This is a genomic window from Bacillus sp. 2175 (assembly GCF_057812155.1).
The window spans coordinates 1,314,558-1,545,243 of sequence record NZ_CM173819.1 but is presented as its reverse complement, the minus strand read 5'-3'; the positions used below and the strand labels follow the sequence as shown (position 1 = coordinate 1,545,243).

Annotated in this window: 229 protein-coding genes, 3 other RNA genes, 7 pseudogenes, 4 riboswitches and 2 other annotated features (2 of these 245 only partly in view); of the genes and pseudogenes, 61 read left to right on the top strand and 178 right to left on the bottom strand. The window is 34.7% G+C overall.

The window, feature by feature from the left end:
- From ACXKY9_RS08350 to hflX, 7 genes are all read right to left on the bottom strand, one after another.
- On the bottom strand, positions 1-1,283 hold the 5' portion of the coding sequence (locus ACXKY9_RS08350) for a sodium-dependent transporter (RefSeq protein WP_001088198.1). The gene continues 55 nt to the left of window position 1, outside the view; only the first 1,283 of its 1,338 coding nucleotides appear in the window; the start codon lies at positions 1,281-1,283; its stop codon lies beyond the left edge, outside the window.
- 299 nt (positions 1,284-1,582) lie between these two features.
- Positions 1,583-1,805, bottom strand: a binding site (T-box leader).
- A gap of 243 nt (positions 1,806-2,048) precedes the next feature.
- The gene (locus ACXKY9_RS08345; RefSeq protein ID WP_000505546.1) at positions 2,049-2,624 is read right to left on the bottom strand and encodes a hypothetical protein; all 576 of its coding nucleotides are present in this window, start codon (positions 2,622-2,624) and stop codon (positions 2,049-2,051) included.
- 23 nt (positions 2,625-2,647) lie between these two features.
- Complete coding sequence (locus ACXKY9_RS08340; protein WP_000523212.1) at positions 2,648-3,475, bottom strand: DUF4037 domain-containing protein; 828 nt, start codon at positions 3,473-3,475, stop codon at positions 2,648-2,650.
- A gap of 92 nt (positions 3,476-3,567) precedes the next feature.
- Positions 3,568-4,080 (bottom strand): GNAT family N-acetyltransferase, encoded by a 513-nt coding sequence (locus ACXKY9_RS08335; protein WP_000771278.1) that lies wholly within the window; start codon positions 4,078-4,080, stop codon positions 3,568-3,570.
- 78 nt (positions 4,081-4,158) lie between these two features.
- The gene (gene cysK, locus ACXKY9_RS08330; RefSeq protein ID WP_000762277.1) at positions 4,159-5,076 is read right to left on the bottom strand and encodes a cysteine synthase A; all 918 of its coding nucleotides are present in this window, start codon (positions 5,074-5,076) and stop codon (positions 4,159-4,161) included.
- Positions 5,077-5,086: 10 nt separating this feature from the next.
- Positions 5,087-6,298, bottom strand: coding sequence for an MFS transporter (locus tag ACXKY9_RS08325; protein ID WP_001149411.1), 1,212 nt, complete (start codon positions 6,296-6,298; stop codon positions 5,087-5,089).
- 211 nt (positions 6,299-6,509) lie between these two features.
- The gene (hflX, locus tag ACXKY9_RS08320) at positions 6,510-7,769 is read right to left on the bottom strand and encodes a GTPase HflX (protein WP_000393280.1); all 1,260 of its coding nucleotides are present in this window, start codon (positions 7,767-7,769) and stop codon (positions 6,510-6,512) included.
- Between the two features lie 691 nt (positions 7,770-8,460).
- Between hflX and ACXKY9_RS08315 the strand changes: the two genes are divergently transcribed.
- Positions 8,461-9,444 carry a ketoacyl-ACP synthase III gene (locus ACXKY9_RS08315; protein WP_000555754.1) on the top strand — a complete coding sequence of 328 codons (984 nt, stop codon included), beginning with the start codon at positions 8,461-8,463 and terminating at the stop codon, positions 9,442-9,444.
- 46 nt (positions 9,445-9,490) lie between these two features.
- Here the strand turns inward: ACXKY9_RS08315 and ACXKY9_RS08310 are convergent, their stop codons facing one another.
- From ACXKY9_RS08310 to ACXKY9_RS08295, 4 genes are all read right to left on the bottom strand, one after another.
- A complete protein-coding gene (locus ACXKY9_RS08310; protein WP_000884511.1) occupies positions 9,491-10,765 on the bottom strand; it encodes an MFS transporter in 1,275 nt (424 codons plus the stop codon).
- A 208-nt stretch (positions 10,766-10,973) separates the two neighbouring features.
- Positions 10,974-12,722, bottom strand: coding sequence for an MDR family MFS transporter (locus tag ACXKY9_RS08305; RefSeq protein ID WP_000438113.1), 1,749 nt, complete (start codon positions 12,720-12,722; stop codon positions 10,974-10,976).
- A gap of 36 nt (positions 12,723-12,758) precedes the next feature.
- Entirely contained in the window at positions 12,759-13,298 is a 540-nt protein-coding gene (locus ACXKY9_RS08300) for a PadR family transcriptional regulator (RefSeq protein ID WP_000678329.1), read from the bottom strand.
- 152 nt (positions 13,299-13,450) lie between these two features.
- Complete coding sequence (locus tag ACXKY9_RS08295) at positions 13,451-14,254, bottom strand: polyphosphate kinase 2 family protein (protein WP_000427320.1); 804 nt, start codon at positions 14,252-14,254, stop codon at positions 13,451-13,453.
- A gap of 403 nt (positions 14,255-14,657) precedes the next feature.
- Between ACXKY9_RS08295 and ACXKY9_RS08290 the strand changes: the two genes are divergently transcribed.
- The gene (locus ACXKY9_RS08290; RefSeq protein ID WP_000823343.1) at positions 14,658-15,122 is read left to right on the top strand and encodes a hypothetical protein; all 465 of its coding nucleotides are present in this window, start codon (positions 14,658-14,660) and stop codon (positions 15,120-15,122) included.
- A gap of 195 nt (positions 15,123-15,317) precedes the next feature.
- On the opposite strand, the gene ACXKY9_RS08285 is transcribed toward ACXKY9_RS08290, so the two are convergent.
- The gene (locus tag ACXKY9_RS08285; protein ID WP_001161172.1) at positions 15,318-16,580 is read right to left on the bottom strand and encodes an MFS transporter; all 1,263 of its coding nucleotides are present in this window, start codon (positions 16,578-16,580) and stop codon (positions 15,318-15,320) included.
- Between the two features lie 137 nt (positions 16,581-16,717).
- On the opposite strand from ACXKY9_RS08285, the gene ACXKY9_RS08280 reads away from it, so the two are divergent.
- Complete coding sequence (locus ACXKY9_RS08280; RefSeq protein WP_001134949.1) at positions 16,718-17,203, top strand: 8-oxo-dGTP diphosphatase; 486 nt, start codon at positions 16,718-16,720, stop codon at positions 17,201-17,203.
- Between the two features lie 28 nt (positions 17,204-17,231).
- Here the strand turns inward: ACXKY9_RS08280 and ACXKY9_RS08275 are convergent, their stop codons facing one another.
- The 3 genes and pseudogenes from ACXKY9_RS08275 to ACXKY9_RS08265 form a co-directional block, all read right to left on the bottom strand.
- On the bottom strand, positions 17,232-18,857 hold the full coding sequence (locus ACXKY9_RS08275) for a YndJ family protein (protein ID WP_000789379.1): 1,626 nt from the start codon (positions 18,855-18,857) through the stop codon (positions 17,232-17,234).
- A gap of 5 nt (positions 18,858-18,862) precedes the next feature.
- A pseudogene (locus ACXKY9_RS08270) lies at positions 18,863-19,186 on the bottom strand (DUF4166 domain-containing protein); the annotation flags it as partial.
- Positions 19,150-19,407: pseudogene (locus ACXKY9_RS08265) on the bottom strand (hypothetical protein); the annotation flags it as partial. The pseudogenes ACXKY9_RS08270 and ACXKY9_RS08265, both read right to left, overlap by 37 nt.
- Before the next feature lie 193 nt (positions 19,408-19,600).
- Positions 19,601-19,787: riboswitch (Lysine riboswitch) on the top strand.
- A gap of 204 nt (positions 19,788-19,991) precedes the next feature.
- On the opposite strand from ACXKY9_RS08265, the gene ACXKY9_RS08260 reads away from it, so the two are divergent.
- Entirely contained in the window at positions 19,992-21,221 is a 1,230-nt protein-coding gene (locus ACXKY9_RS08260) for an aspartate kinase (protein ID WP_000448032.1), read from the top strand.
- Between the two features lie 226 nt (positions 21,222-21,447).
- Entirely contained in the window at positions 21,448-21,900 is a 453-nt protein-coding gene (locus ACXKY9_RS08255; RefSeq protein WP_001107261.1) for a VOC family protein, read from the top strand.
- Positions 21,901-22,107: 207 nt separating this feature from the next.
- Here the strand turns inward: ACXKY9_RS08255 and ACXKY9_RS08250 are convergent, their stop codons facing one another.
- Entirely contained in the window at positions 22,108-22,548 is a 441-nt protein-coding gene (locus ACXKY9_RS08250) for a helix-turn-helix domain-containing protein (RefSeq protein WP_001048450.1), read from the bottom strand.
- 210 nt (positions 22,549-22,758) lie between these two features.
- On the opposite strand from ACXKY9_RS08250, the gene ACXKY9_RS08245 reads away from it, so the two are divergent.
- A protein-coding gene (locus tag ACXKY9_RS08245) for an IS3-like element ISBth8 family transposase (protein ID WP_087874946.1) occupies positions 22,759-23,918 on the top strand; the annotation gives its coding sequence in 2 pieces (ribosomal slippage) (positions 22,759-23,017 and positions 23,017-23,918; 1,161 coding nt in all).
- A gap of 59 nt (positions 23,919-23,977) precedes the next feature.
- Here the strand turns inward: ACXKY9_RS08245 and asnA are convergent.
- Both asnA and ACXKY9_RS08235 read right to left on the bottom strand, forming a co-directional pair.
- On the bottom strand, positions 23,978-24,961 hold the full coding sequence (gene asnA / locus ACXKY9_RS08240) for an aspartate--ammonia ligase (protein WP_000284914.1): 984 nt from the start codon (positions 24,959-24,961) through the stop codon (positions 23,978-23,980).
- Between the two features lie 70 nt (positions 24,962-25,031).
- Positions 25,032-25,290 (bottom strand) — a binding site (T-box leader).
- A gap of 131 nt (positions 25,291-25,421) precedes the next feature.
- Positions 25,422-25,595, bottom strand: a complete 174-nt coding sequence (locus ACXKY9_RS08235) for a hypothetical protein (protein WP_002023845.1) — start codon at positions 25,593-25,595, stop codon at positions 25,422-25,424.
- A gap of 101 nt (positions 25,596-25,696) precedes the next feature.
- On the opposite strand from ACXKY9_RS08235, the gene ACXKY9_RS08230 reads away from it, so the two are divergent.
- Positions 25,697-25,831 carry a DUF3934 domain-containing protein gene (locus tag ACXKY9_RS08230; protein ID WP_000047588.1) on the top strand — a complete coding sequence of 45 codons (135 nt, stop codon included), beginning with the start codon at positions 25,697-25,699 and terminating at the stop codon, positions 25,829-25,831.
- A 98-nt stretch (positions 25,832-25,929) separates the two neighbouring features.
- On the opposite strand, the gene ACXKY9_RS08225 is transcribed toward ACXKY9_RS08230, so the two are convergent.
- The 7 genes from ACXKY9_RS08225 to ACXKY9_RS08195 all read right to left on the bottom strand — a co-directional run bounded on the left by ACXKY9_RS08225 (position 25,930) and on the right by ACXKY9_RS08195 (position 37,683).
- Positions 25,930-29,124 carry a DEAD/DEAH box helicase gene (locus ACXKY9_RS08225; RefSeq protein WP_000011051.1) on the bottom strand — a complete coding sequence of 1,065 codons (3,195 nt, stop codon included), beginning with the start codon at positions 29,122-29,124 and terminating at the stop codon, positions 25,930-25,932.
- 118 nt (positions 29,125-29,242) lie between these two features.
- On the bottom strand, positions 29,243-30,175 hold the full coding sequence (locus tag ACXKY9_RS08220) for a response regulator (RefSeq protein WP_000500302.1): 933 nt from the start codon (positions 30,173-30,175) through the stop codon (positions 29,243-29,245).
- Between the two features lie 2 nt (positions 30,176-30,177).
- Positions 30,178-31,476, bottom strand: coding sequence for a sensor histidine kinase (locus ACXKY9_RS08215; protein WP_002004878.1), 1,299 nt, complete (start codon positions 31,474-31,476; stop codon positions 30,178-30,180).
- 64 nt (positions 31,477-31,540) lie between these two features.
- The gene (gene malS, locus ACXKY9_RS08210) at positions 31,541-33,253 is read right to left on the bottom strand and encodes an oxaloacetate-decarboxylating malate dehydrogenase (protein WP_002100899.1); all 1,713 of its coding nucleotides are present in this window, start codon (positions 33,251-33,253) and stop codon (positions 31,541-31,543) included.
- 75 nt (positions 33,254-33,328) lie between these two features.
- Entirely contained in the window at positions 33,329-34,768 is a 1,440-nt protein-coding gene (gene aspA, locus ACXKY9_RS08205; protein ID WP_000224178.1) for an aspartate ammonia-lyase, read from the bottom strand.
- A 24-nt stretch (positions 34,769-34,792) separates the two neighbouring features.
- Positions 34,793-36,064, bottom strand: coding sequence for a cation:dicarboxylate symporter family transporter (locus tag ACXKY9_RS08200; protein ID WP_000713291.1), 1,272 nt, complete (start codon positions 36,062-36,064; stop codon positions 34,793-34,795).
- Between the two features lie 389 nt (positions 36,065-36,453).
- Positions 36,454-37,683 (bottom strand): IS110-like element ISBth166 family transposase, encoded by a 1,230-nt coding sequence (locus tag ACXKY9_RS08195; protein ID WP_001236345.1) that lies wholly within the window; start codon positions 37,681-37,683, stop codon positions 36,454-36,456.
- Positions 37,684-38,159: 476 nt separating this feature from the next.
- Between ACXKY9_RS08195 and pyrH the strand changes: the two genes are divergently transcribed.
- Entirely contained in the window at positions 38,160-38,903 is a 744-nt protein-coding gene (gene pyrH, locus ACXKY9_RS08190) for a UMP kinase (protein ID WP_001248061.1), read from the top strand.
- A gap of 54 nt (positions 38,904-38,957) precedes the next feature.
- Here the strand turns inward: pyrH and cls are convergent, their stop codons facing one another.
- Complete coding sequence (cls, locus tag ACXKY9_RS08185; RefSeq protein ID WP_000591912.1) at positions 38,958-40,169, bottom strand: cardiolipin synthase; 1,212 nt, start codon at positions 40,167-40,169, stop codon at positions 38,958-38,960.
- A gap of 117 nt (positions 40,170-40,286) precedes the next feature.
- Here cls and ACXKY9_RS08180 point away from each other — a divergent pair, with 117 nt between their 5' ends.
- Complete coding sequence (locus ACXKY9_RS08180) at positions 40,287-41,225, top strand: esterase/lipase family protein (protein WP_001225400.1); 939 nt, start codon at positions 40,287-40,289, stop codon at positions 41,223-41,225.
- A gap of 44 nt (positions 41,226-41,269) precedes the next feature.
- Here ACXKY9_RS08180 and ACXKY9_RS08175 read toward each other — a convergent pair whose 3' ends face one another.
- The 5 genes from ACXKY9_RS08175 to ACXKY9_RS08155 all read right to left on the bottom strand — a co-directional run bounded on the left by ACXKY9_RS08175 (position 41,270) and on the right by ACXKY9_RS08155 (position 46,369).
- Entirely contained in the window at positions 41,270-42,415 is a 1,146-nt protein-coding gene (locus ACXKY9_RS08175; protein WP_000651885.1) for an ABC transporter permease, read from the bottom strand.
- Position 42,416: 1 nt separating this feature from the next.
- Positions 42,417-43,526 carry an ABC transporter permease gene (locus tag ACXKY9_RS08170; protein ID WP_001020151.1) on the bottom strand — a complete coding sequence of 370 codons (1,110 nt, stop codon included), beginning with the start codon at positions 43,524-43,526 and terminating at the stop codon, positions 42,417-42,419.
- A 37-nt stretch (positions 43,527-43,563) separates the two neighbouring features.
- Positions 43,564-44,502, bottom strand: a complete 939-nt coding sequence (locus ACXKY9_RS08165) for an ABC transporter ATP-binding protein (protein WP_001093830.1) — start codon at positions 44,500-44,502, stop codon at positions 43,564-43,566.
- Between the two features lie 123 nt (positions 44,503-44,625).
- Positions 44,626-45,726 (bottom strand): sensor histidine kinase, encoded by a 1,101-nt coding sequence (locus ACXKY9_RS08160; protein WP_000397685.1) that lies wholly within the window; start codon positions 45,724-45,726, stop codon positions 44,626-44,628.
- 4 nt (positions 45,727-45,730) lie between these two features.
- The gene (locus ACXKY9_RS08155; RefSeq protein WP_000694093.1) at positions 45,731-46,369 is read right to left on the bottom strand and encodes a response regulator transcription factor; all 639 of its coding nucleotides are present in this window, start codon (positions 46,367-46,369) and stop codon (positions 45,731-45,733) included.
- A 220-nt stretch (positions 46,370-46,589) separates the two neighbouring features.
- Between ACXKY9_RS08155 and ACXKY9_RS08150 the strand changes: the two genes are divergently transcribed.
- Genes ACXKY9_RS08150 through exsE form a run of 4 tightly spaced genes read left to right on the top strand, consistent with a single transcriptional unit; the run spans position 46,590 to position 49,591 of the window.
- A complete protein-coding gene (locus ACXKY9_RS08150) occupies positions 46,590-47,135 on the top strand; it encodes an RNA polymerase sigma factor (RefSeq protein ID WP_306302920.1) in 546 nt (181 codons plus the stop codon).
- Entirely contained in the window at positions 47,132-47,575 is a 444-nt protein-coding gene (locus ACXKY9_RS08145) for a hypothetical protein (RefSeq protein WP_000972351.1), read from the top strand. The genes ACXKY9_RS08150 and ACXKY9_RS08145 overlap by 4 nt, the downstream gene beginning before the upstream one ends.
- The gene (locus ACXKY9_RS08140; protein ID WP_001039122.1) at positions 47,568-48,638 is read left to right on the top strand and encodes a hypothetical protein; all 1,071 of its coding nucleotides are present in this window, start codon (positions 47,568-47,570) and stop codon (positions 48,636-48,638) included. The genes ACXKY9_RS08145 and ACXKY9_RS08140 overlap by 8 nt, the downstream gene beginning before the upstream one ends.
- Positions 48,635-49,591, top strand: coding sequence for an exosporium protein ExsE (exsE, locus tag ACXKY9_RS08135; protein WP_001261427.1), 957 nt, complete (start codon positions 48,635-48,637; stop codon positions 49,589-49,591). Before ACXKY9_RS08140 ends, exsE begins: the two co-directional genes overlap by 4 nt.
- 30 nt (positions 49,592-49,621) lie before the next feature.
- Here exsE and ACXKY9_RS08130 read toward each other — a convergent pair whose 3' ends face one another.
- Both ACXKY9_RS08130 and dsdA read right to left on the bottom strand, forming a co-directional pair.
- Positions 49,622-50,869, bottom strand: a complete 1,248-nt coding sequence (locus ACXKY9_RS08130) for a DUF445 domain-containing protein (protein WP_000058297.1) — start codon at positions 50,867-50,869, stop codon at positions 49,622-49,624.
- A 154-nt stretch (positions 50,870-51,023) separates the two neighbouring features.
- A complete protein-coding gene (gene dsdA, locus ACXKY9_RS08125; RefSeq protein ID WP_000658534.1) occupies positions 51,024-52,355 on the bottom strand; it encodes a D-serine ammonia-lyase in 1,332 nt (443 codons plus the stop codon).
- Between the two features lie 150 nt (positions 52,356-52,505).
- On the opposite strand from dsdA, the gene ACXKY9_RS08120 reads away from it, so the two are divergent.
- Entirely contained in the window at positions 52,506-53,051 is a 546-nt protein-coding gene (locus ACXKY9_RS08120; RefSeq protein ID WP_000427637.1) for a helix-turn-helix domain-containing protein, read from the top strand.
- Positions 53,052-53,104: 53 nt separating this feature from the next.
- Here ACXKY9_RS08120 and ACXKY9_RS08115 read toward each other — a convergent pair whose 3' ends face one another.
- The 6 genes from ACXKY9_RS08115 to ACXKY9_RS08090 form a co-directional block, all read right to left on the bottom strand.
- Entirely contained in the window at positions 53,105-53,785 is a 681-nt protein-coding gene (locus ACXKY9_RS08115) for a prolipoprotein diacylglyceryl transferase family protein (protein WP_021728690.1), read from the bottom strand.
- A 17-nt stretch (positions 53,786-53,802) separates the two neighbouring features.
- Complete coding sequence (locus ACXKY9_RS08110) at positions 53,803-54,357, bottom strand: TlpA family protein disulfide reductase (protein ID WP_000733174.1); 555 nt, start codon at positions 54,355-54,357, stop codon at positions 53,803-53,805.
- Between the two features lie 18 nt (positions 54,358-54,375).
- Entirely contained in the window at positions 54,376-54,528 is a 153-nt protein-coding gene (locus tag ACXKY9_RS08105; RefSeq protein WP_002004832.1) for a hypothetical protein, read from the bottom strand.
- 36 nt (positions 54,529-54,564) lie between these two features.
- Positions 54,565-55,377, bottom strand: coding sequence for a M56 family metallopeptidase (locus ACXKY9_RS08100; protein ID WP_000871929.1), 813 nt, complete (start codon positions 55,375-55,377; stop codon positions 54,565-54,567).
- A 1-nt stretch (position 55,378) separates the two neighbouring features.
- Positions 55,379-55,795, bottom strand: a complete 417-nt coding sequence (locus ACXKY9_RS08095; protein ID WP_000495075.1) for a BlaI/MecI/CopY family transcriptional regulator — start codon at positions 55,793-55,795, stop codon at positions 55,379-55,381.
- A 110-nt stretch (positions 55,796-55,905) separates the two neighbouring features.
- Positions 55,906-56,301: a DUF3942 family protein gene (locus ACXKY9_RS08090; RefSeq protein WP_000347526.1), complete on the bottom strand. Its 396-nt coding sequence runs from the start codon at positions 56,299-56,301 to the stop codon at positions 55,906-55,908.
- A 392-nt stretch (positions 56,302-56,693) separates the two neighbouring features.
- Here ACXKY9_RS08090 and ACXKY9_RS08085 point away from each other — a divergent pair, with 392 nt between their 5' ends.
- Positions 56,694-57,392, top strand: coding sequence for a peptidase E (locus tag ACXKY9_RS08085; protein ID WP_000762121.1), 699 nt, complete (start codon positions 56,694-56,696; stop codon positions 57,390-57,392).
- 56 nt (positions 57,393-57,448) lie between these two features.
- Here ACXKY9_RS08085 and ACXKY9_RS08080 read toward each other — a convergent pair whose 3' ends face one another.
- The 3 genes from ACXKY9_RS08080 to ACXKY9_RS08070 form a co-directional block, all read right to left on the bottom strand.
- Positions 57,449-58,858: an MATE family efflux transporter gene (locus ACXKY9_RS08080; RefSeq protein WP_000804125.1), complete on the bottom strand. Its 1,410-nt coding sequence runs from the start codon at positions 58,856-58,858 to the stop codon at positions 57,449-57,451.
- A 97-nt stretch (positions 58,859-58,955) separates the two neighbouring features.
- The gene (locus ACXKY9_RS08075) at positions 58,956-59,720 is read right to left on the bottom strand and encodes a DUF2087 domain-containing protein (protein ID WP_001280282.1); all 765 of its coding nucleotides are present in this window, start codon (positions 59,718-59,720) and stop codon (positions 58,956-58,958) included.
- A gap of 366 nt (positions 59,721-60,086) precedes the next feature.
- A complete protein-coding gene (locus ACXKY9_RS08070; RefSeq protein WP_000221430.1) occupies positions 60,087-60,248 on the bottom strand; it encodes a hypothetical protein in 162 nt (53 codons plus the stop codon).
- Positions 60,249-60,411: 163 nt separating this feature from the next.
- On the opposite strand from ACXKY9_RS08070, the gene ACXKY9_RS08065 reads away from it, so the two are divergent.
- Positions 60,412-60,834, top strand: a complete 423-nt coding sequence (locus tag ACXKY9_RS08065) for a PH domain-containing protein (protein ID WP_000669070.1) — start codon at positions 60,412-60,414, stop codon at positions 60,832-60,834.
- Between the two features lie 95 nt (positions 60,835-60,929).
- On the opposite strand, the gene fumC is transcribed toward ACXKY9_RS08065, so the two are convergent.
- A complete protein-coding gene (fumC, locus tag ACXKY9_RS08060; protein ID WP_000456608.1) occupies positions 60,930-62,318 on the bottom strand; it encodes a class II fumarate hydratase in 1,389 nt (462 codons plus the stop codon).
- A 191-nt stretch (positions 62,319-62,509) separates the two neighbouring features.
- On the opposite strand from fumC, the gene ACXKY9_RS08055 reads away from it, so the two are divergent.
- Together ACXKY9_RS08055 and ACXKY9_RS08050 are read left to right on the top strand one after the other, a co-directional pair.
- A complete protein-coding gene (locus ACXKY9_RS08055) occupies positions 62,510-63,220 on the top strand; it encodes an SDR family NAD(P)-dependent oxidoreductase (RefSeq protein ID WP_000759549.1) in 711 nt (236 codons plus the stop codon).
- A gap of 16 nt (positions 63,221-63,236) precedes the next feature.
- Positions 63,237-63,617: a MerR family transcriptional regulator gene (locus ACXKY9_RS08050; protein ID WP_000291861.1), complete on the top strand. Its 381-nt coding sequence runs from the start codon at positions 63,237-63,239 to the stop codon at positions 63,615-63,617.
- A 40-nt stretch (positions 63,618-63,657) separates the two neighbouring features.
- Here the strand turns inward: ACXKY9_RS08050 and nhaC are convergent, their stop codons facing one another.
- The 4 genes from nhaC to ACXKY9_RS08030 all read right to left on the bottom strand — a co-directional run bounded on the left by nhaC (position 63,658) and on the right by ACXKY9_RS08030 (position 68,198).
- Positions 63,658-65,061, bottom strand: a complete 1,404-nt coding sequence (gene nhaC / locus ACXKY9_RS08045) for a Na+/H+ antiporter NhaC (protein WP_000843992.1) — start codon at positions 65,059-65,061, stop codon at positions 63,658-63,660.
- A gap of 463 nt (positions 65,062-65,524) precedes the next feature.
- Positions 65,525-66,184, bottom strand: coding sequence for a class I SAM-dependent methyltransferase (locus tag ACXKY9_RS08040; RefSeq protein ID WP_001104673.1), 660 nt, complete (start codon positions 66,182-66,184; stop codon positions 65,525-65,527).
- 112 nt (positions 66,185-66,296) lie between these two features.
- Positions 66,297-67,181 (bottom strand): TIGR03943 family putative permease subunit, encoded by an 885-nt coding sequence (locus tag ACXKY9_RS08035; protein WP_000409936.1) that lies wholly within the window; start codon positions 67,179-67,181, stop codon positions 66,297-66,299.
- Between the two features lie 24 nt (positions 67,182-67,205).
- A complete protein-coding gene (locus ACXKY9_RS08030; RefSeq protein WP_003283905.1) occupies positions 67,206-68,198 on the bottom strand; it encodes a permease in 993 nt (330 codons plus the stop codon).
- Positions 68,199-68,366: 168 nt separating this feature from the next.
- On the opposite strand from ACXKY9_RS08030, the gene ACXKY9_RS08025 reads away from it, so the two are divergent.
- Positions 68,367-69,554: a GTP-binding protein gene (locus tag ACXKY9_RS08025; RefSeq protein WP_000757659.1), complete on the top strand. Its 1,188-nt coding sequence runs from the start codon at positions 68,367-68,369 to the stop codon at positions 69,552-69,554.
- A 35-nt stretch (positions 69,555-69,589) separates the two neighbouring features.
- Here the strand turns inward: ACXKY9_RS08025 and ACXKY9_RS08020 are convergent, their stop codons facing one another.
- A complete protein-coding gene (locus tag ACXKY9_RS08020) occupies positions 69,590-69,901 on the bottom strand; it encodes a DUF3784 domain-containing protein (RefSeq protein WP_000879372.1) in 312 nt (103 codons plus the stop codon).
- Positions 69,902-70,036: 135 nt separating this feature from the next.
- Between ACXKY9_RS08020 and ACXKY9_RS08015 the strand changes: the two genes are divergently transcribed.
- Both ACXKY9_RS08015 and ACXKY9_RS08010 read left to right on the top strand, forming a co-directional pair.
- Entirely contained in the window at positions 70,037-71,002 is a 966-nt protein-coding gene (locus tag ACXKY9_RS08015; protein WP_000378084.1) for a DMT family transporter, read from the top strand.
- A gap of 16 nt (positions 71,003-71,018) precedes the next feature.
- Positions 71,019-71,690 (top strand): GntR family transcriptional regulator, encoded by a 672-nt coding sequence (locus ACXKY9_RS08010; RefSeq protein ID WP_002133051.1) that lies wholly within the window; start codon positions 71,019-71,021, stop codon positions 71,688-71,690.
- Positions 71,691-71,746: 56 nt separating this feature from the next.
- Here ACXKY9_RS08010 and fbpA read toward each other — a convergent pair whose 3' ends face one another.
- Both fbpA and ACXKY9_RS08000 read right to left on the bottom strand, forming a co-directional pair.
- The gene (gene fbpA / locus ACXKY9_RS08005; protein WP_000098302.1) at positions 71,747-71,917 is read right to left on the bottom strand and encodes a Fur-regulated basic protein FbpA; all 171 of its coding nucleotides are present in this window, start codon (positions 71,915-71,917) and stop codon (positions 71,747-71,749) included.
- 193 nt (positions 71,918-72,110) lie between these two features.
- A complete protein-coding gene (locus tag ACXKY9_RS08000) occupies positions 72,111-73,010 on the bottom strand; it encodes a cation diffusion facilitator family transporter (protein ID WP_000510035.1) in 900 nt (299 codons plus the stop codon).
- 211 nt (positions 73,011-73,221) lie between these two features.
- Here ACXKY9_RS08000 and ACXKY9_RS07995 point away from each other — a divergent pair, with 211 nt between their 5' ends.
- Positions 73,222-74,295 (top strand): WD40/YVTN/BNR-like repeat-containing protein, encoded by a 1,074-nt coding sequence (locus ACXKY9_RS07995; RefSeq protein WP_000825303.1) that lies wholly within the window; start codon positions 73,222-73,224, stop codon positions 74,293-74,295.
- Positions 74,296-74,335: 40 nt separating this feature from the next.
- Here ACXKY9_RS07995 and ACXKY9_RS07990 read toward each other — a convergent pair whose 3' ends face one another.
- Together ACXKY9_RS07990 and ACXKY9_RS07985 are read right to left on the bottom strand one after the other, a co-directional pair.
- On the bottom strand, positions 74,336-75,436 hold the full coding sequence (locus ACXKY9_RS07990; RefSeq protein ID WP_000653151.1) for a DUF4179 domain-containing protein: 1,101 nt from the start codon (positions 75,434-75,436) through the stop codon (positions 74,336-74,338).
- Complete coding sequence (locus tag ACXKY9_RS07985) at positions 75,433-75,999, bottom strand: sigma-70 family RNA polymerase sigma factor (RefSeq protein WP_000840007.1); 567 nt, start codon at positions 75,997-75,999, stop codon at positions 75,433-75,435. Before ACXKY9_RS07985 ends, ACXKY9_RS07990 begins: the two co-directional genes overlap by 4 nt.
- Positions 76,000-76,260: 261 nt before the next feature.
- On the opposite strand from ACXKY9_RS07985, the gene asnB reads away from it, so the two are divergent.
- Positions 76,261-78,084, top strand: coding sequence for an asparagine synthase (glutamine-hydrolyzing) (gene asnB, locus ACXKY9_RS07980; RefSeq protein ID WP_000333937.1), 1,824 nt, complete (start codon positions 76,261-76,263; stop codon positions 78,082-78,084).
- 42 nt (positions 78,085-78,126) lie between these two features.
- Here asnB and ACXKY9_RS07975 read toward each other — a convergent pair whose 3' ends face one another.
- On the bottom strand, positions 78,127-78,954 hold the full coding sequence (locus tag ACXKY9_RS07975; RefSeq protein WP_002133056.1) for a PP2C family serine/threonine-protein phosphatase: 828 nt from the start codon (positions 78,952-78,954) through the stop codon (positions 78,127-78,129).
- Between the two features lie 122 nt (positions 78,955-79,076).
- On the opposite strand from ACXKY9_RS07975, the gene ACXKY9_RS07970 reads away from it, so the two are divergent.
- The 3 genes and pseudogenes from ACXKY9_RS07970 to ACXKY9_RS07960 all read left to right on the top strand — a co-directional run.
- Entirely contained in the window at positions 79,077-79,487 is a 411-nt protein-coding gene (locus tag ACXKY9_RS07970; RefSeq protein WP_001059784.1) for a MarR family winged helix-turn-helix transcriptional regulator, read from the top strand.
- Positions 79,471-79,800 (top strand): DUF3147 family protein, encoded by a 330-nt coding sequence (locus ACXKY9_RS07965; RefSeq protein WP_000545641.1) that lies wholly within the window; start codon positions 79,471-79,473, stop codon positions 79,798-79,800. Before ACXKY9_RS07970 ends, ACXKY9_RS07965 begins: the two co-directional genes overlap by 17 nt.
- Positions 79,761-79,862: pseudogene (locus ACXKY9_RS07960) on the top strand (alpha/beta hydrolase); the annotation flags it as partial. The gene ACXKY9_RS07965 and the pseudogene ACXKY9_RS07960, both read left to right, overlap by 40 nt.
- A 106-nt stretch (positions 79,863-79,968) precedes the next feature.
- Here ACXKY9_RS07960 and ACXKY9_RS07955 read toward each other — a convergent pair.
- The gene (locus tag ACXKY9_RS07955) at positions 79,969-81,162 is read right to left on the bottom strand and encodes an IS110-like element ISBth13 family transposase (RefSeq protein ID WP_000499523.1); all 1,194 of its coding nucleotides are present in this window, start codon (positions 81,160-81,162) and stop codon (positions 79,969-79,971) included.
- Between the two features lie 274 nt (positions 81,163-81,436).
- Between ACXKY9_RS07955 and ACXKY9_RS07950 the strand changes: the two genes are divergently transcribed.
- Positions 81,437-82,255, top strand: a complete 819-nt coding sequence (locus ACXKY9_RS07950; protein ID WP_060567949.1) for an alpha/beta fold hydrolase — start codon at positions 81,437-81,439, stop codon at positions 82,253-82,255.
- Positions 82,256-82,294: 39 nt separating this feature from the next.
- On the opposite strand, the gene ACXKY9_RS07945 is transcribed toward ACXKY9_RS07950, so the two are convergent.
- The 5 genes and pseudogenes from ACXKY9_RS07945 to ACXKY9_RS07925 all read right to left on the bottom strand — a co-directional run bounded on the left by ACXKY9_RS07945 (position 82,295) and on the right by ACXKY9_RS07925 (position 85,046).
- Positions 82,295-82,666 (bottom strand): hypothetical protein, encoded by a 372-nt coding sequence (locus ACXKY9_RS07945; protein ID WP_000461766.1) that lies wholly within the window; start codon positions 82,664-82,666, stop codon positions 82,295-82,297.
- Positions 82,667-82,755: 89 nt separating this feature from the next.
- Positions 82,756-83,331, bottom strand: coding sequence for a histidine phosphatase family protein (locus ACXKY9_RS07940; protein ID WP_000208259.1), 576 nt, complete (start codon positions 83,329-83,331; stop codon positions 82,756-82,758).
- A 116-nt stretch (positions 83,332-83,447) separates the two neighbouring features.
- A pseudogene (locus ACXKY9_RS07935) lies at positions 83,448-84,525 on the bottom strand (serine hydrolase).
- 177 nt (positions 84,526-84,702) lie between these two features.
- Positions 84,703-84,864 (bottom strand): hypothetical protein, encoded by a 162-nt coding sequence (locus tag ACXKY9_RS07930; protein ID WP_000108701.1) that lies wholly within the window; start codon positions 84,862-84,864, stop codon positions 84,703-84,705.
- A 65-nt stretch (positions 84,865-84,929) separates the two neighbouring features.
- A complete protein-coding gene (locus ACXKY9_RS07925; protein ID WP_001987133.1) occupies positions 84,930-85,046 on the bottom strand; it encodes a hypothetical protein in 117 nt (38 codons plus the stop codon).
- 41 nt (positions 85,047-85,087) lie between these two features.
- Between ACXKY9_RS07925 and ACXKY9_RS07920 the strand changes: the two genes are divergently transcribed.
- Complete coding sequence (locus tag ACXKY9_RS07920; protein ID WP_000214592.1) at positions 85,088-85,510, top strand: YfmQ family protein; 423 nt, start codon at positions 85,088-85,090, stop codon at positions 85,508-85,510.
- Positions 85,511-85,563: 53 nt separating this feature from the next.
- On the opposite strand, the gene ACXKY9_RS07915 is transcribed toward ACXKY9_RS07920, so the two are convergent.
- From ACXKY9_RS07915 to ACXKY9_RS07895, 5 genes are read right to left on the bottom strand one after another with little or no spacing between them, the layout of a single operon-like run.
- Positions 85,564-86,397, bottom strand: coding sequence for a hypothetical protein (locus ACXKY9_RS07915; RefSeq protein WP_000755310.1), 834 nt, complete (start codon positions 86,395-86,397; stop codon positions 85,564-85,566).
- Positions 86,398-86,417: 20 nt separating this feature from the next.
- Positions 86,418-87,680 (bottom strand): MBL fold metallo-hydrolase, encoded by a 1,263-nt coding sequence (locus ACXKY9_RS07910; RefSeq protein WP_033676235.1) that lies wholly within the window; start codon positions 87,678-87,680, stop codon positions 86,418-86,420.
- Entirely contained in the window at positions 87,677-89,347 is a 1,671-nt protein-coding gene (locus ACXKY9_RS07905; protein WP_000248151.1) for an ABC transporter permease, read from the bottom strand. Before ACXKY9_RS07905 ends, ACXKY9_RS07910 begins: the two co-directional genes overlap by 4 nt.
- A gap of 12 nt (positions 89,348-89,359) precedes the next feature.
- Complete coding sequence (locus ACXKY9_RS07900) at positions 89,360-90,382, bottom strand: ABC transporter substrate-binding protein (protein ID WP_000714678.1); 1,023 nt, start codon at positions 90,380-90,382, stop codon at positions 89,360-89,362.
- Positions 90,360-91,352: an ABC transporter ATP-binding protein gene (locus ACXKY9_RS07895; RefSeq protein WP_000351800.1), complete on the bottom strand. Its 993-nt coding sequence runs from the start codon at positions 91,350-91,352 to the stop codon at positions 90,360-90,362. The genes ACXKY9_RS07900 and ACXKY9_RS07895 overlap by 23 nt, the downstream gene beginning before the upstream one ends.
- A gap of 162 nt (positions 91,353-91,514) precedes the next feature.
- Here ACXKY9_RS07895 and ACXKY9_RS07890 point away from each other — a divergent pair, with 162 nt between their 5' ends.
- On the top strand, positions 91,515-92,408 hold the full coding sequence (locus ACXKY9_RS07890) for a LysR family transcriptional regulator (RefSeq protein WP_001050593.1): 894 nt from the start codon (positions 91,515-91,517) through the stop codon (positions 92,406-92,408).
- Positions 92,409-92,448: 40 nt separating this feature from the next.
- Here ACXKY9_RS07890 and ACXKY9_RS07885 read toward each other — a convergent pair whose 3' ends face one another.
- The gene (locus ACXKY9_RS07885) at positions 92,449-92,973 is read right to left on the bottom strand and encodes a COG3014 family protein (RefSeq protein WP_000736440.1); all 525 of its coding nucleotides are present in this window, start codon (positions 92,971-92,973) and stop codon (positions 92,449-92,451) included.
- A 113-nt stretch (positions 92,974-93,086) separates the two neighbouring features.
- On the bottom strand, positions 93,087-94,355 hold the full coding sequence (locus ACXKY9_RS07880; RefSeq protein ID WP_000502489.1) for an MFS transporter: 1,269 nt from the start codon (positions 94,353-94,355) through the stop codon (positions 93,087-93,089).
- A 119-nt stretch (positions 94,356-94,474) separates the two neighbouring features.
- Between ACXKY9_RS07880 and ACXKY9_RS07875 the strand changes: the two genes are divergently transcribed.
- The 5 genes and pseudogenes from ACXKY9_RS07875 (at position 94,475) to ACXKY9_RS07855 (ending at position 97,520) form a co-directional block, all read left to right on the top strand.
- The gene (locus tag ACXKY9_RS07875; RefSeq protein ID WP_000212386.1) at positions 94,475-95,689 is read left to right on the top strand and encodes a transcriptional regulator; all 1,215 of its coding nucleotides are present in this window, start codon (positions 94,475-94,477) and stop codon (positions 95,687-95,689) included.
- Positions 95,690-95,755: 66 nt separating this feature from the next.
- Positions 95,756-95,935 carry an H-type small acid-soluble spore protein gene (locus ACXKY9_RS07870; RefSeq protein WP_001025731.1) on the top strand — a complete coding sequence of 60 codons (180 nt, stop codon included), beginning with the start codon at positions 95,756-95,758 and terminating at the stop codon, positions 95,933-95,935.
- Between the two features lie 184 nt (positions 95,936-96,119).
- Positions 96,120-96,455 (top strand): annotated as a pseudogene (locus tag ACXKY9_RS07865) (antibiotic biosynthesis monooxygenase family protein).
- 2 nt (positions 96,456-96,457) lie between these two features.
- Complete coding sequence (locus ACXKY9_RS07860) at positions 96,458-97,042, top strand: dienelactone hydrolase family protein (RefSeq protein ID WP_000660114.1); 585 nt, start codon at positions 96,458-96,460, stop codon at positions 97,040-97,042.
- A gap of 118 nt (positions 97,043-97,160) precedes the next feature.
- Complete coding sequence (locus tag ACXKY9_RS07855; RefSeq protein ID WP_002133070.1) at positions 97,161-97,520, top strand: hypothetical protein; 360 nt, start codon at positions 97,161-97,163, stop codon at positions 97,518-97,520.
- Positions 97,521-97,545: 25 nt separating this feature from the next.
- On the opposite strand, the gene ACXKY9_RS07850 is transcribed toward ACXKY9_RS07855, so the two are convergent.
- From ACXKY9_RS07850 to ACXKY9_RS07770, 17 genes are all read right to left on the bottom strand, one after another.
- Positions 97,546-97,716 carry a DUF3951 domain-containing protein gene (locus ACXKY9_RS07850; protein WP_000602236.1) on the bottom strand — a complete coding sequence of 57 codons (171 nt, stop codon included), beginning with the start codon at positions 97,714-97,716 and terminating at the stop codon, positions 97,546-97,548.
- A gap of 62 nt (positions 97,717-97,778) precedes the next feature.
- Positions 97,779-98,090, bottom strand: a complete 312-nt coding sequence (locus ACXKY9_RS07845; protein ID WP_000425938.1) for an AzlD domain-containing protein — start codon at positions 98,088-98,090, stop codon at positions 97,779-97,781.
- Complete coding sequence (locus ACXKY9_RS07840) at positions 98,081-98,806, bottom strand: AzlC family ABC transporter permease (RefSeq protein WP_000030478.1); 726 nt, start codon at positions 98,804-98,806, stop codon at positions 98,081-98,083. Before ACXKY9_RS07840 ends, ACXKY9_RS07845 begins: the two co-directional genes overlap by 10 nt.
- Complete coding sequence (locus tag ACXKY9_RS07835; protein WP_000343357.1) at positions 98,799-99,635, bottom strand: TrmB family transcriptional regulator; 837 nt, start codon at positions 99,633-99,635, stop codon at positions 98,799-98,801. The genes ACXKY9_RS07840 and ACXKY9_RS07835 overlap by 8 nt, the downstream gene beginning before the upstream one ends.
- 17 nt (positions 99,636-99,652) lie before the next feature.
- On the bottom strand, positions 99,653-100,363 hold the full coding sequence (locus ACXKY9_RS07830) for an alanyl-tRNA editing protein (RefSeq protein WP_000205394.1): 711 nt from the start codon (positions 100,361-100,363) through the stop codon (positions 99,653-99,655).
- Between the two features lie 117 nt (positions 100,364-100,480).
- Positions 100,481-101,254 carry a flagellar basal-body rod protein FlgG gene (locus ACXKY9_RS07825; protein WP_001013934.1) on the bottom strand — a complete coding sequence of 258 codons (774 nt, stop codon included), beginning with the start codon at positions 101,252-101,254 and terminating at the stop codon, positions 100,481-100,483.
- A 42-nt stretch (positions 101,255-101,296) separates the two neighbouring features.
- Positions 101,297-102,616 carry a flagellar biosynthesis GTPase FlhF gene (gene flhF / locus ACXKY9_RS07820; RefSeq protein ID WP_000446174.1) on the bottom strand — a complete coding sequence of 440 codons (1,320 nt, stop codon included), beginning with the start codon at positions 102,614-102,616 and terminating at the stop codon, positions 101,297-101,299.
- A 14-nt stretch (positions 102,617-102,630) separates the two neighbouring features.
- Positions 102,631-104,697 (bottom strand): flagellar biosynthesis protein FlhA, encoded by a 2,067-nt coding sequence (gene flhA / locus ACXKY9_RS07815; protein ID WP_000472534.1) that lies wholly within the window; start codon positions 104,695-104,697, stop codon positions 102,631-102,633.
- A gap of 23 nt (positions 104,698-104,720) precedes the next feature.
- The gene (gene flhB, locus ACXKY9_RS07810; RefSeq protein WP_001030111.1) at positions 104,721-105,767 is read right to left on the bottom strand and encodes a flagellar type III secretion system protein FlhB; all 1,047 of its coding nucleotides are present in this window, start codon (positions 105,765-105,767) and stop codon (positions 104,721-104,723) included.
- Between the two features lie 10 nt (positions 105,768-105,777).
- Positions 105,778-106,539, bottom strand: a complete 762-nt coding sequence (locus ACXKY9_RS07805; RefSeq protein WP_001055718.1) for a flagellar biosynthetic protein FliR — start codon at positions 106,537-106,539, stop codon at positions 105,778-105,780.
- A gap of 15 nt (positions 106,540-106,554) precedes the next feature.
- Positions 106,555-106,830 carry a flagellar biosynthetic protein FliQ gene (locus ACXKY9_RS07800; RefSeq protein WP_001098085.1) on the bottom strand — a complete coding sequence of 92 codons (276 nt, stop codon included), beginning with the start codon at positions 106,828-106,830 and terminating at the stop codon, positions 106,555-106,557.
- Between the two features lie 33 nt (positions 106,831-106,863).
- Entirely contained in the window at positions 106,864-107,622 is a 759-nt protein-coding gene (locus ACXKY9_RS07795) for a flagellar type III secretion system pore protein FliP (RefSeq protein ID WP_001220582.1), read from the bottom strand.
- Complete coding sequence (locus ACXKY9_RS07790; RefSeq protein WP_000121176.1) at positions 107,619-107,939, bottom strand: hypothetical protein; 321 nt, start codon at positions 107,937-107,939, stop codon at positions 107,619-107,621. Before ACXKY9_RS07790 ends, ACXKY9_RS07795 begins: the two co-directional genes overlap by 4 nt.
- A 12-nt stretch (positions 107,940-107,951) precedes the next feature.
- Positions 107,952-108,311 carry a flagellar motor switch protein FliN gene (gene fliN / locus ACXKY9_RS07785; RefSeq protein ID WP_000680010.1) on the bottom strand — a complete coding sequence of 120 codons (360 nt, stop codon included), beginning with the start codon at positions 108,309-108,311 and terminating at the stop codon, positions 107,952-107,954.
- Positions 108,312-108,321: 10 nt separating this feature from the next.
- On the bottom strand, positions 108,322-109,308 hold the full coding sequence (gene fliM / locus ACXKY9_RS07780; protein WP_000012355.1) for a flagellar motor switch protein FliM: 987 nt from the start codon (positions 109,306-109,308) through the stop codon (positions 108,322-108,324).
- A gap of 14 nt (positions 109,309-109,322) precedes the next feature.
- The gene (locus ACXKY9_RS07775; protein WP_000775712.1) at positions 109,323-109,547 is read right to left on the bottom strand and encodes a flagellar motor switch protein FliN; all 225 of its coding nucleotides are present in this window, start codon (positions 109,545-109,547) and stop codon (positions 109,323-109,325) included.
- Positions 109,548-109,609: 62 nt separating this feature from the next.
- Positions 109,610-110,440 carry a lytic transglycosylase domain-containing protein gene (locus ACXKY9_RS07770; RefSeq protein ID WP_000960073.1) on the bottom strand — a complete coding sequence of 277 codons (831 nt, stop codon included), beginning with the start codon at positions 110,438-110,440 and terminating at the stop codon, positions 109,610-109,612.
- 255 nt (positions 110,441-110,695) lie between these two features.
- On the opposite strand from ACXKY9_RS07770, the gene ACXKY9_RS07765 reads away from it, so the two are divergent.
- The 4 genes from ACXKY9_RS07765 (at position 110,696) to ACXKY9_RS07750 (ending at position 114,401) form a co-directional block, all read left to right on the top strand.
- Positions 110,696-111,526 carry a flagellin N-terminal helical domain-containing protein gene (locus ACXKY9_RS07765; RefSeq protein WP_038413434.1) on the top strand — a complete coding sequence of 277 codons (831 nt, stop codon included), beginning with the start codon at positions 110,696-110,698 and terminating at the stop codon, positions 111,524-111,526.
- Between the two features lie 77 nt (positions 111,527-111,603).
- Positions 111,604-112,446, top strand: coding sequence for a flagellin N-terminal helical domain-containing protein (locus ACXKY9_RS07760; protein WP_001222382.1), 843 nt, complete (start codon positions 111,604-111,606; stop codon positions 112,444-112,446).
- Between the two features lie 77 nt (positions 112,447-112,523).
- Entirely contained in the window at positions 112,524-113,357 is an 834-nt protein-coding gene (locus tag ACXKY9_RS07755) for a flagellin N-terminal helical domain-containing protein (RefSeq protein ID WP_038413430.1), read from the top strand.
- 243 nt (positions 113,358-113,600) lie between these two features.
- On the top strand, positions 113,601-114,401 hold the full coding sequence (locus ACXKY9_RS07750; protein ID WP_001219711.1) for a flagellin N-terminal helical domain-containing protein: 801 nt from the start codon (positions 113,601-113,603) through the stop codon (positions 114,399-114,401).
- A 95-nt stretch (positions 114,402-114,496) separates the two neighbouring features.
- Here the strand turns inward: ACXKY9_RS07750 and ACXKY9_RS07745 are convergent, their stop codons facing one another.
- The 22 genes from ACXKY9_RS07745 to ACXKY9_RS07640 form a co-directional block, all read right to left on the bottom strand.
- Positions 114,497-115,444, bottom strand: a complete 948-nt coding sequence (locus ACXKY9_RS07745) for a DNA-binding domain-containing protein (RefSeq protein ID WP_000274676.1) — start codon at positions 115,442-115,444, stop codon at positions 114,497-114,499.
- A gap of 646 nt (positions 115,445-116,090) precedes the next feature.
- Complete coding sequence (locus tag ACXKY9_RS07740) at positions 116,091-116,999, bottom strand: chemotaxis protein (RefSeq protein WP_000075943.1); 909 nt, start codon at positions 116,997-116,999, stop codon at positions 116,091-116,093.
- A gap of 123 nt (positions 117,000-117,122) precedes the next feature.
- Positions 117,123-117,608: a hypothetical protein gene (locus ACXKY9_RS07735; protein ID WP_000068297.1), complete on the bottom strand. Its 486-nt coding sequence runs from the start codon at positions 117,606-117,608 to the stop codon at positions 117,123-117,125.
- A 205-nt stretch (positions 117,609-117,813) separates the two neighbouring features.
- On the bottom strand, positions 117,814-118,149 hold the full coding sequence (locus ACXKY9_RS07730; RefSeq protein WP_000198174.1) for a DUF3964 family protein: 336 nt from the start codon (positions 118,147-118,149) through the stop codon (positions 117,814-117,816).
- A gap of 48 nt (positions 118,150-118,197) precedes the next feature.
- A complete protein-coding gene (gene flgE, locus ACXKY9_RS07725) occupies positions 118,198-119,511 on the bottom strand; it encodes a flagellar hook protein FlgE (RefSeq protein WP_000588313.1) in 1,314 nt (437 codons plus the stop codon).
- A gap of 41 nt (positions 119,512-119,552) precedes the next feature.
- Positions 119,553-120,125 carry a flagellar hook assembly protein FlgD gene (locus ACXKY9_RS07720; RefSeq protein ID WP_001143486.1) on the bottom strand — a complete coding sequence of 191 codons (573 nt, stop codon included), beginning with the start codon at positions 120,123-120,125 and terminating at the stop codon, positions 119,553-119,555.
- A 3-nt stretch (positions 120,126-120,128) separates the two neighbouring features.
- The gene (locus tag ACXKY9_RS07715; protein WP_000616451.1) at positions 120,129-121,238 is read right to left on the bottom strand and encodes a flagellar hook-length control protein FliK; all 1,110 of its coding nucleotides are present in this window, start codon (positions 121,236-121,238) and stop codon (positions 120,129-120,131) included.
- Positions 121,239-121,248: 10 nt separating this feature from the next.
- Positions 121,249-121,659, bottom strand: coding sequence for a hypothetical protein (locus ACXKY9_RS07710; RefSeq protein ID WP_000360855.1), 411 nt, complete (start codon positions 121,657-121,659; stop codon positions 121,249-121,251).
- 116 nt (positions 121,660-121,775) lie between these two features.
- Positions 121,776-123,080, bottom strand: coding sequence for a flagellar protein export ATPase FliI (fliI, locus tag ACXKY9_RS07705; protein ID WP_000088693.1), 1,305 nt, complete (start codon positions 123,078-123,080; stop codon positions 121,776-121,778).
- On the bottom strand, positions 123,077-123,766 hold the full coding sequence (locus ACXKY9_RS07700) for a FliH/SctL family protein (RefSeq protein ID WP_000051684.1): 690 nt from the start codon (positions 123,764-123,766) through the stop codon (positions 123,077-123,079). Before ACXKY9_RS07700 ends, fliI begins: the two co-directional genes overlap by 4 nt.
- Complete coding sequence (fliG, locus tag ACXKY9_RS07695) at positions 123,753-124,757, bottom strand: flagellar motor switch protein FliG (RefSeq protein ID WP_000883364.1); 1,005 nt, start codon at positions 124,755-124,757, stop codon at positions 123,753-123,755. Before fliG ends, ACXKY9_RS07700 begins: the two co-directional genes overlap by 14 nt.
- A 13-nt stretch (positions 124,758-124,770) precedes the next feature.
- Entirely contained in the window at positions 124,771-126,345 is a 1,575-nt protein-coding gene (locus tag ACXKY9_RS07690; protein ID WP_000413927.1) for a flagellar M-ring protein FliF C-terminal domain-containing protein, read from the bottom strand.
- A 22-nt stretch (positions 126,346-126,367) separates the two neighbouring features.
- On the bottom strand, positions 126,368-126,667 hold the full coding sequence (gene fliE, locus ACXKY9_RS07685) for a flagellar hook-basal body complex protein FliE (RefSeq protein ID WP_000701669.1): 300 nt from the start codon (positions 126,665-126,667) through the stop codon (positions 126,368-126,370).
- A 16-nt stretch (positions 126,668-126,683) separates the two neighbouring features.
- Positions 126,684-127,097 (bottom strand): flagellar basal body rod protein FlgC, encoded by a 414-nt coding sequence (flgC, locus tag ACXKY9_RS07680; RefSeq protein WP_000484680.1) that lies wholly within the window; start codon positions 127,095-127,097, stop codon positions 126,684-126,686.
- Positions 127,098-127,118: 21 nt separating this feature from the next.
- The gene (flgB, locus tag ACXKY9_RS07675) at positions 127,119-127,577 is read right to left on the bottom strand and encodes a flagellar basal body rod protein FlgB (protein ID WP_370445031.1); all 459 of its coding nucleotides are present in this window, start codon (positions 127,575-127,577) and stop codon (positions 127,119-127,121) included.
- 318 nt (positions 127,578-127,895) lie between these two features.
- Positions 127,896-128,168, bottom strand: coding sequence for a hypothetical protein (locus ACXKY9_RS07670; RefSeq protein ID WP_001058085.1), 273 nt, complete (start codon positions 128,166-128,168; stop codon positions 127,896-127,898).
- Positions 128,158-128,526 carry a flagellar export chaperone FliS gene (locus ACXKY9_RS07665; RefSeq protein WP_001149505.1) on the bottom strand — a complete coding sequence of 123 codons (369 nt, stop codon included), beginning with the start codon at positions 128,524-128,526 and terminating at the stop codon, positions 128,158-128,160. The genes ACXKY9_RS07670 and ACXKY9_RS07665 overlap by 11 nt, the downstream gene beginning before the upstream one ends.
- A 22-nt stretch (positions 128,527-128,548) precedes the next feature.
- A complete protein-coding gene (locus ACXKY9_RS07660; RefSeq protein ID WP_000929224.1) occupies positions 128,549-129,925 on the bottom strand; it encodes a flagellar hook-associated protein 2 in 1,377 nt (458 codons plus the stop codon).
- A gap of 19 nt (positions 129,926-129,944) precedes the next feature.
- Positions 129,945-130,808, bottom strand: a complete 864-nt coding sequence (locus tag ACXKY9_RS07655; RefSeq protein ID WP_001266411.1) for a flagellar hook-associated protein 3 — start codon at positions 130,806-130,808, stop codon at positions 129,945-129,947.
- 51 nt (positions 130,809-130,859) lie between these two features.
- Entirely contained in the window at positions 130,860-132,158 is a 1,299-nt protein-coding gene (flgK, locus tag ACXKY9_RS07650) for a flagellar hook-associated protein FlgK (RefSeq protein ID WP_001239698.1), read from the bottom strand.
- A gap of 17 nt (positions 132,159-132,175) precedes the next feature.
- A complete protein-coding gene (locus ACXKY9_RS07645; RefSeq protein ID WP_000275878.1) occupies positions 132,176-132,628 on the bottom strand; it encodes a hypothetical protein in 453 nt (150 codons plus the stop codon).
- A gap of 15 nt (positions 132,629-132,643) precedes the next feature.
- Positions 132,644-133,108, bottom strand: coding sequence for a YaaR family protein (locus tag ACXKY9_RS07640; protein WP_000946323.1), 465 nt, complete (start codon positions 133,106-133,108; stop codon positions 132,644-132,646).
- Between the two features lie 144 nt (positions 133,109-133,252).
- On the opposite strand from ACXKY9_RS07640, the gene ACXKY9_RS07635 reads away from it, so the two are divergent.
- Positions 133,253-133,750: a hypothetical protein gene (locus ACXKY9_RS07635; protein WP_001020111.1), complete on the top strand. Its 498-nt coding sequence runs from the start codon at positions 133,253-133,255 to the stop codon at positions 133,748-133,750.
- A gap of 39 nt (positions 133,751-133,789) precedes the next feature.
- Entirely contained in the window at positions 133,790-134,572 is a 783-nt protein-coding gene (locus tag ACXKY9_RS07630) for a CheR family methyltransferase (RefSeq protein ID WP_000582872.1), read from the top strand.
- Between the two features lie 32 nt (positions 134,573-134,604).
- Here the strand turns inward: ACXKY9_RS07630 and ACXKY9_RS07625 are convergent, their stop codons facing one another.
- The 7 genes from ACXKY9_RS07625 to ACXKY9_RS07595 form a co-directional block, all read right to left on the bottom strand.
- On the bottom strand, positions 134,605-135,321 hold the full coding sequence (locus ACXKY9_RS07625; protein WP_000403960.1) for a hypothetical protein: 717 nt from the start codon (positions 135,319-135,321) through the stop codon (positions 134,605-134,607).
- Between the two features lie 27 nt (positions 135,322-135,348).
- Positions 135,349-136,719: a hypothetical protein gene (locus ACXKY9_RS07620; RefSeq protein ID WP_000800082.1), complete on the bottom strand. Its 1,371-nt coding sequence runs from the start codon at positions 136,717-136,719 to the stop codon at positions 135,349-135,351.
- Positions 136,720-136,748: 29 nt separating this feature from the next.
- Positions 136,749-138,389 carry a flagellar motor switch protein gene (locus ACXKY9_RS07615; protein ID WP_001115009.1) on the bottom strand — a complete coding sequence of 547 codons (1,641 nt, stop codon included), beginning with the start codon at positions 138,387-138,389 and terminating at the stop codon, positions 136,749-136,751.
- A 169-nt stretch (positions 138,390-138,558) separates the two neighbouring features.
- The gene (locus ACXKY9_RS07610) at positions 138,559-140,577 is read right to left on the bottom strand and encodes a chemotaxis protein CheA (protein WP_001192613.1); all 2,019 of its coding nucleotides are present in this window, start codon (positions 140,575-140,577) and stop codon (positions 138,559-138,561) included.
- 129 nt (positions 140,578-140,706) lie between these two features.
- The gene (locus ACXKY9_RS07605; protein ID WP_000940568.1) at positions 140,707-141,075 is read right to left on the bottom strand and encodes a response regulator; all 369 of its coding nucleotides are present in this window, start codon (positions 141,073-141,075) and stop codon (positions 140,707-140,709) included.
- A 150-nt stretch (positions 141,076-141,225) separates the two neighbouring features.
- The gene (locus tag ACXKY9_RS07600; protein WP_000033627.1) at positions 141,226-141,903 is read right to left on the bottom strand and encodes an OmpA family protein; all 678 of its coding nucleotides are present in this window, start codon (positions 141,901-141,903) and stop codon (positions 141,226-141,228) included.
- A 19-nt stretch (positions 141,904-141,922) separates the two neighbouring features.
- Positions 141,923-142,756: a flagellar motor protein MotP gene (locus ACXKY9_RS07595; protein WP_000504187.1), complete on the bottom strand. Its 834-nt coding sequence runs from the start codon at positions 142,754-142,756 to the stop codon at positions 141,923-141,925.
- A gap of 172 nt (positions 142,757-142,928) precedes the next feature.
- Between ACXKY9_RS07595 and ACXKY9_RS07590 the strand changes: the two genes are divergently transcribed.
- Positions 142,929-143,531: an HD domain-containing protein gene (locus ACXKY9_RS07590; RefSeq protein ID WP_000400780.1), complete on the top strand. Its 603-nt coding sequence runs from the start codon at positions 142,929-142,931 to the stop codon at positions 143,529-143,531.
- A gap of 27 nt (positions 143,532-143,558) precedes the next feature.
- Here the strand turns inward: ACXKY9_RS07590 and hfq are convergent, their stop codons facing one another.
- The gene (gene hfq / locus ACXKY9_RS07585; RefSeq protein ID WP_000400664.1) at positions 143,559-143,747 is read right to left on the bottom strand and encodes an RNA chaperone Hfq; all 189 of its coding nucleotides are present in this window, start codon (positions 143,745-143,747) and stop codon (positions 143,559-143,561) included.
- 53 nt (positions 143,748-143,800) lie between these two features.
- Positions 143,801-144,019, bottom strand: coding sequence for an aspartyl-phosphate phosphatase Spo0E family protein (locus ACXKY9_RS07580; RefSeq protein ID WP_000291688.1), 219 nt, complete (start codon positions 144,017-144,019; stop codon positions 143,801-143,803).
- A 232-nt stretch (positions 144,020-144,251) separates the two neighbouring features.
- Between ACXKY9_RS07580 and ACXKY9_RS07575 the strand changes: the two genes are divergently transcribed.
- The 4 genes from ACXKY9_RS07575 (at position 144,252) to ACXKY9_RS07560 (ending at position 147,160) form a co-directional block, all read left to right on the top strand.
- Positions 144,252-144,371, top strand: a complete 120-nt coding sequence (locus ACXKY9_RS07575; RefSeq protein ID WP_000120179.1) for a YjcZ family sporulation protein — start codon at positions 144,252-144,254, stop codon at positions 144,369-144,371.
- 167 nt (positions 144,372-144,538) lie between these two features.
- On the top strand, positions 144,539-145,006 hold the full coding sequence (locus ACXKY9_RS07570) for a VOC family protein (RefSeq protein ID WP_000617953.1): 468 nt from the start codon (positions 144,539-144,541) through the stop codon (positions 145,004-145,006).
- A gap of 7 nt (positions 145,007-145,013) precedes the next feature.
- Positions 145,014-146,213, top strand: a complete 1,200-nt coding sequence (locus ACXKY9_RS07565; protein WP_000117064.1) for an MFS transporter — start codon at positions 145,014-145,016, stop codon at positions 146,211-146,213.
- Positions 146,214-146,434: 221 nt separating this feature from the next.
- Complete coding sequence (locus ACXKY9_RS07560) at positions 146,435-147,160, top strand: sulfite exporter TauE/SafE family protein (RefSeq protein WP_000513079.1); 726 nt, start codon at positions 146,435-146,437, stop codon at positions 147,158-147,160.
- A 375-nt stretch (positions 147,161-147,535) separates the two neighbouring features.
- On the opposite strand, the gene nfsA is transcribed toward ACXKY9_RS07560, so the two are convergent.
- The 3 genes from nfsA to ACXKY9_RS07545 form a co-directional block, all read right to left on the bottom strand.
- A complete protein-coding gene (gene nfsA / locus ACXKY9_RS07555) occupies positions 147,536-148,270 on the bottom strand; it encodes an oxygen-insensitive NADPH nitroreductase (protein ID WP_001002392.1) in 735 nt (244 codons plus the stop codon).
- A 149-nt stretch (positions 148,271-148,419) separates the two neighbouring features.
- On the bottom strand, positions 148,420-148,737 hold the full coding sequence (locus tag ACXKY9_RS07550) for a magnetosome magnetite crystal formation protein family (protein WP_000678055.1): 318 nt from the start codon (positions 148,735-148,737) through the stop codon (positions 148,420-148,422).
- A 147-nt stretch (positions 148,738-148,884) separates the two neighbouring features.
- Positions 148,885-149,463, bottom strand: coding sequence for a YdcF family protein (locus ACXKY9_RS07545; RefSeq protein WP_001227676.1), 579 nt, complete (start codon positions 149,461-149,463; stop codon positions 148,885-148,887).
- A gap of 161 nt (positions 149,464-149,624) precedes the next feature.
- Here ACXKY9_RS07545 and ACXKY9_RS07540 point away from each other — a divergent pair, with 161 nt between their 5' ends.
- Entirely contained in the window at positions 149,625-150,290 is a 666-nt protein-coding gene (locus ACXKY9_RS07540) for a DUF421 domain-containing protein (RefSeq protein WP_000923922.1), read from the top strand.
- A gap of 34 nt (positions 150,291-150,324) precedes the next feature.
- Here ACXKY9_RS07540 and ACXKY9_RS07535 read toward each other — a convergent pair whose 3' ends face one another.
- The 3 genes from ACXKY9_RS07535 to ACXKY9_RS07525 all read right to left on the bottom strand — a co-directional run bounded on the left by ACXKY9_RS07535 (position 150,325) and on the right by ACXKY9_RS07525 (position 154,426).
- On the bottom strand, positions 150,325-151,680 hold the full coding sequence (locus ACXKY9_RS07535) for an MATE family efflux transporter (RefSeq protein WP_000388390.1): 1,356 nt from the start codon (positions 151,678-151,680) through the stop codon (positions 150,325-150,327).
- 132 nt (positions 151,681-151,812) lie between these two features.
- The gene (locus ACXKY9_RS07530) at positions 151,813-152,658 is read right to left on the bottom strand and encodes a MerR family transcriptional regulator (protein ID WP_000925910.1); all 846 of its coding nucleotides are present in this window, start codon (positions 152,656-152,658) and stop codon (positions 151,813-151,815) included.
- Between the two features lie 94 nt (positions 152,659-152,752).
- The gene (locus tag ACXKY9_RS07525) at positions 152,753-154,426 is read right to left on the bottom strand and encodes a ribonuclease J (protein WP_001086703.1); all 1,674 of its coding nucleotides are present in this window, start codon (positions 154,424-154,426) and stop codon (positions 152,753-152,755) included.
- Positions 154,427-154,759: 333 nt separating this feature from the next.
- On the opposite strand from ACXKY9_RS07525, the gene ACXKY9_RS07520 reads away from it, so the two are divergent.
- Positions 154,760-155,923 carry a cation:proton antiporter gene (locus ACXKY9_RS07520; RefSeq protein ID WP_000393892.1) on the top strand — a complete coding sequence of 388 codons (1,164 nt, stop codon included), beginning with the start codon at positions 154,760-154,762 and terminating at the stop codon, positions 155,921-155,923.
- A gap of 81 nt (positions 155,924-156,004) precedes the next feature.
- Here the strand turns inward: ACXKY9_RS07520 and ACXKY9_RS07515 are convergent.
- The 8 genes and pseudogenes from ACXKY9_RS07515 to ACXKY9_RS07480 all read right to left on the bottom strand — a co-directional run bounded on the left by ACXKY9_RS07515 (position 156,005) and on the right by ACXKY9_RS07480 (position 162,515).
- Positions 156,005-156,282 (bottom strand): annotated as a pseudogene (locus tag ACXKY9_RS07515) (DUF3986 family protein).
- A gap of 67 nt (positions 156,283-156,349) precedes the next feature.
- Positions 156,350-157,699 (bottom strand): aspartate aminotransferase family protein, encoded by a 1,350-nt coding sequence (locus ACXKY9_RS07510; protein ID WP_000850959.1) that lies wholly within the window; start codon positions 157,697-157,699, stop codon positions 156,350-156,352.
- Between the two features lie 191 nt (positions 157,700-157,890).
- Positions 157,891-159,441 carry a solute symporter family protein gene (locus tag ACXKY9_RS07505; RefSeq protein ID WP_001098233.1) on the bottom strand — a complete coding sequence of 517 codons (1,551 nt, stop codon included), beginning with the start codon at positions 159,439-159,441 and terminating at the stop codon, positions 157,891-157,893.
- A 2-nt stretch (positions 159,442-159,443) separates the two neighbouring features.
- Positions 159,444-159,785, bottom strand: coding sequence for a DUF485 domain-containing protein (locus ACXKY9_RS07500; RefSeq protein WP_000817366.1), 342 nt, complete (start codon positions 159,783-159,785; stop codon positions 159,444-159,446).
- Between the two features lie 222 nt (positions 159,786-160,007).
- Positions 160,008-160,637, bottom strand: coding sequence for a sterol desaturase family protein (locus ACXKY9_RS07495; RefSeq protein WP_000755391.1), 630 nt, complete (start codon positions 160,635-160,637; stop codon positions 160,008-160,010).
- A gap of 78 nt (positions 160,638-160,715) precedes the next feature.
- Positions 160,716-161,009: a hypothetical protein gene (locus ACXKY9_RS07490; protein ID WP_000286362.1), complete on the bottom strand. Its 294-nt coding sequence runs from the start codon at positions 161,007-161,009 to the stop codon at positions 160,716-160,718.
- Between the two features lie 19 nt (positions 161,010-161,028).
- Entirely contained in the window at positions 161,029-161,772 is a 744-nt protein-coding gene (locus ACXKY9_RS07485; protein ID WP_001196846.1) for a LysE family transporter, read from the bottom strand.
- A 14-nt stretch (positions 161,773-161,786) separates the two neighbouring features.
- Positions 161,787-162,515, bottom strand: a complete 729-nt coding sequence (locus ACXKY9_RS07480; RefSeq protein ID WP_001043750.1) for a YqcI/YcgG family protein — start codon at positions 162,513-162,515, stop codon at positions 161,787-161,789.
- Positions 162,516-162,776: 261 nt separating this feature from the next.
- Here ACXKY9_RS07480 and cspB point away from each other — a divergent pair, with 261 nt between their 5' ends.
- Positions 162,777-162,974, top strand: a complete 198-nt coding sequence (gene cspB / locus ACXKY9_RS07475) for a cold shock-like protein CspB (protein WP_001161731.1) — start codon at positions 162,777-162,779, stop codon at positions 162,972-162,974.
- A 119-nt stretch (positions 162,975-163,093) separates the two neighbouring features.
- Positions 163,094-163,342 carry a DUF2564 family protein gene (locus ACXKY9_RS07470; RefSeq protein WP_000534400.1) on the top strand — a complete coding sequence of 83 codons (249 nt, stop codon included), beginning with the start codon at positions 163,094-163,096 and terminating at the stop codon, positions 163,340-163,342.
- A gap of 33 nt (positions 163,343-163,375) precedes the next feature.
- Here ACXKY9_RS07470 and ACXKY9_RS07465 read toward each other — a convergent pair whose 3' ends face one another.
- The 3 genes from ACXKY9_RS07465 to ACXKY9_RS07455 form a co-directional block, all read right to left on the bottom strand.
- Positions 163,376-163,552, bottom strand: coding sequence for a zinc-finger domain-containing protein (locus tag ACXKY9_RS07465; RefSeq protein ID WP_000358801.1), 177 nt, complete (start codon positions 163,550-163,552; stop codon positions 163,376-163,378).
- Between the two features lie 12 nt (positions 163,553-163,564).
- Positions 163,565-164,224 (bottom strand): ribonuclease H family protein, encoded by a 660-nt coding sequence (locus ACXKY9_RS07460; RefSeq protein WP_000875544.1) that lies wholly within the window; start codon positions 164,222-164,224, stop codon positions 163,565-163,567.
- Positions 164,225-164,375: 151 nt separating this feature from the next.
- Entirely contained in the window at positions 164,376-164,861 is a 486-nt protein-coding gene (locus ACXKY9_RS07455; RefSeq protein ID WP_001026474.1) for a QueT transporter family protein, read from the bottom strand.
- Between the two features lie 6 nt (positions 164,862-164,867).
- Positions 164,868-164,912: riboswitch (PreQ1 riboswitch) on the bottom strand.
- A gap of 133 nt (positions 164,913-165,045) precedes the next feature.
- Here ACXKY9_RS07455 and ACXKY9_RS07450 point away from each other — a divergent pair.
- From ACXKY9_RS07450 to ACXKY9_RS07440, 3 genes are all read left to right on the top strand, one after another.
- Complete coding sequence (locus ACXKY9_RS07450; RefSeq protein WP_000127397.1) at positions 165,046-165,918, top strand: aldose 1-epimerase family protein; 873 nt, start codon at positions 165,046-165,048, stop codon at positions 165,916-165,918.
- A 69-nt stretch (positions 165,919-165,987) separates the two neighbouring features.
- Positions 165,988-166,374, top strand: coding sequence for a reverse transcriptase-like protein (locus tag ACXKY9_RS07445; RefSeq protein WP_000573880.1), 387 nt, complete (start codon positions 165,988-165,990; stop codon positions 166,372-166,374).
- 13 nt (positions 166,375-166,387) lie between these two features.
- Complete coding sequence (locus ACXKY9_RS07440) at positions 166,388-167,293, top strand: DMT family transporter (RefSeq protein ID WP_000818084.1); 906 nt, start codon at positions 166,388-166,390, stop codon at positions 167,291-167,293.
- Positions 167,294-167,295: 2 nt separating this feature from the next.
- On the opposite strand, the gene ACXKY9_RS07435 is transcribed toward ACXKY9_RS07440, so the two are convergent.
- Positions 167,296-167,556, bottom strand: coding sequence for a DUF6123 family protein (locus tag ACXKY9_RS07435; RefSeq protein ID WP_001195212.1), 261 nt, complete (start codon positions 167,554-167,556; stop codon positions 167,296-167,298).
- A 182-nt stretch (positions 167,557-167,738) separates the two neighbouring features.
- Between ACXKY9_RS07435 and ACXKY9_RS07430 the strand changes: the two genes are divergently transcribed.
- The gene (locus tag ACXKY9_RS07430; RefSeq protein ID WP_038413420.1) at positions 167,739-168,299 is read left to right on the top strand and encodes a cysteine hydrolase family protein; all 561 of its coding nucleotides are present in this window, start codon (positions 167,739-167,741) and stop codon (positions 168,297-168,299) included.
- A gap of 41 nt (positions 168,300-168,340) precedes the next feature.
- Here the strand turns inward: ACXKY9_RS07430 and ACXKY9_RS07425 are convergent, their stop codons facing one another.
- Complete coding sequence (locus tag ACXKY9_RS07425) at positions 168,341-169,201, bottom strand: GNAT family N-acetyltransferase (RefSeq protein WP_000571003.1); 861 nt, start codon at positions 169,199-169,201, stop codon at positions 168,341-168,343.
- Positions 169,202-169,323: 122 nt separating this feature from the next.
- Here ACXKY9_RS07425 and ACXKY9_RS07420 point away from each other — a divergent pair.
- Positions 169,324-184,366, top strand: a pseudogene (locus ACXKY9_RS07420) (cell surface protein).
- Positions 184,367-184,478: 112 nt separating this feature from the next.
- On the opposite strand, the gene ACXKY9_RS07415 reads toward ACXKY9_RS07420, so the two are convergent.
- The 15 genes from ACXKY9_RS07415 to ACXKY9_RS07345 all read right to left on the bottom strand — a co-directional run bounded on the left by ACXKY9_RS07415 (position 184,479) and on the right by ACXKY9_RS07345 (position 199,052).
- The gene (locus ACXKY9_RS07415; RefSeq protein ID WP_000006054.1) at positions 184,479-186,026 is read right to left on the bottom strand and encodes a glycoside hydrolase family protein; all 1,548 of its coding nucleotides are present in this window, start codon (positions 186,024-186,026) and stop codon (positions 184,479-184,481) included.
- Positions 186,027-186,119: 93 nt separating this feature from the next.
- A complete protein-coding gene (locus ACXKY9_RS07410; RefSeq protein ID WP_001023684.1) occupies positions 186,120-187,172 on the bottom strand; it encodes a glycosyltransferase family 4 protein in 1,053 nt (350 codons plus the stop codon).
- The gene (locus ACXKY9_RS07405; protein ID WP_000237696.1) at positions 187,169-187,969 is read right to left on the bottom strand and encodes a glycosyltransferase family 2 protein; all 801 of its coding nucleotides are present in this window, start codon (positions 187,967-187,969) and stop codon (positions 187,169-187,171) included. Before ACXKY9_RS07405 ends, ACXKY9_RS07410 begins: the two co-directional genes overlap by 4 nt.
- On the bottom strand, positions 187,944-189,158 hold the full coding sequence (locus ACXKY9_RS07400) for an O-antigen ligase family protein (protein ID WP_000429870.1): 1,215 nt from the start codon (positions 189,156-189,158) through the stop codon (positions 187,944-187,946). Before ACXKY9_RS07400 ends, ACXKY9_RS07405 begins: the two co-directional genes overlap by 26 nt.
- 3 nt (positions 189,159-189,161) lie before the next feature.
- Positions 189,162-190,598, bottom strand: a complete 1,437-nt coding sequence (locus tag ACXKY9_RS07395; protein ID WP_000533743.1) for an oligosaccharide flippase family protein — start codon at positions 190,596-190,598, stop codon at positions 189,162-189,164.
- Between the two features lie 56 nt (positions 190,599-190,654).
- The gene (locus ACXKY9_RS07390; RefSeq protein ID WP_000617649.1) at positions 190,655-191,293 is read right to left on the bottom strand and encodes a sugar transferase; all 639 of its coding nucleotides are present in this window, start codon (positions 191,291-191,293) and stop codon (positions 190,655-190,657) included.
- An 18-nt stretch (positions 191,294-191,311) separates the two neighbouring features.
- Positions 191,312-191,932 carry a CpsD/CapB family tyrosine-protein kinase gene (locus ACXKY9_RS07385; protein WP_002133101.1) on the bottom strand — a complete coding sequence of 207 codons (621 nt, stop codon included), beginning with the start codon at positions 191,930-191,932 and terminating at the stop codon, positions 191,312-191,314.
- Positions 191,919-192,662 carry a YveK family protein gene (locus ACXKY9_RS07380; protein ID WP_000807065.1) on the bottom strand — a complete coding sequence of 248 codons (744 nt, stop codon included), beginning with the start codon at positions 192,660-192,662 and terminating at the stop codon, positions 191,919-191,921. The genes ACXKY9_RS07385 and ACXKY9_RS07380 overlap by 14 nt, the downstream gene beginning before the upstream one ends.
- Positions 192,663-193,856, bottom strand: a complete 1,194-nt coding sequence (locus ACXKY9_RS07375; protein ID WP_000833054.1) for an acyltransferase family protein — start codon at positions 193,854-193,856, stop codon at positions 192,663-192,665. It abuts the gene before it with no gap.
- 328 nt (positions 193,857-194,184) lie between these two features.
- Complete coding sequence (locus ACXKY9_RS07370; RefSeq protein ID WP_001228048.1) at positions 194,185-194,325, bottom strand: FbpB family small basic protein; 141 nt, start codon at positions 194,323-194,325, stop codon at positions 194,185-194,187.
- Between the two features lie 355 nt (positions 194,326-194,680).
- The gene (locus ACXKY9_RS07365; RefSeq protein ID WP_000757075.1) at positions 194,681-195,547 is read right to left on the bottom strand and encodes a 5'-3' exonuclease; all 867 of its coding nucleotides are present in this window, start codon (positions 195,545-195,547) and stop codon (positions 194,681-194,683) included.
- Between the two features lie 132 nt (positions 195,548-195,679).
- A complete protein-coding gene (locus ACXKY9_RS07360; RefSeq protein ID WP_000964949.1) occupies positions 195,680-196,405 on the bottom strand; it encodes a P-type ATPase actuator domain-containing protein in 726 nt (241 codons plus the stop codon).
- A gap of 335 nt (positions 196,406-196,740) precedes the next feature.
- Positions 196,741-196,906: riboswitch (M-box (ykoK) riboswitch) on the bottom strand.
- A gap of 213 nt (positions 196,907-197,119) precedes the next feature.
- Positions 197,120-197,506: a DUF350 domain-containing protein gene (locus ACXKY9_RS07355; protein WP_000606857.1), complete on the bottom strand. Its 387-nt coding sequence runs from the start codon at positions 197,504-197,506 to the stop codon at positions 197,120-197,122.
- Positions 197,499-198,737, bottom strand: coding sequence for a glutathionylspermidine synthase family protein (locus tag ACXKY9_RS07350; protein ID WP_000084939.1), 1,239 nt, complete (start codon positions 198,735-198,737; stop codon positions 197,499-197,501). Before ACXKY9_RS07350 ends, ACXKY9_RS07355 begins: the two co-directional genes overlap by 8 nt.
- 3 nt (positions 198,738-198,740) lie before the next feature.
- Positions 198,741-199,052 (bottom strand): hypothetical protein, encoded by a 312-nt coding sequence (locus tag ACXKY9_RS07345; protein ID WP_000169031.1) that lies wholly within the window; start codon positions 199,050-199,052, stop codon positions 198,741-198,743.
- Between the two features lie 83 nt (positions 199,053-199,135).
- On the opposite strand from ACXKY9_RS07345, the gene ACXKY9_RS07340 reads away from it, so the two are divergent.
- Positions 199,136-199,585, top strand: a complete 450-nt coding sequence (locus ACXKY9_RS07340) for a hypothetical protein (RefSeq protein WP_001235521.1) — start codon at positions 199,136-199,138, stop codon at positions 199,583-199,585.
- Positions 199,586-199,639: 54 nt separating this feature from the next.
- On the opposite strand, the gene ssrS (ACXKY9_RS07335) is transcribed toward ACXKY9_RS07340, so the two are convergent.
- The 5 genes from ssrS (ACXKY9_RS07335) to ACXKY9_RS07315 form a co-directional block, all read right to left on the bottom strand.
- A non-coding RNA gene (gene ssrS, locus ACXKY9_RS07335) (6S RNA) lies at positions 199,640-199,823 on the bottom strand.
- Between the two features lie 21 nt (positions 199,824-199,844).
- Positions 199,845-200,027: non-coding RNA, 6S RNA (gene ssrS, locus ACXKY9_RS07330), on the bottom strand.
- A gap of 116 nt (positions 200,028-200,143) precedes the next feature.
- Positions 200,144-200,977, bottom strand: a complete 834-nt coding sequence (locus ACXKY9_RS07325; RefSeq protein ID WP_000637566.1) for a sulfurtransferase — start codon at positions 200,975-200,977, stop codon at positions 200,144-200,146.
- 2 nt (positions 200,978-200,979) lie between these two features.
- Entirely contained in the window at positions 200,980-201,252 is a 273-nt protein-coding gene (locus ACXKY9_RS07320; RefSeq protein ID WP_000451818.1) for a YpbS family protein, read from the bottom strand.
- A gap of 20 nt (positions 201,253-201,272) precedes the next feature.
- A complete protein-coding gene (locus ACXKY9_RS07315) occupies positions 201,273-201,740 on the bottom strand; it encodes a GNAT family N-acetyltransferase (protein ID WP_000117686.1) in 468 nt (155 codons plus the stop codon).
- Between the two features lie 72 nt (positions 201,741-201,812).
- On the opposite strand from ACXKY9_RS07315, the gene ACXKY9_RS07310 reads away from it, so the two are divergent.
- Positions 201,813-202,067, top strand: coding sequence for a DUF3931 domain-containing protein (locus ACXKY9_RS07310; protein WP_000369740.1), 255 nt, complete (start codon positions 201,813-201,815; stop codon positions 202,065-202,067).
- A 3-nt stretch (positions 202,068-202,070) separates the two neighbouring features.
- Here the strand turns inward: ACXKY9_RS07310 and ACXKY9_RS07305 are convergent, their stop codons facing one another.
- Positions 202,071-205,730: a dynamin family protein gene (locus ACXKY9_RS07305; protein WP_000182125.1), complete on the bottom strand. Its 3,660-nt coding sequence runs from the start codon at positions 205,728-205,730 to the stop codon at positions 202,071-202,073.
- Positions 205,731-205,924: 194 nt separating this feature from the next.
- Positions 205,925-206,047 carry a hypothetical protein gene (locus ACXKY9_RS07300; protein ID WP_002196349.1) on the bottom strand — a complete coding sequence of 41 codons (123 nt, stop codon included), beginning with the start codon at positions 206,045-206,047 and terminating at the stop codon, positions 205,925-205,927.
- Between the two features lie 232 nt (positions 206,048-206,279).
- Between ACXKY9_RS07300 and ACXKY9_RS07295 the strand changes: the two genes are divergently transcribed.
- Positions 206,280-207,443 carry a DUF418 domain-containing protein gene (locus tag ACXKY9_RS07295; protein WP_000193171.1) on the top strand — a complete coding sequence of 388 codons (1,164 nt, stop codon included), beginning with the start codon at positions 206,280-206,282 and terminating at the stop codon, positions 207,441-207,443.
- Between the two features lie 15 nt (positions 207,444-207,458).
- On the opposite strand, the gene pbuX is transcribed toward ACXKY9_RS07295, so the two are convergent.
- The 13 genes from pbuX to ACXKY9_RS07230 all read right to left on the bottom strand — a co-directional run bounded on the left by pbuX (position 207,459) and on the right by ACXKY9_RS07230 (position 219,004).
- Complete coding sequence (pbuX, locus tag ACXKY9_RS07290) at positions 207,459-208,781, bottom strand: xanthine permease PbuX (protein ID WP_000809223.1); 1,323 nt, start codon at positions 208,779-208,781, stop codon at positions 207,459-207,461.
- A 3-nt stretch (positions 208,782-208,784) separates the two neighbouring features.
- On the bottom strand, positions 208,785-209,378 hold the full coding sequence (locus ACXKY9_RS07285) for a xanthine phosphoribosyltransferase (RefSeq protein WP_000866483.1): 594 nt from the start codon (positions 209,376-209,378) through the stop codon (positions 208,785-208,787).
- 108 nt (positions 209,379-209,486) lie between these two features.
- Positions 209,487-209,588: riboswitch (purine riboswitch) on the bottom strand.
- Positions 209,589-209,704: 116 nt separating this feature from the next.
- Positions 209,705-210,451, bottom strand: coding sequence for a type I methionyl aminopeptidase (locus ACXKY9_RS07280; protein ID WP_000628415.1), 747 nt, complete (start codon positions 210,449-210,451; stop codon positions 209,705-209,707).
- A gap of 159 nt (positions 210,452-210,610) precedes the next feature.
- Positions 210,611-211,084: a GNAT family N-acetyltransferase gene (locus ACXKY9_RS07275; protein ID WP_000263212.1), complete on the bottom strand. Its 474-nt coding sequence runs from the start codon at positions 211,082-211,084 to the stop codon at positions 210,611-210,613.
- Between the two features lie 45 nt (positions 211,085-211,129).
- Positions 211,130-212,647 carry a carboxypeptidase gene (ypwA, locus tag ACXKY9_RS07270; protein ID WP_000215072.1) on the bottom strand — a complete coding sequence of 506 codons (1,518 nt, stop codon included), beginning with the start codon at positions 212,645-212,647 and terminating at the stop codon, positions 211,130-211,132.
- A 101-nt stretch (positions 212,648-212,748) separates the two neighbouring features.
- On the bottom strand, positions 212,749-214,686 hold the full coding sequence (locus tag ACXKY9_RS07265) for an ATP-dependent DNA helicase (protein WP_000493699.1): 1,938 nt from the start codon (positions 214,684-214,686) through the stop codon (positions 212,749-212,751).
- Positions 214,687-214,824: 138 nt separating this feature from the next.
- A complete protein-coding gene (locus ACXKY9_RS07260) occupies positions 214,825-215,007 on the bottom strand; it encodes a DUF3921 family protein (protein ID WP_000368569.1) in 183 nt (60 codons plus the stop codon).
- Between the two features lie 61 nt (positions 215,008-215,068).
- Positions 215,069-216,208 carry a THUMP domain-containing class I SAM-dependent RNA methyltransferase gene (locus ACXKY9_RS07255; protein ID WP_000521223.1) on the bottom strand — a complete coding sequence of 380 codons (1,140 nt, stop codon included), beginning with the start codon at positions 216,206-216,208 and terminating at the stop codon, positions 215,069-215,071.
- Positions 216,209-216,388: 180 nt separating this feature from the next.
- Positions 216,389-216,779, bottom strand: an RNA gene (gene rnpB, locus ACXKY9_RS07250) — RNase P RNA component class B.
- An 86-nt stretch (positions 216,780-216,865) separates the two neighbouring features.
- Positions 216,866-217,201, bottom strand: coding sequence for a cell division regulator GpsB (gene gpsB / locus ACXKY9_RS07245; RefSeq protein WP_000622431.1), 336 nt, complete (start codon positions 217,199-217,201; stop codon positions 216,866-216,868).
- A gap of 98 nt (positions 217,202-217,299) precedes the next feature.
- Positions 217,300-217,854, bottom strand: coding sequence for an SLOG family protein (locus tag ACXKY9_RS07240; protein ID WP_000862914.1), 555 nt, complete (start codon positions 217,852-217,854; stop codon positions 217,300-217,302).
- 56 nt (positions 217,855-217,910) lie between these two features.
- A complete protein-coding gene (locus tag ACXKY9_RS07235; RefSeq protein ID WP_000546268.1) occupies positions 217,911-218,339 on the bottom strand; it encodes a CotD family spore coat protein in 429 nt (142 codons plus the stop codon).
- A 155-nt stretch (positions 218,340-218,494) separates the two neighbouring features.
- Positions 218,495-219,004 carry a YppG family protein gene (locus ACXKY9_RS07230; RefSeq protein ID WP_000487624.1) on the bottom strand — a complete coding sequence of 170 codons (510 nt, stop codon included), beginning with the start codon at positions 219,002-219,004 and terminating at the stop codon, positions 218,495-218,497.
- 177 nt (positions 219,005-219,181) lie between these two features.
- On the opposite strand from ACXKY9_RS07230, the gene ACXKY9_RS07225 reads away from it, so the two are divergent.
- The gene (locus ACXKY9_RS07225; RefSeq protein ID WP_000242652.1) at positions 219,182-219,373 is read left to right on the top strand and encodes a YppF family protein; all 192 of its coding nucleotides are present in this window, start codon (positions 219,182-219,184) and stop codon (positions 219,371-219,373) included.
- 26 nt (positions 219,374-219,399) lie between these two features.
- On the opposite strand, the gene ACXKY9_RS07220 is transcribed toward ACXKY9_RS07225, so the two are convergent.
- The gene (locus tag ACXKY9_RS07220) at positions 219,400-219,744 is read right to left on the bottom strand and encodes a YppE family protein (protein ID WP_000786942.1); all 345 of its coding nucleotides are present in this window, start codon (positions 219,742-219,744) and stop codon (positions 219,400-219,402) included.
- A 15-nt stretch (positions 219,745-219,759) separates the two neighbouring features.
- Positions 219,760-220,002: a hypothetical protein gene (locus ACXKY9_RS07215; RefSeq protein ID WP_001252036.1), complete on the bottom strand. Its 243-nt coding sequence runs from the start codon at positions 220,000-220,002 to the stop codon at positions 219,760-219,762.
- Positions 220,003-220,087: 85 nt separating this feature from the next.
- On the opposite strand from ACXKY9_RS07215, the gene ACXKY9_RS07210 reads away from it, so the two are divergent.
- Positions 220,088-220,267, top strand: a complete 180-nt coding sequence (locus ACXKY9_RS07210) for a hypothetical protein (RefSeq protein ID WP_001987054.1) — start codon at positions 220,088-220,090, stop codon at positions 220,265-220,267.
- A 151-nt stretch (positions 220,268-220,418) separates the two neighbouring features.
- Here the strand turns inward: ACXKY9_RS07210 and ACXKY9_RS07205 are convergent, their stop codons facing one another.
- Positions 220,419-221,444, bottom strand: a complete 1,026-nt coding sequence (locus ACXKY9_RS07205) for a DUF2515 domain-containing protein (protein WP_000495649.1) — start codon at positions 221,442-221,444, stop codon at positions 220,419-220,421.
- A 103-nt stretch (positions 221,445-221,547) separates the two neighbouring features.
- Between ACXKY9_RS07205 and recU the strand changes: the two genes are divergently transcribed.
- The gene (gene recU / locus ACXKY9_RS07200) at positions 221,548-222,150 is read left to right on the top strand and encodes a Holliday junction resolvase RecU (protein WP_000155598.1); all 603 of its coding nucleotides are present in this window, start codon (positions 221,548-221,550) and stop codon (positions 222,148-222,150) included.
- 66 nt (positions 222,151-222,216) lie between these two features.
- Positions 222,217-224,916 carry a PBP1A family penicillin-binding protein gene (locus ACXKY9_RS07195; RefSeq protein WP_001283099.1) on the top strand — a complete coding sequence of 900 codons (2,700 nt, stop codon included), beginning with the start codon at positions 222,217-222,219 and terminating at the stop codon, positions 224,914-224,916.
- A 26-nt stretch (positions 224,917-224,942) separates the two neighbouring features.
- Here the strand turns inward: ACXKY9_RS07195 and ACXKY9_RS07190 are convergent, their stop codons facing one another.
- The 7 genes from ACXKY9_RS07190 to dinG form a co-directional block, all read right to left on the bottom strand.
- Complete coding sequence (locus ACXKY9_RS07190; protein WP_000442652.1) at positions 224,943-225,461, bottom strand: YpoC family protein; 519 nt, start codon at positions 225,459-225,461, stop codon at positions 224,943-224,945.
- 3 nt (positions 225,462-225,464) lie between these two features.
- Entirely contained in the window at positions 225,465-226,112 is a 648-nt protein-coding gene (gene nth, locus ACXKY9_RS07185; protein WP_000933034.1) for an endonuclease III, read from the bottom strand.
- A gap of 15 nt (positions 226,113-226,127) precedes the next feature.
- Positions 226,128-226,835 carry a DNA replication protein DnaD gene (dnaD, locus tag ACXKY9_RS07180; RefSeq protein WP_000728552.1) on the bottom strand — a complete coding sequence of 236 codons (708 nt, stop codon included), beginning with the start codon at positions 226,833-226,835 and terminating at the stop codon, positions 226,128-226,130.
- 120 nt (positions 226,836-226,955) lie between these two features.
- Positions 226,956-228,143 carry an aspartate transaminase AspB gene (gene aspB, locus ACXKY9_RS07175; protein WP_000761571.1) on the bottom strand — a complete coding sequence of 396 codons (1,188 nt, stop codon included), beginning with the start codon at positions 228,141-228,143 and terminating at the stop codon, positions 226,956-226,958.
- A gap of 18 nt (positions 228,144-228,161) precedes the next feature.
- Positions 228,162-228,665: a cell wall elongation regulator TseB-like domain-containing protein gene (locus ACXKY9_RS07170; RefSeq protein ID WP_000758739.1), complete on the bottom strand. Its 504-nt coding sequence runs from the start codon at positions 228,663-228,665 to the stop codon at positions 228,162-228,164.
- 7 nt (positions 228,666-228,672) lie between these two features.
- Complete coding sequence (locus tag ACXKY9_RS07165; protein ID WP_000358352.1) at positions 228,673-228,843, bottom strand: YpmA family protein; 171 nt, start codon at positions 228,841-228,843, stop codon at positions 228,673-228,675.
- Between the two features lie 250 nt (positions 228,844-229,093).
- A protein-coding gene (gene dinG / locus ACXKY9_RS07160; protein WP_000044962.1) for an ATP-dependent DNA helicase DinG crosses the window boundary here: on the bottom strand, positions 229,094-230,686 show its 3' portion. The gene runs 1,212 nt beyond the window's last position; the window shows 1,593 of its 2,805 coding nt (coding positions 1,213-2,805); the start codon falls outside the window, past its right edge; its stop codon occupies positions 229,094-229,096.

Sequence of the window (230,686 nt, the reverse complement as noted above, 5' to 3'; positions counted from 1 at the left end):
TAACGAAGTAAGAATAACCATAATACGAATAGTTTATAACCTTTATTTTTACTTACACCTAGCTCTTTCATTAATACATCTTTCTTCATTTTTAAAGGAACAAAGATAGAAACTAATAATACACCAAGTGGCATTAATACGTTACTTACTGCATAGTCCGCTAAATCAAAGACTGTCTTCCCGAAAATCTTCAGATCACTTAATATACCGAATGATAATGCTGATGGTACCCCAACAACGAAGATTAATAACCCTACGATTAAGGCCATTTTTTCACGTTTCCCTTTACCTTTTGATGTTAACGATGCGACACTAATTTCTAACATCGAAATTGCTGATGTAATCGTAGCGAAGAAGAATAATAATAAGAAAACGATGAAGAATAATTTTCCGAATGCCATTTTACTGAAAATAGCTGGCAATACGATAAATAATAGTCCCGGTCCTTGAGATGGTTCCATTCCAAATGCGAACACAACTGGGAAAATTGCAAGTCCTGCAAGTAATGTAATAACAAGAGTTAAGGCTACGATAGAAAATGCTGAACGTGGTAAGCTTTCTTCTTTCGGTAAGTATGAGCTATACGTTACCATAACGGCTACCCCAACAGATAATGAGAAGAACGATTGCCCCATTGCGTATAAAATAACTTCTGATGTTACATGTGAGAAATCAGGTTGTAAGAAGAAACGAACTCCTTCTCCAGCACCATCTAACGTAAGTGCACGAACGATTGATACAAAGAATAAAACGAATAGTGCTGGCATGAAATATTTATTTACTTTTTCAACACCATTTTGTACACCTTTACTTACGATAAAAATAGTAATAAGGATGAATAATAGCTGTGATCCAACTGCTAAATATGGATTGGAAATGATTTCACCAAACGTAGCTTCGTATGCTCCATTTCCTTCCCATAGTCTACCTGTAATCGCATTCCATAAATATAATAAAATCCAGCCTCCTACAACACTGTAGAAAGAAAGTAATATGAAACATGTTACAATTCCTAATTTACCTAACCAAGGCCATAACGTTTTAGGAGCAATCTCTCTATATGCATCAACAGCCTCTTTTTGTGTACTTCTTCCAATAACAAATTCAGCTAATAATAGCGGTAAACCAATTAATAATGTGAAACCGATGAAAATTAGGAAGAACGCTCCGCCTCCTCCAATGCCGGCCATATATGGGAATTTCCAAATCGCCCCAAGACCAATTGCCGAACCTGCTGCAGCTAATACGAAACCTAATTTCGATGTCCATTGCTGTGAATTCATTTGTTAATCTCCTCTCTATCTCTTTTTCTTTGTTACAATTCGGTATTTATATTGTTCTATCAATACTTTTTTCTAATACGTTCACTTCCTCCCTAATAATAAAAAAACGCCCCTACGTAAATACGTAGGGACGACAAAAATATCGCGGTACCACCCTAGTTGTGAAGAACACTAAGAAACCACCTAAATAAAAACGCCCCTACGCAAAAACGTAGGGACGATAAAATATCGCGGTACCACCCTAGTTATGAAGCCACACCAAAGTTAGGACCTAAATAAAAAACGTCCCTACGTAAATACGTAGGGACGATAAATATCGCGGTACCACCCTAGTTGTGAAAAAATCTTCACCACTTTATTTGATAACGGTATAAACTACCGTCTTTCATTTCCTCAAAATATGAGATTTATGAAAGATGCTCCAGGACGAACTTCATGAATAATCTATATACTGATTCACACCAACCATCAGCTCTCTGAAATAGGGAGATATTCACTACTATACCCTTTCATTGCCCAAATATTATTTTCCGAATTGATTACTATCATTTTTATCACACATTAAAAATAGTGTCAACTTATATTTCGAATTTTTATGTATTACAATCTATTTAAAAATTCGAAATATAAGTTTTAGTTTAGAAAACAAGTAGCTTAGTACATAACGAATTCTAACAGGCAATAGAAAAAGAATTACGTATTATTGATACTTATTCAATAATACAAATCATCTAGAAACATAACCTGTCTCTCTGTATTCATTTTTTAAGAGTTTGATGGATACCAAGAAAATTTCGCATCACTATCCAGTGGTCTATTTTTCGTTTCTTCTTTAATTACACGAAACCATTCATTTAGAATTTGAGTTTTGGGCAATTGAGCAGCAAGGCTATCTTCCCAAATTACATGTGAGAACCAGGCTTTCGTTTCCCATTCAAACTGCAATTGTGCGAACGAAATTATAGGGTGATCAGCTCCACGAAATTGCTCATTTACTGCATTTGAAACTTCTGGAGCTTGCGGTAACAACTCGTTCTGAATTCTATTTCTTATCGTCTCATTTTCTAGCTGATCCCAGAAATACAATTGCCCATTTATTTGATAAAAAATATCAAATGAAGCCTCACCTTTCTTCAAATTCAATAACACGAAGGCACGTTCCACATCATTGTCAGCCGCTTTTACAGCATTAACAATTATATTTTGTGCCATTGATACCCAGTAACTAGTCGCTTCCTCTACCGGTGATTCAACATACAATTCTTCACTTAATTCATGAAGAGTAGCTTCTTGCTCATTTACTTTTTCAACTTTTTTAAAAAACCTATTAAAAAAACCCATAACTTCCCCCTTATTACTATTTTCTATTTCACAAAATAAAAAATAGATTTTTCTTGCTCATCCACATTTACTCCTGGCGCGTATGTATGAACTTGTTGCAACACTTCTTCTATTAGCAACTCTAACTCCTGCACACTTTTTTCTGGATTCCCTATTAATGTGTCCGCCATACGTTCATATAATTTTTCAGGTTTAATAGTCATTCGTTCCACATTATTAGGCATCCATTTAAACGCTGGATGATGTACGTACATTTTATTCAAACCAAATAAAACACCGAATACGTTCCTTTGTACTTCGCAAATAACGTCATAAAGCATAAGCCAATCTTTCCGTTTTAAAAGCGCCTTTCGATTGTGCCAACGATTACTTAACCATAGATTTTCTGAAATCATCAGTTTTGCTAGTTCATCTGGATATGCCGCTACTTTTTCTTTTAATTCATTCGCTTTCCCTTCTCCATACAAACTAACACCATCATGAATGGATGATACAATACATTGTTTTTCATAATTTATATCATATTGATCCACCACATCCGAAATTACTTTCTCTACTGTCTCTGTTAAAAAGTTACTAATCTCTAATTTAATTCCCTCTTTCGTTAAATACGTTTCCGACCATTCTTCTTCCTCATACGGATGATACGATAATATTTTCCCATCAATATGATAAATAGGGGCCCTACGATCCTCATCTTCCGGCGGTGTTGACCATAAAATATGTAATTCTATATCTGAATGTTCATCTTCAAGCTTTCTAGCTACTGAACCCGCTAAAATAATAGCTTCTACTTTCGGATTTTGCCTATAAATCTCTGACATCTCTATCGCTCTCTCTTTTAATCCCATTTCATTTCCCCCTAAAATTGCAGTAATCCCCTATATTTCATTTATCTATTTCGATATTACAGCTTGCATTACCTTTTCAAATTCCTACTTAATCATATTTCTATCCAATAGCGCTGAATAACTTCACCAGTACGAGAAGAAACTACTTCATTTTCTAACACACCTCCAACCTTTTGAATCGTTTTAGCAGAACCGATATTGGATTTATCGCAAGTTATTAATACTTTCTGCAATCCTAATTTTTGCGCTTCAGCTAATGCAAGTTGTAGTTGTTTCGTAGCGTAACCGTGGCGACGTTTATTCGGATGGACACTATATCCAATATGACCGCTTTCCCGTAATAATTCTGGATTTAATCTATGTCTAATATTCAAAAAACCTATAAGTTCCCCTTTTTCAAAACTTAAAAACTGACTAGATGGCACTCGATTAGCTAGTAAATTTTCTCCTAGTTCTTGTTTACTCACTTTTTCAAACCATTCATCAAGAGAATCAAAGTTTTGTAAAGAACTACTTCCATGTGGTTGTTCCCCTGAGTGTAAAAACGCTTGTCTATACGCCGTAATACGCTCACTATATTCATGGATTGGTTTTAATAGTTTCATTGTTCTTCTCCCCCTCTTCATTCCATAAAACAAACACCTTAATAGCAGCTATTCACTATTAAGGTGTTTCTATCCTTTTTATTCAAATAACCCCATGCTCAAATAACGTTCACCTGTATCAGGCGCAATACATAAAACTTTTTTACCAACGCCTAGACGTTTCGCTATCATGATTGCAGCGTAAACAGATGCTCCAGAAGATGGCCCAACTAATAATCCTTCTTGTCTAGCTAAGTTTCTCATTGTCGTTAAAGCCTCTTCGTCTGCAATTTGAATAATTTCGTTATACACTTCTGTATTTAAGTTTTTCGGAATAAATCCTGGGCTTGTTCCTACTAGTTTATGAGGACCTGGTACACCACCGGATAAAACGGGAGATCCTTTCGGTTCCACTACTGCAATATATAAGTTTGGCAATTTCTCTTTTAACGTTTCACCAGCCCCTGTAATCGTTCCGCCTGTTCCTGCCGTTGCAACAAAAGCATCAAGCTCTCCCTCCATTTGTTCGTAAATTTCAAGTGCAGTCGTATAACGGTGAATATTCGGATTAGCTGGATTTTCAAATTGTTGCGGGATAAAACTATTCGGTATTTGTTTTTGCAGTTCTAACGCCTTCGCAATTGCTCCTGGCATTCTTTGTTCTGCTGGTGTTAAAACTACTTCTGCCCCGTATGCTTTCAATAAATTAATACGCTCTTTTGACATATTGTCTGGCATAATTAAAATCGCTTTATACCCTTTAGCTGCTGCGTTCATCGCTAAACCAATTCCTGTATTCCCGCTTGTCGGTTCAATAATTGTATCCCCTGGTTTAATGAGACCATTTTCTTCTGCAACGTGAAGTAAATTATAAGCAGCACGGTCTTTCACACTACGTGATGGATTAAACATTTCTAGTTTCACATACACGTCCGCTGCGTCTTCCGGAATAAATTTAGATAATCGGACGACAGGTGTATCTCCTATTAATTCTGTTACGTTTTCACATAATTTCATAGTGCATCCCCTATTCTATCGTTTTCTTATCACTTGGTAATAACCATGAAGTAAGTCCAATTAACGGTAAACAACTACATAATATCATAATGAACTGAAGGCTATATATATCAGCTAACTTTCCTAGTACTACAGCACCTAGAGCACCAAGGCCGAACGCAAGACCTACAATTAGACCTGATACCATCCCTACTTTTCCCGGAACAAGCTCTTGCGCGTATACAACAATTACACTAAAACTACTTGAACTAATAAAACCGATACATAAAAATAAAGGTACGACCCACACAAGTGAGACATGTGGTAATAACAGCGCAAGTGGCGCTGAACCTAACATTGAAAATACGATGATGTTTTTCTTACCAAATCGATCTGCTAACGGTCCCCCGAAGAAAGTGCCTAACACACCAGCAATCATAAATGCGAATACGAAATACTGGGCATTTTTTATAGATAAACCATAATGCTCAATTAAGTAAAATTGATAGAAATTCCCGATACCGGCACCGTACCAAGAGCGCACAAAAGTAAGAAAAACAAGAAGTATAATAACAAATTTAATGTGTGTACTTACAATTGCATTTTCCGCCTCAAGCGCAGCTCTCTTCTTCCTTCTTACAGCGCCGGTTGCTAATTCATTTTTGTACCAATTCGATACGAAAATTAATAATGCAATTCCTACTGCTGCAAATGCTGTAAAACCTAATGAACCAATTTGACCGAGTGGAACGAAAATTAGCGCTGTAAAAATAGGAGCTAAAGAATTCCCCGTGTTTCCCCCAACTTGATAAATCGCTTGCGCTAACCCTCGTTTTGCACCTGCCGCCATATACGCAACACGAGCGCCTTCTGGATGAAAGACTGCGGAACCTAAGCCAATAAATAAAACAGAAATAATAACAATAATAAAGTTTGGTGCAAACGCGAGTCCAATCATTCCAAGCATACTTGAAAACATACCGAGTGGTAATAAAAATGGTGACGGCTTCTTATCTGAATACATACCAAACACCGGTTGCATAATCGATGACGTCATATTTAACGCAAACGCAATCCACCCTACTTGCATATAGGATAAATTCATCGTTTTTTCCAAAATAGGAAACAACGCCGGCACAACTGCTTGCATCGAATCATTTAAAAAATGTCCGAAACTAATCGCAAATAATATTCGATATATTGTCGGTGTTTCTACTGTGTTTTTTTGTGAAACTGCCTGCATATGTGAATCGCTCCTTTCTGTACAAAATATATATTTATTACAGTAGGTGTAATAAATTCTGACTTTTGAAACATTTCTATTCTATACTGCTTTCATTTCTTTTTCCAGAAATATAACTTAACTCCCATCATTGACTTGCATCCTTGTAACTTTCAGCAGTAAAACATTATAGAAAAAGGCAACCCAATCACAAACTGGGTTGCCTCTTACATTAAATTGCAAAACGCTTATACTTCTCATAATCGCTCGTCTTACATTCCACTTCTAGTTTCGTACCTTCATTTTCATAACTCGTTGATAAAACGTGCGCATGATTATTGAAATACGAAACTACCTGTCCGTGATCATACGGAATTAACATTTCACATTTCGTATATTCTTTATAAATATGGGAACGAATCATTTCTACAAGCTCTTCAATTCCAACATGTTTCTTCGCAGATAAATACACGCGGTCTTCTTGTACTTTCGGAATTTCAACATCCACCATATCTGATTTGTTATAAGCATAGATCGTTGGAATATTTTCTACTCCAATTTTCTTTAACGTTTCATTTGTAATATCAATTAATTGTTCATAATTTGGATTTGCGTAATCTACGACGTGAATAAGTAAATCTGCTTCCGCTACTTCTTCTAACGTTGAACGGAACGCCTTCACAAGATGATGTGGTAATTTACTTACAAATCCAACTGTATCTGTTAATAAAAATGATTTATTATCTGGCAAATCAATATTTCGTACAGATGTTTCTAACGTCGCAAATAACATATCTTTTTCAAATACTTGTTTTTCTTCTGTACCATTATAAATTTCAAGCATTGCATTCATCGTCGTTGACTTTCCTGCATTCGTATAACCTACTAATGCTACAACAGGTATTTCATTTTTCTTACGTTGCTTTCGCTGCGTTTGACGCTGGGCAACGAGCGCTTCTAAATCTTTATTCAAAACTGAAATTTGTTCTTCAATTTTACGACGGTCTAACTCTAGCTTCTTCTCACCGACACCTTTATTTTTCGTACCAACGCCGCCGCTCTGTCTCCCTAACGATTCACGAAGACCAATTAAACGAGGCATCATGTACTGAAGGTGTGCTACTTCTACTTGCAGCTGTGCTTCTTTCGTTTTCGCACGTTGCGCAAAAATATCTAAAATTAAAATGGTACGATCAATCACCTTACAATCTAAATCCTCTTCTAAATTTCGAATTTGTGAAGGAGATAATTCATCATTAAAGATGACCATATTCGCATCTATTTCTTGTACATACGCTGCTACTTCTTCAATCTTTCCTTTTCCGATATAATGCGATGGATTTACTCGTTGTAAATTTTGCGTTACTTGCCCAATTACCTCTACATCACAAGCTTCCGCAAGATTTGTTAACTCTTCCATCGAATATGCAAAATCATCTTCATTACCTACATTTACTCCAACTAAAACTGCTCTTTGTAATACTTCTTCCATATATTTATTCCTCCATTTCGATTACGTAAAATAAAAAACACAGGTCGCTGCCTGTGTTTTCGTAAACGGATAAGGGTTCACCAAAGAAATAGAAGAAAGCTATGCTTTCATCCTATTTTATAGTCAAAAAGTCCCAAGATCGTATACGTATACACAATAAGCGTTCACCTATACAATCCCATTCTATTTATAAAGGCAAAACAAAAAGAGGGCGTATTCGTCCCTCCCTCTTTTTCACATATAAGCTTAATAAAGGGTTCCTTTAAAATAGGCAGACCAATCCCGTTCACTCTGTACACAGACAGAGCCTTTGAGCGCTATTCAATTATTGGCACAAAGTATTGAGACGTAATCTGATTAAGATCAAAGGAAGCCCCTCCGTTCATTTTAAGTTACATAAAGTGTAGCATAAGTAATTCGCTTTCACAAGGTTTAACAACCTATATCACACTAAAGAAAATCGTTATTTTTTTACTTTAATCGTCATTTTTTGCGAGTTTTTCTCACAATAAAAATAACAAAAGCAATTATCAATTTTAGAAACTTCTCGTATATTATTTTTACAGCACTCGCCAAATTCCTTCATAGTAAGTTAAGTATTATCGTTTTAATACAACAAAAATCTATATTGACATTTTTATAACCTAATATTAGTATCAGGTTATAAAAATAAAAATTAGGAGATGTTCCTATGCATTCTAAATCTCGTATTACTGCAATTGGTACTTATGTTCCAGATCAAATATTGTCTAATAACGATTTAGAAAAGATGGTCCATACGAATGATGAATGGATTGTACAAAGAACAGGAATGAAGGAAAGAAGAATCGCTAGCGAAGAAGAATATTCCTCAAACTTAGCCATTAAAGCAATTAAAAATTTATGTACAACATATAAGAAAAACTTAGAAGATGTCGACTGTATCATTGTCGCTACTACTACTGCTGATTACGTTTTCCCTAGTGTTGCTTGCCAAATACAACAATACTTCAACATACCTCATACACTAGCTTTTGATTTAAATGCAACTTGTGCTGGTTTTACATATGGACTACACGTCGGTAATAGCTTAATCACTTCTGGATCACATGAAAAAATACTTGTCGTAGCGACAGAGACATTATCTAAAGTTACTGATTATACCGATAGAACGACCTGTATTTTATTCGGTGATGGTGCTGGAGCTATTTTATTAGAAAGAGATGAAGACATCCCAAGCTTTATCGCTGCTCACATGGGAACAAACGGTGATGGCGGCATTCATCTATATAGCACAAACTTATCTACTACTATGAATGGCACACCACTGCAAACAAATGAAAAAATCGTTCAAAATGGAAGAGAAGTATATAAATGGGCAACACGAACAGTGCCAAAAGGCATAAAAAATTTATTACATAACGCAAATATGCAAGGGGATGATATAGACTGGTTCATACCCCACAGCGCTAACTTACGAATGATTGAATCTATTTGCGAAAAATCTCAAATTCCAATACAAAAAACATTAACGAGCGTGGAATATATGGGGAATACCTCTTCAGTCACCATTCCACTCGCTCTAGATTTAGCTATAAAAGAAGGAAAGTTAAATAATGGAGACACACTTTTACTATACGGATTCGGTGGTGGTCTTACACATTTAGGGCTTATTGTAGAGTGGAATTTAATTTAAGTGTATAAAAAGAGGCTCTAGTCAGTAACTAGAACCTCTTTTTCATTTAATTTCTTGCCCCTTTTCGAGACCATATCACAACAGGAATAAGTAATAACGCTAACACGCCTCCAGCCAATGACAATGCCGCATAACTTGAATTCGCTACTACCATACCTGACATCGCTCCACCAGAAGCTCCAGCTAGCGCAATAAAAACATCTATTTTCCCTTGTGTTTTAGCACGTGTAGACGGTGTTGTGGAATCAACGATTTGTGCTGTACCACTAATCAATCCGAGGTTCCATCCTAGCCCAAGTAAAGACAGAGCAACGATTAATAGTAATAAAGAATCACTTGGCGCTATCGCAGCTATGACACCCGCTGCAAGTAAAATCACTCCACCAGCTATGCTCATTGTAGTTCGGCCAATTTTATCAATTAACATTCCTGTAACGAGAGATGGAAGATACATTGCACCTACATGAAAACCTATCACAAGTCCTACTGCACTTAAACCGTGACCGTGGTGTCCCATATGAACTGGCGTCATCGTCATAATCCCAACCATCACGATTTGCGTAAGTATCATTACGATTGCTCCAACTGTAATACCTCGTTTATTTTCTTTCGCTTCGTCTGTTATTGGTTGTCCTTTATATGTATGTTCCTGTTTATATCTTTCTATTATGTTAGCAATAATTAACGGATCTGGACGAAGCATAACAAAAAGAACTAGACCCGCCAGTATAAATGCTGCTGCCGATAGTATGAACGGACCTGCAAGTTTAGGAACTCCAATTGAATGCGCAAAACTACCCATTACTCCTACTAAATTTGGTCCTGCAACTGCACCGAAAGTCGTCATTACCATCGTAATACTAACAGCCGTTGCTCTCTGCTTCTTATCTGCTAAATCTGTACCTGCATAACGAGCTTGTAGATTCGTGGCTGTACCGGCACCATATATGAGTAAAGAAATAAGTAAAAGAATAATGCTATTCGTTAAAGCTGCCATTACAACACCAATTGCTCCAAATCCACCTACTATAAACCCTGTTGCAAGACCTATCCGGCGTCCATATCGTTGCGAAAGCTTCCCTACTATGAAAGCTGCTAATGCTGATCCCAATGTAAACATAGCAGTTGGTAATCCTGCAAATGCATCTGTTCCAAGCATTTGCTGCGCAAGAAGTGCTCCCACTGTAATACCAGCAGCTAGTCCTGCACCGCCAAACATTTGTGAAATGCTGACGATTATTAACGTTCGTTTGTATAGTTTTTGTTGCTCTTCTTCTGTGTACACATGATTATCTATTAAAGCCCCTGCCTTATCTAGCAATTCCCCATCCTCCTTTTAAAATTAATCCCTCTTGTTAATGTACTATGTATAACGTTACATATTCAATGGCATTTTCCATTCATCCCTTTCATTCTAAAAAACTTTCTAATCATACTCGACTTATCCCATGCTATATTAAAAATACTACTATTCACAATATGCAAGGAGAAAACAATGAAAAAACAGGCTAATAGCAGCCTGTTTCCCTTTACACTTCTTCTACTATCCTTCCCCTTCTCTTTTTACTCAAAGCTCTTCCTTCCCAAAACAACAAACTTACGAAAGCACAAATTAAAATAATTGGCACACTTGCTTTATATAAATCTGTAAAACTCATTGCCATCTGATTCTTGGCATAATGATTCACATCATTCGAAAATGTGAGTACCTCTTTCTTTATACTTTCCTCTTGTTTTTCAACTTCTTTTGTTACTTGCCTCATAACTTCTTCTCTTTTTACATCCCTATATTCTACTGGAACTTTTCTTAATATTTCATCCGTCTTGTCGCGAATCAATTCTTCCTTTTTCTCTTTACTTAATCCCATTGTCATTGCATTTTGTTTCTTATTTATATTCGACTCTAAACTTTGATTCTCTATTTTTTCTTTAGTCATTTGTAAAATTTCAGTTTGCTCAGTACTATTCACATGAATATTCCGCACCTTTTCTTCTGCATAATGATATACTTTTTCTTTATTTATAGTTAAATTATGAGTTAAGTTAGAGACAAATATTGCGACCGCCAATACAATTCCAACCTGTCGTAACATTGATACAACACTTTGAGAAGCAGTTAATAATTCTCCTTCAAACGAAGACGCACTTAAAACTGTAATTGGCCCCACTACTAAGCCATATCCGACACCTAATATCATACATGGAATAATAATTTCTATATTTGTTGAATGAACATCAATCATTTGCAACCAATAGTAGGAAAGCCCCATAACAAGAAATCCTGACAAAATAATAGTTACTTTTCCGAGTTTTTTAATTAAAGTTGCTGCAACTGGTGAGACAAAAAATATCATCGCTGAAATAGGTGTCACTAAAAAAGCCGCTTCAATTTCCGTTCGACCTTGTAGTTTCGTCAAGAACGTTGGAAGCAATACAGTAACTCCAATTAAAAATAAATTACTCAATATAACAACGATTGACGCTCCGACAAACATTCGATCTTGAAATAACTTTAAATTCACCATTGGGTTATGAATCTTTCGTTCTACTAAAATAAATAGAATAAGAGAAATAGTGCTAATTGCATAACAAGACAAAGCAATATTACTTTGCCATCCCCATGTATTACCTTTTACTAATATGAGAGTAAATGAAAAAATTGCTGTGCTACTTAATAGTAGTCCTATCCAATCTATTTTTGAGATAATACGTTCTTCATTTTTTATTTGTAGCATGATGCAACATAACACGATTCCTATTATACAAACCGGAACATTAACGAAGAACACCCATCTCCATCCTAAATTTTGCGTAATAATTCCACCTATTACTGGCCCCATAGCAGCTGACAATCCTTGTGTTACTCCTAAAATTGCAAGTGCAACATGCCTTTTAGCTAACGGCATAGCTGATACACCAATTACCATACTTGTTGGAAATAAAATTGCTGCCCCAATACTTTGTATAAAACGAGAAAAAATAAGAAAATCACCTGTATTAGCAAAAGCGCAAAGTACCGATCCACCCCCAAAAATCACCAGACCAAGAATATACATCTTTGCTTTTCCAAAGATATCAGCTATCCGCCCTAACGGAATGGCAAGTACTGCAATCGTCATTGTATAAACATTTAATACCCAAGACATCTTTTCTAATGAAGTATTTACACTCGATTGTATTGCCGGTAAAGCTATATTCATAATTGTCGTATCAATCATACAAAGAAAGATACCTAGACACATTAAAAAGACAATCTTAATACCCTTTGATTGCTCCATCTTTATATACCCCTTTATTTATTGTGAATGCGTTTTTCACTCTTCTGTTTTATTGTTTTCTTTCGCCTCTAACTCTTCTAATTTTTTCTTCAAAGTCTCCACTTGTGCACTATACGATGCAATACCTACATCTAGTGAAATTTCTTCGACGAAAGTAATACCTATTCTCCACTTTTCATATTTCAATCGAAGATCTGCAATGTACGCTTCTTTTCTTTCAATTTCATCTTTAATCCATTTTTTTATTGTTACATCATCACTATAGTTGCCAAAATACATTCTCATTAAAAAATCCGAACGTAAAACATCCTTCTCTATAGGCGTCTGCATGTATTGATAAAATTCTTCACGCCCCTCATCTGTAATAAAGTACATTTTCTTATTCGGTTTTCCCTCTTGCATGACAACCTCTTTTTTTATTTTCCCTTCATTCTCCAATTGCCGTAATGTTGGATAAATCATTCCAAAACTTCCATCAAAAAAATGAGTAAATACGTCTTCAAACACAATTTTAATATCGTAACCAGACAATTCCTTTTCCATTAATAAACCTAAAACAACATCTCTTCCCTTCAAAGTAAAACCCCCACATAGTATATAATCAATAATCATATTAACATTGTTAATATGATTATTGATTATATACCTTATTCTGTTAATTGTAAAATGTTTCTAAATAAAAAAGCCCCATAATTTGGTTTCACCAATTCACAGGGCCATTTTCTTATTTACTCTTTAACACCTACACCTTGCAAAACTTCAATATCCTCTTTCATTTCATAATAATAAGAAGGCAATTCTATACCATGTTCTAAGAAATAATCCTCAATGAATGAAATAATAATTTTTAACGTTTTCACACGAGCATACAATTTATCGTTACTTTCAATAATATGCCACTTTGCATTTGGCTTACTTGTTTTTTCAAACATGTCTTCCATTGCTTCAACATACTCATCCCATTTTTCACGATTACGCCAATCTTCGTCTGTAATTTTCCATCTTTTCAAAGGATTTTTCTCTCTATCTTTAAATCTCTTTAACTGTTCCTCTTTACTTATATGGTAGAAGAACTTCCCTATTATGTAATGGTCATCTGTTAGTAGTTTTTCAAAATCATTAATCTCATCATATGCTCTCATCCACTCTTCCTTTGTAGCAAATCCTTCAACACGCTCAACTAACACACGACCGTACCATGAGCGATCAAAAATGGTGATTTGCCCGTACTGTGGAATTTTGCGCCAGAAACGTTGCAAATAATGGTAACGTTTCTCATGAGGTGCAGGCGCTCCAATTGGATTTACTTGGAACCCACGCGGGTCAAGATGTTCCGTCACCCGCTTAATTGCCCCACCTTTACCAGCCGCATCCCATCCTTCCATAACAAGCATAACCGCGATTTTTTCTTCTTTCAAAATTTGCTGTAATGCTAATAAGCGCCTTTGATATTTTTCTAATTTCTTATTGTACTTAGATTTTGATTCAATTTTTTTCGTTAAGTCTACTTTAGCAAGATGTCCATTTTCCATAAAACAAATCCCCCTTGTTGTATGACAATGTTATTTTAACATATTTTTGGTAATTTTTTCATATCCTAAAAAAACTGTGTAGAAACATCTCTACACAGCTTCCTTCTCTAATTTCACATATATAAGCACATTTAACTACATTAAAATAAATAATTTATACTGAACTCTTAGTATATTCTTTTTATTAAAACGTAAAAATAGTCCTTTTAAAAAGGGCAGCAATCTAAGTATAGAAAAACAAATTTATTCTTTTTTACTACATACGTAATTATGCCGGCTATAAGAGTATTGAATAAGATATTGATTCACTACTCTTATAGCCACTTTACATTATATGGTATATTTACTCGTAAAAAGAAGATAATAACAAGTAAATCCATTAAAGAATGGGAGCTCTAAAAAAATGAAACGAAAAATATTAACTCTCTTTACACTTTTATGCTTAGCACTACCAATACAAGCTAGTGCTTACACATTTCAGTCACTACCGATTGCGTCAAAGTCTAAACAATGGTATGTCGAAATTGATAAATCTCATAACTCAAACAAGCAAGCAATCCAGCCAAAGCAAGGTGTATTTGATACGTATAGTTTACTCGTAAAAAACATCGGTCATGATGTATCAAACGTATCTGTGGAAATACTTGATAACAACCCTACCTCTAAAGCTACCTTTAAACCTACTACACCTAATGAAAATATTTCTAAAAGTCATACAAGCTTTGACTACATGGTATTCCCATTAGACTTTAATAGTCATAATTTTAAAGTTGTAATCACTTGGGAAGAAAAGAATTTCTCTTACAATGGCCATCCGGTAAATGAAGGTAAAAAAATGAAACAAACATTTGTATTTAATGAAGACTAAGTCCTAATTTCTTTAGGGCTTAGTCTTCTTTTTTGAAACCTGCTTGTATCGCTTCCGTCACTTCTTTTGTGATTTCTAATTTTGTTGTGCCAAATATGTACGGACAGTTTTTCATTACAAAGGTGTTTTATTAATACTAGTTGATTATATGCTAAGTTATTTTCTATATAGGTCTAGCCCTCTTTTCCCATATAATCAATTAAATCGACGAATACTCTGTACAGACAATGCTATTCCAATTGTTAAAATTACTAAACTAGCTAGTGTTATAATAGTTATTTCGCCACCTATGACAGTAGCTAACCAGCCTACAACTACATACCCTAATGGCAATAAAGCAAAAGAACCCAACATATCAAGGCTTGCCACTCTTCCGAATGCTTCTTCTGGTACAAACTCCTGTAAACTCGTTTCCCAAATGAGTCCAAATATCATCATGCCAAATCCTTCAATTGCCATTAAGAATATTAAAGCGGGTGCCCAAGAAATGAATGGCATAATTAATAAAGCAATGCCACTCATTAAAACACCTCCATAAGCCAGTAATCCTCTCTTATGCCACCGCTCTTTCCCACCAAATATTACTGCGGCAATTATAGCCCCACCACCAGAAAAGGCCATGCCAAGCCCATACACGTAAGCTTCAAAATGATGATGAACATTAAATAACCATGGAATTAATACGACGATAATGCCGGCATAACAAATATTTATAAAAGAAAAAACTAAAATTGTAATCCACAGCCACGGATGACTTTTTAAAACTAAAACACCTTCCATAAACTCTTGTTTGTAAGTAAGCTTACTCTTTTCAATGGGTTTTACTTTTTTAAACTTAATTTCTTTTAAAAATAATAAACATAAAAATGATAATAAGTACGTTGCTGCATCTAGTCCGAAACCTATCCCTGCAGATGCAACCGATACGATTAACCCACCAAGTGCTGGCCCAATCAATCGTATACCTTGATTACTCATTTGAGTGAGTGCGTTAGCTGCATTACGAATTTCAGGAACGAATACTTTCGCCCTTACAGCAGAATATGCTGGTTGGAATATCCCTTCCATAAGTCCGTATATGGCAACGAGAATATATAAAATCGTAATTGTTAATAAATCCATAAATATAAGCGATGCAAGTAATAGCATTAATATACAGCGGATTATATCCGTAAATAACATTAATTTAACCCGATCAATTCGGTCTACAACTAAACCTGCAAACGGTAAAGCAAGAATATTAGGTAGCATGTACATTGCCATCGTCATCCCCATTACAACTGTTGAGCCAGTTAATGAATACACAACAACTGGAAGTATGACCATAGTTATCGAACTACCTAAGGCCGAGAGTAATTGTCCAATCCATAAAAACTTAAAGTGCGTTGATACTTTAACTGGTAATAATAATTTTCCAATATAACTTAAACTTTTCTCCTTTTGTATTTCCCCTTGCATGTCTCTCTCCTCTTTTCAAATGACTATAGAATACATAATATACGACTGAAAATTCATAATATTATATTTCCAATTATATAAGAAACCATTATGTTATGGTAAAATTATCAAAAAAATATAAAGGAGAATGCATCATTATGCCTCCAAATTCACATAACATCGAACACCAAATCTATACAATGTGTATGATCCAGCGCAACAATGAAGTTTTACTCGTAAAACGACCCAATCATCGAGGTTTCCCTGGCTACATAGCTCCTGGCGGCAAAGTAGATTTTCCCGAAAGTATCGTTCAAGCCGCTATAAGGGAAGTAAAAGAAGAAACCGGATTACTTGTTTCGGATTTAAATTTTAAGGGATTAGATGAATATGTAAATCCGAAAGGGAATGTTCGGTACATGGTATTTAACTACTGGACAGACTCATTTGAAGGTGAACTTCTTTTAAACCCACCTGAGGGCAAATTATTATGGATACCAATCGATACAGCACTAAAGCTTCCTATGCAAGATTGGTTTAAAGAAAGATTCCCATTATTTTTTGAAAAAGGCACCTTTGAAATTCAACGTGTTTGGGATAATGAGCTAGATAAACAAGTTGCTATAACAATTACACATACGTAAAAAAGCTTGGAATCTCTCCAAGCTTTTCTTACTTCTCCTGTACTTTCTTAATCTTATAATCAATTTCTAAAAACTTAACTCCAAATATCCACATTCTATGATTAGCTTCTAGTATGTGATCCGTGCGCTCTTTTATAATAAAAGTCTCTGCTAACGGTAAACGGATTGTCAAGAACCGAGTATGTAAATAAATCCCCTCATCTCCCTGACCATTTTCTCTTAACTTACTAGTAATAATTAAATCATGACTATCATTATATAGTTTCAAAATACCAGTCATATTCGAATAAGGTAAAGGTAAGGCGATATTCATATATGTCTCACTCTTATTTGTATGCTTTGAATAAAGAGCTACAAAAATAGATTTACCTGCTTCATTTTTTCTTAGCCAAGCCCTTACATTCTCTCTTCCATCTTTCTCATCTATGACACTAATGATAGAGCCATGCATCGTTTCCCAATTGCCGCCCATTCCTAAATGTATTTGTTCTACACGCTTACTCATTTTCTCATAGCAAAGTGCGAACGGACGGAACCAACGAGCCCATTTAATATTCGATTGCAATTCATACTCTACTGTATTTTCATAAAAATGAATAATACTTAAAGGAACCTTCGTCACATCAAATGCCTCACTATGAAAGTCATTTACTTTATCAACTAAACCGTTGTATTCCTTACTGTCTACTAAATTGCTGCTATATAAATAAGCCTCACCAATTGCCACATTTCCTCTTAACTTACTCATTGGTTTCCCATAGTATTTATAATTCGGAACACTCTTTTCAATCACCCAGCCGATAAATGCCGGTAACGCTACTCCAATTCCGTTGACAACACCATGAATCCAAACCATTTGAGCAATTGTAATCGTCAAGACATGCTTCAAATTCCCGTATGAATATATAAGTGAGAACATAATTGTAACCATGAGTGTACTAGACGAAACGATTAGAAGAATCTTTGCACTGATAGCATTAAATTTTGCTCTCCAAACGTAAAATCCATACCCATAAATTGCACATAAATATAGGAACACTGCAAAAAATTCAAATATTCTTGAGTATGTAATTCCTATTGCAACTGTCATAGGTGAAATCATGATGATAAACATAATAGCATCATACACTTTACTTCTCTTTTCTCTTTTTCTCCCTATTAAACCAGCTGATAATGGCAATAGAAACGCCGAATAATGAAAATGTGCAGCTGTGAGTAAAACAATGTCAGAGCTAAAATGCATAATTGAAAGTTTTGCTACTGAAGCAGAAAACCAAAAACCACCTAAAAACAAATAAATAAACGCACTATCTATGGCGATCTCTTCTAACGGCTTCCATCCTCTTTCTAGCAATCTACTTACACCAAATAACGCAACAATTCCTGTATATACAAACCAAACTAGCGCAAATAAATAGTGATTTGTGACGAAAGCTAACATTGCACAAATTGCTGCGATTGGATATAAAAATGATACGGATTTATAAAATAATAATTGCGATCCATCTCTTTTTCTTTTATCAATAATACAAAATGACATTGGTATAAATAATAAAACAGATAATAATATAATTGCTTCAACAGGATTTATATTCGACCACTCACTTATTAGAAAAACAACATAGCAAGCAAGCCCAAATATTATATTTTTCATATCGTCTATTCCCTTTCCACAAATGTTCCCTTATATGAAAAAAGCGAACCAATTAACGGGTTTCGTACTTGTACATGAATTCGAAAACATTGTAGTGTTTCATCATAACTTTCAACAATTTTTGCCTCACCATACAAAAATTTTGGTAACGGCATTTTTCTTCCAAACATATAAAACCATTGTTTCTTTGAAGAAATATGCATTGCCCCTAACTCATCGATATGAAAATGCAGTGTAGAAACGAGTAAATGTGGTTCACCAAAATAATCTACAATTTCATTTTCGTTTTCATCAAACTGCATAACTGCATTAAAATATCTTTTCTTATTTCACCTATTGATTCCCCTTCTCCAACTATTTCAAGCCCAAATCCAATCTTTGTTTTATACAAAAACTTCTGTGGTTCCCCTTCTTTTTTCTCTAAATACGAAATTTCAGTAAAGCGAGCATCCCACTCTGTATGTATATCTGGTTCTTGCGTATATTCCCATAATTTTTCCATCGTCGTGTTCATTTTTGTCGCAACATAAATAGGCTGTTTCCTTTTCATTCTCCCCACCTCCTATGCACTATAACTTTAATGTACATGCAATGAATTTATTTTGCTACATTTTTCACAAACTTCCTCAGAAAAAAGAAAGAATTTTTAAAATATATATAAAACACTTGATTCCACGAAAAATTTAAATTATTATAAAACAAATGTTACCAACAACTTCATAAATCAAACACTCTCGCCTAAAACGTGAGATAGAGGTTGCGATACTTATGAGTATTCTAATGGAGACACAGAGATGTCTATGAACTTAGATGAAAGGAAGTATTGCCGAAATTGATAAATTTCTCTGCATTTATCAATTGGGGCTGTTTTCGAATAGAAACAGAACTGTCATATGTACAGACGTGTACGTATGAAGAGCTATCTACAAAAAAGAGATATCATTTTTTTATGATATTCCTTTTTTGGCGGTTTTTTTATTAGCTCCGTTTTCTGTTTCCCTTTTCCTGTAACAGCACCATCCTCACTTATTTGAGATGGTGTTTTTTGTTTGTCTTTCTGGTAACTACAGGAGTATTGGGGATTTATATATTTCCTAATCTATTCTTAAAAATAGACGAAAGAAGGAATTTGTAATGGAAACAATTGTTCAAAAATTTGGTGGCACTTCTGTCGGAAGCGTCGAACGCATTCAACATGTAGCAAATTTAATTATTGAAGAATATGAACGAGGTCATAGCATTGTCTCTGTCGTTTCAGCAATGGGAAAAAGCACAGATGAACTTGTCGCACTCGCTAACGCTATCACAGAAAATCCAAGTAAACGTGAAATGGATATGCTTCTATCTACAGGAGAACAAGTAACTATTTCATTATTAACAATGGCACTGCAAGCAAAAGGCTATCATGCAATTTCATTAACAGGGTGGCAAGCAGGTATTACGACAGAATCTGTACATAGTAGTGCACGGATTACTGACATTCATACAGATCGTATTCAATCTTATCTTGCTGAAGGTACGATTGTTATCGTAGCTGGTTTCCAAGGTATAAGTGTAGAAAATGAAATTACAACGCTTGGCCGTGGTGGCTCTGATACGACTGCTGTCGCATTAGCTGCTGCACTTAAAGCAAAAAAATGTGATATTTATACGGATGTGACAGGTGTATATACGACGGACCCACGAGTTGTAAAAGATGCTTACAAATTAGACGAAATTTCTTATGACGAAATGTTAGAGCTTGCTAATCTCGGTGCTGGCGTATTACACCCGCGCGCTGTTGAGTTTGCTAAAAATCATAATGTAGTTTTAGAAGTTCGCTCAAGTATGGAACAAGAAAACGGAACAATTGTAAAAGGAGAATGTAACATGGAACAACAATCAATCGTTAAAGGTATTGCATTTGAGGATAACATTACACGTGTCACAATTAAAGGATTAGAACAAGGCTCGCTTTCAACAGTTTTCTCTACATTAGCAGCAGCACACATTAATGTAGATATCATCATTCAAAGTATTACAAATGAAGGAACTGTACACCTCTCCTTCTCCATTCATTCGAATGATTTAAGAGAAACTTTAGAAGTTTTGGAACAAAATCAAGAAACTCTTCACTATGAATCTGTAGAACATGAAAATCACTTAGCAAAAGTATCAATCGTAGGATCTGGCATGGTATCTAACCCAGGTGTCGCTGCAAATATGTTCACTACTTTAAAAGAAGAAGATATTCATATTAAAATGGTAAGTACATCAGAAATTAAAGTGTCTGTCGTTATTGACCGCCTTCATTTAGTAACAGGCGTTGAGGCGCTGCATCAATCATTTATGGCGAAAATTGAGCCTTTAGTGCAAATGAGCTAATCTGATATATTTAGTAATGCTAAAAAAATCATATTAATGTATTACCTTCCTATTAAATAAAAAGCTGTTCGTTAACACGATGCTATATGACATATTAAAAAACACCTTGTCACATTTTCCTATACTGTGACAAGGTGTTTTTGACTGAAAGGAATTTGTAACTACTTAGTAGTATAATTATGAGGATAATTAAATAATAGACTTTTATACATAAGGAGATAAGACTATGGCAAAAAACAAATTACTACGAATGGACAATGTCAGCATCGTTGTAGAATCCCTTGATAACGCAATCTCTTTCTTTGAGGAGATTGGCTTGAATCTCGAAGGTCGAGCCAATGTCGAAGGTGAATGGGCTGGTCGCGTAACTGGACTCGGTTCTCAGTGCGTAGAGATCGCTATGATGGTCACTCCAGATGGCCACAGCCGAATTGAACTTTCGCGATTTCTCACCCCACCTACTATATCAGATAACCGAAATGCTCCTGTAAACGCCCTCGGTTATCTACGCGTCATGTTCACCGTTGAAGACATTGACGAAATGGTATCGAGACTCACTAAGCATGGTGCAGAGCTCGTTGGTGAAGTAGTTCAGTATGAGAACTCGTATCGTCTCTGCTACATTCGTGGAGTCGAAGGAATTTTAATCGGTTTAGCGGAAGAACTCGGTAATAAATAAGTAATATTTTATAAGAAGTCTTTACTAAAGTAAAAATATTTGAAAGAAATTCTCGCTTCATAAAACTTAGATTTTGAACCCCGTCCTAGCTTTAGAACGGGGTTATGCTTGTTTGAACTTTTTAACACACTATCAACATCCTAAAATCATTATAAAACAATTCAATTACTTCTTATACTCTTTCCTAGGAAATATAACTGATTCTTCTCACCTCTTATCATATATATCTTTTCTTTTAAAAAACGATCTGAACTCATTCAAAATAACTTTCTTCACGTCAGAGTAAAAAACTATCATGAATAGTGCTATTCCTAATAAGATTTCTTGCATTCCTTCATAATCAACGAAAGCACTTAAAATTAGCAAACCACATCCAATATAAAAACCAAATTCATTTCCTTTCTCAAAATCCTCATCTTCTGCATCACTATGTATTTTCTTTTTGAAATCTTGATTCCCTTTTATCAACTCATCTAGCGTAACATTATACATTTCGCTCAGTAAAATTAAATTATCAATATCAGGATAACTTTTATCATTTTCCCATTTATATATCGCTTGCCTCGTTACACCAATCTTTTTAGCAACATCCTCTTGTGAAAATCCCTTTGACTCTCGTAGTTTTTTTAACTGTTCTCCTAAATTCATAACGTCCCCTCCTTTAACAAATTATTACATAAAAAGAGATATAAAAGAAAGAAACCATTAGTAAAATTCACTGTAAACCATTCGTTTACACAATAAAAAGAGAGGATAACTCTTTGAGCTACTGGTATTATCCCCTATAGGTAGAAAGTAAAAAAAGAGTCCATCTGATATGATGGACTCAATACTGTTTTATCTGGAGGGGATTTTTTTATGGCAAGAAAAGGACAATCATTTCAAAAATATACAGAAGAACTAAAGCGAGAAGCAGTTCGTCTTCGATTAGAAGAGAGAAAATCATTGCGAGAAATTCGTGAACAACTCGGTGTGAAGAGCGATGCCCAGATTATTGAGTGGGTAAAACGTGCGCAACAAGGGGAGTCCTTTGATGATCAACGTGGTGTCTGGAATCGAAAGAATTTTAATAGTCTAGAAGAAGAAAATGCTTATTTGAAGGCACAGGTTGAGTATTTAAAAAAGCGCAATCCAAATCTACACGGGAAGGAATGGTCCTAAAGAAAGAACGATTTTCTCTTATCGATTCATTACGCCAAGCCTATCCACTCCGATGGTTGCTTCAAATCGCGGAAGTTTCTAAGGCTGGCTACTATAAATGGCGGAAATATCATAACGTGCAGCGTTTACGTCAGAAAAGGGATATGTGGCATAAAGAACATATTTTATCTATTCATCGTCAGCACCCTTACTATGGGTATAAACGTATGACTCGTGCTTTGGCTCGAGAAGGAATGGTAATGAATCATAAACGTGTTCGTCGTCTTATGAGAGAGCTGGGTATTCAATCTATCATTCGAAAAAAACGTCCGTTTTATGGAAGAAAAACATCTGTGGTATTTAAAAATCATTTGAATCGAGAGTTTCAAGCTGAAAAGCAAAATCAAAAATTCGTAACAGATATTACTTATGTACGAATCGGAGAACAATTTGCCTATTTGTCGGCTGTGTTAGATTTATACAACAATGAAATTGTTGCCTGGAAGCTATCTTCAAGAAATGATTTAGATTTGGTTTTAACTACATTACGTCAATTAGAAGGGAAGTCATTAACTACTAAGCCCCTTTTCCATTCAGATCAAGGGTTTCAATATACATCTAAATCCTACGCAAAACAGTTAGAGAAATTAGGATTTGTCGGTAGTCATTCTAGACGTGGAAACTGTTTTGATAATGCGTGTATCGAATCATTCTTCTCACATTTAAAAACAGAGAAGTTGTATTTAGTGTGCCCAAAAACATATGAAATGGCCTACCGAGCAATTCAAGAATATATTCAATTTTATAATACAGAAAGATTCCAAGAAAAACTTCACGGCCTTTCCCCGATAGAATATCGGGAAAAGGCCGTGGCATAATACTCTTTTTATTTCTGTCTACTTGACAGGGAGATGACCACTACCCTCTCTCACTTCTATTAAAACAGATGAATGTTTTCTTTTTTACAAGCTGCACGTAAATCGTCAGGCCATACAGAAGATTGAACTTCACCGATATGAGCTTTACGTAAGAAGTACATGCACATTCTTGATTGTCCAATACCACCGCCGATTGTTAATGGTAGTACGTCTTCTAGTATACCTTTATGGAAATCATACTCACGTTTGAAGTCTTCACCAGTTTTCGTTAACTGCTCATCAAGTGATTTACTATCAACACGAATTCCCATTGATGATAATTCAAATGAAGATTGTAGTACTGGGTGCCAGAATAAAATGTCACCGTTTAATTTCCAATCGTCATAATCAGCTGCGCGTCCGTCGTGCTTTTCACCTGAACGAAGTGCATCACCAATTCCGATAATGAAGACTGCACCGTGTTCTTTCGCAATTGCATGTTCACGATCTTTCGGTGTTAATTCTGGATATTTATCTTCTAATTCTTGAGAAGTAACGAAAACAATTTCTTCCGGTAAATACTTTCCAAGGAACGGATATTTTTCAAATAAGTGATCTTCTAAATCTTTGAATATTCCATAAATTGTTTGTACTGTTTTTTGTAAGTAATCGACAGTACGCCATTCTTTTTGAACGATTTTTTCCCAATCCCATTGGTCAACGTAAATGGAATGCGTTGCATCAAGTTCTTCATCACGACGAATCGCGTTCATGTTTGTATATAAACCTTCACCAGCTTCATATCCATATTCATGTAATGCAAATCGTTTCCATTTCGCTAGTGAATGAACAATTTCTAATTCTTCTCCTGAATGTAACATATCAAATTCAATTGGACGTTCTACACCGTTTAGGTGATCGTTTAATCCTGATTTTTTCGTTACGAATAATGGTGCAGATACGCGGAATAGTTCAAGGCGTTTTGCTAATTGGTCCTCGAAAAATGTTTTAACTTCCTTAATTGCAATTTGAGTCTCTCTTACTGTCATTAATGATTGATACATGGTGGTTTCCTCCTAAAATGTTTGGATGTTGTGAAAAGAAGCCAACAAAAAAAGCCCTTCTTTCCCAAAAAACTGGGACGAAAGGCTTTGGTTCCGCGGTACCACCCAAATTAGCAACAGAGGTTGCTCACTTATACAATACGGAGATGAAATATCTCGATACTGTTCTTCTTGTAACGGCGAAGTTCCCGGCTAAGTCTACTTTCCTATAAAGGATTTCGGTTAGCAACTCCAGGAGGTTCTTCATAATAGGCTTCGTATCAGGCTCACACCACCCCTGACTCGCTTAAACTACGTCCTACTACTACTCGTCCTTTCATAGTCGTTTTGTTGTCACATCTCTGAAACATTTTATTAATGATTATTCTATACAAAAAATAAAGAAAGTCAACAAAAAGTTTTAAAATATTTTTCAATTCTTTATTTTACGGCTTTATTGATTGTTGTTAATTTAACATCTTTACTTTTTCTGCCTCGTCAATCCAAAAAATGTTTCACTGACCGAAACTAACGTATACACAATAATTAATGTGATCGTTCGGAATATAGAATCCGCAGTATTTCTTATTATTTTCATTTTCTTTATAATTCCTTTCAGTTTACTTGCAATTTCATGATATACTATAGCATTCAAGCAGTTTATTTTTACTTAAAGCAATCATAGTCATTTATAAAGAGTATTTTCTAAATCATTGACTATTATCAAATAAGATTTTTAAATAACGGAGTGATCATATGAGTAAAACGAAGGCAAAACCGAAAAAAGGTGTAGGACAAGGTACAGGAAGTAAAGGATGGAACCGTTGGCAATCAAGTGCAAAGAAAAAGGCAGCTGCAAAGCCATACAAAAGTAAAGGTACAAAGAAGTAATTTAAATAACATTTGATTTCTTTACTTTGCACAAAACAAAATATAATTATTACAACAAAAAGCTATGCTTTCACATGTGAAAGCATAGCTTTTTCATATTAAATCATTAAAATATCTCGTATTTCTTCCTCCGTGATGGATGCTAATTTTTCTTCTCCCGGCTCAATCACTTCAGCAATTAAATTTTTCTTACTTTCTTGCAGTTCATGCATTTTCTCCTCAATTGTTCCGTGGGCTACTAGCTTTATAACTTGCACTGTATTTTTTTGCCCCATTCGATACGCTCTATCGGCCGCTTGTTGTTCAACAGCTGGATTCCACCATAAATCGTATAATATTACTGTATCTGCACCAGTTAAATTAAGTCCGGTACCACCAGCTTTTAAAGAAATGAGAAATAGATCCCCTTCTCCTTCATTAAACCGATCGCACAGCTCTACACGTTCCTGCGCTGGTGTACTCCCGTCTAAATAAAAGTATGGAATTGCTTGGTGATTTAACTCACGACCAATAATGGAAAGCATCTTCGTAAATTGAGAAAAAATTAATATTCTCTTTCCTGTACTTCTACATTCCTCTAAAATCTCTAACAGTTGTTCAAATTTAGCTGAACTTCCTTTGTAATCATCAACAAATAAAGCAGGATGACAACAAATTTGTCGCAATCTCGTTAAACCAGCTAAAATTCTAATTTTATTTTTACGTAACGTATCTTTGTCTAAATGCTTTAACGTTTCTTCCCTGAGCTTCGCTAAATAAGCAGCATAGAGACTCTTTTGATCGGGTAATAACTCCGATGATTGTAAGTGCTCTATTTTCTCTGGCAACTCATTTAATACGTCCCCTTTTAATCGTCTTAATACGAATGGTTTCACTCGCTTCGCTATATCTTCACGCCTTAAATCACCGAACTCTTTTCTTCCTGGTAATAATTCTGGGAAGACGACATGGAAGATAGACCATAGCTCTTCTAATGAATTTTCTACAGGTGTACCCGTTAGCCCAAAACGGTATTCAGCTTGAATTGTTTTCACAGCTCTTGCCGTTTGCGTTGTAGGGTTTTTAAACGCCTGCGCTTCATCAAGGAATAGTGTATGAAATGGTCTTGCATACAATCTTATATCTCTTCTCAGTAATGGATATGACGTAATTACGACATCAAATTCCGTTATATCTTTCAAAATTTTCCGGCGCTCTGCTTGGTTTCCATCTGCAATAACTGCTCTAATATGCGGGGCGAATTTTTTCAATTCACTAAACCAATTATAAACAAGAGATGATGGTGAAACGACTAATATAGGTAGTTTCTTTTCTCGAATCTCAGGCAAAACAGAATCTATAAAAGCAATGCTTTGCAACGTTTTTCCAAGTCCCATATCATCTGCTAAAATACCGCCAAAACGGTAATGAGCAAGTGTTTTCATCCATTCGAACCCATATACTTGATACTTTCTCATTTCTGCATTTAAAGTATTTGGCACAGCAAACTTTAATTTTTTCGGGTTTTGAATGTTTTCTACTAACTCTTGAACAGAATCATCTAAACTTAAAACATTGCCTTCATGAAGTCCGTTCATCCATTTTACACTCCGAATAAGTGGAACATTTACCTCTTCTCCATGTAAAAATTCTTTCCGAATACCTGATTCTTTTATAAACTGATTAATTTCATTAAACTCTTTACTCTCTAGCGATAAAAACGAACCGTTCGCCAATCGATAATATTTACGTTTCTCTTCAAGGGCCGCTAATACACCTTTAATTTCTGCTTCTGGTATTCCTTTTATATCAAAACGAAATGACAACCAATCAATTCTTTCTTTTCTTCTCACTGTAATAAGAGGAACTGCATCCCCTTTATTAATTCGCAATTTGATTGCTGTCGTCGCATAAATATCAACTAAACCTTTTAATGTTGGCACGACGTGATATAAAAAGTTATACTCAGCTTCTTCATTATGCATAAAGTAACCGCCTTCTGTTTTTGCAAAGGCACTTTCACTCATAATGTCTAAAATCTCTTTTTCCTTTTTCTCATCACGATTAAAAACAGACGGCTGTCCATCCTCTTCTAGCGGATTAATCATGACGTTCCCATAGTGAAATTCAAGACCTGCTAATAAGCGACTTTTCACGCGGTCTAAATACAATTTCGCTTTTAGCGAAGGTGTTTCAACACGATCCGATATTACTTCATCAATGTGTACAGTTCCGAGCTTCATTAATCCTGGTACAACTTTCGCGACGAAATGTTCCATCTTACTTTCTGGAATATAAAACTGATTACTATTTGAGCGACTCATCATCTTTTGTAATTCAATAAGTCGCATACAATCTTCAATGTGTAAGTGATATAATTTCCCATCGTAAAGTGCATTGTTATACATATCCATAACTTGTACACGATTTAGACCATCTATATGAAGTGTAAATCCGCCATTATTTCCCTTCGTAAATTCAAAGTGTAACGGCAACAAACCTTTTGAAACTTGTAATCCCTGAAACAGTTGTTCATTTTGTTTCAGCTGTACATATTCAACTTTAGAAAGTGAAGAGAGCATATCCTTCCACGAAGCTGGCGGTATAAATATCATACTTTCATCTTGTTTCGCATGTACTTCTAGCGTATCTTCATACATTTTTTCATTATGATACATTTTAATGAGCTGCTGAATAATTGCATCCGTTTCTTGTTTAAAACTATGTACATCTGGTGTATATGTAAATTCATTTGAACAATGAAAAGATTCCCTTTTCTCCACCTTAGAAAGAAATTCTCTAATATGATTTATGAAATACACTTTGGCAAGTTTCAATTGAATTCCAAGAAGAGCCCCACCACTTCTCGTAGCTACTGGTGTACATATAAACTCAATATCTAATATTTCACGTGTATCAAAACGGTGTTGTTTACTTTTTGGCCTCAGTGGTTTGTCTGCAAACAGCTGAAACATACCACTTGTCAATTGATCATTTCTGTTACTAGTGGAGCTCATTCTACCTGTTTGTTGATTATAGTTTATTTGTATTAATACTGCTGCAACATGTTGACAGTACGTTTGAAAAGACGCTAATGAAGGACAACTACATTTTGCAACAACATCACCCTTTTTGGCTTTTGCTACTGTAACATGGAAATCCTCGTTCCCTTTTACTGTCGCCTCACAAATTTCTTTATTTTCATCGTACTGATCTATTATCACTTTATTTGATTTATAATAGGCTTCACCTCTTTTATATGAGGTCTCTCCGCACACTTCTTTAATAATCGATTTATTCAATGTGAAACTCATTGCTTTGACACTTCCTTAATATAAAACCATTTTCTCTTACTTAACATTTTACATGCTCCACGAGAAAATATAAAATGTTGATTTAACAAAAGAAGATGCTTATTTATAAGCATCTTCTTCACTCTATCTCCATCAACCTCTTCGCCTCAAAATACAACACTTGAATAAACTTTTTCGTATTAATTCGCGTATGACCAGAAGATGCGAGTTCATCTTTCGTCATTTCTGTCATCCGTTTTCTAACTACGGTAAAATCGAAAAATTTTGGAGCATAGCTTTCAAATTTTGGATTTGAAAAGTCTGTTAATCCTAAAGAAGCCAAATGATTTAACGACTGATAAATAGCTCGACGTACTCTTTGTTCAGACGCTTTTTTCTCTTTATCAATATCCGCCTCTAAAGCTAAATCCCCTAATTTTCTTATCGTAATATGATGGAAAATTTCTTTTAACGCAGGAAAGCCAAACTCAAATGTCTGTGCCTTTTCTTGACCATATAAATATTCCAGCATACTAAGTAAATCTTTACTTCCATTCTCTCCCGCAATACCGAGTTCTGATAGTAAAAAGCGCCCTAAATCCCCTATCTTTTTTCCTTCTTGCACTGGTTCAGTACGCAATTGCGGTTTTTCCCACTGAAACACGTTATTCAATGATTTTTGAATATCGTGTATAGAACGCTCCAATCTAATACGCTCCATCACTTTGCGTACAACAGATACAACTTCGATTTTATTTAATGGTTTTGTAATATAATATTCTACACCAAGTGTATATGCCTCACCTATAAGCTGCTTCGATTCCACTTGAGAAATCATAATGATTTTCCCCGTGAAAGTTGACGCAATGTGACGAACTGTTTCAATTCCGTCCCTCATCGGCATCAACAAATCAATAAATAAAATATCTACTTTTTTAAAATTTAGTTGATCCGCCTCAATAAAAGCTCCGTCATCCGCCTCACCAATTACTTCTCCAAGATCTCCATCTTCAATAATTTGCGAAAGCATCGAACGGAAAACTTCATCATCGTCTACGATATAATAAAACAAATCTATTCCCCTTCCCGCTTTAAACTACCCTCCGGTAAACAAACGATAAACTTACATCCTCTTTTATTTTCTCGGCCTTCTAATCTCACTTCTCCGCCTAGCTCTGTTACCATTTCATTTATGTAAGAAAGCCCAATACCAGTTGACGGTGTTCCCGTTTGATCATACTTAGAAGTAAATCCTGGCTTAAATACTAATTTCTTATATTTTTGTGCAATACCAGGTCCATCGTCAATTACTTCAAAAAATATATGTTGATCTCTTTTATATAGCTTAATAATAATGACACCTTTATCTTCAATTGCTTCAACTGCATTTGCAGCGAGGTTATTAAAAATTGATAGAACTGTATACACGTGGTATGCAGCATGCTCACCTTCTATATGTTTAGAAAAACGTATATCCTTTTCTAGCATTTCAGCATACTTCTCGTTTATTCTAACAATCATTTCTGCTAACTCATGTCCTTCTACATATTCAGCCACATTTTTATCTAATAACAGTTTAGATAATCCTGCAAATATCCTTTGATTATCCTTTTTTATTTCATGCACTTCCCCCGCTATTTTCAATGCTGTTTTACTACTTGAATCAGCGCTTACTTGTAAATTTCGATATAGTTGATATGCTTCTTGTGTAATTAACTCCGCATTTTGTAACGTCTTTTTCAAATGAACAGATTCCACATATAAATTAGAAAGATGCATTAACATATTTTCATTTTCTTTTCGAACTTGCGATTCTTTTAATTTCGTTTCATATAAATTCATCATATTTAAAAAACCAAGTGCAAAGAAACTACGAAAAATAGCAATAATGATGAGTTTATTTACTTCAGAAATCGTTATTGTTGTACCTAGTACTAACATGTGATAAAACGCAAGTTCTGACATACTTGCAACAATTTCAATTGAAATCCCAAGGCATCCAATAATGATTGGTTTCTGATGGAACTTATTTACCCTGCAAAGCGAAAAAAAACTGCCATAAATAAAATAATAGAAGAACACAGGATAACGCAAATAAAATGATTCTGTCATATGAAATGAACCTTGCATGATCCAGTCAAGACATACTCGGAATAAGACTACAGATATACCAACAAGAATACCTGCAACTCCTGCTGGTACTCTTCTTAAAAATAATAATAAAAAGAAGAATAGCGGTGTACCGAAGCTAACTCGAAACGTATCATTAAAGGGATGAAAGTTCAGCTCCCCAGCAATCGGAACAACGACCATTAATATAATTAAAAGGGACATATCTTTCTTCCATAATTGATTCCAATTCAAAGGTGACACTTCCTATACTTTTTTTCAGTAGTAAAAGCGAAAGCCCGCTTATTGTTATAAACGGGCTTTTTTTCTATATTCTAACCTTTTCTACCGCTTTTATTTGGCGATACTCTGGCTTCCACATTGCTTCTTTCACTGCCATCTTGATATCGTTATCACTTAAGTTCACTCTTGCAACACCTTCTGCAACTGCAACTTTAGCTACTTCAATTGCAACCATTTCTGAGATATTACGTAATTCTTCGACCTCTGGTAAAATAGGTGCTCCTGGCTGACTTGTATCTACCATACTTGCAACTGCTTCAGCTGCTGCTGCGAACATTCCATCCGTCATGACGCTTGCTCGTACTACAATTGTTCCAAGACCAAGACCTGGGAAAATCAGTGCATTATTTGATTGTCCAATCACATACGTTACACCGTTATATGTAACTGGTTCAAATGGACTTCCTGTTGCAACTAACGCTCTTCCTTCTGTCCACTCGATTAAATCTGCTGGTTTTGCTTCAGCAAGTGGTGTCGGATTCGACATTGGTAAAATAATTGGTCTTTCTACGTGAGAAGCCATTTCTTTAATAATCTCTTCTTTAAATGCACCTGCAACAGTAGATGTACCAATTAAAATTGTCGGTTTTACATGTTTCACAACTTCAGCAAGTCCGATCACATCATTTTGCTTCCACCCACTTACTTCTACTTCTTTTCTTGCGTACGGAATTTGGAAATCAAGAAGATCTTCCATATTATCTGTAACTAACCCGTTACGATCAATACACCAGAAACGCTTATATGATTCTTCTTCAGATACGCCTACGCGGACCATCGCATCTCTAACTTGATCTGCGATACCGATTCCAGCCGTACCAGCACCAAATACAACAACGCGGTGTTCACTTAGCGGTACACCAGAAGCTTTCACTGCCGATAATACTGCCGCAAGTGAAACTGCACCTGTACCTTGAATATCATCATTAAACGTACAAACATCATGACGATATTTATCTAAAATTTTTCGTGCGTTACGAGAGCTAAAGTCTTCCCAATGTAAAAGTGCTTTCGGGAATTGTTTGTTTACCGCTTGTACAAACGTATCAATAAATTCATCGTAAGCTTTACCTGTTATACGAGGGTGACGATTTCCAATATAAAATGGATTGTTTAATAGCTCCTCACGGTTTGTACCTACATCTAAAATTACCGGTAATACACGACTAGGATCGATTCCAACTGCAGCAGTGTAAACAGCTAATTTTCCGATTGCGATGTTAATACCACCAACGCCCCAGTCACCAATTCCTAATATGCCTTCTCCATCTGTTACAACGACTAAATCAATGTTCTCAGCTGTTGCACCGATATTCGTGAATGCTTCTTCGATACCTGATGGATCGTTAATTGATAAATAAACACCACGTGGTTTACGATATTCATGACTATATCTTTGAATTGCTACACCGACAGTTGGTGTATATACAATCGGTAACATTTCACGTAAATGATCTGTTAATATACGATAAAATAATACTTCATTTCGATCATGTAACGCAGTTAAGTATACATTCTTTAATAAATCATCCGGCTGAGAACTAAATTGTTCGTATGCTCGGCGTGCCTGTTCTTCTAACGTTAAAACCGCTGGCGGTAATAACCCTTTTAAACCTAACTCTTCTCTTTCATTTTGTGTGAAAGCTACCCCTTTATTTAAAAGTGGTGTTGATAATACTTCTGCTCCTCTTAATGTTGTTTCTAATGCGCCATTAGAAGCTACTGTAAACTTGCTCATAACATCCCTACCTCTATTCATATATAGCATTTCTATATTGTAAACAAAAAAGAGGGGATTGTCCCCCCTCTTCTTTTAATTTTTCTTTAAAAGAGTTGCTCCTGCAATCCCTGGGTGTGTCATTTCGAATGGATCTAGAATTAACTCTAAGTCTTCTTGTGACAATACACCATTTTTCACACAAAGTTCTCGAACGGATTGGCCTGTTGCAATTGCTTCTTTCGCAACGCGAGCTGCTGCTTCATAACCGATATGAGGGTTCACGGCTGTAATAATTCCTACACTTTTCTCAACATACTCTTTTAAGCGATCTTCATTCGCTTCAATTCCTTTTAAGCAATTATCTGTAAAGGCACGGAAACCGTTATTCATAATGCTAATCGATTGAAGTAAGTTGAAAACAAGTACTGGTTCCATCACGTTTAATTCTAATTGTCCTGCTTCTGAAGCAAGGCAAATTGTATGGTCATTACCAATTACTTGGAACGCAATTTGATTAATTACTTCTGGCATAACAGGGTTTACTTTCCCTGGCATAATAGATGAACCTGGTTGACGAGCTGGTAACATAATTTCCGCTAAACCAACACGCGGACCTGATGCCATTAAGCGAAGGTCATTCGCAATTTTAGACATATTCATCATACATACTTTAAGCGCTGCAGATACTTCAGTATAAGCATCCGTATTTTGCGTCGCATCTACTAAATCTTCTGCACCAACAAGCGGTAATTCACTAATTGCAGCTAAATGTTTTACAACTGCTTCAATATATTCTGGATCTGCATTTAAGCCTGTACCAACTGCAGTTGCTCCCATGTTCACTTCATATAAGTGTTGACGTGATTGCTGAATGCGTTTCATATCACGTTCAAGTACACGTGAGTACGCTTTAAATTCTTGTCCAAGGCGAATTGGCACAGCGTCTTGTAAATGTGTACGTCCCATTTTAATCACATGATCGAACTGTTCGGCTTTTAATTCAAATACATCATGCATATAACCCATCGTTTGTAATAAGCCTTCTAATGCATTTAACGTTGCGATATGAATCGCCGTTGGGAATGCATCATTTGTTGATTGGGCCATATTTACATGACTATTTGGACTAATATAATGATAGTCTCCCTTTTCCATTCCTAATAATTCAAGAGCACGATTGGCAATGACTTCATTTGCATTCATGTTCATTGAAGTACCCGCTCCGCCTTGGATTGGATCTACGATGAAATGATCATGCCATTTTCCATCAAGAATTTCTTGAGCAGCTTCTGCGATCGCACCGCCCTTGTTTAATTCCAATCTTCCTACATCTGTATTCGCAAGCGCTGCAGCTTTTTTTACAATTGCGAACGCTTTAATTAAACCTTCATGGATTTTGTATCCTGTAATTGGGAAGTTTTCAACTGCACGCATTGTTTGTACGCCGTAGTATGCATAGTTTGGTACTTCTTTTTCACCTAAAAAATCTTTTTCAATTCGAACACCATTTTTAACTTCAGTTAATGTTGCCATGATTATTCACTCCTTAACGATTTCTTATGCTGCTTTTGTTTCTTTGACTGTTTCTACATATTGTTTTGCTTTCTCATTATCGAATTCGCCTTCCCACTTCGACATAACAATGGCCGCTAATGCATTTCCTAATACATTGACAGATGAGCGAATCATATCTAAAATGCGGTCAATTCCCGCAATTAATGCGATACCTTCTAGTGGTAACCCCATTGAACCTAACGTTGCTAATACAACAACGAACGATGCACCTGGAACTCCCGCCATACCTTTGGATGTTAACATGAGAACGAATAATAACGTTATTTGCTCCGTTAGTGACATGTGCACACCGTACATTTGTGCAACAAACAATGCCGCTAACGCTTGATAAATAGCCGATCCAGTCAAGTTAAATGTATAACCTGTCGGAATTACGAAAGAGGCAACTGCCTTTGGACAACCGAACTCTTCCATTTTTCTCATTATATTAGGTAAAACAGCTTCTGAACTTGCTGTCGTAAATGAAAGAATCAATTCTTCTTTTAAAATTTTTATTAATGTAAAAATGTTTACTCCAACCATTCGTGCATTAATACCTAATACAATCACAACGAATAGTATAACAGTTACGTATACAGCTAGCACTAGTTTTCCTAGCGGAAGTAGTGTTGCTACACCAAATTTTGCAACCGTAACGGCAATTAATGCGAATACACCAAATGGTGCAAATTTCATAACTTGATTTGTAACCCAAAACATGGCTTCGAGTACGCCTTCAAAAAAGTTAAAGACAGGCTTTCCTTTTTCCCCAATTGCCGCAACTCCTAAGCCGAATAATACTGAGAAGAATATAATCGGTAATAGGTCACCTTGTGCAATCGATTCAAATACGTTTTTCGGTACAATGTGAACAATTGTCTCAGCAAAACCTTTCTTCTCTGTTGCATCTGCAGTTTGTTTATAAGAAGAAATATCACTTTGCTGTAAATTACTCATATCAACACCAGTACCTGGTTGGAATATATTCGCTGCAAGTAATCCCATTAAAATAGCAATCGTCGTAATAATTTCGAAATAAAGAATTGTCTTACCACCCAGTTTCCCAAGCTTCTTCATATCTCCTACACCAGCTACTGCAACAATTAATGCTGAAATAACAATTGGTACTACAATCATCTTAATTAAGTGAATAAATATATCCCCAATTGGTGTGATATAAGAAATCGCCGTTTTATTGCCATAAAAGACTGCCCCTACTACAATCCCTAAAACAAGCGCGACAAAAATTTGTGTTGCCAATCCGAATTTTTTCATTTATGTTCATCCCCTTCATGCGAACGCTTTCAATTTGAATTTATAAAAGCTACTCACACATCTTATAAGCGAACCTACAAAATCATACAAAAACCTACAAGTTCGTCACAAAAAATTCAAATATTTTTCTTCTTTTTTTCATTGACACCATTTTGTTAAAAAACGATAAAATAAACTTGATAAGTAATCAGATTGTTTCGTATAATCAAAAAGATATATACTTAAAACAAATCAAAATGAAAAGACCTGCGGTAGTATGTCAACTGAAAAACAAAAGAATTTTTAGTTATCAAAGGCCTATTTACTAAAAAAAGACATCACGAAACTAAACCAGTAACGTATGTAATTTACTGGAAATTAATTGAAAGGTAGCGATGACAAGTTTTATGTCACACTTTCACGCACCTTTCTGGCGTAAAGAGTTGGTGACTACGTAGTAGCGCATCCACCAATCGCACAAGTTTTCTTGCGGTTAGAACGAGTGCACGTTTGTGTTGATGTTTTGGTACTTCATTATATTTTTTTACGTAATATTCTTGATAATCAGATACGTGCCTTCTTACTGAGTTGGCGGCTTCAACTAAGTAATACCGCAAGTAATGATTTCCATTACGGGATAACGAAGTGTTTTCTGCGGTGAATCGACCAGACTGGTGCGTACGCCAATATAATCCGGCATATTTTGCTACCTTGGTTTCATCATCAAATCTTTCGATTTGACCAATCTCAGCGATAATACCGGCGGCGAATACAGGACCAATTCCAGGAATGGACTCAAGTGTTTGCGTTAATCCAGCCATGATTCGCTTAATGGATTTTTCTAGTTCTTTGATTTGCTGTTGATAGGTACGAATCACCGCAATTGATGTTCCTAGAAGAACATCGATTGAGTCTTCTACGACCTTATCCAAACGATAGGAAGAGCGAACAGCCTTTTGAATGGTCGATGCGATACATTTTGGGTCACCGAATCGGTTTTTCCCTTTCTTTTGTAGGAACTCAGCGAGTTCCTCTAAAGGCATGTCAGCTAATTCTTCTAGACTGAATTTTTCAAGAAACAGTTCCATCATGGCGTTGCCAAAGATAGAAGAATCCACTTCTTGTGAGAACGTATTACATTTATAACTTAGGTGTTGGAGAAAATGTTGTTTTTCCTTTGTCAACATTCTAACGAGCTGATAACGAGATCTTGTTAATTGCTGGAGTGCCACATACTGACTTTCTTTTACGATGGACATTTGATTCCGTCCAAATCGTAAGTAATCAGCGATGACAAAGGCATCAATCTCATCTGTTTTATCCATGTCAGAATAGCTTTTCTTGAAATTTGCAATTTGTTTTGGATTCATCAGAAATACCTTTGCCCCAAACCGTTGTAAGTCTTCATCATAATGAAGAAACATAGATGGATGAAAACTATAAACAGATGTGGATTCTAGACCGATTTTAAAAGTTTCAATTTCTTGGTTGGCTATACACTGTAACACTCGCTCTTTGAGCGCTGTGGCACCTGGCAAGTCGTTGTTGACCGAAAAGGAATCTAGCTTTTTCCCTTCACCATTTAAAATACAAGCTTTTATATCAAACGAACTTACATCTAAACCAACAAATAATCTCATGTAAGAGACCTCCCTTCTATTTAGAATCATTCCTCGGACGTCTCGAGATATCTCTAGTGTGCACGCCGACCAACAACCTCGTGTATGAGAGCTAGTCCTGAATCGAAAGCCGCCCTAGAGCTACTAACATCTAGGTTCGAGGGTCAGGCTGCTCAGCCTGCGAGTAGGGAGTCCCGCACGTTCACTGAGAAACACTCTTAATTATGTGGTAAGTCCACAGGAGCGGTAAGAATTGTCCCAAATGATCCTAAGACCATTATCTAGAAATATCTTGAGACGTCCAAGAGTTATTTTACAGGTCTCTCATGAAAGTAAAAAAATTAAGTTTAAACATACTATACGAGGAGTGGATGTTATGAAAAACTATACAAAGCAATTCGTCCTATCTTCTTCTTTTCTTTTTCATTTTCTTAAAAAGGAACAAAGGCATTCGCCTTTGTTCCTTTTTTATTGCGATCTATATAGGGGGAATTGTTATGAGGCCATATAAACGTGTCTTAATTAAATTAAGCGGCGGTGCACTTGCCGATCAAACTGGAAATAGCTTTAACTCCAAACGATTAGAACATATCGCAAACGAAATTTTATCCATTGTTGATTTAGGTATCGAAGTATCCATCGTCATCGGTGGCGGTAATATTTTTAGGGGGCATCTAGCTGAAGAGTGGGGAATTGATCGCGTAGAAGCTGATAATATCGGTACACTAGGTACGATCATTAACAGCTTAATGCTTCGCGGTGTTTTAACAAGTAAAACAAATAGAGAAGTACGCGTTATGACGTCCATTCCATTTAATGCAGTAGCTGAACCATACATTCGCTTACGTGCAGTCCACCATTTAGATAACGGCTATATCGTTATCTTTGGAGGCGGAAACGGGCAACCGTTCGTGACAACAGATTATCCAAGTGTACAAAGAGCTATTGAAATGAATAGCGATGCCATATTAGTCGCAAAACAGGGTGTCGATGGCGTTTTTACAAGTGATCCGAAGCATAACAAATCAGCAAAAATGTACAGCAAACTAAACTATAATGATGTCGTTAGACAAAATATACAAGTCATGGATCAAGCGGCATTACTGCTTGCCCGGGACTACAATTTACCAACGCATGTCTTTAACTTTGATGAGCCTGGAGTCATGAAAAAAATATGTTTAGGTGAACATGTGGGGACGTTGATTAATGATGATGTTACGATGCTTGTGCATGAAAAGTAATGATTTCCCACCAAAAAAGGGTGCCTTTTGTAGGCACCCTTTCCTAATTCATCATCACAAATAGAACTCAACCAATCCCGCCACTTTCTCCTTACAACGCTCCCAAAAAGATAACTTTTCAAAAAACTCTTTCGTCATTTCTTTCGAATCATGAAAATCCTCTGTTAACGCCTTATTAACTTGTCCTACAATAGGACCACCATAAATATAAAAATTCATTTCATCATTTATATTGAAGCTACGCGAAGTAAAGTTTGTTGTACCAATAACGGTTAATTCATTATCAATAAGCATTAATTTGCCATGGAACATTCCTTTTTTATACCCATATACAGTAATCCCATTATTAACAGCTTGACGTATGTATGGATACGCCGCTTCTTTTATAAGAGGTAGATCTGGTTTATATGACCAAAGTATTTTTACTGTAACACCACGCTTTTGTGCTGCGATTAAAGCATTCATGGACTCTTTATTTTTTGCTATAAAATACGGCGTTGCAATTACAATGGAGTGCTGAGCTTGTTTTATGAGCTCTATATATTTTTCAGCAACGTAATGCCCATTGTAACTAGTCATAGTATGTAATGTATTCCCTTTACTAGCTTTATTCGTACTCCTCTTTATCTCTTCTTTCGTATCTCGTTTCCAATCTAAAGCGAATTGCTGTTCTAAATCTTTTGCTCCTTCTCCTTTAAGCCGTACATGATAATCACGCCAATATCCAAATCGCTTATCTTTCCCTAAGTACTCATCTCCTATATTAAATCCGCCTGTATAGCCAATCTCCCCATCAATCGTCGTAATACGGCGATGATTACGATGGTGAAATGAATAAAATCCGAATGGCAATGCAGGTTTTCTACTATATGTAAAATGCACACCACTTTCCCGTAATTCATTTATCATCTTTCTTTCAAATGATAAATCATTAATGCGATCAACTGATAAATAGACGTTTACTCCTTCTTTTGCCTTCTCTTTTAATAAGTTTAAAAAAGTATGACTACTTTTATCATCCGACAAAATGAAGAAATAAGTGTAGATGGAGCTTTTCGCTTTTTTAATATCTTCAAATAGCTGCTCATATAATGATTTCCCTTCTACATATAATTGAAAATCACTATAATGAGGCGCATACTCTGTCGGCATGTTTTTTCCAGCTTCCATTTTCCTACCTAAGGTAACATCGATATGCATACAAATTAAAATAAAAACGAAAATAGCAATAATAATAGAAGTAACTCTTAATATTTTTTTTATCATTTTGGTTTCCTTCCAATCATATTCCTTACTATTTCGTAGTGTTTCATTTAAATATGTTTTCATACGAAATGTATTTCTTATTTTTATTGATACTGAACAGTTAAAGGAGATACGAATATGAGAAAAGGAAAAACTCCTATTGTTTTTATCCCAGGTCTTTTCGGTTCAATGAGCAATATTATTATTCCCGGCACTGGTAATTGGAGTTTTGGACTTTCTGCATTTGTTTACGAACCATTCATCATGATGCTAGAAAGTATGGGGTACGAACGAAATAAAGACTTGTTCATCTGTTTTTATGACTGGCGGCAGCGTATTGTTCTTTCTACACAAAAATATTTATTACAAACGATTGCTTATGCTAAAAAGATTACAGGTTGCGATAAACTAAATTTAATTTGTCATAGTATGGGCGGCCTTCTTGGACGTTCTTACGTTCAAAGTGACGAATATAAAAATGATGTGAATCAACTTATAATACTCTGCACACCAAACGCTGGATCTCCACCAAATTATAGTTATTGGACTGGAGGCAGTCTCCCTATCCATGCCTCTTCTAAAATAAATATCGTTCATTTTTATATGGAACAATATATTTGTTACTTAAGCATCTTACATAAAATCAATAAAGTTGAGGCGATACACATTTACTTTCCAGGATTACAAGATGTTATTCCTTGTAAAGATTACGGAAATTATTTATTTATAAAATCCGACTCTTCTATTACATTTCTTCCTTATAGTAAGATGAAAACGAAAAACCCTTTCCTCGATATATTAAATACAAATAGATTTATTATACAAAAAAGAAATATTGAAACGACACTCATTGCCGGAGATGGAGAGGAAACAACTCAATATTTACAAGTCGTCCCTTCACATTCCAAACTGAAATGGACAGACGGCAAAGTCGTCGGTGATTTACTTACAAAACATGGTGACGGTAACGCTGTTCTACATAGCGTTTTTCTTCTAGAGGGAAATAAATATGTTTTGCATGCTTCACATAACGAAGTGCTCTACAAAAGCATTCCTATACTACAAAAGATACTCTAAGTTTCAAACAAAAAAGGTATGGCATTAAGCCACACCTTTTCACATTAAACAAAATTTCTCGCGTCATTATTTCTTCCAAACTTATAAATAGCAATTAAGAAGAATGCAATTGCGAAAGCGAATAAAATTAAAATGTTTAAATACAACTCCGAGAATGGTATTCCCTGCTGCAGTTTTGATATCGTATCTAACAACCAGCGCTGCGGAAGAAAATTAGCTACTTTTTGTACTGCACTTGGCATAATGTCATATGGGAAATAACATCCAGCAAGTAAGCATGTTGGTACAATGATCATATTTTGCATCGCATTTGCCGATGCTGAGTTTTTCGAAAAAGCTACAAGGACTAATGATATTCCAATTGCGATTAATGCAAATAGCATTAGTACGCCCATCATCACTATGAAAGGCATATTGATATTCGTATGAAAAACATTCGTTAGGAATAGGATTGTAATCAAAATTTGTACTGTTAGTATTATGATATTTACTCCGACATTAGATAATATAAACTTCTTCCCATCTATCGGCGTTGATAATAGTCTAAAGTACGTTCTATTCTCTTTTTCTTTTAAAATATGACCTGATAAGTTCGCTGCTGAAAACAGCATAAACATAATAAGGTAACCCATCGTTTGATTTGTCATATCTTTATTTTTCGAAGTATCTTCTAGCGTCTCAGTTTTCATTTTAAATGAACTTTTTTGATACCCTGCGTACATATTGTCGAATGTGCTTTGATCTGTTCCGGCTACTTTACTAATAGCTGCTATATTATCAATATAATTATATAAATATGATTTTATAAATCCTGTTACTTGATCACCTTTAATCGATGAAATTTCAATATGCTCTGGTTTCCCTTCTCGAACACTTTTTGAAAAACCAGAATCTAATGTAATAACTCCATCAAGTTTTTTGGAAGTGAGTTTATCTTCTATTTGAGACTCCTTAACCTTACTCACATTCACATGATTTAATCCTTCTAAAAACTTTATCGTATCATTTGCTATCGGCTCATTTTCTTTATTTACAATCCCGATATTTAACGTTCCTTGCCCTGCATTTCCGTATATCGAGAAGGAAATGAGCGTCCCTATTATCGGCAAGCTAATTATAATTAGTAAACTTTTTTTATTTTTCAAAAGCACAGATAACGTTTTTTGTATGAGCCATAAAATATCCTTCATACTATAGCCCCTCCCGTCTACGTAATGCAATAATTGCAATTAATAAAAAGAGTGCTGAAATTCCAATGTTTAAAGAAATGACTGGTAGTGCTGCCCCTACATCATTTGCATAAATAATTTTCATAACAGCTGTATTTGCCCAAGTTAATGGCGATAAATTCGTAACGAAATTTTCTTCTACTACGAAATATGCACCTCCAAAAATAGAAGCTAATTGCACAACAACCATAATAATTGCCCTAGACGCTTCAGCTGTTTTCGTGATATATCCGATTCCTAAACCGAAGCTAATTGCTAGAAAGACTTGTGTTAATAAAATAAGAAATATGATTCCAAGATGGTCGCCCCAATTCGCTTGAAAAACAAATTTACTAAATAACATGACGAGTAATATGCACAGGGCATTTGCTACTAGGCTACCAAGTACTTTTCCAATGAATATTTCAGCTTTACTTATAGGTGCAGCAATGAGACGATCTCCTGTTTTACGTATTCGTTCTCCTCGAATTAAAGAACTCGCTCCCATCGCAGCATACAGTGCAATCATCGTTGTCATTACAACCGCGTAGTAATCCATAGAACCTGGTTTTTTCGCAGCTTGTAAAGATGTTTCTTTTATATAATCATTATGGTTTCCGTTTGAAATAACTGTGCTCACCTTAGTAGGATCTACTTTTGCAACTTCGACCGCTACATTGTACTTATCAACAAATGTTGTAAGCATTCCTTCCACAATACTCCCCTCAATACTACTTTTGTCACTTCCGTAAAATTTTGCACCATCTTTATTTAACTCTACATAAGCAGCATATTTATTTTTCTTCACTTCTTCTTTCCCATCTATACTGCCGGAAGCTTTTTTAAAATGAATACCTGATTTATCCACTTCTTTCGTAAATGCTGCAAATGATTGAGAAAACGTGCTACTCGCTTCATCTTTATATAGCACTTGTATATCTTTAATCGAATGACTATCACTATTAAATGCGTTGGTTAACGCTGTTCCTAACACAAGCATAAGTACAATCGGAAATGCTAACATAAAAACTAAAGTTCTTACGTCTCTGAAATCTCTTTTAATATGCATAATTGCAATATTGAAGATGTTCAATTGATGAACCTCCCTTTACCTTTTCTTCATTTACCTTTTATTTATCTCGTAAGTTTCTTCCGGTTAACGTAAGAAATACTGTTTCTAAGTTTGGAGCCTGCTCCTCTAACGAACGAATTTCAATGTCATGATTAATGAAATGCTGAATAATTTGATTTAAATTATTTAATCCTGCATCCGAGTTTACCTTGATTACGTTCTCTTCAATTTGAACAGCTTTCACACCGTTTATCTCTTTTAACTTTTCTACATCTAAATTTTCTACTGACTTCACTTCAATCCAAATATCTTTCGTATCTGTAATAATCGCTTTTAACTGTTCTTTCGTACCTTCTGCAATCACTTTACCATGGTCGACAATTGCGATTTTCGTACAAATCTCTTCTACTTCTTCCATGTAGTGGCTCGTGTAAATAATAGTGCTTCCCATTTCATTTAACTTCCGGACAGACTGAAGAATATAGTTTCTTGACTGCGGATCAATTCCAACTGTCGGTTCATCCATAATAATTAACTTCGGTCTATGTGCAATTGCACAAGCAATATTCAATCTTCGTTTCATCCCGCCAGAAAAGTTTTTCGGATAACTTTTATGTTTATCGCTAAGCCCCACAAATTGCAGTGCTTCCTCCACTCTCGCTTTTAGCTCAACTCCTCTTAATCCGTACAACCCAGCAAAGAATTTCACATTTTCATAGGCAGTTAACTCTTCATAAATCGCAATATCTTGCGGAACGATACCGATATTCATCTTCGCAAATCGGTTATGTTTCTTTATATTTTTTCCTAGTATGCTAATTTCGCCTTCATTACTTCTTAACAAACCAGCAATCATATTAATCGTTGTACTCTTACCAGCACCATTCGATCCTAAAAAGCCAAATATTTCTCCTTCTTTAATAGATAAAGACATATTATCAACTGCGATGAAATCACCAAATTTTTTCGTTAAATTTTTAATTTCTAATGTATTCATCATTTCACCCCTATTTCGGTTTCTCTGCTTTTAGTATAAACAAAAAGAATGAACCTGCTCAGTGCAGAAGTTCATTCTTTTCACATGAGATTATTCACTTTTTTCATATGAGATGATTCATCCTCATATCGGCAACAACATTGTTACTGCAAAACCACTTGTTCCATCTACAATAATTTTTCCGTTTACTGACGCTGTTCGCTCCTCCATCCCCATAATCCCGAGACCTTTCTTAACGAGAACCGCACCTTTTCCGTTATCCTTCACTTGTACTTTCACCATCTTGTTAAGTACATGAATATCAATTGAGATGACTGTCGCATCAGCATACTTCATCGCGTTCGTTAATGCCTCCATAACATTTTCACCAATAATTTTCCACTGTATCGGAGAAATCATATCTAAGTTCCCTTTATAAACGAAAGGAATATTCACATCATTCTTACCGGCAAATTCCTCTATGAATAATTTCATACGATGAATACCAATTTGCTCAGTTGGTGGCTTCATATTTTTCAATGTAATGCGAATACTTTCAATTCCATCTTTTGAAATGTGAATTGCATTTTGTAATAACTCCGCAGATTTTTTTTTATCTATTTCCATTAACCTCTTTGCTGCCTCCATTTGAATAAGTGCACCCGTCATCGAGTGACCAATTTTATCATGAATTTCTTGCGATAACCGATTTCTCTCTTCTAGCTTAAATGTGTATTCAGATTGTCTTATGTACTCTTTATTTTCATGTAAGCTTTTCGTAAGTCGTTGCATATCTTTTCGCATCTTATCATTTTGCGATTCAAGCTTTACTACACGCGATATATATCGATCTGCAATAGTTAAAACGAGAAAAGAAAATGCAACAATTAATCCATAAGTCATTCGAATACTTTCATCTGCAATCGTAATTGGGAGCATCATAACGACAAAGCGTGGCCAATTCTTTTCTATGTAATAGAATGTAATTTCGTATAAGTTCAAAGATAAAAACAAAATAAAAAATGGATGAACCCTCCATGTAAATAACATAACTACGCCAATGGATATACAGATTAATATTTTTTTATACGTATCTTTTTTAAATATAGAAATCATTACGTTTACAGAAAGGTAAATAAGTAAAGTAAATATAACCCACGGTAAATTTGCTACATTTGCGTAAATATAACTGAACACAATATATAAAAAGACAATTAATTTACTTACAGTTAACCAAAATTCCATATCATTAATCTACTTTCCCTGTTAAGTAATAAATCGCAATTTGTGTGCGATGTTCAAGTCCAGTTTTCCCTAAAACTGACGTAATATAATTTGCAATTGTTCCCTCAGATATAAAAAGCTGTTTCGAAATTTCTTTATTTGAGAAACCTTTTGCAATTAATGCGATAATACTAAGCTCCCTTTCTGTGAAAAGGCTCTTATCAATTTTACATTCTTCCTCTTTACTTTCCATTAAATTAGACTTAATTTTATCGAGGACAACATCTTGCATAACAGTTTGACCGTTATATACTCCTTTTATCGCATCACGAATACGCTCCGGATCGTTATTTTTTAATAAATAACCTTTCGCTCCGTTTTTTACTGCATCCAAAATATATTCATCATCATCAAACGTCGTTAAAATAAGCGGTTTTGTTTTCGTCTCTTCACAAATGAACTTCGTCGCCTCTACACCGTTCATATTTGGCATACGAACATCTAAAAGAGCAATATCAACTTCATGCTTTTTACAATACGCTACAGCTTCTTCCCCATCATTTACAGTATCTACTACTTCAAACTCTTCGTATGTATTTAAAATAATTTTCATACCTTCTCTAATAAAAGAGTTATCATCTGCTATTAATATTTTAATTTTCATGTTTGTTAGTATGGACCTTTCCCTACTAACATTCACATCCTTTCTCCGTGTAACATTTCCTACTTGCTCATTATATACTTCTCTTTACCATTTTTTCACACCTTTTTTCATCTAGCTCTCCCGCAAAAAATATATTATTCTTTTTTTACAAAATGTGTAGGGTGACTTATCATTCTTTACGTCTATATAATAGAATGCGTCAAAAAGGAGGGAGAGACCGATTGAGGAAAAACAATTAATTGAAAAAGCACAGCAAGGAAGCGAGCATGCTTTTCGTATCCTTGTACAAACATATCGTCATTATATTTTTCAAGTTATCTTTTCTATTTTAAGACATGAAGAAGATTCGAAAGATGTTACACAAGAAGTATTCGTAAAAATTCACACCTCTCTCCCAAATTATCAATTTCGCGGATTAAAAACGTGGATGGCACGTATTGCCACCAATCACGCTATTGATTATAAGAGAAAGAAAGCTAGAGAAAGTGAAGAACTCTCCTTATGTAAAGAAGCTGAAGAAAATATACAGTCCTCTCATAATATTGAGGCTTTATTATTGACGAAAGAGCAAAAATTACTCATTGCTCAAAAACTGCGAGAACTTCCCGAAAATTACCGTGACGTTGTTCTCGCACATTACTTAGAAGAAAAGAGCTATCAAGAAATTGCTTTACAGGAAAACATCGAAGTAAAAACAGTCGAAATGAAACTGTATCGAGCACGAAAATGGATTAAAAAACATTGGAAGGAGGAAGAGTTTCTATGATGCATTATTCAAAAGAAGATTGGCGCAATTATACATTAGATTTTATAGAAAGTAATGAACGTGAATCTATGGAAGAACATCTTTATGAATGTGATCATTGTTTAGCACTTTATATGGAAAGTATTGATGAACAACATGAAAACCTTCCAATGATAAATGATGATTCATTTACGAACGAAGTTATGACGCAAATTAATTTTGAAACACTACAGTCTAATGAAAATATAAAAACAACCTCACTAAAGCGCACGATCATTCATTACATAATTGCGACTGCGGCTACAATTATTTTTATGGTAAGTGGTTTATTTCAGTATATTTTTACAGCGACATCAAATTTAGAGAAATCTTCAAAACATAACGAGTCTTCTATTTCACAACAAATTGTAAACAAATCGGTAGACACATCGAAAAAGGACGGAGGTTCAAAGCATGAATAAAAATCCCTTTTTAGCACTTGTATTAGGGCTAATTCCTGGGCTTGGACATTTATACTTAAAAAAGCTAGGACGGTTTATTTTATATAGCGGGGGATCACTATTTCTATTCTCCTTTGCAGTATTTTGTACCATAGTAGTAAGAGAACGTGATATTGCTTTTCTTTCTCTATTTTTACTAGCTGTTCTATGGGTAATTAACTTACTAGATTTAGTTATCACCATTATAAACCAAACGAAAAAGCAAGAAGCTGGAGAAGTGATAAATTCCTCTAAAGAGAGCGAACGATTTTATATCATTCTCTTATCCATCATCCCTGGACTTGGCCATTTCCAATTAGGACTTATGCAACGCGGACTTACATTTTTAGTAGCTTGCACAGGAATCGGAAGTATGATCATTTTCGTTGCACTTTTAACATCGCAAGAAAGTTTTCTTATCTTCCTTATTACGTTACCTGTTTTATGGATTTATAATTTCTTTGACGTTGTTCAGCAACTACAGAAAAAAGAACGTGGCGAGCAATTAATTGACCGTACTATTTTCGAAGATTTTGAAGAGCACCGCGAGCAGGGAAAGAAAAGTAAAACATTTGCTTCTATTTTAGCGATGTTCCCTGGAGCAGGTCATATGTATTTAGGCTTACAACGCCGTGGTCTTCAGCTTATGGCGGCCTTCTTACTATCTATTTATTTACTCGACTTATTAAGACTTTCTGCGTTTTTATTTTTAGTACCAATCATTTGGTTCTATAGCTTTTTTGATGCGTTACAGCAAACAGCAAAATACGGAAAAGAACGAGTTCAAGACGAACCCATTATCGATTATTTTATCAATCATCAAAGATGGATCGGTATCGGGTTAATTACACTCGGTGGTTATTATTTATTAGATCAAACAGTCCTTCCTATTTTGAATGATTACTTTGCAACTATATTTAACATTCATCTTAGCGAGCTATATTATCGCTATTTCCAAACATCTATCGTTGCACTTCTCTTAATTGGCGGCGGCTTTAAATTGTTACTTGGAAATAAAGAAAACAAAGGTGGTACAAAAGAATGAGAACATGGCGTGTTGGAACATTCTCAATGGGGCTTTCTATTATATCGTTAGGATGCTTTTTACTTTTTTCAGTCGTAAAAGGAATTCAAGTATTAGATACACTAACTGCATGGTGGCCAGTTTTACTCATCATACTTGGAGCTGAAGTTTTACTATACCTTCTATTCTCTAAAAAAGAGCAATCTTTTATTAAATATGATATTTTTAGTATTTTCTTTATCGGCGTTTTAGGAAGTGTCGGAATTGCTTTTTACTGTTTATTATCAACTGGATTACTAGAAGAAGTTCGTCATTCTATTAACACAACGAGGCAAACGAGTAATATTCCAGACGGACAATTTGATATACCTGAATCTATCAAAAAAATCGTAGTAGATGCAGGACATCAGCCTCTAACGATAGAGGGAAATAATACAAATCAAATTCATCTTTTGGGAACTTATGAAATGACAACGAAAGCAAATGAAAAACTCAATTTAAAACGAGATGATTTCCTTTCAGTTCAAACGGCTGGAGAAACGATGTATATCACTTTAAAATCATTACCTGTTCAGCATACGTTATTTAATTCAGCACCACAGGTGAAACCAACGCTTGTTCTTCCGCAAAATAAAAATGTGGAAATCCGTGCTTCAAATAACGAACTATCTCTTTATCCAGGTCAATTGCAAAATAATTGGTTTGTACAGGAAAGCTCAAGAGTGTCTGTCCATCTTGCAAAAGAAAGTGATGTATCTTTAACAGCAGTAACGAATCAAAAAGAAACCCATGGAAGTACACCTTGGGAACAAGTAGAAGATTTAACGAAAAACGAAAATACTTCTTCAGAAGAACATCCAGAATTAAACAACCAAGAACATTGGTATAAAAATTCGATTAAAACTGGAAATGGGACGTACAAGTTAAATATTGAGAAAGCTTATAATTTGAATATGAGTGTTCTCGAAAAATAAAAAACCTTCCGCAATTGCGGAAGGTTTTTCTCATATAATCGCTTTAATTCCTTCTAACACTAATCCAATCATAAATCCGCAAACCGCCCCGTTCACTCGGATCCACTGTAAATCTTTACCGACATTATTTTCAATCATTTCGATTAACGTTTTATCATCTAACTTATCAAGATTTTCTTGTACAAGCTTACCGATTTTCGAATGGTTCTTTTCCACAAGTGTGACAACTTGCTTTTGTAACCACTTCTCTATTTTTTGAACAGTTTGTTCATCTTCTTTTATTTTATTCATTTGTTTTTGTAAAAATGGAATAACATATTTATCAGCAAATTCTTCATTATTTACAAAAGCAACTGCTCTTTGCTGTACTTGCTCTAGCATCTCTTTTATTTTGTCAGTAGCATTCCAATTCGCAATCCACTTTTCTTTCCAATTTTCTAATTCCTGTAATAAGGCTTCATTTTCTTTTACATTGATAATTTCTTGACGAATCTTCGCTAATATAAGTTGTCTTGTGCTATTATCAGCCTCTTGTAAGCTGTTAATATTACTAATGATAAACTTCTGCAAAATGCCGCCAATCTTATCTTCATCTACAATATTCATAAATGATTTCAAAGTAAACTGCAAGAATCCATCTACTTTTATATTTTCCATCGCCTTCATACCTAAGCTACCGAGCTGGTAACGAGCTTCATCTTGCGCTGTCCAATCTTTTACCTTCACTAATATGTAATCAAGTGTCTTTTCATCATATTCTTGCACTACTAATTGATCAACAAGCACTTGTAAAATGTTATTTGTATTAATTGTATGTAAATACGTCTTTAATTCTTTTTCAATAATAACCGCTAATTTTTCTGTATCGATTGAAACAATCGCCTTCTCAGCAATCGTTACAATGCCTTTTTTCACAGCATCAGACTGCATTTCTCTCTCTGCAATTTGTAGCACCATTTGTGCTAGCTGCATTTCTTTTACTTTATTCGTAATACTTTCTTTCGTTAGCCACTCATTTTCTAACGTATTGATGAGCCCTTTCGTTACTCGTTTACGGTTTTTAGGTAACAAAGCTGTATGCGGAATTGGAATTCCCATCGGGTGACGGAATAATGCTGTAACTGCGAACCAATCTGCAAGCCCGCCAACTAACCCAGCTTCAAATCCCCCTTGTATAATCTCTCCAGCTATCGTTCCTTGAAAAGGGATAGAAGCCGCAAAGCCTACACCCATAACCCCAAGCGAAATACCCGCTATATATTTAGTCTGTAATGACATCGTATACACATCCTCTTATTATGTAAAATAAAGCTTTTTTGTTGTATTTATTCAATATTAGTTATCCTTTATATATACTATAAAGAACTATTGTGAAAATAACAAAGATTTTTATGTACATGAAAAAATGAGGCTACAATTAGCCTCATTTTTCTTATACCGTTAACTCCAAACCTTTCCTATAATATTCATTCATTACATCTTTTGGAACCATACTTCCACCCGTTCCCCACACAATATGAGTACCTTTTTTCACCTTCTCTGTTAACTGTTGCTTTTGTAAATACTCATCTTCTTTACATACTTTCACTGGCCCTATCATACCTGCTAGTGCAGAAGGCTCTAAATAAATATTCTCCGTGTCAGCTAGTTCTTTTAACAATCTATATAACTCTTCATCGCTTACTGTGTAATTCCCACTCAAAAATGGTTCCATCGTTTTACCGACAAATCCAGACGGTCTTCCTACCGCTAGTCCGTCCGCGTCTGTTACATTATCAATCCCGATATCTTGAACAGCAATTTTATCATGAAGTCCTGTCATTAAACCGAGTAACATGCATGGAGAGTGCGTAGGCTCCGCAAAGAAGCAGTGCACGTTGTCTTTATACAATAACTTTAAACCAAATGCTACCCCGCCAGGTCCTCCTCCTACTCCGCACGGAAGATAAACAAATAAAGGATGATTTTCATCTACTACAACCTCTAACTCTTCTAATTGCTTTTGTAATCGCAATGCTGCTACTGCGTATCCTAAAAATAAATCATGGGAATTTTCATCATCTACAAAATAACAGCTAGGATCGGCATCTGCTTGCTGACGCCCCTCTTCTACTGCTTTACTATAATCAGCTTCATACTCAATAACGTTTACACCTTTACTTCTTAATAAATCTTTTTTCCATTGTTTCGCATCTGCTGACATATGAACCGTTACGTTAAAACCTAGTTTCGCACTCATAATCCCAATGCTTAGCCCTAAATTTCCTGTTGAACCGACCGCAATTGAATATTTGGCAAAAAACTCTCTACATGTATCACTATCTAAAATGGAATAATCATCTTCTTCTGTTAACATACCGTGCTGCAAAGCTAGTTGTTCAGCATGTTTCAACACTTCATAAATGCCGCCCCTAGCTTTAATTGATCCTGATATCGGAAGATGACTATCACATTTTAATAATAATTCTCCTAAAATAGGTTGCTTGTAATTTGTCTCTAAAGCTTCTTTCATAGAAGATATTTTCACTAAAGGTGATTCGATTATGCCATTCGTCCCTTTCGTTTCAGGAAAAACTTTCGCAATATATGGTGCAAAACGCTTTAATCTCTCTTCCGCATCTTTTACATTCTCTTCATTAAGTGGTGAATCTTTTATTGCCCTTTCATACTTTTCTATGTTTGGATTTATCCAAAATACTTCTTCTGTTGCAATAAGTTTATTCACTAATGGGTATTCTGCTTGTAATGCCCCTATTTCTTTCATTTTGTTTCCTCCTTATATCCTTGTAGCTCACCATATAATAAATTATAATTAAATTAATTTTAATATAGTTTAACACAAATCGTTAACTTTAGTTAATTTTAATTTAATTTATTTAAATATAATTTAATAACCCTTAAGGAGATTTTCATTATGGAAAATATAGATATTGGTAAAAAAATTGAAAAACAAAGAAAAGAAAAAGGTTTAACTAGTAAAGAACTAGCAAAGATGGCCGATATTACACCATCTATGTTAAGTCAAATTGAGCGTGGGTCCGCTAACCCTTCTATTCAAACATTAAAAGTGCTTGCTAAAGCTCTTGATGTGCCAACATTTAGCTTTTTACTTGAAGATACAAATACAGACGATTTAATTGTACGTTCCCATAAACGAAAGAAAATGATTATCGATAATTTATCATATGAAATGCTTTCACCTGATTTCACTGGAAATTTAGCAACAGCAATTATGACCGTCCCGCCTAATACAGCTTCATCAGAAAATGTGCTAGAACATAAAGGAGAAGAATTAGCATTTGTCTTAGATGGGAAAATCACATTATATTTAAACGAGGAAGAATACGTATTAGAAACTGGCGACAGTGTAAAGATACCTGCTTATTTAAAGCATAAATGGGTGAATCATTTTGAGAAAAATGCGATAGTCTTATTTTCTGTTACTCCGCCGATTTTTTAATATATGTAATAAAAAATAGCCATGTACGGGGAATATCCGTTAATGGCTATTTTTTATTTTTTCGGCACCAACAAAATCCCTAAACTAATAATACAAAAGCTCATTATTTGCTGTGCTGATAGACCAAACTGTACCGAATTTTGTTCACTAACAAGCGAAATAATGATTTGAGCAAACCCCTCAACAATTAGAAAAATACTTATATTCTTTCCATTTCCGATCCTTTCATTTTTCATCCATAACAAGCCCATTATACAAAGGTTGAGGATAATCTCATATACAAAAATAGGATGATACAAAAATTTAGATTCGTATATATTCATTCCCCATGGTAGTGTCGTTTGTACACCTACTTCATGATGTAATAGAAAATAAAAGATAATACTTACACACAGACCAAAAGGCAATGCATCAAGTAAAATACGAAGCGAAAATTGTTCCTTTTTACTTTTCCAAACAATGTATACACTAGCAATTACGCATCCTACTACAATATGTTGCATACTTCCTATAGCTAATAATGCTTGCAATGGCGATTTAAAAGCCCATACAGGATTTAAAATTGCTGGTGCAAACTTCCATACAAATACGATGATAATAAACGCATTTGTTACGGCATCCATCATTTTTTCATATGATGCATTTTGATGCCTCATCTTTCGTTTCATCAACATAAATCCAAATAGACTTCCAATTATAAGAGATACGGGTTGTAATCTCACGATCCACTCCATCATCACGAAATCCCCTTTTAGCTCTCAATCAATTTCTTAAATTTCTTTTCTAATTGATCTGGTGGTAATACACCTCGTACATGATCTACTATAATTCCATCCTTATTAACAAAAAATGTCGTCGGTAAAGAGAATACTTTATAATCTAGTCCAGCTACTCCGTCCATATCTAGTAGAACCGGAAACTCAAATCCATAGCGATTAGCAAATGCGCTTGCTTCTTGTACTGGGTCACTAACAGTTGCATTCACCGCAAAAATTTCAACATCCTTTTTATATTTATCATACATATGAACTAAGTCAGGTGCCTCCATTTCACACGGCCCACACCATGATGCCCAAAAATTAATAATATATGGTTTTCCCTTGGCATCATTTAACGACTGCAACTTTCCGTCTAATCCTTTTAATGTGATGCCAGGTGCTTTAAAACCTACTTGTGGTAATACTTCTTTCTCTTGTAACTCTGCTTGCTTTGCTTTTCTTTCCTTTTCTTCTTTCTTTGAATTATAAAAGTTAACCCCCGCCCAAGCGAGAGCACCTACTAGTATAATAGCAATTAGTTTCTTCACTTTTCTTCCTCCTCATTTTTAAAAACCTGTAAATCCACCGAATAGACGAATAAAGAATGCTGTAATTTTCGTCATTTGATTTGTATACAATAAAATACCTGTAATATATGATAAATAAGATATATATAGCGATAAAAAGTATAATGATATAAATGACAACACTCTATCCACACTACATAGAGTAGTGTTTACCCTAAAAAAAAGAGGCTATATGCACTCTCCGACAATAAGTACAATCGACACCCAGAATAACCCTACTGTTACATATACCGAGTTCGTATGTAACGGAATAGTAAGCTTAGCAACCTTTTCATTTAACACTTGCTCGATTCGTAAATTTATTGCTGTTTTTGCAAATGAAGCTGTAACACATCGATTTTCCATTGTCTTTATTTTAATTAATTTTAATAACGCGCTACCTAACTCAAATGAAGATTCCATTTTTTGCATCGCATATTTATCTGCTGCTAACTCTTGATACGTATGATATCGTTGTAACAATTCTTTTAATATCGGGATGTACATCATTCCTTCTGCTAATAACGTAAAACAAAATAATTTTAGCGGATCCCAATTATTTTGATGATATTCTTCATGGAAAATAATCGCATCAATCTCTTCATCTGAAAACGTCTGAAGCAAACCTTCCGACATGACAACTTTCGGACGGAATAATCCAATTGTAAACGCTGCAACTTCCGCAGTCGGCAGTATATATATTTGTTTCCCTTTTCTAATAAATGGGATAAGTACTTTTTGTACTTTTTTACTATAGAAAAATTGCCGCCAAATTCTTTTACACACAATCAATACAGTAATTAATAATAACCCCGCTATTATAATACGAACCATTGATAGTTCTTTCATATGTTTTTCTAACTGAAACAAGCAAAACTTTGAAAGGAAGAATGCCTTATTTTGAAAGAGAAATGGATATGTAACATAATACAATAACAAGCTGAAAAAGAGGGTACTAACAATGAGCGCTAACAATACGATTTTACGCATTTGCCATTTCATTTCATCGATCCTCTTTTTTTAACTGATTCAATTTGTCTTCTAATTTTTTTATTAAATTCGGATCAGCCTGCTCTAACTCATCTATCATATGTGTTATAACTAAATCTCCAAATTCCCCCACTAATTCCTGTGTCATTTTCTTCGTTTGATTGGATAAGAATTCTTCTTTCGTTTGTATAGCACGATATATGCCACTTCTTTTCACAGTCTGTTTTTCTAAGTGTAATTTCTCTACTAACCTGTTCATAACTGTCATAACAGTATTAAAATTCACAGGCGATTCTTCACTTAATTTCTGCTGGACTTCTTTAATAGTAATACCTTCAGTAGACCAAATAATCTCCATAATCTTCGCTTCAAGCGGTCCAAAGAAATGATTTAATCCTTGCTCATTTAACCTATAGTTTTGCGTAAACATCGTATGACTCCTTTCACACTACGAATTGTAGTACAAATTAAATGAGAGGTCAAACGCAAGTAATACAAACTAAAATTCACTACCTATAAATACGTACATCATTCTATTCATTATAAGCCTAACTTATCTCCAAATGTATCAAAGAGATACTGCTCTAATATTTGTACACTAAACTTTTCATTACGTCCAAGTGCAAATAATTCCCGATCTTTCGCTACGATAGTATCTAACGGAATAACTACATTATCCACTATTTTTGTAATTTCAATTATATTACTTTTTACATTTACTTCTGTTTTAAATTCAACGTTTTCTAACACTATATGTGAACGTCTTCCTGATGCAAAAAAAGTAAAATTAGGATTTTTAACAACGCCAATTTCAGTCTCTAACGCATATAAATAGTGAAAAATTACATCTCTATGTCCATCTTTTATTATTTTTTCATCCTTCTCATCGTCTAAGTATTCTTTCAGCTTCGTTGTAAATTCAAATCGAAAATCCACTTTTTTCACGCTCCTTCTTTGTATTTCATATTAAACAAATATATTGAAATAATTTTACCATATTGTAATACAACTTCCTATTAAAAGTAAAAACTGTTTTAGAAAATCGCTATTATTTCCGATACCCTTTTAAAATATAAGTATAAATTCAATATGAATGAATGCTTCATTACATCTATTTAAACATATTTTTTCCATTTTTTGAAACATTAGTATGAAATATTATATATCAATGAATGGTTTCTAATGTATTGGTATATATAGTCGGTAGTTTCTTTACTATTCCGATATACTTAAGCTACATTTTCTAATTATTGATTACATTACGGAAGGAATGTAACTCTCTTCTATCGAATTTTTATATAACAAAAATGATTAGGTGGTGCTTTACTATGAAATTAGCTGTCATTGGTGGCGGTGATTTACAAGATTCAAATCACTTGCCTATTAATGAACGCCTTATAGAATTAACAAATAAACAGTATCCAAAAGTATTGTTTATTCCAACGGCTAGTCATGATGATGAAAGCTATATAAAATTATTTTTAGACACGTTTGAAAAACAATTACATTGTGAAGTACAAATTTTACGCATTACAACAGATTCACCTTCTAAGTATGAAATAGAGGAGATGATTCATTCAGCCGATTTAATTTATCTAGGTGGCGGAAACTATATTCACATGCTTACGCAATGGAAAGAACATAGACTTGATGAAAAATTATTATTGGCTCTGCAACAAGGAACACTTATTGCTGGTTATAGCGCTGGTGCTATGTGTTGGTTCACGTCTAGTATCCGATCAGATTATGAAGGTTCTGGTTACATAGAGAGTAACGGATGGGGTATTGTTAATAAAAGATTTTGTCCACATTATAATCAATTAAACAGAATGAACGCCTTCCATTCCTTTTTACAAAATCATCAAGGGAATATAGAAGGAATTGCACTGGAGGATAATTGCGCTTTATATATTACAGAGGAATCCTTTGAGATTATCGGTGAACCGGAAAAAGCGTGGGAGTTTTATATGAGTGATAAAACACTCATTAGACAACATTTTGATATAACTTTAAAAAGCTATTTGTAAACCTGCACTTACGAAAAAATGTCCCTAAGTCTAATAACTTAGGGACATTTTTCTATTTAACTAACTAATCGTGTAATTCGTTTCTTTTGCCATGAAAGCTTATAATATGCATACTGCAATAGTAAGCTGACAATAAATGCTGCTGGATACCCGATCCAAATGCCTTCTATTCCAAGACTTGTATGGTAAGAAAGATAATATGCTACGGGTACTTCTACAAGCCAAATTGAAACAACTCCAATAACAGTTGGCCAAAGTACTGTACCGCTCGCTCGCATTGTCGCACTAATAATTTGTGCATGACCGAAAATTAAATAACTCCATAACGTAATCATAACTAAGCTATGAGCAATTTCAATTGTAGTTTGACTCGTTAAAAATAGTGATAAAATGTCTCTTGAGAATAAATAAATAAGAGATATTAACACACCACCGATGACGTAGTTCATAATAATTCCGGCCTTCACAACTTTCTGCAATCGATCAAATTGATTCGCCCCAATTGATTGTGCTGCAAAAATAGAAACTGTAATACCAAGGCTAACTGCTGGCATTTGTACATAACTTGCAACTTGATTCACAACGCCGTAAGCAGCTGTTGCATCCGAACCGTAACGATTTACAAATGCGATTACGGCAATCTCAGATAATGAAACTAATATCATATTTATACTTGCCGGTATACCGAGCCTTAGCAATAGCTTTAATAACTCCCCATCCATTCGAAGGTATTTTCTAACCGTGCCATCTAGTTGTAATGGGTGATTTTTCTTCTTTAAATACACAAGCAAGACAATAAACGTAATAACTGTAGATATAACAGATGCATAGGCTGCTCCATACACATCTAATTTCGGAGCTCCTAACCATCCAAAAATAAGAACTGGTAATAAAATCATATTTAGTGCTGTACTTACAATTAAAAAGTAAAATGGCGTTTTAGAATCTCCTGTACCTCTCATAAATGTTGTATATGCGAAATATAAAAATAATACTGGCATCGATATAAATAAAATCCGTGCATAATGTACACTTATTTCAATAATATTTTCTGGCGTTCCCATTAGGCGCATAATATCCATCGCAAAAATACTTCCTATTATCGCCAACACAACTCCAATAATAAAGGTAAATGTCAGCGTCGTACCAACGATAGCTTTTAAACGATCTTCGTTTTTAGCACCAAACGCCTGACCAATTAAAATAGAGCTCCCTGAACCGATACCAATTACAAATGAAACGAGCAAGAAAAATAATGGGAAGAATGCTGATATGGCCGCTAAATCATTAACTCCAAGCCATCTTCCTACTACTACCATACCAAATAATTGTCCAACTGATTGTAGTACATTACTTAATAATAACGGTACTAAAAACATCGACATCGATTTCCAAATTGGTTTACTCTCACTTTCCAACTTATGTGACTCCGCACCTTCTTTATTGTTATCTGCAGGTGGTTTCAAATTTCATTTCTCCTTTTCTTAAAAATCTATTTTCAATATCTATCTCTTTGTATAGTTGTTATAATACTGTGCTTCTATTCATTTTCTTTTCATATGATTATAACTTCACCCAATATTGACTTCCATCGGCTGTTCGATCTAAAAATCCATATTCGATTAAATATCTTCTTAACGTTACGAAATCAGGGTATACATTTTCTATCACTGTATTTACTTCTTTTTCAGTATACTTTTTATTACTATCAAACTTCTTCACTAAATGACGCAATATAATTAATTTACGCTTTTGTTTCTTCGGAAATTTAGAGAGAGGTCCATCTAACCCTTCTGTAAAATGAGCTTTTAATACTTCATCATTTTCTTCTTCCGTAATATTGTATCGATCATCCACCATCGTTGCTGTTCTATGAATTGGTACAAATTTGGTTTGTACTTTTGATTTTTCTTCTGATAATTCCATTAGCGCTAAAAATACTTTTGCTTGCTTCATTTTCTCTCGCAGTGTAAATCGATGATTACGAATTGTTGATGTACTTCCGCCATCCAACTCTTTTACAATTTCTTTATCATTCAGTCCCATATAGAAAAACTGAACCATTTTCTTTTGTAAATCCGTTAATCCAGTAAATTTCTTATCCATATTTAGCAAATAATCAAACATAGACGTATGCTCATTTTGAATATGCAATTGGACGAACTTCTCTGCTTCATACAAAACTTGATTATCTTGATAAATAACACCTTTAATAAATGTTTCACCACAAGCTAAGCAAATGTACCCCTCTTTTTCTTCATTAAACACATACCCTTTCTTTAATTCCTCTATTGACGCATCCCAAAACTTCTCTGAAATATCGCTCATACTAAACACTCCTTCAAAATGTTTGTTTAAAAACCAAACAAATCGCTATATCGTTTATTATTACTTCATCATCTTATCACAACACAAACAAACATTTCAACGTTTCGTTTGCCCATTTTATAAACTTTTATAAAAACATCTATCGAAAGGATTTAATACAACGAAAAGCGAATATGTTTATACAAATTCATTTTATAGGATGTAAAATAGAACATGAATATTCTTCAAGACCCTTGGTTTACCGTTAAGTAAATGGCACAGAACGCATATGCGATTAGTGAATATGGAACTGGTATTCACTCATTACAAAACTTCAGTATTCAATTTTAACTACAAAAAAGATGCTTTCGTATAAGAAAACATCCTTTACTTTTTATATATTCTATTTACAGTCTCTACTAAAACCTTACTTGCTTGTACAAATGTATGCTTTCGATTTCTATCGTCAACAAATTTATTAGCACAACTACTCATAATCATCATACAACTAATTATGACTAACGCTATCTTTCTATTCTTGTAAGTCACTTTATGCCACTCCACTATTACAAAACTTCTTTTGAATTTATCCCATCAAGAAATTTTACATGAATAATAAAACGTGTGAATATGCAATTCTGCATATTCACACGTTTTATCACAATGTTATGATTTAATTTAGTTAAAGAACAAGTATACCGAGGTGACTAACTTGAAATTTAAAGCGAAAAAAAATCCATTCCACGTCATTTTCATTACATTATTTATAATTATTTTTTTCGTTTCGTTATTCTTCCAAAATGAAAATTCTATTTTTTTCACTCTCATGATGCTGCTAAATATCGTGAATCTTTCTTCATTCTATTTCTCTCACTACAACGTAACGGAATCATCTCTTGTTGTAAAACACGGTTTCATTTTTCATACTGAAATTCCATTTGAAGATATTCGTCACGTTAAATACTCTGGTAAAAAACTTCATTCAAAAAAATGGACTAGACAACAATTAGAAATCCATTACAATTTATTTGACTCAGTGACCACTTTCATACCACTAGAAGAAGAAAAATTCATTTCACTCTTAAAAGAGAACTGCCCACAGATGAAAGTAATGAATACGCCTGCTAACAAATAATATATTTTGAAGCTTGTAGTATTGCAAGTAGATGAAACATAAAAATGAACATCAAAAAAGCCAAGATTCTATACTAAGAACCCTGGCTTTTTCTATTACTCTTTTGGAGCAATCATTTTCTTTGGATCTACAATTTCATCAAATTGCTCTTCTGTTAGTAGCCCAGATTGCAATGCTGCTTCTTTTAAAGTTAATCCTTCTTTATGAGCATGCTTCGCAATTTTCGCTGCATTTTCATATCCGATATGTGGGTTTAGCGCTGTTACAAGCATTAGTGAGCGATTCACATTTTCATTAATTACTTCTTCATCTGCTTCAATACCAACTGCACAATTGTCATTAAACGAAACAATTGCATCCGCTAATAAGTGAGCTGATTGTAAGAAGTTATAAGCAATAACAGGTTTAAATACATTTAACTCAAAGTTACCTTGGCTCGCAGCAAATCCGATTGTTGCATCATTCCCCATTACTTGCGCTACAACCATCGTTAACGCTTCACTTTGCGTTGGATTTACTTTACCTGGCATAATAGAGCTTCCCGGTTCATTTGCTGGAATAATAATTTCTCCAAGACCACTACGTGGACCACTTGCAAGCCAACGTACATCGTTAGCGATCTTCATTAGATCCGCAGCTAATGCTTTTAATGCACCGTGAGTATATACAACTTCATCATGGCTCGTTAATGCATGGAACTTATTTGGTGCAGAAACAAATTGTTTACCTGTAAATTGACTAATTTCCTCTGATACCATCTCACCAAATTTAGGATGAGCATTAATACCTGTTCCAACCGCAGTTCCACCAATTGCTAACTCTTTCATATATGTATTGCTCTCTGCAATCATACGCTCTGTTTTTTCAAGCATACGGTGCCATCCGCTAATTTCTTGCCCTAAAGTTAACGGCGTTGCATCTTGTAAATGTGTACGACCAATTTTTATAATATGTTCAAATGCAGTTACTTTTTCTGCTAAAGTTTCTTTTAATTTCGTAATTGCTGGTAATACGTGATTTTCTACTGCGATTACACAAGCTACATGAAGCGCCGTTGGAAATGTATCATTTGAACTTTGTGACATGTTCACATCATCATTCGGATGAATATGTACGTCAGATCCCTTCTCTTTCAAAATTTGATTCCCACGATTTGCAATTACTTCATTCACATTCATGTTTGACTGTGTACCACTACCTGTTTGCCATACGACAAGCGGAAAATGTTCATTCCATTTCCCTGCAATCACTTCATCCGCAGCTTCTACAATTGCTTCTGCTTTTTCTTCTGATAGCTTTCCTAATTTTTGATTGCTAAGCGCTGCACTCTTCTTTAAAATTGCAAATGCTTTTACAATTTCAAGCGGCATTTGCTCTGTTCCAATTGGAAAGTTTTCTTTACTACGTTGTGTTTGTGCTGCCCATAATTTATCAGCTGGAACTTTTATTTCTCCTAATGTATCTCTTTCAATTCTGTACTCCATGTTTTCATCCCCTTGAAAATATAATACCTACATCTCTTATAATAACAGACTTTCTCTTAAATGATAAGAATTCTCACTCTTATATATAGATATTCTATATTTATTTAAAAAAATTCCTCTTGACCTAAACTTAAGTTTAGGCTGTATCCTTTCCATTGTAACCTACTATAACATTACTGGAGGAATTCAATATGAAAAAATATGCTTTTATAACAGGTGCGAATAAAGGAATTGGATATGAACTTGTTCGTCAATTAGCAGAAAAAGATTATCACGTATTTTTAGGTGCTCGTAATGAACAACTTGGACAACAAGCCGTAGAATCTTTAAATGTTTCAAACGTTTCCTATATTCAAGTAGATATTTCAAATTCACAATCCATTCAAGAAGCAACAAAGAAAATTTACGAAACGACTGATCACTTACATTTATTAATTAATAATGCAGGCATAGCGCTAGACTTCAATATGCTACCTAGTGAATTAAATATTGAAACTTTACGCCAAGGATTTGAAGTTAATTTTTTTGGAACTTTCCAAATGATGCAAGCCTTTTTGCCATTATTAAAGAATTCAAGCAACAGTAAAATAATAAATGTAACAACTGACATGGCCTCACTAACAATGTTTGCTAATGGTGAAACACATCCAATTAATACACTAGGATATAATTCTTCAAAAACAGCTATTAATGCTTTAACATTAGCTTTTAGTAAAGAATTTGCCACTAACGGTCCAGAAGTATTTGGGGTAACTCCTGGTTTTACAACTACGGATCTTAATGGAAATTCCCCCGGTGGCCATACAACCACTGAAAGTGCTAAAATTATTATTAAATATGCATTAAGTGAAACAAACTATAATGGTAAAATACTTAACAAAGATGGCATTATACCTTGGTAATAAAAGGATGAATGATATGTATTATACAATTGGGCAAGTCGCCAAAATGCAACACTTAACTATTTCTCAAATACGTTATTACGATAAACAAGGACTGTTTCCTTTTCTGCAAAGAAACGAAAAAGGAGATCGAGTTTTTGATGAAGAAGCACTGAAATATTTAGAGATGATTTTGTGTTTAAAAAACACTGGTATGCCAATTCAAAAAATAAAACAATTTATCGACTGGTCTATGGAAGGAGAATCTACCATCCTTCAAAGGTTAGAATTAATGAAACAACAGGAGACCAATGTCTTACAGCTCATTCAAGACACTGAAAAAAACTTAAAAAAGATACAACAAAAAATTGCTAAATATGAGAATGAAATAACTTCAGCAAATGCTATTAAAAAATAAAAAAATCACCTTCTACATATTGTAGAAGGTGATTTTTATTTTATGATGCTTGCTTTCCTTTATCTGCATCATCTACATACCAGATGAATTTGCCTGTATATCCGTAAATAACTGCTAAAATTAACGATACGAAGCTTAACCACATAAACGGAACGTATGAGAACGTTGCTACACCTAAAATACCAGCCATAAAAATACCATTATCAGACCATGGAACCATACCTGAAGTTAACGTTCCACCTACTTCTGAGTTACGCGCTAATACACGACGGTCTATTTTTAATTTATCATAGCTATCTTCCATAATTTTTGGTGTTAAAATTAGTGATACATACATCGCACAACCAAATATATTAGCTAAGAATGCCACGATTAATGTAGACAATGTTACATTACCTGCAGAATTTAATTTCTTCTCAAATTTTGATACGATTACTTTTAAAACACCTAGTTTTTCAAGTAATCCACCAAATCCTAAACCGAAAATAATAACGGCTACTGAGCCAAGCATGCCGTTAATTCCACCACGGTTTAATAACTTGTCAACAAACTCAACACCAGATTGAATTGAGAATCCGTTATAAGCTGTTCCAATCGCCTCTCCAAAGTTCATCCCTTGGAAAAGGGTTGCCCAAATTGCACCAATTAAAGCTCCCATTGCAATTGTTGGCATAGACGGTTTCTTCATCGCTAATAGAACGATAACAATGACCGCCGGAACAAGCATCCATATTTTAATATCAAATTGCTTTAATAAAGCTTCTTTTAAAAATTCTACTCGATTCAAATCTACATTATCGCCGCCATACATCCAACCAGCTACAGTAAACATAATACTAGTAATAATATAAGCTGGAACATCTAATACGAGCATAGCTCGAACGTGAGCAATAACATCTACTTTCGCCATAGAAGCTGCAAGAACTGTGCTATCAGAAAGTGGTGATAATTTGTCGCCGAAATAAGCTCCTGAAAGAACTGCACCAGCAACAAGCGGAAGTGGTAAACCAAGTCCTTCACCAATCGCCATCATAGCAATACCTGCTGTTCCCACTGTTCCCCAAGACGTTCCTGTTGCGATAGAAGTTATAGAACAAATAATTAATGTTGCTAATAGGAATATGCTAGGGTGAATAAATTCTAATCCATAATAGATTAATGTTGGTACTACCCCACCAGCAATCCATGTTCCAATTAAAGCACCTACTGCAACTAAAATCAGTATCGCTTCTAATCCGTTAGAAATCCCTTTCGTAATTGCATCTTGCAATTCTTGATAACGAAATCCTAATCTTAATCCAAGCGCAATTACTAAAAACCATGAAATAAATAGCGCTAATTGAATTGGGAGATCAAAAATCGTTTGGAAGGAAAAGACAACAGCAAGAAATAGTAATAAAAGAACTATGATTTCTAGCATCGATGGTAATCTTACACTTTTCATTTTTTTCTCTCCTTACAAGTCGATAACATGACGTATGTCGTCTTACATGTATGTAATATACAATTAGCGAAGACAAAACAAAATTTTCATATTATTTCGATTTATTTTTCCAGTATAATATATTCACAACCCTTTCTATTGTAAAAGTAGATTACGTTTTTCGCAATGAAAAATATAAAAAATGTTGTATTTTTATTTATCCCGATATTTTCGGCCAATAAGACCCCCGTCTCAAAATTCAGTAAGTGCAAAGCACTTAGGTAAGAAATTAAATACTGTAAAATTCCAAATTGATATGAACGTATTAAAGCTTCACTTTATTTACAAAGAAAAATCCCATACTAACTTTTTTAATATTTGCTGCAATAAAACTTTTTACAACTATCTTCGCTTTTTAATTCACACCATTATTTTCTACATAAAAAATAGGGCACACATCATAAAAATGATGTATGCCCTATCTTTATTTATACATATTTTGTATTTCTTCTTTATTTTTAAGTATTTCCTCAAACTTATCACTACAACCCTTCGGAAATAACACTCCCAGTCCATATGAATGCGCAAATTGAAAATGAGGGTACTTCGCTTTTACCTCATCCCAAAACTTATATACGCCGAAATCACTACTTCTAACTTCAATATCATGAAATAATACAATACCGTTTTTCGCGACTTTCGGTAGCCATGTATTATAATCGTGAGAAACAGCTTCATACGTATGATAGCCATCAATATGCAAAAGATTTATCGTTTCATCTTGAAACCGGTCTACAGCATCATCAAAAGTAGATCGAATTAAATTTCCTATATTAAGGTAGTTATCGCTCACTACTTTTTCTACTATTTGAAAAACCCCTTCTCCATATGGACCTGTATGCCCATCTCCAGCCCAAGTATCTACTGCAAAGCATTTAGTCGATAACCCTCCATCTTTTACTCCCTGACAAAAACTAAAAAAGGAAGCTCCTAAATGTGTACCTAACTCAACTAAAGTTTCTGGTTTTTCAAATCGTACTAAGTCATATGCAAAATCTAAATGTCCACTCCACGCAGATTGTGACCGAATAATAGGACTAAATGTTTCAAATTCAAATGATGGTTTATGAGTAACCCAGTTCATCGCATAACTCCTTCTGCACATATTTTTAACAAACCAAATTACTCTTATCTTTATTTTTTTATCGCCTTGATTATGATTCTATTTCATGAAAATATGAAGAATTTATTCTTTTCTATTGAGGTAAAGCATCATATACATATGGGTCAGTTGGCTTATTAATTTTTTCGATTTTGTTTACTTTTACAAGTGGAAAGACTGTTCCTTTATATGTCGTTTCATCTAATAATCCTGTTATTTTTACCCATGTTTCTTCTGGAATTTTTTCAATATTTTTCCCGGTAACAATCATCCCCCAGACTGATGCATCCGCAATACAACAAGTTATGCCATATCGAGCCACTACTGCTTTATTCCCCGTCACATCTTTATCCTTATATATAAACCCTAAGAATGTAATTTCTTTCCCTTTAAACCAATTAACATTTTGACCAATTACATTCATTGTTTGAACATAATCCTTATCCTTTACTTGTAGTTTACGCTGTCCTAACATACTTTTTACTACTTGCTCTTCCGTTTTATAAGTCGTTGCTAAATTTGATGTTTCTTCTGAATCAACTGATACTTCTCGCTCATCAAACTTAACCTGTTTCCCCTCTTTTTCGTTTCTTTCCAGACTTCTCGCCTGTACACTTTGATTCATACCCCTTTTTCCTCCTAAACTTCCATCAATTGTTACACTTCCAAAGAGAAAAGCACTAACTATCGGAACAACAAATAAAACATATACAAAGAAACTTTTTATCCCTGATTTTGATGTTGTATGATGTTTACAACAATTGCAATCATGCTGTTTTTCTCTTCCATCTCCCCAAACTTGTACAATACCAAAAATTAAAATTACTACAAAAGCTATATACGTAAATTTGATCATTTTTGGAGCGATAAAATTATAAATATTCCCTGTTACAAGTAGTTTAAATAAGAGCATTGCTAAACCAATTAAAATAATGCCACGAATATAGCGATGATATGCCTTCTGCTCCTCTTTCTCCATTCTTTCTCCATTCTTTCTCACCTCCTATAACATTATGATTTGCACGATGGTATACACAGATACAATGACAATTCCCATCAAAAAGAATACAAATCTCTTTTGAAAATACGCAAATAGCATTAACGTATTTTTCATATCAAGCATAGGCCCAAACACAAGAAATGCGAGAAGTGCCTTTATCGAGAAAACATGTCCAAAAGACGCAGCTATAAAAGCATCGGCTGCAGAGCAAATTGATAAAACATAACCAAACCCCATCATAATAATGGGAGCAATTACTTCGTTATGTGCTACTGCATCCAGTACATTCCGATCAAAAAACGTTTGAAATACACTTGCTAAAAAAGCACCAATCAATAAATACTTACCAGTATCAAAAAACTCATCTACAGTGTGATTCATAACATCTTTCCAACTCTTTTTTTTGCTTATTTGAACTGAAACCTCTACGTCTTTTAAAACATTTCTTTCGCGATAGCAATAATACACAATTAGACCTATGAATAGAGCAACTAGAATTGTTATCCCAAAGCGTGCATATACAACGTAATCATTTTTTGGAAACGCATATACAGTAGATAAAAGAACAACTGGATTCATAATGGGTGCACTCAATAAAATAACAATGCCTACATGAAGTGGTAGCCCCTTTTGAATGAGCCTTCTTACAATTGGTATAATGACACATTCACACATTGGAAAAAGAACTCCCACAAATACTGCTGGAATCATTGCAACAATTGGAGATTTCGGCATTACTTTTTGAATCATATCTTCCGTCACAAACACTTGAATACATGAAGAAACAATTACCCCTAATAAAATAAAAGGTATTGCTTCAAAAATGATACTTAAAAATACCGTATTCACATTCAGCCATTCCTGCGGTATATTTGTGTGCAAATTTACTAGACTTGTAAAATCTACAAAAAATAATAAAAAGAGAAACATAGCGATAAGAGCTATGCCTACTAATTCTTTTGAAACTCTATTAAAGACCAAGCTTCTCGCCTCCATTTTATTTACATGTAAACATGTGCTTGTCCAAATGCTTCATACTACAGCACAAATTTTATAGTCTATTTCTATTCTTAAATCGTAATCATTATGATTTATTATTGATTTTTCTTTTCTTATCGTTTAATATAAAACGTAATCATTACGATTTAAAGGAGAGATCATTTCATGAAAAAAGTACCTATCACTGTATTAAGTGGTTTTTTAGGATCTGGAAAAACTACCTTACTACATCACATTTTGACTAATAAGAATAACTTAAAAGTAGCTGTTATCGTTAATGATATGAGCGAAGTAAACATTGATGCATCTCTTATAAAAAAGGGTGGTTTTTCACGTACGGAGGAAAAACTAGTAGAGATTCACAATGGCTGTATTTGTTGTACACTACGAGAAGATTTAATGATAGAAGTGAATCGTCTTGTGGAAAATGGTGATATTGACTATATTATTATTGAATCTTCTGGTATAAGTGAGCCTATTCCAGTTGCTCAAACGTTTACTTATACAGACGAAGTCCTTAACATTGATTTAACGAAAAATTGTCGCCTCGATACGATGGTTACAGTTGTAGATGCAAATAGATTTTGGGATGATTTTGCAGATGGAGAAAGTTTATTAGACCGAAAACAAGCAATCGATGAGAATGATACCCGAGAAGTTATTGATTTATTAATAGATCAAATTGAATTTGCAAACGTAATTATTCTTAATAAGATAGATTTGCTAGAAAAAGAAGATGTGATAGAGCTTCATCATTTACTAAAAAAATTAAATCCTAATGCAAAAGTTCTTGAATCTTCGTTTAGCAAAGTACCATTACAAGAAATTTTAAACACAAATCTATTTAATTATGAAGAAGCCAGTCAATCGGCCGGCTGGATACAAGAATTAAATAGTGACCATCATACACCGGAAACGGAAGAATACGGTATCAATTCCTTTGTTTACCGCCGCAAATATCCTTTCCATCCCGAGCGCCTTATGAATTGGCTAGAAAGATGGCCTTTAGATGTTGTAAGAGCGAAAGGATTCTTCTGGCTGGCATCTCGTAATAATATGATAGGGCTTCTATCTCAAGCAGGTTCCTCTATTACAATTCAAGGAGCCGGTGAGTGGATAGCGGCATTACCTGAAACTGAAAGAAATCAAATGATTACAGAAGAACCAGAAGTATTGAAAAACTGGGATAAACAATATGGAGATCGAATAACCGAACTCGTATTTATTGGAATTGATATGAACCGTTCGTTAATTGAACAATCATTAGATGATTGTCTATTAACAGAAAAAGAAATGCAACAAAACTGGAATACATTTATTGATCCTATCCCGGCTTTTACTTATACTTCATAACAATTAATAAAAGGCTTCAGTAGAATGAAGCCTTTTTACTTTATAGTACTCTTATTTAATAAGTTTGCTTTAATTATGAATACAATTGTACCTAAAACAATTAATATAGCATATACGATACCAACTAAATTACCTATTTCTTCCAATCCAAGCGGTAATATTATAGTAGCAACTCCAACTATATAAGAAAATGCTCCTGAAAGCTTCGCTAATTTATTTTTATCTCCAACAAACGTTTCTTCTTGATATCCTGCTAACAAAAACAACCTCTTTTTCACATGTATTTGATACCCTAAAAAAATGATAAGTAACCCTACAAATAAACAAACTAAAAATCCAGCTAACATATACTCCCCCTCCTCTACAATATTTTACTATACATAAAAAACAAATTAGAAATTTCAGTTTATTAATGAGTCATTCTGTGATATATTGCATATTGTATTCAATTTGTATTTTTAGAAAGGAGAATTTTAGATCATATGGATTCAAATCGATTAAAAGGAATTATAATGGTCATAATCGGTGCTTGTTTATGGGGCTTGTCTGGTACAGCTGCACAACAACTTTTTCAATATGACAATGTTTCAACCGAATGGTTAGTTACGATCCGTTTACTTATATCTGGAATTATTTTGCTCATTATTTCCTCATTCGGAACGAGAAAAAAAGAGATATTTAGCATTTGGAAACAAAAATCTGATGCTATTAAAATGATTTTGTTTGGTCTATTCGGTATGCTTGCTGTACAGTATACGTATTTCGCTTCAATTAAAGAAGGAAATGCTGCCGTCGCAACATTATTACAATATTTAGCTCCTATATTCATCACTGTATACTTACTTTTCAAATGGAACGTTCGTCTATCAAAAATTGATTTCATTTCAATTACCCTTTCATTAGTAGGCACTTTTCTCTTACTAACAAACGGGTCTGTTCATAACTTGGCTGTTTCTACACCAGCTATTATTTGGGGGATTTTATCTGGATTATCTCTCGCTTTTTATAGTTTATATTCAAAGGAATTGTTAGAAAAATGGTCTTCTTCCGTTATCGTTGGATGGGGCATGATTATTGGGGGTATTGGTGTAACGATTGTACACTTTATTTCTACAAACGAATTCATTTTATTATCAACTATGAAATATGTAAAACTAAGTACCCTACCGCTCATCACATTTGTCGTCATTTTCGGGACACTTATTGCCTTTTATTTATACTTAGACAGCATACGATACCTGACTCCGAAAGAAACAACATTATTTGGTTGCACAGAGCCACTCGCAGCTATTATTTCTTCTGTACTTATATTACACGTGCCATTTCAATCTTTTCAGTTATTAGGCGCTTTTTGTGTCATTGTAATGGTGCTCATCTTAAGCCAAAAGCCGGATGAAGGGAAACAAAAATTAAAGCTTGTTCATGCAAAAAAGGAAAATATACAATGAAAGGATTGAATTCACTATGCCTGTCCCTCAAAATTATAAAAAACCAGGAAGAGTTTCAGCAAAATCACTCGTTTTAAATCAACTACAAAATTGGATTATTGAAGGTGTACTGAAGCCCAATGAAAAAATTAATAATGGGGAATTGGCTGAGGCACTAGGAGTAAGCAGAACACCTGTAAGAGAAGCACTTCAAATATTAGAGCTTTCTGGATTAGTGGAAATGGTACCAGGGCAAAAAACGAAAATTGCTCCTATTAAGTTAGACGACGTATCTATCATTTATGAAACGATGGCTGGTCTTCACTCTATTATAGGAAAGCAAGCTCTTCAAAACATTACAAACGCTGATATTCAACTACTTTCTGAAATAAATGAGCATTTTCAGCAATCTATAGAGAAAAAAAACGCAAAACAAGCTTTAGAATTAGATATACAATTCCACAATACAATTTCTTCTATTGCTAAAAACCAATATATTGAACCCTTTCTAGAAAATATGCAACTTCACGTTTTACGTCTTGAATATTTGTTTTTCCAAAACTTTGTTCCAGCAAGTCAATCTATTGAAGAACATCACTCTATCATTCAAGCATTACAGAAGCAGGACGAAAAACAAATGGAACAAATAATGACCCAAAACTGGCTCCGTCCCATGAAAGAAATACAAAAAATAATTTCTACGAAATAAAAAGAGAGCTGGTTACACAAAATCGTAACCAGCTCTCTTTTTACTAATCTATATAGCTACGCCTGAATATTCGCATAATCTTCCATATCTTCGTACTCTTTTTCCAATTCCTCTAAAGACAGCTCGTATAATTGTCGGTCGCGAATCTTAAACACACCTGCTCCAATTAACTCATCAATTAAATGCCTCTTACGATTTTCAACAGCAAAACGGAGTTGACTACTCATCTTTTAAAAAACTCCTTTCTACGATCATTGAAAATGATAATCTCTATCAATTACCACTTTTGATTATAAAAGATGACTCTTTATAAGTAAAGTAATTTCATGAAATATTTACCTTGCAAAGTACTTGTGGCCACATTATATATATGTATGCCGTGCGAAAAATGTTATGACACTTTTTCTTATCCTTTTTCTTTCATACTTTGCAAGTTGTCTCATCATGATTAAATTCACCATCTATTTCTACTTGAATGGTGACATGTTCTACATGAAATTTCTCCTTTAATACATACGTAGCCTCTTTTAATACACTTTGCGTTTCATTCCCTTTAATAATAAGATGACATGTTAATACTTGAAAATCTGATGTGACAGACCATATGTGCAAATCATGAACTTCTTTGACAATCGGAATATTTAATAACGTACTTTTTACCTCTTCAACATTTATGTGCTGTGGTGCACCTTCCATTAATATATGAACCGTATCACGTGTTACACGCCATCCACTAATAATGACTAAAATAGACACAAGAATACTAGCAATCGCATCTGCAGCAGTCCATCCGAAAAATTTAATAAGTAACGCAGCAATAATCGCTCCGACGGAACCCAATAGATCGCCTAGTACGTGCAGGAAAGCACTTCTTAAATTCAAATTACCTTTCACATCTCCGCCTCTCATTAATATCCAAGCTGATAAAATATTAATAAGCAGACCAAGGACTGCAATAATGAGCATCCCATTACTAGCAATCTCAACTGGTTCTTTAAAACGACGGATTGCTTCAATAAAAATGTATACCGAAATGACAATAAGAACGACACCGTTACATAATGCTGCTAACATTTCGACTCGCTTATACCCGTATGTTTTCGCAGTTGTTGCTGTTTTTTCTCCGAGTTTAAACGCAAGTAAACTTAAAGCTAAAGATACTGCATCACTTAGCATATGCCCCGCGTCAGATAGTAGTGCTAAGCTATTTGTTACAAATCCACCAACAACTTCTGCAATCATAAAACTTGTTGTTAGTAGGAAGGCAATTAGTAACGCCTTTTTATTTTTTGAATGACCATGATCATGCGAATGTCCCATACTTATACTCCTTTAAGTACAATATCTGTATGTTAGTATGAAACAAACTCCCCATCTTTATCCCGAATTGACTGATTGTAAACGCCCGCTTCCTCTGTATACACACTTCGCTATTTTTTAAACAATCCCTTTTTCTCAAATAAAACAAGACTACTTCTTTTTTATTTTCATATTGTTTACTAATGAAAGAATTTTTAAGGAGGTTACTTAAATGAAACGTTTATTTCTCTGTATGGAACGTGAACTTGTTGTAGTGAAAGAACACAATGATAACTATGAAACGACTTATCACTTACAAAATATGCAACCTACCTGTATCGCTGTTGATCCATTTCAAAAGAATCGTGTATATTGCGGAACATTTGGACGAGGTCTATGGTTAAGTGACGATAGTGGGGATTCATGGAGACCAATTGGAGATTCTTATCGTTACTTTGATTTCCCTAAAGAAGATGGTATTTTGCACTCCTCTATCACTTCCATAACAATAAGCTCAAATGAACAAGTTAACGGATATGGTGTCGTTTATGTCGGCACAGAACCGAGCGCTTTATTTCGCTCTGAAAATGGTGGTGAAACGTGGACTGAACTTAAAAATATGAAATCATTATTATCTTCTTATACGTGGGCATTTCCGCCTAGACCTTTTACCCATCACGTACGCTGGATTACAGTTGACCCAAATAACCCTAATACAATACACGTTTCAATCGAAGCTGGTGCTGTTATTCAAAGTAACGATAAAGGGCATACATGGATTGATAAAAAATTCGGTGCTCCTATCGATGCTCATCAATTACTTATGCACCCTAAAGCACCAAATCGCCTTTATGCATCATGTGGTGACGGATTTATGGGCGGACCTGATCGTGCTTATCTTGAGAGTTATAACAATGGAAACAGTTGGATCTCATGTAGTGCAGGACTTGAACATCATTATTTATACAGCATGGCTATCGATCCAGCTGATTGTGATACGATTCTCGTTTCTGCTGCGCCAAGTGCTGATCTCGCTCATCATCGTATCCCTTATGAATCTTATATTTATCGAAAAACGAAAGATACTCCGTTCCAGCAAGTACAACAAGGACTACCATCTGCAATCGGTACAGTCATTTCGATGTTTGCGACAAACGAAGCCGAACCACATACGTTCTACACGTTAAATAACAATGGCGTCTTTCAATCCAATGATAGCGGCGAATCGTGGGAACAACTAAACATTCCGTGGAAAGATGAGTATAAAACGCAGCATCCGCATGCACTATTCGTCACTAGTTCTTAACGAAAAAAGACTGCCTAAATGATTTTAGACAGTCTCTCTTTTATTTCTTTAAATCAATGACAATATCATCTAACACAATATCTTTGCTCTTCGCTTCTTTTTTCGGCACTTCTATTTTCTTCTCTTTCCCATTCACATACTCTACTCCACCATGATTTTCAGGTGTATGTACTCGCAAGTGCACGCGAGGTGTAACGATAAGCTTTGTTGCATTTTCGTTTAGTTTTTGGAAGGTGGCACTCCAATGGATATTGTAAGGATCGTTGCCACTTCCCCCATTTCCTTCACCCGAATAAATATTCCCTAAATCATCCTTAACCGTCAATTCAACATCTACACTATCCCATTCTTTCCTCGCGCCCTTAGAAACCTCTTGATTGTAATAAAGAATAAATGAAACTGGCGATATTGCGACCTTTTCCATATTTGCTTTTATACCTTCTTTTTCCGAACTCCCACCAATTGTTCTCTCTTTACTATCCACTGATTTTACAGTTAACGCGAAATTCCAATTACCTTGTATTGATTTTTTCCTATCTGGCATCTCTATTCTCTCTATATTCCATCTAAAGTTTACTTTGTCCTTTTTATTGCTATCATGATGCGTCGTTGTTACCATACCTACATACTTTTTTTCAGTAACTTTAGTCATTTTACCACTGCCTGAACTACCATGAGCGTCCATTATATCCAATCCACCTAATATGATAGGATCCTCCCCTAAGTCCTGCTCACTTTCCAGTGAATACGTTATAGATAATGTTCTGCCATCAGAAATTACATCATTAATTGTAACCTTAACCCCATTACTCTCTTTTGTCATATTCAACTCAGTCGAAAATTCCTTATAATTTTCATATAACCCCGTTCTACCATTATCTAAAAATCGGAATATGTCACCTACAATTGGCAATCCTCCAGCATATGTAGGAAAACCGATACCAAGAGTTGCAACCGATAATCCTACTAAAATAGATGCAGCAGCGACACCCTTCTTCCTACTTGTCATCTTTTTCTTCGTACGTATCGATTGTTTTACATTTCGTTTTACTTTTTCCTTTTCAATTTCAGAAGCCTCAATTTCTTCTAGTTCTTTTTCATCTATATCAATATCATTTAATAGTTCATAAATGTCTTTCATATTGCACTACCTCCAAAACTAATATTCGTAGCATTTTGTTGTAGTTTCTTTTTCCCCCGGTACACTCGATTATCAATTGCTGCCCGAGTTAATCCTAACTTGTCACCTATTTCCTCTGTCTTCATACCAAGTAAATATTTCATAATGAACACCTTTTGATCTAGCGGTTCTAATTGATTAATGAGCTTCAATAATTCTTCCCTATCTTCCATAACGATTAATTCGTCTTCTGCTGATTTTTCTGTACTGATATGAAACTCATCTGAAATGATTTCTACTGTTTTAGTCGATTTCCGGTAATAATCAATTGCTTTAAACTTCGCAATCGCTGCAATCCACTTTTTAAAATCACTCGGCTCTCCATGGAATTTATTTGCGTTATTCCAAATGGAAAGAAATATATCGTTTATACATTCCTCTATGAGTCCATCATTTTGAATGGGAAGTAGAACTTTATGCGTGATCCCCTTTATGAGTGGTAAGTATGTATCGACAACGAATTCTAACGCGTCTTCTTTTTGCCGCTGTAATCTTTTTATAAAATTTTTCTCATTTGATTTCATGTAGCGATTCCCCTTATTGTTTTGTAAAAGCTTTTACACCCTATATAACGTCTGAGAAAATTTTTTCTCTCATCTTTTTTATTTTTTGTATGTAATGGAATACTTTCCCTTAGCCATTTTCTCACATAACTATGCATTCAAAGAAAACTTTCTCAAGTCTGTAATTTAATTCATGTAGTACACTATTTATATAGTCACTCTTTAATTTAGTGTACATTTTATTTCATTAATCTATTTTAAAAATTAGGAGATGAGATGTGTATGTGTGGAATTACAGGTTGGGTAGATTGGAAAGAAGACCTTTCAAATCAACATGTTATTTTAAAAAAGATGGCAAATAGTATTGAGCATCGTGGTCCGGATGCTGAAGGATTTTGGTTTTCACCTCATGCGGCCTTTGCACACCGGCGTTTAATTGTAATTGATCCAGAAGGCGGGACACAGCCTAAGACATTTCGTGCTGGTGATTATACGTATGCTCTTACTTATAATGGAGAAATTTATAATTTCCGTGAACTGAGAGAGCAGCTTCAAAAATGTGGGCATGCATTTGAAACCCATTCAGATACAGAAGTATTACTACATGCTTATTTAGAATGGAAAGAAGACTGCGTACGACATTTAAACGGAATTTTCGCTTTTGCCTTATGGGATGATCAGAAGCAACAATTGTTTTTAGCACGAGATCATTTAGGTGTAAAACCACTCTTTTTTACAGAAAGAAATGGCAGTATTATTTTCGGCTCTGAAATTAAAGCATTATTAGCGCATCCATCTGTCCCTGCTGAAATTGATGCGAATGGAATAAATGAAATATTTGGATTAGGCTTATTTCGCACTCCAGGATGTGGCGTCTTTAAACATATTCAAGAAGTACGTGCTGGACATTCTATAACATTTACACGTCATAAAAAAGTAGTTACTAAGTATTGGAATTTAGAAAGTAAGTTCCATACAGACTCTATAGAAGATACATCTTCGCATATTTTATCTATTTTACAAGATACAGTAAAAAGACAATTAATTGCCGATGTTCCTCTCGTTTGTATGTTATCAGGCGGATTAGACTCTAGCGGTATTACTGCACTTGCGGGTAAAGAATTTGCTGCTGAAAATAAAACACTTCATACGTATTCTGTTGACTTTGTAAATAGCGCAAAAGATTTCGAACTGACATTTGCTCGCACTGGTTTAGACACTCCTTGGGTAAAACGCGTTTCTGAACATGTCGGGACAGCGCATCATGATATTATTGTGAATGCTGAAGAATTAGCAAATCACTTATTCGTTCCCCTTCATGCAAAAGATTTACCGAGTGCTGGTGAAATGGAAACTTCACTATATTTACTATTTTGCGAAATGAAAAAAGATGCGACCGTAGCTTTATCCGGCGAATCGGCTGATGAAGTATTCGGTGGATATCCTTGGTTTCATCAAGAAGAACTACTATATGTAGATAAGTTTCCTTGGCTAACAAATTGGAAAAATACATCTCCTCTTCTACTAAATGAAGTAAGTAACCAATGTAATCTAGAAGACTATATTGATACACGATTCCAAGAAGCGATACTTGAAGTACCTACTCTTGAAGGCGAAAGTAAAAAATCCGCGAAACAACGTCAAATGTTTTATTTATTTTTAACAAGATTCCTTCCTTTCTTACTTGACCGTAAAGATCGTATGAGTATGGCTGTTGGATTTGAAGTTCGTGTACCGTTTTGCGATTATAGATTAGTTGAATATTTATGGAATGTTCCTTTCAACATAAAAAGTATTGATAATATTGAAAAAGGCATTTTACGTAGAGCACTACAACCAGCTTTACCTGACGATGTACGCAATAGAAGAAAAAGCGCTTATCCAACTTCACAAGATCCACACTACTTACAAACAATCCGTAATTTAACACTTGATATGTGTAACAATAAAAACAATCCTATTTTCTCACTTATTAACCATTCCATCTTACTTTCAATTGCTGATCAAAGTAATAAAGTGATTAACAATTTTGAAGCAAGAAGTGCCATGGAGTATATGCTACAAGTAAATGAATGGTTGAAAACATATCACATCCATATTGCTTAACAAAAAGGAGTTCAAGGATAAAAACCTTGAACTCCTTTTATATTAATTAGCACATTGTTTATTATCAGTATCAATAGACCATCCAATAATCGTGGCACAGTCTCTACCTTTCCACTGTAGTACATTTGTTAATACGGGCTCAATCTGCAAGCGAGTTCCGTCGTGTAATATTTCTACTAAAGATTGATCATCATCAAACCTTCGTTTGTCACACTCTAAAATACCGTCCGTTGCCATTACAATGTGATTCATTCCTTTTTCTAATCCTCTTACACCTGACGTAAAGCAAGGTGTATTTGCTGCAAAAATATTTTTCCTGCCAATATATTCGTAATTTTTCCGTTTATTTAATCGTCCTTTTCCATTTTTCGTTTTCTCAGAATGGAATAAATACGCGAAACAATCACCAACTGATAACCAATATAAAAATTCGCCTTTTCGTAAACAAATTAAGCAAGCGAGTTCCTCATCATCTTGATCACACTTTTTAATAAATAACTCATCTGTAAATAACGCTAATAAGTACATATGTGTATGATGAAAAGCTAAATGTATTGGATAGGAAAATAACTCTTTTAATTTCTCTTTTCTTTCTGAAATCGCTTCTATTATATAATCAATATTTTTTGTTTTGTGGTGTGTATCAAAAATCATAACAAATTCAAATTGTAATTCAGGGTCCCACCAAGCAAGTACCGCATCTCCTCGTTCATATGCATCACTTTCTTGATTTCCCCCATATACGCCGACTGAAAGAGGACCACATTTTTCAACATGTATTTCATCTACATACATCTGTTCATGACTCATCCATTTGAATGTATTCACAACTATCATCCTCTCTCTTGCTAAATGTATACCTTTACACATAGATTACCTTATATTTCAATAAAAATAAACTTTTTCAACATTTTTTATCCAAATAAAAGGATTTTATTTCTAAAACAACGAATATATCTTACTATACGATATAAAAAAGGGGATTTATTATTATGAACAACATTAATCAACATTGGGAGAGCATTTATTATCACTTACGATACGAATACGAGGACAATCTTTCCCACCAAGCAATTCGTATTTTACAAATCGTTTCTCGTGAGAAAGATATAACAATTGGAAAAGTCGCTACTGAGCTTAGCCTTTCTCATAACACAGCATCTGAACATATAAAGCGCCTTATTCAAAAGGGTTTCATCGTTAAAGAGAGAAATAAAAAAGATGAAAGAGTGGTAAACCTTACATTAACAATTGAAGGAATTGAAGTATTAGAAAAACATACTTTACTAGATAAAGAAAAGATAAAAATATTAGAATCACAGTTATCAAAAGAAGAACTACAATTAATTGAAAAAGCATTTTCGTTATTAGCGAAGGAGGCAAAATATGCATTTCCTCGTTAAAGTAATCGTTTCGGCACTTATTATCGGCGTTATCACTGAAGTCGCCAAACATTATAGTACGATAGGTGGCTTTATTGCTGCTCTTCCTCTCGTAAGTTTACTTAGTCTATTTTGGATTTCATTTGAAGGCGGGAATAAACAAGAATTGAGTCAATTTGCTTTAGGGGTATTATATGGATTCCCCGCATCAGCACTACTATTATTTATTGTCTATATTGGTTTAAAAAATTCATTTACACTTAGTACATCTGTCCTACTCGGTATAGGTGTTTGGTGTATCGTTTTTGCTTTTCAAAAATTATTTCAAGCTTAGGGGGAATTAACATTCATAAATTTGTAGAAATAATGGGGCAAAATATAGAAGTACATATAAAAGACCAACTATGAGAAGTCAAGGGGAGTTTTTTATATAAATAGGGGGTGTTTTTCTAAAAAAGGGCGTGCCAAATAAACCTAAGGATTTTCAAAAAAAATGAAAAGGTCATGTTTCTGTTGTGTGAGGTGGTACTTCATAAGGCTTATTGCTTTTAAGAATGGCATAGATAATGTAACACAGCTTTCTAGCTACCGCCCCTATACAAACATAGTAGTGCTTTCCTTGCTTTCGTTTCTTTTCATAAAAAGCTTTTAATACAGGGTCATGTTTATGCGCTGTAATAGCCGCTTGGAATAAGGCTCTACGCAAATGAGAAGAACCACGTTTGGATATAGACGTACCTGAGGCTTCAAATTGTCCAGATTGGGACACAGAGGCATCAATGCCTGCGTAAGCGACAAGTTTAGATGGTTTGTCAAAGCGGTGAATATCCCCAATTTCACTTAGTATAGTGGCTCCTAAAATGGGCCCAACACCAGGTATTGTCATGATAGGAGTATCTAAATCAATTAAAAGTTGTGACATTTCTTCTTCACATTCTTTGATTTGATCTTCGATAAAACGAATTTGTTCCATCAACATTTTTAGTTGGAAGGAAAAAGCGTCTTTACAGAAGGTAACACCAAACGAATTAGAGGCTAATTCCATTAGCTTGTTGGCTGTTTTCTTCCCCAGTCGATTACGACTGGTTTGCTCAATTATTTGTGTTAAATCATCAATAGATATCTGTTCATAGTCACTAGGAGAGGCATATTCAAGTAAGATTTGCGAAGAAGTTTTACCAAAAACATCCGAAAAGATGCTTTGGTACTCTGGGAAAGTCTGATCTAATACGACAAGAGCTTTTCGTTTTAAATCACTCATATTACTTACAAGCGCATTACGAAAGCGGCTCATTTGTTTTAGAGCGAACATTTTCTCGTCCACAAGTGGGGTTTCAACAAAACGGCCGAATCGAATGATATCGGCAATCATAGTGGCATCAATGGCGTCTGTTTTTCGCTTTCTAATTTCTGTTCCTTTTCGCCAAGCATTGGTTTGAATTGGATTTAATACAACGACTGAGAAGCCATGATCAAGTAGAAAAGAATAAACGGCTAACCAATAATGTCCTGTTGCCTCCATTCCAATCAGTATTTCTGTAGGAGACTCAATATATTGGTACATCCAATTTAACAGTGCTTGTCCGCCTTCTTTATGATTCTGAAAGGGAAATGGCTTAGTAATAGGTTTTCCAGTTTGGTCGATAATGGACGCATAATGTTTATGTTTAGCGATATCAATACCTAAATAGAACATAGCTTACACCCCTATTTTAATCAGTGTTAGATAGTGTTGTCCTCCTCTGAACTAATAAGCGCTACTACCTCGTAAGAGATACGAAGAATGACCAATGGTCATCAACATCCAACTCATTCGTAAACTACTTATTAGACAGAGGTACCATTCTTTCAACCGAATACAAAGATTCAAGGAGGTGGTCGGCAACACTCTATCTACAAATATAAGTATCTCATATAACTAGATACTCACGGGTTTATAGGTAAATCCCTTTCCTAAAAAACCTAACTTTATCATACGAGGAGGTGGTAAACAAACTGTAGTCATTCAAACCGGAATGAGTTGCTCATTTTATGATTGGCTTCCTATTATAAAAAAGCTTTCACAGCACTTTACAGTCGTTTCATACCATCGCCCAGGTTATGGGAAAAGTGAGCTAGGAAATCAACCACGTACAATAAGGCAAGTTACAAAAGAGCTGCATATGTTACTAAACAAACTAGCTATTCAAGAGCCATTTATTCTAATCGGTCATTCCTATGGAGGATTATGTGCACAACATTTTGCGATGTTACATGAAGATAAGCTGCAAGCACTTATTTTAGTTGATTCTACTTCGATGAACTTACACCGTTTAGATGAACTTCATTTACCAATTTCTGATCAAACTGACTCGGATGATATGTGGCTTGAAAAATATAATACATACTCCAAAATAGATGTAGACACACTTTATAATGAACTAAAACCTATTCTCACCGATCAATCAAAACAGCAAATTGGATTCTCTACCTCGCCTTCATTATATAAAGCGACAGCTTCTGAACTATCGGAGTGGAAAAACTGTGCTCTCTCACTAAAAGAGCTATGTAAAACATTAGAAATACCATTAATCGTTATCGGTAGAGATCCTCAATATTCTATTACTCAATTGACTAATGGTGGCATGCCAAAAGAGGAAGCAACACAACTTGAAGCAATGTGGCAAGAACTGATCCATGAACAATTACAACTCTCAATACATAGCCAATATATACTTGCCGAACATGCTGGTCACGGAATCGAAATTGATCGGCCTGATATTATTATTGGGGCTGTTCAATCTCTATAAATAAAAAAAGGAAGCAACTAAAGTTGCTTCCTTACTTATCTATTCATAATCTTCTTCATCATCGATTTCTTCGTAATAAGCATTCCCATTACTTACATAAATAGGGCCATTCGCAACATCAATACGTAATACCCATGCCCATGGCACAGCTAAACGCTTATGTATTGCTCGCCAAAAGCTCATTGATTTTCTTTCGTACTCCTGGAACTCCTGAAGTAACTCTTTATAGGAGGAACCGTCTAACTGAATATTTGCTTCTAGCAAACGAGAATGGGCATAGTACTGCAGCTCTAGTTCAGCAGCAATTTCCATTTCTTCTTCTGTTGCCATACCAATAATTGTTCCATCTGCTGGTGCAATTTCATATACGTTGTGAACTTCAATAAGCCCTTCTTTCTCTTTCTCAAACATGTAAACAGCCTCCTTTAACATATATTTTTTATGTTACAAAGTCATACTTCTACAATAACTTCTCTCTTTCCTCTTTTTTTGATAAACTTTTACAAAATATTTAACCGATGACCTGTTTTCTCTATTCTTTCAGCAGAAATGAAACGATTTTTATCAAAATTTAATTTATACACATCAGGCATATGAAGTGTTTTCCAAAACTCCAAATCATATTTCGAATTAAAATAATTCATTAGTAATACCATAATATTCCCATGCGTACCTATTACAATATTCTTACCTTCATATTTTTTTAATATATTTTGTATACATATTACAGCGCGCTTTTGTGCTACAGTATTTGATTCTCCGCCTTCGTATGCAAAACTCCAATCTTTCCACACATTCTGCATAGCATCATTAAAATTTGATACTGGCTCTGTGCTCAATAATCTTTCACGCAAATCTTCTTCAGTTTGTATTGATAATTTATATGTATTCGCAATTCCTTTTACAGTTTGGATTGCTCTTTTGTAAGGACTAGAAATAACAACATCAATATGTTTATCTTTTAATAAATGCGTTACATTTTCTGCATCACAGTGCCCTTTTTCAGATAAAGGTCGTTCCCGTTCTTCTTTTGTATATGTAGAATGGGCATGGCGAACGAAATATATTGTTGTCATTTTTCAACCTCCTTTCTTATTTTCCATCTATATTCAATAATAAGATTGGAAAATCCTGTATTACAAAAGAGCATTTTTCATAAGTGCCCCTTTGTTTACATAATAAAATTATTTCATTATAATTTATTTCTGAATTTCTCACTTATGACAATATCTCGAATAAAGTAATCCATATTACTTAGAAGTTTTTCAAATGCTTTTTCACTCAAATTGTTCATCATAAAGACAATCTCAATCTTATTCCCTTTTTTATCAGTACCATAGAAACTATTTGTTAATACAAATGCCGTAGAACCACCTTTCTGTCCAGCAAATTCGAATATACCCTCTCCTACGGTTCCTTTAAATATATTCTCAACCTCACCTTGCATTTGTGGTGTAAAATAATTTCTGCTATTTATCTTTTCCAATAAACTCATGTAATCCTTAGCATTTGCACCTATAAACCGATCTGACCAAATACGCTGAAAATCCATATCGGCTTTTAACGATATCTCGCGTTTTGTCCATTCTTTCTCGTCTTTCATCCATTCATGTATTTGCCATACATGCTTAACATATTCATCATTAGACATATTACGTAGCTTGTCCAATGCTTTATTTTGAGGAATATGCAGTTCTTTTTCAACATAGCCCCTCATATATAATGCCCCTGTATACGTTGGATAAAATTCATCGTGACTATTTAAGCCTAACTCTTTCAAACTTTCATTTATCCGCGCTGCTCCAAGCTTGTCCAATAAATATGATGCATTCGCATTCGAACTATAATGGATCATTCCTTTCACTACTTCTTCTAAAGAAGTTTGACCACCCTTCACTAACTCTTTACCTTTTACATCATCTAGCCATGCAGGGTGTGCACCACCATCAGTATTTTTCTAATTCTTTCAATGAAATTTTCTCGTCTTTTCTTATTTTTCCTTCAGCTACTTGCTTAGCATATTCAATTGCTATAACGATTTTCGACATACTTGCTAGCGGTAATTTTTCTTTTTCATTTATTGATGTCAATGTTTCACCATTTCTTTTAACAATTAAAGAAGTTGTTTTATCATCCTTATGTTCTTTTATGTAATTTAGCACATAATTAGAGTCTTCTTTGGAATTGACATATTCCTTCACTGAAAAGAAAGCTATACAGCCTACTATAGTAATTCCAGCTATAATTCCAACAACTTTTAATCCCCTCATGATACTCCCCCTAAAATAAACATATTATATATTATACTAAATAAATTTCCCTTTTTAAGTAATAATTAGATTATTTATACAAAAACACTTCTTTTCTTAAACAACAAAAAAACATGCCTTCATTAGGAAAGCACGTTTTGTGATATTCTTCACATTGTTTAGTTAAAAAATAAATGTTTACTTACCATGATGTAACATTAAATCACTAAGTTCTTCTTCAATGTGATTTAATTTCGCAACGCCTTCTTTCCATTTATGAATATAACGTGAAACCCCAACGAAAAACAAAACAATAATTGTGGAAAGAATAATACCATATACGATTGCTACAGTACTCATAGTTACACTTCCTTATAATTAGTAATGTGGTTATTAGTTATATTTTTATTATAAACCTTTTTCTTTTAAAATACTTCGATTTCAACTTTTTGTAACAAAATTGATTTTTCTAACATTTCGTTCGTGAAAATGGCATATTTTTCACAAATTATACAAAACTTCACCATATGTACTATTACCATATGAGTTATATTATTAAATAGAATAAAGGGGATGATATACTATGACGACTTGGTTTATTGTAATGTTAGTTGTATTTGGAGCATTTAAAATTATCGTTTCTAGCCTTCCTAACACTGTTATTGAATCCATTATTAGCAAGTACGAAACACATCCAAAACTTGAAGAAGAGAATGTGACTATTACAATTCACGGAAATAACGTAGAAGGCGAACAGAAATCAAAAATTATTCATGATTTTAACGAAGGTTTATTTTTAGATCGCTATTATGCACCACCACACAATGAGGGTACGCCTTTAATTATCAATGCAAAACGTGGCAAAAAGAATTTTACATTTTATATTTATAGTCACGAGGAGCATGTTGATGTTGTAAAACAATATAAAAAGAAGGTAGTTGCTTATAGTTTACGCTCTAAAAACCTTCAAAATAGTGATATGTTCGTGTCAGCTGACTTAGCTTAATACTCATATATTGGAAAAAGGAATCCACGAAATATGGATTCCTTTTTTCTCATTTACTGAAAAATAAGCTCTGTCTTCAAACTATCTTTCGGTAACAACCAGCCTTTTTTCTCTAAACTCGCCATTAATAATTCCCTTTGCTTTGTCGCAATACTTTCTTCATTTGTTTTAAATGACACTTCTATTACGAAGTCATCTTCTAATTTTCCGGTATTACTTAATGGCCAAATTTCAATATTTGCTTTTATGTTTTCAAACTCTCCTGTATATCGTTTCATTAATACAGGACCGTAAATACGGGAATTCTTTAACATTTCTTCTCCCCAATTTGTATACAACCATTTGTTCATTTTCCCTGGTAATCTTTCTATTAACATGTTTTGAGCAGCTTGTTCATTTGGTAAATCAAGTATCCCATATCCTTTAGCGCTGTAACTTTTCTTATTTGAAATGCTTAATGTTTTCTTCTCAAATCCCCAATCTATTTCCGCCTCATAACTATCCGTATTACTATCGAATCCTTCTTTTTTAGCTACTTCTAGTGCATCTTGAATTACACCATTTGGAATAGGATATCTTTTTTTATATGTTAATTCAAAATCTTTACTAAATTCTTTCTTTCGAATTCTAGCAAACCAACCTTCCTCGCTTAAACTTTTATTCGCAGTATCTAAAAATTGCACTTGTATTCTTTCATATTTTGTACCAGCCTGGAAATGTTCTAGCACCTCTTGCTTCATCTCTTTGTTATCACCTAATACTTGTTCTGGCTTCAATAATAACTTTACTTCAAAACTAGGTTTCATTGGACTAGCTGCAAACCCTTCCTTAACGTTATAAAGGAAACAACAAAAGAAAATGCTTACGAATACAAATACTTTTTTCATATACCTATCCCCTTTACATTTCAAATGACTTCTATACGTTCCATTGCAAGTGAATATACATTTTCATACCCTGCTGTACTTAGCTTTTGTTGTAATCGATCCGTATCCTCTTTCAAAGCGTGCACTAACACCGTATGTTCTGGTAATAATGTATTTAGCATCTCTTTAACGTCTCTTATACTTTGGTGAACTTTATACGGAACTCTCTTCACCCTACATGTACTCCTTACATGTTCTTTCATAACTTTTTCTGCAAAACTCCCTTTCGCAATATGCCCAGTAAAAATAACGGCATTCCGTTTTTCATTCCGAAGTTGTTCATAGTATAACTGTGCTCGTTTCGTTTGCATATTCGCATCACTCATTACAACTATTCCGTAACTATTTTGCATACTAATGTCATTATCCATAACTATTATGTTTCTTTTTAAACTCTCCATAATCCATTTAAGTTCTTCATTATTTTTTATCCAACCTTTATATATGAACATCTCTTCAAATCCAGCCAAAATTTCTTTATCTACTATAAGCGGAAATTCTTTATATCGTTCATATAAATACAATACTATATCTTGCGCCCTACCAAGTTGTGGCAGCGGTAATAATGCTATTCCTTCATTTTGCATAACTCGTTCAATTTCTGCACATAGATCGTCTAATCTTTCATTTTGCGAAACATCATCTGTGTGATAAGCGGCATCTACAATTGCAACTTTTATATTGTGGCCCAATTTCTCAGGTAAATTAGCTCGTAGTATGTTAGACTCTGCTGAATAGTCGCCTGAATAAAATACGTATGTATTACACATATCAACTAAAAACCAAACAGCTCCTAATACATGCCCACTATACCCCCACTGAAACCGCAATGTAGGAGTAATTTGTAACCATTCATTTGGATTGCTAATCTCATCAATACATACATAATTTAAATCTTTTATATGTTGGTCGCTATAAGGTAAATTCCATCCTTGCATTACATTATAGTTTCTCCATTTTTCATAATATAACGGCAGTTGCTCCTTCGTATAACGAGTCGTCCAATTTTTTTTCTTATAGCCATACTTCGCTAATAAAGGTAAACCCATCGTATGATCTTCATGAATATGTGATAAAAATACCGCATCTAAAAATGGAACAGCTTCTCTCTCTATTTTTGGATAACCATCCTCATAAGATCGATTAATACCACAATCAAATACTATTTTCGTCTCTTTATTTTTTACAAAATAGCAAGAGCGACCGTATTCTCCTGCTCCTCCCCATACTTCCACTCTCATCATGCTACCCCTTTTCGCTTTTGCTCCATATGTTGCAGCAGTAATAAGCACATTGTTGTAAGTCCAACAGAAACAACGGCCATCGCCATTCCTATAGATACTTCACCCTGTTCAAATTGAGCAAAAATAAACGTTGCTGACGTTTCTACTGATGGAGGTAATACGAGAAGTGATGCTACTAATTCTCTTATTGAAATTGTAAATGTCATCGCCCATCCGGCAAGAATGCCTGGGATAATAAGAGGCAATATTATTTTTCTAAAAATATAAATATAATTTCCAGAAAAAATACTTCCTGCCTGCACGAGAGAATCATCAATTTGTCCGAGTGATGATTTTACATATTGCACCGTGTAAGGTAAAAACAGAACAACATACGTTACGATAACCATGATTGGTGTATTATAAATTGACATAGGCATATATGGTGAATTCCAAAATAGAATAAGACCTACAACCATAACGATTCCTGGTACCATATTCGGTAACATACCGCACATATCAAGCCATTTTTCAGAGGTTTTTTTCCCCTTTCGAATCATAAGTGCCAAAAAGACTCCAATCATTACCGCAATAATCGCTGTTACGAGTGAAAAAAGAAAACTATTCCATAAAGCCTCTAATCCCGGAGACCCCATTGTAAACAATGCCTCATAATGACTTGTTGTAAAGTTATTTACATGTAAACCGCCGCCTCTTAATTTTGAAAAAGAAGCAATAAGTATAGAAAAGTATGGAATTCCAATTGATACGATTAATAAACCAATTACATACATCCATGCTACAACGCGCGTAAATATAGACAAAGTATATCTTTTAGATTTCACACCTTTTCCACTAACCATTGCATATGAATACTTTCGATTCAATACATTTTGCATATACCAAATGAGCATACAAGCACTAAGTAATAAAGAAGATAATGCTGTTGCACTACTGAAATCAATTGGCCAACTCGAAATAAATTTATGAATTTCTGATGTTAACACGTGGAATCCTATTCTACGTCCGAATGTAGCCGGTGTTCCAAATTCAGCAATCGTCTTTACGAAAATGAGTAAAGCACCCATTACATAACTTGATACTAATAACGGCAATATTATTTTTCTTAAGCGATAGAAAAAACTTCCGCCATGAACTGCTGCAGCTTCTTCTTTACTACTCCCAATCTGAAGTAACGTGTTTTTCAGCATGAAATAAAGGAATGGGAATAAATGCAGACTCATAATTAATACCATACCTCCTAAACTAAAAAACGATGATGAAACTGTCTTTAGCATCGGGAAAAATTGTTCAAAATAGCCGTTAGGTTGCATGAACAAAATCCAGCCCATCGATCCAATATACGGCGGTGTCATAAATGGAATCATAAAAACAATATCTAACTTACTATACTTTCCTACATCTGTTTTGCTCATAATAAATGCCAATGGAAATGCAAATATTGTAGCACCTATTACAACGAGTGCACCTAGAAGCATCGAATTTAGAAAAATCCCAGCTAATCCACCACTCTGCATCACTTCAAAAGGCTTTAAAAAATTCCAACTGCTATTTTCATATACACTAGAAAATAAAATAAGAAAAAGTGGAATGACGATTAACATCGCCACAAGTAATAACGCTACCGTCATTCCAACTTGTCTTACTGATACGAATCGATTTACCATGGAATCACCATCTTATTGAAATACTTTCTTAAATTGTTTTCCTATTTCATCTTGCTCTTTCTCAACTGTTTTCCAATCAATATTTAATACTGGAATCTCTTCTACATTTGGTCTATTTTCAGCTTTTATATCTGTTCTACCAGGCAATAAATACGCTTTAGAAACTTGTTTTTGTACATCATCGGATAATAAATAATCAATAAACTCTTTTGCACCTTCAACATTTTTACTATCCTTCATAATCCCAGCTACACGTGGGCTAATAACTGTTCCGCTTTTTGGATATACAATATCAACAGGTTCACCCTTTGCTTTTGCGCTATACGTCATATAATCAACACCCGCAATGACCATATCTTTCGCACCTGTTACAACTGGGTCTAACGCTTCCTGATTTGCTCCTGCTACTGTAACTTCATTTTTCTTAAGCTGCTCAAATAAATTCCATCCATCTTGTCCATTCTTTTTCACGTATCCTGTTACAAAGTCTAAAGCTGAACCTGAAAGTGCTGGATCTGGAAGATTCACTTTCCCTTTCCATTCTCCTTTCGTTATATCGCTCCAATCTTCAGGCGCTGTCTTCACATTTTTTGTATTGTACACAATCCCTAATGCTGAAGCACTATACCCGAAATAATGGCCTTTATCATCTGACCATTCAGAACGCAGCTTATCAGCTTGTTTCGCCTCTTTATAAGCTAACGTTTGACCCTCTTTCTTTAATCCTTCCATCGCTGGTAAGGAAGCGAGTACGACAACGTCAACGACTGGATTTTTCTTTTCAGCTTCCATTCTCGCTAAAATTTTACCAGTTGTCCCTTGAAACATTTCCACCTTTATACCAGTTTTCTTTTCAAAGTCTTTTTGAACTTTTTCTGCTAACCCTTTTGGCCCTGCACTATATACAACAATTTTCTTTTCATTCGTATTTGTACTTTTTGCATCTGCATTACCCTTTGAACTACAACCTGTTACTACAGCCGAAAATAATAAAGTACATACAAATAAAGACTTAAGCGAACTGAATTTCTTCATACGATTCTCCCCCTATATGATGAATACATTTTTTTGGCACATATAACGATACTGGTTTACCGATGCTTAATTTACTATTGTGATAAGCTGTCCATATTCCGAGTGCCCCCATGTTTACTTTTATTTCATACCGTTCTCCTACATATGTAACGTGCTTAATTTCACCTGTATACATTTCGCACACTTCATTTTTCGTCCAACTCACATGCTCTGGACGAACCATTTTTTTACCCTCTACAAGCCAATTCGCCTTACCAACAAATTTGGCAACAAATTCATGAGACGGTTTCACATAAATATCTTCGGGTGTTCCTTTTTGTAATACTGCTCCTTGTTTCATGACAATAATTTGGTCTGACATTGACATTGCTTCTGTTTGATCGTGAGTAACATACAGTGCAGTTAAACCAATGGAATGAACGATATCCATAAGCTCTATTCTCATTTCTTCTCGCAAAATTGCATCGAGCGCACTTAGCGGTTCGTCAAACAAAATAAAATGAGGTTTTGTTACAATTGCTCTAGCGAATGCGACACGTTGTTGCTGTCCACCAGAAAGTTCGTGTGGATACCTTTTCTCCATACCTTGCAGGCGAACTCGCTTTATTGCATCTTCTACTTTTTCTCGTAAATGATTCGTTTGCTTTGTAGCTCTTAAACCAAATGCAACATTTTCAAAAACAGTCATGTGCGGCCATAAAGCAAAATCTTGAAATACCATACCGATATTCCGTTCATGAGGAGATGTCTTTATCTTTTTTGTAGCAGAATACATGCACTGGTCTCCAAAATATATTTCTCCCTTATCCGGTTCTTCAAGTCCTGCTATCATTCTAAGTAAAGTCGTTTTCCCACATCCCGAAGGTCCTAAAAGTGTAGTGAATTCCCCTTGTTTCATTACAATCTGCAACGGCTTTAACGCTTGTGTTTTTCCAAATGTTTTTTCTAATCCATTAATTTTAATATCCATCGTCTCACCTCTCTCCCCTCATTCTTAACCTGCTTTCATTCTATATGGAAGATTTATACTTAATGTTAATGTACTGTAAAGATTAAATTAAAAAACTTCTAATAAACTATTTATTTCTATAGATTTTTTCTATAGTTAAAATAAAAAAGGCGGCAATTCATAATGAATCTCTTAAAATTAGAAATTGTAGTACTTATTAAGAAATACAAAAAGCTTACAATCGTTGCAGAAAAACTTGGCGTTAAACAACCAACTATTACTTTTCATATAAAAAGCTTAGAAGAAGAACTCGGTGTGTCTTTATTCGAATTACGTTCTGGAAGGTATTTCTTAACAGAGGCTGGTGAGGCTTTGCACCATTATGCTTGTAAAATAGATGCACTTATGAAAGAAGCTAGACGTGTCACGCAAGAGTTTAAAGATTTTCATAAAGGCGCTATAACAATCGGCGCTAGTTATGTACCAGCGACTTATCTTTTGCCAGCAGTCGTTCATCAATTTCAATGTGAATTTCCCAATATAAAAATAACGCTACTAGTTAAAATCGCCCCTGAAATTCGAATGATGCTACAAAATCACGAAATCGATCTTGGGATAATTTCCGCTGCTCCATTTGATGAACCACTTTTAAAACAAACGAATATAATGCCCGATACACTTGTTCTTGCTTTTTCCAAAGAACATCATTTTTCAAAGAAAGACAATGTATCGTTACAAAATATAGAAAAGGAACGCATACTATTGCATCGTAATCCATCTACAACGAGAGACTTACTTACACAATGGACGTTAGCGCACAACATTACATTCCAATCAGAAATTGAATTAGACTCATTAGAAACGATGAAACAAATTTTAAAATATGGTAATGGAATTGCCTTGATTTCTAAACTGGCTATCGAACAAGAAATACAACGAAATGAGCTATGCTATATACCAATCCCTGAATTTGAATTTCAGCGTAATATTTATACGATTCATCATGAAGACAGATGGAATTCTAAAATCATTTCTTTTTTACTACAGAGCATCACTACATTTGCAACAAAAAATTAAAAGGCTGTCGTTATGCACGACAGCCTTTCAAACTATAAATCTATTTATTTTTCTTTGCCTCAATTTTTGCTTGCGCCTCTTCAGCCTTATCTAATGCTTCTGATACTTTCTTCTCTTTTTCTTTCACTTCATCTATACTATCGACAGCTTTAATAATTTTATCGATTCCCTCTTCTTCTACCTTTCTACGCTTTGCCACTCTTTCATTTACTTTCTCTTCCACATCTTTTGCTTTTTGAAGCATATTCTCTGCATTTGATATTACAGCTTTTTCAAGTTCATCATCTTTTTTCTTTTGTAACACTTCATTTGCAATGTCTTTCGCTTCTAAATACTTACCGTCTTTTAATGCTGTTGCTCCCTGATCCATTTTCTCAGCAACTTCTTTATATGATTTCGCTTCATTTCCTGATTTCTCTTTTTCTGCTTTTTCGAACCACATTGTTGCATCACTATACTTTTCATCTTTCAATGATTGCATACCTGTTTCAATATATGTGTCATAATTGCTACATCCAGCCATTACGACTAATAGAAAAAGCATAACAAAACTTAATTTTTTCATGCTGTTGTCTCCTTTTCTTTGCAAGCTCACTTTACTTTAACATACATGAAAAAGAGTTTCAAAAACTAAAATACTAATTTAGTCATTTTTATTTTATTAAGTCACATTTCCTTTTAGACAGACACATCCACTTGCTTTTTCATTACATGCTTCTTTACTCCTACTAATACAACTAACAATAAACCTACGCCTAATGTCATCATAACAATGCTAGTTGGCAACATATCTAATAATAATCCATACACAATCATACCGAGCGGTGCGATTGCAGTAGAAATTGTTTCAAGTAAGCCGAAAACGCGTCCTAAATAACTTGGATCTGTCGTCTTTTGCAAATGTACTTGCATCGGGATATTTACAACCATCATTGATATACCAGTTAACATCATAAAAGCGATATAGTAAATAAAACTTGCTACTTTCGGGATGGTGACTACTAATGGAAACACTGTACATAAACTCAAACTCGCAAATAAAAACAACCCAATATAAACAGAGCGAAACGGATCATTCACTTCTTTACGTACTGATAACGCAATTGCACCAATTAACATCCCAACTGCTAACATTCCCTCTACAACACCGAGTTGTTTCGAAGATAGATGCAAATTTTGAACAATAATATATGGAAGTGAAACGAAAAGTGCACTCGCAAAAAAGTTTACCCCTACTGCAATTTTCATTAAACCATATATTTCATGCTGTCTTTTCACATATGAAAACCCTTCTTTTATACTCGTCAAGAAATGCTCTTTACTTTCAGCCTTTTCTTTTTTGTATAAATCAAATACGATAAACAATTGCACAACAACCGCTAAAAAGAATGTAATGCTATTCAATAGGAAAAACGATTTAATTGAAAAGAAACCAAATACAACTCCGCCAATAATCGGTGCTAAAATATTTGATAAAGATGCTGCCGTCTGGTTCAAGGCACTCGCTTTTTGAATACGTCCTTCATCTACTAAACTTGGAATAGATGAAGTTAATGAAACAGAGTAAAAACTCGCACAAATTGATAATAATGCTGCTGAAACATAAATAAACAGAAGTGATGGCCCAAAAGTAGTTGCAAGGATAAACATAATAAACATTGTTAAACTACTTAACAAATCGGTACCGATGACAAGCCATTTTCGATTGACGCGGTCAGCTACAGCACCAGCAATTGGTCCACAGATTAGCCTTGGAATCGATCCACAAATAAGCGTAGTTGCAAACCCCATTCCTGAACCCGTTGTCTTTAATACGTATAATCCCATTGCAAACGTATAAATACCGGCTCCTAGCAAAGACGTCATTTTCCCAATCATCATTAAAATAATATTTCTCGTTGCAATCTTCATTCTTGAATCATTTTGTCCTATACTTATATCCCCCATTTTTGACACTCTCCCCTTAAAAGTTAAATTGTGTTAAACTTATTATATAATTAACTTTCCAATTTTTACAACAAAAAGTTTAATGACATTTAACTTTCTAACTATAAAGGAGCAATTATATGGCTACTCTCGGTGAAAAAATTAAAACGTTACGAAAAGAAAAAAAGCTTACTCAAACTGATCTAGCAGGTTCAGAACTCACAAAAAGTATGCTAAGTCAAATTGAAAATGGAAAAGCTACACCTTCTATGAAAACACTACAATATATCGCTGACAAACTTGAATGTGAAACGAGTTTTTTATTAGAAGAAGATGATGTAGAAATTGTAGGACTCATTCAACAAACGGAGAAACTAATAAAAGCAAACAAGTACGATGAAGTATATGAGGTTTTACTACCGATCGTTCAAAAAGAGCTACCTCCCACTTTGAATACTGCTCGTTTATATAAACAGTTTGTAACAGCTGCGGCTAAAATGAAAGATTACAATATTGAATATTACGTTGAAAAGGCTACTTCTATTTTTGAGAAATATACGTTATACCGGGATAGTACGGAAACAAAATTAAAATTATCCTTTACGATATTCACACGTAAAAAATATGCTGAATGTTTACAACTTATAGCTAGTATCCGAAATGACTATGAAGAGAAACATTTAGAAATGGATCTCATTATACATATCGAATTATATTTATATGAAGCAATTATTTTTCTTGCATGTGGTGATTACGAACAATGTGAAAGTGTCATTTTAGATGCACTTGCATTTTCAAAAAAACATCAAGTGTATTATAAAACAGATGAATTTTATCGTATTTTATCTTATCAAAAAGTAATCACGGCTGATAAAGAACAATATTTACATTACATAAAAAAATCAGAGCAATTCGCCATTTTTACAGAAGATAATTTCTCTGCGGCGGTTATTGATCTTTTAAAAGCTTTCTACTACAACACAATTGCTAATGAATATACAATTGCATTAGAACATTTAGAACAATTTCGAGAAAAATTAAAAGATGAGCCAATTTTTCAAGATGATGGATCATATTATCTTGAAAAAGGAAAAGCTTTGTATGGTTTAAAACAATACGAAGAAGCTTTAAAAACATTGCAACGCGCTATCATACCAGATTATATAAACCATCCACTTGATCACGCACGGCTTACAACAGCTGGGGCATATCGCGCTCTTTGTTATGTGAAACTTAATGATAAAAAAAGAGCTCTTGAAGAAGTAACAGAAGCATATGAAATCGTACAGGCCTATCCTGATTCCATCTTCACTTCATTTATTAAAGAAACATTACAAATAATACAAAAACTTTAAGAATGTCTCTAAATGGTATATTATTCCTCTTTTTTAGCAAAGATAATAATGATGGGAGGAATATAAATGAATATACAACGTGCAATAGAGCTTTCTATGTCAGCAGAACAAGCCAATGTCAATTTTCAAGGCATGCCTGTTATGATTCAACACGTCGATGAAAGCAATGAAACCGCCCGCATATATGAAGTAAAAAACCCAGGACGCGAATTAACTGTTCCAGTTAATAGCTTAGAGGAAATATAAGAAATGCCACTTCTCTTTTGAAGTGGCATTTTTCTTCTTTCAGATTACTTATTATAAATTTCTTCAACTCTTTATTTTACATGAGCTGAAAAAATAAGAATTTTCTACTTCTTTTCTTTTTGTGACCTGCTAAAATACAAACTATGGATTAATTATTCGTACTATACATTAAGGAGGAAAAATAATGGCATCTAATTTAGAAAAAAACCAGCCTTATTATGCAGTTATATTCACTTCTAATTTATCAAATAATACAACTGACTATAATACCGTTGCCGAAGAAATGGAGAAACTTGCAAAGTAACAACCTGGATTTTTAGGTGTAGAAAGTGCACGAGGTAATTCTGGACTCGGAATAACAATTTCTTATTGGGAATCACTTGATGCGATTGAAAATTGGAAGAAGAACACCTTACATAAAGAAGCGAAAAAAAGAGGTCGTGAGCAATGGTATGAAAACTTCCACCTGCGTATTTGTCTTGTTGAGAAAGAATTTAAGTTTCATAGAGGTACTTTATAACTATGAAGGAAAAATTAGCTCTCGTTATTGTTCATGAAATATATGGTGTGAACGACCATATGCATCACGTTACCCAGCACTTTACTTCATCTCATATAGACGTATTCTGTCCTAATCTTCTACACTTACAACATGCATTTCATTATCGTGATGAAGAAAAGGCATATGAACATTTTGTAAATCATATTGGATTTGATGATGGAAAAAAGCAAATTGAAGAATTCATTTCTCATCTTTCTAGTAGTTATACACATATTGGACTTATCGGCTTTAGTGTTGGAGCTACCATCTCATGGCTATGTAGTAACAATCCGAAAATAGATTTTATTATCGGATGTTACGGTTCTCGTATACGCGACTATGTTCACATAAAGCCTACATGCTCTACATTACTTATATTCCCTGAAAAAGAAGCTAGTTTTTCAGTATCCTCTTTAATTCACACATTGCAGCAACAAAAGAATCCTTTATTAGAAATAAAACAACTACACGGTGAACATGGATTTCTAAATCCGTACACTGAAAAATATAACGGGCACTCTACAAAACAAGCATACAATTTAATAGATTCATTTCTTGTAAAGTGAAACTTCAATCAGTGGGGGGGGGGCATCCCCCACCTAATCTCTTTTCTTACGTTGAGTTTTAAGGTGTGGGTCTTACTGCCCATGCGTGATAAAAACAATCTTATACAGGAGACTCAAAATGACGCTGACATTACTCTTACTTGTTTTCATACTCATTGCCTTTATCTCAGCGCTAACTATCATTTTTAAAACCGTAAAAAAAGGGCTATTTTTCAACCGCCCCTACTTACAATCTATTATCGTTTGCCTTTTATTTTTTACTAATTGGATCTTATATGTAACAACTTTTTATTCGTTACTTCCCGAGAAAATTAGTGAGTTCCTATTCCTACCCATTTGGTTTTTCCTTTGTATTTTAGGTTTTATAACTTTCTGGCGTGAATGGGGAAATAATCGTGTATTCTCCATATGTATCGGTTTTCTTTCCTTGACTAGTTTTTTATTTGGATTATTGTTGTTAGTTCTTTCCGGGATGTAATAGAAGAAGGAAGAAAAGCCAACTTTCAACTTTTCTTCCTTCTATGTTTACCTTTAGTTTTCACTGTCACTGATTCACAAGGTGTATAATATATTTGAGGTGTCGCCTTATCAACAAACATCATAAACGTAATAAAGCCGATAATAAAGAAAATAAATAACGTTAACAAAATTGCTCCTATCGTTAAAAGTATCATAACACCACCCCTATATTTTTCATGTTATTACACTTTTCGCTATGATATGAGTGTAATCCTTTTTAGAAAAGGAAACGTAACAAAATAATCACAATCACTCCCGTTAATACTGTACCTAATAAACTACGAGTATATATCGCTACAAGAAATGTTGGAATTGCTGCAATAAGATAATCCCACTGCATCGTTTCATGCATAAATAAAACTTGTGCTAAAAGCGCTGCTAATATCGCAATTGGTATGTAATTTAACCATTTTAAACCCCAGTCAGGAATTTGTAGTTTGCTAAATACGAGTAGAGGTAAAATACGTGGCACGATTGTAACAGCTCCTGCTGCTAGTAAAAGTAATAATACATCTAATCTCATTTCCATTTTTCAATCAACACTCCAATCGTCGCAGCTAGTAAGGTTGCGATAATAACCGCTATACTATCTGGCATAAATAGGTGTGAAACGTATGCGATAATAATCGCTACAATTGCAACACTTAAATGAATTGCTAGTTTCGGTTTACTACTTATGAGCTGAAGAACAAATAATCCGATAAACATCGCTGGTAATGCATAATCCATGCCGTATGTATGTGGATCTGGTATCCACTCACCAAATAGCCCGCCAATGATAGTGGCAAGAATCCAATTTAAATACGCTGTTACATTAAGCCCTATCATCCATCTTTCACCTAAATATCCTTTTTGCGCAGCATGCTGCACTGCAACGCCGAAAGTTTCATCTGTAATTTGCGAACCGATGATTAGGTTTTTAAATAGAGGAATTTTCGTAAAGTACGGTGCAAGTGCAGCACTCATAAGAAGGTGGCGCAAGTTAACAAAAAATACAGTAAAAATAATTGCGGAAGCAGGAGCACCGGCTGCATACATACCAGCTAATATAAATTGGGCAGAACCTGCATAAATTAAAGTGGACATAAATGCAATTTCAATGATGGAGAAACCAGCTGTTTTTGCAATTACACCAGCTGCTATACCGATGCTCAAGTAACCAAATACAGTTGGTAAACAATCTTTTACTCCTTGCTGAAATGTATCGTCACTCTGCAAAGCTACATGTGCCTGAGCTTTACTCATCTCTATCATCCTCCATTCCTTCTAAAGTTCGTTTTCCTGTTACGACATGAACTAAATCTATATTTTCACGCCATAACGTATCTAACTTATCAGCTCCAAATTCCTTTGTGATTTCTTCAACCATAATATCGTGCCGCACATACTCTGTAGCAACGAGAACTAGCGCTGGGTCATACGTTGTAACGGCCCATGAAGTGCTATCATTTGAGAAGTTCGCAATTAATACTTCCTCTCCATCACGAGCAATAACAGTTAAATGACCACCCATTCTCTTTTCAACAACGTGGGGCGTCATATAATTATGATGAAACGTCGCTCCTATTTTTGTTTCTGGAGCTCCAAATAAGATTGAAAATATATGTACGCCTTCCTCTTCCTTTTGATGAATGTATGGCTCAATTTCATGCACTTGTTCTTCCCATACAGAAATCCATAATTCTTCCTTTGCCCTATTAATTATATTGCATATTTCTTTTAAAACACGATCATTTGAGCGAATATGCGAAATTACATCTATTTGTCGCTCTTGTTCTAAACAATTTAATTTCTCATCTAAAAATTCAAAGGACTTTTCAAAGTCTTTTCGCATTCGATTCATTAATTCGGTAGCTGGTACTGGTACATATTTAACTGGTTCAGAAGGTACAATATGCACCGCTCCTTTATCCATTAACTTACCGAGTACCTCGTAAATCATAGAACGAGGTACTCCTGTTTGTTTACTCACTTCATAGCCTGTTACTGGAGAATGTTTTAACAATCCAATATACGCTTTACATTCATATTGGGAAAATCCCAACTTTTGTAATTCCTTTATAATTTCATCCATCGGTAACCCCTCACAATCTAAATCGCTCTTACTTCAAAACGACGATTTTGCTTCCCTTTACTTTTTACTTTATCAATAACAAGTGTTCCTATTTCACTCGTATTTTTCACATGTGTGCCTCCACAAGCTTGTTCGTCTAAATTTTCAATTGTAACAATGCGGATTTCTTGGATAGTAGTTGGCAGGAGATTTATTGCTGTTTTAATCATTCCTACAGCATTTTCTGCTTCTTCGCGGCTCATATAACGAGTGGAAATTTCTTTATTTTGCTTAATAAGTTTATTCACTTCCTCAACAATTTCTTCTACTTCCACGCTCGATAACTCTTGTAACTCATTAAAATCGATACGTGCTTTATCAGGATAAATTTGATTTCCGGTGCATAAAGCTCCATACTTTTCATAAACAACAGCTCCGATAAGATGCAGTAAAGAGTGATGACGCATTAAATTATGACGTCTTTCCCAATTTATCTCTAATTTAACTGGACCTAACTTTACTTGTGCTTCGTCTTTTATATAGTGAACTATTTCTCCTTGCTCCTTCTTTACTTTTTCAACTTCAAATACAGACCCATCTTGTACAATGACACCCGTATCACATTCCTGTCCTCCACCAGTTGGATAAAAAATTGTTTCTTTTACAAATACTTTATTCCCTTCTACTCTTATCACTTCTGTTTCGCAACTCGTTTTGTATGCATCTTCTAAATATAATGCCGTTGTCATACTCTCACCTCTTTAGTAGTTATAGTTATACCTACTAATATAAAAAAGAAGCTCTGCAAAGTCAATTGATAATTCTGAAATTTAAAATTAATAAAAGACTCCTTTATTAGGAGTCCACTATCTCAATATTTCATTCGCTTCTTTTTCATAAATTTTATCAAATGACGTCATAACGCGCTGTGATGCTTGAATCATCTTTTGATCTGTCATAAGATCTGCCATCTCTTTCGTCATATCAACATTTGAATTTTCTAGCATATGATTTTTTACTATTCCTGTTCCGTTCGGTAAATTAGCAATGTTTCCTTCTGCTAGTGTAAAGCTTTTGTTTTCACGTTGCACGAGACGTGCATTCGTTTCGGCATCTACTGTTTTTGTTTGCAAACGAGCAATATTATTTTGTGTTACCTCATCATATAATGTACCATCTGCTTGTACAGCAACCTTTGCTCCTTCTGGAATACGAATACGCTCATTATTCTCTCCCATTACGAAAGCACCAGATGATGTTTGTAAATAACGATCACTATTTAATGTGAAACTACCATCTCTCGTTAAAAACGTTTCATCATTTTTAGAAGTAACGAAAAATGATGTTGTGCCGGCCGCGCCGTCATCTAAAAAGAAATCTGTAGCGCTATTTGTCATTTGTATATTTCCTTGTACTAAATTCACATGCGTTGCAGCTGGTACTACAGCGTAATCGACCGAACCGATATTTGTTACCGCCCCATCTCCGCGGCGATATGTGTCTTGTACATCAAATACTTTAGACGTCATATTTTCTGCTTTAAATCCTGTCGTTTGAGCATTTGCAACGTTATTCGAATGAACATTAATGCGCTGCATGTAATTCATCATGCCCATAGAACCTATATAAAGACCGTTCATATTCGTTTGAATAAGGCAAGCGCCTTATTCTTCACCTCTTTTCTACGATGTTTGTAACATTTGTTTCGCTAAATGTTCAGCTGTAGCGATATGTATATTTTTCTTTATGTCTTGGCCATCTGTCATTAATACAATAGGAGCTGATGATACTGCTGGAATTTTCAACAATTCGCCACTACTTGCTGTTTCATCAAATTTCGTAAACACAATACCATCTATATGAATATCTTTAAAGTTTGTAATAATTTCAATCATATCTTTACTTTTCATTGAAGCTGATAACGTTAAACAAATATAATCTGGTTCTACTTGTCCCATCGTTTCAATCATTTCTTCCACTGTTTCTGACGTACGATAATTTTTCCCTGCTGTATCAATTAAAATATAATCGACGCGTGCTTCTTCTTTAAAATACGTAAGCGCTCTTGTCATTGCAGCTTCATCACGCACAGCAATTACTTCAGATCCAATTGTCTTTACGTTATCTTGCAATTGCTGTACTGTTCCTATGCGCGAATGATCTGTCGTTATAAAACCAACTGTTTTTTTCTTACCGTGAAATTGCCATGCCATTTTCGCGAGTGTCGTCGTTTTACCAACGCCAGTTGGACCGATTAATGCAATTGTTTGTACTTCTTTTTCAAAGACGTTTTCCGTATTGAAATGAGATTTCATATCTTCCAATATGTACCTGATAACTTCTTCTTCCGTAATCATCGTTGCATTTTCAAACTTTATTTTTAACTTTTCAGCATATGCATGAATGAAATATTGTTCCACATCGTTTTGTTCTAGCATCCGAATTACTTTTTGAATAATAAACGGTACAGATTCTTGATTTTCTTTCTTTGGAACTACTTCTTCTTTCTTTACTGGAACGACTTGTTTCACAACTTTTTTCTTTTTCGTTACTTTCGTTACTTCCGTTTCTTTCATCGGTTTCACAACGACGATTCCTTTTTCAAACAGCTTTAATAGTTTCTCTTTTTTTCTTGCCCATTCTTCACTATTTCCTGTTTGCATCGCCGCGTATGACATAGAAGTCGTTACGTTTTCTAAATTGTGCAGTACTGATTGAATTCCATTCGCCTTCACAATTTGTTCTGAAGGATCATTCACAACATCCATTAACTGTTCATGAAATTGAGCTGTACCTTCATTCACTTCTTCCTGTTTTTCTTCTGGAAAAGCAACTAACATTTCATAATCCTTTTTCCAAAAAAACGGTATATTTCGTTTTACACTTTCATCGACAACATAATAATAATCTGTACCATATTGGTCAAATAACTTTCGATACAATTCATTTTTCGAAGCTGCTTTTATTCGCATTAACGCTTCTTTCTTTTCTGTACTTTCCATTACTTCACCCCCTACTATTCAATATAGGCAATTTGATCCACAACAATTTCTGGTGCTAATTCACTAATACAAAGTACTTGTGCTTCCACTTGATAACGTTCTAGCAGTCTTACAATCGCAAATCTAAAATCTTTTCTACGTGTTAATAACACTGGTTCTCTTCCCATTAAACGTGCTTGCTTAAAGACGCGCTGCACTTGCTCAACGACACGTGTTTCTAAATCTAAATCCCAGTTTAATAAGTAACCTTGATATGAATTATTCACAACATCCGCATCTAACTCGATTGAATCAGAGAAGAGCGCTGCATATATTTTTCCGTCCGGATTTTTCGCATTTTCACAAATAACTTTTGAAATACATTCACGAACAAATGATGTTACACCATCCACGTGGTTTTGATAAATTTCTTTGCCGTCAATAATACCTTCAATAATTGTTGGTAAATCACGAATAGAAATACCTTCTTTTAGAAGTTGTTTAATAACATTTTGAACAAGTGATAAATCAATTTCTTTTTTCTTAATCTCTTCTAATAGAACGCCATTATCATTTTCAAGCGAGTTAATTAAGTCTTTTACATGTTGGCGCTGAATTAATTCATGAAGATTACGTCTAACGACAACATCTAAATGTGTAATTAATATGCTAAGTGGCTCTAAAACTTGATAGCCTTTCATTTGTGCATCTTGCACCATATGCTCTAAAATCCAATATCCATCTTCACCGAAAATTGGATCTTTCGCTGGCTCTGCATCTAAATCAGCCATTACGTTTGGTGTTTTCAGTGCTAATAAATAACCTGATTTTAAAACACCTTCAGCCGCCTTCGCACCTTTAATTCGAATAATGTAACGTCCGCGTGGCCTAAAGCTCGTATTATCTTTAAAGTTAATTCCAGGAACGTTAATACCAAGGTCAGTAATAATTGACTTCCTCATAAGAACAACTTTATCACGCGCTGTTTCCCCGTTAATTTTTTGCTTTACAAGTGCTGCTAAATCTAAACCGAGTTCTACTATAATTGGATATTTATCCGTAAATACTCCGAATGAATCTTCCACTTGTTGCAGTTGTTCATCTTCGCCTTGGATCATTTCTATTTCTTTTTGAAGCTCGTCTTCTTTTTCTTTCTTTATTCGATTTTTATTACGAATTCCTAAGAAGATAATTGTTCCGCCAACGAGTGCGAATGGTAGAAACGGTAGCGGAGTAAAAATACCCATTGCGATAAATAAACCACCGAGCGCATATACAACGACTTCATGCGCTAATAACTCTTTAAAGATACCTTCTGTTACTGTATCCGGTGAACCGTCAAATACACGCGTTACGATAATACCTGTTGAAATTGCAAGCATTAACGAACCGATTTGGTTTACGATTCCGTCACCGACAGTTAACTGTGTATAATGAAGAGCCGCATCCGCAAAGCTCATCCCTTGCTGCATCATTCCGACAATTAAACCGAAAATAATGTTTACGAATAAAATGACAATCCCGAAAATAACGTCCCCTTTAATGAACTTTCCGGCACCATCCATCGCCCCGTAAAACTCTGTTTCCATATTTAATTTTTTTCGTTTTGCTTGTGCATCTTTTTCTGAAATAATACGCTGGTTTAAATCAGCATCGATAGACATTTGTTTCCCTGGTAAAGAATCAAGTGTAAAACGAGCTGCAACTTCAGCTGTACGAGACGCACCGTTTGCAACGATAAACTGGAATATGATTAATACTGTAAAAATAACGATACCAATTAATAAGTTTCCGCCAATTACGAACTGGCCAAACTCTTCAATAACATGACCTGCATTTCCATCTGTCAAAATCGCTCGCGTCGTCGAAACGTTAATCGATACGCGGAAAATCCCGATTAATAACAACATCGTTGGAAATGACTTTAATTCATCCCACTCGTTAATACTTGTCGCTCGCATATAAATAAGCACTGACATACTTAGTAGAAAAACGATAATGATATCAAGTATAAATGGTGGAAGTGGAATTAAGAGCGCCACTACGAATGACGCTGCTAAAAAGATAGAAAAATAGGTTCTTGCAGAATCTATCTTAAACAAAGAGATCTCCTCCAAACGCGCTATTATACTTCAAGTTCATTCGTCTGAATTAAATAGCGCATAACTTCAATTACAGCTACATATAAATCTTCTGGAATCGTCTCATCTTCCTCGACTTGATAATATAAAGAACGAGCAAGCGGACGGTTTTCCACCATTGGTATTTCTTGTTCACGGGCAAGCGTTCGTATATATAATGCGAGCTCATCTTCCCCTTTTGCAACGACAATTGGTGCTGCATCAACGTGTTTATTGTAACGAAGTACGACCGAAATATGAGTCGGGTTGTTTACAATAAACGTTGCGCCATCCATCTTCTTCGCAATTGTTCCTTGCAAGATTGCATGCATAAAGTTTTTTCGTTTCCCTTTAACTTGCGGGTCCCCTTCATTATCTTTATGCTCTTGTTTCACTTCTTCTTTTTTCATCTTAATATCTTGCTCGTACTCCCATTTTTGATAAATGAAATCAATAATAGAAAGAACGATTAAAATAATTAAAATTGCTAAGAAAATAAATTTAATTTCCCTAATAATTTCAGTAAGGGATGCAGTCCAGTTAAATCCAATCATACTGACAATTTTCTCTAAATTCTTTTTAAAGAGAACGTAAGCGACGTAACCGATTAATCCCATATAAAATAGTGATTTCAAAATATCTACTAAACTTTTACGACTAAACAGTCTCGTAAAATAGTTTTTCGGATTAATACGTGACGCTTTCGGTTTAATGACTTTAGAAGAAAATAGGAAGCCGACTTGAATCATATAATTGAATAAATGAAAAGCGTATACGAGTATTAATATCGGAGCCGATACTTTCAGTAATAAAATCCCCATTAAATAAAAATACTCGGTTGAATCTGTATTTTTTCCAATTTGATCAAACAGCACCGCTACGGAATTTGCAATCTCATACCCTAGCCAATCTCCGAAGAAATAAACGACAACTGCTAATACGAGAATGGAAAATAAATTATTTAAATCTTTACTCCGGGCAATGTTCCCTTCTTCACGCGATTTTTTACGCTTCTGCGGGGTGGCCTTTTCTGTTTTATTATCCTTTGCCATGCGCGTCCCCCTACTTCGTTAAGAAAAAGTTAAATAGTTTCGTATACTCTTCAAGTAATACATCCGTCATATTTTTAAACACATAACCGAGCATCGGTACACTCATCGCAATAAACAAAATCCCACATGTAATTTTAATTACGTATGCATTCATAAAAACGTTTAATTGCGGAGCGTTTTTTGCAATTAAAATTAGAACAAAGTTAATGATGAATAAACTTCCCATAAGCGGAAGAGCAATTTCAACCGCTGATGTGATCGCAAATAATAGCGTTGCGAGTAGACTATCTAAGAAACTAGTCGTCAACAATTTTGAAATCGCCTCTGTATATTGAAACGACTTTAAAATCGTGGCAACGAAATAATTAATGCCGCCAAGTGAAATAAAAATAATGAGAAAAAATATATCAAAAATGGTTGATAGTAAAGTAGACTGTGAGCCCGCATTTACATCAAACAAACTTGCTTGTGATAAACCGATATCAAAGTCTAAAATATGCCCGGCCATTTTCGGAATGTTCCACAGCATTTCTACAATTTTTGAAAGTGATAATCCAATTACAATTTGCGTTCCTGCATAAGCTGCAACGTCCCAAACTGTCTTGATGTGAGAGACATCCACTTGATCAGCCACTGTAATTGAAAGAGCAAGTCCAACTGTAACCTTCGCCATTGCTGGAATGGATCGTCCTGAGAAAAACGGTAAAAAATATAAAAATGAAGTAATGCGGCAAAACGCAAAAAACGTTGCCGCCCATAATTCCATATTCATTTCAGTTCACCTATCTTAGTACGAACGCAATAGCGATGGGATTTTATCAAATAAATCTAAAATAAGTGTCGTTAACTCTTGGAACATCCACGGACCTAAAATGATAATAACGAGGACAATACTCGCCATTTTCGGTAAAAACGTCAGCGTTTGCTCTTGAATTTGCATCATCGCCATAATGACAGCGATGATAATAACGACAATCATACTTACGCCGGCAACCGGCATTAAAATCATAACCCCTTTATAAAAAAAGGTTTGAAAAATATCTATAATTGGTGACGTATTCATTTATATGACTCCTATCACATAGCATCAAACGCTTCAGGCGACCGTTTTAAACATAATGTCGACGATTTTTGTATATCCACCTAAATATACGAAAACGAGTATTTTAAACGGTAAACTTAAAATCATCGGCGGTACCATCATCATCCCGAGGTACATTAAAAGTGTACTAATAATCAAATCTATAAATACAAACGCTAAATAAATGAACATCCCTGTTAGTAAACCTTTTTGAATTTGCGTTAACGTAAAGGATGGTACGAGCGTAAATAGTGAAAGATCTTTCAAATCTTTCGGCAACTCTTCTCCGCGTACTTTCAGCATCATTTTTAAATCATGCTTATACGTATGCTTTGACATATATTCTTTCATAATAGGAGCTGTCGTTTCCGCAGCTTGACTTACTGTTATTTTCTCTTTCGTCATCGGATCCCACACATCACTCTTCAGTTGCCCGAGTACAGGCTGCATCGTAAAGAGTGATAAAAATAATGCAAGTCCAACAAGCACTTGGTTTGGTGGTAAATTCATTACCCCAAGTCCTTGACGTGTAATCCCTAGAACGATCATAAAATAAGTAAAATGTGTAAATAATAGAACGATAGAAGAAGATAATGATAAAAGGGTAACGAGCGCAAATAGTTGTACACTTGAATTACTCGTAAACTCTTTTCCATTTTCGAAATTAATAAAACCGTTCGGGGCTGCATACGCTGGATTTACAAAAATAATTGAAAAAACGATAGAAAATACGAAAATAACGGCTAATAATGATAACTGTTTCTTTATTCTCATGATGGATCCTCTACTTTTTTCGTTTCACTCTTCACCGCGTCTTCTAGTGCTTGTTGAAACTGATTTCCTGTTCCGGTTAATTGCACAGACTGCACACCGTTATTACTAATAACAGTGAACACTTGCTTTCCGTCCACTTCAAATAAAAAGGCACTCGTTTGATGATTTAAATAAACGCCGTCTTTTACTTGTATATGGCCATTTTCACCCTGCTTAAAAAACTGCTGTTTGCGCGTCTTTTTCGTCATATAATATGCACCGTAGCCGAGCGCACCAAACAGTAAAACGACTTGAAATAAGGTCGTCATATACGACATATGACTCCTCCTCTACTCTTTATCTTGCATTTGACTTTGCGCTTTCATAAGCGCCGCTTGTTTCTTATCAGCTTCAATTTCAGAAATGATAATACCGAATTTCTCGTCCATTACGATTGCTTCACCGATGCCGACTTTCATATTACTTAAATACACATCTACTTTATGTCCTAAGTTTTTCTCTACTTCAAGAACATCGCCAACTTTTAACTGCTTTACATCACCAAGTGTAATAGATGACTTTCCAAGCTTTACACCAAGTTCAATCGAAATATCTGAAACAGTATCAATATGTGCTTTACCTGCTTCATTTCGCTTTCCTGCAAAATCTTCTAATCCCATTAATGACACGGGAGATACTTCATGCTTCATATGGATCCTCCTACTCTACAAAACTTTTAAATAGGAGCGCCTTACGCGTTCCATCTTTTCCAATAAAACAATTAAATTTATGCTTTCCATCTACATAACCAAGTAATTCATCCGAAACTTTCGTATGAAGCGGAATTATATCGCCTTCTTCAATTTGTTCAATCTCACTCATTGTCATTTTCTGCTCACCAATTGCAACGTGAACAGGTTTGTACACTTGATTTACTTTCATTTCCACTTCAGACATATACTTTTTACGTTTATCTGAAGAATGTTCGACAATATTTTCAGACGTTAACTTATCCATAATTTCTTCAACAGATAAGAATGGAATTCCGATACGCACCGTCGTATTCCAAAAATCTGTTTTCATATTTACGTTAAGTAATGAAATGATATCACTCGCTGTCGTAATCTTTAATGCATTCGGATCTGTTTCTGTCGTTACAAATTTCGGTTCAATCGCAACAACACTTTCAAATGATTGCTCTAAATTTTTACAAAGAAGCAAGAATATATTATCAAGCGTTAAAAACTCAAACGCTGTTAACGGTCTGCGCATCGTAAAGTTACGCTTACTATCTCCGCCAAGCCAACATTCATGAATATAAATAACGAATGCTAAATCAATCTCAATAACAATTTCTCCAAGCTCTGGTAAACCGAGATCAATTACGCAATATAAATAATAATCTTTCGGCATTTTCTCCACATATTCACTCGTAAATGGAACTTGCTCAACTGTTGAAGGCTCTAGTTCAATTGGAATACGCATACGCGCTGATAACGTCTGTGACGTCTGTTTTCCAAAAGTAGAAGCAATCGCTTGCAAACTACGTAAATGCTCAACACCGAACTTCTCTGGTCTATTAAAATCATACTCTTGAAATTTCTCTTGCTTTCCTGCTTCTTGTGCGAAAGCTGGCATTTCCTCGCCTTCATTTACCGCCTTCAGCAGGGCATCAATTTGCTCTTGGCTTAATTTTTCGCCACTCATGACAATCCCCTTCCCTACCTTTTCAATTCAACGATTTCAACGTACATTTTTCCATTCTTCGTTAAAATCTTTCCGGTTCCAATCTCTTCATTCTCAAGCATAAGACGCACCGTATTTTTCGTTGAATTTTCAAGACGATACAATGTACCTTTCGTAATATGAAGCAGATCTTCAATTTTCTTTTTCGTATTTCCGATTTCAAAATAAATTGTTAACGGAATATCATCTTGTAATTTCAAATCTAGCCAACTCCCATATCATGTTCACGAAAATTTCATGTTCTCTCTATATATGAAACTTCTTATTTTGAAACGTCGATATTTAATATTTTTTTAATATATCCTTGCGTTTCTTTAAATGGCGGTACGCCTCCGTACTTTCTCACATTACCAGGACCAGCATTGTAAGAAGCAAGTGCCAATACTAAGTCACCGTTATTTTTCTTTAAATAACCACTTAACTCTTTCACGCCACCTTCAATACTTTCAGCTGGTGAAAAGGGATTCTTCACACCCATCTCCTTCACATTCGCTGGCATAAGCTGCATAAGTCCCATCGCACCGGCATGTGACACCGTTTTCGGATTAAAATTAGACTCTACTTCAATCATTTTTTGAATTAACGTTTTCGGAATTCCATATGTACGACTTACACGATCAATAATATCCTCATACTTCCCTTCATTGGAAGAACGTATTTTTTGAATATTATACTTCTTCGTTAATCCCCACGTATCAGCAGCCTCATTTTTCGTTTCTGGGAAACGTCGTTCAAACTCTTTTTGCGCAACTTGCACTTCATCTGCTTTCTTCGTTTCACCCTTTTCTTCGGGCTTACTCGCTTCATCTACTTTTTTCGTTTCACCCTTTTCTTCGGGCTTACTCGCTTCATCTACTTTATTAATAGATTGTTCCGGCTTATTAACAACCGTTTCTATTTTCGTAGATTGTTCCGGCTGACTCATATCTTCTATTTTTGCCGGCTGCGTAGTAGCCTTCGTCTCCCTCGCAGGTTCACTCTGCAACTTCTCTTGAAAACGACTACTAACAAATGCTTGTGGACTACTTAGCTTTTGCTGAATTTGTCCTTTTTTATATGCAAGCACTTCTTTTACTATATTTCCAACTAACATAATATCACCTTTTCGGTAAACAAAGATAATCTAATATTAGAGTTTTTTTTTAAAGTTTGCAATAATCCTTTTGATAATATTGTAATAAAAAAATGAACAAATAGGAAATTATCATTTTTTTATATTCATTAATTACAATTATTCGTTGACACGATATACACCAAGGATTACAATTAATCTCGAAATTGATTTTTTTGCATATTTACGTTTAACAATTAACAGAAAAATCAATATAAAAAAATGGGGGTTCTTAACATGAGAATTAATACAAATATTAATAGCATGCGTACTCAAGAGTACATGCGACAAAACCAAGACAAAATGAACACTTCTATGAACCGTTTATCTAGCGGTAAATCAATCAACAGTGCAGCTGACGATGCGGCTGGTTTAGCTATTGCTACTCGTATGCGTGCAAAAGAAGGCGGATTAAATGTTGGGGCTCGTAACACACAAGACGCTATGTCTGCTTTACGTACTGGTGACGCTGCATTAGGTTCTGTTTCAAACATCTTACTTCGTATGCGTGATCTTGCAACACAAGCATCAAGCGGTACTAACAACGATAAAGATATCGCATCTATGGACAAAGAGTATCAAGCATTAGCACAAGAAATTGATCATATTGCTGATAAAACAAATTTCAATGGTAACGCATTTTTAGGTGGTGCTGGTGGGAAAGATATCACAATTCAGCTTTCTGACGCTTCAAATGATACAATGAAAATCACAGCTATCGATACAAAAGGTAAAACAACTGGTACTTTAGCAGTTTCAACTGATGGATCAAAGAAATTAGATGCTACAACTGCAGCAACTGAAATCACGGCTCTGGACACTGCTATTCAAGAAATTGCTGACGCTAGAGCAACTTTCGGTTCTCAATTAAACCGTTTAGACCATAACTTAAACAACGTAACGAGCCAAGCTACTAATATGGCAGCTTCTGCTTCTCAAATTGAAGATGCTGATATGGCAAAAGAAATGTCTAACATGACAAAGTTCAAAATTTTAAACGAAGCAGGCATCAGCATGCTTTCTCAAGCTAACCAAACTCCACAAATGGTTTCTAAATTATTACAATAATCCATTTGAACATATACTCTCTGTAGTATATAAAGAGTTTTCTTTTAAATAATTAAAAATTAATGGGGGTTCTTAACATGAGAATTAATACAAATATTAACAGCATGCGTACACAAGAGTACATGCGACAAAACCAAGACAAAATGAATACATCTATGAACCGTTTATCTAGCGGTAAATCAATTAACAGTGCAGCTGACGATGCGGCTGGCTTAGCTATTGCTACTCGTATGCGTGCGAAAGAAGGCGGATTAAACGTTGGAGCACGTAACACACAAGACGCTATGTCTGCTTTACGTACTGGTGACGCTGCATTAGGTTCTGTTTCAAACATCTTACTTCGTATGCGTGATCTTGCAACACAAGCATCAAGCGGTACTAACAACGATAAAGATATCGCATCTATGGACAAAGAGTATCAAGCATTAGCACAAGAAATTAATCATATTGCTGATAAAACAAATTTCAATGGTAACGCATTTTTAAATAAAGGTACTAATCCTGATGAGGGTAAAGATATCACGATTCAACTTTCTGATGCTTCAAGTGATACAATGATAATCGCAGCTATCGAAACAAAGAAATTAACAACTGCTAATTTAGCAGTTTCAACTGATGGAACAAAGAAATTAGATGCTACAACTGCAGCAACTGAAATCACGGCTCTGGACACTGCTATTCAGAATATCGCTGACGCTAGAGCAACTTTCGGTTCTCAATTAAACCGTTTAGACCATAACTTAAACAACGTAACGAGCCAAGCTACTAATATGGCAGCTTCTGCTTCTCAAATTGAAGATGCTGATATGGCAAAAGAAATGTCTAACATGACAAAGTTCAAAATTTTAAACGAAGCAGGCATCAGCATGCTTTCTCAAGCTAACCAAACTCCACAAATGGTTTCTAAATTATTACAATAATCCATTTGAACATATACTCTCTGTAGTATATAAAGAGTTTTCTTTTAAATAATTAAAAATTAATGGGGGTTCTTAACATGAGAATTAATACAAACATTAACAGCATGCGTACTCAAGAGTACATGCGACAAAACCAAGACAAAATGAATACATCTATGAACCGTTTATCTAGCGGTAAATCAATCAACAGTGCAGCTGACGATGCAGCTGGCTTAGCTATCGCTACTCGTATGCGTGCCAAAGAAGGCGGATTAAACGTTGGGGCACGTAACACACAAGACGCTATGTCTGCTTTACGTACTGGTGACGCTGCATTAGGTTCTGTTTCAAACATCTTACTTCGTATGCGTGATCTTGCAACACAAGCATCAAGCGGTACTAACAACGATAAAGATATCGCATCTATGGACAAAGAGTATCAAGCATTAGCACAAGAAATTGATCATATTGCTGACAAAACAAATTTCAACGGTAACGCATTTTTAAGTGGTGGTGGGAAAGATATCACAATTCAGCTTTCTGACGCTTCAAATGATACAATGAAAATCACAGCTATCGATACAAAAGCTATAACAACTGCAACTTTAGCTACACCTACAGCTACAGGCGCAGATAAGGCTTTAAATGCAGCTTCTGCACCAGCTCAAATCACAGCTCTTGACACTGCTATTCAAGAAATTGCTGACGCTAGAGCAACTTTCGGTTCTCAATTAAACCGTTTAGACCATAACTTAAACAACGTAACGAGCCAAGCTACTAATATGGCAGCTTCTGCTTCTCAAATTGAAGATGCTGATATGGCAAAAGAAATGTCTAACATGACAAAGTTCAAAATTTTAAACGAAGCAGGCATCAGCATGCTTTCTCAAGCTAACCAAACACCACAAATGGTTTCTAAATTATTACAATAAGCCATTTGAGTTAGTTTCCTGAATAAACCTCTCTGCTTGCAGAGAGGTTTATTTTTTCTATATAGATAGATTATTTATAAAACTTTCTTTTTTATGTGGAAGAGAGTATCCGTGATGCTTTTATCTTGATTCCCTCTTATGTTAAAACACAAACAGTAAATAAGCATAAGCCCCTCTATCCTTCCATAACTGTTTATTAGATCAAAAGATACCGACTCTATCAATCTATAAGGAGTGTCTATTATGCGTATTGGTACGAATGTTTTAAGTATGAATGCTAGGCAGTCGTTGTATGAGAATGAGAAACGTATGAATGTTGCAATGGAGCATTTGGCGACTGGTAAGAAGTTGAACAACGCTTCGGATAATCCCGCTAATATTGCGATTGTGACTCGTATGCACGCGAGAGCAAGTGGTATGCGCGTGGCGATTCGTAATAATGAGGATGCGATATCGATGCTTCGCACGGCGGAAGCTGCTCTTCAAACTGTGTCAAATATTTTGCAGCGTATGCGTGATTTAGCTGTTCAATCTGCGAATGGTACAAATTCAAATAAAAATCGTGACTCGCTGAATAAAGAGTTTCAGTCTTTAACAGAACAAATTGGCTATATTGGCGAGACGACTGAGTTTAATGATTTATCTGTATTTGACGGTCAAAACCGCCCTATTACATTAGACGATATCGGTCATACAATAAATATGATGAAACATATTCCCCCTTCCCCTACACAACATGACATTAAGATTTCAACAGAACAAGAAGCAAGAGCGGCGATTCTTAAAATTGAAGATGCTTTGCAAAGTGTGTCACTTCATCGTGCCGACCTTGGTGCTATGATAAATCGTTTACAATTTAATATTGAAAATTTAAATAGTCAAAGTATGGCGTTAACAGATGCTGCATCTCAAGTTGAAGATGCAGACATGGCGCAGGAGATGAGTGATTTTTTAAAGTTCAAATTATTGACTGAAGTTGCACTTAGTATGGTTTCACAAGCGAACCAAATTCCGCAAATGGTCTCTAGACTACTACAATCATAAACATTCATCTTCCATCTTTGGAACGATTCCATACAAAACAAAAGGGAAATACATATAAACTATGTACCTCCCTTTTATTTTGTACCCAAATTTTATTACTGCGTGACAGTCATAACCTGTCCACTACGATCAACCATAATTTTCATTTTACCGTCTTGTGCATTATATAGCCCTAGTTTATGTAATTCCATTTTACAATCTTGTACGAAAGTTGGTAATTTACGAATTTGATCGATATCAGAACTTGTAATGAAATGAATTAAAAGCTGCGTCATGCCTTTAATATCTTGTACAAGCTCTTCTTTCTCTCGTTTTAGCCTTTCATTTTCTAGTTGTAACGACTGCAATTCACCTTCTAGACTACGTGTATTCTTTGCTTCTCTAGAACGTCCTGCTGCCATGCTAGAAAGCTTATAAATACCTTCCATAAACTGATGTAGTTCGTCTTCTTTCCTTTCACTACATTGATTAATTGTTTCAAAGTTATCAACGATACCAGATATAACTGTTACAAGATTTTTTTCATCCTCTTTATGCTGGATTTCTTCTTTTAATTCGTACTCGTTTTCTTGTTTTCTTGCAACGATTGTCTCTTTTACTGGTATATATTTTCGCTTTCGTCCTGGTTTTTGTTTTTCAATATTTTCAAACGGTATTTCACGTTTTTTTAATTTATAATACGTATTTTGCAATTGACTTTCTGTTTTTGGAAAAAGATTTAGTTCATTTTTACTTACGTATTTTGAAATATTTAAAATGTTTAAACCGTGACGTTGACAAAATTGATACACTTCATACAGTAGCACTAGTTCAGACTTCAGCCATGTAATTGCTGATTTTTCATATGCTCGCATCCCGCCATTTTTTTCTATATCTATTTGGAATAATACCATTCTATTATGTAAATCAACTAATTCTTCATACTTTACTTGGAATTCTTTTTCTATTTTTTTTAATTCCGCCTCTAGTTGCATATCGTTCATTTTATTATTTGACATGTTTTGTAAAAGACCTAATACATTAATTGCTGTGTGGTGATACATAATTTGTGCCACTCCCCCTCATCCTTTCACAATTCTCATCTGACTCCCATGTCTTTTAAGAAAATAGCAATTTTTACATATCCATATTATAACAGTTCGAAATTATCTGTCAAATAATAAACATACAAAAATGTATAGAAAGTATAAAAATTTGGAAAATGTTTTTTAATTAATATGTAAAATTGCATATTAATTACATTTAATTATATTATATGGTATTTTGGATGTTTTTTCACCGAAAAAATTTGCGTTACCACGAAATGTTACTAAAATAACCCTCAAAATACGTTTGCTTATATTTTCAAATCAAAAATCTTCATTTGAAGATTTTTCATACATACAGCGCCAAACACCTCAGAAACCTTTCATTTTTCTGCCAGCTTAAAGTATAGAATACTAAAAAGGAATTAGCCAATGCTACACATGGCTAATTCCTTCCTCTCTCTAACAGAATAGAGTTATAAACCCAGTCTTCAAATCCTCAATCGAAGTCTCGCTTCTTCTAAAGCTATCTCGGCGGCTATCTCGTCCCATTTACCTAAAAAACACTCCATATCTCTGGTCTTACATCGCATGGGTCTCTATTAGGCACTGACCGCTGCCACACATAGCTAGTTCCTCTATTCCAGCTAAAAAAGTGCTTTTCTTACAACACTAACTTATCAACTAAACCAATTAGCTCTTGAATATCTGGCTTACTTACTTGAGCATTTGCTCCTACAGCTTCACCTTTATGGAATAATTCATTTGTAATTAATGAAGAGAAAATAATGACTGGTAAACGATTCATTACTTCACTATCCTTAACCACTTTCGTTAAATGATGTCCATCCATTTTCGGCATTTCAATATCCGTAATTAGCAAGTGAATATGTTCAAACATTTTCTCTCCTTGCTCTTTCGCTAATTTTTCAATTTGCGCTAACGCTTCTGCACCATTGCTGAAGAAGTTCATTTTCGTATATCCAGCTGATGATAATGTTTCTTCTAATATTTGGCGTAGCATCGCTGAATCTTCTGCAATATAAATTACTTTTTCAGCTCGATCTGTTTTTTGTTCTAACCCTGCAATTGATTTATTGTCATAACCAGTACCGCTAATTTCACATACAATTTTTTCATAATCTAATAGTAAGATGATTTTGCCATCTAGTTTTACAATACCAGATGTCGTTTCTTCTAGTCCCATAGATAATGAAGCTGGTTCATCAATTTGTTCCCACGAAATACGTTGAATACGATGCACTTCATCAACGCGGAAAATAACTTTCATTTGGTTTAATTCTGAGATGATAAATTTCGTTTGATCAAGTGGCTTTGTTGACTTTAAATTAAGAGCCATTGCCAAGTTAATAACAGGTAAAATTTCACCACGTACTTGAACAACACCTTCAACTGCATGATGAGATTCTGGCACAGTTGTAACAGGGAATGGATTAATGATTTCACGTACTTTCATTACATTAATACTAAATAGGTTTTCACCAACAGTGTACGTAACAATCTCTAATTCATTTGTTCCGCTTTCTAATAAAATACTTTGTGCTTGTGACATAAAGGTGTCGCTCCCCTTCCATTAATTCCGTATATCTAATTATTAAGCTTTATAAAAGAGAAAAAGTCAACTACCTATATAAAAAATATAGATAGTCGATCAATTCATTTTATTAAAAAACAATTAATCTTGTATAAACGAAGCAAGTGCTTCTAATAACACTTCTTGCGCCCCTACAATTTCTGTCGGCATTGCTTCCCATTTTTTCGAAAGCTCCGTCTCTACTCTTATTCTCAGCTCAGAATTCATTTCTGCTAGCACATATTCTTTCGTTGCTATATCAACATCAAGTAGTGCGAGTGCATATAGTTCTGGTTCATTTATTTTTTCGAATAATCGTTTGAATACCACCGGTGCTATATGTTTTAATTTTTCAATATGAATTTCCTTATCCGAAAATAGTAACTCATATTGAATAAACGTAACATTTTCTTTAATCACTTTAAAATAACAATTATTTTTTTTATCATTTACAAAATAACCGTTTGGATCTGCAATAATACTCTCTACTTTACGAATTAAATCTGGCAAACTATTCGCCGCCATTACAGTCCGCTGCTCAACCTCACTCGGCGAAATGAATGTAACGCGATACTTATTTTGCGCCATCCTCCTCACCTCTCCTTTTATAAAAATCTATCATCACAAACATATGAAATGAAACTAGCATACTCTCATTTCATTGCCCTATTGTCACAACTCACAGACTATAAAAAGTACTGACTTGCTATAAAGAGATTATTGTTCAACCACTCCAGTACATTTTTATAGTTCTCTTCTTACAGCTCCGAGCCACCTAAGCCTAAAAACACTTTTAAGCGCCTTTAAGCAACTCGATATTGTTGAACCAAAACGCAATTTGCTGATCCGTAATGCCTGATAATGTAATAAAAAACTCACGGCACTTCATCTCGTCCTTAAACAGTTGATACTTCCATGCGCCATCACTGCCAACACTGACGAAATAAAACTCATGAATACGACCAATAATCGCTTTCTTTTCAGCAAATGAATACGGGGGCACTTGCTTAATTTCAAATTGATCTGGTAAATATATATGCTCTTCTCGTTCCATTTTTAGTACTTGTTCAGCAAGTTCACGTTTATTCTCGAAAAATGGCAATTGTAAAATTCGTTCTTGTCTTGTCATACGAATAAAAACCCTTTCTACTACATTACAATCTTTCTTTATAATATATTATCGAATTAAATTTACAACTTCATTTAATACTTCATCTGAAACTTTAATTACTTTCGCATTTCCTTGGAATCCACGTTGATATAGCATTAAGTCAACGAATTCTGCAGATAAATCTACGTTTGAACTTTCTTTTGCTGACCCCCTTACATTACCTGCACCATTCTCACCGGCAACACCTATCCCTGGAATCCCTGCTGATGGTGTGGCAATGTAATTGCCATTCCCAGTTTTCATTAATCCACCTGAATTAGGGAATGTAGCTACAGCTAGTTGTCCTACAACCTTCATACTACCATCCGAATATGTCATCATAACGAAACCACCGTCAGAAATTGAATAGTCATTTGCAATTGCAGCTGGACGCCCCGTTACTTCTGTTGTAGAAATAGTTTTCCCTGTCGGATAATTTGTTAAACCACTTAAGTCCAGTGTCAGTCCCTTACCAAAAGGAATTTTAACTGTTCCACCTTTAGTAATTTCACCAGTTACTGGATTTTTTTGTACAGATTCATCTGTTTCTTTTAGATTTCCTAATGTATCAAATTTAAGATTTTTTTCGCCCGTCATGCCTTCAACAGGCTTAAACTCTTTTTCGTTTTTAGAATCATTTCTTACAGAAACTGTATATGTATATTCACCTGGCACAGGCTTTTCAACTTCTTTTCCATCTACAGTCTCTTTTGTAGTCTTTTGTTTAATATTTACACGTAACGTTAACGAGTTTCCTTCCTCATCAAAAACTGTGAATTCGTGAGATAATGCATTTTGATTTCTAGGAAGGTTTCCACCTATTGTTGCTTTATCTGTTTGAATCCCACCAACAGCTGATCCCATTGGAATATGAATTGGACTTGGTCGTGAAGAAAAATCTATTTCTTGTGTTCCTGTTTTCACACCATAACCTAGCACATACTGTCCACTTGTATTTGTAACATAGTTATCTTTCGATACACCGAAAGACCCTTTTCTCGTATACTCTACATTTCCACTATTACGATCGCCAACTAAAAATAAACCATTTCCCTCTATGGCTGTCTCCATCTTATCACTAGTTAAAGTAAGAGAACCATCACTAAAATCTGTTGATGTCCCACTAAACTTTACACCGTTACCAATACTCTTTGGATTCGTGCCAGCATAAGCACCATCCCCACGTGAACCAACCGTATTATTATATAGCAGATCATCAAAAATAGCTTTTTGCTTTTTATATCCAACTGTTTGTGCATTTGCAATATTATTTGAAGTAACACTTAATGCATTTTGTGCCGCATTCATCCCTGTAATACTTGTATATAACGCTTTAATCATAACCTATATACACTCCTTTTATTAATTTTTATTAATTTTTATTAATTTTGCTTAACCTCTTCATTTTTTTCTATATCATCTTTCTTCTCATCTTCTGGATTTGTTTCTGCTATCGGTTTATCTGAAACCCTTTCTACAAAACGAAGTGAGACAACTTGATTATCAACAATAAGTTGTACATCGTTATTTTCGGCAAGTCGAACAGTTTCCACTTGACCAGTCACTTGCTCTCCCTTATTGTTTATACCTCTAACATACTTTCCTAAAAATTTCATCCCTCCATCAAGAGCTGTCGTATACATCGTTGATTGTAGTTTATCTACTGCTTTTGTCATATTTTGTACTTGCTCCATAAGCGATAGTTGAGCCGTTTGATTCATCATTTGGTTCATATCCATCGCATTAAACGGGTCTTGATGTTGAAAGCTTGCTAAAAAAAGTTTCAGGAAATCATCTTTATCCATAATACCGGGTGTTTTTTGATTACTTGCTGATACTCCGTTTGTTTGTTGAACTGGCGATTGCACACCATTAACAGATGCATTTTTTGCTTGCGCCCCTACTTGTAACGGAATATGATTTGTACTCGTTGTATTTAATCCAACTGTTGGCACACTTTATTCCTCCAATAATCCCGCAAATTCTTTTGATTGTTGTTTCTCATGTTGCGTACTTGCTAATTTCTGCTTTTGCCTTTGTTCTTGTTCTCGCTGTTCTTTACGGTTTTCATCTTTATCAGAATAGCTAATTTGAATGTTAATTTCTTTTTCTTTTAACTTTAGCCTCAATTCATCAAAAATGACTTCAACACGTTTTTTCGCATCGTGTTTTTCCATTTCTACGTGAACATCAATTTGGTCTCCATGCTTTTTCATAAACACAGTTAACGTACCAAATTTTTCTGGATTTAACTGAAATAAAACACGTTCTTGTTTCACTACAAATTTTTGCAAGGCTTCTACTTGCGCTTCCATTTTCTTTCCTAAGTCAGGCAATGAAACTTTCTCAGCACCACTATTTGATTTCCCTATTTGTTCGGTACTCGTCGTTTTATTTAATAACTCTGCACCTGCAGAGCTCGAATCGTTTAATGCATCACCTTCTGGCAACTCTACCTTTGCACCATCGTTCTCAGCTTTCGGAAGATCTACGTCTTTAAATTCTTCTTGTTTCTTTGCAATATTACAAGTTTCTGTTTCTACAACCTTCAATGCTTGCATCGTTTGCTCTGGCATCTTCATTTTGTCTAATACCATTTGCATTGTATCTTCTAAACATATAGCATTTTTGATATTCATATTTGAAAGAAGTTCTTGTAATTGTTGTAATTCAGCTGCAGGTAATTCATTAAGTTTAATATTGCCATATTCTTTATATAGCTCTTGTATTTTTTGTATGTATTGATATAACAATTCCGGCTGCACATGTAATTGCTCAATTGCAACCATTTGCTCAGATACAGCTAATAACAACTGTTCTGTCTCTTTTTTTTCTTCTTTCTTTACAATTGGTTCTTCTTTCGTTACCGATGGTTTAGAAAGGTTATATTCTTTTTTCTCTTCTTTTGGTGCTTCTTCTCGTTTCGTTTTCTCCGTTTTCGGCTGCTTTTTATTTTCCATTCTCATCGTACGATCAAATGAAGAATCTTCATTTTTCGATTGTACTTCTAGCCCTTTTTCTTTTTGCGGAGGTAAACTTTGTTGCACCGGTAATACAGACTGTATCACTACATTCACCTCATCCATTCATACACATTTTCAAATCCAGAAGCATTTTTTCTTCCAGCTTTTCTTGTGCTTTCGCAAGCTTTTTGCAATCTTCTTGATACATCTCATCAATGACACGTTCTTTTTCTTTTACTTGCTCTAAAAGACTTTCATTTTTTTGAATAAAACCTTCCGTTTTTTTAATTTTCCGATTCCATTCTTCTATTCTTTCAGGTGAAAACGTATGTGAAGAAAGCATACCAGCCATAATACGTTGCCCAGTTTGTACGACTTTACTACGCGATTTCACAACATATAAATCATATTCTTTTTTTTGTTCTATTTTTCTTTTTTCAGCTGTTAATTCATACACTTCTTTTAAAATATGTTCTTTTTCTTGATTTATTTGCAATTTTATTGTGTCGTACTGCTGTTTATCCACCTGTTTTCATAACCCCTTTCTATTATAACGTTCTCTTTTTCTATTATATAGTTTTTTTCCAAAAAAATCTGTGAAATATTAAAAAACAAAAAAATAAGACCTCTTATGCAGAGGCCTTATACTATATGCTGTATCGCTTCAACGATATCATCAAATTGGAAACTATCCGATCGACCTTGCTTTAAAAATGTATTTATGCCTTCTACTTTATTTTTACATTCAAAAATATAAGCATTTTCTTCATTTTCTTGAATCGTTCCTAGCTTAAAATACAATTCATTTTCTTTATAAATTGATAAAATCTTTCTCATTTCATTTGCAAGCTGCCAATGATGTGGCGAAACAATTTCTTCCATAATCCTACTTACTGAATCTAATACTGAAATTGCAGGGTAATGACTAAGCGTTGCAAGCTCACGCTTTAATACGATATGTCCATCTAAAATACCACGTGCTAAATCTGGTACAGGACCATTTAAATCATCCCCATCAACAAGCACCGTATAAATACCTGTTATAGATCCCTTTTGTGTTTTTCCGGACCGCTCTAACAACTTCTTCATATAACTTTCCATTAACAGTGTTTTACCACCAATCGGTAACTCTTTAACAGCAATATCAACACTTCTTCGTGCATCGGCAAAACGAGTAACAGAGTCCATCATAAGTAATACGTTATTACCTTGATCACGGAAGTATTCAGCAATAGACGTTGCGAGTTTCGCTGCACGAAGTTGCATAAGATGACTTTCATCTGACGTCGCTACAACAACGACGCTTTTTCGCATACCTTCCTCGCCTAACTCTTTTCGAATAAAGTCTTTTACTTCCCGGCCACGTTCCCCTACTAAACTAATAACGTTTATATCAGCTTTTGCATTTTTTGCTATCATTCCAAGTAAAGTTGATTTACCAACACCTGACCCAGCAAAAATACCAATCTTTTGACCGATACCAATTGTTAGCATAGAATCAATTGATTTTATTCCTGTTTCAAATACATCGGTAATCTCTTCACGTTCAAATGCATGTATAGGTGGTGCATCTAGTTTTATTTTCTGTAATGGAATGTTTTCAGCTTCCTCATTTAACACTTCACCATTTGCACTTAACACTTTTCCGAGCAAGTGATTACCACGTGGTACAACAACATCTTCTGAAACTAATGTCACTGAATCTCCATAACATACTTTTTCTGTCTGTTCAAATGGAAGTAGCATATTATTTTCCTTTTCAATGGCAATCACTTCACATAAGACGTTATGTTCTCCAACGAAGCAAACATCACCAATCTTCGCTTTCGGCCCTTTTGCTACGAAAAACTGTTCTTGTACACTATGAACTTTGCCTACTTTCGTATACAGCGGTGTTTCAATGAACTTATTCCATTTTTCGTTCTCATTCATTAACAGGCGGCTCATACATTTTGCTCCTCAAATAACTTCTCTTCTTCCCATTTCTGACGAAGTTTCGCAAATATAGGTGCAAATTTAAATTTAAAGAACTCTTTCTCTTCTTCCAGAACAAATTCACCAAACTGCAGGGAGAAATCATATTTCCATTCTACTAATTGTAGTAACCAATATTCTTTCGTATTTTCCTTCTCTTCTTGAATACGTTCAAACGTTTCTGGATGTACTGTAATGATTAATTTTTCAAACGAAGTTGGCAATGTTTGCACGATGCCAGTTAAAATAGGTAACACATCAAGCAATCGTGAATCTACCGCTTGATTCACGATTTTTTCTGCTAGATGAAAAGATTGATCCCATAATAACTCTGTCCATTCATACGCTGTTTCTTGTTGTTCTTTTTGAAATTGCACACGCGCTGCTTCCATCTGTTCCAGTTGCTCATGAATATGCATTTGAAATTGTTCTTTATCTTGTAATAACTGCTGCCGCTCTCGTTCTAGCATTTGCTTCTCTTGCCTTAGCTGATTCATTTCCATATGTAACGATTCTTGCTGGGCGCGAAGTTCTGCATGATCAGCTTGTAATTCTTCCTCTTCTATTTGAATTGAAGCTGGTTTTGGAAATTGTAATTCATACGTTTCTTCAGAAAAAGAAACAGAATTCTTCGGAATTCTGTTTTTAAATAAGGACATCCTCTTCACCTCTTTGAACGATAATTCTTCCTTCTTTCTCTAGCTTTTTCACTGTACCAGTGATCGTTTGCTGCGCTTTTTCAGCATCCGTCATCTTAAGCGGTCCTAAGCCATCTAATTCTTCTAGAATCATCTCTTTACGGTTTGAAGACATACATGTAAATAATTTCTCTTTAATTTCTTCTTTTGCAATTTTAAGTGCTTTCGCAAGAACACCGTTATCTGTAATTTCTTCTAATACACGGCGAAGCGCAAGATCTTCAAGACCAAGTAAGTCTTCAAAGACAAACATATTTTCTTTAATTTTCTCAGATAACTCATAATCGACTTCATCCAGCTTTTGAAAGACTGTTTTTTCAACACCTCGTGAAACATTATTTAAAATATTTACGATTGTTTTCAAGCCATCAGTTTTATTAATTGCACTAAATGCCATATTATTTAATTTCGATTTTAACAACTCACCAATTTGATTAATTAACTCACCATCAACTTGTTCTAGTTTCGCTATACCCATTACCGTTTCAACGCGCTTATGATCTGGCAATCTCTCAATTAATTGAGACGCAAGTTGCGGTTTAATATAAGAAGCGATAATTGCAATTGTTTGTGGTGACTCATCATTAAGCACTGTAAGAAGTGGCTCTAAATCTGTAAGTGAATTTAAGAACTCAAACGGATTATCTTTGTTATACCAAAGATCTTCCAATAATTTTTCCAGTTCGTCTTCTGGCATGTTTTTAAATATGCGACGAATGTATTCTTTATCTGGAGTGACTAAGTTCAATTCTTTTACATTTAGTTCATATAAGAACTCTCCTAGTACATTTTCTAACGTTTCTGGTTTGTATACACGAAACTTTGCGATTTCACGAAGTAATACTTCTTTTTCCTCAGCTGTCATATATTCAATGACTTTTGCTGCCACCCCTTCTTCTAATGTACGAATAAGGATGGCAGCTTTTTCTTTGGAGGAGATTTCATCTAACATCGTTGTTCCTCCCTTACTGTCCGTTTAACCATTTTTTAATTACTTTTGCAGTTCCTTCTACATGTTCTTTCGTAGCATCCTGCACTTGTTCATCTAACGTTGGTTCTTTCGGTTCTTCTGGTTCAGGTTTTGGCTCTGGCACTATTTTTTCTTCAGGAATTTCCAAGATACTTTCATTACTTGCAGCAATTTCCTCTTCTACTAAGTATTCTTCATATTCCTCTTCTTCTTTCTTTCTCTTACGTCTTGCTAATAAGAACCATACTAGGCCACCAATCGCTAATAAGCCAGCTGTAATTCCACCGAATAACCACCAGTTCATACCACTTTTTTCTGGCTCTTTCTCTTTTTCGGCTTTCGGCTGATCGAACTGAACAGTTACAACGTTAACTTGACCATTTATAAAGTTACCGTTCGGATCAGCTTGAAGTCCTGCCGCTGTTCCGATTGCTTCTTTAAAAGTTGTCATATCAATTTTACGTTTTACTAGCGTATCATTATCTACCCATACAACAACATTTGTTTTCGTTAATTCTGGGTGTTTCTTAATTGTTTCAACTGTTTTATCTATTTCATAGTTTTCGATTTTGTTACCATTTTTATTATCATAGACAACTTTACCATTTTGATTATTGTTCGTACCGTAGTTTGGCACTTCACCGTTCGCTGTAATACCAGCACCTTGCTTCGTATCTGCCCCTTCTTGCGCAGTAGAGCTTTCCTCTTGCTCTTGTTTACTACGAAGTACACCTTTATCACCATACTTCTCTGACTGACGTGTAACTTCATCGTAGTTTACAGATACTTTCGTATTCACTTTATATTCATTCGGTTTAAACATCGTCATTAATGTTGCATCAATGTCTTGCTTTAATTTACCTTCAAGTTGGTGCTGCATCTCAACTTCTTTCTCATAAGAAGAGGAACTACTAGAATGTGCTTCATCTGCTCCTTTTGAGATAACACCTTTTTTACTATCAATAACACTTACTTCTTCTGCTTTCACACCAGGAACCGCTGCACTAATCATTTGCTGTATACCTGCAACTTGATCAGCTGTTAACAATTGTCCACGCTTCACTCCAACCGTAATCGCCGCTGTTCCTTTTGCTTTTTCTTCATCAAAAATTGTCTCTTTTTCAGGCAATGTAATTTGAACATTTGCCGTTTCAACTGTCGCAAAGTTTCTTACAATATCTTGCTCCAATTGCTTCTTCGTACCGACAATTTGCTTCATTTTTTTATCTTGCTCACTTGAACCGAGCGAGCTTTCTAATAAAATTTCTTCACCGCTTTTCGAATTAAACGGTAAGCCCATCCCATTCATTTCTTTTCGAACCCATGGAGCATCATTCTTTTGCACACGAATCGAACCATCGGCCGCTAATTGATAATCGACACCTAACTTCGATAATTCTGCTGTAATCTCTTGTTTATCTGCATCATTTAAATTTTGATATACAACAACATATTTATCTGGCAAGGTGAAGTATAAAAGTGCTCCTGTTACAATCGCTAAAAGCGCAGCACCGATTACTAACTTATGCCATGTTTTTAACGATTGGATAACATTTTTCATCTTTTCCATTTAAACACACCCGTCCACTTTCCTAAATTTGCATATTAATTAGTGACTTATAATTTTCAATAAGATTATCACGTACGAGAGCAGCCGTTTTCATTTGAGATTCAGCTTTCTTTTGCTGAATTAAAACGTCATGTGTTTCTCCTACCCCTTTAGTTAGTAAATCATATACTGCTGTTTGCGCATTGTTTTGCGTTTGATTCATATCTTCCAATAAATCAATAAACTTTTTCCCCTCAACTACAGGTGTTTGAGAAGTCTTCGGTGCACCAATTGACTGAATTGCTCCAAATGGTTGTGTATGTAACATTGGTTGGATTTTCATATTATTATCTTCCCCCTTATCCTCGGCCGATTTCTAAATCTTTATCAAGCATTTTTTTATTTGCATTTAATACACTCGTATTCGCTTCATACATTTTTTGAGCAACCATTACATTCGTCATTTCAGCAGTTACATCAATATTGGGATAACGTACATATCCTTCTTCATTTGCGTGCGGATGCGTCGGATCATACACTAAATTTTCCGTTTTGTCTGCTTCAATACTTTTTATTTTTACTCCATTAGTAGGAGCCCCATCTAACATACTTGCAAAACTATTGTTTGATTCTAGCACCACACTACGACGCTCATATAAATCTGCCCCCGGAGCCGCCGTCGTATTCGCATTTACAATATTGTTAGAAGTAACTTCCATCCACTTTCTCGCTGTCGTTAGCCCTGAGCCACTTGCATTAATTGCCTGAAACATCCGTTGTCTCTCCTTCTACTTTTAACGTCCGCGTGCCGCTTGGTTAATTGCATATTGTGTATTAATTGCGTTAATTGAAATACCGTATAACTGATTTGCTTTCATTAAATCTAGCATTTCTGTCGTTACATCCACACTATTTCCGTCTTTATTCGTTTGCATTGATTTTGTTTGAATCTTTGCATATGTATTTTTCGTATTTACTGTCGGTAAGTGCATTTCATTCGTTTGATATAAATCTGGATTGCTCTTTAAATCAGCCGCATTATTTTTATATAACGCACTACTTTTATTCATCTGCTCAGCAAATGTTACATCTTGTGCTTTATAGCCAGGTGTATTCGCATTTGCAATATTACTAGAAACAGTATTTCGTTTCGTCACTAAATAATTCATATAATGGCTTACATCACTCACTAAATCTGGCATATTCCACACCCTTCCTTTTCTAACGTAATGATCCACTGATAGAAGTTTCACTTCATTATTTATTTTCTTATATGCGTTTATTAAAATATTTACTATTATGTACCCTTACATATTTTATTCCATTTTTTCATTGTTGTCTTTAGAAAAATACAAAAATATAGAAAAAGAATGCAAAAAACTGTATACACATAGTAATCTATAGAACATTTCAATATATAAACTACAAACTAAAGTCCATTTTTCTATTATTTAGATTACAATTATTATTTCATCACAGTCATAAAATGAAACCTCAATCAGCGGAGTTCTTTATGTAAACGAAGGAATAGACCCCCTTTTAAAAGGGGAATCTGTTTCCAGACGTTATTATTAATATTTACCGTAAAATGAATTAGCCTTCATTCGCCCATCATTTTCCATAATCATTTCTTCCAAAATCTTTTGCTTATCACGAATATGCTGCGCTGCCTTAATAATGAATGGGCTTACTTCTGCTGCAACTTGTGCACGTCTTTCTTCATCTAGTGTCATCATCCAACGATTTAACATCTCACTCTTCTCAGCAAACTCTTCATCTGACACTTGTAATTCACCGATTTCATTAAAACAGCTGACAAACGTTCGATAAATATCATTGTTCATTTTCAAGTGCTCCACGGTAACCGTCTATTAAATCTTGTAACACTTGTACAATCGCATCAATGTCTTTTGCTTCACGCGTTACTTTCATCGTTTGAATTTGAATGCTAATCCAATCGTATAAACCAAATAGACCGTCATATAAATCTTTTGAAATATCAGGATTTAATTGAAGCTTCAACTCTTCAAATATACGTTCTAACTTTTCAAGAAGGTCGTCTCCTTCTTGAAGTTTAAATGTATTTAAAAGTTCTTCTAATTTACGAAACTCTACGATACATCTTTCATAAATAAATATTGTATTTTTAATCGGATTACTCGTCATAATATCATTTTGCATATAACGTTGCCATGCTTGCATATAATCACTTCCTCAACTTTCATTAATCATCACTTTTGGTTTTTGTCATTGCTTTGATTGTCTGCAGCTGACTATCAAGCAATGCTAGCTGGCTTTCCAACTTTGCATATTTATCAATAATTGATTCTTGTTTTTTCTTATTAATTGTATCAATATCTTGAATTTTTCTCTCTAAATCAGTCACTTGCTTTTCAATACTTTTAGAGCGTTTTCCGATAATCCCTTCATCTCCAAAGATTCCCTCAAGCTTTTTATCTATATCATGACCAATACCATTAAAGCCAAAGAAAAATTGTTTTGTAGATTCTGGATTCTCTTTAAAAGCTATTTTCAATTTTTCTTCATCAAGAGTCATATTTCCTGTTTTATCAATTTGAATTCCAAAAGAAAATAAATACTTATCATCTTGTGAAAATTTAAAAATGCTTGTCATTGCATTACTGATAGCAAATGAAACATTATTCCCTTGCATTACTCCATTTTCACCAGAAAATAAATCTAAACTTTTAACAGCGTTATTATACTCATCTTTCATTTTTTTGATTAAATCTATCGAATTTTTTATATCTGAATCTTCGATAGTTAATTTAATTGGCTCTGTAGTTACCTTTTCTAAGTTAATAGTTAATCCTGGAATTGTATCAATCTTATTTGTTTTACTAGTTCCTTTAATTCCGTTTATTGTATACTCAGCATTTATCGCTCCTGTCACTTGATGTGCAACAACATTCGTTCCATCCGGATTTTTCGCAGAAGTAACTAACCCTATATTTTGTAAAAAACCATTGGCGCCATCCGTTAATTTCAGCTCTCCAGTTTCTCCTGCAGTAGTCGATGTGAAAAATAGTTGATCCCCTAATGTGTATACTGATGCACCATAATTCCCATTATTTATCTTATTGACAAGATCTTTATACGTCATATCTTTTGAGATTTTAACTTCTTTTCCATTTATCTGAAATACATCATCTACTCCAAGTTTTAAATCTAAACTAAACTTTTGCTCCGTACCTTCAGGAGTTTTTGGGGGAGTAAGTGGAGCTGTAGTTATTTGATGCCTTTCTGCTACTCGCTCTACTGTAATTGTATATGTTCCAGGAATTGCAGCAGCATCCGCCTGTGCTGTCATAAAACCATCTTTGGATAAAGTTGTTTTCTTTTCATCACCTTTAAATGTGTTTAAATCTTTGAATACTTGCACAAAATTTGCAAACTCTTTTTTCATGCTCGCATAAACTTTGTTTTCATTTGTTAACGTTTGTTTTTGTGTAGTGTATGGTGATTTTTTCATTTCCAATGCTTGTAACTCTAAATCTACTAACTTCTTTGTATCTATTATGTTATTTCCTAAATTCCATATTTGCTGTCTGTCACCATAATTAGATATTGTCCCTGCCATATTTTTCACTCCTTATCATTTACATGTAATCTAAAATACTCGTTTTACTCATCGTACTAACAGCTTTTAATGTTGCTTCGTATGTTGCGTTTATATAAGCTAAATCAGAAATTGCGACAGCTAAATCAACATCCTCAATTTCTTTACGGTTTTCTTGAAGTGCTACATTTTGCTCGTTTAAAATTGTTTTAAACGTCTCCATTGTGTTCATTGTCGAACCAACTTCAGTTGTACGGTTAATGATGCCATCTAAGTTTTGCTTATTTCCTTCCAATAACGGTTTTAATGCTTTTTGGTCACCGTTTTTCATCGCTTCACTCATCTGTTTTAACGTTTTTATAACCGGGGATAATAATGCTTCTCCGTTACGGAACGCTTTGAATTCATAACCGTCATTTAATTGCCAGTTCACATCATTTTTTCCACCTTGGTACGTACCATCTTCTGTAAATGGCGGATTTTTTGCACTATCACCACCGAAAATATAACGACCTTGTTCTTTTGTATTCGCTAAATAGACGACCTGTTTTAAAATTTGATCAATCTCTACACCAATAGCCTGCAATTCTTTTTCACTATTTGTCCCATTTAATGCTTGTACTGTTAATTGGTCTGCTCTTGTTAAAGATTTCAAAACACCTTGTAAAGTATTTTCAGTTTGTGTTAATACATTTTTTGAATCCGCTATATCTTTCTGCATTTGCTCCATATTTGCCAATGAATGTTGAATCGCAAATGATTTACTTGCTGCAAGTGGATCTTCACTCATAAGAAGGTTTTTCTTCCCTGAGGTTACTTGATTTCGGTGGTATTGCTGTTGCACATTTAAATCCATCAACTGATTCTTTGCCCAGTTTGCATTTTGAAATGTAGATACTCTCATTTCTATCTCCTCCTTAAATATTTCCAATTACCAACTATACATGACTACTCCTTATCTAATAATCGAAAACAAACTATCAAACACTTCATTCATAGTAGTTATAGCTTTAGAATTCGCCACGAAGTACTTCTGGAAGGCCATTAAATTAACCATTTCTTCTTCCATATTTACGCCCTCGATGCTCATCTTTTCTTGCTGGATACCTTCTAATAAATCCTTATGAATATTTTGATATGCATTTACTGAACTTTTATCAGAGGCTACACCAACTAAAAATTGATCTAAGGCTTGCTTATATGTAAGTCCATCCTTATAGCCTTTATCTGTAATAGCCGCAAGGTTGTTGGCAGTTTCAGCCGAAATTTTCATTTTTGAAATATCTTTTATAAAATCAGGATTCAATTCAAGCTTCTTCGCATCTTCTCCTACAAAAAACTCTTTCTTCATAGTATTATTCACTTGTTTTTTTAACGAATTTACAAACTCATTCAGATTATCTTTATAATTTGTAATCTTTGCTTTCGTATCAATTGCCGATAAAATTGTTCCACCACTTAATGGGATATCTGTTCCAGATATTTGTACAGACATTGGCTTTTTATCCTTCTGTAATTGAAGTGGGTATGTATCTTGACCATTTACAGTTAAAACACCATTCATCCTAACACTTGCAATATTAGGATTTGTAGCTTCATACGATACTTCTATATCTGCATACTTAGACATTTCTGTCATAATACGATCACGTTCATCTAATAGTTGATTTGGTACTTGTGTACCTGCTTGCCCAATTTTATGATTCGCTTCTGCTAAACTAGCAGCAAGTCGATTAAATTCATTAACATGCGCTTCAATATCTTCTGTCGTCTGTGCTTCCACTGTATCTAAGTTTTTCGCAAGACGACTTACTTGACTTGTGAACTTCCCCGTTTCAGCAATTAATGTATCGTAGTAATTTGATTGCTCCGGATTTTTTGCAACTTCACGAAAAGCATTGAAAAACCCATCCATTAAACTAGATAATGAATTTTTACCTGTCGTTCCTACCATAGACTCTACTCGCGACAAAGTAGAATTCATATATGCATAGTAAGAGAACTGTGACATTTGATCATTATATTGCTTTGTCTTCACTTCATCTGTAATACGATCAACACCTAACGTTTGTACACCATACCCTATTCTTTGTTCTGGTGCATACCCTTTACTTCCTCCAGCAGATCCGTAATTCACCATTTGACGAACATAACCCGGTGTATGAATGTTAGACAAGTTTTGTTTCGTTGTTTGTAACCCCATTTGAGCCGCTAACATACCCGATAGCGGTGTATTATAATCAGATAATCTCATAAAGCTTCACTTCTCCTTTACAATAGTTCATTCATAAAGATTTGCGAATTATTGTTTCGCTCTAAGTTATATTCAGAAACAGAATCCACAATACTTTCTGTAGTTTTTAATAGTACGTTTAAGTAATATTGATTTTTCAAAAGAATCATTTTTACATTCTCTTCTAATTCAGTTACGTTTTTTTGTAATTCTTCCATTTTTTCAATTTCTTCTTGAGAAAAATACGAAAATAACGCACTTACACGAAACGATTCAACCCCTTGTTCTTTGCAGAACTGAACAACCATTTCTTCAAATGAGCTTGATAACCCTTTTAAACCATCAATGTACTGCAATTGCTCTACTTGCAACTTTTGAACTGCATTTACATTTTTATTTTTTAAATTCTCATATATTTGCTCTCCAAGCGCTTGAATATTTTCATACGCTTTTTGAATAATAACGAGTTTTTCATATAATTGTATGTACATATAGCTTCCTTCCTTTTACAAGACTAAATTCACAATTAAACCATGGATTTCTCCAATTTGATTTAACATTTCTAAATGTCCTGTTTTCGTATTAATTAAATTCATAACATCTTCTAATTCATTCAATCCCATTTCTGCCTGTTTCACAATCGTCATTTTCTGTGAATATCCGTAACGCGGGTGACGAGACATGACATCTTTATACTGCAATACATTATCCACGTAAAAATTCAAAAATGATTTTACTGTATTTTTGTATTCCATTACATTATCAAGCGTTAATTCCATTTCAATTTTCTCTTTAATTTCTCCAATATTATCGACAAACGCTTCCATTTGTTCTAGTAATTTATCTTTTTTCGGATCTGCATGCAAATTATCCGAAAATGCAAGTCCTGTCCTGACATTTGCTTCTTTCGGCATTTGAGTAGCAGGCGGTATATGCGATAAAATTGGATTATGCGAGATAGAACGTAGCATATATATCACCTATTTATTTTTTTTATTTCTTCCTAAACTTAATCGTAAAATCCAGTTATTTATAATTATACTCTGAACAGTAATATTTTGCAGTTATTTTTTATAAAAGATATGTTACAATTTAGCATGAGGTGGCACAATTCTATGAATATTTTCCTTTGTGGTTCAAATCAATTAACAGCATTAGATCAAGAAGAAATTAAAAAATTTTTAACTGACTATGCTCACAAACATAAAATTTACATATTATGTTATAAATCTATTGAAAATGAGGTTCTTCGTTTTTTCGTTGAGAATGAAAGACTCGCTCAAAATTTATGCCTTTACACGCTGCAACCATTGCAAGCAATAACAGATGAATTTCAAGAAGTCGTTGATTACTTAAAAAAACACGGAGCCGAATATGTTGCTTTTGATCATCCTTCTGACTCCATTTACCGATCAGATTATATGTTTTTTGTTAAACAAATTATTGAAGACACTGATTTAGTTCTCTGTTTTTATAATGGTGACAAACATACATCTGTCATCCCTGTCGATGTTGCAAAAGAAGCAGGTATTGATGCTGTCATTTATGATTTACCAGGATTACATGAAAAGCAAACGAAAAAAAGCTTTGAACAAAAAATTCGTATGATGTAAAGGGGGAGGCACAATATCATTATTGTGCCCATTGTAAATATGATAATTGAACAAGATTACGATCATTTTATAGCGAGTTTTAAACAACAATTCAATATGGACATCGCTTCATATAAACAAGATAGAATGCGCCGTAGAATCGATGCTTTCATTTCGAGAAAAGGCTTCGAAAACTACACTAATTTTTTAAACAAATTACGCGCTGATCAAAATTTATTTTTAAATTTTATTGACTATATTACAATTAACGTTTCAGAGTTTTTTAGAAATAAAGAACGATGGCAAACTTTAGAGTCGAAAGCACTACCAAAATTACTCGAACAAAATAGCGGAAAATTAAAGGTATGGAGTGCCGCTTGCGCTGCTGGTGAAGAACCATATACACTCTCTTTAATTTTATCAAAACATCTAGCTCCATTTCGTTTTGAAATTCAAGCAACAGATCTTGATTTTCATATTTTAGAAACCGCAAAACGCGCTCAATATACAGAACGTTCGTTAAAGGAATTACCTACTGATTTGAAAGAACGTCATTTCACAAAAGAGAATGATCTATATTCATTGCATCAAAACATTAAACAAAACGTCTCGTTTAAACAACACGACCTTTTAATGCAGTCATTCGATACAAATTATGATTTGATTATTTGTCGTAATGTAATGATATATTTCACAGAAGAAGCAAGAATAAAACTTTACGAAAAATTTAGTCGTTCTTTACGAAAAGGCGGTGTACTATTTGTTGGTAGTACGGAACAAATTTTAACACCCGAACGTTACAATCTTCAGCGATTTGATACATTCTTCTACGAAAAAATATAAAAGAGGTCGTCACAATGGAGTGACGACCTCTTTTACATAACTCGAATTAAAATAATACCGACAATCCATATGAAGAGAAAAAGAAACGTCATAGACCATTTATGTTCTTGCATCGTTTGTTTCAATGCCTGTGATAATTGTGTCATGTTCATTTCCGCAAGCGCTCTCCATACACTTACATCCCGATCTTTAGCAATGCGGTCTGTAACGCTAATTAAAATCGTTTCGTTAGACAATTTTGTTATATAAGCAGTAATAACCGTTACCATCAAATTTATATTTCCTTCTGAGGAATCACTTTCCACTCTAGAGATGAGTGCACTTACATCTAGTAAAGGAATATGTACTTTTCTACCAAATGATAGTTGTACTTCAGCGAAATCATATGTTCCATCTAACAAAGGAAGTTCTTTTATGTGCGCCTGCTTAATAAGTCCTTGTAGGCTTCTAATTACTTGTTCAAACACTTTTTCTGATTGCTTTCCTTCTTGAGATAATGTATGTAACTTTTTAAAAAGTTGTAACACCGTATCCATCTCTTTAGAAAGTATTTCCTTCATAATCTTTCCATCACTTAAACTTGCAAGTAAAATACCTATTTCATTATTTTTCGAAATAATTTTAGACTGTCCAGTAAACACTAAATTGCTACGCTTTCGTTCTTTCTGGATTTCATGTTCCGAAATAGCTGCAGGCTGTTTTAATGGTTGTAGCGTCTTATCTTCAATTGTCGTACGTTTAATCTCCATTTAAGCGCCTCCACTACTATGAAATAATTAGCCCCATTCTTTATTACTCTTTAAAACTAAAAACAGTACGAATAAACCTGACATGATAGTAAATACATCCGAAGCTTGTACTCCCTGTTCACCTTTTTCTTCTTCCTTGTCTTTCGTTTCTTCTTTTTGTTCTTTCTTTTTAGAGACAACTTGTTTGTTATTTTTCTCTTTTTGGTCCTTCGCCTTATGTACTTCCTTGTTGTCTTCGAACGGCTCTTTTATAACGTAAGTAAATTCCTCTTTCTCTTTCAACGGTTCTTTTATAAACTTATTTACTTTCTCATCTTGCTTCGGAATTTGAACAACTGGCAATTTTTCTTCTGGAAGCGGGTTTTTGATTTTCAAATCTTCTTGCTTCTCATTTTCTTTCTTATCTTCTAATTCATTTTCTAGTTTATTATCTAATTTATCTTCTTTCTCTTCTATCTTTTTATCATCTTCGTTTTTTGGCGCCAAAACAGAAATGGTATATTCACTTTCTTCAACAAGTTTATTACCTGCTGCATCTATTATCTCTACAAGTAATTCGTATGATCCAGCCGGCAATGCTTCTGTTATTTCAAATACTTTTTGCCAATCCATATCATGCTTGTTGTAGTCTAATAAAAACGAAAGCTCTTTATTTTCTTTCCCTTTTAATGTAACGCGCACTTCTTTTACAACCGATTCTATATCTGACGCTTTTACTCGTATATGTATAGAATCTCCCTGTTTTCGTTCAACTAAGTTCTCTTTTACTTCATCAATAGTAACTTTCTGTAACTTTGGCAATTCTTTATCTATAGTTGGCGTTTCATTTTTAATACGAATGAGCGGGACTTTCACTTCATTTTTTATGAGCTCTTCTTTCTCATTCTCTTTGTAACTTTGAACGAGCTGAAGATTCCAATCACCTTGCAAATCAAAATCCCCTGCTTTATAGTTAGCAACCCAGATCTTCGTTTCTTCATCATACTCAAAAGATAGTATTCTTTCTTGCGCATATTGCTCGCCATTTTTTTGTAACTGCAATATACCTTTCATGCTTTGAATGTTTTTCACATTTGGTTCTACAGCAATTCGCACTTCTTCGCCAACTTTAAGCTCCGGCTTATTTACTGTAATAATTCCTTGTTCTGTTTCTATCTTTCTTTCATTCAATTGTTTATTTACTACTTCTTGTTGCTCTGCTTCTTTTTGTTTCTCTTCATCTTGCTTCGTTTCCACTTGTTCTGACGATTCTTGAGATTCCTTATTTTCTTCTTGTACATTCACTTCATTTATTTTTTGATCTGACTCAATTTGTTCCTCAGCCTGACTTTGCAAGGGGAAGAACAAGCACACATGTATGCATAGCCAACTCATTAGAAAAAACTTTACGTTTTTCATCTACTAGTTCAAACTCCTATTTCAATGCCTTATAGTGATTTCGTCACTTTTACTCCAAAAAATCCATCTACATTTACAAGTTCACCATACGCCACTAATACATCATTTACATAAATACGAATCGGTTCATCAATATCCTCATCTAGTACAACTGCTTCATTTTCTTGTAAACTTAATATATCTTGAATCGTTTTCACTGTACTTCCAAATACAAATTTCACGTTCATTTCTACATTTTGTAGAATGGACGTGTCCATATATACTGGTTCCATTTGTTTTACTTCTTTAAATTCAATAGGTTGCACAACTGGTTCTACAATTTTTTCTTCTTCAATTTCTTCTGTGGCAATCTCTTCTTCTTCCACCATCGGATACAGAAGTCGCCTTACCATTTCTTTCGCTTCGGAAATTGGCAAAATTTGATACATCTTCGATTGAAGCAAATCGCCAATTTCAAGATTGAACGTAATTTGAACGAGTTCGTCCACTTCCATTGACTCTCCCAAATATTCCATTTCTTCTTTTAACGTTACAAATTTAACATTTGGCGGCGTCATGTCCATTTTTTCTTGAAACATTTCTGACATCGCCGTAGCAGCATGACCCATCATTTGGTTCATAATTTCTTTAATACCGCTCAGTTCTAATTCAGTAAGCTCTTTTTCTGGGTCAACTTCCCCTGTTCCCATCATCATTAAATCTACCATTGTTAAGGCAACATCTTTCGTAAATACAAATACATTCTCATTCTTTAGCCCTTCAACAAAGTCGACATTTAAAATAACAAATGGTACTGGTACTCCATCATAATGACGAACATTGATTGCTTCTACATTTGGTGTACTAATTGAAACTGGCTGATTTAAAAGTGTTGACAATACTGTTGAAGCGGAACCAATTGAAATATTTGCAATTTCACCAAGAACATCTTTCTCTTCTTGTGTTAAATGCTCTTTTTCAATTTTTTCTTCTACAATCTCAGTTTCCACTACTTCTGCTGGTTCGTCTGTTTCTTCTACTCCACCAGATAATTGCATTAATTTATTTACCATTTGTTTCGCATGCTCAACTGAAACAATTTGTACAAGTTTAGAGTTTACAAGATTATCTATCTTTAAATCAAACGATACTTTAACAATCGTATGATTCCCATCGATTTCAGAGATTTTCTCCATTTCTTCTGATAACTTTACAACTTTAATCGTCGGCGGAGACATATCTACTGTATCTTGGAAGAATTCGGACATAGATGTAGCTGCGAATCCCATCATTTGATTCATCGCTTCTTGTACAGCACTTAGCTCTAATTCACCAAGTTCTTTTCCGTCCTCGACTTCACCTGTTCCCATCATCATTAAATCAGCAATGGACAATGCAACATCTTGCTTAAGAACAAGAAGGTTTTCCATATCTAATCCTTTTGTAAAATGAATGTTTAATACAACATGTGGAACTTCGACATCTCTTGAATCATATAAATCTACCAACTCTATACGAGGAGCAGTAATGCTTACTTGCCTATTTAAAATTGTTGATAATACAGTCGAAGCTGAACCAAATGATATATTTGCAATTTCGCCAAGAATATCGCATTCTTGGGGCGTTAAATGCTCATTTTCTTTTTCTAGCACAATCGTGCTCGTATCCCCTTTTGTGTGTTGCTCAGGCATTTTCCCTGCCTCCTCATTTCTGTTTTTCTATCAAATAATATAAACTCTTATTTTATTTTAGCAAACTCATTAGTATAAAACGTTACTATGTATCCCATTATTAGATTCGTAACGATTAGCCAAAAAGCTCCCCAATTGTATACAAGTGGGGAGCTTTCCTTCATTCCTATTATAAACCTTCTGGGTTTAAAATGAGGACCACTCGTCCATCACCGAGAATCGTCGCACCAGAGAAATAGTTAGAACTCTCTGCAAAGAAGTCACCTAATGACTTTAAGACTATTTCTCTTTGACCGATAATTGTGTTTACAATAAGTCCATAGCTGCGATGTGTGTTACGAACAATTAACACAGGAACCATTTGACCATCATATGACGCAAACGCCTCATCTACTGTTTTTTCACCAAATACAGTACTTAAATGTTTCACTTCAATAATTTGATTACGATAATTTAATACATCTTTTCCTTGTAAGGATTGGATGTCTTCTCTCTTAATTCGAATTGCTTCAACGATATTTCCAAGAGGTAAAGCATAACGCTTATCATTCGTTTGAACAAGCATAGATTGAATAATAGATAACGTTAATGGAAGTTCAATTCTAAATGTACTTCCCTTTCCTTCCTCAGAATCAATAATTAAATGTCCACCTAAACTATGAATCGTATGTTTTACAACATCTAATCCGACACCGCGTCCTGAAAGATCTGATACAACTTCAGCTGTACTAAATCCCGGTTGGAAAATAAGATCAAACACTTCACGATCTGTTAATCTATTCGCATCTGCTTCAGTTACAACGCCATTTTTAATCGCTTTTTCTAATACTTTCCCTTTATTAATACCGTTTCCATCATCCGTAATTTGAATAACGACATGATTTCCACTATGAAAGGCTTCTAATTTAATCGTACCTGTCTCATTTTTACCTGCATCACGTCGTTTTTCAACAGTTTCAACACCGTGATCGATTGCATTTCGAATTAAATGAACGAGCGGATCACCGATTTCATCAATAACAATTTTATCTACTTCAGTATCTTCACCTGTAATTTGTAAATCGATTTTTTTCCCTAAATCTTTCGCTAACATACGTACCATACGCGGGAAACGATTGAACACAGTTTCAATCGGCACCATACGCATATTTAATAGTACATTTTGAATATCTTTTGAAATATCGCCTAATCGATTTAAATGTTCAATTAGCTCCTTGTTTTGAATCGTTTGAGCCAATTCATCAATGCGCCCACGTTCAATTACACTTTCTTCAAACATATTCATTAATCTTTCGATTTTCTCTAATTGAACACGAATTGAACGATTCTCCACTTTAGCATTTTTCGTTTTTGTAGTACTTTTAGCTGGCATAGCACTTGAAGGTTGATTCGTTGGCTCTATTGGTGATTCTACCTGCGTAGCCACAGCTGGTTGTAGCTTTCCTTCTACTTGCACAACTTCTTGTGTAACGACTTTTTTAGAAGCTACTTCCTTCGATATAGGTTCTCCTTGCTTTACTTCCACTTTCTCAATTTCAGAAACATGAAGTACTACTTGTTTCAATTCTTCTATACTACAATCAGTATCCATAAATACTGTAAATTCAAATCCGAAAGCATCTGCTTCAATTTCTTCAATACTCGGAGCTGTTTTTTGTATATTCCCTACATTTTGCAATGCTTCAATACACATAATAGCACGTACCGCTTTTAAAATTGCTTGCTGTTCAACTGTTATATGCACTTCATGCGAAACTGCATCATCCGTGTCTATATGATTTTGCTCTATATGTTCCGTAGGAGTTTCTACATTGCCGTTCAATAATGCTTCTAATTTCTGTTTAGTTGAGGCTACATCAATATTGCCCATTCCACCTTGTTGCACATCTGCAACCATCTTCTCCAAATTATCAATGCACTCAAAAATCACATCAATAATATCCGCATTTACAACTATATTTCCATGACGAATTTCATCTAACACATTTTCCATCTTATGCGTTAAATCAGCCATTTCCGTAAATTCCATGCTCGCAGACATACCTTTGAATGTATGAGCGGATCGGAATATTTCTCCTACAACATCCATATCAGCAGGATTTTGTTCTAACACTAGCACATTTTCATTTAGCGACTGTAAATGTTCTTCTGACTCTTCGAAAAATATATTTAATAGATCTGTTTGCATTTTTATCCCCTACCTGTCTAACAAACATTTCATTTATGTATAACAATTTAGTGTTTTACAATGAGAAAAAAGGGGGCCACACGTCGATCCGCTATCACTGTTTTGATTCCTTGTGGCACCCCTTCTATATTAACTATTTGCTACTTTTGTTAAAGCTTCAATTACACGATCCGCTTGGAATGGCTTTACAATAAAGTCTTTTGCCCCGCCCTTAATTGCATCTAATACCATACCTTGTTGTCCCATTGCAGAACAAATAACAACCTTTGCACTTGAATCAATTTTAATAATTTCTTTTAATGCTTCAAGCCCGTCCATTTCTGGCATAGTAATATCTAATGTTACAATATCAGGTTGAAGTTCTTTATACTTTTGAATTGCTTCTACCCCATTCTCTGCTTCGCCAATAACTTCAAATTCAGCATTACTTTTTAATAAGTTTTTAATCATCGTTCGCATAAACATCGCATCGTCTACTACTAAAATTTTATGTGCCATTCTTTTTAATTCTCTCCTTCTATGTATAAATATATCTTAATATTTCACCTTATCATTCTCACTCATTATACAAAATAAAATGATAAAATTTAATATTTTTTTAAAAGAATTTTCGTGTTTTTATTATTTTATTATTAAAATAATAATATACTACTCTTTTATATAAATAACAACGCGACGGTTTTTTTCCCAGTTTTGCGGTGAATCATTTGGTACAATTGGCTTTGTGTCTGCATATCCTACCGCAGCTAGCCTTTTATCGTCCACATTATACACTTCAATTAAATGGTGAATCATATTTGCCGCTCGTGCTGAAGATAACTCCCAATTAGAAGGGAATTTCTCGTTATGAATAGGTCTACTATCTGTATGTCCCTCTACAACAATTGGGTTAGGTACGGATTGAAAAAATCCAACTAATTGACTTATTATCCCTTTCGCTTCGGGCTTAACGTTCGCATCGCCTGTATCAAATATTAAATTATCTACTATAACGACGCTTACCCCTGTATCCTCTCGATATACATTCACTTGACTAATACCATTATTATCTACATATGCTTTTAACTTCTTATATAATTCATCCATTCTCTTTTTTGAAATCATTTTTTCATCATTTTTTTCATGTGAAATATCCGGTATTGTATTTTCCATTACTTTTGCATCTACTTGCCCCGTATCACTAAACTTTTCAAGCATCTTTGACAATTTTACTGCATCTTGCTTTGATGTAGCAACTAGTAATACAAAGAAAGTTAATAATAACATCGTTAAATCTGTAAAAGTCGTCATCCAACGAGGCGATCCCTTTTGCGGTCCTTTACTCATCATACCACTCCTTGAAATATTAGGCTGCTCCTTTTACCTTTTTTACCTTTGTTTCGTATACGTATGTATCCAGTTTCAACTTTAATTTAGAAGGGATTTGTCCACGATACAATTCTGAAATTGCTTCTATTACAAACTTCTTCTCTGTATATAAATCTTCAATACCACGATATACTTTTTCCGCAAGAGGGATTGCAATCATATTCGCAAGTACAGACCCATATAATGTCGTTAACATCGCAACTGCCATTCCTGTACCAATTTGCGATGTATCTTGTAAGTTTTGGAGCATAATGATAAGACCGATTAACGTACCAATCATTCCCCAAGCTGGAGCAAAATCACCAATTTTATCTAATAATGCTGCTCCTTTTCTTAACTCATACACTTCCGTTTCAATATCTTTCAATAACACTTCTTTTAATTCATCTTCATCGTAACCGCTTAACATTAATCGAATTCCTTTTTGAATAAAAGGATTGTCTACTTGCTCTCCATCTACCTCTAAAGAAAGCAAGCCGTTCTTTTTAGAATTTTTCGAAAAATCGACAAACAAATCCGTTAACTGTTCTAAATCTTCTTCTCTTCTATGTAAAACAGTAAAAATGCTTTTCGTATATTTTTTTATTTCTCCAAATCGATATGCCACAACAATTGTCGCTGTTGTTCCCCCTATGACAATTAAAATAGATGAAATATCTAAAAAGTTTTTGAAAGCTTTTATTCCACCGCCACCAAGCATAATTGCCGCTATCACTATAATGAAACCTACTATAATGCCCACTGGGCTAGAAATATCAAACTTCCTTTTTCTTCTTTGTGGTCTAGCTAATACTTGATTTTTCTCTCCCATATTTCTGCCCTTTCCTTTCCATTTTTATATAACATTTTTTTATTTTAATAATACGTTTTCACATATAACATGTATTATACGCTTATCATCTGTTTATCGCAATATACTCATAAAATTGACACATTTCATTTCTATATTAGAATTATGGTATGAATAAATGAGGAGGATCACGATGGAACACAACATTTTACAAGTCATTGCATTAGCAGAAAAACTAAAATATGAAATGCGACATAGCTGGCTTTCCAACGGACGTCAAGAAAGTGTTGCCGAACATACATGGCGGATGTCTCTAATGGCCATTTTAGTTGAACCTTATTTGGATCAAAAAGTAAGTATTGAGAAATTACTTAAAATGGTTATTATTCACGACCTAGTCGAAGCCGAAGCTGGTGATATTCCTGCTTTTGATACAATGAATAGTCACGAATTACAGCTACAAAAACAAAAAAATGAACTGGAGGCTATTTTAAATATTAAACAAACGTTAACAGGTTCTCTCGGCGAGGAATTATATGACTTATGGATGGAGTTTGAAGCGAAAGAAACGTACGAAGCAAAAGTTGCTAATGCACTCGATAAACTTGAGGTAAAAATTCAGCATAACGAAGCTGATATTGATACGTGGCTACCAATTGAACATAAAATGACGTTCCAAGTAGCAAAGCATACAAACTTTGATTCTTTCTTATCTAAATTACAAAAAATTATTGAACAAGATGGAGAAAAGAAGTTAATTGCTGCCGGCATTGATGTTGAGGCATGCAAGCAATAATGAAATAAGACACTCAACAAGAGTGTCTTATTTCATTATTGTTGATATAGCCTGCTTATAAATAAGCTGTTGTTTTCCATCCACTAAGATTAAAACTGTAAATTTATCCACTCCAACAACTTCTCCTATTATTCTAACGCCACTCTTTAAGAAAATTGTAACTGTACCTTTTTCTTCTTTTATTTGTTTATACAATTCTTCCTGTAAATGTTCCAATTACTGTCCTCTCCTTTCTGTGAAACATCTTAATATAAAAAACTATAAATTTTTTATTTATGCACTTTGTCTTTTATATTCATAAACTTATTAATAAGTATATCTAAATCACGACTAAATAACAAAACTTTATCATGATCCAATCCGTGTCTCGCAACAAGTTGAATTAACTCTTTCTTTTTGTTTTCTATTTTATTTTTTAATTGTCCCATCTCCATCTCTATACTAAAACTCCCTTTTCCCATAATATTACTTGTAAAATTATAGTACATATTCTCTCATAAAAAAATAAGAAAATGGTTTTTTTTACAATTTTTTATTTTTTATGCCTAAATTATGAATTACGTAAAGGTTTATTTACAAATCACTAACATGCAATCCTAATGAATCTACAGGCATTTGTCTAATTATAAATGAGACTGGCTCGTTTTCTATACAAAAAACATACTGTATATAGTAGTCCATGAACCATATAGATTAACTTACTAAAAAGGAGGAAAACATATGAGTTATGGTGGAAGTTGCGCTGGTTTCGGCGGTGGATTTGCTTTGCTTATCGTACTATTCATCCTTCTAATCATCATCGGATGTAGCTGTTGGGGTGGCGGCGGATACGGATATTAATATATCCTATCCTTGAAAAATGAACTAAAAACTATAGAAAAACAGCTCAAATATGAGCTGTTTTTTTCATACTTTCGTATGAATTTATATCCCTCTTATTTGCGATTTCAACTAGCAACATATTGTTTACTATGGAATAAGAAACATTTTTACTAAGGGGGATTACAATGATTAGAGGTCTTTACGAAGCACATTTACCTGTCCGCAACTTAAAAGTATCAATACCTTTTTATGAATCACTAGGGCTAAAATTATATAAAAGAGGAGATAATATTGCTTTCTTTTGGATTAAAGAAAATGAGAGTTGGCTCGGCCTTTGGGAAGGCACAGAATACAAAGTGAATTATCACCCCTCTTTACGACATATCGCCTTTCAAGTAAGTTTACATGATTTAGAAAATGCGATTCATTGGCTAAATCAAAAAGGAATTTCAGCACGAAAAGACTTTGGAATGGAACCAATTGAACCGATTGTTTTTCCGGAATTAGCACATGCAGCCGTATACTTTAACGACCCTGATGGAAATAGTTTAGAATTGATTGCACAATTACCTGTTGGACTTCCCACAGCGGAAAAAGTGTATTTAAGTGAGTGGAAAGAACAAATTCAAACATCGTCATTACATAAGGATTAATCTATTTATGTCAGTTTCTTATTCCACACTTCTTAAAACAAATAAAAACTTCAATAAACTATTTTATGGGCAAACATTAAGTGTACTTGGGGATTGGTTCCATACGGTAGCTTTATTAACATTTGTCTACAGCATAACGGAATCGCCGTTTATGATCGCACTTACTTTTATAAGTAAAAGTTTACCACAGCTTCTTCTTAGTCCATTCATAGGCGGAATTGTAGATCGTTTCTCTAAAAAGAATATTATGATTTTTACCGATATTACACGGGGAATTCTAGTCCTTACATACTTACTCGCAGGCTATAAAATTGAGATTATTTTCATTGCTAATATATGTTTATCTGTACTTTCTTGTTTATTTGAACCGGCTAAACAAGCAACCCTAAAAAATATCGTACACCAAAATCATTTCGTAACTGCTAACTCTCTTTCTAGTACAATTAATGGTTTTATGTCTATTATGGGGGCTTCTTTGGGCGGAGTAATTGCACAATCTTTACATATTGAGTTCGCTTTTTTAGTAAATAGCCTATCATACTTTATTTCAGCCTATTTTATTTATAACATGAGTATTCCTGCTCATGATACTTGTAACAAGAAGAAAGCATTTTTCACTGATATAAAAGGTGGTTATACATACATATTACAAACAAAAATCATTTTAACATTAATTCTTGTCGGCATTTCATGGGGGATTATTGGAGGTGCTTATCAACTACTTCTAACGATCTATGCCGAAAAAATTTTCCATACGAACATTGGGATTTTATATACGGTTCAAGGGGCTGGGCTTATGATAGGAAGCCTTCTCGTTAATCTTTATATATCCCATAATAAAGAAAAAATGAAAAAAGTATTCGGTTGGGCCTACTTATTACAAGGAACTTTCTTTCTCGGATTCATTCTATCCGATCAACTTATTATCGGTATCATTACTTTATTCTGTATGCGCATAGCAGGAGGAATCATCGTTCCACTTGATACGACATTACTTCAAACTTACACACACGAAAATATGATAGGTAAAGTTTTTTCATTCCATTATTCCATTTACGGATCTCTTATTCAGTTATCGATGTTTTTTACAGGAGGGCTGTTAGAAATTCTTTCTCCTCAAATGATTGGCTGTTTATTAGCTACATGCTGTATTTTTGTAAGTTTTATATGGCTGTTCTTGTTTTATCGCGGGGATCTCAGTGAATAATTTAATGATAATCAATACATTTTGATCCCATTCATTATTTGTTTCCCCATAATAAAATTGTTTAAAAATACAAGTCAGATTTTTTAGTTAAAGAGCCTTATATGGCAACACTATTTGAGAAAAAACTAGATATTTATGTTAAAATACAAATAAGTTTGTGAAACATTGCACTTAAATAATAGACTTTAACTAGTTAAACTTGATTAAATAGGAGGGCTGTTTTGGGTATCACATTCTTTTTCATATGTATTATATTAGTGGCTTCTATTCTGCAAGCAAGTACAGGTTTTGGCTTTTCCATAATGGCAACCCCTTTCTTACTTATGTTATTTCTACCACAAGAAGCTATACAAATAAACATTATTTTATCTTTAATTATCTCCATTTCACTCATTTGGAAAATAAGAATGGACGTTGATTTTGTTCTACTGAAAAGGTTTATTTTTGGAAGTATAGTTGGTGTTCCTTTTGGCATTTTAATTTTCATTTCCGTTAACATAAACACTTTTAAATTAGCAGTTAGCATCCTACTCTTACTATTAACATTGTTGCTAATATGCAACGTTAAGGTTAAATCAACACAATCTAGAGATTTCATAGCTGGCGGATTATCTGGTCTTTTAACGACAAGTATCGGTATGCCAGGTCCACCCCTGTTACTTTATTTTACAGGAACTAATACTGAAAAAGAGAAGTTAAGAGCAACTACATTAGCTTTTTATCTGTTTATATATTTCATTAGTCTAGTAACTCAAATACTCTTTACTGGCACAAACAAAACCATTTGGGAATCAAGTTTTTATGCCATTCCAATTGTATTTTTAGGTTTGTTTATAGGTCAAATTATTTTTAAATGGCTTAATCAACGGATTTTTAAAATATTTACGTACATTCTTTTAAGTTGTACAGGGGGTTATCTTCTTATTGAAAGTTTGAACTTGTTATAGAAGATGCTTTAGATCGTGCAATAACAGATATGTTCAAACGAAATTATTGCTGTATTTTCCGGCGGGGTATTCCATATCAAAACTTAAATAACTTTATTGACAGTTTACAATTAGCAATAATCTTTCTTTCATAAGGAAAATATTTCAAATCAAATACTAAATAAAACGATAAAAAGCGGCTATTATGCCGCTTTTACTTACTATTGGCATTTCATTCTCATTTTCTATCACTTTTGTAAAAAATTATTAATTTTTATTTCTATGTACATGATAACAAACAAAATACCTAAGTTCAGAAAGAATAAACAACTTTCTGGCCTTAGGTATTTCTCCTTCTCAAAAAGGCAAACCTGCATCACAGGTTTGCCTCTTTACTCACTTCTTATTTAATCCTTTTTCACTTAAAAACTCTTTCATATGCATTCTTTTTTCTTTAGACATAAACGAACTCATTGATTCCGTCCATGTTACGTTTTTCTTGTTTGATGATCTTTCTTTATAATACGCGTTCATCGTTTCATCATATTCGTTTAGTAATTCATCATATTTTTGTTCATCATATCCATTTTCATGAAGAACTGCTGCTACTGGTAAACGTGGTTTAACTCCATGTTCTTCATCTGGTACACCGACTGTCATTCCGAATACAGGATATACTTTATCCGGTAAATGAAGCAGTTCACTCACTTCTCTCGGATTATTACGAATACCACCAATATAACAAATACCGTATCCTAACGATTCTGCTGCTAGTGCTAAGTTTTGCGCAAAAAGTGAAGCATCTACCGTCGCAACGATAAAGTCTTCTACTCCCTCATGCTTTATCTCTGTACTATGTTTTTCACATGCAATTTCAAGTCGTTTTAAATCTGCACAACAAACAAAAAATGCTGCACAGTCCTTCACATGGCGATTTCCGGATAGCTCTGCTAGTTTAGCCTTTAATTCCTGATCTGTTACATATATAACAGAATACGCCTGTACAAAATGTGATGAAGCTGCATGTTGCGCAGCATGCACCATCTTTTCTACTACATCTTTCGGAATTGATTCTTCTTTATATTTACGAACTGAAACATGTTGCTCCATCTTATGTATGATCTCATTCATGAAAATCACTCCTTTTTTCTCTTCATAATGAAAAATTAACATATCTTTTTCAATTTTCACAACTTATAAGCACAAAAAGAGCAATTCTTTTTGAATTGCCCTTTTTTAAAACGTTTATCGATACGGTAAATGAAATTATAATTATCTTATTACGCCGTTTTCAAAACTTTAATACCTTTTACGATATTCCAAATGAAGTAGTAAATTCCTACAAGAATGAACACTGCATATGTGATAGCCATTCCAATTCCAGCACCGTCAGATTGATTGAAACCTAAACCGTACATGCCTGATACTGCTAGTCCTCCAAATAAGATTGCGTATGGGAAAACATGTGACCAAAATGCTTTTTTCGCGTGATACTTCACTTCATCTTCTGCAACAAAGTACACGATAATTGGTAGTAAAAATGGTGCAAAAAAGATACTAAAGTAACATAACGAAGATAAAATATTATTTCCTTTCATCCGATTCACCTCTAAATAGTTTTTGTTACCTTCATTATGTCAGGAAATCATTCTAGAAACTATCGCTTTACCTTTCACGAACGTGACATATTTGTAAGATTTTCCTCAAACTAAATCCCGCCTGAGTTTCAGACGGGATCACTTTCACTATATTCGATTCATAAACCAATACTGTGTAATTGCTAAATATTCTCGTACATTCGATGGAATGATGATTGGTTTCGGTGTTTTTGCCGGAAGACCTTCTAATTGTAAACCTTGTTTGGCCGCTATTTTTTTCGCTCTAAACATGTGAAAATCGTTTGTTACGATCATACCTTTTTTCATATCGGCTGGAATTAACGGTTTTGAGAATGTAATATTCTCATCTGTACTCGTAGATTTGTCCTCCATTATAATGCGGTCTTCTGCGATATTTTGTTTTATTAGTCCTTGTTTCATTGCTAATGCTTCTGAAATGTCTTCGCCTTTTCCTTGTCCTCCAGATACGATAGCGATTGTTTTCTCATGTGATTTTAAATATTCAGCTGCTTTATCAATACGATATTGCAATGAATAAGATGGTTTCGTCCCATTTACTTTCGATCCTAGTACAATTATGTAATCAGCATCGTATGTTGCATTCATATGCCCATGCTTATAAATGTGATATTGTAAAAACCCCGCATACACGGCGCAAATCATTATAACAACTAAAATGCCCTTCATTATTTTCTTCTTTCTCATATTCATATACTCCTATTTTCTTTTACTTCCTTCATGATAATATCCATTTATTTGTTTGTATACAGACAAATTCCAATAAACCCTAATTTATCCTCTGAAAGGTAATATTTATATTACTTTCGGGAATAGTAAGTACAACTTTACACGAAGGAGTGTCTCTATTGCTTCTCTTTTTATGTAACGTGTCGTTCTTTTTCATCTTATTTTTGCTATCGCTTAAGTTACTCGGTAAATCCGCGTTAGCGCAACTAACTCCTCATGATTTTGGGGCTATAATTTTTTTATCTTATTTAGCTTTCCAGGCCATACCCGTCTCTGGTGCTTTACAAGCATTTCTCGGTATGGTTGTTATCACATGTTTACATTTACTCCTTACAAAATTAAGCCTATTCAACAAACTAAATCGTTTTATTCTCGGACACCCTATCATTTTAATTAAACATGGTGATATTATTTTTGAGAACTTACAAAAAAGTAGATACCCCATTGCAGAACTGCTTTCTAATCTTCGCGTTGCAGGATATCCAAGTGTTCATGAAATTGAATACGCTATTTTAGAAGCGAACGGCGCTATTAGTATTTTACCAAAAAGAGAACTTGTACCATTAACTCCAAAAGATTTAAACATAGATGTTAAGTATGCTGGATTACCAATTGCACTTATCGTCGATTCACAAATTCAATATGATAACTTAAAGTTAATACATAAAGATGAAAAATGGTTATATAAAGAATTAAAAGAAAAAGGAATTACAAATATTAAAAACGTTGCCTTTGCTTCTGTTCAAGAAACGGATGGATCTTTTGCTATTAGTTTAAAGGAATAAGAAAATCCCCTTAATTGCTTAAGGGGATTTTTTATCATATCGCTTCTTTCTCTCCTGCCATATTTAATGGAACAGGATGTTTCATACGATTCATCGTAAATACGATAATCGCTGTCATTACTTCTGCAACTGGCATAACGAGCCAAATTCCATTTATACCAAATAGTTTCGGCATAATCCATAACAATGGAATAATAAATAGTAATCCTCGGCTCATTATAATAAGTACTGATTTCTTCGTTTGTCGCACTGATTGGAAGTACTCTCCATACACAATGTTATAACCTAAAAATACGTATTGGATAAAGAATAAACTAATACCTGTTAAGGTTAACTCCAATAATTCTGGAGATTGAACATCAAATAAACCAATGATATATTTCCCGAAGAATAATCCGACAATTATCGCAACGCCTCCAAGGACAACTGCAATTTTCACAGCAAACTTCAATCCTTCACGAAGTCTCTCTGATAAATTTGCCCCGTAATGGAAACTAGCAATTGGCTGTAATGCTGCTCCAACACCAAAGAATAATAGTAATGTCATTGCATGAATACTATTCACCATCGCATAGGAAGCTACTCCTACTTCTCCTGCATATTGGACAAATGCGATATTAAAACCAATCGTTACGATTGCAACCGTACTTTCTGCTGTAAAACTTGGGAAACCAATCACCATAATTTGTTTGACAGTATCCCATTCAAAATGAAATTTCGTCCACTTTAAAATACTACTTTTTCTAAAGAAATGGGTTAATAATACAAGGAAACCAATCGCTGCCGAAAGAATAGTCGCTGAGGCAGCACCTGTTACGCCCCATCCAAAGATAAAAATAAAGATATAGTCAAACACTATATTTAATACAGCCGTTACAACAAGACCAGCCATTGCTAAATTAGGATTTCCATCATTTCGTATAAATGTACTTAAAATATTTTCTAAAACGTATATCATTCCAAATGTTAATAATACGTGTAAATAGTCTAACGCATATGGTAGAATCACTTCGTTTGCACCAAATAAGTATGCTAAATCTTCTATTCTCCATAAGCAAATCGCTGCTAAAATCCCTACGATAACAACTGCTACCGTCATTGATTGAGTAAAAATAGACCTTGCTCTTTCTCGTTTATTTTCACCTAATGCAATGGAGTATAACGTTGCCCCGCCCATTCCGATCCATAATGAAATAGAGAAGAAAATCGAAAAGGCTGGAATAGCCACGTTCACTCCTGCTAAACCGTTCGCCCCAACTCCTCTACTAATCATAACCGCGTCAATTACAATATTCACTGACATTAATACCATTCCAAGAACTGCTGGTATTAAATAAGAAATAAATAAGCTTTTAATTGGTTTTTCTCTTAATTTTTCTGTTGCTTCCATACTCTAATATGCTCCTTTTTTTCAACTCTCTTTTCTTAGTTTAAACCTTCAAGTAACTTTAAGGTCAATAGAGAATTAAAAAATAGGTGACTTAATTATCGCGTTTGATGCTCATTTGTAATTATACGAGCCCTATAACTTATTGCTTTGTTTTTTCATTATAGGAATTTGAATTTCTGTTACTTGCTCCTCAGGATCTTCTGTTACAGACCAATCAATTAATGCAATCTCAATTGCATCTCCACTTATTTCGTATCCTTCTTGATCAATATATTTCATTAGCTTCTTATATGTTTCATCAGTTTCTTCATATGGCCCATGATGATATACACAGGCAAACATACCTTCTTTAATTTCATCTGAACTCTGTACTTCAAAAGGCATATAATCCAAAAGAATAAATACACTGCTATATGCTTGAAACTCATTTTGCATTAACCCTTTTTTCGCAACAGTTACACCAATATCTCCAGAAAATAAGCTATCATCCATTTGCCTCATATTTTTTTGCAACGAATGAATGTAGTACTCAAACATATCATCCGTCGTATTCGGGGCAACCGCAATAGCTGTTATTTTTCGCTGCGGGATCTCTTTTATTACCATTTGTTCAGCTTTTGCTTTTGTTGCTTCCTTAATTAAATGAATTCTATGCTCCATTTTCGCTAAAGCATACTCAATTTCTCTTTGTTTCTTCAGCATCATCTCTTGTTGTTTTTCCAGTAAATTGAGTGCGTATGCTGGATTTCTTTCATCAATATATTTTTTAATTTCCTTTAATGGAATGTTTAATTGGCGTAAAAACTTAATCGTATCTAATAGTGAAAATTGATCGATTGTATAATAACGATAATTCGTTTGAGGATCAACAATGGACGGATGAAAAATTCCTTTTTCATCATAATACCTTAATGTAGATTCTGCGATATTATGCATTTTTGCCATTTCTCCAATTGTAAAACGTTTATTTAATAACATCTTTTATTTCCTTCCATTTCTATTTATTTCATTATATGTTCATTTTGTCTTCAAAACAAAAAAGAATTCCCATACGAGAATTCTTTTTTTACTATTAAACCTCTATTATTATAGGAAGAATCATCGGCTTTCGTTTTGTATTTGTATATATATACTTCCCTAACGCTTCTCTTACCTCCCTTTTCAAAATACCCCAGCTATTCACATTCTCTTTCTTTAAATTATTAATTGTAATAACAGCTAATTTATTTAATTCTCTTAAAAATTCTTCTGAATCACGAACATAGACAAATCCACGAGAAATAATATCAGGACCTGAAATTATTTCTCCATCCACTTTATTAAAAGTAATAACTATAACGAGCATTCCATCTTCTGAAAGTTGTTTACGATCACGTAATAATGCATTTCCAACATCTCCAATTCCTAATCCATCTACATATATATTTCCTGCCTGTATTCTTCTAGATTGAATTGCCACTTCATTACTAATATCTACAACATCTCCATTACGTACGATAAAGATATTTTCCTTTTCAATACCAATTGATTCTGCTAACAAACTATGGTGATGTAGCATTCTAAACTCTCCATGAATTGGGATAAAATATTTAGGTTTCATTAAAGTGAGCATTAATTTCAATTCTTCTTGATACGCATGACCAGATACATGGACTCCAGTAGAACTACCTGATCCATAAATTACTTTTGCTCCTAAAGCAAATAGATTATCTATAATTCTTGAAACGTTACGTTCATTTCCTGGAATCGGAGTCGCAGCTATAATAACCGTATCTTCTGGTAAAACATCAACTTGTCTATAGTTTCCACTCGCTAAACGCGCTAAAGCTGCCATCGGTTCTCCTTGACTTCCTGTACAAAGTATCGCTACCTGCTTTGGATCTAAACGATTTATCTCACTCGCTTCAATCAACATGCCGTCTGGAATATGTAAATACCCTTTCTCTAGAGCAACTTCTACTACATTTACCATACTTCTCCCGAGCAAAGCCAATTTTCGATTTGTTTTTATGCAAGCTTCAACTATTTGCTGAACACGATTCACATTAGAAGCAAATGTAGAAATAATTACTTTTCTATTTGCTTTCATAAATATTTCCTCTACCCGTTCTCCTACTGACCTTTCTGATGGAGTAAAACCTGGGCGTTCTGCATTTGTGCTTTCAGATAATAAAGCTAGTACACCTTCACTTCCTATTTTAGCCATTTTATGAATATCAGGATGTTGATTATTTACTGGTGTTAAATCAAATTTAAAATCACCTGTATGTACTACAGTACCTTCTGGTGTATGAAAAACAATACCGAGACAATCCGGAATACTGTGGTTCGTTTTAAAAAAGGTTGCCTTAATAGAACCACAATCAATTTCTGATTCTGAATGAATAACGATTAATTCCGTATCATTTTGAAGATTGTGTTCCTTTAATTTAATTTCAATTAAACCTAACGTTAACTTTGTTGCATAGATTGGTACATTTAGTTGTTTTAAAAAATATGGTATTCCGCCAATATGGTCCTCATGCCCGTGCGTTACTACTAAACCGCGAATTTTTTCTTTATTTTCTTGCAAATATGTGACGTCTGGAATTATTAAATCAATCCCTAATAAACTTTCATCTGGAAATTTAGATCCACAATCAATGACGACAATATCATTTTCATATTGGATAGCATACATATTTTTTCCTATTTCATTTACTCCACCTAAAGCAACAATAGACAAGTTATTTTTTAATGAATTCAAATGATAAAACCTCCTTTTCACATTTATAATTCGTGAAATAGCATTTAGGCTTTATTATTTGTAATGAAAAAGGACTTCATACTATTTCATACATATAAAAATTCACACACTATTCTTATATGTATATCTCTAATAACACCGTCTCTCTCTAAAAAAGCTCCCATTTTTTCATTGATTTTTTGCAAAATATATTATATATTAATTACAGGTTCAAATTACAAGTTCAAAAGAACTCGTAATCAGACCCTTTTGTTTAATGGGTTTTACATATTTTCATTAGGCAAATTCCGAGAAATCGTATGATAAAACTAAAAATGATGAGGAGAGGATCAGATGGAATTCGAATTTTTCTTTCAAATTGCACTTATTTTATTAAGTACAAAGCTTGCTGGTGATCTTAGTGTTAGATTAGGTCAACCTTCTGTACTAGGTAAATTAATTGTCGGTATCGTTATCGGTCCAGCTGTATTAGGTTGGATTGAAAATTCAGAGCTTCTAACTCAATTAAGTAATGTCGGGGTTATTCTTCTAATGTTTATGGCTGGACTTGAAACAGACTTAGAAGAATTAAACGCCAATCGTAATTCTTCTTTAGCAGTTGCACTCGGAGGTATTATTCTTCCATTCGTAGGTGGTTACGTTTCCGGCCTTGTTATGGGAATGGAACAAGGAAACGCTGTATTCTTAGGATTACTTCTATGTGCGACAAGTGTTAGTATTTCCGTACAAACACTTCGTGATTTAGGTAAAATGAAAACACGTGAAAGTACGACGATGCTTGGAGCCGCTGTATTTGATGATATTCTTGTTGTTATTTTATTAGCATTCGCAATGAGCTTCTTAGGCACTGATGATGTTAACTTAACAATGATTATCTTGAAGAAAGTAGTATTCTTCGCTTCTATTATTTTAATTGGATGGAAAGGTGTTCCAGCAATTATGCGTTGGTTGTCACCACTGCGCGTATCTGAGTCTATCGTGAGCGCAGCTCTTATCATCTGTTTCTCATTCGCATATTTCGGCGAACTATTAGGAATTGCTGGTATTATCGGTGCTTTCGCTGCTGGTATTGCAATTTCTCAAACAAACTACAAACATGAAGTAGAAAAGAAAGTAGAACCAATTGCTTACGCTATGTTCGTTCCAGTATTCTTCGTTAGTATCGGTATGAATATTACATTTGACGGTATTGGCAATCAAATTTGGTTCATCTTAGCATTAACAGTAATCGCTGTATTAACGAAACTAATTGGTTGTGGTGTTGGTGCACGCATGACTGGATTTGATGCTAAGTCTTCTGCAATTATCGGTTCTGGTATGGTTTCTCGTGGTGAAGTTGCACTTATCATTGCAGGAACAGGACTTTCTTCAGGTCTATTGGCACAAGATTACTTTACAGCAATCGTTATTGTCGTTATTTTAACTACAATGATTACACCACCAATGTTAAAATACACTTTTGGTGCAAAAGATAAAGCAATGAAAGCAAGCAAGTAAGTAAGTAAGTAAATTTACTATAAGAATAAGAAAAGGAGATTACTATCTTACAAGATAGTAATCTCCTTTTTCATTTTATCTTTAAACAATTCCATTCGTTTTTAACCAGTTTTCAAAAATAGTTCGTGCTTCTTCATCATCGATGTCATTACTAAATGAATATACTTTAATACCATAGTCATCTATATATTCACCTAGCTTCATTTTCTCCACTTTTTGTAAAAATCGTCTACCTCATAGTGCGGAAGATAAGCATCCCAAACTGGTTCATTTATTCTTTTGTACGCCGTCACTTCTAAATCATATCCGTCTTCATAATATCCGATATGATAATGTTTGTTAGGATCATATTTCTCCATTAAAAGTCCCCTCCTACTAAAAAACAAAAGCGAGCCTTATATTACAGCTCGCTCCTCTCTCTATTTATTAAATACGTTCCATCGCCGTCTTCAAAGTTCCAACAACAAAGGCAATTTCTTCACTTGAAATAATAAGCGGCGGCGCTAATGTTAAAACGTTATTATATCCTGCTGTCGTCATACCGTTTCGTCCTATAATAAGCCCTTTTTCTTTACAAGCATTTACGACACTTGCGATTTTGTCGTTATCAATTGGCTCTTTCGTCTCTTTATCATTTACTAATTCAATTCCAACTAATAGACCTTTTCCTCTAATATCCCCAACAAGCGGATGTTCCCCAATTTCATCTTTTAGTTGCTCTAATAAAAGGGAACCCATTTGCGCAGATCGCTCAATTAAATTTTCATTTTCCATAATCTCTAAGTTTTTAAGGGCTAATGCACAAGCTGCTGGATTTCCACCAAATGTATTAATATGTCGGAAGAATTCATACTCTCCCTTCCCTTTAAATGCTTCATATATTTCTTTTTTCACAGCTGTTGCAGATAATGGTAAATATGCGCTCGTAATCCCTTTTGCCATCGTAATAATATCTGGCTTCACATCATAATTCATAAATCCAAATGCTTTTCCTGTACGTCCGAAACCGCAAATTACTTCATCACTAATAAGCAAGGCACCGTGTTTTTGACACGTCTCATGAACAGCTTTCATATAGTCTTGTGGTGGCATTAATATGCCCCCGCCTGTAATAATTGGTTCCATAATAAAAGCGGCAATTGTTTCACTTAATTCCCACGTCATAACACGATCGACTTCTTTCACACATTCTACATCATAAATATGCTGCCCTTCAATTTCAGGCATACGGTAACAATCCGGTGGTGTTACGTGTAAAAAGCCTGAAGCAAACGGTTCATATTGATATCTACGCTGCGCTTGTCCCGTCGCTGCCATTGTCGCCATTGTATTCCCGTGATACCCACGATAACGTGACATAAATTTATAACGATGTGGTTCACCTTTTTGCGCATAATATTGCCTTGCTATTTTAAAAGCTGTTTCGTTCGCTTCTGAACCACTATTTGAGAAGAAAATAACATACTCTCCCCCAAGCCACTCATTTAATTTTTCAGCAAGCTTTATAGCTGGTTCATGAGATTGTGACATTGGAAAGTATGATAATGTTTGTAATTGCTTATAAGCCGCTTCTGCGAGCTCCTTTCTTCCATATCCACTATTCACACACCAAAGACCACTCATACCATCTAAATATCTTTTTCCTTGTATATCTTCAACCCAGCACCCTTCAGCTTTTGCCCCTACCATTGTACTATTTGGACTAAAGGGACGCATTCCGTGCCAAACATATTGCTCATCTTTTGCTAATAATTCATCAGTTTGCTTCGTTTTCATCATTACTTCCACCTTCCATAACAACTTATTTTTCACAAAAGCTGCGCTGGTGCCATGATGACTTAAATTTCTCCCTGCTATTTTCATTCCACAAAATTAAGACAAATCCTACTTACAAATCAGTAATATTTACAAGAAAATGACAAAAGAAAAAAGAGCTTTTCTTATCTATCGAAAAGCTCCTCTTTTATTTAATGTGAAGACGCATCACTAATACCGTGACCAGTATTAGATTTCACAAGAATTTCATCAAATTTCGCTGCATCTTCTTTCTTACTAGATAAAACAGTTCCTAAATATGCTGCAAGAAATCCGAGCGGAATTGAAATAATTCCTGGTGTCGTATATGGGAATATCGCTTCCCCAACAAAAATAGCTTTTCCAGCTACAGGGTTCCAAACATTCGGACTCAACGCTACGAGAACAATTGCTGATACGAGCCCTACGATCATACCTGAAATAGCACCCGTTGTATTAAAACGCTTCCAATATATTGTAAATAAAATCACTGGTAGATTTGCACTCGCTGCAACTGCAAATGCTAATGATACTAAAAATGCTACGTTTAATGTTTGGGCAAATAATGCAAGTATGATAGATAATATCGCTACTCCAATAGATGCATACCGAGCCATAGATACTTGCTCTTTTTCCGATGATTTCCCTTTGCGAATGATCTCATTATAAAAATCATGAGCGAATGCTGATGCTGCCGTTAATACGAGACCTGCCACTACAGCCAAAATTGTTGCAAAAGCAATTGCTGATACGAAAGCAAATAAGAAGTCTCCACCTAACGCTTTGGCTAATAAAGGTGCTGCCATATTACCCGCTGGGTTCGCTTTAATAATCGCTTCATTTCCTACAAACGCTGCCGCACCAAATCCTAAGAAAATCGTCATAATATAAAATGCACCAATTAACCATGTCGCATATACGACAGATTGACGTGCAGTTTTTGCATCACGTACTGTAAAAAAGCGGACAAGTATATGTGGTAATCCAGCTGTACCAAGTACTAGTCCTAAATTTAAAGAAAGTGTATCAAGGCCATCCTTATACTTTACACCTGGATTTAAAAATGAATCTTTTAATGGTGTAGCTGTTTTCATTTGGGCAAACATTTCAGTCACGCTGAAGTTGAATTTTGCGAAAACGATAACAGAAATAATAAACGTACCGGCCATAAGTAATACAGCCTTTACAATTTGTACCCAGCTCGTTGCTGTCATACCACCAAAAATAACATACACCGTCATAAGTGTTCCAACGATTAATACAGATGTCGTATATTCAATCCCTAATAATAATTTAATAAGTGCACCCGCGCCAACTAATTGTGCAATCATATAAAAGATAGAAATCGTCATCGTATTAAGAGCTGCAACTCCGCGAACTTTTTTCGCGTCAAAGCGTGCTGCAATCATATCCGCCAAAGTGTACTTTCCTAAATTTCTAAGCGGTTCTGCAACAAGATATAGTACAACTAAATAAGCAACTAAAAAACCGATACTATAAAAGAATCCATCAAACCCAGTTAATGCGATTGCTCCAGCTATACCGAGAAATGAAGCAGCAGACATGTAATCTCCAGCAATGGCCAAACCATTTTGCCAACCAGTTAATCCCCCTCCAGCCGTATAAAATTCACTCGCATTTTTCGTTTTTTTCGATGCAAAATAGGTTATGACGAGCGTACCAAGAACAATAATTAAAAATAGTGCAAATGCAGTAGTATTCAAGTTCAGCCCCTCCCTTTTTGCATATCTTGCAAAATTTTTCGGGAGATTTCATCAAATGATTCTGCTTTTTTGCTATAAATCATACATAGTGCCCATGTCATAATAAATTGGGAAAAAGCAAATACCCACGCCCATGTAACGTCTCCAAATGCAGGTGTATTAAGCACCTTTGAATACGATGTTAGAATAGGTAATGCGATAAAAAAACTAAAAAAGAAAATACTCATTGGAATGATAAACTTCTTTTTCGTATTTAATAACAATTGAAATTCTTCCGACTGAACGACCTCTGTATAATTCACCTCATTTTGCAACTTACGTGCTGACGTATCGTCTCGTTTCATTAACCGATCCCCTCTCTTACTTAAAATACACTTCCCCCTTGCATACCTAAAGACTAAATTTTATAAATATTCAGAAACTTATATTCATTTTAGACAATCCATGCATTCATGCAAAGATTTTTTGATAGACATTTTTCGGCAATTTCCCCTAAATTTTTAATATACTTTTTCAAAATAAAGTGACACCTTACTTATTTATCCTCATTAAGACAAAAGCAGTGCTTAACGCACTACTTTTGTCTTTTTTTCCTTTTCTAAATTACGAGCCGTTTCGCTTAACTCAACATCTTTTCCATCTTTAAGTGTTCCAAATATAAAATCGAATACTGGATTTGAAACACCAAACCAAAACTTTTCGTTTTTATAATGATGTAATATATGTTGTTTTTTTAGCCATCTTCCAAACTTAGTGACGGGACGAATCGGTCTATGAGCAATATAATGTTTCCATTCGTAAACGAGCAGCATAATAATCATTCCGATTCCAAATGAAAGTGCAATAGTAACACTTTTTGTAATACCATATGCTATAAGTAAATATATAGTAAAACTAGGTATACTAAACCATACAGGTAAAAACAAAAGTTTTAAATCATCTGGATATACGTGGTGATCATAATGCAATCTTCTTAACATTTTTAATAGAAATGTGTTTTTAGGTGGCTTTATATGGAATAAAAAACGATGTGTCATATATTCATTAAGTGTATAGAAAACAATCCCAAACATACATGCTAACATGCCAAACCACGTAAAAAATTGCATTTTTAAAATAATAATGCAAATAAATAGAATGCTATACATAATAACAATATCATGTTGTAAAAAGAACTCTTTCCCCACTTTCTTCATCTTGTTTCCCCCTTTTTCAAAAAAACAGCCGCAACATATCGTTACGACTATTTCTTTTCTATTCTTATTCTATTCACTTTACAAATTTGCCTGCTGTTCTATTGCCGAGAAAAAATTGTTTGATCCAAATATATTTTGCTTCGGAATAATATGTTCCACTGCAAACACTGTTACTTCTCCTCTTTGCACTTCTCCAATAATGAGCCCAAATATTTCATGATTTACTGCAAACGTCGGTTGCTTTGTTTGTAACAATCTTGCAGCATTATGAAATACCGCTTCATATAGTGGATTTCTATCAGTAATTTCTTTTCGGATTTTTGGCGCTAACGTAATTATAATTTCTTTTCCGTCAATAGTGGTTCGATACATAAAAATCTCCCCTTCAATCTTATGTGAACAACTGTAAAGCTTTGTATGCAAAATGTATAGAGTAACCTACTAAAATAATACCTGCTCCGGCTGTTATGTAGCCAAGCGCTTTTGGTTTTAATAAAGTTCTTCCAAAATGTACAGAAAAAGCAATATTTAAATTCCATAAAATAATACCAACAATAATGCAAAGACTGTACAAAAAAGCTTCTTGTTTCGTTACCTTCGTAAGTAATGAGCTAAGTGTACTTCCGTATATACCAAACCAAAAAACAAGATTTAATGGATTGGATATCGCAATTAAAAATCCTGCCATAAACGATTGCTTAAGGCCACCTACCTCTTCTTTTTTATATTCCATATTCGATTCGAAAATTCCTTGTTTTACACTTTGAAATCCTAAATAAAATAACAAGAAAAAACCCGTGCAATACATGAAGGCTTGTACATATGTATACATAAACACAGAAGATAAACCGAAATAAATGAGAAGCATAAATAAAACATCTGCAGTCATTCCACCAATTCCAACAACCCAAGCGTGCCAAAAACCACGTTCAATTCCTCGTTTTAACATTTCAATATTAATCGGCCCTACTGGCGCAGCTAATGATATACCTAATACGATTTGCTGTATAATTGCTCCAAACATCGCTCTATCCTTTCTACTCTCTTTATTACTAGTTAATGATATAATTTGAAAAAATAGACTAGCTTTCGTAATAAAATACCCTTTTTTATCCAAAATATACAAAAGAGCCATCCAGATGATGGCTCTTATTTTTCTATCCTATGAAGAAAAGGACATTTCCCTTTTATTAGCTCTACATCGTCTCCTATGAAATATTGTTTCCATTCACGATGCTCTGGGTCACCGTAATGACTAATGTTAGGATGTTTCGGCAATTGATCCCACTTTTCAACTCGCTCACGGACCATTTGTCTTGAATATGCTCCTTTAGGACGATCTCCCTCTAATCCATCAAAAATAGTGCGTGGCTGAAACCCAATAACGAGAGAATTCCCTAAATGTCTAGTTTTTCGTTGTTTATAAGCTGGCGCATTTCCAAATGCAAATATTGGCTCACCACCAAATGAAAATTCCCATAAATAATGATCTGGATCTTCAGGAATTTGCTTTGGCCATGCTTGATTATCGTTTTCATGTAAATACTGTAGCACTTTCCAAAAGGAATCACGGTAATATTCGAGTGATTGTTCTTCACATTCCGGTTCTACAAAAAGGAAAAAGCCCCTTCTTACAATCGGCCTCTCTTTCATTAACTCTAAAAAAGATAACATTGTATGTGGCAAATGACTCCAATCATTATGAGAAAGAAATGAATAGCGAAGTTCATTCTTTTTCAAAGCTGTTAAACCGAAATAACATGGAAAAGTTGGTTCTAACACGACACTTGAAAAAATCTCAAATTCTTTTGCAACCCAATCCGGTATGTCGGTTCTCGTTCTCATTTCTTCATTATCTAATAAGTAAGACTTATTCATTCTTTCACCTCATTATGTATAGCATTCAATTAAGAATATTACATACTCGGCCTGTCCTATACCTATTTAAAAATTCGACTGAAAAATTATTTAAAAATACAAAAAATAAAATCGCTTACTTGACTAAATTCTCCCAATTCGTGTATATTTAAATTAATCATTTAGCAGAATATTCAAGAATATAGCATTTTTAGTTTATATTATTTTTCAAATGAATTTCACTAAATGAAAATAGTAAACGCTTTTAGGAGGAATTATAACATGCAAGGAAAAGTAAAATGGTTTAACAACGAAAAAGGTTTTGGATTTATCGAAATGGAAGGCGCTGACGATGTATTCGTACATTTCTCTGCTATTCAAGGAGATGGCTACAAAGCTTTAGAAGAAGGTCAAGAAGTATCTTTCGACATTACTGAAGGTAACCGTGGACCTCAAGCTGCTAACGTAGTAAAACTTTAATCCAACATATAACAGGAGGTTACCTTACTTGGTAACCTCCTTTATTATTCCTTTGTATATTTCCGTTTTACAGAGCAAAAACTATGTGAAATGCGCAATATACAAAGGAGGCAGTAACAATGGGATCAGAAGTAAATGATTTTGAAGAAGTAAAATTCCGTGTAGAAACAGCACAAAAGATGGTAGGTTCTGCAACAATTTCAATGGATCCAGACACATTAGAGCATGCCACTACTGCAGTAGAAGCAGCTCGCTCACAGCTTGAAATTATGAAATCTGTTGCAGTAGATTTAGATGAACCATTTTTAATGAACGAGGAAAAGAAACTAAGCAAATGCGAGCAGCAATTAAACGAAGCAAAGCACTAAAAAACATCCAGAGAATTTTCTCTGGATGTTTTTTTATGACAACTGTTCTCCATACTTTTTCAATGTTTCTCCAACTGTACATTGTCTTATACAAAATGAATGAGCATAATACTTACTATTTGTCTTTCGATTATGTTCTCGCAAGAAACATCCTTCACAGTATGTTTCTAATAAGTCATTTACCTCTGTAATGAGTTGCTTTTTATCCACCTTTGCACCTCTCTATTCGGTTATTTCTTTATGACTATCAATGACTGTCCCTTCTAATGCTTGCGTTGCTAATTGATGTGCTTCTTTATTTTGTTTTCTAGATATCGGTTCACATACAAGTTTTAATTTCATTTGCTTCGCCTTTTGTTCAATTTGATCTAAATAATGGTTTAAATGCTCATCATAACAAGGCCATTCTCCGGCTAATTGCTGCAATACAACTTGAGAATCGCCGCGAAGTGTAACTGCTTCATATTTAATCCCTAATTCCTCGAGTATATTCATACCGTATAATAGTGATGCATACTCCGCTTCATTATTATCATCTATACCTTCTATATATGCATTGCGGCGAATGCGGTAGTTTGTATTTCCTTTTTTATAATACACACATATACCAACGCCAGCTTCTTTCGTTTGCACATCATACCCCCCATCAAAATAAACGAGTATTTCTTGGGGCTCTTCCTCTACTTGCTTACTTAACTTTTTCATCTCTTTTAATGACCATTCTGCGTCCATTTCATCATAAAATGAAAATTCTTTTACTCTTCCTGTTTTCTCAAAATCCTCTGCAAATTGAAGTATTTCTTCTATGTTCATATACTCTGTTGTTAATTCCGTCTGCAATCCGCGCTTCGTTTTATACAACCAATGAATTTTATATTTCATACTACATTCCCCTTATGTAAGACTTCTTATATGTAGCCAGCTAATAAAAGCCTCACTTTATTTTATTATATTTTATCAAGAGTCAAAGAATTATATTCAATATTATCACATGCAAAAAGAGCTATCCCTATAGGAATAGCTCTTTCATCTATTACATAAATCTTTCAAATTGTACTCGCTTATTAATCCAGTACATTACAGGCATACCAATCGCCATGACAACAAATTCACCGATTGCACATGTTAACCAAGACAACATAAATGGTAAACCCAATGCAAGATGAAGTTCAATTGCAATCATAAACATTGTAATCGTAAAGATAACTGTATTAAAAATCATACGAGCCCAAACACCTTTAATAAATCGCATAGAAATAATCGTTGCAACTAACGCAAGAATAGATTGGCCTACTCCAAATACTAAATCATAAGCGATCATAGGTGAGAAAAAGAGATTCGTTAAAAATACACCTAATACAATTCCGTAAATTGCTTTCTTGTTAAATACAACGAGATGATTAAACATCTCTGAAATACGAAACTGTACATTTGTAAAGCCAAATGGCTGAATAAGCATAGAAACAGCAATATATAATGCCGCTAAAATACCATTACCGACTAATGTTCTAATATTCATGACAAAATCTCCTTAGTTTTTTTACGTGGGATGGTTTCGAACCACGTTATTCTTTTTTTTAGCAACAAGATTATATTTTACGTGGTAGCCCCTCTTTCGTCAATAGATTTCCTATCATAAACTACCTTTTTCCTTTTAGACAACGTATAATGAAACATATGAAAGATTTAGGAGGTTTCACTTCATGACAGCAACAATTCAAAATGAAAAAGTGATCGTTTCCATTTCTGACAAAGGTGCAGAATTACAGAGCGTTCGCTTAAAAGAAGACAACATAGAATATTTATGGCAAGGTGATTCTACTTATTGGGGACGCCGTGCACCAATTTTGTTCCCAATTGTCGGTCGATTAGTAGATAATACATACTACGTAGACGGTAAACCATATTCATTAACACAACACGGTTTCGCTCGTGATCTTACTTTCTCTGTGAAAGAACAAAGCGAAACAAAGATCACTTATATCGTTACTAGTAATGAAGAAACATTAAAAAAATACCCATACGAATTCGAATTACTCGTTTCTTATGAGCTAGATGGACAAAGTGTTCATGTAACATATGAAGTAAACAATCCTACTTCTAAAGAAATGTTCTTCTCAATCGGAGCACATCCTGGATTCAACTTCCCTTTATTGGACGGTGAATCATTTACAGATTATCACTTATCGTTTAATGGTTCGGAACGCTTAGAAACAAGCGTATTAGAAGGGCCTTATCTTTCAAACAAAAAGCAATTAATCGCTGAAAATACGACTGAATTGCCACTTACATACGATTTATTCAAAAATGATGCACTTATTTTTGAACATATGAATACGAATGAAATTTCGATTCGTTCTCATAAACATAATAAATTTGTAAAAGTAGAATTTGATGGATTTCCATTTGTCGGCGTATGGACACCAGGGGATAACGCACCTTTCTTATGTATTGAACCTTGGTATGGAATCGCTGATGAAGTAAATCCAGCAAAAGATTTCAAGGACAAAAAGGGAATTCAATCTTTACAAGCGAATGAAACATTTACATGTCGTTACAGCATCACAATCGGATAACTACCCTATCCCCTACTTCAAAAAAATATTTAAGTAGGGGATAATCTTATAATTTGGAGGTTTCTCATTTTGATTGAAGTATATATTGATGGTGCATCAAAAGGAAATCCTGGTCCTTCTGGTGCAGGAGTGTTTATTAAAGGCGTTCAGCCGCCTGTACAATTATCAGTACCACTTGGAACAATGTCCAATCATGAAGCAGAATACCGCGCTTTACTTCTAGCATTAAAATATTGCATCGAGCATAATTATAGCACTGTCTCTTTTCGTACAGATTCCCAGCTTGTCGAACGGGCTGTTGAAAAAGAATACGCAAAAAATAAAATATTTGCACCTCTTTTAGATGAAGCACTGCAGTACATAAAAAACTTCGATCTCTTTTTTATTAAGTGGATTCCAAGTAGTCAAAATAAAGTAGCTGATGAATTAGCTAGAAAAGCTATCTTACAAAATTAACGGGGGTATGAGTGTGAAAAGAGAGTGGATTGCTCCTCTTGCTTTATTATTTGTCTCTTTTATTTGGGGAGCTACGTTTGTTGTCGTTCAAAACGCTATGTCTTTCGTTGGTCCATTTACGTTTAATGGTATTCGCTTTTTATTCGCTGGAATTATTTTATTATTCGTTCAAATTATTTTCTCACAGAAAACTTCAAAACAAGAATTAAAACATAGTAGTTTAGCCGGATTAATAGTTGGGTTCTTCTTATTTGTCGGTTATTTATTGCAAACATTTGGCTTACTCTATACAACATCTTCAAAAGCAGGTTTCTTAACTGGGCTAAGCATTGTTATGGTCCCAATCTTTTCCTTTATCTTTTTAAAACAAAAAGCTACCATTTTCATCGTACTTGGTATTGTTGTAGCTACAACAGGTTTATACTTATTAACAGCTGCTGATTCTTTCCAATTAAATATAGGAGATATACTTGTTCTCGGTTGTGCAGTCGCTTTCGCTGCCCATATTCTTATTAACGGCTTCTTTTCTAAGAAAATATCACCTTTATTATTAAGCACATCTCAAGTATTAGCTGTTGGTATATTTTCTTCTATTTGCGCTTTTTTGTTTGAAGATTGGGAAAAGTTATTTTCAGTATCACTATGGACGAATCAATCCTTTTTATTCGCACTCTTTCTAACTGCCCTGTTTGCAACATCTATTGCTTTTTTCATTCAAACATCGGCACAAAAACACACTTCTCCAACGAGGGTAGCAATTATTTTCGCAATGGAGCCCGTTTTTGCTGCATTAACAGGCGTTCTCGTTGCAAATGAACAACTTTCTATTTCTGCTATTATCGGATGTCTATGTATTTTTCTAGGCATGATTTTTGTTGAATTACCTTCCAAAACAAAAAAAGAAGCGCAGGCTGCGTGAAGTTACGCTTGTAACTTCCGCATAAAAGCCTTAGCGCTTTTTTTATCTGTAATTTCTTCCTCTTTCAATCGTTCTAATAACGCAACGAAATAACTACCATCAAACTGCAATTGATGTTTAATTGTCGCTTCTATTGCTGCGTTCACAATCCCATCAGACGCACCAGTATATCCTTGTCCAAACATAATAAACCCTTGTGCTTCCTCTGATAATTTAAATCCTTTCGTATGTAAGAATGAAAGATAATCTTCTACTGTTTGCATGTTATTCCCACCTACTCAAAAATTCTCCATCTCCTATCATACATGTTTTTACACGCTATGAGAATGAAATTTCTTTGACAACTTTGTAAATCAATCTTCTACTTCTCTTACAATGGAGGGTTTTCTAATAATCTGAAGGAATATGTACAGTGGAACTTATTTCATATTAAAGGGGAGACACGATGAAACAAGCACTATTAATTATCGACGCTCAGCAAGAATTAATTGATGGAAATGAGCAAGAAAATGAAGTTTTTCGTAAAACCGAGCTATTATCTACACTAAATATAGCCCTCCAGAAAGCAATAGATTCAAATGCTCTTATTGTTTTCGTAAGAGATATCGATGTTGCTTCTGGTAGTGGCGAAGGATTTGAAGTACATAATCAAATTCAAGTACCCCAGTCTGCAATCTTTATTAATAATGCAGCAACCAATTCATTCTACGGTACTTCTTTACTTGAACTTTTAAAAGAAGAAAACATTAATCATATTGTTATAGGCGGATGTAAAACAGAACATTGCATTGACACTGCCGTTAGGACAGCAACTGTACAAGGATTTGACGTTACATTAATTAAAAACGGTCATTCAACAACTGATTCTAACGTATTGTCTGCAGAACAAATTATTGGTCATCACAATAAAACTTTACACGGTCATTATAACGTTGATCATTTTTCTATGGTGCGAGATATCGAGGAAGACCTCTTTCAGCCAACTCATGACCAATATCGTGATTAAATTGGCTCAAAAAAGAATCCTTCATTTAAAAGGGTTCTTTTTTATCCAAAAATTTGCGCTGCAATACTATATAGTTCACTATTTCTGTTTATTAACCGATTACTATTTTTCATCATAATTGGCGGTATATTCACCTTTTTAAAACCAGCAATCTCTAATTCTTTCATGAAATCGTTCTTTCCTTCTAGTACATCAATTCTTAATTTACCATTATGCCCTCTTGCTAAATCATGTACTATTCTCATTGCCATCTCATCATTTTTAGCAACAACCGGCCCTATTATCTTATTTTCTGGTGTTTGTATGCTTAAACCGTAACCTAATACATTTTGTTCCTTGTCCCTTACAACGATACACTGTTCACTTTGCATAATTCTTTTCTTTAAAAACTCTTTTCTATTTGTTCCAAACGCATATTCATCTATTTTTATTATTTTTTCTAAATCACCCTCTTCATAATTCATCACATAATCTTCATTTCTTACACAATAATCTTTCGCATTGTATGAGTTACATATGTATTTAGAAACATAACTTACTGCCCTAAATCCTAACTTTTCATATAAAGGTTTCCCTTCATCCGTAGCAATCAGCATAATTGGAGTATGAGCTGATACGCTTTTAACGCACGCTTCCGTTATTATCTTTCCAATCCCTCTCCCCTTATAATCTGGATGTACAATCACCATTCCGATAGACGCTAATTTCTCCCCATATAATATTATTGCCGCGCTAGCAATAAGTTCCTTTCTCTCATTCCATACGCCGTATACAATACCTGAGTTAAAAATTGTTTCAACTTCTTCTCTGTTATAATCCCAGCCAATATAAGAAGACAATGCTACAATATCGCCTATTTGTTCTTCCCTAAGACGCTCCAACCTAATTTCTAATTCAATCATACTCCATCCCCTTATCTAGACATTTAAATCATTATTACGAAATCAACTTGTACATGTTTCGCTTTATTTGTCACACACATATGTTATTTTGACCAAGACTATATTGTAAATGAGGTGACAACATGCCCATTACGAATCGATTTTCTACCACCACTAACGGCGCACTCGCTATTACAGGTAATACTTTAGGCTTAAGTAAAATTAGCAATCAAAACCGTGCTGGTACAATCGGTGCAATTGGTGCAATTGGTGCATTCGTAACTACGAATACTGCTTTACAAGTACCTACTTTTCCTGCAGGTACAACGTTAAACTATACACAAAATAGTTCTACCACTATTTTAAATATCCCTGCTGGTAGTACTATTCTTTACGCAGAACTCGTTTGGGGTGGAAACTATTTATCTCGTGATCAAAACATTACGAGTATTTTAGGGAATCCTGTTTCTTTCACAACACCTGTGTCAACATACTCAATTACCCCTTCGGCTATTACAGCTTCAAATCAAACTTTCGTTTCTGGATCTGTCACATTTGGATTCTATACACGATCTGCAGATGTAACATCCCTCGTTCAAGCTGCTGGATCTGGCTCTTATACAACCGGCTCTGTCCCTGGACTTGTTGATCCTTTAGATGCTTCTAATGGGGCTATCAATTCTTCTGGATGGACGCTCATTGTCGCTTATCAAAATGGTTCCTTACCTGCAAGAAACTTAACCATTTATGTAGCTGGTAACCGTGTTTCTGCAGAAACTGGTAGTGCCGATGTATCTGTTTCTGGATTTTTAACACCTTCAGGAGGACCAGTAAGCGGGAGATTATTTTTAAGTTCTACCGAAGGAGATGCAGATTTAACCGGGGATCAAGCTTTATTTGGACCAAATTTCAGTTCATTAAATGCTTTATCTGGACCAAACAATGCTATAAATAATTTCTTCGGTTCTCAAGTTAATAATGCTGCAGGAAACTTAGATACAACAGGGACATTCGGAACGCGAAATCAAAGTGCTTCTACAAGTACAAACATCTCCGCAGGAAGACAGGGCTGGGACATTACTTCCATTGATATTTCTCCTTATTTAACAAACTCACAAGTATCCGCCGCAATCCGTTTAACTACTAACGGGGACGCATATATGTTAAATACAGTAGGCTTACAAATTAATATAAACTCACCAAATATACAAGCGACGAAAAGCGTGAATAAAAGTGTTGCTGCAATTGGAGATATTCTCACTTATACAGTTACTATCCCTAACACCGGGCTTCTTCCTGCCAATAACGCTATTTTTATAGATAGTCTCCCTAGCGGTACTTCTTTTATACCCGGCACTGTAACAGTAGATAACGTACCGCAAACAAATGCAAATCCTGCGGCTGGTATATCTCTTGGAACAATTAATAATGGTGCTTCTCGTACAGTAACTTTCCAAGCTACTGTCGTTTCTCTTCCAAGTCAAAATCCTATCTCTAACACTGCTAATATTACATTTCAATATACACCAATCGCCGGAGGAACAACTTTTAATGGTCTTGCAACAAGCAACTCTGCTGGAACACAAATTAACCTCGCAGATATTAATGGAACAAAATCAGTTAACAAACTTTTTACCGATATTGGTGAAACATTAACTTACAGTATTGCCTTAGCTAATATAGGAAATATCGCTGCAACGAATGTGATATATACGGATCCGATTCCTAGCGGGACTACTTTCATTCCAGGGAGTGTAACTGTGAACGGAGTTACTCAAGCTGGAGCAAATCCCGCTAATGGTATATCAATTGGGTCAATTGCCGCAAATTCCACTACTACTATTTCATTCCAAGTACTCGTTCCTTCTATCCCTCAAACAAACCCAATATTAAATAGTGGAACAACAACATATCAATACATTCCTGTACCTAATCAACCAGCAGTAAGTGGGACTGATAAGACAAATATTGTCTCCACTCAAGTGAATAATGCTACTGTAACAATGACGAAAGCAGTAGATAAAAATTTTGCAGATATTGGTGATACACTAACGTACACCGTTTCCTTTACAGCTACAGGTAATACAAATGCGAACAATGTTATTTTTACAGATGTCATCCCTACTGGAACAACTTTCGTTCTAAACAGTTTAACAATAGATGGCACGACACAAGTGGGCGCAAATCCCGCTAACGGCGTGAATATTGGATCCATCCCAAGCGGCACAACAAAAAATGTTGCATTTCAAGTAGTAGTAAATACAATACCCGCGTCAAATGTCGTATCTAACGGATCAAGTGCTTCTTATCAATATACCGTCAACCCTAGCCAATCACCCGTTACAAAAAACATTTCTTCTAATCTCGTTTCCACTCAAATTAACAATGCGAATGTAACATTAACAAAATCAACTAACAAACAATTTGCCACAATTGGCGAAACGATAAGTTATACAATTCTTATTACAAACAGTGGAAATGCGGCCGCTAATAGCGTTCAACTAACAGACCCACTTCCAAATGGAACGATATTAACTCCTGGTACTGTAACACTAAACGGAGTTTTGCAAAATGTAGATTCTCTCGTCGCTTTACCTATCGGCACAATTCCTGGCGGGGCTACTTTTACCCTTTCTTTCCAAGTAACAGTCATCAATATTACGACCCAAAATCCTATCATTAATAATGCCTTCGCTTCTTATCTATATACTGTAAATCCAAATTTGCCACCGACTTCAAAGACAGCAAATTCTAATTCTGTTACATCAACAATTAGACTAGCAAATCTCCATGCTAATAAATCTGTAGATAAAACGTTTGCGGAAGTTGGCGATGTATTAACTTACACCTTCGCTCTTACTAACGATGGGAATGTTGCAGCGAACAATGTATTACTATCCGATTCAATTGCGAATGGAACCGCCTTTGTACCAAATAGCGTTATAGTTAACGGTGTTACTCAACCAGGCGTTACACCAACTAGCATCAATATTGGTAGCATCAATGCTAATACTACAATTACAGCTTCATTCCAAGTAGTAATAACTAGCATTCCAAATCCAAACCCTATTTCAAATAGCGCTTCCATCTCCTATAACTTTATTGTTGATCCAAACGCTTCACCTGTAAGTAAGAACACTACTTCAACCACTACATTTACTCAAGTAAACGATGCAAATGTCATTTCAGCCAAAACAGTGGATCGAGCGTTCGCTACCGTAGGGGATATATTAACTTATACTGCTACTTTGACGAATGCAGGAAGTGTTTCTGCTGATAGTCCTACTTTCGTAGATACGAATCCAGACGGTACTACCTTTATTCCAAACACTTTTCTTATTAATGGTGTACTCCAAAATAACGCAGATCCAAATATAGGTGTTCCACTACCTTCCATTGCTGCTAACGGCTCACTTACCGTCTCTTATCAAGTAACCGTCACCTCTTTACCAATACAAAACCCAACGATAAATTCATCTAGTACACAGTATAGTTTTATTCTAAATCCGGGCGATCCACCAACTGTAGAAACATCTGTAAGTAACACTGTAAGTACACAAATTAATTTAGCAAATGTAGTGATTGTCAAAGAAGTAGATTTAACTATCGCCGATGTCGGGCAACCAATCACATATACAATTTCTTTAGCTAATCTTGGAAATACTATAGCAAATAATGTTATTTTTACCGATATAATCCCTAATGGCACCACAATCGTACCAAATAGTATTTTTATAGGTGGTGCTTTACAACTAGGTGCAGACCCTAGTACCGGTCTTCAAGTCGGCTCCATTCCTTCAGGTGGTTTTACAACGATTGTTTTTCAAATAAGTGCAAATGGGCTACCTTCACCAAACCCAATTCAAAACAGCGCTTCACTTCAATATAGCTTTATCGCTGATCCAAATTTACCTGCTCTTGTTAGAAACGCTGCTAGCAATATAGTAACTACACAAATTAATACTGCTAATATCGTTGCTACAAAACTAACGAGTACAAACTTCGCTGATGTTGGTGATGTCATACTATATGCGACTATTTTAACAAATAACGGGAATATCCCTGCTGCTAATGTAACGTTTACAGATATCATTCCAGCGGGTACCCTCTTCATTCCTAATACTGTAACGATTAATAATGTCCCTGTAGCTAACGCAAATCCTGCTACCGGCATTTCAATTGGTACAATAGGAGCGAATTCATCACGCACCGTTGCATTCCAAGTTTTTGTACCAACTATCCCTGCTGTAAATCCAATTACAAATCAATCAGGCACAACATTCCAATATACGTATGATCCATCCAAACCTGCTGTGATGCAGATGGTTGCTTCTAACACTGTACAGACAACTATTAATAACGCCTCAATTGCCGCTACTAAATCTGCAGATAAACAGTTTGCTAACGTAAATGATATTATTACGTACACGACTACTTTAACGAATAACGGGAACACACTTGCATCAAATGTAATATTTACAGATGTAATTCCAAACGGGACATCATTTATTGCTAATAGTGTTACTGTAAACGGGAATACACTGCCTAATGTAAATCCAGCAAGTGGAATTGCCATTGATCCAATAAATCCGAATGCAAATACGCTCATCTCGTTCCAAGTACAAGTAAATTCTATCCCGAATCCAAATCCACTCCCGAACCAAAGCAATACAACGTACCAGTACGTCGTAGATCCTAACTTACCTCCAGCATCCGCCAATACGTTAAGTAACGTAATAACAACTCAAATTAATAACGCTACTATTGTCGCTACTAAGTCTGTGAATACACCGACAGCTGCAATTGGCGATATCGTTACCTATACGATTGCAGTAACAAATACAGGTAATACTCCTGCTAGTGCGACTGTTTTAACGGATGGGCTTGGTGCAGGAGCTTCATTTATCCAAAACTCCGTAACGATCAATAATGTCCCACAACCAGGATTAGATCCATCACTTGGTATTCACTTGGCAGATATTTCGCCAGGGGATACTGTATTTATTACTTTTCAAGCACAAATTTTAGCGATACCACCTAGTGGCACATTAACAAATAATGCTCTTGTAAATTATGAATATACCGTGAATCCCAACCAATCACCTGCCGTCAATAGTACAATTACGAATACAACGGTTACTCCAATTATTGATGCTACTCTTTCTATAAATAAAACTGTCAATTCAACATTCGCTACTATTGGAGATACACTTACTTTCACTTCTACCATTACTAATTCCGGTAATACTACCGCAAACAATGTTATTTTTACAGATGTAATTCCAAATGGTACAACGTTTATTCCAAATAGTTTTACGGTAAATGGAACAACTATTACTAATGCAAATCCACAAAACGGTATCAATATTGGTAACTTGAATTCAAATGCATCTGCTACACTCAGTTTTCAAGTAAACATTACAACACTTCCAAACCCGAATCCAATCCCGAACAAATCATCGCTTCAATATAGCTTTATTGTAGATATAAATGAACCGCCAGTTTCACGAACAGTTCAATCTAATAAAACTTTTTCACAAGTAAATACTGCTTCCGTTATCGCAACAAAAACTGCAAGCAGTGCTTTTGCTGCTGTTGGAGATACAATTACGTATACAACTATCCTCACCAATAGCGGAAATACTTCAGCAAACACACCTGTTTTTATCGATATATTACCACCTGAACTTTCATTCGTTCCTGATAGCGTACAAATTAATACAATCCCACAACTTGGATTTAGACCAGATAGCGGAATCTCTTTAGACTCAATTCCAGTTGGAGGAACGACAACAATTAGCTTTCAAGCTATCGTTGGCTCAATACCAGCTACAAACCCAACTTTGAACCAATCTAGCACAACATACTCGATCATTATTGATCCTACCCAGCCGCCGGTGATAGAAACAGCTACAAGTAATCCAACTTTAGTTCAAATTAACGAAGCGATTATTCAAGCAACGAAAAGTGTAGATCGACTATTTTCTGACGTAGCACCTGGAAATTCATTTTTAACGTATACTGTTTTATTGGATAATATAGGAAACGCAACTGCTACGAATATCATTTTTACAGATCCCATTCCAAATAACACAGTATTTATAGAAGATAGCGTTCGAGTAGGCGGAGTTTTATTGCCTGGAGTAAATCCAGCGAATGGGATACCGATTGGGGATATTATTGCTGGAGATTTTATAAACGTTACCTTCCGTGTGCAAGTAGTTAGCATTCCAAATCCAATTTTCACAATTGGACCAGGCGGACCAAACTCACCGGTTGTAAACAGCGCTTCCATTAATTATCAATTTATGACAGGTCCAAACTTACCACTCGTTTCAAGAAGTACGACGTCCAATCCGGTTTCGACACAAATAAATTCTGGGGAAATTGTGGCAATCAAATCTGTAAATAAAACTTTCGCAACAATTGGCGATACAATTTCTTATACAATTACATTAAATAACCCTGGAAATGTCACTTCACAAAATATAATTTTTACGGATACTTTCCCTGATGGAACGACATTCATATCTGGCACTCTTACAAACGATTCTGGTACACAGCAAATCGGAAATCCAGCTAACGGAATTCAGATTGGAAATATAAACCCAAATGGAACGGCCGTGATTACTCTTAACGTACTTGTTACAAACATTCCAAGTATAAATCCAATTTCTAATTATAGCTCTGTACAATTTGCACATGTGGTCGATCCTAGCCAACCTGCCGTATCGCAAACGAATGTATCTAATACGGTTTCGACAACTATTAATAGTGCAATTTTAACAACAAAAAAGAGTGCTGATAAATCTATAGTTTCAGTTGGAGATACGATTACGTATACAACTACTATTAGAAATACCGGAAATACAGCCGCAACGAATATTACTTTCACAAGCGCTATTCCAGCTAACACTACCTTTATACCAAATTCAGTCACAATAAATAGCGTTCAGCAGTCTGGTGCGCAACCAGCACTTGGAGTAAATATACCAAATATCGCTCCTGGTGAAACGGTAACTGTTACTTTCCAAGTAAATGTTATTTCCGTTTCCCCTTCCAGTTCAATTATGGGTAATGACACAATTTTATATTCTTATACTGTTGATCCAAACAGCGCTCCTGCTACTACCTCTACTTCAACGAATATTGCTACAAATCCTGTATTAGATGCTATGATAACGATGGTAAAATCGGTCGATCAAACCCTTGTAACACTAGGCGATACCATAACCTATACGACAATTTTAACGAATAACGGTAATACAAATGCAACTAATATTACTTTCACGGATCTTATACCAAATGGTACAACATTTATTACTGATAGCGTTACAATAAATGGACTCACACAAATTGGATTGAATCCTAATACAGGCATAACGATTGGATCAATTGCCCCTAACAGCTCAATATCTATAGCATTTCAAGTGACCGCTACTTCTACCCCTGTTCAAAATCCTATTGCCAATTCCGCTACTGCTTCTTACACATTTATCGCTGATCCCAATGCACCTATTGTTTCAAGAAACGTTACTTCAAACACAGTGTTTACTACGATTAATACAGCTAACATTCTTTCATTAAAACAAGTCGATAAATCCTTTAGTCGTATTGGAGACACACTCACTTATACTGTCGTTTTAACAAACAATGGAAACTCATCCGCACAAAATGTTATATTTACAGATACCGTACCAAGCATCACTACATTTATTGCAAACACATTTTCTATTAATGGAGTTCCTCAAAGCGGGGCGGATCCATCGAACGGTGTGAATATTGGGACAATAACAGCCGGGACTACAGTAACAGTTTCGTTCCAAGTTACTGTAACATCATTACCAACCGCAAACCCAATTGTAAATTTCTCATCAACATCGTATCAATTAGTCTCACCACCTGAAGCAGAAACTTCAATTAGCAATCCTGTTTCAACCCAAATTAAAGAAGCCATATTATCTATGACCAAAAATGAAAGTGTATCCTTTGCAGATATCGGGCAAACTGCTTTTTATACTACTTCTATTACCAATGTAGGCAATACCGATGCAACTAATATTGTATTCACAGATGCATTACCAAGTGGACTCACATTTGTTCCTAACACATTAACTGTCGATGGCGTTTTACAACCTAACGCGGATCCAAATACAGGTGTATTACTTGCAACACTTCCACCAAATGAAATATATAGCATCGTCTTTCAAATTACAGTAAACAATATTCCCCCTAGTAACCCAGCACCAAATAAAGCATCAACGGCGTATGAATTTACTGTTGATCCTGTTAATCCTCCCGTTTCAAGTGCAGCTACTTCCAACACTACACTCCTTCAAATAAACAACGCAACTATTATTAGCACCAAAACAGCAAATCTTACTTTTGCGGATGTTGGTAATACAATAACATTTACACTTAACCTTCCTAATACCGGGAATGTGACCGCAACTGATGTAACTATTATCGATATTCTTGATAGCAATTTAAGTTTCGTTCCAAATAGTTTCACAGCTAATGGGCAAACCATTCCAAACGCCGATTTATCAACTGGTGTAAATATTGGTTCCATTAATGGTGGTAATACGGCAATCGTTACATTCCAAGCAACTGTTATTACACTTCCAACACTTAATCCCATTTCTAACTCTGCTTCTACCACATATCATTATGTCGTTGATCCTAGCCAGCCACCTATTACAACTTCCAATCAATCTAATACAACGACAACACAAATTAATAGCGCTATCCTTACTGCACAAAAAAATTCAAATGTATCTACGGTAGATATCGGGCAGGATATTACCTACACCGTTACAATTACAAATAACGGAAATGTGAGTGCAACGAATGTTATTTTTACCGACCTTATTCCAGACGGAACTTCCTTTGAACCGAATAGCTTTACACTGAACGGAACTAGCATCCCAAATGCAGATATCATTACAGGCGTTCCAATCGGTGATATCGCGCCAAACGAATCTGTCATCGTAGCATTTCACATTATCGCCAATGAAATTCCGCCTATAAATCCAATTACTAATCAAGCTAGCGTTAGCTTTCAACATATCGTTAATCCAGCTAATCCTCCAGTTTCAAAAAATATTATTTCTAACAACGTTACAACAAAAATTGAAAGTGCTATTTTAAATACTATTAAAATAGGAGATAAAACTTTTGCAACGATTGGTGATACGATTACGTATACAACGACTATTACGAACACAGGCAATATTCCTGCTAACAACGCTATATTCTCAGACCCTTTACCATCGTGGACACAATTTGTTGCAGGATCAGTTATTGTTGATGGCACTCCATTACCATCCGCTTCGATTATTAACGGTGTTGGCATAAATACAATCAGTCCAAATCAAACTGTTACAATCATATTCCAAGTACAAATCGTAAGTAATCCAACAACGTTCACACCTGAACTCCAAAACTTAGGATTTGTTAACTTCCAATATAACGTAGGCAATGCATTACTGGCTCAGCCTGGCAATGTGGAAACGAATGTCTTCGTTACTTCTATTAATACAGCCATACTTTCAGCTGTAAAAACTGCTAATACAGCCTTTGCAAATATTGGAGATACGATCACTTATACAGTTTCGATTCAAAATAACGGCAATACAAACGCTACGAATGTAAATTTCTCAGACCCAGTTCCAACTGGAACGACCTTTGTTGAAAATAGTTTTGCTGTAAATGGAAGTACCATTCCAGGCGCAAATCCAAATAACGGAGTGAATATCGGAACAGTTAGCGCAGGTAGTTCCTTAACCGTTACTTTCCAAGTCATAGTTACATCTACTCCACCTTCAAATCCGATTACAAACGTAGCATCTATTCAATACGCATTCATCGTTGATCCGGCCTCTCCTCCTGTTACAGGCACGATAAATTCTAATAGCGCTTCAACACAAATTAATAACGCGACTGTTACAACTGTTTTACAAGCAAATCGTTCAATTGTATCTATCGGGGATGTAATTACGTATACAGCAACATTAACGAATACTGGAAACTTCCCTGCAAACTCTATATTACTCATTAACGGAGTTCCTGAAGGAGCATTATTTGTTCCAAATAGTGTTACGCTCAACGGGATTTCACTTCCAGATGCAAGTCCAACTCTCGGTATTCCAGTTGGTATTATCGCACCAGGTGATTCCGCTACTATTACGTTCCAATTTCTTGCAAGTTCTATTCCACCGCAAGGAGCGATTATAAATCAAGCACTTACAAGTTACACGTATATTGTCGATCCAAGTCAACCTCCTGTTACAGCAACATCCTCGTCTAATACGGTTAATACAGCTGTTGTTGATGCATCGTTATCCGTAATTAAAAGTACAGATTCTCTCGTACAATCTACTGACGGTACAATCACTTACACAGTAGTCGTTCAAAATAACGGAAATACTACTGCAAATACAGTTACTTTAACAGATTTGGTCCCAGAAGGAACTGCATTTATTCCGAATAGCGTTACCATTAGTGGTGTTTCTGTTCCAGGTGCCGATCCTAACGTAGGAATACCATTAAACTCCATCACACCGTCAGAAATCGTCACTGTAACATTCCAGGTTATCGTTCAATCTATACCAAGCGTGAACCCAATTTTCTAATACAGCCCGTATTGACTATACTTTTATCGCCGATCCAACTGCTCCTATCATCTCTCGAACAATTACGTCTAATCCCGCTTTCACACAAATTTCGGATGCAACTATCCTTTCTTTAAAAGCAGTCAATGCACCTCAAACAACAACAGGTGATATTTTGACTTACACAATAACACTAGAAAATACCGGAAATATTCCAGCTACGAATCTCATATTTTCAGATACGATTCCCCAAGATACTACATTCGTAGAAAATAGTTTTACACTTAATGGAACAGCTATACTTGGTGCCAATCCAAATGTAGGTGTTACTTTACCTACCTTAGCAGCAAACGCTACTCACCTTATTTCGTTCCAAATTCTTATTAAAGATTCATTCTCGCGAGAATCGATTACAAATCAATCCAATACAACATATACAATCCAACCAGACCCAGGGCAACCGCCTATTACTGAAACATCTACTAGTAATATCGTCATTACAAATTTCGTGCAAGCACAATTGACAATTACAAAAACATCCAATCCAACAACTGTAGATATTGGCGGAACTATACTTTATATTTCTGAAGTGAAAAATATCGGTAATGTTGACGCAATAAATATTGTTTTCACAGATTCTATCCCAGCTGGGACTACATTCGTTCCCGATAGTGTCACAATTAACGGTGTCCTTCAGCCAGGTGTAAATCCTGAAAACGGAATACCGATTGGAACAATTCCAGCTAACAGTTCCAAAACGATACTATTTCAAGTGCAAACAAATAATCCACCTACTGAAACCGAAATTGTAAATCAATCTTCAGCAACTTACCAATATGTAAGTATCCCTACAGCCCCACCAGTGAATCGCTCTGCAAATTCTAACATTGTTACAACATCACTTCAAAACGCAAATATTATTTCTGTTAAAAGCGCGGATATAACTTTCGCATCAATCGGGCAAATTATTACCTACACAAATACACTACAAAATATAGGAACCGTTCCAGCTAACAATACCGTGTTCATTGATAACATTCCAGAAGGTACTATATTTATTGAAGATAGCTTAGCAATAAATAATGTAATTCAGCCTGGCGCTAATCCTGAAAACGGAGTAACTCTCGGCACGATACAACCAAATGAAACAGTCACTATTTCATTCCAAGTACAACTTACAAATATACCAGTTGGCAATGTAGTCATTAATATTTCAGACACCTCGTACGAATACCAAATTGACCCTAGTTCTCAAATTATTCAGCGTAGATCGTTATCAAATGCAGTAAATACTGAAGTGCGGACGGCAAATGTTAGTGCAATTAAATCCGCTAACAGATCCATTACACGTATCGGTCAAATCATCACATATACAGTCGCAGTTACAAACGCTGGTACAATACCTATTACAAATACTCTCCTACTTGACGCAATTGCTTCTGGCACCACATTCGTTCCAAATAGCATTCTTGTAGATGGCGTACCAAGACTTAACGAAAATCCAATTACAGGTATCAATCTTGATATAATTCTTCCAAATAATACGATTATTGTTACGTTCCAAGTAAGCGTAGTCTCTATACCGCCACAAAATAACATTAATAATATCGCCGTCATTCACTATGAGTATCGACCAGACCCAAGCACACCACCAATTTCAGAAACGACCTCTTCCAATGCTACAAACATACAATTTATTGATGCTATTCTTATTACTACAAAGTCCACTAATACTGTATTAGCTAACATTGATGAAACCATTGAATATACAGTATTCATTCAAAATAATGGATCGGCTACAACTAACTCCATCTTTTTTACAGATACTATAGCGGATGGAACAGTATTTATTCCAGGAAGTGTAGTAGTTAATAATACTGTACTTCCTGCAGCAGATCCGAATATCGGCTTTTCCATTCCTAATGTCGCAGCAGGTCAAATGGCTACAATAACATTCCAAGTTTCCGTTACGAATTTACCTGCTGTAAATCCAACACCTAATACTGCAAACGTCGTCTACGACTTTATTTTCAATCCTGACTTTGCACCAATTCAAAAATCTACTACTTCCAATACTACTTTTGTTCAAATTAATGATGCTGACATCGTTTCACTTAAAACTGTTGATTTAACCTCTGTAACGATTGGTGACATTTTAACTTATACAACAACTTTAACGAATACAGGGAATACGGATGCCACTGCTGTTGTATTTACAGACAATATTCCTAATGGAACAACCTTTATTGACGGTAGCGTTTTAGTAAATAACATTCCTCAGCTTAATGCCAACCCAAGTGCAGGTATACTTGTAGGAACGATTGCTCCTAATATTTCTATCCCAGTCACATTTTCTGTTACCGTCGTAGCTCTTCCTGCTAGCGGCCATGTTCAAAATCAATCAACTTCTCGTTATACAATAAACGTGGAAGAACAAATATCCACTAGCAATATTACCTTCACTGAAGTTATTTCTGCTAATGTAATTGCGACAAAAACAACACCTATCCAATATGCTGACCTACAAACTATTATCCCTTACACTATTTCCATTACAAACAATGGGAATATACAAGTAGAAAACATTATTGTTACAGATATCATCCCAGCAAATACGAGCTTTATAGAGAATAGTGTTATCGTGAATGGCAACGCTCGGCCAAATGACAATCCACTTAACGGTATACAAATTGATAACATTCCGCCTAATACGACAGCAACCATTCTATTCCAAGTACGGGTTACTTCGATTCCACAAACAAATCCAATCTCTAACACGAGTACAATTGAATATGAATACACGGTACCAAATCGACCACCTATTACCGAAACTATTATTTCATCAGCTGCTTTAACAGAAATTAATCATGCGAATTTGAATAGTAATAAAGCTGTTGACCTTGCATTTGCAACGGTTGGTGATACGTTAACGTATACGATTACACTAAATCAAACCGGTAATGTTGCAGTAAATGATGTAATCATTCAAGATATTATTCCTCAAGGTACTACGTTTATAGAAAATAGCGTCATTGTAAACGGAGAAACTCTTCCAGGAGTGAATCCAGTAAGCGGCATACCAATTGGTACTATAACTATTGGTGGAGATGCTATCGTTTCATTCCAAGTAACTGTGACTTCTATTCCAACACCAAATGAACTAAACAACAACGCAATTACTACTTTTAACTATATAGTCAACCCAAATAACGTACCTGTTACAAATACGACTACAACAAATACTGTCAAAACTACTGTCCAAAATGATAATGTCATTGCTTTTAAGTCTGCTGATGTAACAAACGCCTTACCTGGTCAAACTTTAACATATACAATTACGATTACGAATAGCGGTAATGTGACGATTGAAGACCTTCTTGCCATAGACGCCGTACCAATAGATACGACTTTTGTTGCTGGTAGTGTTACGATTAACGGAATCAATCAGCCTAATGAGAATCCTGAAAATGGTATTACGTTAGGAAATCTTGCTCCTAATGAATTTGTTATTATTACGTTCCAAGTGACAATATCTTCTTCTACTCTTCAATCTACAATTAATAATGATGCTTCTGTTTCCTATACCGTTATCATTGATCCAACAAAACCACCTATTACAATTACAAAACAAACAAATACCGTTACAACGACAGTTATTGATCCGATGGTTCGCATTGAAAAAACAGCTGACAAATCTATTGTCGTTATAGGAGATATCATTACATTCACATTAGCGGTATTCAATCATTCCCCAATTCCTACAATCAGTACTTCTGTTATAGACACAATTCCAGCTGGTACAACATTTATAGAAAACAGCGTAACCATTAACGGCACTCCCGTTCCAAATGTTCGTCCAGACACTGGTATTAATATTGGTTCTTTATCTGCAGGTACAGTAGCAACTATAACATTTCAAGTTCTCGCAACTTCTATTCTTTCAAACAGTACAATTATAAATTCTGCAACAGTTACCGCTGCTTTTCAGTTGACACCACAGGATCCAATTATTACTTTCATTGTTAATTCAAATATCGTTCGTATACCAGTTCAATTTATAACTGCAACAGTCACGAAAAATGCTTCCGTCAGCTCAGCTTATTTAAATCAATATTTTGATTACACGGTACGCATTACAAATACTTCTGAAATTTCACTCTCAAATATTTCGTTACAAGATACTATTCCAGCAGGTTTACAATTTATAAATGGCACTGTCTTTATTAACGGTGAACGCTCTCCACTAGCGAATCCGAATATCGGTTTCCTAGTCGCTACTAATTTGGAACCAAACGAAACAATTATCGTGTTATTCACAGTACAAGTGATAAGCCCCCCTGTTAATAATCCCTTTAAAAATACGGCCAATATTTCGTTACAACTTCAAGTCTCGCCTACCGACCAACCAATTACAGTAACCGTTACAAGTAACGAAAACATCGTCACCTTTGTTCCAGAAAATCCAGATGAAGCACTTCCAAATTTAAATTGCTTCTTTGACGGTGAACGCTTCATTCGCATTACTCCTCGAAATGTACGAAATTACCTTTGGACTTGGATTTGGTGGAAGTAATTGAAACAAAAAAGAGATTGTAGTTTGGTTGAAACCAAATTACAATCTCTTTTTCATTACCTATATCCCACTACGTTGTAACTCGTCCAAGGATATACGATTAAACACCATCTCAAGTTATTTTAGTCGTAATAAGTTGGCCAGCTTCATTAATAGTAACTTTCCATTTCACTCCACTAGCAGTCTTCATGATTATACCTTTACTTGCCTCTATTTCAATATCTCCAAACATTCTTCCGCCAGTCGTCGCTAACCAAGCACTCCCATTTTCCATAGAAGATCTTGCAAAGATACGATTAATTCGAAAACGTTTATGATCTTGAGAATAACCACTTAATGTAATTCTAACTTTATATAACTGACTGGCCTTCATATTCGATATAATTGTATCGCCAACATTTAATGGAACATCCAACGCGATAACCCAACTTCCAGTTGCACTTAATGCATATTCAATTTTAATTTTCTTTGGGCTCTCTCCCCATCCAAAATACATTCCAAAACAATTTAACATTTGTATTGGTTTTTTCGTAAAATCCATTTCAATTACAACTGGATTACTATCTGGAACGTCAATATAGTTTACACTTTGTTCATCTATTAAATTAAAGCAATTTGTGAGATTTCCCCCGTACGGCACTTTTCCACTTACTTGCTTAACGTTATATTTCTGCTGAGCATTTACTAAAATATCATCTTGATTTCCTATTAAATGAGGTCTATTTAACGTCAAAGGTAACTGAATTCGTAGGGATTCTTCATAAGTAGACTTACAAACATTGTATTGTCCTTTATCTACAATAGTTGTCGAAAGCAGATTTGAAAAAAGGTAGTTACGATGAGAATTGGAAGAAAATTCAATAACAATTTGTTCACTACTCATCCGGTACGTATCCCAGATCATACAATCAAATGTATTATACGCACCTGAACAACGAATTACTTTTTCCGTTTGTTGTCTACATTGCACTTGAATATCATGAAACGTATTTCCTGAACTTTCATTTGGCAAATCACTATTTCCATCTACTTCAATCCCATACACACATCCATCAATAAATATAGATTGAAATACATTGGCGTTAATCCAGCAAGGTGTATTGATATCATTTATATATTCTGTCTTCAAATGTATTGCAGTTTGAAAGTTTTTAATTTGAATAAATTTAACTTGAAAGAAACTAATAAAATCCCATGCCTTTTGACAATAAAAATGTATAGCTTTTCCTTTATACGATGGAGTTGTATTTATTATATTTATATTTGATATAACAGATTGATTAGGTACTTCGATTTGTTGTGAACCAGAAACATAAATAACAGCAGATTGAAACAATGGATTTATAACTTGAAGAGTACCACCAACTATCGAAGCGTTACTTTGTAGCTCAAATGCATTAAAATCCCCATCAATTTGCAGTGTTACGGTAGGATCCAACTCTAATCTTACGTTTGATTTAATAACAATCGGCTTTACAATTTTGTACGTATTTATCCCTGTAATTCTAACCGTCGAAATTCGATTCGCTACACAATAATCAATAGCTTGCTGAATTGCTAATGAGCTATCATTTCCCGAGTTTGGAACTGCGCCAAAACAATCAATATGAACGCTACTTTCTGGCGCACAATCTTCTTGGGATGAAATATATTCTGACAAAATAAATTCACTCCTCATATTACCTTTTTCATATAATATGTGAGTTGTCTCTTAAAAGTTTCTATAATAAAAAAAAACAAACGACCTACTCGGTCATTTGTTTAATTCATATATATTTTTCGTTTCCTCTATCATTTTAGTTAACGAGAAATATCTCATTGCTTTCTCTCGTGCTTTCAATCTAATAGCAGTTACCTTTTCTTCATTCCCTTGTAGTTCCTCAAGCGCACTTGCGAATTCTGATTCGCAATATTCAGATATCAAAACACCTGACTCTCCATCTATTACCGCTTCATGTATTCCACCAACATCTATTGAAACAATTGGTGTCCCTGTAGCCATCGCTTCAATTACTACCATTGGAAACACTTCACGAAAAGATAATAAAAGTAAGGCGTCCATATTCCCTATAAACTCATGCGGCTCTGAAATATTCCCTAGCATCTTCACCCTTTGCTGCAATCCATATTTTTCTATTTCTTTCATAATCGATTCTTTCTCTGGTCCATCACCAGCAATATAAAACATAAAATCATTTCTCTTTTTCAACACATTTGCAATTTTGACAAATAGTTGATGGTTTTTCTCTTTGGATAATCTAGCTAATATCCCTATTTTATATGTAGATTCTTTCTTTTTCTGCTGGAATAAAAACTTTTCAATATCAACACCGTTATAAATTGTATTTATTTTTTCTTCTGCTACATGAATTGAAATTAAATTGTTCTTTTCAAACTCACTTACTGTAATAATATTGTTCACATATTTATTCATGAAATACCGAAAAAGCGTTGGCATTTTCTTTTCTAATATCGTTACATTGTGTTTCGTATAAACAATTTTCATCTTTTTTTTAATAAACTTTTGAAGTAGAAAAGCATATAATACCATTCGCAAACTATTTGCATGAATAAGTTCTATCTTTCGTTTACAAATTTCGTTTCGTAAATAATAAATATTTCTCAAATGATTCCATCGACTAAGTAAGATAAAATTTTCTTTTCTAGTAAGGGATTCATATAGTTCTCCATCACCTGCAGCTGTATAAATCTTAAAATCCTCATAATGCAAATTATTTTCTAATTTACAGAAATAATTTTCGGCTCCGCCAGTTATCAATTTATCAGTCATCAACAGTATATTCATAATTGCGTCTTCCCAACTACATTGATTTTATTTTTTTTATAAGCATGATAAGCATACTTACTAAAATAGTAAAAGCTTTGCACTGCATTAAGACTTTTTTGGTCCCTTAATAATTTCCAATACCGAAAAGCTGCTCTAACTTTATTTCTCGAAACAGAATTTGCTACAATTCGATACTTCGCTAATACTTGCTGTATCCCTTTTGCTTCATGCCCTTCATGTAATAAGTTCAGCCATAACGCTGTATCTTCCGGCTGTACACTAGGCATTTCGACATACGGAATTTTTTCACGATCAATCATCACCGTTAAACACCCGATAATTGTATTTCCTACTAAATAATGATAGTCAACAGATTTTGGTACACTCACTTCGCGATTTAATTCATTACCATTTTCATCAATTAAACTATACGACGCATATGAAAAAGCAATATTCATTTCTTCCATAAATAACAATTGTGTCTTCAATTTATGCGGCAACCATATATCATCACTATCTAAAAAGGCAATGTACCTTCCTCTCGCCTCTCGAATCGCTAAATTCCGAGCTTTAGCAGCACCAACATTTTCTTTTAATGATAATAACCTAATACGTGAGTCTCCTTCTATTATCTCTTTAATTTTTACGGCAGATTGGTCGGTTGAACAGTCATCAACGATAATCATTTCCCAGTTTTCATACGATTGATTCTGTACAGATAAAATTGTCTCACCTATAAATCGTCTACTATTATAAGAAGGTGTTATTACAGAAACATGAGGCGCCTTATTATGTGCTGATAGACATTTTACCATCTATCTTTCCCCTTCCTTCATATATTGAAATATACTTCACAACAACTGCTAAAAATAAAAAGAACGCTTCGTTAATAATGAGTGACAATGACATCATCTGAAATAAAAATGCAATCATAGTCAATAGAAGGTATGGTTTTTCACGAAACAAAGTATGCTGCGCTAACTTAAACATTAATATGAATAAAAACGCACTATATAGAAGAAAACCAATTGTACCCGACTCAGACAAAATTTCTAAAAATGTATTGTGTACATATAATTTTTCATTAAATTGATACTCATAATAATTCGAGAAGTTAAACGCACCAATTCCGATATATGGATTGGATAAATAATATTTAAAAGCAGCTTCCCATAATGTAAATCTACCACTTCCATTATCATGGGAAAAATCAGAAATTCGTTTATTTAATATGTCATCTAATTGGCCCCCCATTACACTATTCGATAAACTAAAAATAACTACACTAAACAATACTAAACTCATAATTATTTTTATTTTTTTAGCGAAACTAGACATACATATATATACAAAAATGACAAGCACAAGCGCTAATATTCCCCCTCTTGAAAAGGTTAATAGACTCGTCGTAACACATAAAATTAACCCTAAGATGTTTGTGATATTTTGCAAATTCGTCATATAGTACATAAAAAATATTGTATTATAGAAAATAAAAATGTTAGGATCATCTAGCAATCCAATTAACCGTGGATATCCTCTATCAACTAATAATCCAGCAAAAATTTCTCTCTCTTCTCCACCGTATAAACTAAAGTATTGTAAACCGATTATATAGAGTAGTAGACTTACAACATTAAATACTATTCCTACATAAGCAATAGATGATTCAAGTACCACTATTTCAGTATTCCCCAATAAATTTCTCATTATAAAATAGCATCCTAAAACGAGTAGCACGCCAAAAATCATACGAATACTAGCATTTAAATACATAGAAAGAATTCCGCTTAAACAATAAATGAAATAAAACAGTAAAAATATAACTTCATGAAAATATAACTTTTGAATATGAAAGTCTTTAATTGTTAAACAAAAATATATGACTAAAAAAATCATATATATCTTCAATGAAAATCCAATATATAAATTGTATTTACTTAACATGACAAATAATATTAGAAGAATAATCCATCCCATTGATACTTTCATATTATTTTCCATAGGCTATATCCCCTGTTTCGTAATATAATCCTTTTTGCGTATTTTTCTTATAAAAGAAAGAAGAAGTTTTTTTAGCTCATAATCATATAGGAATATGGCAGCTACTACAATTAGTATATTAAGAACAAGCGCAATTAAATGATATGTATGCAATATATATTGCACTCCAATAAAGGTTACACCAAAATAAATTGTATACGGTATTACAATTTGGAATACAATTTTTTTCTTCACTACACTTACCGCTATATATCCCACTAAAGCGACTATTTCAAATAAAACCATAGCGTATGCCGCTCCTATCACTCCACCAAGACTACTAAAGCTATAAAGCATAACCCCACCTATCACCAATGCTACACACTGCACAACAGTCCTCTTATTTTGACAACCACTCGTCGTTAAACCGTCAGCAATGGCAATATTTAAACTTTGTAGCACAATAAGAAATGATAATATTTGGAGTGGTTCTACTGCATTCCTCCATTCTTCATGAAAAAATATAGAAATAAAGTATGGTGCTAAATGATATAAACCGATCGTCATACATATTCCTACAATCGCCATTGATTTAATTTGAAGTAAATTTAATTTCGTATGCTCTTCTATATTATTCTGGTTATAATGCTTAAAGAGCACCGGAAAAAATGCACCTGCAATTACCCCTGGTACTTGATATAAAGCTGCCGGCATCCGGTACGCCACTGCAAAAACACCTACCATACTTAATGGCAATGTATAGTTAAGCAAGATAGGCGCTAATTGTGGCGTACTCATTATTAAAAAACCGCTAATAATAAAGGGAGTTAATTGCCAAAATAACGCTTTATGAATTACGACTTTCATATTCATTTTCGTCTTTCTTCTCATGATATATATACTGAATAAACCACCAATCATATACCCAAAAGCATATAAGCGAGCTGTTACATACACCGGTAACTCTCCGAAAATACAAAAACATGTAATTATAATGACAACTGATGCTGATACAACTTTTATGAGCGCTATATACTTCATACGTTCCGTCAGTTGAAAATAGGCAATCCCTATGTTTTGCCAAGTTAATCCTATTAACATGAAAAACATTACGTTTATCATCATATAAATTAAATTTTTATCCGCATACATATAATGAATAGCAATATAACCGATGATAGAAATAAAAATAAGTAGAATCATCCTTATTTTTATATACGATGATAAAATCTGCTCTAAATCTGCTCCATCCTTTGCCCCTTCTCGAAGAAACGTATTACTAAGTCCTAAGTCTGTAAAAAATAACATAACAAACGTCACTGCTATGGCAACACTAAACATCCCATAATGTTGTGCGTTAAAAAAGTTTGCTAAAACAATTAAACTGACGGCCTGAAGAAGGTTAGCTAAAATCGTACTATAAAATAGATGGATAATATTGCTTAGAATAGATCTACCCATACAAGTTCTCCTTTGCAAGTAACCTACTTACATATGTTGTTTGTTTACATATATATTTATCTTGCACCATTACCGTTCAATACAATTAAAACGGTTTTACATAAAATACGGATGTCCGTCCGAAATGTTTTCATTTCAATATACTCCATGTCCAGCCTCAACTTTTCCTTTGGATCAAGATTATACCCTCCATTTATTTGTGCCCATCCTGTTAATCCTGGTTTTACTATTAAACGTTCCTTAAATTCTGGAATATACGCATCAAACTCATTATAAAAAAACTCTCTCTCTGGTCTAGGGCCTACAAAAGACATATCTCCTCTTAAAATGTTTAAGAGCTGTGGTAATTCATCAATTCTCGTTTTTCTTATAAACAATCCAACTTTTGTAATTCTTTGATCATGTTCTTTTGCCCATTGTGGTCCGTTCATTTCAGCATCCTTTACCATCGACCTTAATTTAAATACATTAAACTTCTTCCCGTTTATACCTAAACGTTCTTGAAAGTATATTGGAGCCCCTGATGTTTCTAAGGTAATCATAATACAAAAGAACAACATAATTGGTATTGTTAATAGTAACAATATGATTGAAAATATAATATCAAACAAGCGTTTTACACTTCGATTCAATATGCTAGGCTTTTCTTGAGCCGGAATCGTATACAACTTGGCTTGATTTGTTTCACGAATCATGGATCGTTACCCCCACATTCAAGAATATAAAATTATACCTATTAATTCACATTCTTTCCTATTTATATCCGCTATTACTTTTTGCACTGTACGTAGTGAATCTTTTCGCTTTTTAACTGCTAAAACCACTCCATCGCATTTCCCTGCAATAATGTGCGTAGCAGGAAGCTCAAATACTTCAGAAGAATAAACGAAAATGTAATCAAAATCTTCTTTCCACTTAGCAATCGCATTATCAAATTCATCCATAGCAACTAAAGGCGTCCCTGTATGTACTGTTTTTTTTGCAGGAATACAATATAAGTAATTAGACAAATTACTAGAAAAAGATTCATAATTGCAGGAGGAAGAGCTTATTATATCGTTTACTGTTATCATGTGATCACTTTGTAATAATACATGTAGTTTAGGATCAGAAAAATTCACATCAATAAGTAACACCTTTTTTTTCATTTCCGCAAACACTAGACCCATATTTACTATAAGCGAGGCAACAACACCTCTGTCCTTCGTTGAACTAACTGTGAACAGTTGTTTTCCGGATTTTTTCAGCTCGTGATACACCGTATAAAACTGCTCTTTCATCAGATCATCATGCAAATTGAATGGCAGCTGCTTCTTTGTCCTAAACATCGACATGTTCACCTCGATATATAGATGATTTTTTATCAACCTCTGTAGGTTTCTTTTTTCTATTTGGTTCCATATTTATGTGACCAATAACAGAGACTGTTGTTATTTTCTCTAAATCCTGTTCCGTGTATATACGTTCATCAAAATAATCTCGAAATACAGCTAAACCTATCCCAACAAAAAAACTAACAATTAAAGAAATAGGAATGATCAGTTGAAATTTCGGAAACAATTTTTCAGCCTGTTCCTGTAACTCAGGATCAGTTAATACTTTCACCCCTTGTACATTTGTGTACTGTTGAAAGCTTTTTTGTGATTGCTCTGCCAATGTCTTTACAATGTCTTTCACGATTTTCGGATTGGAACCTTTTACTGTAACAGTTACAATTTGTGAGTTGTCCGTATTCACAACCGAGATTTTTTGTGCTAATTCATAACTTGATTGCTCTAATTTCAAAGTTTTTTTGACTGTTGAAATAATTAATGGGCTTTTTAAAATATCAACATACGATGTTACTAGTTGCTTATTTTCTTGTGTTTTATTTGTTGAATTTTCCTTATTAAACTCATCTAAATTCCCAACAAGAATTTGCGTTGAATATTGATATGACGGCTTTAAAACATACATAGAGATAAGAACTAAAGAAGCGGTTAAACAACACATCGTTAAAATAATCGTTACGAATCTTCTTTTCAGTAATTGTTGAAAATCTTTTATACTCATTTCTTGCTTCAATTATTTCACCGCCCTTTTCTGAATAACATCCTGCAATTCACTCTTTACAGATAACCCTTTCTCTCTTCTATCCACTTGTTTTGTTACATACTTTCCGACTCCGAATGCAAATTTTTCTACATATACATACGAAAGCATTGCAAGTATAAACGAAAAAACAAGTGAAAAAATTAAAATAATAGGCAACGGTAATATTTCATGGAGCATGTATATAAGGGAAAACAACGATATAATATGGTATAAATAAAGACTGTAAGAAATCTTCCCCAAATATAACAAATATTTATTATGTAGCAAGGACGACAAAGTTGATATTGACAAACTTAATATGACAAATAAACATGCACTTATCGCCACTACGTAGTCTCGAAATATAAAATTATTGAGCACTTTAATTTCTCCTATAAGCCCTTCATACATAAAAAGTAAAATCGCAAATAAAAACCATGCAATTTTCGTGTTTTTAGTACAATTACTATAAAAAACTATTAAATTATTTTTATACTTCGCAACTAGTGCTCCTAGTAAAAACAGTACTGTGTAATGCAATGTTAATGCATAGCTTGTTAATGTTAAGCCCGAGCGAAACAAAAATAATATTACGACAGAACATATACTAAAACTAAACAATAATAGTAATGAACACCTTAACGTTTTTCGTAAGCAAATCATCAAAATTAACGGGAAAATTATTGATATTCGCATTTCATGGACAAGTGACCAAATCACACCGTTATATGCATCTGTATTATATTTCCCAACCAATAAAATATGTTGTGCGATTAAGCTTGAAGAACTTTCAATCGTCCATGAGCGATTAAACCATTCACTTAAATAAGAAATACCATATTCACTAATTGTAATCTGGCATACAATAGCTATAATTATTGCCACAATATAAGGAATATATATTCTGCATATACGTTTTAAAAGGTATGACCCATAGCTACTATAGTTTTTTTGAATAGATTCATACAAAACAAATCCGCTCAAAACAAAAAAGATAATAACTGATTCGTTACCACTACTAAAAATTAGACGAGCAGGCGTTTCTTTTAATAGATACACAACAAATGGTTTATTATCTTCATAACTGTAATTTTGAAATGCTGAAAAAATCATTAAATGATGACCAATCATTACTACTAATGAAGAAATCCCTCTTATAGAGTCCAATTCTTCGTATCTTTTCATCTTTTTACATCAACTCCTAATGAAATGATAATAATCATTTCAAAGCGACATCTTTATTCATATTCCTCTCCTTTCTTTTCATTCCAATTTTTCATATTAAAATGATTTTATAGTATAAATTTGAGTGTATTGTAACATTTTTTGTAATATTTTGAATAGAAAATCTCAAAAATTGGTATATACCAATTTCAACCTCGAAAAATGAGTAATATTGATAGAAAAACGCTATAAAAATATCTTGCATATTTACAAAATTAAAGAGCTGAATAGCGTTTTTTCAATATAAAATAAAAAAGATAGCCTACATAGGCTATCTTTTTTATTTTATTTAATTACTGGCACCACTATATGCTACATGTCGTTTCTCAATTCTCTCTTCAATTTCTTTCATATTTTCTTTATTATTTAATAGTGATTGTTTATTTTCAATTAATAATTGTTTAAAAGATTTTCTCACTTTTTTTCTCATTTTCATTGTCCTCCTTGGGGGATGGTTTATATAAAAGATAAAGAATTATCTGTGTGTTCTTATAATAATTGATTGTTGTGAATTCTATTTGAACTTCATATGAAAATCTCGTTTATTTTCTGACAACTTTGTGAACACGAAAAAATGATTATCTAAAACTATGTTGAAATTAATTCACTTCATGATAAAAGTTATTATTTTCATCAACTTTTATCATTATATCTTGTCGAAATATTTATATATTTAAAATTGAGTTCGACATAATTTTATTTATTATAATACTGTTTACAAAAACAAAAAGAAGGTGTCACCAAGTCAAAGTTCGACTTATGCAACATCCCTCTTCCCAAACTATTTATAGCATATTTATTAATATTTCAGGTCTTCCCCAATTCATTTCTTCACAAACAAATCTAAGTTTTTCTTCATCCATTGTGTGTAATCCTTCTTCTAGTGAACATGAAATTGGAACTTCACAGTGAATTTGGGCTAATTGTAACGAAATATTTAAGTTCTCTAAATCACTTTCAATCTTCGTACGCTGCGCTTTTGTTAATGATTCTACATTTTCTAGTACAGCGGATACTGTTCCGTGCTCTTGAATAAGCTTATACGCTGTTTTTTCACCGATACCTTTTACCCCTGGATAATTATCACTTGTATCTCCCATGAAAGCTTTTGCGTGGACGATTTGCCACGGCTCTACACCTTTTTCTTCCATGATTTTCTCCGGTGTGTAATATTCGTAATTTCCAATTCCTTTACGCAGAAGCATGACTGTAACGCTCTTATCAACAAGTTGAAGTAAATCCGTATCACCTGTTAAAATATAAACTTCAGCTTCATTGCAATATTGTTTTGCAAGCGTACCGATACAATCATCGGCTTCGTAGCCTTTCATACCGATAACTGGAATGGATAATTTTGCAGTCATTTCTTGCACTAAATCAAATTGAGGAATTAATTCTTCTGGTGGCGCTGCACGATTTGCTTTATAATTCGAGAACGATTCTGTTCTAAATGTCGTACTTCCCATATCCCAGCATGTAACGATATGTGTTGGTTCGATCGCTTGCGTAGCTGTTAATAAGTGTTTCATATAACCATGAATCCCGTTCGTAGGGGTTCCATCTTGTCGTTTCATAAATTGTCCGTAGACACTTGTTGCGTAAAAAGCACGAAATAATAGTGCCATACCATCAACTAATAATACTTTTTTCATAATTCCTCTCCTATTAAAAAAATAATAACCTTACGTTATCACGTAAGGTTATATAAATAGATTACCATTCTACGTTTTTGCTCAACTTTGTCTATTATACATTGTTTTTGTATATTTAGCATCATTAACACATTAAGACGTTCTACTACAACAAGTATGCAAGATGCCTGAATACGTATTTTTTCCAGTAGAAACAACGATAGCTTTTGCATTTCCACTAACAATATGCGAACCTTTAAAACATACATTTTCAAGCTCAAGTGGATTATAATCTTTCATCCGTTTTAATGGAATAAACCGTTTACGTTCAAGGTGATAGCAGCTCTCAAACTTCTCTATATTCGCTTCGTTTCCCGTTAACACAGACTCATTCACTAATAAATCATCTGCATAAATAATACGTACATCAGCTGGCACAGCATCTCCAGCCGAAAGAAAAATCATATCTCCAGGTACAAGTTCTTGCACAGGTATCTCCATCATTTTCAGTTCACTATTTAGCCCTGTACTACTAGAACATTCTACTCTAGATACAGTAATCGTTTCACGTTGTAATTCATCACACACACGTTGTTTTGAAAAACCTGGAATCATGCCACCTAGCTTCATCATTACTTCTGCAAGAAGTGCTCTTTTTGAAGTTAGTTCATTTCGGCCATATACTTGAATACGTTTTTGTGCCTCTTTCATTGATAGTCCGTCTCTTGTTGTTTTAAAATATGCAAATACAGATTTTACATCTCTTGTTGCAATTTCAATTAATAAATCTTTATTTTTTTGGAGCATTGTTTGTTCTTTTATTGATTTTTTACTTAGTTTATATGACGTGTTACCCACAGTTTTGTTTGCATATAACATATTATCGTCTCCTCCTTTACAACATAGGAAGAAACGCTTTGTTTCTCAATTTATCCACTTTACTGTGAAAGTGTCTCGCGCTTTATAAACGCTATATTGTGATAAATATAGAGGGAGGAACAAATCGTTTCCTGCCTACATCATATATTTTTGATTTGAAGTATATGGGTAACGGAACCGAGTCAGAATTTGACATGCTCCTCACCTCCTCGTTTAATTTTATAGTTTATAATATGAAATTACTCATAGCTTGGTAACAAAAAAGACCCCTACCCTTAAGAGAGTAGCGGCCATTACATACACAAATAAACGATTTCTAATATAATTAGAAATCTACGGACCTCTCCCTCACCGAGTTTTAGCACTGTATAGCATAGGTACATTACCAGCTACGTTAAGAAAAACCTTAATTCGATCATTCCTGTTGACCCATTGGCGTCTCTCGACATTTTTGGGCAGTAGCATTTCTCTATACAGGAGCCTCACCTAACAGAGACTTATTTTCATTACATTGAAAATGTTACTCTTATTTAAAATAGATGTCAACCGTAGCCTACAATTTTTTCAAATGGTATGGCAAACTAACGTATATAAAGTGAAACTTTAATCAGTGGGGGTTTTGTTCATCCGCCACTGATTATTAGCCCTCACCAATCGGGCTGCCCGGCAAATAGCGGGATAAAATAAAAAACTTTACGTTTAAACGTAAAGTTTTTAATAAGTTATACAACCAGCGATTACAATCCCAATTGAAAGCGATAAAAACATAAGAAAAAGACCGACTGCTTGATTATCTTCTTCGAGACTTTTGTTTATATTAAAGCGTGGTGTAAGCCACTCAGCTAAATAAAAGACGATAATTTGAGCCAAAATCCCAACTGCTCCCCACGAAATCATATCAAGAAGTGAAATTGAATTAGCTGCTGTCGAATATAAAACGATAGCTAACCCAAGTAATCGCCCTCCAAGCACATAGCTTACCGCCTTATTACCTTGAGCCATTAACTTAAATTCCTTAACTTTCGTTGTCACTTCCATCAAGAACAGACCAATACATAAAAGTCCAAGTGTTACTGCTAAATATAATAAAAAATTAATCATTTTTCCCCCTCCTTTTTATACCTACCGGTAAATAGTACGATTCATTTCCTGTAATCTTTTCTCCCGCGCGAATACCGATACTACTCGCTTTTCCAGCAATTAAAAAAGAACCAAACACATAGGACAGTTTCTCCATCCCTTTTTCTGTTTCCAAGGATACGACTGGCAGTTCTGTATACTTTTGAAATATCGGCAGTGCAGTTTTATACGTTTGATGTGCATTTTGAAGCATAATATTTTCATCCTTATCGCGAATCGTAATTGTATCTCCTTCTCTACCAAATGAAGGTTTTTGAACGAAAGAACCTTTTCCTAAAAATAAATCTGGTTCTAAATATGTAGGTAACATATATTCTTTAATCCACTGTTGTTCCTCGTTTGTATAAAAGACCTCTTCTTCTGCTAACCCCCAAATAAGACACTGAATTGATTTTGGCTGAAGTAAAAATGCTGACAAAGGATTTATTATAAAAAGCTTTCCGGCTTTTACAAGTTGCAGCAGTTCCACACCTACCAAATCTCCTGTTTCAGGATCTTGATCCTCAATTAAATCTTCTATCGGATATGTTTGGCGATATAAAACATCAATCTTCGCCCCATCTTTATCAACTAGAGCATCTTTTGTAATTCTAAGTTCTGACATTGGCACTACTTTATTTTCAACATGGCATAGCTGACTTAAATACATAGTGGTATTCCAATCCTCGATATGTTCATGATGTGCTGTAAAAACAACATTTGGATTATCTAATCCCTTTGTCGCTTCCATTACTGCTTTCGTTAGACCAGAAGATAGCAATCGTTCTTGATCCGAGTTTGGATCATCATAGCCTAGATTTTCACATACTTTCCCATTCATTTGAAAACATTCCACAATAAAAGTTGGTGTATCACTATTAAACTCAAGCATTTTGATTTTGTTATCCTCTGTTACAGCAAAATCAAATCGCGAAATTACAGATTCAGGATAAAGCCCTTTCATTCTAATGAATGATAAACTCGGGGATGGAAAGCCAAGATCTAGAAGCTGTTCGTCACTTAGATTACGCAGCAGTCTAGCAGTCTTAAAAAATATTTTGCCCATTCGTTCAGTCGCTAAGTGTAATTGGTCCAAAGTCTGATTTGTTATAGAAAAAACATGAAACAAACTATACTCACATTCATATAAATCCGACCAAAAATTCGGATATTTTAAATAAAATTCTTTTCGATCCCTTATGTATTGCGACATATTTTAGCCCCCAAATCCTCCCTTTGAACCGCTTCCAATTCCACCTTTAAATTCAGTAGACGATTGATACGATTTAAACGCCGATGAATTTTTAAAAGTGGATTTATTTTGATAGTATCGCCCACCATAGAAATAATGCCCACGATAACCTGAACTACTATCATCACACTGCCATACCCCAAGTTCATCATCCCAATCCCAATCAGAACAACTATTATCATTCGGTTTTGGGGGAAGATCTTGTGCGCAACCAAATAAAGTGCCAGTCATTAAAGACGTTACGACACCACCTACTAGCCATTTCGTTTTTGTCACCTTCGCACTCCCCTTTTTAAATTCTATTCCTATTATATAGGATGGCATGATAAAGTAGAAGAAAAAGGAAGAAGAGGTATAAAATGCGCTTAGAATATCGACTTAATGATGAAACGAAAGGGTATCCTGCTTTATGGAACTACGCCAATATTTCTAATTCTGAAATTATCGCACGCATGACTTGTGAATATTTTATTAAAGAGAAAAATACTTATGTTGTTACTGCAACTTCGGTTGACCCAGACGGAACAGCAGTTATTTATATTCAAAAAGAAGTTTTCGCCAATGACCCTTCAGACCCTACATACTCCCACATCGGTTTTGAAATTAGAGAACTAAGTGAAACAAGTTCAAGCTTAGTAGATAGTCAAGATGTATGGAACTACGAAGAAATTTTACCATCTCTTCATTCAGATATTATATATATTCAGCGAGACGGCATTTCTATGGAATTCTCCTTGGATTCAAGAGAGACTGATGAAGACAGAAAGTGCTACATTTATTACGGAAACTTCACAGGTGAATCAAGATAATATTAATATATCTATGCAACAAAAAAACCTTACGTATAAAACGTAAGGTTTTTATATAGCCCCACATATGCCGTTCTCTCTAGATGTCCATAAACCTGCTCTCACAGGTGGATGCCCTCACAAATGTTTGTAACTTCCTTCTTAAAAAGATGGCATGTTAGCTACATTTAAATATTGAACTTCCATATTAAACTTATTGGTTTAAGACATGCATAAGCTACGTACACCGTAGGAATTTTATATAAGGTTAGTTGAAATAAGACCCCCGCACGTGCCGCTCCTCGTAAATGTCCAAAAACCCGCTACTCGCAGGTGGATGCCCTCACAGTTACCGTACATCTTCCTCCACAAGGAAGGCTTGATGATGGTCGCTAAATATTGAGCTTCCGTATAACTAACATCGGTTTTAGACATAAATAAGTTACGCACACCGCAGGATGTATTATTTACTTGTCGTTATATTATCACATTGTTTCCAATGTGTAAAATACAAAGTTTTTCGAGCAATCTCTTGCTTGTGACCTTATTTTAATACAAATTATTTTTGCATGCAAGTGATTAATCTTCTTCTTTTGCAATTTGATTTTCTGGATAAGAGATCCAATCACTCCAGCTACCTGCATACAATTTAACATTTTGGAATCCAGCCAATTTTAATGCGACGATATTTGGACATGCCGTAACACCAGAACCACAATATACAATGGTTTCCTTATCTTTCGACAGATTTTGGAATCGTTCTTGTTGCCCAGCTTTATTCTTAAATTGTCCTGATTGCAACATTCCATCCTTCCAAAAATGGTTTACCGCTGTTGGAATATGTCCTGCTTTATGATCGACAAGTTCCTCTACACCAGCATAACGTTTGGGCTCTCTTGAATCAATTAATGTAACATCCGCACCTGCACGGATATTCTCTCTGACCGTTTCCATCGTTACAAGCATATGATCTTGTATATTAGCTTTGAATGTTTTTCGTATAGCAACAGGAATTTCCGCTGTTGTCGGTAGTCCATTCTCTTTCCAAGCCTGGAAACCACCATCTAATATATATACTTTCTCATGTCCTACATAGTTACATAACCACCATAAACGAGCAGCATTTGCACCGGCTTGACTGTCATACGCAATTACTGTCGTATGTTCATCAATACCAGCCTTCGAAAGCTTGTCTGCAAACTCCTCAATATTTGGTAAAGGATGGCGGCCACCATGTTCTGCTATAGGACTTGATAAATCTAAATTCAAATCAAAATATAACGCATGAGGAATATGTCCTTCTTCATACTTTTCTCTACCCCAATTAGGATTCGCTAAATCAAAACGACAATCGATTATACGGACATTCTCATCTTCTATATGCTCACGTAACCATTCGACTGTAACTATCATCTTTAACGACCTTCTTTCTCTTTCAAACGACTTACATATTCCATAACCATTTCTTCTGTAACATATTTACGCTGCAAGGTAACACCATTTTTTGCAAGATCATTAATCTGCTTCGTTACAACATTAATGACATCAACCGAAAATTCTTTCCCATTTGACGCAAGAGATACGGCAGCTTCAATAGCTGCTTCACGCTGTGCATCTAATTGTAAACATGCTTTTACACTTTCATTTTGTTTACGAGAATGTGCTGTAATTGCTTTATGTACTTCCATCTTCTCTTCCCCCTAAATAGTTATACGTTTTTATTCAATTCCATTGCAAGCCGGATCATATCACGACATACAATCCCATTTTCAATAATCTCTTCTTCATAATGCTTCGAAAAGTAATCAAAATCAATAGAAAAAATACGAAATCCACATTTTTGATATAAAGCAAGTTGTGAAACACTAGAATTGCCTGTACCAACTTCAAGTTTTGACATACCATATCCTTTAGCAGTTTCTACAGCATGCCTTAATAGCTTCTTCCCAATCCCTTTTCCTTGCAAATGCTCTGCAACCGCAATATTCATGATTTCCATCGTCTTTGGCCTTGTTTCCAAAAGAACATATACACCGATAACGCTCCCCCCCTGCTTAGCTACGTATGTTAATCCTCTTTGTACATACGTAGCTATTTGCCGTTCACTTGGATCAGCAAGTAACAATAAAGCCTTCGGTATAGCCTCTTTTGGAATACGTTCTATTACAACAGACATAAAAAATTCCCCCTTCTCTATTGTTCTAAACCCTCCTTGTCTACCATAAATAATAGAAAGGAGGGATTCACCATGGACAACAATGAGAAAAAATGCAACGTCATCTCTATTGATGGAAAGAAGAAGAAAAGCGACACGTATTCCTATCCAAAATTAGTAGTTGAAAACAAAACATATGAATTTTCTTCATTCGTCTTATGCGGTGAAACACCAGATGGCAGACGACTCGTTCTTACTCATATGATTTCTACCGATGAATTTGCTGGATTTGTAAAATCTTTAGATACTGTACTTCAAAAGAAAATTGAACGAATCTTTTTCTCATAACGACTATATAACATAAATTTCTTTTTCAATCTCTACTAACTGCTTTTGCAATTGTTCTTTACTTTGTTCATATAGAGATACATCGATCGTTTCAGCCAATGCAAACAATATACTTTCATAATAGTTCATCACATCTTGCTGCATCACTTTTTCGAATAAATTCCACTTCATATCCCACTCTTGCTTATAATGATGAACAAATAAATGTTTTTCATCAGCTACATAGTTTGATACGAGCGGTTCTAATACAGATTTAGCGTCTTCTTGCATAAAAGCCTTGTCATTCTTTTCAAAAAAGCTTTTCTCATTTTTAAAATGTGCCAGTGCTTTTTTGAAATCTTTTATTTCAACTGAAGGGAACGGTTCTTTATGTGTAATATCTTTGTATTCATACTCCACTGTTCCATTCATAGAAATTGATTCATTTTCTACTTTACAGTTCACTACAATTTCATCCTTTGCACGCTTCATCGCTTCGTCTATCCATTTTTCAAGGCGTAATGATGTCGCACGCATTTCTTGTAATAAATCATGCTGAATAAATGCTACTAATTCCATAACACACTGTTGCAATTGTGTTTTCACATTTCCATCCGTTCGAAGTGATGCCGGATTAATAAATTCAGTAAACACATCATTATAGCGGAGGAATAGACGCTGTTGCACGTAATAAAGCAACTCTTTCACTTCATTTTGCATCGCCTGTTCTTCAGCAAGTACACTATATGAAGAAATGATATGAAGTAGTTGATCACGCTCTGCTTCATATTTTTTCGTTTGCTTCTCTTTCTCTTCATTCCCCTGCTTTGCACCCTTTATCATGTTTACTAAAAGCTGATCTGCCCCTTGCAACGCACCATATAGAGCATGCACAGAAACAAGCATTAAATCTCTCATCATAAAGGACGTAAATGATTCCTCAAACTTAGTAATCCCAGAGTTTTGTAAAATACCATACTTCTCTTTTTCAACATTCTTTCCTTGTTTCTCTTCAAGCGCACATAAACTTGAAATTGCAAATAAACGCGGATTTCTAATACCGTATTGTAGTAGCTGATCTGCGATATAACCTTTTACCATTTCAAGTTCTTCTTCAGACTCTGCTAAATCCGCCGCATTAATTAAGAAGAACATTTTATCAAGGGCAAAAGTATCCTTTACACGACCAAGCTGAATTAAAAATTCACGGTCAGCACGAGAGAATACATGGTTATAATATGTTACAAATAAAATAGCATCTGCGTTTTTAATATACTGGAATGCAACATCCGTATGGCGAGCATTGATAGAATCCGCTCCAGGTGTGTCTACAAGCGCTACTCCCTGCCTTGTTAAAGCACAATCATAATAAAGTTCCATATACTCAACGAAGCATGATTTCTCTTCATTCGCTACATAATCAGAGAACTCTTCTAATGTAACTTGTACTTGTTCTCCTAAATAAGTAGAAACTGCATCATACCCTTTTTGTACCGCTCGTAAAAAGCTAAATGTTGTTTTTTGCTTCCCAGTTGGTGAAGGATATTTCATAACGTTATCAATTTGTGCTAACGCTTCATCTAACGTAGCAATCTCATAATGAAACAGCTTATAAACAGCTTTCATATCTTCTAATAACGCTTGCTTTGATTTAAACTGAACAATTACTGTTCCATGTGGTTTTTCCTCTGTAACCGGCAAAATTTGATTAATCGTTGCCGTCGTCGGGTTTGGTGATACAGGAAGTACTTTCTCACCGAGTAAGGCATTGGCAAATGATGATTTTCCAGCACTAAATGCCCCGAATAACGCTACTGTAAATTGTTTTGTTTCTACACGTCTTCTTTTCTCTATTACCTCTTGCTGTACATGTTTCAGCGCTGGCAATGGCTCTAATATCGTTTCAGCTTTTTTCACTTTCTCTAATATCCGCTGAATATTTAAAGCCGCCGTTCCTTTCAGCTCTTCTTCATGAATCGCTACGTTATCGTTTACGATTTCCTGCTCTTGTAGTGTAAATTTCTCACTAACAATTTGCTTTTCCCTTTGCAATATCTCATCTATTTGCAAACCTTCAGGCGTAGCAACATGATCGTGCCAAACATTTCGTAAATAGTCTTCATATGCCACCAAATTGTTATTGTATTGTAATTGTGTTTCTTTCGCCGTTTGCAACATCGTATATGTTTCAATCTCTTCTTCAATACGAGCAACTGCTTCCCTCACCTTTTGCTTTAAAACGACCGCACTTTTATCAAAAATTTGCTGTGCTTTTATAAAATAACGCTTCTTTAGTTCATTCGCTACATCCGCTGTATAAAGAAGTAAGTAATCACCTGTGAAACCTGCGCCTTGTTTAATTACCTCAGCCAACATTTCTGGTCCGAAAGCAATTTCTAACCCATATATGTCTTTCCCAATTTCCTCCGTGAACAATCCTTCTTCTTTTAAGAAGGCTACAATAAATTCCTTCACATGAAAATCAAGCTGCGTTTCAACAGTCTTTTGAAGGGCAGAATAAAACGCCTCTACACGCCTTTGTTTTTCTTGCTCCGTCTTTCCTTTCGCAAATAGCAAACCGACTTTAAACTTTGTTAATTTCGTTTCTAAGTACGCATTTGCCAATTCTCTCATTTCAAATGGCATTAAATACGCGTTATCTAATATAGCTTGTAGGCCTTTTATAAATTCATTTCTCACATGAGACTCTTTACTAGCCTCGCGACGTTTCGTTTCCATTAGCTCCGCTTTCTTTTCAACTATCTCTGAAATAGAAAGCGGTGATGCTAACTCTTTCTCATATTTCAAAAGAGCTTTTTCATTTTCAGAAAGAATAAACGAGAAATGTTCCCCCATTAAATATTCTGTTTCTCTCTCCATTCCCTCTCTTACATACCGCTCTTTTTCTTTCATGATAGATGTAATTAACGTTTCTAAGCTTCCAATTTCATTATGTGGATGGTTCATCATTCGTAATGACGTATAATATACTTCATCTACTTCAATATCCCAGTTAGAGAACGATTGCTTTACACTATCTTTATAATTCTCAAACGACAATTCATTTTCTTTATGTTTATCTATTTGATTGACAACGAGATAAACCGTTTTATTACGTTGTTTCAATTCTTTAACAAATTGCAAATTCACTTCCGATTGGACGTGATTATAATCCATCATATAAAAAATTACGTCTGCTAGATGTAGCGTTGATTCTGTCGCTAATTGATGGGCATCATCTGTTGAGTCAATCCCTGGTGTATCTACTAACATAACACCTTCAGGAATTGGCGCATCATTCCGATAAATGTGAACACCAATTACCTCATCACCATCTTTACAAATTTGTTTTAATTCTTCAGCTGAATATGCACCGTCATACTCGTACTGTTCTCCAGATTTAACCGTTACAACAACACGATCCATTCCTTTTTCAATTTTGACAACGTTAGCGCTTGTCGGAATTGGACTTGTTGGTAACAGCTGCGCTTTATATAGATGATTCATCATCGTTGATTTCCCCGCAGAGAAGTGACCACAGAACGCTATCATAAGCTGTTCTTGTTTATATTTTTGAATCACCTCAAACAACTTTAAACTATTCTCTGCATCGCCGTGTTTTTGCCACTCTTCATAAAAACAAACAAGTTTTTTCATACCGTTTGTCTGTACTATGTTTGTCATTCCCTTGTTCCCCTTTATCCAAGATGTATATACTTTTTCCCGCTAATTGCGAGCTCATAACCAGTGAGAGTTACACCTACCCATTGATTACAGTTTCACTTTACTATCATACTAAATTTTCAGCATATTCTCATTAAAAATAAAAAATCCCTTTCATTCTTTTTACAAATGAAAGGGATTTTATGTCATATCACTCATTTTGCTGTTCCTACTCCATTTAAAACATACTTCGCAATAACTGCATATACAGCGACTGTACCTGCTACTAATGTATATACCATACTTACGCACCAACCTTTTTTGATAATGATTATCAATTTTAAATATATTTTATCATTAAAGAGAATCATTATCAACACTTTTCATAAAGAAAGCTCCTTATAAGAAGGAGCTTTACTGCCTGTTTTGAAAAAGGGTAAAACTTATTGTGCACTCTTATTATATCTTATCCTACATAACTTAACAGTTTAAAAAAATGGAAATATCGCCTATCCCCTCCATCTTACATTTTGTATAATAAAAGGGAATTACTTAACAAGGAGGAAAAAAATGACGCAAAATCTCACACATGGCGAGAGGATACACTCCATCGATATTATTAGAGGAATAGCTGTACTAGGTATTTTTCTTGTGAATTGGCCTGTTATCGCCGGGGTTGACTCACGTGATCTTTCAGGAATTTACGAAGGGATAGACAGCTATATTCGCCTATTTTACGATATGTTTATTCAAACGAAATTTTATACAATTTTTTCGTTTTTATTCGGATTAGGTTTTTATATTTTTATGAGTCGTGCTGAGGCGAAAACCGACCGCCCAAAAACTTTGTTTGTTCGCCGCTTACTTATTTTATTATTATTCGGTTTCTTACATTACGTTCTTTTATGGGACGGTGACATTTTACATACTTATGCGATTGCTGGATTTTTCTTATTTTTATTTTATAAGAGAGAACCTCGTACTATTTTAATATGGGCTATCGTTTTATTGAGTATTTTTCAATTCATTATGCTAATGGCTGGTATTACGGTTGCATTGGTACCAAAGGAAGAGCTAGGTTTTTCCTTACCTATCATGCCATTAGAAGACTGGCTGTCACAAATACAAAATCGTTTCCATGCATTTTACGCTGATGGAATTGGATTAAATTTACTTATGCTTCCAGAAACAGTTGGGCTATTTTTGCTTGGTTTATACGCCGGCAAAAAGGATATTTTCCGCCGCACGAAAGAGTTAGATCCAAAACTTAAAAAATGGCAAATTATTATGTTCCTTTTAACATTACCAATGTGGTTCTTCATGGTCCGTTACTTCTTATCAAAACCATTTTATGAACCAATTTATATGCAGGTCTTTACAATGTTTAGCGGAAAAACGTTATTCATATTCTACATTTTCACGCTAATGCGTTTATTACAAAAAGAAAAATGGCAAACATTATTACGTCCATTCCAATACGTTGGACGAATGGCATTAACAAATTACATCTCGCATACAATTGTTACATTACTTGTATTTGGTCTATTCCTTAAAAATTATTATCCTGCTCCATTATGGGTTGGACCAATATTCTGCATTAGTTTCTACACGTTACAAATCTTTATTAGCCGCTGGTGGCTTTCACATTACCAATACGGGCCACTTGAGTACATTTGGCGTCTTGGTACGTACGGGAAAATAATGCCACTTAAAAAGAAAAGCAAGGTCTCATAACGAGACCTTGCTTTTTCACGCTTCTCTTACTGCACTTTGCATAGATACTGGCTCTTCTTCTACTTTCACTTTGCGCTGCGGCACCATATTAAATACGATATTTAAAAGTACTGCTGACGCACTTCCAAGTACAATTCCGTTATCTGTTAAAATACGAATGCTTTCTGGAAGTTGTGAAAATAATGTAGGAACGACTGTTACGCCAAGCCCAATTCCGACAGAACATGCAACGATTAATAAGTTTTCTTGTTTACCAAAATCAACGCTACTTAACATTTTAATACCATATGCCATAACCATACCGAACATCGCTAACATCGCACCGCCCAGTACTGATTTTGGGATAATTGTTGTAATAGCTGCGATTTTAGGAATGAAACCAAGTACGATTAACATACCACCGCAAGTATAAATAATAACGCGATTTCTTACTCCAGTTAATTGAACAAGTCCTACGTTTTGAGAGTATGTTGTATATGGGAACGCGTTGAAAATGCCACCTAACACCATCGCTAATCCTTCTGCGCGATAGCCTTTTGTTAATTCTTTTTCACCGATTTTTTTATTGCAAATATCAGATAATGCAAAATATACACCCGTTGCTTCTACAATCCCTACGCAAGCAACTAAAATCATCGTAATAATTGGCGTCAATTCAAATGTTGGTGTACCGAAGTAAAATGGCTGAATACCATGGAACCAATCTGCTTCTCCAACTGCTTGCAAGCTTACTTTCCCCATAAATGCTGCAACGATTGTACCGAACAATAAACCTAGCAAAATAGAGATTGAACGAATAAATCCGTCGAAGAAACGATACATAATGATGATAAATAGTAACACACCAAATGCTAACGCTAAGTTTTCAAGACTTCCGAAATCTTTGCTTCCTACTCCGCCAGCCATATCATTAATAGCAGCTGGAACAAGTGTAACTCCAATTACTGTAACGACAGATCCTGTTACAACAGGGGGAAACAGTTTTACAAGCTTTCCAAATAATTTCGCAAAAATAACAACGAATAACCCGGCAGCAATAATTGCTCCATAAATAGAAGACACGCCGTATTGTTTCCCGATTGCAATCATTGGTCCAACCGCTGTAAATGTACAACCAAGCACAACTGGAAGCCCAATACCGAAAAAGCGATTTGATAATGCTTGTAAAATTGTCGCAACGCCGCACATTAATAAATCAATTGAGACTAAATATGTTAACTCTTTTTGATTCAAACCAAGTCCACCGCCCACAATAAGCGGAACGATAATTGCTCCAGCATACATTGCAAGCATATGCTGCATACCAAGCGATGCAATTTTAAATGGATGCTGCTTCATCGTTTATTTCACCTCCGCAGTTTCTTGCTGTACAAATGTAACTGTGCCGTTATCAAGTGATGCAATTTCTGCTAGTGATTCAACACGAACGCCTTGTTCACGAAGCTTCTTTCCTCCATCTTGAAATGCTTTTTCAATAACAATTCCAATTCCTGCAATACTCGCTCCGGCTTGCTCTACTAAACTCATTAAACCTAAAGCAGCCTGACCATTTGCTAAAAAGTCATCGATGATTAATACACGATCATTTTCATCGATATGATTTCGAGATAATGAAATTTCATTTGTTTCTTGTTTTGTAAATGAATATACGTTTGCAACGTACATATTATCTTGTAACGTTAACGATTTACGTTTTCGTGCAAAAATTACTTTTACACCAAGCTCTAATGCAGCCATAACTGCTGGTGCAATGCCTGAAGATTCAATCGTCACGATTTTTGTAATGTTCTCTTCTTTAAAACGTTTAGCAAATTCTTTTCCGATTTCTTGCATAAGTACTGGATCAATTTGATGATTTAAAAAAGCATCTACCTTTAATACGTCACCAGATAAAACCTTTCCTTCGTTCAAAATCTTTTCTTGTAATACTTTCATGTTTGTTCCCCCTCTTATGCAATAAAAAAACTCCAAAAGCCGCCACCACTCGTTACAAGTGAGAGACGCGCTTTTGGAGTTTCGCAAAAAAAGAATGCTAAACAAGCAATTATATTCGTCCTCACTCATAGTCAAAGTATTTACGGTACTTCGGTAGAAACTTGCAGGCCATATCCCCGCGATTATATGAGTGTAGCTAACTATTTATTTTATAGAAGGATTATAACGTACTTTTTATGCTTTGAAAAGCATTTATCAAAAAAACACGTACAAATTTTTAAAAACCACTATTTTCGTTCGAGTTTTGCAAACTCTTTCATTCCCAATTACAACTTCGTTAAAATGATTGGCCCATCTTTTGTAATCGCAATTGTATGCTCATATTGAGCTGATAATTTCCCGTCCATCGTTCGTACAGTCCACCCATTTAAATCTACTTTAGAATATCGCATACCTATATTTACAATCGGTTCAATTGTAATTACCATTCCTTCTTGTAACTGAGGTCCTTGTCCTTGTTTCCCAAAATGAAAAATTGCTGGTTCTTCATGAATCTCTTTACCAATCCCATGTCCCGTAAAGTCTCTTGCGACAGAAAAACCTTCATTTGTTACATAACTTTCAATTGCATAGCCAATGTCTCCTACATGATTACCAATTACCGCCTGATCAATCCCTTTATACAAAGCATTCTCAGCTACTAACAACAACTTTTCTGCTTCATCAGAAACTTTTCCAACTCTATACGTCCAAGCAGAATCTGAAAGACCCCCATTTAAGTTTACTACCGTGTCAATTGTTACAATATTACCCTCAGTTAAAGGAACATCGGCCGGAAACGCATGACACATTTCATCGTTTACAGATGCACATATCGCATATGGATACCCGTTGTAACCTTTCTGTTCAGATGTGGCACCATGCTTTTTTAAATACATTTCAACAAACGTATCAATCTCTTGTGTCGTTATACCTGGCTTTATCATTTTCGCAATTTCTTTATGACATGAAGCAAGTAATTTTCCAGATTCATGCATCAAATCTATTTCATTTTTCGTTTTAATTGTAATCATACTACCTCTACCCTTCCTTGCTAAACCTACTATTTGCTACTAAACTTCTATCATACACACCCTCTACCAAAATTTCAAAACTCTCAATTACAAAAAGTAAAAAATATGTATCATATATTTCTAAATCAAAATAAAAAAACAGAAGATCCCTCTGTTTTTTTAATCACGTTTACATATATAGTTCATTTTCAAGAACTCAAAACAACCACCATTTGTTTTCTGTATAAACGTTCCAACCGCTTCAAATCCCGCCCTTTTATACACTTTTATCGCTCTCTCATTAAATGTCGCTACTGATAGTGTTATATATTTGCATCCGTATTTTTCTTTGCTAAAAGCTAGTCCAGCATTCACGAACTGTAAACCAAATCCATTGCCAGTTATATCAGGTCTCATTCCAAGTCCTATATCAACCGTTCCATTATTTATTTTACAAACCGTAAAGAACCCAATGAGAGTACCATTTTCTTTCACAGAAAATACATGATTCCCTCTACTCTCACCCTCTAAAAACTCAGCTAAATCTTCTTCATCTGCCTCTATATCGTAAAAGGAATATTCCCCTTTATAATGCCAGTTATATGCAATCTCTTCCGCCTCTTCTTGCGTCATTACTGTATATGTATAAACCATCTTCTATCCCCCTATAAAAAAAAGCTGCAAGTAAGCAGCTCTTTTTTATAACTCATAAATTTCTTTATACTTCACTTCTAAATAATCTGCTAAGTAATTTGCATTTAACCCTTCGCCTGTTACATCTTCTAAAATTTCAAGTGGCTTTTTCGTTTTACCATATTGGTGAATATGTTCTGTTAACCATTCACGAATTGGTGTTACGTTTCCTTCTTCTAATAATGCATCAAAGTTCGGAATGTCTTTTAACATTCTTTGCTTAAATTGCGCTGCATACATGTAACCAAGCGCATAAGATGGGAAGTATCCAAATGAGCCACCAGCCCAGTGAACATCTTGCAATACACCTTGCGCATCATTTTCCGGACGAATTCCTAAATATGCTTCCATCTTATCATTCCAAGCTGCTGGTAAGTCCTTCACTTGTAATGTACCATCAAATAATTCTTTCTCTAATTCATAACGCACCATAACATGAAGCGGGTATGTAAGCTCATCTGCTTCTATACGAATGAATGACGGCTTCGATTCGTTAATTGCATCATAAAATTCATCGACTGACATATCATCAAATTGACCATTGCTATACTCTTTTAATAAATCATAATTTTTCTTCCAGAATGATTTATTACGGCCGATAAAGTTCTCAAAGAATAACGATTGTGACTCATGAATACCCATAGATGTTCCACTACATAACGGTGTACCTTCAAATTTCTCTGAAATATTTTGTTCATATACAGCATGACCACATTCATGAATTGTTCCAAACACAGCCATGCGGAAATCCTTTTCGTCATAGCGTGTCGTAATACGAACATCCCCTCTATTTAATGTAATCTCGAATGGATGTACTGTTTCATCAAGACGGCCTGCTTCAAAGTCATAATTCAATTGCTTTAATAGTTCTAATGTAAAGTTCTTTTGTTTTTCTTTTGAAAAATTTTCCGATAAAGCACTTGTTTTTAATCCTTTTTTAGACTCAGAGATTTCTTTTACAAGCGGCACGATGCGCTCACGAAGTTGACCAAATACGTGATCTAAAACTTCTACTGTAATACCTGGCTCATACATGTCTAATAATGTATTGTATTTATATGTTTCGTAACCCCAATATGTAATAAATTTCTTTTTAAATTCAACAATTTTTTCTAAGTACGGGCGGAACATTTCGAAATCAGATTTTTCGCGAGCTTCTTCCCACACACTCTCTGCTTTCGCTTCTAATTTCACATACGCTTCGTATTCCGCTTGTGGAATTTTCTTATTTCTATCATATTCTTTCCGACACTCTTCAACCATTTTCTTCGTCGTTTCAGAAAGTTTATCTTCACGTATTAAAGCTTCAAGCTCTGTTAAATAGTTCCCCATCTCATCTGAAGTCGACATAGCAAACACTTCGGATGAAAGCATACCAATTACTTCTGAACGTTGATCAACACCTTTTTTAGGCGCCCCTGTTCTTAAGTCCCAAAACATTAAACTTAATGCTTCTCCGTAATTTTGTATCTTCTTCACATATGTTAAAAATTGTTTTTCTACTTCATATGTAGCTACTGTCATCGTATAAAAACCTCCCTTTTCTACCTCAAACTTAATTCGACACGGAAATCTAAATTCCTTTTATAATAGAAAAAAAGCTTGGCAAGCGCCAAGCTTTCTCCTTATAATTCTTTACCTTCTACCGGTAGTACGTTTTTCACCGCTTCTACCACTTTCTCATCTTCTGTATCAGATAAGAAGATTGATATAGCACCTTTATCGTCGCTCGTACGAATTAAACGGCCAATCCCTTGACGAAGACGTAAAATCATATACGGTACATCTACATCCCAGAATGGATCATTTACATGTTTACGCTTCGCCTCAAACACAGGATCGTTTGGAGGGAATGGTAATGACCAAATGATAACATGTGATAATGATGAACCAGGAATATCTAAACCTTCCCATAAATGAACGGCACAAAGTACAGTCTCTTCTTCATTTTGGAAACGAGAAACGAGCTGACTAATTTCTTGATCCCCTTCATATAAGAACGGAACTGACATTTGTTCTTTACTTACATATTCTTTAAACGCTGCAAGTTCTTGCGTTGTACGGAATAATACAAGTGTACGTCCGTTTGTTTTCTGTATATTTTCAAGTGTATATTGACACTTTCTTTCCCACTCATTTTCTTTCGTATGCGATAGTAAGTTTACTGCCATTTGCTCTTCATAATCAAATGGTGAGGCAACTGAGAATGATAAGTAATCTTTTACCCCTAGGCTATTTGCTGTAAATGCGAATGAATCGTTATTAGATAATGTAGCAGATGAGAAGATATACGGGATTTTCTTCGAGAATACTTTCTCTTGTAATACTTCTTCAACTGCACGTGGCATAATTACTAACGTGAAGGCTCCATCACCTTCTTCACCCCATGTAATTACATTTTTCTCATGCATGAATAGACGAAGTGAATGTTCTAATACATCTAAATGTTCATCAACGATATTTAAATCATACGTATTTACTGTATGCATTTCACTTTCAAATACTAACGCATCACCGACTTCACCAATTTTCGCATAAAGTCGTTTTGCTTCAGCTGTTACTTTTTCTGTCACAGTAATTTCTAAACGATCAGAACCGGCAATTTCTTTTTTGTTTTCTTGTAACACATCAAAGAATCGCTCTGTTTGCCAAATTGTTTCTTCTACTAAATGTGCAAACTCTTCACGAATATCGTTTTGTAATAATCTCGTTAAAAGTTGCTCCATCATCGTTTGCTTTAAACGATATGTTAAAGCTTTTTGAGCTGCATATTCTACAAGATGTCCTTCATCGAATACAACACAACTACTTTCTGGTAATAATGGAATTTGTCCTTCACGCTTTCGAGCATCGTACGTCCAAATATGATCCATATAAAAATCTTGAGAACAAATAATTAAATCTGCTGCTTTACGATAATGTTCACGTGAAAGAGTTTGACCGCAACGATGACGAGAATCACAAGTGAAGCAATCTTGGAAGTAATCCCAATTTACTTTTGACCATTCTTCGTCATTTAATAGTGGAAATTCTTTTCGGTCACCATAGTGAGTAAAGTTTTGCATCGTACCATGATCAAATACGAATTGTGGTAATTCATAATATACGTCTTCAATTACTTCTGGAGCTCGTCCACTCATAACATCTTCAAGCTTACGTAAACATAAATAATTATCCATTGATTTCGCAAGTCTTACATCTACAGATAAGCCTAACGCTTCAGATAATTTCGCAATGTCTCCTTCTTCTTTCACAAGCTGCTCAATTAACGTTTCATCTGCACAAGCAATTATAGCTGGTTTTCCAGTATAACGCGCATAGCAAATTGCATATAGAAGATATACAATAGTTTTCCCTGTTCCTACACCCGCTTCTGCGAACATAACTTTCTTTTCTTGGAAAGCACGCTCTAATTGAAACGCCATAAAAATTTGTTCATCACGCTCTTCAAAACCTTTTTCCGGAAGGATGTCGTAAAACACATCTCCAATCCACTCATTCAACTTATCATAAAAATTGTCTTGTTTTCCTACTTCAAATGGTAATCTCTTCTCAGTAAACATCCTTAGCCTCCAACCAAAAAGTTTTTCTATAAAAAGATATAGTAACCGCTACTTATATGTGTGCAGCTACTTTCTCCTGTTGCCATACATATAAATACACGAAAAAAAATTTTCCTTTCGAAAAAGGAAAATTTTCTTCTATATTAATGACTTTAAATACCTTTTATCAATCGCTGTTTCATGTGAAAGAGCTGACAAATATTCTTCTTGTGCTTTTTGTATTTCATCTACAATCGCATCTTGACTATCCACTTCTTTTCCGAGCTCATCATACGTACGGTGAATAGCTTTTTGAATCATTGATAATTGGAAATTATCCATATCACTTCCTCCTTTACGCATTACATAATAGCCAGTATATGCGCGCTGGAGGAGTTTTATACTATGAATTACGCGGTGGACGTTTTCCGAAGTACTGATAGTAATCTGTACGGATAAATCCGTTAAACAGTTTACGTTTCTTCGACGCATCTTTTCCGTAACACTTCTCAAATGCTTCGTAGCTTGTTAATACATACGCTGACCATGTATCTAATGGGCGGAATACTTGTCCCATTTCTTTGTACAGTTGTTCAACGAGTGCTTTTTCACTTAAACGTTCTCCGTATGGAGGATTCGTTACAACGTAGCCATAATCCTCTTTTGTTGTGAAATCTTTTACTTGCATTTGTTTAAATGTAATTAAATCGCCCAAGCCTACTTCTTCTGCGTTATCTTGAGCAACTCGAATCATACGATGATCAATATCGGATCCAATGATTTGTAATTGTTGATCATAGTTCGCTAAATCTTCAGCTTCTTGACGAGCTTCACGCCAGTTTTGTTTACCTACCCAGCCCCACTCGTCAGATGCGAAACCACGGTTAAATCCTGGTGCAATGTTTTGTCCAATTAATGCTGCTTCAATCGGAATTGTACCTGATCCACAGAATGGATCAACAAATGGACGATCTGGCTTCCAGTTTGTTAATTTAATTAAAGACGCAGCTAATGTTTCTTTTAACGGAGCTTCCCCTTGATCCATACGGTATCCACGTTTATGAAGTCCAACACCGCTCGCATCAATTGTTAATGTTGCAATATCCTTTAGCATTGCAATCTCGATACGGAATAACGGACCATCTTCTTCAAACCAAGTTGTACGTTTATATGTTGTTTTTAATTTTTCAACGACAGCTTTTTTAACGATACGTTGGCAATCCGAAACACTGAATAATTCAGATTTTAAAGATTTACCAATAACAGGGAATTCGCCATTCTCTGGAATATAATCTCCCCAGTTTAATGCTTTCGTTTTTTCAAATAGCTCATCAAATGTTGTTGCTTTAAATTCGCCAACTTTAATTTTTACACGGTCCGCAGTACGTAACCATAAATTCGTGCGACAAATCGCCTTTTCATCTGCTTCAAATGTTACTTTGCTGTTTTCTACTTGACATTCATAACCAAGATCGCGAACTTCTCGGGCAACTAACGCTTCAATACCCATTGCCGCTGTTGCAATTAAAGTAACTTTTCCCATTTGCATTCACCTCTTATGTATATTCAAACAATAATTAATAGCAATTGGTCCTATTAATCATTACATTTTACGAAAATTTTTCTCATTAACCATTTTAACTCATACTTTATAACTTCATACAAATAAAAAGCCCTCCTCTAACAAAGGAGAGCTGAGTTATTTCATAGTTGGTTCATAACGTTCTGTAAGCCATGTTCTGTTCCTTTGTACTACAAACGGCCCACGCCTCGTACTCCGGTGGCAATCATCTATCTACAGGTTATAAAACCTGTCCTTTCCCGTCGTTCATTTCCTTGGAAAAGATTCCCCTACCATTATTTGGGTTTCTCGCTCGTGGGGTTTACCTCGTTCCACTCCTATCATTTCTTCAAGGACTTCGTCACTGTGGCACTTTAAAGGTAGTCAAACCATATCCGAAAGGACTTAGGTTTTTTCCCTGCCGTTAAACCAGCCTTACAGCCAGAATACCCTAGCTTATGAATTGGCTAGGCACGAACACTACAGCCATCTCAGGCCGTGCGAGCATGGACTTTCCTCTACAACGTTGGCGTTGCAGCGATTACCCAAACGTTATGACATCCATTAGTATAGTGGAAACAAAAAGATTTTGCAACGTTTTTTTCTATGTAAAATGCTTAAACCTTTTCCCACCTTACATCATTCGTATAACTTACTTCCAAATACAGCTTTTTCTAAGTTAGATAAGCGTTTTAAAATATCCGTATTCGTGTTGTTATAAACTGGTTGTGCAACTGGTGTTTGTACAGGTTGTTGTGGAACTTGCGTTACTGCTAGTTTTTGTTCCTCTAATTCACGCTTTAAACGAGCATTTTGTTGCTTTAATTGCTCAAACTCTTTGTGGAAAGCTTCATAGTCTTTAATGATCATATCAAGAAACTTGTCTACTTCTTCTTGCTGATAACCTCTCATACCTGTTTTAAATTCTTTTTCTAAAATATCTTTCGCTGTTAATTTAATTTTATCCGAAATCATTTTCTTCACCTCAAATTTTTACCAAAACTTTCATTAACTAAATTTTTTCAGAAACAATGCTTTTTGTCAATCATATATACGAGTACTATATTACATATTTACTCTGCATTATTCCACTGTTCCTCTTCTATTATATCTTGTAAATCAGAAAAAAGAATGAAATAACTGTGATAATTTTCTATTTCTCCTTTTTTCTTTGCTGCTTCTACAATATATTTGGGACTTCCTGGTTTTTCTTCATCGTATACCGCTAAAAGCGCATCACTTTTTTCAATAAAAAATTGATTTTTTAATTTAAATTGCTCTGGACTTTCATACTTCCGTTTCGTGATACTATCAACATGGTCTGCTTGAGAAAGGATAAATTCATAATATTCACGATTATCTTCTTTCCAATTTTCTTCTTGTTCTAAAAACGGAGTGAATACCGCTAATTTTAAATCTGGATATTCTACTTGCATTTCAAAAACAACTTCAGCAGCCCATAATTCTACACCTAATTGGCCACTTATTATAACCCACTCTAAACCATCTTCTACAAAATTGGTTAATTTACGGTGTAACGCTTTCTTTATACACTCCACCCCTGGATGATCATTTTTAAATATTCCAAGTTCAAATGGCTTATATCCTGTTACTGCAATAACTTTCATATCAACACTCCAATTACAAAAAAAGAACTAGCATTTCGCTAGTTCTAACATATCATTTACTTTTTAAACATTCCACCAACGTTTGGTCCGATATTTGGACCGAATGGTGATACGTTTGGTCCAATATTCGGTCCGAATGGTGATACGTTTGGTCCAAACGGAGATACATTTGGTCCTGGACCAAATGGTGATACGTGATGTCCATGATGTCCATGATGACCATGGCCACACGGTCCACATCCGCCGCCGAATCCTGGGTCGATTGGGTCCACAACATTTACATTTGAATTTGTTTGCGGGAAGAAGTTTTGGTTTTTAATTTGTTGATGATGTACATGTGTTGTATGTGTTGGGAAAATGTGTGGCACCACCGTTGTTGAAAAAGAGTGTGTTACGCATTGTTTCGTCGGATGAATGACAGGAGCAGTCGTACAAATAGGTCCTGTAGGCTTATGCCCTCCAAAGCAAGGATGACAATGATGCATAGTTTTTTCTCTCCTCTCTCGTTAAAAAAATCTGATTACACTTTACAGTATGAGAAAAGAGAGAAAGCCGTTTGTTATATATACCCATTTATTACAAGGAAATTTGTCTAGTCCTTTATTTCATTTACATTGTTTTTATAGACAATCCTTCAACATCACTTACCAAAAAAGCCTCCAACTTGCTTTACAATACCTGTCACTTGATTCATCGCATTCATCATTTGTCCAGCTGTATTCATCATTTTATTTACATCATAGTTACCATCTGATGTTTTAAATTGAGAAACAAAACTAGAAAACTGGCTTGGCTGTTGTTGCTTTTGCTTACCCTGCGTCGGGTACGGTTGTTTTGGTGGATAAAACATCGCTTGTTGATTAGCATACGGCGATGGTGGTGGCATATAATATTGCGAATTCATATAAGGCTGCTGCTGTGGTTGATTCATGTATGGTTGCTGAGCTTGATTCACATAAGGTTGCTGCTGTTGTGGTTGTTGAGCTTGATTCATAAAGGACACTTCAAACGGTTGATAATAATTTTGATTTCCATAATAAGGCTCGAAAGGATACATATTATACCGTAAATATGTATCCGTATTATATTGGTACATATTTTGCTGTGCATATGGATTCGTTTGCTGATATACGTTAGGTTGTTGAAACATGCATTCTCTCCTCCTTCACATAAGTTTCTACATATATAATATGTACCTATAAAATAATATGTGTGATGGAATATATGTCTATTTTTGTCGGAAGTTTAAATTTTTAAAAAATTAAAAAAGAAAACCCTTCCATGCTATGATAATTAAGAAGAAGATTCTCATGGGGGAGGAATCAACATGGTATTAGGGGATTTAAAACAAGCGTTTTCTCAAAAAAAGGGGTATTGCACAGAGAATGCAAATGAATTATTAGACTTTGCGAGACATTGGTATCTCGAAGGAAAAATATGCATATCAGATTATCGAACATTAATAAAAGAATTAGAAATAAACGGCGCAACAAAACCTACAACAATGACAGAAGCATAAAAATAACAAGAGGGCTCTCCCTCTTGTTATTTACATTGCTCAACTATATTTTGCAAAGTATACGAAATGGCTTGGTGTGTTTCAAAGAATCGTTTACCTTTACCTTTATTTACAAAGCATTGCAACACATTCGTTTGTAAATTATCGTATACTTGATCAATTTGCTGTACATGTATATACTTTGGCTTTTCTTCTTTAATCCACGTATAAGCTAATTCTTTCCACTTCTTTAATTCCTCATCTACCATATCTACAAACGGTTTCATATCCTTATAAAAATCGTATTCAGTTAGTTCTCTTTTTTTTACATTCGCTTCATTACTATACTGCATGAGTTTTTCTGAAGACTGTATTAATGCTTCATTCTTCATTTCTTTCCCACCTTATTATGCACTCACTACGACGTTTTGAAATGTCTTCACCCAATTCCCTTTTTCTTCGTGATGCACTAATTTATTTTCCATATGTTCAATATGCATTTCTGTTATTTCTATCTTATTACATATTTTTTCACTCGCATCCTTTAATGCATGATTCATTCTAATCCCTATATTCATTTCCAGCAAATCGAGAGAACTTAACATTTGATCCATTTTTTTCATTACATCTTCCTTCTGAACCATCGCCATATACAAAACGCCTCCTTCTTTGCTTTTCCTTTGTCATGTAATTTCGCCGGATGATTCACCACTCCTGCCCACATGACAAAACTAGTTGTTATTCGTCAAAGAAATCATTTCGTATGTCATTTATAGAAATGGTAACAATACAAAAAGGAGGTGTATTACAATGGCAAAGAACAAAAATGAAAAAAAGAAAAACCAAAACAAACAACAAAATAAACCCGAGACTGGCAATCCAAAGCTAGATGGTCCAAACTTCCCTGCTACATAAAGCGAGACTTTATTACGAACATTTAAATTTCAAATCATCCTTAATCTCCTACTAGCATTACGTTTTGAAATTAAAGTTGTAGCACGCATAGCAGGATTTTTTCAAATTAAGAAGTCCCGTCTTCAAAATGGAAGACGGGACTTCTTTTTTATTATATCATGAACTCATCGATCCTTTTAGCAAAACGGTTTACGATAGATAGCCTATAGATTTGTTCTCTCTTTCTTCTATACCATTCTGTTATATTAACTTCCCCTTTAGGTTCTTCAAGTACAAATAGCACATTCATTTTCATATTTGCACAAAACCAATCTCTCATTTTTATTTCTTCATGTAAAATAACAGGATAAATATCTCTAAGTGTTGGCGTATAAGACTTTCGAGTTTCCTTTGCGTAAACTTCATAATCTTCTCTAGACCCAGTATGTGTAGTTTGCAGTGCAAACTTATAAAACGAACCATTATAAATTGGATGAAACAATAACCATGCTAATTTTTTTCCTAGTTCTATACGCTTTTGTAACGTTTCAAATTGATAAACCGAAAACCCATACATTCTCCCTTCAATTGTTGGGAAGATAACTGCACTAATATGAAGTCTTTCTTGTACTTTAAAAAGTGCAGTATGGAATACATGTTTTTTAAAATATGTATTCTCAATGACTGGTTTTTGAATTTTATTTTGTTCATTTATAATAAGCGCTGTCATAAGTCTATTCGTATCTCTTCTTTCCCAGAAAAGTAACCATTCTTTTTCCATAAAAATTGATACGTTGAAGTATTGCAACAAATGAAAGAGAGGTGCATGTCTCTTCTTACTTTCCTCATACAATAATAGCTGAGGAAATGCATCTAAAAAAATAATCCAATTAGCCTGTTCGTACAGAAGAAATAAATGTTTTTTTACCGTTCTAGGTAAAACAGTAGCATAATATCTCCCTTCTAAATCAGTCATATTCCAGCCCGCATTTCTCGAAACCATACTCGCTAAAAAGGCCCACCTGATTTCACTATTTCTTAAATAATATTCTTGATAAGATTGTGTCCGAGAAATATTGTCCACATTAGCTATTTCTGTTTTCTTTTTAATATTGTGAATGATTGCTTTTTCTTCCTCTGCACAAAAATTTTTTTCTCGATTTTGTTTAATTTTCATATAATCATTCCATGTAAACATAAATAAGTCATCATACCTTTCATCAAAAAGGTCACATCTTTTTTCATTTTTTGATATAATCACCTTTGTAAGTAATTCTTAGCAAGTTGGGGGTGGACACACTATGACCATTCGTTACCCAAATGGAAAAAGGTATAATCAAGCTTCACAACCTCAAAAAACACCTATAAAAACACATACTTATAGTAATAGAGGTATGTCCCTTGAAGAGGAATTGAATGAAACAAATCAATATTACTTAACCCATAATATTGCATGTGTACATAAAAAGCCTACACCTCTTCAAATTGTAAAAGTAGATTACCCCGCTCGAAGTGCTGCAGTGGTAAAAGAAGCGTATTTTAAACAACCTTCTACAACAGATTACAACGGTGTATACAAAGGGAAATACATCGATTTTGAAGCAAAGGAAACCAAAAATAAAACTAGTTTCCCACTTCAAAACTTCCACCTTCATCAAATTGAACATATGAAGCAAGTCGTTGCTCATAATGGAATTGCATTTGTTATTATTAAATTTACACTTTTTGATGAATTTTATTTACTAGATGCAAAACATATTATTGCATTTTGGAATCGTCAAAATACTGGTGGACGCAAGTCGATTACGAAAGAAGAAATAGAAGAGCATGGATCCTTATTATCATGCGGTTATCACCCTCGGATTGACTATATCCGTGTACTAGACATGGTTTATTTTTCGTGATAGAGTCATCACTAAGGCTCTTTTTTCGACTTTTGGGGGAGAGAATGAAAGGTAGGAGAAAGTATAATGTCAGATAATTATCGTTCTCGTACAGAACGAAATCATGTGAAAAATCAAGAGAAAAAAACACATAAAGAAGAAAAACCAAAGAAAAAAGGCTCCTTTTTCAAGAAATTCCTTATAGGTTGTCTACTTCTTGGTATCGTTGGTCTTGTAGCCGGCGTTTCCGCTTTCTTTGTTATGGTAAAGGACGCTCCAAAATTAGACAAATCCAAACTTGTTAATCCTTTATCAACAAAGTTTCTCGATAAAAACGGAAATTTCTTCTATGAATACGGTGCTGAAAAACGAACACATGTTACTTATGATCAAATTCCAAAAGTAGTTGAAAATGCATTTCTTGCAACTGAGGATTCGCGTTTCTATGATCATAATGGAATTGATTTTAAACGAACTACAAAAGCAGTTATGGAAAATGTCACTGGTGGTTTCGGTTCCCAAGGTGGTAGTACGATTACACAGCAAGTCGTTAAAAACTACTTTCTAACGATGGACAAAACTGCTAAAAGAAAAGTGCAAGAATGGTACTTATCTTACAAATTAGAGCAACAATACTCTAAACATGAGATTTTAGAAATGTACTTAAATAAGATTAATTTAGGTAACCGTTCATACGGTATTGCGACAGCAGCGCAAAAATATTATGGTAAAGATTTAAAAGACTTGCAATTACATGAAGCTGCTATGCTCGCTGGTTTACCCCAAGGTCCAAACATTTATGATCCAACAAAAAAGGAAAATGTTGAACGAGCAACAAATCGTCGTAATGTCGTATTATCATTAATGAATCGACATGGTTATATAACAAAAGAAGAAATGAATAACGCCGTTAAGATTCCAGTAACTGAGGGCCTTCAACCGTCTTCAGAAGTAACTGAGATGAAGTATCAAGCATTTTTAGATGCAGTTGTAAAAGAAGTTGAAAAAGAATATCCTGATGTAAATATCGGTTCAGATGGTTTAACGATTCATACAACACTTGATCAAGATGCTCAAGATTACGCCGACAAAATTATGGATGGCAATCTTATTAAGTATCCGGACGATCAATTCCAAGGGTCATTCGTATTTATGGATACACAGTCTGGAGAAGTTCGAGCAATTGGTGCTGGACGTAAAGAAAGTAAGTCTACTTTCAAAGGTCATAATATGGCAACTGATTTAAAACGCCAAGTTGGTTCAACAATGAAACCAATTTTCGACTACGGTCCGGCAATTGAAAATTTACAATGGTCTACATACCATCAATTAAACGACTCAGAGTATACGTATTCCAATGGTAAGAAAATACAAAATGCAACAAAGAGTTACAAAGGTGACGTTTCACTACGTGAAGCTTTGAAAAAATCATTAAACATTCCAGCTTTAAAGACAGCACAAACAGTTGGTCTTAATAAGTCAAAAGAATTTGCTGAAGGTTTAGGCATGACCTTTAAAGAAGGAAAAGTCTACGAATCAACAGCAATCGGTAGTAACGATAGTTCTCCATTAGAAGTAGCAGGTGCATATGCAACCTTTGGTAATAGTGGTAACTATAATAAACCACACTTCGTAAAAGAAGTAACCTTCCCGGACGGGAAAAAGAAAAGCTTTAAACCGAAAGAACATCGCGCAATGCAAGACTATACAGCTTATATGGTTACTGACGTTCTTCGTGACGTAGTAAAACCTGGTTCTGGTGGTACAGGTCCAACAGCATACGTTTCAGGTGTTGACGTAGCAGGTAAAACAGGAACACAAAACTTTGATGAATCAGTTCTTCAAAAATATGACATCCCAGCTGATGCAAACAGAGATAGCTGGTTTGCTGGATATACGCCACAATACACAATGGCTGTTTGGACCGGTTACGAAAAAGATGGTCCAAAAAATTATGTTAGCGATCGCTCCACTAGAATTGCACAGCAAATGTTCCAAGTAATGATGAGCAAATTCGCTACAGATAAATCACGCTTTGAACGTCCTTCTTCTGTACAAGAAATAAACGGAGAGTTATACGTAAAAGGTGCGAAAAAAGATGCAATTAAACAAATTAAAGTAGATGCTCCTAGTGGTCTGAATGTCACTTTTGATGGCGCTAGCACAGTTACACTAAACTGGTCTGGACCAGCAGAAGTTGATGCATATGCAGCCAGCTATAAAGCAACTGACGGTTCAAGTGGTAGCCTATCAATAAGTGGTACGACAGCTACTCTTGGTGGTATTAAACCAGGTGTTACTTACAGCTTCTCTGTAGTAGCGAAAAAAGGCACTGGAACAAGCCCAGCAGTTGGTGCATCCTTCACTGCGCCTGGCGGAACTCCAGATGCAAAAAAAGCTGAAGAAGAGGCTAAGAAAAAGGCCGATGAAGAAGCTAAGAAAAAAGCTGATGAGGAAGCCCAGAAAAAGGCTAATGAAGATAAAGTAAAACAAGACGAAGCTAAGAAAAAGGCTGAAGAAGAGGCTAAGAAACAACAAGAACAGCAACAGCAAGAACAACAACGTAAACAGCAAGAAGAAGCTCAAAAGAAAGCTGATGAGGAAGCTAGAAGGAAAGCTGAAGAAGAAGCTAAGAAAAAAGCTGAAGAAGAAGCTAAGAAGAAAGCTGAAGAAGAGGCCAAGAAAAAAGCTGAAGAAGAGGCTAAGAAACAACAAGAACAGCAACACCAAAATCCCGGAGGAGATACACCTCACGCAGACGGTGCTGTTGTTACAACAGAGTCCTAATATACAAAAAAAGAAGTCCGTTTCTCTTAACGAGAAGCGGACTTCTTTTTTGTTATCATTTTCTTTACATACAGCTTTTCTATTTCGATATACAACTGCGCTAATTGAATATAAGAATGATAATTACTCGGTTTCTTTATAATGAATGAATATCTTTCCATAAAATTAACAGGTTGCACTTTTAATTTATTCGTATTTATTTGCATTTCATTCAAACTATGAACAGGTTGTTCATTTAGCCAATAGACAACCGATAACAAGTGAGCTGCAAAAAGAATCATTGGTCCCTCAGCCTCTTGCTTATTTCTATTTCGAAACAGTATAGCAATGTCTTCATGCTTATTTTTCCATACATTCAACATCACTGGAATGCTGTTTTCAATTTCCTTCCATGGCTCATACTGTCTTTCAATATCAAATATAAAGTAAGTATTTTGTATTATCTCTTCAAAAGAATTGTCTGTATGATACTTAATTAAATTTACACTTTCTTTAAAAAATGGTAAACAGTGAAATTCTTTCGGTATTTCTATAACTCGTTCCATCCTTTATTTCACCTTCATTCGCTTCTTTCCTTCACGACATACTTCTAACAGTCTGCATTCCTCACATTGCGGTCGTTGTGCTTTACAATGATAACGTCCAAAGAAAATCATACGATGATGTGTAACTCCCCACTCATCCATTGGTACTTTCTTCATTAATGTTTTTTCTACTTCTAACACAGAGTCTTTCCATCTACACATAGCTAATCGTTTACTCACTCGCTCCACATGTGTATCAACAGCAATTGCCGGAATTCCAAACGCTACGGAAACTACAACATTCGCTGTTTTCCTTCCTACACCTGGTAATTTCGTAAGTTCATCTCGATCGTTCGGTACTTCTCCATTATAGTCATCTAATAACATTCGGCATAATTTTTGAATGTTTTTTGCTTTATTTCTATACAATCCGATAGAGCGTATATCTTGTTGTAATTCTTCTAGAGAAACACTTAAATAATCTTCTGGTGTTTTATATTTTTGAAATAAATTTCTTGTCACTTTATTTACAAGTACATCCGTACATTGTGCAGATAACGCCACCGCGATTACAAGTTCAAATGGATTATCATGAACCAATTCACAATGTGCTTCTGGATACATATCCGCCATTGTGTCTAAACAATAACGGATTTGCGTTTTGTTAAGCATATTTTTCCTCCTATATTACTGCTCCAACCAATTATAAAAAGGCACTTTTCCAGTAAATTTCGTCTCTTGTTTTGTCATTTGTTGTGCCCTTTGTTGATTCGCTCTAAATTTTTGACCTTGATTTTGAGCCTGATCTACCGTTTTAATTCCATTCTTTTTCCACTCAAATAAAATACGATCAATATATCGGAAATTTAGTTTTCCACTCATTACAGCTTCTCTAAGAGCCGCTTGAATTAAATTTGGATGATGTTGATCTTGGTCCTCCCACATCCCTAACGTTTCACATTCGAACGGCGAAAGTGGTCTTCCAAATTCTTTTTCAAATACTGTATATAAATTTACTTGTAGCTGTTTTTTTTCTTTTTGCTCTTCCTCTATTGATTCATCCATTAAGAAATGTAATATTTTTTCCCATAACGGTTGTAAAGAATAACTTTCGCACATCATCGCTTCTGATCTTTGTCCACCTTCTAGTGATAAAAAACCTTTTTGAATCAACGTCTGAATTACTTCCATACATTTCATTTCCGTTATCGTCATCCGTTCAGAAATCTCTGAAGGAGTCGGAAACGAATTACCTGATTCTAAAAATGTGTGTACATGAAGTACAACCATAAATTCCGTCTCATTTAAACCTAATTTTTTATAATGCATCATAAGCAATTTTGGAATTGCAATGCTTCCCTGCTCAAACCACTGTAACATCATTTTCTTTTTCATCACCAAACACCTCGCTCTCTAGTATAACACACCTTTAGCTATTTCTTTTTGCCACAATCCGTCAAAAAAACCTCCCCATTAATAGGGAGGTTTTTTATATTACATGAATGAAATATAAAATTAAGCTTGCACTTTACTTTTCATAAATGTATGGATGCGCTCTAATGCTTTCTCTACTTGTTCAAGAGATGTCGCATATGATAAACGAACATTATTTGGAGCACCAAATCCTGTACCTGGTACAAGAGCCACTTTTTCCTCTTCTAATAGAGCTTTTGCCCAATCATCAACTGTTGCATATCCTGATAAAGCTACAGCTTCTTTTACGTTAGGGAATAAGTAAAATGCCCCTTGCGGTTTAATACAAGTAAAGCCAGGGATTTGAATTAATTTATCATAAATGATGTTTAATCTCTCTTCAAAGGCTTGACGCATTGTTTCCACAGGTTCTTGTGAGCCTGCATATGCCGCAATTGCGCCGTATTGAGCGATTGAAGTAGGGTTTGACGTACTATGACTCGCTAAATTCGTCATTGCTTTAATAAGCTGCTTATTTCCTGCAGCATATCCAATACGCCATCCTGTCATAGAATGAGATTTAGATACACCATTAATAATAAGTGTTTGTTCTTTTAATGCATTAGAAAGCTGGGCAATTGAAGTATATTCTACGCCACCATAAATTAATTTTTCATAAATTTCATCAGAAACGATTAAAATATCATGTTCTAAACATACTTCTCCAAGCTGTTGTAATTCTTCTTTGCTATAAATCATTCCTGTTGGATTGCTCGGTGAATTAATAATAACTGCTTTCGTTTTCTCTGTAATTGCCTCACGCAGCTGCTTTGCTGTAATTTTGTACTCATTGTCTTCTAAACCTTCTACATAAACCGGCTTACCGCCAGCAAGCTTTACTTGCTCTGGATAGCTTACCCAGTAAGGAGTTGGGATGATAACTTCATCTCCCTCATCAAGTAATACTTGGAATAATGTATATAATGCATGCTTTGCACCATTACATACAATAATTTCAGATGGATCATACGCAATACCTTGATCGCGAGTAAATTTCTTCACAATTTCTTGTTTTAACGATTGTAATCCACCTGTTGGTGTATACTTCGTATGCCCTTCTAACATCGCTTTATGTGCAGCATCCATAATATGCTCTGGTGTATTAAAGTCAGGTTCCCCTGCCCCTAATCCAATTACATCATGACCCTCTGCTTTTAATGCTTGTGCCTTTGCTGTAATTTCTAAAGTTGAAGACGGTGTTAAAGCAGCTACTCGCTTTGCTAATTTCATTTGTAGTTCCCCCTACATCTATTTTTCAATGCTATATCGTCTTAAAAATTTTCCATCTTTAAATTCAAGATAGTAATAACTATAACGATTGTCATCATCAATATATGTAACTTCCCATAGTGGTACATCATTTTCAAAGCCTAATTTCACTTTCATAATCTCTTTCGGCTTACTTTTTGATTCCTTACTTTCATTGCCGACTTGCTCTATTGTTCTTTGTATAGCCTCTTTTTCAGAAATACCTTCGCTCTTTTTCCTTACTACAGTATCCCCTTTTTTCTCAGGCACCCAAACGATAAGTTGTTCTCCCTTTTCATCTGTACCTTGCACGACTATATATGCAGATTTTCCGTTGTAATAATCAACAGATTTCACCTTTGTAAGCTTTGCTTTTTCTTTAGCAATTTCTACAAATTTCGACTCTTTTGGAATTTTCTTTCCCATCGCTTTATTATAAACATACGCCCCATATATTCCGCTAGCAACGATAACAATAATGATTGCAAAAATCCACTTTTTCATTGTATCACTACGTTCTGTAAATCGTAAATACAGCTGTTTCTTTATCTTTTTCGTCTAATGCTAGTCCGAACATGAGGTCCTGCTCTTTTAACGTACGATTTAAACTATCAACAATTTTATACAAATCCGACGAATATTTAATACGCGTCGTTGATAGTACTTCGATTTTCTTATCCATGAAAAAACTCCTCCGTTACACAAAAATTTCTAATTATAGAAGAACGCAATGCGGTTACAATAAGAGTACATTCTTTACAACCCCTGCTTCATCACCCATCTATTATAGCAGGACATGTACAGCAAAAAAAGGTTTCAAGTCGAAAACCAACACATTTTGTATACAAGAAGTAAAAAAAATAAAATTCCTCCTACCCACATTTTTTACGCCTGAAGTTTATAAGTACTTCAGGCGTATTTTTCTTCCATTTTTATTCATTTGATGGTTCTTCTAATTGTACTAACAATTCTTCTAATGGTCCTTCATAAAGAGGTACGTTAGGAATCGATTGTAGAAATCGTTTTCCATAGGAAGAACTCGTCAAACGACGATCTAACACTACTACCGTTCCTGTATCTGTATTCGTTCGAATTAAGCGGCCGAATCCTTGTTTGAAACGTAATATTGCTTGTGGGAGCGCTAATTTAGCGAATACATCTTCACCTTGATTTTTTAGCCACTCACCTTTCGCTTCCATCATCGGCTGATGAGGAGGTGTAAATGGTAGACGGACTATAACAAGACAACTTAAGGCATCTCCAGGAATATCTATTCCTTCCCAGAAACTGCTCGTCCCTAATAAAATTGATTTGTCGAACTCTTGAAACTTTCGAATTAAGCGGCTTCGACTTCTATTATTCACACTTTGGGTGAGTAATAAATAACCCTCTAATTCATCATTATTTTTTAAATTCGCATACGCTTCTTTTAACATTTCATACGAAGTGAATAAAACGAGCATTCTGCCTTTTGTGGCTTTTGCTATCTTTGCAATATGTTCCGATACAGATTCAATATATCGCTCATTACTTACTTGCTTAATAAAAGGTACATCCGTTGAAACCATTAATTTCATCTGTTCATCATAACGAAATGGTGACGGAACCTTTAAAGTATTTGGAGCGAAATCATGTAAACCAAGTTCCTCTTTTATATAATCAAACGTATCGTTAACTGTTAGTGTTGCGGATGTAAAAATAACACTCTTTTTTTCTGTTAAAAATTCATCAGCAAATCTTTCACCAATATGGACAGGCTGTGCGTATAGAACTGTTGAATGAATCGTCCCTTTCGTTTCAGTCTCCATCCAAGTTACATACGAATTCTTTTCTAATACGAGTAACTGTAATGATTCTGCCATCTTTCTCAGCAACTCAATTAAATGCATAAATTCACCTGTTACAACATGCATCTCCCATTCTAACTTACTTTGCAATATATCCACTTGCTTCTCAAGAGCAGTTACTACCCTTCTTAATTCATATATAAAACGATTTGTTAATTCGACGATACTATCCCACAACTTACCTTTTTCTAGTTCTGCGTTATACCTATAGATGAGCGGCATATTATTCGTTCCTTGCTCTTGCTTTGTTTGTTTAAATATAAAAGTACGTAACATTTGGAAGAGTTCATCCGCATCAAACTTAAGTTCCTTCAAACTATAACTTATCATACGGAAAGTTGAACGAGATGCTTGCTCTGATTTTTTCATCATTTTATATACTTTGGAGAGTACATCTTCTGTTTCTAGCGTCCCAAGACGAGATATAACCAATTGAAAATACATACAAGAGAACTGTTCACCCAATGTTCTACTCGCAGCTTCTTCAATATGGTGAGCTTCATCAAAAATAATATGTTCGCATGAAGCAAACAACGGTTCTTCACTTGAAAAATCTTGAAATAATAACGCATGATTTGTAATAACGATATCTGCAAATAAAGCTTTATTCTTCGCTCGCTGATAAAAACAACGACTAAACCAATTACTTTGCATACCGCCTGGACTATACGCATCGCT

Excerpts from the sequence above, each read along its gene's own strand:
- ACXKY9_RS08120 (WP_000427637.1), top strand. The coding sequence starts at position 52,506 with ATGGAAAATATAGATATTGGTAAAAAAATTGAAAAACAAAGAAAAGAA.
- ACXKY9_RS08175 (WP_000651885.1), bottom strand. The coding sequence starts at position 42,415 with ATGAAGGATATTTTATGGCTCATACAAAAAACGTTATCTGTGCTTTTG.
- ACXKY9_RS07190 (WP_000442652.1), bottom strand. The coding sequence starts at position 225,461 with ATGGAACGAGTTATAGAAATACCGAAAGAATTTCACTGTTTACCATTT.
- ACXKY9_RS08130 (WP_000058297.1), bottom strand. The coding sequence starts at position 50,869 with ATGTCATTACAGACTAAATATATAGCGGGTATTTCGCTTGGGGTTATG.
- ACXKY9_RS07640 (WP_000946323.1), bottom strand. The coding sequence starts at position 133,108 with ATGCTACGTTCTATCTCGCATAATCCAATTTTATCGCATATACCGCCT.
- ACXKY9_RS07745 (WP_000274676.1), bottom strand. The coding sequence starts at position 115,444 with ATGTATCACCACACAGCAATTAATGTATTAGGTCTTTTACAAAACATG.
- ACXKY9_RS07795 (WP_001220582.1), bottom strand. The coding sequence starts at position 107,622 with ATGAGAATAAAGAAACAGTTATCATTATTAGCCGTTATTTTCGTATTT.
- gpsB (WP_000622431.1), bottom strand. The coding sequence starts at position 217,201 with ATGATTTCGGATAAAATTAAATTAACAGCGAAAGATATTTTAGAAAAA.
- cysK (WP_000762277.1), bottom strand. The coding sequence starts at position 5,076 with ATGAAATTATGTGAAAACGTAACAGAATTAATAGGAGATACACCTGTC.
- ACXKY9_RS08055 (WP_000759549.1), top strand. The coding sequence starts at position 62,510 with ATGAAAAAATATGCTTTTATAACAGGTGCGAATAAAGGAATTGGATAT.
- flgE (WP_000588313.1), bottom strand. The coding sequence starts at position 119,511 with ATGATTAAAGCGTTATATACAAGTATTACAGGGATGAATGCGGCACAA.
- ACXKY9_RS07615 (WP_001115009.1), bottom strand. The coding sequence starts at position 138,389 with ATGCCTGAGCAACACACAAAAGGGGATACGAGCACGATTGTGCTAGAA.
- ACXKY9_RS07735 (WP_000068297.1), bottom strand. The coding sequence starts at position 117,608 with ATGGCGCAAAATAAGTATCGCGTTACATTCATTTCGCCGAGTGAGGTT.
- malS (WP_002100899.1), bottom strand. The coding sequence starts at position 33,253 with ATGAGCAAGTTTACAGTAGCTTCTAATGGCGCATTAGAAACAACATTA.
- ACXKY9_RS07985 (WP_000840007.1), bottom strand. The coding sequence starts at position 75,999 with ATGAAATCAAATGAGAAAAATTTTATAAAAAGATTACAGCGGCAAAAA.
- nth (WP_000933034.1), bottom strand. The coding sequence starts at position 226,112 with ATGCTTAACAAAACGCAAATCCGTTATTGTTTAGACACAATGGCGGAT.
- ACXKY9_RS07215 (WP_001252036.1), bottom strand. The coding sequence starts at position 220,002 with ATGGCGATGGTTCAGAAGGAAGATGTAATGAAAAAAATGGATCAAATG.
- flgK (WP_001239698.1), bottom strand. The coding sequence starts at position 132,158 with ATGAGATTATCTGATTATAATACACCGCTATCGGGTATGTTAGCGGCT.
- recU (WP_000155598.1), top strand. The coding sequence starts at position 221,548 with ATGACCATTCGTTACCCAAATGGAAAAAGGTATAATCAAGCTTCACAA.
- ACXKY9_RS08155 (WP_000694093.1), bottom strand. The coding sequence starts at position 46,369 with ATGAAAATTAAAATATTAATAGCAGATGATAACTCTTTTATTAGAGAA.
- ACXKY9_RS07430 (WP_038413420.1), top strand. The coding sequence starts at position 167,739 with ATGAAACAAGCACTATTAATTATCGACGCTCAGCAAGAATTAATTGAT.
- ACXKY9_RS07665 (WP_001149505.1), bottom strand. The coding sequence starts at position 128,526 with ATGCAAGCATGGCAACGTTATATGCAAAATGATATTATGACGAGTAAT.
- ACXKY9_RS07225 (WP_000242652.1), top strand. The coding sequence starts at position 219,182 with ATGGTATTAGGGGATTTAAAACAAGCGTTTTCTCAAAAAAAGGGGTAT.
- ACXKY9_RS07750 (WP_001219711.1), top strand. The coding sequence starts at position 113,601 with ATGCGTATTGGTACGAATGTTTTAAGTATGAATGCTAGGCAGTCGTTG.
- ACXKY9_RS07940 (WP_000208259.1), bottom strand. The coding sequence starts at position 83,331 with ATGACAACAATATATTTCGTTCGCCATGCCCATTCTACATATACAAAA.
- ACXKY9_RS08285 (WP_001161172.1), bottom strand. The coding sequence starts at position 16,580 with ATGCAAGGGGAAATACAAAAGGAGAAAAGTTTAAGTTATATTGGAAAA.
- ACXKY9_RS07195 (WP_001283099.1), top strand. The coding sequence starts at position 222,217 with ATGTCAGATAATTATCGTTCTCGTACAGAACGAAATCATGTGAAAAAT.
- ypwA (WP_000215072.1), bottom strand. The coding sequence starts at position 212,647 with ATGACAGTAGCTACATATGAAGTAGAAAAACAATTTTTAACATATGTG.
- ACXKY9_RS07390 (WP_000617649.1), bottom strand. The coding sequence starts at position 191,293 with ATGATTCGTGAAACAAATCAAGCCAAGTTGTATACGATTCCGGCTCAA.
- ACXKY9_RS07955 (WP_000499523.1), bottom strand. The coding sequence starts at position 81,162 with ATGTTCTATTTAGGTATTGATATCGCTAAACATAAACATTATGCGTCC.
- ACXKY9_RS07220 (WP_000786942.1), bottom strand. The coding sequence starts at position 219,744 with ATGAAGAATGAAGCATTAATACAGTCTTCAGAAAAACTCATGCAGTAT.
- ACXKY9_RS08200 (WP_000713291.1), bottom strand. The coding sequence starts at position 36,064 with ATGAAAAAATTCGGATTGGCAACACAAATTTTTGTCGCGCTTGTTTTA.
- aspA (WP_000224178.1), bottom strand. The coding sequence starts at position 34,768 with ATGGCAACATTAACTGAAGTTAAAAATGGTGTTCGAATTGAAAAAGAT.
- ACXKY9_RS07455 (WP_001026474.1), bottom strand. The coding sequence starts at position 164,861 with ATGAATATTAGAACATTAGTCGGTAATGGTATTTTAGCGGCATTATAT.
- ACXKY9_RS07510 (WP_000850959.1), bottom strand. The coding sequence starts at position 157,699 with ATGAAAACGAAGCAAACTGATGAATTATTAGCAAAAGATGAGCAATAT.
- ACXKY9_RS07530 (WP_000925910.1), bottom strand. The coding sequence starts at position 152,658 with ATGTTATTAAATAAACGTTTTACAATTGGAGAAATGGCAAAAATGCAT.
- ACXKY9_RS07265 (WP_000493699.1), bottom strand. The coding sequence starts at position 214,686 with ATGTTTACTGAGAAGAGATTACCATTTGAAGTAGGAAAACAAGACAAT.
- ACXKY9_RS08165 (WP_001093830.1), bottom strand. The coding sequence starts at position 44,502 with ATGAATACATTAGAAATTAAAAATTTAACGAAAAAATTTGGTGATTTC.
- ACXKY9_RS07905 (WP_000248151.1), bottom strand. The coding sequence starts at position 89,347 with ATGGTAAATCGATTCGTATCAGTAAGACAAGTTGGAATGACGGTAGCG.
- ACXKY9_RS08180 (WP_001225400.1), top strand. The coding sequence starts at position 40,287 with ATGAGAAAAGGAAAAACTCCTATTGTTTTTATCCCAGGTCTTTTCGGT.
- asnB (WP_000333937.1), top strand. The coding sequence starts at position 76,261 with ATGTGTGGAATTACAGGTTGGGTAGATTGGAAAGAAGACCTTTCAAAT.
- ACXKY9_RS08295 (WP_000427320.1), bottom strand. The coding sequence starts at position 14,254 with ATGGAAAATGGACATCTTGCTAAAGTAGACTTAACGAAAAAAATTGAA.
- ACXKY9_RS08230 (WP_000047588.1), top strand. The coding sequence starts at position 25,697 with ATGAGTAAAACGAAGGCAAAACCGAAAAAAGGTGTAGGACAAGGTACA.
- ACXKY9_RS07605 (WP_000940568.1), bottom strand. The coding sequence starts at position 141,075 with ATGGCACATAAAATTTTAGTAGTAGACGATGCGATGTTTATGCGAACG.
- ACXKY9_RS08100 (WP_000871929.1), bottom strand. The coding sequence starts at position 55,377 with ATGAAATGGCAAATGCGTAAAATCGTATTGTTAGCGCTCATTGTTAGT.
- ACXKY9_RS07920 (WP_000214592.1), top strand. The coding sequence starts at position 85,088 with ATGACGACTTGGTTTATTGTAATGTTAGTTGTATTTGGAGCATTTAAA.
- ACXKY9_RS08280 (WP_001134949.1), top strand. The coding sequence starts at position 16,718 with ATGCCTCCAAATTCACATAACATCGAACACCAAATCTATACAATGTGT.
- ACXKY9_RS07170 (WP_000758739.1), bottom strand. The coding sequence starts at position 228,665 with ATGAAAAAGTGGATTTTTGCAATCATTATTGTTATCGTTGCTAGCGGA.
- ACXKY9_RS08325 (WP_001149411.1), bottom strand. The coding sequence starts at position 6,298 with ATGCAGGCAGTTTCACAAAAAAACACAGTAGAAACACCGACAATATAT.
- ACXKY9_RS07995 (WP_000825303.1), top strand. The coding sequence starts at position 73,222 with ATGAAACGTTTATTTCTCTGTATGGAACGTGAACTTGTTGTAGTGAAA.
- ACXKY9_RS08145 (WP_000972351.1), top strand. The coding sequence starts at position 47,132 with ATGATGCATTATTCAAAAGAAGATTGGCGCAATTATACATTAGATTTT.
- flgC (WP_000484680.1), bottom strand. The coding sequence starts at position 127,097 with ATGTTTCAGGCAATTAATGCAAGTGGCTCAGGGCTAACGACAGCGAGA.
- dnaD (WP_000728552.1), bottom strand. The coding sequence starts at position 226,835 with ATGAAAAAGAAAATGATGTTACAGTGGTTTGAGCAGGGAAGCATTGCA.
- ACXKY9_RS08010 (WP_002133051.1), top strand. The coding sequence starts at position 71,019 with ATGCCTGTCCCTCAAAATTATAAAAAACCAGGAAGAGTTTCAGCAAAA.
- ACXKY9_RS07690 (WP_000413927.1), bottom strand. The coding sequence starts at position 126,345 with ATGGAAAAGATGAAAAATGTTATCCAATCGTTAAAAACATGGCATAAG.
- ACXKY9_RS08000 (WP_000510035.1), bottom strand. The coding sequence starts at position 73,010 with ATGGGACATTCGCATGATCATGGTCATTCAAAAAATAAAAAGGCGTTA.
- ACXKY9_RS07295 (WP_000193171.1), top strand. The coding sequence starts at position 206,280 with ATGACGCAAAATCTCACACATGGCGAGAGGATACACTCCATCGATATT.
- ACXKY9_RS07360 (WP_000964949.1), bottom strand. The coding sequence starts at position 196,405 with ATGTTATATGCAAACAAAACTGTGGGTAACACGTCATATAAACTAAGT.
- ACXKY9_RS08040 (WP_001104673.1), bottom strand. The coding sequence starts at position 66,184 with ATGAACTGGGTTACTCATAAACCATCATTTGAATTTGAAACATTTAGT.
- ACXKY9_RS07975 (WP_002133056.1), bottom strand. The coding sequence starts at position 78,954 with ATGTGTAAAGGTATACATTTAGCAAGAGAGAGGATGATAGTTGTGAAT.
- ACXKY9_RS07635 (WP_001020111.1), top strand. The coding sequence starts at position 133,253 with ATGAATATTTTCCTTTGTGGTTCAAATCAATTAACAGCATTAGATCAA.
- ACXKY9_RS07740 (WP_000075943.1), bottom strand. The coding sequence starts at position 116,999 with ATGTCACAAGCACAAAGTATTTTATTAGAAAGCGGAACAAATGAATTA.
- ACXKY9_RS07320 (WP_000451818.1), bottom strand. The coding sequence starts at position 201,252 with ATGGAAGTACATAAAGCAATTACAGCACATTCTCGTAAACAAAATGAA.
- ACXKY9_RS07545 (WP_001227676.1), bottom strand. The coding sequence starts at position 149,463 with ATGAGAAAGAAGAAAATAATGAAGGGCATTTTAGTTGTTATAATGATT.
- ACXKY9_RS07435 (WP_001195212.1), bottom strand. The coding sequence starts at position 167,556 with ATGCAAACAGTAGAAGATTATCTTTCATTCTTACATACGAAAGGATTT.
- ACXKY9_RS07825 (WP_001013934.1), bottom strand. The coding sequence starts at position 101,254 with ATGAACGGTCTTTATATAGGTTCTATGGGCATGATGAATTACATGCAG.
- nhaC (WP_000843992.1), bottom strand. The coding sequence starts at position 65,061 with ATGAAAAGTGTAAGATTACCATCGATGCTAGAAATCATAGTTCTTTTA.
- ACXKY9_RS08225 (WP_000011051.1), bottom strand. The coding sequence starts at position 29,124 with ATGAGTTTCACATTGAATAAATCGATTATTAAAGAAGTGTGCGGAGAG.
- ACXKY9_RS07765 (WP_038413434.1), top strand. The coding sequence starts at position 110,696 with ATGAGAATTAATACAAATATTAATAGCATGCGTACTCAAGAGTACATG.
- ACXKY9_RS07655 (WP_001266411.1), bottom strand. The coding sequence starts at position 130,808 with ATGAGAGTATCTACATTTCAAAATGCAAACTGGGCAAAGAATCAGTTG.
- ACXKY9_RS07500 (WP_000817366.1), bottom strand. The coding sequence starts at position 159,785 with ATGAAACGAGACGATACGTCAGCACGTAAGTTGCAAAATGAGGTGAAT.
- ACXKY9_RS07230 (WP_000487624.1), bottom strand. The coding sequence starts at position 219,004 with ATGTTTCAACAACCTAACGTATATCAGCAAACGAATCCATATGCACAG.
- ACXKY9_RS07275 (WP_000263212.1), bottom strand. The coding sequence starts at position 211,084 with ATGGTTTATACATATACAGTAATGACGCAAGAAGAGGCGGAAGAGATT.
- ACXKY9_RS08030 (WP_003283905.1), bottom strand. The coding sequence starts at position 68,198 with ATGGAGGCGAGAAGCTTGGTCTTTAATAGAGTTTCAAAAGAATTAGTA.
- hflX (WP_000393280.1), bottom strand. The coding sequence starts at position 7,769 with ATGGAAGAAGTATTACAAAGAGCAGTTTTAGTTGGAGTAAATGTAGGT.
- ACXKY9_RS07305 (WP_000182125.1), bottom strand. The coding sequence starts at position 205,730 with ATGACAAACATAGTACAGACAAACGGTATGAAAAAACTTGTTTGTTTT.
- dsdA (WP_000658534.1), bottom strand. The coding sequence starts at position 52,355 with ATGAAAGAAATAGGGGCATTACAAGCAGAATACCCATTAGTGAATAAA.
- cls (WP_000591912.1), bottom strand. The coding sequence starts at position 40,169 with ATGATAAAAAAAATATTAAGAGTTACTTCTATTATTATTGCTATTTTC.
- ACXKY9_RS07645 (WP_000275878.1), bottom strand. The coding sequence starts at position 132,628 with ATGTACATACAATTATATGAAAAACTCGTTATTATTCAAAAAGCGTAT.
- ACXKY9_RS07570 (WP_000617953.1), top strand. The coding sequence starts at position 144,539 with ATGATTAGAGGTCTTTACGAAGCACATTTACCTGTCCGCAACTTAAAA.
- ACXKY9_RS07620 (WP_000800082.1), bottom strand. The coding sequence starts at position 136,719 with ATGAAAAACGTAAAGTTTTTTCTAATGAGTTGGCTATGCATACATGTG.
- fliE (WP_000701669.1), bottom strand. The coding sequence starts at position 126,667 with ATGAAAATCCAACCAATGTTACATACACAACCATTTGGAGCAATTCAG.
- ACXKY9_RS07915 (WP_000755310.1), bottom strand. The coding sequence starts at position 86,397 with ATGAAAAAAGTATTTGTATTCGTAAGCATTTTCTTTTGTTGTTTCCTT.
- ACXKY9_RS07400 (WP_000429870.1), bottom strand. The coding sequence starts at position 189,158 with ATGGAAAATAATATGAAAGTATCAATGGGATGGATTATTCTTCTAATA.
- ACXKY9_RS07910 (WP_033676235.1), bottom strand. The coding sequence starts at position 87,680 with ATGATGAGAGTGGAAGTATGGGGAGGAGCAGGAGAATACGGTCGCTCT.
- ACXKY9_RS08035 (WP_000409936.1), bottom strand. The coding sequence starts at position 67,181 with ATGGAGAAAGAGGAGCAGAAGGCATATCATCGCTATATTCGTGGCATT.
- ACXKY9_RS07965 (WP_000545641.1), top strand. The coding sequence starts at position 79,471 with ATGCATTTCCTCGTTAAAGTAATCGTTTCGGCACTTATTATCGGCGTT.
- ACXKY9_RS07425 (WP_000571003.1), bottom strand. The coding sequence starts at position 169,201 with ATGATTGAATTAGAAATTAGGTTGGAGCGTCTTAGGGAAGAACAAATA.
- ACXKY9_RS07285 (WP_000866483.1), bottom strand. The coding sequence starts at position 209,378 with ATGAAAGTATTACAAGAAAAGATTTTGAACGAAGGAAAGGTTTTATCT.
- ACXKY9_RS07405 (WP_000237696.1), bottom strand. The coding sequence starts at position 187,969 with ATGGTAAAATGTCTATCAGCACATAATAAGGCGCCTCATGTTTCTGTA.
- ACXKY9_RS07885 (WP_000736440.1), bottom strand. The coding sequence starts at position 92,973 with ATGAAAAAATTAAGTTTTGTTATGCTTTTTCTATTAGTCGTAATGGCT.
- ACXKY9_RS08345 (WP_000505546.1), bottom strand. The coding sequence starts at position 2,624 with ATGGGTTTTTTTAATAGGTTTTTTAAAAAAGTTGAAAAAGTAAATGAG.
- ACXKY9_RS07755 (WP_038413430.1), top strand. The coding sequence starts at position 112,524 with ATGAGAATTAATACAAACATTAACAGCATGCGTACTCAAGAGTACATG.
- ACXKY9_RS07630 (WP_000582872.1), top strand. The coding sequence starts at position 133,790 with ATGATAATTGAACAAGATTACGATCATTTTATAGCGAGTTTTAAACAA.
- ACXKY9_RS08255 (WP_001107261.1), top strand. The coding sequence starts at position 21,448 with ATGGCAAAAAACAAATTACTACGAATGGACAATGTCAGCATCGTTGTA.
- ACXKY9_RS07240 (WP_000862914.1), bottom strand. The coding sequence starts at position 217,854 with ATGAAAGTTATTGCAGTAACAGGATATAAGCCATTTGAACTTGGAATA.
- flhB (WP_001030111.1), bottom strand. The coding sequence starts at position 105,767 with ATGGCAAAGGATAATAAAACAGAAAAGGCCACCCCGCAGAAGCGTAAA.
- ACXKY9_RS07990 (WP_000653151.1), bottom strand. The coding sequence starts at position 75,436 with ATGAAAGACATTTATGAACTATTAAATGATATTGATATAGATGAAAAA.
- ACXKY9_RS07450 (WP_000127397.1), top strand. The coding sequence starts at position 165,046 with ATGACAGCAACAATTCAAAATGAAAAAGTGATCGTTTCCATTTCTGAC.
- fliM (WP_000012355.1), bottom strand. The coding sequence starts at position 109,308 with ATGAGTGGCGAAAAATTAAGCCAAGAGCAAATTGATGCCCTGCTGAAG.
- ACXKY9_RS07925 (WP_001987133.1), bottom strand. The coding sequence starts at position 85,046 with ATGGTAATAGTACATATGGTGAAGTTTTGTATAATTTGTGAAAAATAT.
- ACXKY9_RS08115 (WP_021728690.1), bottom strand. The coding sequence starts at position 53,785 with ATGGAGTGGATCGTGAGATTACAACCCGTATCTCTTATAATTGGAAGT.
- ACXKY9_RS07165 (WP_000358352.1), bottom strand. The coding sequence starts at position 228,843 with ATGGATAAGAAAATCGAAGTACTATCAACGACGCGTATTAAATATTCG.
- ACXKY9_RS07355 (WP_000606857.1), bottom strand. The coding sequence starts at position 197,506 with ATGATTAATTTTTTATTATATTTAGCAGTAACACTTGGACTTTTATGT.
- ACXKY9_RS08015 (WP_000378084.1), top strand. The coding sequence starts at position 70,037 with ATGGATTCAAATCGATTAAAAGGAATTATAATGGTCATAATCGGTGCT.
- fliG (WP_000883364.1), bottom strand. The coding sequence starts at position 124,757 with ATGTTAGATGAAATCTCCTCCAAAGAAAAAGCTGCCATCCTTATTCGT.
- ACXKY9_RS08085 (WP_000762121.1), top strand. The coding sequence starts at position 56,694 with ATGAAATTAGCTGTCATTGGTGGCGGTGATTTACAAGATTCAAATCAC.
- ACXKY9_RS07890 (WP_001050593.1), top strand. The coding sequence starts at position 91,515 with ATGAATCTCTTAAAATTAGAAATTGTAGTACTTATTAAGAAATACAAA.
- ACXKY9_RS08315 (WP_000555754.1), top strand. The coding sequence starts at position 8,461 with ATGCATTCTAAATCTCGTATTACTGCAATTGGTACTTATGTTCCAGAT.
- ACXKY9_RS07575 (WP_000120179.1), top strand. The coding sequence starts at position 144,252 with ATGAGTTATGGTGGAAGTTGCGCTGGTTTCGGCGGTGGATTTGCTTTG.
- ACXKY9_RS08195 (WP_001236345.1), bottom strand. The coding sequence starts at position 37,683 with ATGAGATTATTTGTTGGTTTAGATGTAAGTTCGTTTGATATAAAAGCT.
- aspB (WP_000761571.1), bottom strand. The coding sequence starts at position 228,143 with ATGAAATTAGCAAAGCGAGTAGCTGCTTTAACACCGTCTTCAACTTTA.
- ACXKY9_RS07730 (WP_000198174.1), bottom strand. The coding sequence starts at position 118,149 with ATGACAAGACAAGAACGAATTTTACAATTGCCATTTTTCGAGAATAAA.
- ACXKY9_RS07840 (WP_000030478.1), bottom strand. The coding sequence starts at position 98,806 with ATGAGTAAAGCTCAGGCACATGTAGCTTTGCAGAGTGACGATACATTT.
- ACXKY9_RS07490 (WP_000286362.1), bottom strand. The coding sequence starts at position 161,009 with ATGTATCGAACCACTATTGACGGAAAAGAAATTATAATTACGTTAGCG.
- ACXKY9_RS07805 (WP_001055718.1), bottom strand. The coding sequence starts at position 106,539 with ATGAATATGGAATTATGGGCGGCAACGTTTTTTGCGTTTTGCCGCATT.
- ACXKY9_RS07770 (WP_000960073.1), bottom strand. The coding sequence starts at position 110,440 with ATGTTAGTTGGAAATATAGTAAAAGAAGTGCTTGCATATAAAAAAGGA.
- pyrH (WP_001248061.1), top strand. The coding sequence starts at position 38,160 with ATGAGGCCATATAAACGTGTCTTAATTAAATTAAGCGGCGGTGCACTT.
- ACXKY9_RS08075 (WP_001280282.1), bottom strand. The coding sequence starts at position 59,720 with ATGAGCGATATTTCAGAGAAGTTTTGGGATGCGTCAATAGAGGAATTA.
- ACXKY9_RS07660 (WP_000929224.1), bottom strand. The coding sequence starts at position 129,925 with ATGGCAGGGACAATATCTAATTATGGTGACAGACAGCAAATATGGAAT.
- ACXKY9_RS08050 (WP_000291861.1), top strand. The coding sequence starts at position 63,237 with ATGTATTATACAATTGGGCAAGTCGCCAAAATGCAACACTTAACTATT.
- exsE (WP_001261427.1), top strand. The coding sequence starts at position 48,635 with ATGAGAACATGGCGTGTTGGAACATTCTCAATGGGGCTTTCTATTATA.
- ACXKY9_RS08140 (WP_001039122.1), top strand. The coding sequence starts at position 47,568 with ATGAATAAAAATCCCTTTTTAGCACTTGTATTAGGGCTAATTCCTGGG.
- ACXKY9_RS07700 (WP_000051684.1), bottom strand. The coding sequence starts at position 123,766 with ATGTCCTTATTTAAAAACAGAATTCCGAAGAATTCTGTTTCTTTTTCT.
- ACXKY9_RS08340 (WP_000523212.1), bottom strand. The coding sequence starts at position 3,475 with ATGGGATTAAAAGAGAGAGCGATAGAGATGTCAGAGATTTATAGGCAA.
- ACXKY9_RS07590 (WP_000400780.1), top strand. The coding sequence starts at position 142,929 with ATGGAACACAACATTTTACAAGTCATTGCATTAGCAGAAAAACTAAAA.
- ACXKY9_RS07470 (WP_000534400.1), top strand. The coding sequence starts at position 163,094 with ATGGGATCAGAAGTAAATGATTTTGAAGAAGTAAAATTCCGTGTAGAA.
- ACXKY9_RS08290 (WP_000823343.1), top strand. The coding sequence starts at position 14,658 with ATGAAACGAAAAATATTAACTCTCTTTACACTTTTATGCTTAGCACTA.
- ACXKY9_RS08250 (WP_001048450.1), bottom strand. The coding sequence starts at position 22,548 with ATGAATTTAGGAGAACAGTTAAAAAAACTACGAGAGTCAAAGGGATTT.
- ACXKY9_RS07260 (WP_000368569.1), bottom strand. The coding sequence starts at position 215,007 with ATGGATAATTTCCAATTATCAATGATTCAAAAAGCTATTCACCGTACG.
- ACXKY9_RS07830 (WP_000205394.1), bottom strand. The coding sequence starts at position 100,363 with ATGACAACGGCATTATATTTAGAAGATGCATACAAAACGAGTTGCGAA.
- fliN (WP_000680010.1), bottom strand. The coding sequence starts at position 108,311 with ATGAAGCATGAAGTATCTCCCGTGTCATTAATGGGATTAGAAGATTTT.
- ACXKY9_RS07760 (WP_001222382.1), top strand. The coding sequence starts at position 111,604 with ATGAGAATTAATACAAATATTAACAGCATGCGTACACAAGAGTACATG.
- ACXKY9_RS07485 (WP_001196846.1), bottom strand. The coding sequence starts at position 161,772 with ATGGCTCTTTTGTATATTTTGGATAAAAAAGGGTATTTTATTACGAAA.
- fbpA (WP_000098302.1), bottom strand. The coding sequence starts at position 71,917 with ATGAGTAGTCAACTCCGTTTTGCTGTTGAAAATCGTAAGAGGCATTTA.
- ACXKY9_RS07520 (WP_000393892.1), top strand. The coding sequence starts at position 154,760 with ATGGAATTCGAATTTTTCTTTCAAATTGCACTTATTTTATTAAGTACA.
- ACXKY9_RS07410 (WP_001023684.1), bottom strand. The coding sequence starts at position 187,172 with ATGAATATACTGTTGATGACTGATAAATTGATAACTGGCGGAGCCGAA.
- ACXKY9_RS08275 (WP_000789379.1), bottom strand. The coding sequence starts at position 18,857 with ATGAAAAATATAATATTTGGGCTTGCTTGCTATGTTGTTTTTCTAATA.
- fliI (WP_000088693.1), bottom strand. The coding sequence starts at position 123,080 with ATGAGCCGCCTGTTAATGAATGAGAACGAAAAATGGAATAAGTTCATT.
- asnA (WP_000284914.1), bottom strand. The coding sequence starts at position 24,961 with ATGTATCAATCATTAATGACAGTAAGAGAGACTCAAATTGCAATTAAG.
- ACXKY9_RS08020 (WP_000879372.1), bottom strand. The coding sequence starts at position 69,901 with ATGTTAGCTGGATTTTTAGTTTGTTTATTTGTAGGGTTACTTATCATT.
- ACXKY9_RS07845 (WP_000425938.1), bottom strand. The coding sequence starts at position 98,090 with ATGGAAATGAGATTAGATGTATTATTACTTTTACTAGCAGCAGGAGCT.
- ACXKY9_RS07625 (WP_000403960.1), bottom strand. The coding sequence starts at position 135,321 with ATGGAGATTAAACGTACGACAATTGAAGATAAGACGCTACAACCATTA.
- ACXKY9_RS07325 (WP_000637566.1), bottom strand. The coding sequence starts at position 200,977 with ATGATAGTTACAGTCGAATGGTTACGTGAGCATATAGAAGATGAGAAT.
- ACXKY9_RS07880 (WP_000502489.1), bottom strand. The coding sequence starts at position 94,355 with ATGGGGGATATAAGTATAGGACAAAATGATTCAAGAATGAAGATTGCA.
- ACXKY9_RS07395 (WP_000533743.1), bottom strand. The coding sequence starts at position 190,598 with ATGGGTAGATCTATTCTAAGCAATATTATCCATCTATTTTATAGTACG.
- ACXKY9_RS07315 (WP_000117686.1), bottom strand. The coding sequence starts at position 201,740 with ATGTCTGTTGTAATAGAACGTATTCCAAAAGAGGCTATACCGAAGGCT.
- ACXKY9_RS07855 (WP_002133070.1), top strand. The coding sequence starts at position 97,161 with ATGACGCTGACATTACTCTTACTTGTTTTCATACTCATTGCCTTTATC.
- ACXKY9_RS07565 (WP_000117064.1), top strand. The coding sequence starts at position 145,014 with ATGTCAGTTTCTTATTCCACACTTCTTAAAACAAATAAAAACTTCAAT.
- ACXKY9_RS07375 (WP_000833054.1), bottom strand. The coding sequence starts at position 193,856 with ATGAAAAGATACGAAGAATTGGACTCTATAAGAGGGATTTCTTCATTA.
- ACXKY9_RS07205 (WP_000495649.1), bottom strand. The coding sequence starts at position 221,444 with ATGTTTACATGGAATGATTATATGAAAATTAAACAAAATCGAGAAAAA.
- ACXKY9_RS07895 (WP_000351800.1), bottom strand. The coding sequence starts at position 91,352 with ATGGATATTAAAATTAATGGATTAGAAAAAACATTTGGAAAAACACAA.
- ACXKY9_RS07480 (WP_001043750.1), bottom strand. The coding sequence starts at position 162,515 with ATGAATAAGTCTTACTTATTAGATAATGAAGAAATGAGAACGAGAACC.
- ACXKY9_RS07350 (WP_000084939.1), bottom strand. The coding sequence starts at position 198,737 with ATGTCGCAATACATAAGGGATCGAAAAGAATTTTATTTAAAATATCCG.
- ACXKY9_RS07255 (WP_000521223.1), bottom strand. The coding sequence starts at position 216,208 with ATGGGAAAAGTTACTTTAATTGCAACAGCGGCAATGGGTATTGAAGCG.
- ACXKY9_RS07600 (WP_000033627.1), bottom strand. The coding sequence starts at position 141,903 with ATGAGTAAAGGACCGCAAAAGGGATCGCCTCGTTGGATGACGACTTTT.
- ACXKY9_RS07460 (WP_000875544.1), bottom strand. The coding sequence starts at position 164,224 with ATGAAATATAAAATTCATTGGTTGTATAAAACGAAGCGCGGATTGCAG.
- ACXKY9_RS07835 (WP_000343357.1), bottom strand. The coding sequence starts at position 99,635 with ATGGATGAAATTATAAAGGAATTACAAAAGTTGGGATTTTCCCAATAT.
- ACXKY9_RS07875 (WP_000212386.1), top strand. The coding sequence starts at position 94,475 with ATGGCTACTCTCGGTGAAAAAATTAAAACGTTACGAAAAGAAAAAAAG.
- ACXKY9_RS08305 (WP_000438113.1), bottom strand. The coding sequence starts at position 12,722 with ATGGAGCAATCAAAGGGTATTAAGATTGTCTTTTTAATGTGTCTAGGT.
- pbuX (WP_000809223.1), bottom strand. The coding sequence starts at position 208,781 with ATGAAGCAGCATCCATTTAAAATTGCATCGCTTGGTATGCAGCATATG.
- ACXKY9_RS08260 (WP_000448032.1), top strand. The coding sequence starts at position 19,992 with ATGGAAACAATTGTTCAAAAATTTGGTGGCACTTCTGTCGGAAGCGTC.
- ACXKY9_RS07870 (WP_001025731.1), top strand. The coding sequence starts at position 95,756 with ATGAATATACAACGTGCAATAGAGCTTTCTATGTCAGCAGAACAAGCC.
- ACXKY9_RS07535 (WP_000388390.1), bottom strand. The coding sequence starts at position 151,680 with ATGGAAGCAACAGAAAAATTAAGAGAAAAACCAATTAAAAGCTTATTT.
- ACXKY9_RS08160 (WP_000397685.1), bottom strand. The coding sequence starts at position 45,726 with ATGGAATTTTGGTTAACTGTAAGTAAATTAATTGTCTTTTTATATATT.
- ACXKY9_RS08335 (WP_000771278.1), bottom strand. The coding sequence starts at position 4,080 with ATGAAACTATTAAAACCAATCCATGAATATAGTGAGCGTATTACGGCG.
- ACXKY9_RS07610 (WP_001192613.1), bottom strand. The coding sequence starts at position 140,577 with ATGCAAACAGATCTATTAAATATATTTTTCGAAGAGTCAGAAGAACAT.
- ACXKY9_RS07365 (WP_000757075.1), bottom strand. The coding sequence starts at position 195,547 with ATGAAAAAAGTATTATTAGTTGATGGTATGGCACTATTATTTCGTGCT.
- ACXKY9_RS07495 (WP_000755391.1), bottom strand. The coding sequence starts at position 160,637 with ATGAAGAAAGTGGGGAAAGAGTTCTTTTTACAACATGATATTGTTATT.
- ACXKY9_RS07670 (WP_001058085.1), bottom strand. The coding sequence starts at position 128,168 with ATGAACAATGATATTTATCGAACGTTTGTCAGCTGTTTTAATGAAATC.
- ACXKY9_RS07595 (WP_000504187.1), bottom strand. The coding sequence starts at position 142,756 with ATGGGAGAGAAAAATCAAGTATTAGCTAGACCACAAAGAAGAAAAAGG.
- nfsA (WP_001002392.1), bottom strand. The coding sequence starts at position 148,270 with ATGAATGAGATCATACATAAGATGGAGCAACATGTTTCAGTTCGTAAA.
- ACXKY9_RS07385 (WP_002133101.1), bottom strand. The coding sequence starts at position 191,932 with ATGTCGATGTTTAGGACAAAGAAGCAGCTGCCATTCAATTTGCATGAT.
- ACXKY9_RS07945 (WP_000461766.1), bottom strand. The coding sequence starts at position 82,666 with ATGTTTGAGAAAGAGAAAGAAGGGCTTATTGAAGTTCACAACGTATAT.
- ACXKY9_RS07790 (WP_000121176.1), bottom strand. The coding sequence starts at position 107,939 with ATGTCGTATATGACGACCTTATTTCAAGTCGTTTTACTGTTTGGTGCG.
- ACXKY9_RS07235 (WP_000546268.1), bottom strand. The coding sequence starts at position 218,339 with ATGCATCATTGTCATCCTTGCTTTGGAGGGCATAAGCCTACAGGACCT.
- ACXKY9_RS07860 (WP_000660114.1), top strand. The coding sequence starts at position 96,458 with ATGAAGGAAAAATTAGCTCTCGTTATTGTTCATGAAATATATGGTGTG.
- ACXKY9_RS08025 (WP_000757659.1), top strand. The coding sequence starts at position 68,367 with ATGAAAAAAGTACCTATCACTGTATTAAGTGGTTTTTTAGGATCTGGA.
- ACXKY9_RS07580 (WP_000291688.1), bottom strand. The coding sequence starts at position 144,019 with ATGTACTATAATTTTACAAGTAATATTATGGGAAAAGGGAGTTTTAGT.
- ACXKY9_RS07930 (WP_000108701.1), bottom strand. The coding sequence starts at position 84,864 with ATGAGTACTGTAGCAATCGTATATGGTATTATTCTTTCCACAATTATT.
- ACXKY9_RS08095 (WP_000495075.1), bottom strand. The coding sequence starts at position 55,795 with ATGTTTACGCAAAACTATAGGTTAAATGAGCAAGGATTAAATCATTTC.
- ACXKY9_RS07340 (WP_001235521.1), top strand. The coding sequence starts at position 199,136 with ATGCGCTTAGAATATCGACTTAATGATGAAACGAAAGGGTATCCTGCT.
- ACXKY9_RS07280 (WP_000628415.1), bottom strand. The coding sequence starts at position 210,451 with ATGATTACAATTAAAACGAAAAATGAAATAGATTTGATGCATGAATCT.
- ACXKY9_RS07900 (WP_000714678.1), bottom strand. The coding sequence starts at position 90,382 with ATGAAGAAATTCAGTTCGCTTAAGTCTTTATTTGTATGTACTTTATTA.
- ACXKY9_RS07370 (WP_001228048.1), bottom strand. The coding sequence starts at position 194,325 with ATGAGAAAAAAAGTGAGAAAATCTTTTAAACAATTATTAATTGAAAAT.
- ACXKY9_RS07310 (WP_000369740.1), top strand. The coding sequence starts at position 201,813 with ATGGACAACAATGAGAAAAAATGCAACGTCATCTCTATTGATGGAAAG.
- ACXKY9_RS07550 (WP_000678055.1), bottom strand. The coding sequence starts at position 148,737 with ATGAAAGGAAATAATATTTTATCTTCGTTATGTTACTTTAGTATCTTT.
- ACXKY9_RS07850 (WP_000602236.1), bottom strand. The coding sequence starts at position 97,716 with ATGATACTTTTAACGATAGGAGCAATTTTGTTAACGTTATTTATTTTC.
- ACXKY9_RS07800 (WP_001098085.1), bottom strand. The coding sequence starts at position 106,830 with ATGAATACGTCACCAATTATAGATATTTTTCAAACCTTTTTTTATAAA.
- flhF (WP_000446174.1), bottom strand. The coding sequence starts at position 102,616 with ATGGAAAGTACAGAAAAGAAAGAAGCGTTAATGCGAATAAAAGCAGCT.
- fumC (WP_000456608.1), bottom strand. The coding sequence starts at position 62,318 with ATGGAGTACAGAATTGAAAGAGATACATTAGGAGAAATAAAAGTTCCA.
- cspB (WP_001161731.1), top strand. The coding sequence starts at position 162,777 with ATGCAAGGAAAAGTAAAATGGTTTAACAACGAAAAAGGTTTTGGATTT.
- ACXKY9_RS07970 (WP_001059784.1), top strand. The coding sequence starts at position 79,077 with ATGAACAACATTAATCAACATTGGGAGAGCATTTATTATCACTTACGA.